Annotated in this window: 166 protein-coding genes and 3 pseudogenes (2 of these 169 only partly in view); 92 read left to right on the top strand and 77 right to left on the bottom strand. The window is 70.9% G+C overall.

The genetic code is table 11. From position 1 onward, the window contains the following. Positions 1-67, bottom strand: partial view of a type VI secretion system tube protein TssD gene (gene tssD / locus WME85_RS31395; RefSeq protein ID WP_437826655.1) — the start only. 440 nt of this gene lie to the left of the window's left edge; 67 of the gene's 507 nt are visible here — the first part of the coding sequence; the start codon lies at positions 65-67; its stop codon lies beyond the left edge, outside the window. 589 nt (positions 68-656) lie between these two features. Here tssD and WME85_RS31390 point away from each other — a divergent pair. After that, positions 657-1,574 (top strand): hypothetical protein, encoded by a 918-nt coding sequence (locus tag WME85_RS31390; protein ID WP_437826653.1) that lies wholly within the window; start codon positions 657-659, stop codon positions 1,572-1,574. 288 nt (positions 1,575-1,862) lie between these two features. Here WME85_RS31390 and WME85_RS31385 read toward each other — a convergent pair whose 3' ends face one another. Further along, the gene (locus tag WME85_RS31385) at positions 1,863-2,507 is read right to left on the bottom strand and encodes a hypothetical protein (RefSeq protein WP_437826651.1); all 645 of its coding nucleotides are present in this window, start codon (positions 2,505-2,507) and stop codon (positions 1,863-1,865) included. Between the two features lie 132 nt (positions 2,508-2,639). Beyond that, positions 2,640-3,932 carry a type VI secretion system-associated FHA domain protein gene (locus WME85_RS31380; RefSeq protein ID WP_437302688.1) on the bottom strand — a complete coding sequence of 431 codons (1,293 nt, stop codon included), beginning with the start codon at positions 3,930-3,932 and terminating at the stop codon, positions 2,640-2,642. A 207-nt stretch (positions 3,933-4,139) separates the two neighbouring features. On the opposite strand from WME85_RS31380, the gene WME85_RS31375 reads away from it, so the two are divergent. The 17 genes from WME85_RS31375 (at position 4,140) to WME85_RS31295 (ending at position 31,035) form a co-directional block, all read left to right on the top strand. After that, complete coding sequence (locus WME85_RS31375) at positions 4,140-5,987, top strand: transglycosylase SLT domain-containing protein (RefSeq protein ID WP_437826649.1); 1,848 nt, start codon at positions 4,140-4,142, stop codon at positions 5,985-5,987. A gap of 37 nt (positions 5,988-6,024) precedes the next feature. Next, positions 6,025-8,730 carry a type VI secretion system ATPase TssH gene (gene tssH, locus WME85_RS31370; protein WP_437826647.1) on the top strand — a complete coding sequence of 902 codons (2,706 nt, stop codon included), beginning with the start codon at positions 6,025-6,027 and terminating at the stop codon, positions 8,728-8,730. A 63-nt stretch (positions 8,731-8,793) separates the two neighbouring features. After that, positions 8,794-9,582: a type VI secretion system lipoprotein TssJ gene (gene tssJ, locus WME85_RS31365; protein ID WP_437826645.1), complete on the top strand. Its 789-nt coding sequence runs from the start codon at positions 8,794-8,796 to the stop codon at positions 9,580-9,582. Positions 9,583-9,738: 156 nt separating this feature from the next. After that, positions 9,739-11,100: a type VI secretion system baseplate subunit TssK gene (gene tssK, locus WME85_RS31360; RefSeq protein WP_437302684.1), complete on the top strand. Its 1,362-nt coding sequence runs from the start codon at positions 9,739-9,741 to the stop codon at positions 11,098-11,100. A 34-nt stretch (positions 11,101-11,134) separates the two neighbouring features. Further along, positions 11,135-11,812, top strand: coding sequence for a DotU family type IV/VI secretion system protein (locus WME85_RS31355; protein WP_437302683.1), 678 nt, complete (start codon positions 11,135-11,137; stop codon positions 11,810-11,812). Positions 11,813-11,854: 42 nt separating this feature from the next. After that, complete coding sequence (gene tssM / locus WME85_RS31350; protein ID WP_437826643.1) at positions 11,855-15,565, top strand: type VI secretion system membrane subunit TssM; 3,711 nt, start codon at positions 11,855-11,857, stop codon at positions 15,563-15,565. Positions 15,566-16,104: 539 nt separating this feature from the next. Further along, the gene (tagF, locus tag WME85_RS31345; protein ID WP_437826642.1) at positions 16,105-17,100 is read left to right on the top strand and encodes a type VI secretion system-associated protein TagF; all 996 of its coding nucleotides are present in this window, start codon (positions 16,105-16,107) and stop codon (positions 17,098-17,100) included. Positions 17,101-17,202: 102 nt separating this feature from the next. After that, the gene (gene tssA, locus WME85_RS31340; protein ID WP_437826640.1) at positions 17,203-18,903 is read left to right on the top strand and encodes a type VI secretion system protein TssA; all 1,701 of its coding nucleotides are present in this window, start codon (positions 17,203-17,205) and stop codon (positions 18,901-18,903) included. Between the two features lie 112 nt (positions 18,904-19,015). Beyond that, complete coding sequence (gene tssB, locus WME85_RS31335) at positions 19,016-19,507, top strand: type VI secretion system contractile sheath small subunit (RefSeq protein ID WP_437302679.1); 492 nt, start codon at positions 19,016-19,018, stop codon at positions 19,505-19,507. A 3-nt stretch (positions 19,508-19,510) separates the two neighbouring features. Continuing rightward, positions 19,511-20,995, top strand: a complete 1,485-nt coding sequence (gene tssC, locus WME85_RS31330) for a type VI secretion system contractile sheath large subunit (protein ID WP_437302678.1) — start codon at positions 19,511-19,513, stop codon at positions 20,993-20,995. 87 nt (positions 20,996-21,082) lie between these two features. Further along, the gene (locus tag WME85_RS31325) at positions 21,083-21,673 is read left to right on the top strand and encodes a TIGR00730 family Rossman fold protein (protein ID WP_437826637.1); all 591 of its coding nucleotides are present in this window, start codon (positions 21,083-21,085) and stop codon (positions 21,671-21,673) included. A gap of 438 nt (positions 21,674-22,111) precedes the next feature. After that, entirely contained in the window at positions 22,112-23,266 is a 1,155-nt protein-coding gene (locus WME85_RS31320; protein WP_437826635.1) for a glycosyltransferase family 1 protein, read from the top strand. Next, the gene (gene glf, locus WME85_RS31315; protein WP_437826633.1) at positions 23,251-24,399 is read left to right on the top strand and encodes a UDP-galactopyranose mutase; all 1,149 of its coding nucleotides are present in this window, start codon (positions 23,251-23,253) and stop codon (positions 24,397-24,399) included. The genes WME85_RS31320 and glf overlap by 16 nt, the downstream gene beginning before the upstream one ends. Before the next feature lie 50 nt (positions 24,400-24,449). Further along, positions 24,450-26,348, top strand: a complete 1,899-nt coding sequence (locus tag WME85_RS31310; protein WP_437826631.1) for a glycoside hydrolase family 2 protein — start codon at positions 24,450-24,452, stop codon at positions 26,346-26,348. After that, on the top strand, positions 26,345-27,466 hold the full coding sequence (gene galK / locus WME85_RS31305) for a galactokinase (RefSeq protein ID WP_437826629.1): 1,122 nt from the start codon (positions 26,345-26,347) through the stop codon (positions 27,464-27,466). Before WME85_RS31310 ends, galK begins: the two co-directional genes overlap by 4 nt. After that, the gene (locus WME85_RS31300) at positions 27,463-29,643 is read left to right on the top strand and encodes a family 1 glycosylhydrolase (RefSeq protein WP_437826627.1); all 2,181 of its coding nucleotides are present in this window, start codon (positions 27,463-27,465) and stop codon (positions 29,641-29,643) included. Before galK ends, WME85_RS31300 begins: the two co-directional genes overlap by 4 nt. A 297-nt stretch (positions 29,644-29,940) precedes the next feature. Next, positions 29,941-31,035 carry a hypothetical protein gene (locus tag WME85_RS31295; RefSeq protein ID WP_437826625.1) on the top strand — a complete coding sequence of 365 codons (1,095 nt, stop codon included), beginning with the start codon at positions 29,941-29,943 and terminating at the stop codon, positions 31,033-31,035. A 130-nt stretch (positions 31,036-31,165) separates the two neighbouring features. Here the strand turns inward: WME85_RS31295 and WME85_RS31290 are convergent, their stop codons facing one another. Next, positions 31,166-31,726, bottom strand: a complete 561-nt coding sequence (locus WME85_RS31290; RefSeq protein WP_437826623.1) for a helix-turn-helix domain-containing protein — start codon at positions 31,724-31,726, stop codon at positions 31,166-31,168. Between the two features lie 92 nt (positions 31,727-31,818). On the opposite strand from WME85_RS31290, the gene WME85_RS31285 reads away from it, so the two are divergent. The 3 genes from WME85_RS31285 to WME85_RS31275 all read left to right on the top strand — a co-directional run bounded on the left by WME85_RS31285 (position 31,819) and on the right by WME85_RS31275 (position 34,009). After that, complete coding sequence (locus WME85_RS31285) at positions 31,819-32,631, top strand: SDR family NAD(P)-dependent oxidoreductase (protein WP_437826621.1); 813 nt, start codon at positions 31,819-31,821, stop codon at positions 32,629-32,631. Then, positions 32,628-33,653, top strand: coding sequence for an S-adenosylmethionine:tRNA ribosyltransferase-isomerase (locus WME85_RS31280; protein WP_437826618.1), 1,026 nt, complete (start codon positions 32,628-32,630; stop codon positions 33,651-33,653). The genes WME85_RS31285 and WME85_RS31280 overlap by 4 nt, the downstream gene beginning before the upstream one ends. Before the next feature lie 125 nt (positions 33,654-33,778). Next, on the top strand, positions 33,779-34,009 hold the full coding sequence (locus WME85_RS31275) for a VF530 family DNA-binding protein (RefSeq protein ID WP_437826617.1): 231 nt from the start codon (positions 33,779-33,781) through the stop codon (positions 34,007-34,009). A 10-nt stretch (positions 34,010-34,019) separates the two neighbouring features. On the opposite strand, the gene WME85_RS31270 is transcribed toward WME85_RS31275, so the two are convergent. Next, entirely contained in the window at positions 34,020-39,620 is a 5,601-nt protein-coding gene (locus WME85_RS31270) for an nSTAND1 domain-containing NTPase (protein ID WP_437826615.1), read from the bottom strand. A gap of 297 nt (positions 39,621-39,917) precedes the next feature. On the opposite strand from WME85_RS31270, the gene WME85_RS31265 reads away from it, so the two are divergent. After that, positions 39,918-40,319 carry a group II truncated hemoglobin gene (locus WME85_RS31265; RefSeq protein ID WP_437826613.1) on the top strand — a complete coding sequence of 134 codons (402 nt, stop codon included), beginning with the start codon at positions 39,918-39,920 and terminating at the stop codon, positions 40,317-40,319. A 46-nt stretch (positions 40,320-40,365) separates the two neighbouring features. Further along, positions 40,366-40,596 (top strand): hypothetical protein, encoded by a 231-nt coding sequence (locus WME85_RS31260; RefSeq protein WP_437826612.1) that lies wholly within the window; start codon positions 40,366-40,368, stop codon positions 40,594-40,596. A 15-nt stretch (positions 40,597-40,611) separates the two neighbouring features. Here WME85_RS31260 and WME85_RS31255 read toward each other — a convergent pair whose 3' ends face one another. Further along, on the bottom strand, positions 40,612-41,913 hold the full coding sequence (locus WME85_RS31255; protein WP_437826610.1) for a dicarboxylate/amino acid:cation symporter: 1,302 nt from the start codon (positions 41,911-41,913) through the stop codon (positions 40,612-40,614). Positions 41,914-42,044: 131 nt separating this feature from the next. Then, the gene (locus tag WME85_RS31250) at positions 42,045-43,208 is read right to left on the bottom strand and encodes a M20 metallopeptidase family protein (protein WP_437826608.1); all 1,164 of its coding nucleotides are present in this window, start codon (positions 43,206-43,208) and stop codon (positions 42,045-42,047) included. Positions 43,209-43,642: 434 nt separating this feature from the next. Between WME85_RS31250 and WME85_RS31245 the strand changes: the two genes are divergently transcribed. The 6 genes from WME85_RS31245 (at position 43,643) to WME85_RS31220 (ending at position 47,593) form a co-directional block, all read left to right on the top strand. Further along, complete coding sequence (locus WME85_RS31245) at positions 43,643-43,855, top strand: YgaP family membrane protein (RefSeq protein ID WP_437826606.1); 213 nt, start codon at positions 43,643-43,645, stop codon at positions 43,853-43,855. A gap of 8 nt (positions 43,856-43,863) precedes the next feature. Further along, entirely contained in the window at positions 43,864-44,442 is a 579-nt protein-coding gene (locus tag WME85_RS31240; protein WP_437826605.1) for an RNA polymerase sigma factor, read from the top strand. A gap of 5 nt (positions 44,443-44,447) precedes the next feature. Further along, complete coding sequence (locus WME85_RS31235) at positions 44,448-44,789, top strand: hypothetical protein (RefSeq protein WP_437826603.1); 342 nt, start codon at positions 44,448-44,450, stop codon at positions 44,787-44,789. 8 nt (positions 44,790-44,797) lie between these two features. After that, a complete protein-coding gene (locus WME85_RS31230) occupies positions 44,798-46,342 on the top strand; it encodes an IMP dehydrogenase (protein WP_437826601.1) in 1,545 nt (514 codons plus the stop codon). 87 nt (positions 46,343-46,429) lie between these two features. Next, positions 46,430-47,380: an N-acetyl-gamma-glutamyl-phosphate reductase gene (gene argC / locus WME85_RS31225; RefSeq protein ID WP_437826599.1), complete on the top strand. Its 951-nt coding sequence runs from the start codon at positions 46,430-46,432 to the stop codon at positions 47,378-47,380. Between the two features lie 63 nt (positions 47,381-47,443). Then, entirely contained in the window at positions 47,444-47,593 is a 150-nt protein-coding gene (locus WME85_RS31220) for a hypothetical protein (RefSeq protein ID WP_437826598.1), read from the top strand. A gap of 178 nt (positions 47,594-47,771) precedes the next feature. Here WME85_RS31220 and WME85_RS31215 read toward each other — a convergent pair whose 3' ends face one another. The 5 genes from WME85_RS31215 to WME85_RS31195 all read right to left on the bottom strand — a co-directional run bounded on the left by WME85_RS31215 (position 47,772) and on the right by WME85_RS31195 (position 53,877). Further along, positions 47,772-48,764: a S1 family peptidase gene (locus WME85_RS31215; RefSeq protein ID WP_437826596.1), complete on the bottom strand. Its 993-nt coding sequence runs from the start codon at positions 48,762-48,764 to the stop codon at positions 47,772-47,774. Between the two features lie 11 nt (positions 48,765-48,775). After that, positions 48,776-50,854 carry a hypothetical protein gene (locus WME85_RS31210; protein ID WP_437826594.1) on the bottom strand — a complete coding sequence of 693 codons (2,079 nt, stop codon included), beginning with the start codon at positions 50,852-50,854 and terminating at the stop codon, positions 48,776-48,778. A 159-nt stretch (positions 50,855-51,013) separates the two neighbouring features. Continuing rightward, on the bottom strand, positions 51,014-51,397 hold the full coding sequence (locus tag WME85_RS31205) for a hypothetical protein (RefSeq protein WP_437826592.1): 384 nt from the start codon (positions 51,395-51,397) through the stop codon (positions 51,014-51,016). 127 nt (positions 51,398-51,524) lie between these two features. Next, positions 51,525-52,421 carry an HAD family hydrolase gene (locus WME85_RS31200; protein WP_437826590.1) on the bottom strand — a complete coding sequence of 299 codons (897 nt, stop codon included), beginning with the start codon at positions 52,419-52,421 and terminating at the stop codon, positions 51,525-51,527. Positions 52,422-52,476: 55 nt separating this feature from the next. After that, positions 52,477-53,877 carry a hypothetical protein gene (locus WME85_RS31195; protein ID WP_437826588.1) on the bottom strand — a complete coding sequence of 467 codons (1,401 nt, stop codon included), beginning with the start codon at positions 53,875-53,877 and terminating at the stop codon, positions 52,477-52,479. 676 nt (positions 53,878-54,553) lie between these two features. Here WME85_RS31195 and WME85_RS31190 point away from each other — a divergent pair. From WME85_RS31190 to WME85_RS31175, 4 genes are all read left to right on the top strand, one after another. Beyond that, positions 54,554-58,075, top strand: coding sequence for an ATP-binding protein (locus WME85_RS31190; RefSeq protein ID WP_437826586.1), 3,522 nt, complete (start codon positions 54,554-54,556; stop codon positions 58,073-58,075). A gap of 93 nt (positions 58,076-58,168) precedes the next feature. Beyond that, entirely contained in the window at positions 58,169-58,582 is a 414-nt protein-coding gene (locus WME85_RS31185; RefSeq protein ID WP_437826585.1) for a hypothetical protein, read from the top strand. Continuing rightward, positions 58,579-59,877, top strand: a complete 1,299-nt coding sequence (locus tag WME85_RS31180; protein WP_437826583.1) for a YcaO-like family protein — start codon at positions 58,579-58,581, stop codon at positions 59,875-59,877. Before WME85_RS31185 ends, WME85_RS31180 begins: the two co-directional genes overlap by 4 nt. Further along, positions 59,874-61,250: a TfuA-like protein gene (locus WME85_RS31175; protein ID WP_437826581.1), complete on the top strand. Its 1,377-nt coding sequence runs from the start codon at positions 59,874-59,876 to the stop codon at positions 61,248-61,250. Before WME85_RS31180 ends, WME85_RS31175 begins: the two co-directional genes overlap by 4 nt. Positions 61,251-61,306: 56 nt before the next feature. Here WME85_RS31175 and WME85_RS31170 read toward each other — a convergent pair whose 3' ends face one another. Beyond that, positions 61,307-63,046, bottom strand: a complete 1,740-nt coding sequence (locus WME85_RS31170; protein ID WP_437826580.1) for a S53 family peptidase — start codon at positions 63,044-63,046, stop codon at positions 61,307-61,309. Positions 63,047-63,278: 232 nt separating this feature from the next. On the opposite strand from WME85_RS31170, the gene WME85_RS31165 reads away from it, so the two are divergent. Next, a complete protein-coding gene (locus WME85_RS31165) occupies positions 63,279-64,958 on the top strand; it encodes a sigma 54-interacting transcriptional regulator (protein ID WP_437826578.1) in 1,680 nt (559 codons plus the stop codon). A 362-nt stretch (positions 64,959-65,320) separates the two neighbouring features. Here WME85_RS31165 and WME85_RS31160 read toward each other — a convergent pair whose 3' ends face one another. Both WME85_RS31160 and WME85_RS31155 read right to left on the bottom strand, forming a co-directional pair. After that, on the bottom strand, positions 65,321-65,749 hold the full coding sequence (locus WME85_RS31160; protein ID WP_437826577.1) for a YciI family protein: 429 nt from the start codon (positions 65,747-65,749) through the stop codon (positions 65,321-65,323). Positions 65,750-65,907: 158 nt separating this feature from the next. Further along, complete coding sequence (locus WME85_RS31155) at positions 65,908-66,876, bottom strand: LysR family transcriptional regulator (protein WP_437826575.1); 969 nt, start codon at positions 66,874-66,876, stop codon at positions 65,908-65,910. Between the two features lie 76 nt (positions 66,877-66,952). On the opposite strand from WME85_RS31155, the gene WME85_RS31150 reads away from it, so the two are divergent. Then, positions 66,953-67,642: a glutathione S-transferase N-terminal domain-containing protein gene (locus WME85_RS31150; protein WP_437826573.1), complete on the top strand. Its 690-nt coding sequence runs from the start codon at positions 66,953-66,955 to the stop codon at positions 67,640-67,642. Positions 67,643-67,673: 31 nt separating this feature from the next. Here WME85_RS31150 and WME85_RS31145 read toward each other — a convergent pair whose 3' ends face one another. From WME85_RS31145 to WME85_RS31125, 5 genes are all read right to left on the bottom strand, one after another. Next, positions 67,674-68,477 (bottom strand): hypothetical protein, encoded by an 804-nt coding sequence (locus tag WME85_RS31145; RefSeq protein ID WP_437826571.1) that lies wholly within the window; start codon positions 68,475-68,477, stop codon positions 67,674-67,676. 184 nt (positions 68,478-68,661) lie between these two features. Then, on the bottom strand, positions 68,662-69,393 hold the full coding sequence (locus WME85_RS31140) for a transcriptional regulator (protein ID WP_437826569.1): 732 nt from the start codon (positions 69,391-69,393) through the stop codon (positions 68,662-68,664). A gap of 125 nt (positions 69,394-69,518) precedes the next feature. Further along, entirely contained in the window at positions 69,519-69,776 is a 258-nt protein-coding gene (locus tag WME85_RS31135; RefSeq protein WP_437826567.1) for a hypothetical protein, read from the bottom strand. Continuing rightward, positions 69,767-71,215 carry a PA14 domain-containing protein gene (locus WME85_RS31130; RefSeq protein WP_437826565.1) on the bottom strand — a complete coding sequence of 483 codons (1,449 nt, stop codon included), beginning with the start codon at positions 71,213-71,215 and terminating at the stop codon, positions 69,767-69,769. Before WME85_RS31130 ends, WME85_RS31135 begins: the two co-directional genes overlap by 10 nt. A 290-nt stretch (positions 71,216-71,505) precedes the next feature. Further along, entirely contained in the window at positions 71,506-72,015 is a 510-nt protein-coding gene (locus WME85_RS31125; protein WP_437826563.1) for a MarR family winged helix-turn-helix transcriptional regulator, read from the bottom strand. 162 nt (positions 72,016-72,177) lie between these two features. Between WME85_RS31125 and WME85_RS31120 the strand changes: the two genes are divergently transcribed. After that, positions 72,178-72,954: a hypothetical protein gene (locus tag WME85_RS31120; RefSeq protein ID WP_437826561.1), complete on the top strand. Its 777-nt coding sequence runs from the start codon at positions 72,178-72,180 to the stop codon at positions 72,952-72,954. 50 nt (positions 72,955-73,004) lie between these two features. Here the strand turns inward: WME85_RS31120 and WME85_RS31115 are convergent, their stop codons facing one another. Then, on the bottom strand, positions 73,005-73,397 hold the full coding sequence (locus tag WME85_RS31115; protein ID WP_437826559.1) for a hypothetical protein: 393 nt from the start codon (positions 73,395-73,397) through the stop codon (positions 73,005-73,007). Positions 73,398-73,759: 362 nt separating this feature from the next. Here WME85_RS31115 and WME85_RS31110 point away from each other — a divergent pair, with 362 nt between their 5' ends. Further along, the gene (locus WME85_RS31110; protein ID WP_437826557.1) at positions 73,760-74,749 is read left to right on the top strand and encodes a hypothetical protein; all 990 of its coding nucleotides are present in this window, start codon (positions 73,760-73,762) and stop codon (positions 74,747-74,749) included. Positions 74,750-74,816: 67 nt separating this feature from the next. After that, positions 74,817-75,152: a hypothetical protein gene (locus tag WME85_RS31105; RefSeq protein ID WP_437826555.1), complete on the top strand. Its 336-nt coding sequence runs from the start codon at positions 74,817-74,819 to the stop codon at positions 75,150-75,152. Positions 75,153-75,204: 52 nt separating this feature from the next. Here WME85_RS31105 and WME85_RS31100 read toward each other — a convergent pair whose 3' ends face one another. From WME85_RS31100 to WME85_RS31075, 6 genes are all read right to left on the bottom strand, one after another. Next, positions 75,205-76,002 (bottom strand): phosphotransferase enzyme family protein, encoded by a 798-nt coding sequence (locus tag WME85_RS31100; RefSeq protein ID WP_437826553.1) that lies wholly within the window; start codon positions 76,000-76,002, stop codon positions 75,205-75,207. Between the two features lie 56 nt (positions 76,003-76,058). Continuing rightward, complete coding sequence (locus tag WME85_RS31095; protein ID WP_437826551.1) at positions 76,059-77,729, bottom strand: hypothetical protein; 1,671 nt, start codon at positions 77,727-77,729, stop codon at positions 76,059-76,061. Between the two features lie 619 nt (positions 77,730-78,348). Next, a complete protein-coding gene (locus WME85_RS31090; protein WP_437826549.1) occupies positions 78,349-83,919 on the bottom strand; it encodes a DUF4215 domain-containing protein in 5,571 nt (1,856 codons plus the stop codon). 547 nt (positions 83,920-84,466) lie between these two features. Continuing rightward, positions 84,467-84,940, bottom strand: coding sequence for a hypothetical protein (locus WME85_RS31085; RefSeq protein ID WP_437826547.1), 474 nt, complete (start codon positions 84,938-84,940; stop codon positions 84,467-84,469). 75 nt (positions 84,941-85,015) lie between these two features. Continuing rightward, positions 85,016-86,005 carry a VOC family protein gene (locus tag WME85_RS31080; RefSeq protein WP_437826545.1) on the bottom strand — a complete coding sequence of 330 codons (990 nt, stop codon included), beginning with the start codon at positions 86,003-86,005 and terminating at the stop codon, positions 85,016-85,018. Further along, the gene (locus WME85_RS31075; RefSeq protein WP_437826543.1) at positions 85,995-86,246 is read right to left on the bottom strand and encodes a hypothetical protein; all 252 of its coding nucleotides are present in this window, start codon (positions 86,244-86,246) and stop codon (positions 85,995-85,997) included. Before WME85_RS31075 ends, WME85_RS31080 begins: the two co-directional genes overlap by 11 nt. Positions 86,247-86,345: 99 nt before the next feature. Between WME85_RS31075 and WME85_RS31070 the strand changes: the two genes are divergently transcribed. Both WME85_RS31070 and WME85_RS31065 read left to right on the top strand, forming a co-directional pair. After that, a complete protein-coding gene (locus WME85_RS31070) occupies positions 86,346-86,789 on the top strand; it encodes a helix-turn-helix transcriptional regulator (RefSeq protein ID WP_437826541.1) in 444 nt (147 codons plus the stop codon). Positions 86,790-86,842: 53 nt separating this feature from the next. Next, the gene (locus tag WME85_RS31065) at positions 86,843-87,229 is read left to right on the top strand and encodes a VOC family protein (protein ID WP_437826539.1); all 387 of its coding nucleotides are present in this window, start codon (positions 86,843-86,845) and stop codon (positions 87,227-87,229) included. A gap of 39 nt (positions 87,230-87,268) precedes the next feature. Here WME85_RS31065 and WME85_RS31060 read toward each other — a convergent pair whose 3' ends face one another. From WME85_RS31060 to WME85_RS31050, 3 genes are all read right to left on the bottom strand, one after another. Beyond that, complete coding sequence (locus WME85_RS31060) at positions 87,269-88,822, bottom strand: hypothetical protein (RefSeq protein WP_437826538.1); 1,554 nt, start codon at positions 88,820-88,822, stop codon at positions 87,269-87,271. A gap of 8 nt (positions 88,823-88,830) precedes the next feature. Continuing rightward, positions 88,831-89,436, bottom strand: a complete 606-nt coding sequence (locus tag WME85_RS31055) for a fused MFS/spermidine synthase (protein WP_437826536.1) — start codon at positions 89,434-89,436, stop codon at positions 88,831-88,833. A gap of 171 nt (positions 89,437-89,607) precedes the next feature. Then, positions 89,608-90,816 (bottom strand): hypothetical protein, encoded by a 1,209-nt coding sequence (locus WME85_RS31050; protein ID WP_437826535.1) that lies wholly within the window; start codon positions 90,814-90,816, stop codon positions 89,608-89,610. A gap of 108 nt (positions 90,817-90,924) precedes the next feature. Between WME85_RS31050 and WME85_RS31045 the strand changes: the two genes are divergently transcribed. After that, a complete protein-coding gene (locus WME85_RS31045; RefSeq protein WP_437842394.1) occupies positions 90,925-91,683 on the top strand; it encodes an endo-1,4-beta-xylanase in 759 nt (252 codons plus the stop codon). A 132-nt stretch (positions 91,684-91,815) separates the two neighbouring features. Further along, positions 91,816-93,147, top strand: coding sequence for a xylose isomerase (xylA, locus tag WME85_RS31040; RefSeq protein ID WP_437826533.1), 1,332 nt, complete (start codon positions 91,816-91,818; stop codon positions 93,145-93,147). A gap of 133 nt (positions 93,148-93,280) precedes the next feature. On the opposite strand, the gene WME85_RS31035 is transcribed toward xylA, so the two are convergent. Beyond that, on the bottom strand, positions 93,281-94,060 hold the full coding sequence (locus WME85_RS31035; RefSeq protein ID WP_437826531.1) for an SGNH/GDSL hydrolase family protein: 780 nt from the start codon (positions 94,058-94,060) through the stop codon (positions 93,281-93,283). 596 nt (positions 94,061-94,656) lie between these two features. Here WME85_RS31035 and WME85_RS31030 point away from each other — a divergent pair. The 5 genes from WME85_RS31030 (at position 94,657) to WME85_RS31010 (ending at position 99,606) form a co-directional block, all read left to right on the top strand. Continuing rightward, positions 94,657-95,502, top strand: coding sequence for a helix-turn-helix domain-containing protein (locus WME85_RS31030; RefSeq protein WP_437826529.1), 846 nt, complete (start codon positions 94,657-94,659; stop codon positions 95,500-95,502). Between the two features lie 278 nt (positions 95,503-95,780). Further along, positions 95,781-96,407 (top strand): glutathione S-transferase family protein, encoded by a 627-nt coding sequence (locus WME85_RS31025; protein WP_437826527.1) that lies wholly within the window; start codon positions 95,781-95,783, stop codon positions 96,405-96,407. Positions 96,408-96,696: 289 nt separating this feature from the next. Continuing rightward, complete coding sequence (locus WME85_RS31020) at positions 96,697-97,503, top strand: caspase family protein (protein WP_437826525.1); 807 nt, start codon at positions 96,697-96,699, stop codon at positions 97,501-97,503. Between the two features lie 41 nt (positions 97,504-97,544). Then, positions 97,545-98,102, top strand: a complete 558-nt coding sequence (locus tag WME85_RS31015; protein ID WP_437826523.1) for a hypothetical protein — start codon at positions 97,545-97,547, stop codon at positions 98,100-98,102. 1 nt (position 98,103) lies between these two features. Next, positions 98,104-99,606, top strand: coding sequence for a hypothetical protein (locus WME85_RS31010; RefSeq protein WP_437826521.1), 1,503 nt, complete (start codon positions 98,104-98,106; stop codon positions 99,604-99,606). Positions 99,607-99,677: 71 nt separating this feature from the next. Here WME85_RS31010 and WME85_RS31005 read toward each other — a convergent pair whose 3' ends face one another. Beyond that, complete coding sequence (locus WME85_RS31005) at positions 99,678-100,508, bottom strand: inositol oxygenase family protein (protein WP_437826520.1); 831 nt, start codon at positions 100,506-100,508, stop codon at positions 99,678-99,680. 629 nt (positions 100,509-101,137) lie between these two features. Between WME85_RS31005 and WME85_RS31000 the strand changes: the two genes are divergently transcribed. Continuing rightward, positions 101,138-107,548, top strand: a complete 6,411-nt coding sequence (locus WME85_RS31000) for a pentapeptide repeat-containing protein (protein ID WP_437826518.1) — start codon at positions 101,138-101,140, stop codon at positions 107,546-107,548. Here WME85_RS31000 and WME85_RS30995 read toward each other — a convergent pair. Together WME85_RS30995 and WME85_RS30990 are read right to left on the bottom strand one after the other, a co-directional pair. Then, on the bottom strand, positions 107,537-109,597 hold the full coding sequence (locus tag WME85_RS30995; protein WP_437826516.1) for a hypothetical protein: 2,061 nt from the start codon (positions 109,595-109,597) through the stop codon (positions 107,537-107,539). The genes WME85_RS31000 and WME85_RS30995 overlap by 12 nt on opposite strands. Positions 109,598-109,727: 130 nt before the next feature. Next, positions 109,728-112,973 (bottom strand): outer membrane protein assembly factor BamB family protein, encoded by a 3,246-nt coding sequence (locus WME85_RS30990; RefSeq protein WP_437826514.1) that lies wholly within the window; start codon positions 112,971-112,973, stop codon positions 109,728-109,730. A gap of 432 nt (positions 112,974-113,405) precedes the next feature. On the opposite strand from WME85_RS30990, the gene asnB reads away from it, so the two are divergent. Further along, positions 113,406-115,256: an asparagine synthase (glutamine-hydrolyzing) gene (gene asnB / locus WME85_RS30985; protein WP_437826512.1), complete on the top strand. Its 1,851-nt coding sequence runs from the start codon at positions 113,406-113,408 to the stop codon at positions 115,254-115,256. Positions 115,257-115,355: 99 nt separating this feature from the next. Here asnB and WME85_RS30980 read toward each other — a convergent pair whose 3' ends face one another. The 3 genes from WME85_RS30980 to WME85_RS30970 form a co-directional block, all read right to left on the bottom strand. Continuing rightward, on the bottom strand, positions 115,356-115,778 hold the full coding sequence (locus tag WME85_RS30980; protein WP_437826510.1) for a VOC family protein: 423 nt from the start codon (positions 115,776-115,778) through the stop codon (positions 115,356-115,358). Positions 115,779-115,933: 155 nt separating this feature from the next. After that, positions 115,934-116,974 (bottom strand): sigma-70 family RNA polymerase sigma factor, encoded by a 1,041-nt coding sequence (locus WME85_RS30975; RefSeq protein WP_437826508.1) that lies wholly within the window; start codon positions 116,972-116,974, stop codon positions 115,934-115,936. A 225-nt stretch (positions 116,975-117,199) separates the two neighbouring features. Continuing rightward, positions 117,200-118,636 (bottom strand): amidase, encoded by a 1,437-nt coding sequence (locus tag WME85_RS30970; protein WP_437826506.1) that lies wholly within the window; start codon positions 118,634-118,636, stop codon positions 117,200-117,202. 303 nt (positions 118,637-118,939) lie between these two features. On the opposite strand from WME85_RS30970, the gene WME85_RS30965 reads away from it, so the two are divergent. Next, a complete protein-coding gene (locus tag WME85_RS30965) occupies positions 118,940-119,731 on the top strand; it encodes a VOC family protein (RefSeq protein ID WP_437826505.1) in 792 nt (263 codons plus the stop codon). 34 nt (positions 119,732-119,765) lie between these two features. On the opposite strand, the gene WME85_RS30960 is transcribed toward WME85_RS30965, so the two are convergent. After that, the gene (locus WME85_RS30960) at positions 119,766-120,920 is read right to left on the bottom strand and encodes a hypothetical protein (RefSeq protein ID WP_437826504.1); all 1,155 of its coding nucleotides are present in this window, start codon (positions 120,918-120,920) and stop codon (positions 119,766-119,768) included. A 209-nt stretch (positions 120,921-121,129) separates the two neighbouring features. Between WME85_RS30960 and WME85_RS30955 the strand changes: the two genes are divergently transcribed. From WME85_RS30955 to WME85_RS30905, 11 genes are all read left to right on the top strand, one after another. Next, on the top strand, positions 121,130-121,987 hold the full coding sequence (locus WME85_RS30955; protein WP_437826503.1) for an N-formylglutamate amidohydrolase: 858 nt from the start codon (positions 121,130-121,132) through the stop codon (positions 121,985-121,987). A gap of 271 nt (positions 121,988-122,258) precedes the next feature. Beyond that, a complete protein-coding gene (locus WME85_RS30950; protein WP_437826501.1) occupies positions 122,259-124,715 on the top strand; it encodes a type VI secretion system Vgr family protein in 2,457 nt (818 codons plus the stop codon). A gap of 6 nt (positions 124,716-124,721) precedes the next feature. After that, complete coding sequence (locus WME85_RS30945) at positions 124,722-127,394, top strand: DUF2169 family type VI secretion system accessory protein (RefSeq protein ID WP_437826499.1); 2,673 nt, start codon at positions 124,722-124,724, stop codon at positions 127,392-127,394. Next, a complete protein-coding gene (locus WME85_RS30940) occupies positions 127,391-128,464 on the top strand; it encodes a pentapeptide repeat-containing protein (protein WP_437826497.1) in 1,074 nt (357 codons plus the stop codon). The genes WME85_RS30945 and WME85_RS30940 overlap by 4 nt, the downstream gene beginning before the upstream one ends. A gap of 87 nt (positions 128,465-128,551) precedes the next feature. Further along, positions 128,552-129,277, top strand: a complete 726-nt coding sequence (locus tag WME85_RS30935; RefSeq protein WP_437826495.1) for a DUF3540 domain-containing protein — start codon at positions 128,552-128,554, stop codon at positions 129,275-129,277. 52 nt (positions 129,278-129,329) lie between these two features. Continuing rightward, the gene (locus WME85_RS30930; RefSeq protein WP_437720465.1) at positions 129,330-129,722 is read left to right on the top strand and encodes a DUF4150 domain-containing protein; all 393 of its coding nucleotides are present in this window, start codon (positions 129,330-129,332) and stop codon (positions 129,720-129,722) included. After that, positions 129,719-131,296, top strand: a complete 1,578-nt coding sequence (locus tag WME85_RS30925) for a hypothetical protein (protein ID WP_437826493.1) — start codon at positions 129,719-129,721, stop codon at positions 131,294-131,296. Before WME85_RS30930 ends, WME85_RS30925 begins: the two co-directional genes overlap by 4 nt. A 611-nt stretch (positions 131,297-131,907) precedes the next feature. Continuing rightward, the gene (locus tag WME85_RS30920) at positions 131,908-132,810 is read left to right on the top strand and encodes an NAD-dependent epimerase/dehydratase family protein (protein WP_437826491.1); all 903 of its coding nucleotides are present in this window, start codon (positions 131,908-131,910) and stop codon (positions 132,808-132,810) included. Between the two features lie 190 nt (positions 132,811-133,000). Further along, complete coding sequence (locus WME85_RS30915) at positions 133,001-133,177, top strand: hypothetical protein (protein ID WP_437826489.1); 177 nt, start codon at positions 133,001-133,003, stop codon at positions 133,175-133,177. A gap of 227 nt (positions 133,178-133,404) precedes the next feature. After that, on the top strand, positions 133,405-134,328 hold the full coding sequence (locus WME85_RS30910; protein ID WP_437826487.1) for a hypothetical protein: 924 nt from the start codon (positions 133,405-133,407) through the stop codon (positions 134,326-134,328). Positions 134,329-134,335: 7 nt separating this feature from the next. Continuing rightward, positions 134,336-138,361: a serine/threonine-protein kinase gene (locus WME85_RS30905; protein ID WP_437826485.1), complete on the top strand. Its 4,026-nt coding sequence runs from the start codon at positions 134,336-134,338 to the stop codon at positions 138,359-138,361. On the opposite strand, the gene WME85_RS30900 is transcribed toward WME85_RS30905, so the two are convergent. The 7 genes from WME85_RS30900 to WME85_RS30870 form a co-directional block, all read right to left on the bottom strand. Beyond that, positions 138,358-138,705, bottom strand: a complete 348-nt coding sequence (locus WME85_RS30900; protein ID WP_437826483.1) for a YciI family protein — start codon at positions 138,703-138,705, stop codon at positions 138,358-138,360. The two genes, WME85_RS30905 and WME85_RS30900, sit on opposite strands and share 4 nt — an antisense overlap. Positions 138,706-138,909: 204 nt before the next feature. After that, positions 138,910-140,112, bottom strand: coding sequence for a cytochrome P450 family protein (locus WME85_RS30895; RefSeq protein WP_437826481.1), 1,203 nt, complete (start codon positions 140,110-140,112; stop codon positions 138,910-138,912). A 145-nt stretch (positions 140,113-140,257) separates the two neighbouring features. Continuing rightward, a complete protein-coding gene (locus WME85_RS30890) occupies positions 140,258-140,908 on the bottom strand; it encodes a response regulator transcription factor (protein WP_437826480.1) in 651 nt (216 codons plus the stop codon). Positions 140,909-141,202: 294 nt separating this feature from the next. Further along, on the bottom strand, positions 141,203-142,759 hold the full coding sequence (locus tag WME85_RS30885; RefSeq protein ID WP_437826478.1) for an amino acid permease: 1,557 nt from the start codon (positions 142,757-142,759) through the stop codon (positions 141,203-141,205). Beyond that, positions 142,752-146,522, bottom strand: a complete 3,771-nt coding sequence (locus tag WME85_RS30880; protein ID WP_437826476.1) for a 5-oxoprolinase/urea amidolyase family protein — start codon at positions 146,520-146,522, stop codon at positions 142,752-142,754. Before WME85_RS30880 ends, WME85_RS30885 begins: the two co-directional genes overlap by 8 nt. Next, entirely contained in the window at positions 146,519-147,199 is a 681-nt protein-coding gene (locus WME85_RS30875) for an urea amidolyase associated protein UAAP2 (protein WP_437826475.1), read from the bottom strand. Before WME85_RS30875 ends, WME85_RS30880 begins: the two co-directional genes overlap by 4 nt. Next, positions 147,196-148,032, bottom strand: a complete 837-nt coding sequence (locus WME85_RS30870; protein ID WP_437826473.1) for an urea amidolyase associated protein UAAP1 — start codon at positions 148,030-148,032, stop codon at positions 147,196-147,198. The genes WME85_RS30875 and WME85_RS30870 overlap by 4 nt, the downstream gene beginning before the upstream one ends. Before the next feature lie 313 nt (positions 148,033-148,345). On the opposite strand from WME85_RS30870, the gene WME85_RS30865 reads away from it, so the two are divergent. From WME85_RS30865 to feoB, 3 genes are all read left to right on the top strand, one after another. Then, positions 148,346-149,128, top strand: a complete 783-nt coding sequence (locus tag WME85_RS30865; RefSeq protein ID WP_437826471.1) for a TetR/AcrR family transcriptional regulator — start codon at positions 148,346-148,348, stop codon at positions 149,126-149,128. 248 nt (positions 149,129-149,376) lie between these two features. After that, complete coding sequence (locus WME85_RS30860; protein ID WP_437826469.1) at positions 149,377-149,730, top strand: FeoA family protein; 354 nt, start codon at positions 149,377-149,379, stop codon at positions 149,728-149,730. Further along, positions 149,727-151,676, top strand: coding sequence for a ferrous iron transporter B (gene feoB, locus WME85_RS30855; RefSeq protein WP_437826468.1), 1,950 nt, complete (start codon positions 149,727-149,729; stop codon positions 151,674-151,676). The genes WME85_RS30860 and feoB overlap by 4 nt, the downstream gene beginning before the upstream one ends. Positions 151,677-151,707: 31 nt before the next feature. Here the strand turns inward: feoB and WME85_RS30850 are convergent, their stop codons facing one another. The 8 genes from WME85_RS30850 to WME85_RS30815 form a co-directional block, all read right to left on the bottom strand. Beyond that, entirely contained in the window at positions 151,708-153,906 is a 2,199-nt protein-coding gene (locus tag WME85_RS30850) for a cytochrome-c peroxidase (RefSeq protein WP_437826466.1), read from the bottom strand. A 919-nt stretch (positions 153,907-154,825) separates the two neighbouring features. Further along, the gene (locus WME85_RS30845) at positions 154,826-155,653 is read right to left on the bottom strand and encodes an aminoglycoside N(3)-acetyltransferase (protein WP_437826464.1); all 828 of its coding nucleotides are present in this window, start codon (positions 155,651-155,653) and stop codon (positions 154,826-154,828) included. 21 nt (positions 155,654-155,674) lie between these two features. Then, positions 155,675-157,282, bottom strand: coding sequence for an FAD-dependent monooxygenase (locus WME85_RS30840; RefSeq protein WP_437826462.1), 1,608 nt, complete (start codon positions 157,280-157,282; stop codon positions 155,675-155,677). After that, complete coding sequence (locus tag WME85_RS30835; RefSeq protein WP_437826460.1) at positions 157,283-158,407, bottom strand: 3-oxoacyl-[acyl-carrier-protein] synthase III C-terminal domain-containing protein; 1,125 nt, start codon at positions 158,405-158,407, stop codon at positions 157,283-157,285. 219 nt (positions 158,408-158,626) lie between these two features. After that, on the bottom strand, positions 158,627-159,121 hold the full coding sequence (locus WME85_RS30830) for an AraC family transcriptional regulator (protein WP_437826459.1): 495 nt from the start codon (positions 159,119-159,121) through the stop codon (positions 158,627-158,629). Between the two features lie 220 nt (positions 159,122-159,341). Next, positions 159,342-160,760 (bottom strand): hypothetical protein, encoded by a 1,419-nt coding sequence (locus tag WME85_RS30825; RefSeq protein WP_437826458.1) that lies wholly within the window; start codon positions 160,758-160,760, stop codon positions 159,342-159,344. Between the two features lie 86 nt (positions 160,761-160,846). Continuing rightward, positions 160,847-163,621, bottom strand: coding sequence for an SIR2 family protein (locus WME85_RS30820; protein ID WP_437826456.1), 2,775 nt, complete (start codon positions 163,619-163,621; stop codon positions 160,847-160,849). An 820-nt stretch (positions 163,622-164,441) separates the two neighbouring features. Further along, on the bottom strand, positions 164,442-165,431 hold the full coding sequence (locus WME85_RS30815; protein WP_437826454.1) for an AraC family transcriptional regulator: 990 nt from the start codon (positions 165,429-165,431) through the stop codon (positions 164,442-164,444). A 71-nt stretch (positions 165,432-165,502) separates the two neighbouring features. On the opposite strand from WME85_RS30815, the pseudogene WME85_RS30810 reads away from it, so the two are divergent. The 8 genes and pseudogenes from WME85_RS30810 to WME85_RS30775 all read left to right on the top strand — a co-directional run bounded on the left by WME85_RS30810 (position 165,503) and on the right by WME85_RS30775 (position 173,550). Continuing rightward, a pseudogene (locus WME85_RS30810) lies at positions 165,503-166,433 on the top strand (zinc-binding dehydrogenase). A 31-nt stretch (positions 166,434-166,464) separates the two neighbouring features. After that, positions 166,465-166,593, top strand: a complete 129-nt coding sequence (locus WME85_RS30805; protein ID WP_437826452.1) for a hypothetical protein — start codon at positions 166,465-166,467, stop codon at positions 166,591-166,593. Positions 166,594-166,675: 82 nt separating this feature from the next. Beyond that, positions 166,676-167,305, top strand: a complete 630-nt coding sequence (locus WME85_RS30800; protein WP_437826450.1) for a LysE family translocator — start codon at positions 166,676-166,678, stop codon at positions 167,303-167,305. A 626-nt stretch (positions 167,306-167,931) separates the two neighbouring features. After that, positions 167,932-168,750 carry a PEGA domain-containing protein gene (locus tag WME85_RS30795; protein ID WP_437826448.1) on the top strand — a complete coding sequence of 273 codons (819 nt, stop codon included), beginning with the start codon at positions 167,932-167,934 and terminating at the stop codon, positions 168,748-168,750. Positions 168,751-169,113: 363 nt separating this feature from the next. Beyond that, entirely contained in the window at positions 169,114-170,322 is a 1,209-nt protein-coding gene (locus WME85_RS30790; RefSeq protein ID WP_437826446.1) for a hypothetical protein, read from the top strand. A 15-nt stretch (positions 170,323-170,337) separates the two neighbouring features. Then, the gene (locus WME85_RS30785; protein WP_437826444.1) at positions 170,338-171,114 is read left to right on the top strand and encodes a hypothetical protein; all 777 of its coding nucleotides are present in this window, start codon (positions 170,338-170,340) and stop codon (positions 171,112-171,114) included. 406 nt (positions 171,115-171,520) lie between these two features. Next, complete coding sequence (locus tag WME85_RS30780; RefSeq protein WP_437826442.1) at positions 171,521-172,840, top strand: PAS domain-containing protein; 1,320 nt, start codon at positions 171,521-171,523, stop codon at positions 172,838-172,840. A 251-nt stretch (positions 172,841-173,091) separates the two neighbouring features. Continuing rightward, positions 173,092-173,550, top strand: coding sequence for a YciI family protein (locus WME85_RS30775; RefSeq protein ID WP_437826440.1), 459 nt, complete (start codon positions 173,092-173,094; stop codon positions 173,548-173,550). A gap of 60 nt (positions 173,551-173,610) precedes the next feature. On the opposite strand, the gene WME85_RS30770 is transcribed toward WME85_RS30775, so the two are convergent. The 3 genes from WME85_RS30770 to WME85_RS30760 form a co-directional block, all read right to left on the bottom strand. Beyond that, complete coding sequence (locus tag WME85_RS30770; protein ID WP_437826438.1) at positions 173,611-174,474, bottom strand: DUF6209 family protein; 864 nt, start codon at positions 174,472-174,474, stop codon at positions 173,611-173,613. A gap of 83 nt (positions 174,475-174,557) precedes the next feature. Continuing rightward, on the bottom strand, positions 174,558-174,755 hold the full coding sequence (locus WME85_RS30765; protein WP_437302586.1) for a hypothetical protein: 198 nt from the start codon (positions 174,753-174,755) through the stop codon (positions 174,558-174,560). After that, the gene (locus tag WME85_RS30760) at positions 174,752-175,726 is read right to left on the bottom strand and encodes a GAF domain-containing protein (protein ID WP_437826436.1); all 975 of its coding nucleotides are present in this window, start codon (positions 175,724-175,726) and stop codon (positions 174,752-174,754) included. Before WME85_RS30760 ends, WME85_RS30765 begins: the two co-directional genes overlap by 4 nt. A gap of 246 nt (positions 175,727-175,972) precedes the next feature. On the opposite strand from WME85_RS30760, the gene WME85_RS30755 reads away from it, so the two are divergent. Next, positions 175,973-176,989, top strand: coding sequence for a formylglycine-generating enzyme family protein (locus tag WME85_RS30755; RefSeq protein ID WP_437826434.1), 1,017 nt, complete (start codon positions 175,973-175,975; stop codon positions 176,987-176,989). A 149-nt stretch (positions 176,990-177,138) separates the two neighbouring features. Here WME85_RS30755 and WME85_RS30750 read toward each other — a convergent pair whose 3' ends face one another. Further along, complete coding sequence (locus WME85_RS30750) at positions 177,139-178,167, bottom strand: phosphotransferase (protein ID WP_437826431.1); 1,029 nt, start codon at positions 178,165-178,167, stop codon at positions 177,139-177,141. 238 nt (positions 178,168-178,405) lie between these two features. Continuing rightward, positions 178,406-179,695 carry a glycoside hydrolase family 43 protein gene (locus WME85_RS30745; protein WP_437826429.1) on the bottom strand — a complete coding sequence of 430 codons (1,290 nt, stop codon included), beginning with the start codon at positions 179,693-179,695 and terminating at the stop codon, positions 178,406-178,408. 1,264 nt (positions 179,696-180,959) lie between these two features. Between WME85_RS30745 and WME85_RS30740 the strand changes: the two genes are divergently transcribed. The 6 genes from WME85_RS30740 to WME85_RS30715 all read left to right on the top strand — a co-directional run bounded on the left by WME85_RS30740 (position 180,960) and on the right by WME85_RS30715 (position 188,797). Further along, a complete protein-coding gene (locus WME85_RS30740) occupies positions 180,960-182,231 on the top strand; it encodes an aldose epimerase family protein (RefSeq protein WP_437826426.1) in 1,272 nt (423 codons plus the stop codon). A 76-nt stretch (positions 182,232-182,307) separates the two neighbouring features. Then, positions 182,308-183,327: a sugar-binding protein gene (locus WME85_RS30735; protein ID WP_437826424.1), complete on the top strand. Its 1,020-nt coding sequence runs from the start codon at positions 182,308-182,310 to the stop codon at positions 183,325-183,327. Positions 183,328-183,359: 32 nt separating this feature from the next. Next, complete coding sequence (locus tag WME85_RS30730; protein ID WP_437842391.1) at positions 183,360-184,862, top strand: sugar ABC transporter ATP-binding protein; 1,503 nt, start codon at positions 183,360-183,362, stop codon at positions 184,860-184,862. Beyond that, a complete protein-coding gene (locus WME85_RS30725; RefSeq protein ID WP_437826421.1) occupies positions 184,859-185,974 on the top strand; it encodes an ABC transporter permease in 1,116 nt (371 codons plus the stop codon). The genes WME85_RS30730 and WME85_RS30725 overlap by 4 nt, the downstream gene beginning before the upstream one ends. Positions 185,975-186,014: 40 nt before the next feature. Continuing rightward, a complete protein-coding gene (locus tag WME85_RS30720) occupies positions 186,015-186,374 on the top strand; it encodes an iron chaperone (protein ID WP_437826419.1) in 360 nt (119 codons plus the stop codon). A gap of 200 nt (positions 186,375-186,574) precedes the next feature. Next, positions 186,575-188,797, top strand: coding sequence for an FUSC family protein (locus WME85_RS30715; protein WP_437826418.1), 2,223 nt, complete (start codon positions 186,575-186,577; stop codon positions 188,795-188,797). A gap of 32 nt (positions 188,798-188,829) precedes the next feature. On the opposite strand, the gene WME85_RS30710 is transcribed toward WME85_RS30715, so the two are convergent. The 5 genes from WME85_RS30710 to WME85_RS30690 all read right to left on the bottom strand — a co-directional run bounded on the left by WME85_RS30710 (position 188,830) and on the right by WME85_RS30690 (position 193,734). Further along, complete coding sequence (locus WME85_RS30710; protein WP_437826415.1) at positions 188,830-190,383, bottom strand: AAA family ATPase; 1,554 nt, start codon at positions 190,381-190,383, stop codon at positions 188,830-188,832. A 64-nt stretch (positions 190,384-190,447) separates the two neighbouring features. Then, entirely contained in the window at positions 190,448-191,605 is a 1,158-nt protein-coding gene (locus WME85_RS30705; protein WP_437826413.1) for a hypothetical protein, read from the bottom strand. Between the two features lie 5 nt (positions 191,606-191,610). Further along, positions 191,611-192,447 (bottom strand): hypothetical protein, encoded by an 837-nt coding sequence (locus tag WME85_RS30700; RefSeq protein WP_437826410.1) that lies wholly within the window; start codon positions 192,445-192,447, stop codon positions 191,611-191,613. Further along, positions 192,444-193,379, bottom strand: a complete 936-nt coding sequence (locus WME85_RS30695; protein ID WP_437826409.1) for an ABC transporter ATP-binding protein — start codon at positions 193,377-193,379, stop codon at positions 192,444-192,446. Before WME85_RS30695 ends, WME85_RS30700 begins: the two co-directional genes overlap by 4 nt. A gap of 58 nt (positions 193,380-193,437) precedes the next feature. Then, entirely contained in the window at positions 193,438-193,734 is a 297-nt protein-coding gene (locus WME85_RS30690; RefSeq protein WP_437826406.1) for a hypothetical protein, read from the bottom strand. A gap of 292 nt (positions 193,735-194,026) precedes the next feature. Here WME85_RS30690 and WME85_RS30685 point away from each other — a divergent pair, with 292 nt between their 5' ends. Beyond that, the gene (locus tag WME85_RS30685; protein WP_437826403.1) at positions 194,027-195,238 is read left to right on the top strand and encodes a hypothetical protein; all 1,212 of its coding nucleotides are present in this window, start codon (positions 194,027-194,029) and stop codon (positions 195,236-195,238) included. A gap of 108 nt (positions 195,239-195,346) precedes the next feature. On the opposite strand, the gene WME85_RS30680 is transcribed toward WME85_RS30685, so the two are convergent. After that, positions 195,347-196,843, bottom strand: coding sequence for an FAD-dependent monooxygenase (locus WME85_RS30680; protein WP_437842388.1), 1,497 nt, complete (start codon positions 196,841-196,843; stop codon positions 195,347-195,349). 111 nt (positions 196,844-196,954) lie between these two features. Between WME85_RS30680 and WME85_RS30675 the strand changes: the two genes are divergently transcribed. Together WME85_RS30675 and WME85_RS30670 are read left to right on the top strand one after the other, a co-directional pair. After that, positions 196,955-197,659, top strand: coding sequence for a TetR/AcrR family transcriptional regulator C-terminal domain-containing protein (locus WME85_RS30675; RefSeq protein ID WP_437826401.1), 705 nt, complete (start codon positions 196,955-196,957; stop codon positions 197,657-197,659). Positions 197,660-198,026: 367 nt separating this feature from the next. Further along, on the top strand, positions 198,027-199,229 hold the full coding sequence (locus WME85_RS30670; protein ID WP_437826399.1) for a vWA domain-containing protein: 1,203 nt from the start codon (positions 198,027-198,029) through the stop codon (positions 199,227-199,229). Between the two features lie 143 nt (positions 199,230-199,372). Here the strand turns inward: WME85_RS30670 and WME85_RS30665 are convergent. Continuing rightward, a pseudogene (locus WME85_RS30665) lies at positions 199,373-199,801 on the bottom strand (hypothetical protein); the annotation flags it as partial. Positions 199,802-200,065: 264 nt separating this feature from the next. Continuing rightward, positions 200,066-201,937, bottom strand: coding sequence for a DUF4041 domain-containing protein (locus tag WME85_RS30660; RefSeq protein ID WP_437826397.1), 1,872 nt, complete (start codon positions 201,935-201,937; stop codon positions 200,066-200,068). Between the two features lie 489 nt (positions 201,938-202,426). Here WME85_RS30660 and WME85_RS30655 point away from each other — a divergent pair, with 489 nt between their 5' ends. Beyond that, positions 202,427-202,549: a hypothetical protein gene (locus tag WME85_RS30655; protein WP_437302565.1), complete on the top strand. Its 123-nt coding sequence runs from the start codon at positions 202,427-202,429 to the stop codon at positions 202,547-202,549. Next, on the top strand, positions 202,546-203,514 hold the full coding sequence (locus WME85_RS30650; RefSeq protein WP_437826395.1) for an EamA family transporter: 969 nt from the start codon (positions 202,546-202,548) through the stop codon (positions 203,512-203,514). Before WME85_RS30655 ends, WME85_RS30650 begins: the two co-directional genes overlap by 4 nt. Positions 203,515-203,663: 149 nt before the next feature. Here the strand turns inward: WME85_RS30650 and WME85_RS30645 are convergent, their stop codons facing one another. Continuing rightward, on the bottom strand, positions 203,664-204,371 hold the full coding sequence (locus tag WME85_RS30645; RefSeq protein WP_437826393.1) for a DUF899 domain-containing protein: 708 nt from the start codon (positions 204,369-204,371) through the stop codon (positions 203,664-203,666). Next, positions 204,368-204,508: a hypothetical protein gene (locus tag WME85_RS30640; RefSeq protein WP_437826391.1), complete on the bottom strand. Its 141-nt coding sequence runs from the start codon at positions 204,506-204,508 to the stop codon at positions 204,368-204,370. The genes WME85_RS30645 and WME85_RS30640 overlap by 4 nt, the downstream gene beginning before the upstream one ends. Before the next feature lie 139 nt (positions 204,509-204,647). Between WME85_RS30640 and WME85_RS30635 the strand changes: the two genes are divergently transcribed. Together WME85_RS30635 and WME85_RS30630 are read left to right on the top strand one after the other, a co-directional pair. Continuing rightward, entirely contained in the window at positions 204,648-205,910 is a 1,263-nt protein-coding gene (locus tag WME85_RS30635) for a helix-turn-helix domain-containing protein (RefSeq protein ID WP_437302561.1), read from the top strand. Between the two features lie 28 nt (positions 205,911-205,938). Then, complete coding sequence (locus WME85_RS30630; RefSeq protein WP_437826389.1) at positions 205,939-206,592, top strand: Vgb family protein; 654 nt, start codon at positions 205,939-205,941, stop codon at positions 206,590-206,592. Positions 206,593-206,628: 36 nt separating this feature from the next. On the opposite strand, the gene WME85_RS30625 is transcribed toward WME85_RS30630, so the two are convergent. From WME85_RS30625 to WME85_RS30615, 3 genes are all read right to left on the bottom strand, one after another. After that, complete coding sequence (locus WME85_RS30625) at positions 206,629-207,348, bottom strand: hypothetical protein (RefSeq protein ID WP_437826387.1); 720 nt, start codon at positions 207,346-207,348, stop codon at positions 206,629-206,631. Positions 207,349-207,531: 183 nt separating this feature from the next. Continuing rightward, positions 207,532-208,560: a sialate O-acetylesterase gene (locus WME85_RS30620; protein WP_437826384.1), complete on the bottom strand. Its 1,029-nt coding sequence runs from the start codon at positions 208,558-208,560 to the stop codon at positions 207,532-207,534. Between the two features lie 303 nt (positions 208,561-208,863). Then, entirely contained in the window at positions 208,864-211,773 is a 2,910-nt protein-coding gene (locus tag WME85_RS30615) for a PAS domain-containing protein (RefSeq protein WP_437826381.1), read from the bottom strand. A gap of 736 nt (positions 211,774-212,509) precedes the next feature. Here WME85_RS30615 and WME85_RS30610 point away from each other — a divergent pair. The 4 genes from WME85_RS30610 to WME85_RS30595 all read left to right on the top strand — a co-directional run bounded on the left by WME85_RS30610 (position 212,510) and on the right by WME85_RS30595 (position 218,288). Beyond that, a complete protein-coding gene (locus WME85_RS30610) occupies positions 212,510-214,318 on the top strand; it encodes a hypothetical protein (RefSeq protein WP_437826380.1) in 1,809 nt (602 codons plus the stop codon). Between the two features lie 27 nt (positions 214,319-214,345). Next, positions 214,346-215,470, top strand: coding sequence for a hypothetical protein (locus WME85_RS30605; protein WP_437826378.1), 1,125 nt, complete (start codon positions 214,346-214,348; stop codon positions 215,468-215,470). 29 nt (positions 215,471-215,499) lie between these two features. After that, positions 215,500-216,585 carry a catalase family protein gene (locus tag WME85_RS30600; protein WP_437826375.1) on the top strand — a complete coding sequence of 362 codons (1,086 nt, stop codon included), beginning with the start codon at positions 215,500-215,502 and terminating at the stop codon, positions 216,583-216,585. 164 nt (positions 216,586-216,749) lie between these two features. Continuing rightward, a complete protein-coding gene (locus WME85_RS30595; RefSeq protein ID WP_437826373.1) occupies positions 216,750-218,288 on the top strand; it encodes a sigma 54-interacting transcriptional regulator in 1,539 nt (512 codons plus the stop codon). Positions 218,289-218,321: 33 nt separating this feature from the next. Here WME85_RS30595 and WME85_RS30590 read toward each other — a convergent pair whose 3' ends face one another. Then, a complete protein-coding gene (locus WME85_RS30590; protein ID WP_437826370.1) occupies positions 218,322-218,765 on the bottom strand; it encodes a globin domain-containing protein in 444 nt (147 codons plus the stop codon). 565 nt (positions 218,766-219,330) lie between these two features. Here WME85_RS30590 and WME85_RS30585 point away from each other — a divergent pair. Together WME85_RS30585 and WME85_RS30580 are read left to right on the top strand one after the other, a co-directional pair. Next, positions 219,331-223,329 (top strand): serine/threonine-protein kinase, encoded by a 3,999-nt coding sequence (locus WME85_RS30585; protein ID WP_437826368.1) that lies wholly within the window; start codon positions 219,331-219,333, stop codon positions 223,327-223,329. Positions 223,330-223,663: 334 nt separating this feature from the next. Next, positions 223,664-223,786 (top strand): annotated as a pseudogene (locus tag WME85_RS30580) (sigma factor); the annotation flags it as partial. Positions 223,787-224,234: 448 nt separating this feature from the next. Here WME85_RS30580 and WME85_RS30575 read toward each other — a convergent pair. From WME85_RS30575 to WME85_RS30555, 5 genes are all read right to left on the bottom strand, one after another. Beyond that, positions 224,235-225,044 (bottom strand): hypothetical protein, encoded by an 810-nt coding sequence (locus tag WME85_RS30575; protein WP_437826366.1) that lies wholly within the window; start codon positions 225,042-225,044, stop codon positions 224,235-224,237. Then, on the bottom strand, positions 225,041-226,621 hold the full coding sequence (locus WME85_RS30570; protein ID WP_437826364.1) for an AAA family ATPase: 1,581 nt from the start codon (positions 226,619-226,621) through the stop codon (positions 225,041-225,043). The genes WME85_RS30575 and WME85_RS30570 overlap by 4 nt, the downstream gene beginning before the upstream one ends. Beyond that, positions 226,618-228,360 (bottom strand): restriction endonuclease subunit S, encoded by a 1,743-nt coding sequence (locus WME85_RS30565; RefSeq protein WP_437826361.1) that lies wholly within the window; start codon positions 228,358-228,360, stop codon positions 226,618-226,620. The genes WME85_RS30570 and WME85_RS30565 overlap by 4 nt, the downstream gene beginning before the upstream one ends. Positions 228,361-228,398: 38 nt before the next feature. After that, entirely contained in the window at positions 228,399-229,829 is a 1,431-nt protein-coding gene (locus WME85_RS30560) for an N-6 DNA methylase (RefSeq protein ID WP_437826359.1), read from the bottom strand. A 647-nt stretch (positions 229,830-230,476) separates the two neighbouring features. Further along, on the bottom strand, positions 230,477-230,686 hold the final stretch of the coding sequence (locus tag WME85_RS30555) for a superoxide dismutase (RefSeq protein WP_437826357.1). Its footprint extends 378 nt past the window's final position; only the last 210 of its 588 coding nucleotides appear in the window; its start codon lies off the right edge, out of view; the stop codon is at positions 230,477-230,479.

Below are 230,686 nucleotides of genomic sequence, written 5' to 3'. Positions count from 1 at the left end.
GGGTGATCGAGCCGTCGATGGGACCCTGCGTGATACCCTTCACCTTGAGATGAGCTTGCAACGCCATGATCAGATGCCTCTACCTTCAAGGACTCGCCCCCTGGACTCAGTCTACGCCCCATTGCGCGCTGGCAGAAGGTCCGCCCCCTCGGGAGTAGGAGTTCGGATGCTTCGAGATAAGGCTCGCACCGTATCTCTATCCCTGCTCATCGCAGGGAGTCCCGAAGGTAACTCCCTAGATGGGAGCGTCAAGACTTTTGTGGCCCAGAAAGCGCGCTCCTTCTGCTCTCCATCGGTCCGCAATATTACATCGCGTCCATCCGTTTCCATGCGTCTCCCTCCGCTTCCACGTGCTTCCGCCTGCTTGCGTCGACCTCGGCGCGGTTCCGCGCGGTTCCATGCGCTTCCGCTTCGATGATGGAACCTGGGCGTATCGAGCGTGTTGCGGACGTTGTGGGCGACGTGACGACGCGCGATCCGACGCGTGGATCCTGGGGTGGGCGCGACAGCCGAGATGGAGAACAAGGTGGCCTGGCCAGCCAACGGTGCTGGCCGGCCGCGGTGGCCGGCCAGCGGGCCTGGCCGGCCACCGTGGCCGGCCAGGGCGTTAGGTCGCGAACTCGCCTCGGCGAGGCCTTGCGTGATACGAAGGGCGCGTGAGCATCGTTCGCTTCGGCTCCGTCGTCGGCCTGGGGCTCGCCGCCGCCCTCACGGGCTGCGGTTCGTACCCCGAGCAGCCGCACGGCGAGCTGCAGACACGCAAGCAGAACCCGATTCCCGTGTGCACCGCCCAGCTCCCGCCCGCGCGGCGCGCGGCGGGGGAAAAGGCGGCCGTCCGCACCCTTGACGCCGACCAGTGGCTCGGGATCGTCGTCCCCGGCTACAGCGAGGAGCGCGGCATCGGGCCGACCGACGTCGATTGCACCGGCCACTACGTGTTCGCCAACGAGACGCTGCGCGGAGGCATCTCGAAGTCGGGCTGGCCGCGCAAGATCGATCCGGACGAGGTCGAGATCCGCTCCGGGCCGGAGGGGCTGCGCGCCGTCTGGGTGCGCGTGCTCAAGTTCGAGAACGGCGACGAGGGCGGGCTCGTCGCGCTCGTGCGCGCGGCCGGCGATCGCGCGGACGTCTACGGCGTCGGCAGCTTCCGCGCGCCCGCCAAGGGGACCAGGCTGTCCCCGGTGCGCCTCGGCAACGACAACCTCGTCGTGGCCGAGACGAAGAGCTGCCCCGATCCCGACGACTGCAGGCAACGAGCCCACTTCTACCTGGCGCGGAGGGGGCGGCTGATCGAGGCGGCCTCCGTCGACCTGGAGCGCACCGCGGTCGTCCCCTCCGTCACCGAGCGCGGGCTCTACGCGCGGTACGTGCTGCGCACCGACGTCTCCTACAAGCCGAACGGCATCCAGCTGCTCGAGCAGGTGCGGGTGAAGATCGTGAAGTCCGAGAGCGGCAACCGCGACAGCGATCGCGAGCTCCGCCGCGTGGAGTTCCAGCGCTTCCTCCGGGTGGAGCGGGATACGCTCTTCTCGTCAAACGATCCGCTCTGGGAGCGCGTCGTCGGACAGGACTAGAACAGCAGCGGCGGCCCAGAGGCCGTGGGTGGAGCGCGGGGGGGGGCGGGCGCCCGCCGGACTCGCATGACGCGCCTCGCCCGCGCAGGGCGCGGACGAGGCGCGCGTGGATCTGCTCGGACATCGGCCCGTCGCCGCCTGCCCCTCGCGCTCCACCCACGGCCTCTGGGCCGCTCCATCGGGGGAACAGGGGAGGGGCCGTCCTGGCGGCGGGGCCTGGCGCTGTCTGGAGACGGAAGAGGCGATATCCGCCGGCGAGAGCATCGTCTCGCCGGCGGGGAGCGGTGGCTACCAGCAGAACAGCGCGTTGCCGTAACCGCAGTTCGGGGGCTGGAACATCGCGTAGGCGGTGCCGATGGCAAGGCCGCTCAGGAAGCCGGTCACGCCGCCAATCGCGATCTGACCGGCGTCCTCGTAGGCCTCCGCGCTGCCAGGAGCGACGCCGCGGGCGATCGAGGTGACGACCGAGGCGGTGAGGGGGAAGGCCACATTGCCGATGAAGCCGCCGGCGTTGAAGCGGCCAGACGAGTAACGGAACGTGTCGACAAGGAAGATGCCCGTGCCCGCGCCCGTCGCACCCCACGAGGCGAACGCGTGCGTCGAGGGGCCGCCGAAGGACTTGCATTCCGAGCTGGACAGGGCGGTCTTCGTCTCGTCGACGCTGCAGCCGGGGCGCGTCGACTCGATCGCGTCCTTGATCGGCAGGTCCACGAGCAGCGTCAGCGCGGTCATCGTCATGGCGGGCGCCAGGACCGAGAAATGCCAGCGCCCCTTCCACCCGACCGTGGACTCGGGATCGCTGTAATAGACGCGCGGCATCAGGAAAACGACCGAGGTCCCCAGCACGAGGCTCACGTCCGAGACCGTGCCCCAGTTCTCATCGCGCGTTACCTGCGCAGCCGCCTCGCTCGGCGCGAGGAGGCACGCGGCCACGGCCAGACAACCTGCTGCTACGACTTTCTCCCTGATTCGCATGAACGGCGCCTCGCGTTCGGCTGCGCCACCGGCGAAGTTCGGCGAGCACAAGGCGCGGCTCCCCGCACGAAGCCCCGCCGTTGAGGGGCGCTACCGTTTGTTCGGATTCCCAGAGACGGGGAAGCGGACGATGCTCCGGCCTCCCGGCTCGCCGGATGACACGTAGTCCTCTGCGGCGGTCGCAGCGTACGCCCGGTAGAACTGCTCGCCAAATATTTCCCGAAACGTTTCCTTGTCCTCGCCCGAGTAGTCGCCGTGGCGGCGCTCGTAGAGCCGCCAGAGCTCCTCGTACTTGTTCGAGAACAGCCCGCCTTTCTTGCCCTCGCGCTCGAGCTTCTCCTCGAGCGTCTTCGGCGCGAGCTTCACGAGCAGCGAACGAACGCCCCCCATGACGCCGCTCAGCAGCGCCATCTGGTGGCTCATCACGTCGGCGAAGATCTCCTGCAGCTGGCGCGCGGTGTCCGCGCCGCCCTCGGGCGTGAGCAGCACCGTGCCGAGCTCCTTCGCGTCCCCCGCGGTCGCGACCCTGTCAGTCTCCGCGGATCGATCGCGGGCGAGCACCTCGGCCTCGAACGTCTGGTAGCCGTCGCGCAGGCTCACGAAGCACTTCAGGAAGACCTCCATCGTGTCGCGGAGCCGCCGCGCGAAGTTGACGATCCCCGCGACGTCGTCCGGGGGCTTCGTGCCGGGCGCGAGCGCGCTCGCCAGCTCGGACAGCGCCGCGAACGCAGCGTTCGCCGGGGCCAGCTCGCCGAGCGTGCGGTAATCGACGCCGTAGTACTGGGAGATCTTCTGGAAGTCCCGCTCCGCGAGCACGCTCGGGTGCTCCTCACCCAGCCGGCGCAGGTAGCTCTGGCGCGCGTCTGGCGGGAGGCGCGCGAGGTGATCCCAGATCATCCGGTAGACCGCTGCCCACGCGGTCCGGTACGCCTCGAGGTAAGGGACGACCTGACGGAGGTACGGGTCCTCGCCGCCTGGAGCGGCGCGCTTCTGCGGCGTGAGCAGGGCGGAGAGGTTCTCGCCGCCCGTGCCGAGCAGCGTGCCGTCGCTCGGGCTCTCGGCCTTCAGCGGCGCCTCGATGATCGCGAGCCGGATCTGGATCGGGCCGATCGTGATCTCCGGCTGGTTGCTCACGTCCACCGAGGTGTCGCGCGCCAGCCGGTGCCCGGCGAACATCGTCCCGTTCGTGGAGCCGAGGTCGCGCACGAGGATCCTGCGATCCCGGACGTCCACCGCCGCGTGGAACTGGGAGATGTACGGCCGGTCGATGTGAAGATCGTTCAGCTGGTTCCTGCCGATCCGGACAGGGAAGCGCTCGAACGAAGCGTCGAAGCTTTGGTTGGCCTGGGTGTCGGACACGCGGGCCGAGAGCGCCGCCGGCATGGGTGCAGACTAGCAGACCCTCTCCGCCGCACGGGAAGTGCCTGACGTCCCTCCATCCGAACCGGTCGTCCGCCGGGACGCAGCCCGGCCACCGACCCGCAACGCCCGGCGCCCGCCCACGCGGGTCGGTTCGTTGGTTAGTTGACCTCGTTGCCTACATGATGCGACCTTAAACCACACATGAGCCTCGTCCATAAGATCCCTCCCATGGTCTCGGCCCTGGCGTTTGGCTACGGGGTCGGCATGGCGGCGCCCCAGTCGGCGATCTCGTCGGTCCAGTCGGCGGTGTCGACCTACCAGACGGGCGCAGCGCGGACCATGGCGCCGGTCACGGCCGCGGCGCTCGTCGCCGCGCCGCCGCAGTACGCGCCGCCGGCGCGAGGGATCGAGGCGCCGGCGGCGCGCGGGATCGAGGCGTATGCGGGCGAGTCGCGGGAGCTGTCGCGGCTGCGCGACGCCGCGGGGCGCGACGCGCGGGAGGGCGCCTCCTGCGACATGGATCGGCCGAGCTACTCGCGGCCGCCGCGCGCGTTCTCCGCCGAGGGCAGCTACGCCGACGACGTGGACGACCTCGACGCGGCCGGCGCCGAGGCGCTCTCGAAGCTGCAGCTGCCGGACCTCCGGCTCGCCGTGTCGCGCCGCACCCTCAAGTACGTCCGCTTCTTCACGCGCACCGACCGCGGGCGGCAGATGTTCGAGACGTGGCTGAAGCGCAGCGGGCGCTACCAGGAGATGATCCAGGCCGAGCTCAGGGACCGGCGGTTGCCGGAGGATCTCATCTGGGTGGCCATGATCGAGAGCGGCTTCGATCCGAGGGCGAAGTCGCCGGTCGGCGCCGTCGGGCTCTGGCAGTTCATGCCCTCCACCGGGGAGGTCTACGGGCTCCAGCAGACGCGGCACCTGGACCAGCGGAAGAACCCGCGCCTCGCCACGCAGGCGGCCGCCCACCACCTGCGCGATCTCTACCTGCGCTTCGGCAGCTGGGACCTCGCGCTCGCGGCCTACAACATGGGCTACGAGCAGCTGCTCGACCGCATCGATCGGTACGGCACGTCGGACTTCAACGAGCTGGCGCGCCAGGAGGCCATCCCGTCGGAGACGGCGGCTTACGTGCCGAAGATCGGGGCGGCGGCGATCGTGGCGAACAACCTGGAGCGGTTCGGGTTCGACCAGGTCGAGGTGAGCCGGCCGGTCGACGCCGCCGAGATCGCGGCGCCCCCAGGGACGCCGCTCAAGACGCTGGCGAAGGCGGCGGGCGTCGCGACCTCGACGCTGCGGAAGCTGAACCCCGACATCCTCGGGGACCGCGTGCCGCCCGGCCGGGGGGACTTCCTCGTGATGCTCCCTTCGGACACGCTGGCGCGGGCGCAGGCGGCGCTGCCCGCGATGCTCTCCACGGAGCAGCTCGCGACGGACGACGCGTCGGTCCTCGATCCGGTCGACCTGCTCGGCGGGCGCGACTTCGTGCCGCGGAAGCGGGGCGGCGACGACGAGAGCCTGCTCTCGCTGCTCCCGAAGCCGGCGCGAAAAAGGACGGCGGAACCGGAAGCGGATGACGACGCCGGGCGCGCGTACAGCAAGCGGCGCTCGATGCGCGATCCCGTGGCCGCGTCGTCGGCCGACGACGGCGCGGAGGGCCCGCTCGACGACGCAGGCGACGCGCCGCTGCGCCCGCGGTCCGCGCGCGGGCGGTCCGCGCGCGAGGTGATGCTCTACCGCGTCGGTCCAGGCGACACGCTCATCGGCGTGGCGCGGCAGTTCGTGATCGACGTCGAGGACGTCGCGCGCGATAACGGGATTGATCCTGACCAGAAGCTCCGCGTCGGTGCCCTGCTGAAGCTGCGGATACGGCCCGACATGGTGGACCGCACCTCCGCCGGGGAGGCGCGCGCCGCGCAGGCGAAGGACGACAAGGCCCCGGGCGACGCGGCGCCGGCGGCGCGCGGCGACGCGGCCCGCGGCGGGGCCAGGCCGCCAGCGCGGGACCGTGGAGAGGCCGGGGCCGAGAGCCGCGCCCCGGACACCGCCGAGAAGAAGCGCAAGGGGCGCGGCTGACGACGGCGCTTTCGGACGAGGCCGCGCCTCGGCTAGCATGCCGCACATGCAGCTCGTCGACACCAAGGCCATCGTCAAGCGACTAACCAAGAACTGCACTTCTGCCCTCGAGGCGGCGATTGGCCAGTGTGTCAACGCGCGCCACTACGAGGTCACTCTCGAGCACCTGCTCCTCGCGCTGCTCGATGACGCGAACTCGGACATCGCGTTTCTCGTATCCCACTATGATCTCGACCCGTCGCACCTCCGCGCCGCGCTCCAGCGCAGCCTGGAGGAGCTGAGGAAGGGCAACGCCGGGAGGCCGGTGCTCTCGCCGACGATGCTCGAGTGGATGCAGGACGCCTATCTCGTCGGATCCATGGAGTACGGGTACCAGCGGGTCCGGAGCGGGGTGCTGTTCCAGCGCCTCGTCCAGCAGCCGACCCGCTACTCGGTGAGCAGCATCGGCGCTTACCTCGAGGGCATCTCGAAAGACGATCTCAAGAACAACCTCTCCAAGATCGTCTCCGGCTCGAAGGAAGAAGCCGAGGCCGCCGCGGCGTCGGCGGGCGCGGGCGGGCCCGGGGCCGGCAAGCTGCCGGCGGGCATGGCGAGCGCCGGGCCCGACTCCGCGCTGGCGAAGTTCTGCGTCGACTACACAGGCAAGGCGCGCGCGGGGCAGATCGACCCGATCTTCGGCCGCGAGCGGGAGATCCGGCAGGTCATCGACATCCTCGCGCGGCGCCGGAAGAATAACCCGATCATCGTCGGCGACGCGGGCGTCGGGAAGACGGCGCTCGTCGAGGGGCTCGCGCTGCTCATCGTCGAGAGCACGCCGGAGAACCCGAAGGTGCCGCCGCTCCTGCAAGGGGTCGAGATCCTCGGGCTCGACATGGGGCTGCTCCAGGCGGGCGCCGGCGTGAAGGGCGAGTTCGAGAACCGCCTGAAGGGCGTGATCTCCGAGGTGAAGGGGTCGCCGAAGCCGATCATCCTCTTCATCGACGAGGCGCACACGCTCATCGGGGCGGGCGGCCAGCAGGGCGGCGGCGACGCGGCCAACCTGCTCAAGCCGGCGCTAGCCCGCGGCGAGCTCCGGACGATCGCGGCCACGACGTGGAGCGAGTACAAGAAGTACTTCGAGAAGGACGCGGCGCTGGAGCGGCGGTTCCAGCCGGTCAAGGTCGACGAGCCGAGCGAGCCGGCGGCCGTCGTCATGCTCCGCGGCCTCCGGCCGAAGTTCGAGCAGGCCCACAACGTCATCATCCAGGACGAGGCGGTGACCGCGGCCGTGCGGCTGTCGGCGCGCTACCTCACCGGCAGGCAGCTGCCGGACAAGGCGGTCGACCTGCTCGACACCTGCGCCGCGCGGGTGAAGGTCGCCCTGCAGCAGCGGCCCGCCGCGGTCGAGGACGCCGAGGTCCTCATCGTGAACACCGAGACCGAGCTCAAGGCGCTCGAGCGGGATCGCGACAAGGGCGTGCACATCGACCAGGAGCGGGTCGGCGAGCTGAAGGACAGGCTCGCCAAGGCGAAGGCCGAGCTCGAGTCGGTGCGCGCCGCGTACGCGAAGGAGACGGCGGGCACGCAGCGGGTCATCGACGCCCGCAAGAAGATGGACGAGGCCAAGACGAACGAGGACCGCGACGCCGCCCGCCGCGAGGTGATCAAGGCGCTCGACGAGCTCAAGCAGAGCCAGGGCGAGGTGCCGCTGATCCGGCCGGACGTCGACGAGGCCATGGTCGCGAGCGTCGTCGCGGCGTGGACGGGCATCCCCGTCGGCAAGATGGTCCAGGACGACGTGAAGGCGCTCCTCGAGATGGAGGACCGGCTGACCCGGCGGATCAAGGGGCAGACGCACGGCATCGTGACCATCTCCAAGGAGCTCCGGAGCGCGCGCGCCGGCCTGAAGCCGCTGAGCACGCCGCAGGGCGTGTTCCTGCTCGTCGGGCCGAGCGGCGTCGGCAAGACGGAGACCGCGCTCGGGATCGCCGACCTCATGTTCGGCGGCGAGCGGATGATGACGGTCATCAACATGTCCGAGTTCCAGGAGAAGCACACGGTCTCCCGGCTGATCGGCTCGCCCCCGGGCTACGTCGGCTACGGCGAGGGCGGGATGCTCACCGAGGCCGTGCGCCAGCGGCCCTACACGGTCGTGCTCCTCGACGAGGTCGAGAAGGCCGACCCCGACGTGATGAACCTGTTCTACCAGGTGTTCGACAAGGGCATGCTGAGCGACGGCGAGGGGCGGCTCGTCGACTTCAAGAACACGGTCATCATCCTGACGAGCAACCTCGCGACCGACAAGATCACGAACATGACGATCGCGGCCCGCGAGGAGGACCCGGCGCGGCGGCTCGACGCGGACGGCGAGTTCATCAAGGAGATCGTCGAGGCGATCAAGCCGACGCTCTCGGCGCACTTCAAGCCGGCGCTGCTCGCCCGCATGACGACGGTGCCGTACCTGCCGATCTCGCCCGACGCGCTCGGCGAGATCACGCGGCTCAAGCTCGACGCGCTCGTCGACCGCCTGCGCAAGAGCCAGCGCATCGAGGCGTCGTACTCGGACGCGCTCGTGGACACGATCGCGGCGCGCTGCACCGAGGTCGACACGGGCGCGCGCAACATCGACCACATCCTCCGGGCGTCGCTCCTGCCGCAGCTCTCGGTCGCCGTCCTCGAGAAGATGGCGGAGGGGCCGCTCCCGAAGCGGCTCCAGATCGGGGTCGACGCCGAGAAGAACTTCACGATCGCGTTCTCCGACTGATCGACCGCGCTCGCGCACCGAAAGTTGTACGGGCCGCGAGACTCCGCATAAATTGGGTGGAGCATGGTCGCGTTCGCCAAGCTCCGACAGCGTTCGATGTGGATCGCGCCGCGTCCGCCCTCTCCTGAAGGGGAGGGCGCGGCGCGCCGGCCAGCGCCGTGGCGCGGGCCGGCGTCGCTCCTCCGCGGGGGGCCCCTCGCGAGGGCGGCCGCCGCCGTCGCCGCGGCGATCGTCGCCGTGGGCCTCGGCGCCGCCGCGCCCGCCGCGATCGCGGGCTGCACGTCCGCCGCGCCGCCGCCCGCGGCGCCCGAGCCGTGCGACGTCCAGATCGTGACGCTCTCCATCTACGCGTCCGACAACATCAACCCCAACGAGAACGGGAACCCGAGGCCCGTCGTCGTGCGGCTCTACCAGCTGAAGAGCAGCGCGCGCATGGAGAACGCGACGTACGATCAGATCCTGCTCAAGGACAAGGAGACGCTCGAAGACGACCTCGCCAAGGTCGACGAGGTCGAGGTCTTCCCGAACGACCTCGTCGAGGTGAAGTTCGAGCGGATCCCCGACGCGAGCCACCTCGTCGGCGCCGCCCTGTTCCACAGCCCGAAGGGCAGCAGCTGGAAGACGTTCTACGAGTTCCCGCTCCCGCCGGGCGAGGCGCAGTGCGGCGGGCGCGAGTCCGACGCGGGGCCGCCGGTGTCCGACCCGCGCGTCGCGTTCTTCATCGACTCGACCAAGATCGACAACGGGGTCGAGTTCGACGAGTCGATGTTCCCCAACGCGAGCGCGGTGCGCCGGCTCAGCCTGCCGAAGAGGGCGGCGTCGCCCGAGGCGCCCGCCTCGACGGGGAAGTAGGGCCATGGCGCGCCCCGGTCGTCCTCGAGCCGGTCGCCGCGGCGGTGCTCGCGGCAGTCGAGCGACGAGCGGCTCGACGCGGCGTCCGCGCTCCCCGCGCCCGGCCAGCTTTCGCGCCGCGGCGCGCGGCACATCTGATAAGACTGGACGGGCGACATGATCCACCCGCGTAAGCCTGTCTGGACCGAGGGGCTCTTCATGACCCCTCAGCATCTACAGCAGTCGGACCTGTACCACGAGACGCTGCTCCACGCGCGCCTCCACGCCGTCGTGGGCTACGACTGGGGCATCACCGCCGCGCAGTTCGATGAGCGCGCGCTCTCAGCCGGCCAGTTCAAGGTGGTCAAATGTCACGGCGTCTTCCCCGACGGGACGCCGTTCTTCATCGGCGATCGCGGCGAGGACCAGGTCGAGGCGCGCCCGCTCGAGGGCGCCTTCCCGGCCGCGATGGAGGCGCTCGACGTCTTCCTCGGGATCCCGAACCTGCGCGAGACCGCCGCGAACATCAGCCTGGACCCGGCCAAGGCGGGGCCGGCCCAGCGGTTCGTGGCGTCCCAGACCACGGTCCCGGACGTGAACTCCGGGCGCAACGACACGTCGGTCACCTGGGCGCGCACCAACCTGCGGCTCATCTTCGGCACCGAGCCGCGCGACGCCTACCAGACCGTGCGGATCGCGCAGCTCGTGCGCGATCGCGCCGGCGCGATCGTCCTCCGGAAGAGCTTCATCCCGTCGGTCCTCCGCATCAACACGTCGGATCACATCATGTCCGGCCTCCGGCGGGTGCTCTCGGCCCTGGTCGGCAAGCAGAAGTCGCTCGTCGAAGGGCGGCGCATGCGCACCGCGGCCTCGGTCGACTTCCAGGCCTCCGATCTCACGAAGTTCTGGCTGCTCCACACCCTGAACTCGTACATCCCCATCGTGTCGCACCTCGTCGACCACGGCGGGGCGCACCCGGAGCAGTGCTACGTCGTCATCGGGTCGCTCATCGGCGAGCTCTGCACCTTCTCCTCGTCCGACAGCGACCCCACGACGGTCCCCAAGTTCAATTACCTCGAGCTCGAGGGCGTCCTCGACCCGATGTTCGACCGGGCGGTCACGCTGATCACCGCGATCGTCACGGATCAGTTCCTCATCGTGCCGCTGGAGAAGCGCGAGGACGGCATGTACCTCGGCAGGTTCGATGACCCGAAGGTGCCGCGCACCCACGAGATGTTCCTCGAGGCGAAGGGCGCGGACGAGGGCACCCTGCGCGAGCGGCTCCCGCGCCTGCTCAAGATCGGCTCGTGGACGCAGATCGGTCATATCCTGCACTCCGCGACGCCCGGTGTGAACGTCGCCATCGAGTACCGGCCGCCGGGCGCGATCCCGGTCCGGCCGGGGCTCGTCTACCTCCGCGTCAACCAGGCCGGCGATTACTGGAACGACATCCTCGGCTCTGGCACGATCGCCATCTACCAGCCGATCGAACCGCAGAAGGTCGATCTCCGGCTGATCGCGGTCCCGGCGGGGAAGTGACCATGCCGGGAAGCCCCTTCCGGGTGAGGAGCCCATGAGCCTCTCGCAGACGATGTACTTTGTTTGCTCCGACGTGCTCTCGCTGATCCTGCAGCTCAGGAACTCGCGCGATCTGCCGGCGCCGGACATCCTCCAGCGGCGCGTGCTCGGCCTGTTCGAGACGATGATGCAGAACGGGCGGGAGGCCCGCATCCCCGAGCAGGACATGATCGACGCGAAGTTCGCGCTCGCGGCCTTCGCCGACGAGGTGATCTTCAACTCGAACTGGCCGGGCAGGACGCAGTGGCTCCAGAACCCGCTGCAGTTCCAGTTCTTCCAGCTGAACACGGCCGGCGACGGGTTCTTCGCGAACCTCGACAACCTCTACGGCCAGCGCGGCAGGAACCACGTCGCGCAGATCTACTTCCTCTGCTTGGCCCTCGGCTTCCAGGGGAAATATCGTCTGCGCCAGCAGGAGGGCCTCGGCGCCGTCATCGAGGGTGTGGGCAACTACGTCGCCGTCAGCGAAGGCGGCGGGGACGTCCTCGCGCCGAACGCGGAGCGCAAGGACGGAGGCGCCGGCGCGGTGCGCCGCGAGCTGCCCTATCTGGCGATCGCGCTCGGCCTGCTCGTGCTGGCCGTCCTCGTGGTCATCGTGCTCCGGCTCGTCGTGGCCTCGGACGCGGAGGGCGTCGCCGACCAGATCAAGAAGCTGATCAGCACAGGGACCTAGGCGGCTCCGCCCGTCCTCTGCTGTTCCCGAGGGAGACTTCCGATGTGGCTGTGGATCCTGAGCGCCCTGTTCCTCACCGCCGTGTGGGGAGTGTGGTTCATGCTGCGCCCCGGGGCGGGGGAGGGGGCCGAGGCGTTCCCGATCGAGATCCCGCTCGTGGCGACCGCCGCTGTCGTCGCGCTGCTCGTCGGGCTCGCGATCTACCGGCGTATCCGCGCGGCGCGCGCCGCGCGGGCGCTCGAGAAGGCGATCGCGCAGCAGGCGCAGGAGCAGGTGATCAACGCGAAGCCGGAGCGGCGCGCGGAGATCCAGGAGCTGAACCGGCAGATGCAGGAGGGCATCGCCGCCCTCAAGGCATCGAAGCTCGGCGGGGGCAAGCGCGGCGCTGACGCGCTCTACGTCCTGCCCTGGTACGTGATGGTCGGCCCCCCCGGCGCCGGCAAGACCACCGCGCTCCGGCACTCGGGGCTCGTGTTCCCGTACATCGACCCGGAGCGCACCGGCGTGCGCGGCGTCGGCGGCACCAGGAACTGCGAGTGGTGGTTCACGAACGAGGCGATCCTCCTCGACACCGCCGGCCGGTACACGACCGAGAGCGACGACCACGACGAGTGGATGGCGTTCCTCGAGCTGCTGCTCCAGTACCGCGAGCACAAGCCGCTGAACGGCGTCATCGTCGCGGTGAGCCTGAGCGAGCTGCTCGACGCGAGCGACGACCAGATCGACCAGACCGGCAAGAAGATCCGCGCGCGCATCGACGAGATGCAGCAGACGCTGCACATGGTCCTGCCCGTCTACGTGCTCTTCACGAAGAGCGACCTGGTGGCGGGCTTCACCGAGTACTTCGGCGACCTGAAGAAGAGCGAGCGCGCGCAGCCGTGGGGCGCCACGGTGCGGCTCGACGAGAACAAGGGCGAGCCCGGCAAGATCTTCGACCGCGAGTTCGACGTCCTCGTCGAGAAGCTCCACGCGCGGCTGACGAAGCGCCTCATCGGCGAGCGCAACCGCGAGGTGAAGGAGAGGAGCTACCAGTTCCCGCTCGAGTTCGCGGCGGTGAAGCGGAACCTCTCGGACTTCATCGCGTCGGCGTTCGCGCCCGGCGCCGGCGCGGCGCCCACGCCGGTCCTGCGCGGGTTCTACTTCACGAGCGGCGTGCAGGAGGGGCGGCCGCTCGATCGCGTGGTCGGGGCGATGGGGCGGGCGTTCGGGCTGCGCGCGGCGCTCGGCGAGGGCGAGGAGGACGCCGCGCTCCCGAAGGAGTCGAAGAGCTTCTTCCTGCACGACGTCTTCACGAACGTCGTCTTCCCCGATCAGGATCTCGCGGCGCGCACCGAGGCCGAGCTCCGGCGGCGCCGGCTCCAGCGGATCCTCGTCGCGGCGGCGGCGGCGCTCGTCGCGATCCTGTTCCTGCTCCCGGCGGTGATCTCGTATTTCAACAACAGGAGGCTCGTCGCCGAGACGCGGCGCATCTCGGACGAGATCGCGTTCGTGGACTGGTCCGGGAGGAGCGGCGCGCCGCCGAACGTGCCCGCGAACATCGAGAAGCTCGACAAGCTGCAGGAGCACGTGGGGCTGCTCGACCGCTACGTCGAGAACACGCCGCTCGATCACGGCTGGTTCATGTTCCAGGGCGACAAGCTCTTCCCGCCGACGATGGCGCAGTACATCAAGAGCTTGAAGCAGGGGTTCGTCGGCCCGGCGAAGGCGCAGCTCGAGGCGAAGCTCGAGCGGGTGCGCGAGGGAGAGTTCCTCGACGGCTACAACGCCCTGCGCAGCTACCTCCTGCTCGGCAAGGAGCACCAGGGGTACATGGATGACCAGGCGGCGCGGTGGCAGACCGGCCGGCTGGTCCAGGTCTGGGCCGACGTCCTGAAGCCCTTCACCGACATGCCCGAGGCCGACCTCAAGGAGCGGCTCACGCCGCACGTCGCGTACTACATCGACCTCGTGAGGCGGAGGAAGCTCGAGGCCGAGGAGCTGAACGGGCCCCTCATCGACAGGGCGCGCGCGGACCTCCTGCGGGTCGACCCGACGAAGCGCTACTACGACCAGTTCGTCACGAAGCTGATCGACCAGAAATACGACGAGTCAGGGCCGAACACGCCGGAGAACCTGAAGTACCCGCCGGTGTCCCTCAACGAGATGTTCGCGGACCGGTCCGATGTGCTGACCGTCATCCACAGCGCGCAGAGGAACCGGGGCGGGACCTGGTTCGAGGTGCAGGGGCCCTACACGGCCAAGGGGCACGCGCAGGTGATCGAGTCGCTCAAGGAGGGGAGGAAGGAGCTCGAGCGCGAGCTCTGGGTGCTCCCCCTGGCGGACAGCGAGAAGCGCGAGGGCGATCAGATCCAGAAGGAGCTCGACCGCGTCCGGCAGGACTACGACAACGCGTACATTGCGCAGTGGGAGGCGTTCTTCCGCGACATCCAGGTCGACGTGCCGAAGACGAACCGGGAGGCGATCCACGAGTTCAGGGTGCTCTCCACGCCCGACTGGCCCTACCGGCGGCTGCTCCAGCGGCTCTCGGACGAGACGCAGTTCGCGAAGGACGAGAAGCCGAACGTGCTGACCGCGGACGGCGGCCTGATCGACCAGGCCAAGAACATGATCCAGCAGCGGGTCGATCGGCGGACCGGCGTGCGGAGCGGCTCGCTCCTCCCGGGCGACCAGCGGCGCGAGCACTACGACCCGGTGCCCGACAAGTTCGAGTCGATGGCCGCCTTCGGGGTGCCGCCAGCGCAGACGGCAGAGGGGCAGCCCCCGCCCGCGCCCAAGCTCAACCAGTACGTCGGCCACCTCGAGCGGCTCGCCGGGGAGATGAGCGTCGTCGAGGACGGGCCGCCGGACACGGACACGTCGAGGGCCACGGAGGCGTTCCAGGACGCGGTGAAGGAGACCGAGGGGCTCCTGCTCTCGATGGACCAGACCGGGCAGCGGCTGATGGAGCCGCTGCTCATGAACCCCCTCCGGCAGGCGTACAAGGCGGTCGTGCGGCGCGCCGGCGGCGCGGCGAGCGGGATCTGGGAGGTCGAGGTCTGGCCGCACTACCGCGACAAGATCAAGGACCGCTACCCGTTCAACCTGGCCTCGTCGCGGGACGCCTCGCTCGAGGACGCGATGACGTTCTTCAAGCCGAAGGACGGGGTGCTCTGGGGCTTCTACGAGACGTACCTCAAGGGCTTCCACTACCAGGTCGGGCACGAGTACTTCCCGAAGTCGCACCTGTCGGGGCAGCCGCAGGCGGCGAAGCCGTTCACGCCGTTCAACCCGAACCTGTACAACTGCCTGAGGCGCGCGGACGAGATCACCGACGCGCTCTTCGGCAGCGGCGGGGAGCCCAAGGTCGTCTTCCACATCAACATGAAGACGGTCAGCCCCATCGTGAGCGAGGTGGTCTTCGAGGTCGATGGCCAGAAGAGGCTCTATCGCAACGAGAAGGAGTTCTGGCACACCTTCAACTGGCCCGGAGAAGGCCAGAAGGGCGCGAGGATCCAGGTGCGCGGCGCGGGCGGGCTCGACGAAGAGCTGGTGCGCGAAGGGCCGTGGGGGATCTTCCGCCTCTTCGAGGCCGGGACGACGACCGCCCAGAAAGACAACGACGAGCTCTTCACGGTCACGTGGCAGATGACCGCACCTCCCGTGACGGTGACCATGGAGATCCGACCGACCCGCGGGAACCACCCGTTCCCGTCGAGCTTCTTCCGGGCCACCAACTGCCCGGCCAGCATCGGGGATCGCTTCGGCAAAGGGTGATCCGAGCAGCAACGGAGCCAGCGGGGGAGGGGGTGTCGTGCGGGGGGCCGGCGGGGCCCCCTCCCGCGAACTCGCGCCTCTTGGTGGCTAGTGCCGTGAGGACGGGGGGACTCGGGCTGTGAGGGGGACGCTGCGATGCGGGCCGGCGCTCGGGTTCGCGGGGCCCTACCCCGCCGGCCCCCCGCACGACACCCCCTCCCCCGCCGGCTCTTTGTGACGGAAAGAGGGGAAGGGGACGGTCGATCCGGCTTGCGATCGAGCCGGGGGGCGATCTTCGGAACCCTATCATTGCAAGGGTGAGACGGGTGGGGAGGGGGGACCGCGCGTGGGGGGCGGCGGGGTAGGGCCCCGCGAACCCGAGCGCCGGCCCGCATCGAAGCGAGTCGCTCCTGATCTCGACCCGTCCGTACGTGAGGCAATAGCCACCAAAAGGCGCGAGTTCGCGGGAGGGGGCCCCGCCGCCCCCCATGCGCGGTCCCCCCTCCCCACCCGTCTCCGTCGCCATCGCCGGGAAGTTGGTAGCGCTCGGTGAGGAGTTCGTGGTTCACTCCCAGGCCGTCATGTTCTGGCGCCGCAAGAAGGGCCCTGCCGCTCCGCCGCAGATCGGCTGCTTCGGCAAGCTGCCCGCCACGGGCGATTTCATCCGGCTGAACGCCGGCGGAGAAGAGCTCGCCGCCTTCGACCGCTGGCTCGGCGCGGCCATCGATTTCGCCCGGCGCGCCATGGGCCCCCATTTCGACGCGCACTACCAGACGGCGCTGGGGCTCTTCATCTTCCACGGCGAGCCAAAGGGCGACGAGCCGCCCGCCCGCGCGCTCGTGGGCGCCTGGGCCGCGAGCGGCGACAACGCCGGCCGGCTCTACCCGATCGTCGTGTTCGGCTCGTACGATTACGACCAGCTCGTCTCGGCCGGAGCGTCGCTCCCCATCACCCTGTTCCCGCTCCTCGCCGCCGCCCACGACGCCGCGACGAACGGCCGGAACATGCCCGTCGACGCCTTCCTCCACCGCGTCTCCCAGATCACCCCGCCGTCGCTCGACGACGCCGAGACGTCGTACGCCAACTACCGCGCATGGCTGAAGACCCAGCCGATGAAGGCGCTCTGGGACGCAGGCTTCGGCACGGACGCGAGCCGCTTCTGGGTGCTGCAGAACATCCTCGAGTCGGTGACGCCATTCCGCGGACAGGAGCTCCCGAGGACAGGGCTCGCGCTCAGGCTGCCGCTCGGCGCAGGCGACGCCTACGCCGCCGCCGTGTGGATGGACATGACCCTCCGCCTGTCGAGATGGGGACGCACGCTGATGAACGCGTTCTGGACACCACAGCGCACCCTGCTCCTCCACCTCGGTACCCCCCACGTGGGCTCGTTCCGCGAGATGATCGCGCCCACCACCCAGGCCGAGCACATCGCCGACCTCTGCGGGCCCCCGCCGGTCGAGGAGCACGTTTCACGACACGCGCTCGGGCCAGAGCTCGACGCGCTCGTCGCGCGGACCGACCTGTCGCTCGACAGCTTCCTCGAGGCGCTCGGCTGACCGATGCCCGCGCGCCGACCCCCGACCGAACGCGTCCGCCGCACCCACCGTCGCTCCGATTCACCGTCCACGCCCGGGACGTCTTGATATCCTGCGCGACCCATGGCCGCTGAAGACGCGATCAACCAATCGAAAGCGCGCATCGAGGCGCTGTTCGCGCCCATCAACGGGGGCGTCGGCGCCGACGTCACGTACGACGAAGCGTTCGAGGCGCTCAAAAACGAGGTCGACAAGCTGCAGTCGCTCGCGGGCGGCAAGGTCGACTGGGGGCGCATCGCGAGCGGCGCCGACGAGATCCTGAGCGAGAAGTCCAAGGACTTCCGCGTCGCCCTCTACTACGCAGCGGCGAAGGCGCAGCTCGACAAACTCCCCGGCCTGCTCGACGGGCTCGTGCTCGTGCAGGAGCTGACCAGCGCGTTCTGGGACACCATGTACCCCGCGATCAAGCGGCCCAAGGCGCGCGGCAACCTGTGCGCCTGGTTCGGAGACATCGCGGCAGGGACGCTCGGCGGCTACGCTCCGTCCGCCGCCGAGCGCGACGTGGTGAACGCCATCGAGCAGGTGAGCCGCACCCTGGACATCGACCTCGCCGACAGGCTCGGCGACGCCTACGGCGGGCTCGGCCCGCTCCGCAACGCGATCCGCAGCCTCGTCGCCAGCTTGCCCGCAGAGGCGCCGCCGCCGCCCCCACCGCCACCGCCGCCGCCGCCCCCCCCACCGCCGCCGCCCAAGGCCGAGGCGCCGAAGGCCGCCGAGGTGGCGATCGTGCAGGCGCCGGCGGTCACGGCGGTGGTCGTCACCCCGCCGCCGGCAGCGACGACCGTCGTCGCCACGGCGGACCCGGCGCTCAGCGTCGAGGCGATCGTCGACGAGGACTCCGCGCTCACCGCGATCGGCCGCTGCGCGCCGCTGATCGCGCGCGCGGGCGACGCGCTCCGGACCGTGGATCCGAAGCGCGCGGCCGCGTACCGCATCCTCCGGGTCGGGCTCTGGCTCGACCTCCTCGACGACCCCGGCGCCTCGTTCGAGAACGGCACGACCGCCATCCCGCCGCCGCCCGAGCACGTGCTGCAGGCGCTCCCGGCGCTCACGAGCCAGGAGGCGTTCGCCGACCTCTTGCCGCTCGCCGACGAGTACGCGCAGAACTACCCCCTCTGGCTCGACCCGCACCGGTACGCGGCGAACGCGCTCGAGCAGCTCGGCGAGGACTACGCCGAGGCGCGGCGGGCCGTGCTTGTCGAGGTCGGCGCCCTGGTGCTCCGCGCGCCGCTCTTGCCAGGCCTCAAGTTCAGGGACGGCACGCCGTTCGCGGACGACGAGACGCAGGCGTGGCTCTCGACCGAGGTGGCGGCCGTCCTCGGCGGCGGCGGCGGCGGCGGCGGCGCCCCGGCGAAGCCGAGGAGCTACCTCGACAAACCGCTCTCCGAGGCCCGCGGGCTCGTCGCGAACCAGCAGCCCATCGACGCGATGGTGCTCCTCGAGAAGGCAGCGGCCGCCGCTCCGTCGGCGCTGGACCGCTTCCGCGTGAAGCTCGCCATGGCGCAGATCAACATCGAGCTGTCCCAGTTCGTCCTGGCGCGCGCGCAGCTCGAGGCGCTGGAGCAGCTCGTCGACCACCACCGACTCACCACCTGGCAGCCAGATCTCTGCGCCGAGGTCTACGCCGCGCTCCACACATGCTACCGGGTGCTGAACCAGGGCTACGAGGCGTCCCCCGAGGCGAAGGCGAAGGAGGCGCTCTGCTTCGAGCGCGTCTGCCAGCTCGACGCTGCGCTCGCCCTGAAACTTTCGCTGGAGGCCTGAGGAGGCGGATGCGCGTCGCGCCGAGAAGCTTGCCCGGTAGACGGGGGTTTTGGTCTATGCTCGTGCGGCCTGCGGGCGCTCCGCCCGCTGCTGACGGGGAAAGGAGCCTGCGATGAAAGAGGGATCGGTCGCGCCGAAGGAGCGCGTGAACATCACGTACAAGCCGGCCACGGGGAACGCGAAGGAGGATGTCGAGCTGCCGCTGAAGCTCCTCATGCTCGGCGACTACACGCAGCGGCCGGATCCGCGGCCCCTCGAGGACCGCAAGCCGATCAACGTGGACAAGGACAACTTCCAGAAGGTGATGAGCGAGCAGAAGCTCGGGCTCACCTTCAACGTCAAGGACGTCCTCTCCGAGCAGGAGAACAGCGAGCTCACGGTCAACCTCAAGTTCCGCCGGCTGAGCGACATGGAGCCCGAGGCGATCGCGACCCAGGTGCCGGAGCTCAAGAAGCTGCTCGACCTGCGCGCCGCCCTGACGGCCCTCAAGGGCCCGCTCGGGAACGAGAAGGCGTTCCGCAACAAGATCCAGCAGATCCTGAGCGACCCGGCCCAGCGCAACAAGATCGTCAGCGAGCTCGGGCTCGACAAGGAAGGGGAGTGAGCGATGGCGACAGAGACACAGGTCGCGGGGAGCGCAGGCGTCCAGACCCTCGAGGGAGGGTCCCTGCTCGACGAGATCCTCGCCGAGACGAAGATGACGCCCGGCGATGAGGGGTACGAGATCGCCAAGAGGGGCGTGCAGGCCTTCATCTCGGAGCTCGTCGCCCCGCGGCGCGAGGGCGAGAAGGTCGACAAGGCCTTCGTCGACGCGCTGATCGCGGAGATCGACGTCAAGCTCTCGCGGCAGATCGACGAGATCCTCCACCACCCGAGCTTCCAGAAGCTCGAGTCCGCCTGGCGCGGCCTCAAGTTCGTCATCGACCGCTGCGATTTCCGCGAGAACATCAAGGTCGAGATGCTCAACTGCTCCAAGGAGGACCTCCTCGCCGATTTCGAGGATGCCCCCGAGGTGCCGAAGAGCGGCCTCTACAAGCTCGTCTACTCGGCGGAGTTCGGCCAGTTCGGCGGCAAGCCGGTCGGCGCGATCATCGCGAACTACGACTTCGGGCCCGGGCCTCAGGACATCGCGCTCCTCCAGAAGTGCGCCGCGGTTGCGACGATGTCGCACGCGCCCTTCATCGCGGCGGCGGGCCCGCAGTTCTTCGGCCTCAAGGACTTCGGCGGCCTGCCGAACCTGAAGGACCTGAAGTCGCTCTTCGAGGGGCCGCAGTACACGAAGTGGAACGCGTTCCGCGAGACGGAGGACGCGCGCTACGTCGGGCTCGTGATGCCGCGCTTCCTGCTCCGCCTGCCGTTCGGCGCCAACACCGTCCCGGTGAAGGCGTTCAACTACGAGGAGGACGTGGTCGGCCGGCACGACGCGTACTGCTGGGGCAACGCGACGTACGCGTTCGCGACGCGGCTCGCCGACAGCTTCGCCAAGTACCGCTGGTGTCCGAACATCATCGGCCCGCAGGCGGGCGGCACGGTGGAGAACCTGCCGCTCCACCAGTACGAGGCGATGGGCGAGATCCAGACGAAGGTGCCGACCGAGATCCTGCTCACGGAGCGGCGCGAGTTCGAGCTCTCCGAGGAGGGCTTCATCGGGCTCACGTTCCGCAAGGACTCGGACAACGCCTGCTTCTTCTCGGCCAACTCCACGCAGAAGCCCAAGTTCTACGGGCAGAGCGAGGAGGGCAGGGCGGCCGAGATGAACTACCGGCTCGGGACGCAGCTGCCGTACATGTTCATCATGTGCCGCATCGCGCACTACCTGAAGGTGCTGCAGCGCGAGCAGATCGGGACGTGGAAGGAGCGCGCCGATCTCGAGAAGGAGCTGAACGACTGGATCGGCCAGTACGTCGCCGATCAGGACGTCGTCTCGGCGGCGACCCGCGGGCGCAGGCCGCTCCGCAAGGCGAAGATCATCGTCACCGAGGTGCCGGGCAACGCCGGCTGGTACAAGGTCGACATGCAGGTGCGCCCGCACTTCAAGTACATGGGCGCGTTCTTCACGCTGAGCCTCGTCGGCAAGCTCGACAAGGAGTGAGCGGCCGGACAGGGCACCTCGCCGCGCGCGGGGTGCCCACCGGATCGCCGCTGGAACGAGCCCGCCTGCCGGCGTAGGCTCGGACTCATGAGGACACTCTCGAAGATCTGCGTTTACTGCGGGTCGAGCCCCGGCGCGTCGCCGGCCTACCGCGAGGCGGCCGTGCGGCTGGGGGAGCTCCTCGCGGCGCGAGGGATCGGGCTCGTTTACGGGGGAGGCCGCGTGGGGCTCATGGGCGCGCTCGCCGACGCGGTGCTCGCGCGCGGCGGGGAGGTGACCGGCGTGATCCCCCACTTCCTGAACCAGCGCGAGATCGAGCACCGGGGGCTCACGGAGCTCCACGTGGTCGAGACCATGCACGAGCGCAAGGCCAAGATGGCCGCGCTGTCCGACGCCTTCATCGCCCTGCCGGGGGGCATCGGGACGCTGGAGGAGCTCTTCGAGATCTGGACATGGACGCAGCTCGGCTCCCAGGAGAAGCCGGTCGGGCTCCTCGACGTCCAGGGGTATTACCGCCCGCTCATCGTGTTCCTGGATCACGTCGTGTCCGAGCAGTTCATGAAGCCGGGCCACCGCGCCATGCTGCAGGTGGCCGACGACCCGGCGGCCCTCCTGGAGCGCCTCGCCGCCTGGCGACCCAGCGCCGAGTACAAGTGGATGATGCCCGGGGAGAGATAGCGGGGCGCGGCGCCCTCCAGGGCGCCAGGAGCGTTGTGCGTTCCGTCGAGGAGAGTCGTTTTCTCACCTCGTGAGCGCCCGACCGAGAGAGCCAGTTCGCTCATCCTGCCGAGAGCCCTCCAGCGGCGCGCGGATTGCAAAGATTGCGAAGGAAGTTGCATACTTTGTGAAGGGGCGGCAGGAAACGCCCTATTTGCGGCGCATTTTGCCTCATCTGTGGCAGGTTCGCCCCGCGGCGCCCAGCGAGCACAGCGCGGGCAGAGCGGACACGCTGTTCAGTGCTCAGCGCTTGATCATGTAGCGGATTGCCGCGGTTCGAAGGGCCTCGCTCGCACGCTGTCGCGACCTCTCCGTCGATGGCTGTGTCAAGCCATCGGGCCCGCAACTTGCTAACACCCGCCCGCATATAAGTTCTCATTCCCACAAATTGGAGACGAGATGAAGCAGGCCGGGCCGGATCTCATCTGTTTGTCACACCTGCGCTGGAACTTCGTCTTCCAGCGGCCGAACCACCTGATGAGCCGCTTCGCGCAGGAGAAGCGGGTGTACTTCGTCGAAGAGCCGGTGTTCGAGGACGGACCGCCAAGGCTCGAGACGAGACACATCGAGGCCAATCTCACCGTCGTGATCCCTCACCTGACCCACGGCACCGAGCCGGAGGAGGCCCTGGCGCAGCAGCGCCGCCTGCTCAACTCCCTCGTGAAGGAGCAGGACGTCCGGCACCCGATCCTGTGGTTCTACACGCCGATGTCGCTGCCGATCGCCGCCGACGTGGAGCCGTCGCTCGTCGTGTACGACTGCATGGACGAGCTCTCCGCCTTCCGCGGCGCGCCGCCGATACTCCGCGAGCGCGAGCGCGAGCTCTTCGCGCGCGCCGACCTCGTGTTCACGGGCGGCCAGAGCATCTACGAGGCGAAGCGCGCGCAGCACCCGTCGGTGCACGCCTTCCCGAGCAGCGTCGACGCGGCGCACTTCAAGAGGGCGCGCGAGGAGTCGCTGGACCCGGAGGACCAGCGCGGTATCGCGCGGCCGCGGCTCGGGTTCTTCGGCGTCATCGACGAGCGGCTCGACGTGGAGCTCGTCGCCCGCGTCGCCGAGGAGCGCCCCGACTTCCAGCTCGTGATGCTCGGGCCGGTCGTCAAGATCGACCCCGCCACGCTGCCCCGCCGTCCGAACATTCACTGGCTCGGGCAGAAGTCATATCAGGAACTTCCGGCCTACCTCGGCGGCTGGGATGTTGCTATCATGCCGTTCGCGCTCAACGAGGCGACCCGGTTCATCAGCCCGACGAAGACTCTCGAGTACCTCGCGGCGGGCAAACCGGTCGTATCCACCGCCATCCGTGACGTTGTCACGCCGTATGGGGACAAGAAGGCGGTTCACATCGCCGACGCCTCCACGTTCGTGGCGGCCGTCGAGGCGGCGCTGGCCGAGCCCAGAGAGGCGCGCCTCGCGATCGCGGACGAGATGGTGAGCGGGACGTCGTGGGACAAGACATGGCGCTCGATGTCGAAGCTCATGTCAGAGGCACTCCAAGCCAAGCGTTCGGCGGCGGTCCGGACGGAAGGGAATGTACCGTGTTCGACTATTTGATCGTTGGAGCTGGGTTTGCTGGCAGCGTGCTCGCGGAGCGCCTCGCCACGCAGCTGAACAAGTCGGTCCTCCTGTGCGACAAGCGGCCTCACATCGGCGGTAACGCGTACGACTGCTACGATGACGCCGGGGTCCTCATCCACAAGTACGGTCCTCACATCTTCCACACCGCGTCGCCGCGCATCTTCCGGTACCTGTCGCAGTTCACGGAGTGGCGTCCCTACGAGCACCACGTGCTCGCGCACGTCGACGACAAGCTCGTCCCCTTCCCGATCAACGTCGACACGGTGAACGCGCTCTACGGGACCAACTATTCGCCCGCCGAGGTCGAGGCGTTCTTCACGCGCGTCGCCGAGCCGATCAAGCACTGCCGCACCTCCGAGGACGCGGTCGTCAGCAAGGTGGGCCGGGAGCTCTACGAGAAGTTCTTCCGCAACTACACGCGCAAGCAGTGGGGGCTCGACCCGTCCGAGCTCGACGCCGCGGTCGCGTCCCGCGTGCCCGCGCGCACGAACTACGACTCGCGGTACTTCACGGACGAGTTCCAGGCGATGCCGCTCCGCGGCTTCACCCGGATGTTCGAGAACATGCTGGACCACAAGAACATCCGCGTCCTCTTGAACACCGACTACCGCGACATCATGAACGAGGTGAACTTCAGGGAGATGATCTATACAGGGCCGGTGGACGCCTTCTTCGACTTCCGCTACGGGAAGCTCCCCTACCGGTCGATCGACTTCAAGTTCGAGACGCACGACAAGGAGGTCTTCCAGCCGGGCGCGGTCATCAATTACCCGAACGACCACGACTATACCCGCGTCACGGAGTTCAAGTACCTCACCGGACAGCAGCACCCGAAGACGAGCGTCGTGTACGAGTTCCCGACGTCCGAGGGCGACCCCTACTACCCGGTGCCGCGGCCCGAGAACGCGGAGATCTACCGGAAGTACAAGGCGCTCGCCGACGCGACGCCGAACGTCCACTTCGTCGGACGGCTCGCGACGTACCGGTACTACAACATGGATCAGGTCGTGGGGCAGGCGCTCGCCACTTACGACCACATCCGCGAAGCCAAGCTCAACGGCGCAGCGGTGACCGCCGCTGACGGCGCAGCGGTGACCGTCGCTGCCTGACAGGACCCATGCCTCGACAGCACCTCGCACAGATCGGTATCCCAGGTTCGGTGCCGCCGCCGGCTGACAGCAGCGGCGGCGCTCGCGGCTATCCCCGTCCTCTGCTCCGGCGAGAAGAATGGACCTCGCTGAACGGGACGTGGGAGTTCGCGCTCGACCCCCGGGCGGACTGGTGCTCCCCGGCCGACGCGCGCTTCGACAGGACGATCGAGGTGCCGTTCGCCCCGGAGACGCCGCGGAGCGGGGTCGGCGAGACCGGCTTCTACAAGGCCTGCTGGTACCGGCGGCAGGTCAAGGTGCCTGAGCTCGAGGCGTCCGAGCGGCTCGTCATCCACTTCGGCGCCGTGGATTACGTGGCCAGGGTGTGGGTTGACGGCGGCTTCGCCGGCGAGCACGAGGGCGGCTACACGCCGTTCAGCCTCGATATCACCGAGCTCGCGCGAGGGCGCGAGAGCGTCACCATCGTGGTGCAGGCGCACGACGATCCGGGCGACCTCGCGAAGCCGCGCGGCAAGCAGGACTGGAAGCTCGATCCGCACTCGATCTGGTACCCGCGGACGACGGGGATCTGGCAGACGGTGTGGCTCGAGCGCGTGCCGCGGATGCACATCGAGTACGTGCGGTGGACCCCGAACCTCGAGCGCTGGGAGATCGCGGTCGAGGTCCGGGTCGCCAACGCGCCCGTCGAGGGCGCGCGCGTCGGGGTGCGGCTGCGCGTCGGCGACGTGACGATCGCGAACGACCAGTACACGGTCGTGGCCGGGGAGGTCCACCGGCGCATCACGCTGTCCGATCCGGGCATCGACGACTTCCGCAACGAGCTCCTGTGGTGCCCGGAGCGGCCGACGCTGATCGACGCCGACATCGTCCTCCAGGACCAGGCCGGGATGACGATCGATCGGGTGAAGAGCTACACGGCGCTGCGCTCGGTGGCCGTCCGTGGCGACCGCTTCCTCCTGAACGGGCGGGCGTACGTCCTCCGGATGGTGCTCGACCAGGGCTACTGGAACGACACGGGGATCACGGCCCCGGACGACGAGGCCCTCCGCCGCGACGTCGAGCTCACGAAGCAGATGGGCTTCAACGGCGCCCGGAAGCACCAGAAGATCGAGGATCCGCGGTACCTGTACTGGGCGGACAGGCTCGGGCTCCTCGTCTGGGAGGAGATGCCGAGCGCCTACAGGCACACGCGCAAGTCGATCGATCGGCTCGCGCGGCAGTGGCTGGAGGCGATACGGCGGGACATCAGCCACCCGTGCATCATCGCGTGGGTGCCGTTCAACGAGTCGTGGGGCGTCCCGAACCTTCCGGACAACCCGAACGAGCGGCACTACGTGCAGGCGCTCTACCACCTCACCAGGTCGATGGACTACACGCGGCCGGTCATCGGCAACGACGGGTGGGAGAGCGTGGCGACCGACATCATCGGGATCCACGACTACGATCCGTCGCCCGAGCGCATCGCCCGGCGCTACTTCGCGCACGACGTCGTGCCCAAGCTGCTGAAGCGGGAGCGGCCCGGGGGCCGCGCCCTCGTGCTCGACCCCTCGGTCAACCACGAGACCGCCATCGTGCTGTCGGAGTTCGGCGGGATCGCGGTGGCGCCGACGAGCAGCGGCGACAACGGCGGCACGTGGGGGTATTCGGCGTGCAGGACGTCGGAAGAGTTCGCCGAGCGGTATACTAGGCTGATGAAGGTGATCAACTCCCTCGAGCTGCTGGCCGGCTTCTGTTACACGCAGTTCGCCGACACGTACCAGGAGGCGAACGGCCTGCTCTACGCCGACCGTACGCCGAAGTTCCCGCTGCACCGGATGGCGTCCGCCACCCAGGGGATCCCGTTCGTCGGCCCCAACGAGACGCCCTCGACGCTGAGCGACGGCGGGCTGGCGGACATGCCCGCGCTGGCGGACATGCCGGGGCTCGTCGACATGGGGGCGCCGCGATGATGGAGCGAGGGCGGGGCTTCGAGGCCATCTTCGGCCGTCCGGCGAAGCTCCTGGCCGAGGCGCCGGGGCGCGTGAACCTGATCGGCGAGCACACCGACTACAGCGGCGGGTACGTGCTGCCGACGGCGATCCCGCAGAAGACGCGCGTCGAGCTCGCGCCGCGGGACGACGGGCTCGTCCAGGTCGCGTCGGCGAACGTGGGCAACGTGGACGGCGGCGCGCAGCTCTCGTTCCGCGCCGGAGACGAGTCGCGCCGCGGCCTGTGGCTCGACTACGTGCAGGGGATCACGGCGGTCCTCCGCGGCCGGGGGGTCTCGGTCCCCGGCTTCGACGCGCGGATCGAGTCGACGGTGCCGCTCGGCAGCGGCCTCTCGTCGAGCGCCTCGCTGCTCGTGGCGCTCGCCCGCGGCCTGCGGGCGATGCTCGGACTTTCCATCGACGACGTGGAGATCGCGCGGATCGCGCACGCCGCCGAGCACGACTTCGTGGGCGCCCCCGTCGGGACGATGGACCAGATGGCCGCGAGCCTCGCCGACGAGAACACGGCGCTCTTCATCGACACGAGGACGCTCGCGTTCGAGCGCGTCCCGCTGCCGGCCGAGGCCGAGCTGCTCGTCATCAACTCCGGGGTGGCGCACCAGCACGCGAGCGGCGACTACAAGACGCGGCGCGCGGAGTGCGAGCGCGCGGCCGCGGCGCTCGGCGTCCCGCAGCTCCGGGACGTCGACGCGGCGGCGGAGCAGCGCATCGCGTCGCTCCCGGCGCCGCTCGACCGCCGCGCGCGCCACGTCGTGACCGAGAACGCCCGCGTGCTCGCCGCCGTGGCCGCGCTCCGCGCCGGGGACCTCGCCCGGCTGGGCCAGCTCTTCGACGCGTCGCACCGCTCGATGCGCGAGGACTTCGAGGTGTCGGTGCCGGAGGTCGACGCGCTCGTGGAGAGCGCGCGGGCGCAGCCGGACGTGTTCGGCGCGCGGCTGACCGGCGGCGGCTTCGGCGGCTCGATCGTCGCCCTCGTGAAGCGCGGGGGCGCGGCGAGGGTGGGGCAGGCCGTCGTGGACGCCTACGCCCGCGTCCCGGGCCGCCGGGCGACGGTGCTGGTGGGAGGGCTCGTCTCATGAGGGAACGCTCCGGGGTCGCGCTCTGGGCTGGCGTCGAGTGCACGGTCAACCGCGTCGGGGACCGGTACTTCAACCAGCTGGAGCGGACAGGCCATCACGACCGCATCACGGATCTGGACCTGCTCGCCGAGCTCGGCGTGAAGGCCGTCAGGTACCCCGTGCTGTGGGAGCGAACGGCCCCGAACGGTCCCCGGAGCGCTGATTTTTCCTGGGCAGACGAGCGGCTGCACCGGCTGAAGGAGCTCGGCATCGACGTGATCGTCGGGCTCGTCCACCACGGGAGCGGGCCGCCGTGGACCAGCCTGATGGAGGACAGCTTCGTCGACGGCCTCGCGGAGTTCGCCGGCGCGGTGGCGGAGCGCTACCCCTGGGTCCGCGACTTCACGCCGGTGAACGAGCCGCTCACGACCGCGCGCTTCAGCGCGCTCTACGGGCACTGGTACCCGCACCTCCGGGACTCGGCCTCGCTCATGCGCGCGCTGCTCGTGGAGACGCGCGCCACCGCGGCCGCGATGCGCGCGATCCGGCGGGCGCGCCCCGACGCGCGCCTCGTGCAGACGGAGGACCTCGGCGCCGTCGCCAGCGCGCGCCGGCTCGCCTACCAGGCGACGTTCGAGAACCACCGGCGCTGGCTGAGCCTCGATCTGCTGTACGGGCGCGTCGACGCCGCGCACCCGCTCACCCAGCACCTCCGCGACTGCGGCGTCGCGGACGAGGACCTCGCGCGCCTCGTGGCCGAGCCGTGCCCGCCGGACATCGTCGGCGTGAACTACTACCTGACGAGCGACAGGTTCCTCGATCACCGCCTCGACCTGTACCCGTCATGGACCCACGGCGGGAACGGGCGCGACGCGTACGCCGACGTGGAGGCGGTGCGCGTCCGCGAGGAAGGGATCTTCGGCCACCACCACGTCCTGCGCGAGGCGTGGGAGCGGTACCGGACGCCGATCGCGATCACCGAGGTCCACCTGGGGTGCACGCCGGAGGAGCAGATCCGCTGGCTGGTGGAGGCCTGGGAGGGCGCGCAAGCGGCGCGCGCGGAGGGCGCCGACGTGCGCGCGGTGACGCTGTGGTCCGCCTTCGGGGCGTACGACTGGGACAGCCTGGTCACGCAGGCGCGCGGCCACTACGAGCCGGGGGTGTTCGATGTGCGCGGGCCAGCGCCGCGCGCCACGGCGATCGCGGCCGTCGCGAAGGAGCTGGCGCTCACCGGCCGGTCGGAGCACCCGCTCGCCGCGGCCCCGGGGTGGTGGCGCCGCGACGAGCGGCTGCTCTACGCGGCGCCGCGCTCCACGACGCGGACCATCTGCCGGCAGCGCGAGCGGCCGATCTTGATCACCGGCGCGGGCGGGTCGCTCGGCGCGGCGCTCGTGCGCGCGTGCGAGGAGCGCGGCATCCACGTCCGGGCCGTGACGCACGGCGAGCTCGACATCACCGACGCGGCGGCCCTGGAACGCGCGGTGGCGGAGGTCCAGCCGTGGCTCGTGATCAACGCGGCGGGGTACACGCGCGTTCACGACGCCGAGGACGAGCTCGAGGCGTGCCACCGCGCCAACGTGGTCGGGCCGACGCTGCTGGCCGAGGTGTGCCGGCGCCACGGCTCGCGGCTGCTGATGTTCTCGTCGTCGTTCGTCTTCGACGGGAGCAAGGCCGACCCGTACGTCGAGGATGATCCGGTCGCGCCCATCAACGCGTTCGGCGAGGCGCAGGCGCTGGGCGAGCGGGGCGTGCTGGAGGCGCTGCCGGGCGCGCTGGTGGTGCGCACGGGCAGCCTGTTCGGGCCGTTCGAGGCGCGCAGCTTCGCCGCGCTCGCGCTGTCGGCCGCGCAGCGCGGGGAGCCGTTCCGCGCCGCGGACGACCTGTTCGTTTCGCCGACCTACCTGCCGCACCTGGCGCACACGTGCCTGGACCTCGCGATCGACCAGGCCGACGGGGTATGGCACCTGGCGAACGACGGTGTCCTGAGCTTCGCCTCCTGGGCGAAGATGATGTGCGACGCGTTCGGCCTGCCCACGCGGGCGGTGCACCCCTGTCCCGCGCACGCCCTCGGGCTGCGCGCGAGCCTGCCGCGGCAGGGGGGGCTGCACAGCCGCCGCCGCGCGACCCTGCCGACCTTGCCGGAGGCCGTCGAGCACTACGTCAGGCACCGGGCGGAGGCGGTGCTGGCGGCGATGTAGAGCACCGACCAGCTTGAAACGCCCGGGGAATGAAGAGATTTGAACCACAGAGGCACAGAGGACACAGAGGAACAACAAAAAACTCTGTGCCCTCTGTGCTCTCTGTGCCTCTGTGGTTGATTTTCTTGGGGTCTCTACCCGTTCGGTGTCTAGCGCGGCGGGGCGGGCACGGATTTAAACCATCAGGGCGCGCGGGACGCCAAGAGACGCCAAGAGAAGAAACCTCGTGGTTCTCTCGGCGTCCCGGGCGCCCTGGCGATCTCTTGATCCGGGCTCGACCTTGATAGGATCCCGTCCATGACAAGACACTGCTCATGGACTGCTGGGATCATCGCGGCGCTGGCCTGTACCGCGGTGATGGAGTCGAGCGCGAAGGCGTGCAGCCCTCCGCTGCCGGGGCTGACGGGCACATTTCCGGAGAGCGGCGGGACCCTCCCGGGGAACGCCGCGATCTTCTTTGAGGGCTACTCCATCTCGCTGGACGGGGTGTCGGTGACGGTCGACGGCGAGCCGGCGAGCCTCGTGACCGTGACGGACGTGCCGGCGGCGGGGTACAGCCTCGTGGCGCGGATCGAGCCGGCGCCCAGCGAAGGGCAGGCGATCGCGATCGAGGGCGATTTCTGCAACGTGGTGGATTCGTGCGGGGTGAAGCGCATCGAGCTCACGGCCGGCGCCGCGGACACCGAGGCTCCTCCGGGGCCGAGCGGGCTCTCGTTCGACCTCTACGATCATGTCGATTTCAAGTCGAGCGGCGGAGATTGCCTGCTCGACACCGATCTCTCCTGGTGGGTCACGGCCGAGGGCGAGGTCGCGGAGGGCGGCGAGGCCCCGGTGATCACCACGATCGAGGCGTTCCGGGACGACTCGTTCACGGAGCCAGTCTTCTCGGTGAGCAGGTTCATGAACGTCGCTTCGCTGTCCTTCGCCGTCGGCCAGACCGTGGAGGTGCTCGACGGCGCCGACGCCCCCGAGGCGCTCTGCTTCCGTGCCACGGCGATGGATACGGCCGGGAACGTCGCCGGAGAGACGGTGCACGCCTGCAAGCCCTGTTATTACCGGGAGGACCCGGCGACGGCAGAGCCGAGCTTCACGACGCCCTCGGAGCCGGCGTGGACGGAGGCGGACCTCTATCCCGGGGGAACGTGCGATTCAGGGATGGGGCCGGGCAGCGGCGGTGTCGGCGGCAGCGGCGGTGTCGGCGGCAGCGGCGGTGTCGGCGGCAGCGACAGCGCGGGTGGCGCCGGCGCGGGCGGCGGTGACGGAGATGGCGAGACGTCGGAGGGCGGCTGCAGCTTCCGCGCTGCGGGCGGGGCGGGCGGCGGGGGAGCTCCCGGGGCCGCGGCGCTCGCGCTGCTCACGTGCGCCGCGCTCGCTGGGCGACGGCGGCGCTGAGGGCCGGAGGGCCCGAGCACGGACGCTCCGGTGCCCGGTAGAGAGGGCCAGTGAGGCCGGGCGGCCGCCGCTTTACCTCGACACCCGAGCGCGCTCTCCGTCGGTATAGCGGCGGGAGCGCGCGACTCCATCACAGCACCCGTGCCAGGACCACGACCGAGTAGCCGACCGCGGTCTGCTTCCCGGGGTTGTTGTACGAGTGGCGCTGATCGCCGCGGAACACCGCGACGTCGCCCGAGCCGAGCGTGAACCGCTCGCCGCTCACGACGAGATGGAGCTCCCCCGACTCGCACGTCAGGTACTCGCGGGTGCCCGGGGTGTGCGGGACGCCCGTCATCCGCCCGCCCGGCGGGATCTCGATGCGATCCATCTCCATGCCCGGGATCGGGTCCGGCAGGAGCTTGCGGACGAGCGCCTGCCCGGGCGAGCGCGTGGGCAGCGCGTCGCGCGCATAGAGCTGGCACGTGGCGCGCGGCGCGGCGAGCATCTCCTCGATCGAGACCTGGAGCGCGGCGCCCGCGCGGTGCAGGACCCCGAGCGTCGGGTTCGCCGCGCCCGACTCGAGGTGCGCCCAGGTCGCCCGGGGCACGCCGGCGAGCTTCGCCAGCTGCTGCTGCGTCAGCCCGCGGGCCTCGCGCAGCTGCTTGATGTTCCTCGCGAGCCTCCCGGCCAGCTCCGCGTCCTGGTCCATGTCCGGACATTAGCACGTCTCCAAGGCGTTGGAGCGGTCTCCAACAGATGAACCAGCGCGGATTAGGGTGGGAGTCGAGGAGGAATCCAACGATGAACAACGAATCGACCGGAAGCGATGCGCTGATCCAGGCCGAGGCGCTCCCCCGGCCGTCGCTCCCCCGCGGCGCGGGGGGCGAGCCGTTCGCGCCGCGCGCCGCGCTGGTGACGGGGGCGAGCCGCGGGCTCGGCGCCGCGCTCGCGCGGGAGCTCTCGCGGCGGGGCGCGAAGGTGGTGCTCGTCGCGCGCGAGCGCGGGCCGCTCGAGGCGGTGGCGGCCGAGATCACCGCGGCGGGCGGGGTCGCGCACGCGCTCGCGGCGGACATCGGCGACAAGGGCCAGACCCACGCGATCGCCGGCGCGGCGGCGGCGCTGGTCGGGCCCATCGACCTGCTCATCCACAACGCGAGCACGCTCGGCAGGACGCCGCTGCCGATCCTGCTCGACACCGAGTGCGAAGATCTCAGCCGCGTGCTCGAGGTCAACGTGGTGGGCCCCTTCCGCCTGACCAAGGTGATCGCCGGCGCGATGGCGCTGCGGCGGCGCGGGGTCGTCGTCCACATCAGCTCGGACGCGGCGGTGAACGCCTATCCGCGGTGGGGCGCTTACGGCGTCTCCAAGGCGGCGCTCGATCACCTCTCGCGCACCTGGGCCGCCGAGCTCGAGGGCACGGGCGTCGCCTTCTACGCGGTGGATCCTGGCGAGATGAACACGAGGATGCACGCCGAGGCCATCCCCGACGCCGATCCGAGCACGCTCGCGGATCCCGCGGACGTGGCCCGCCGGATCGCCGCCCTCGTCGCCCGCGCGGGCGAGGTGCCGAGCGGCGCGCGCGTCGAGGCGGCGAGCCTCCCGGAGGCGCCATGAGCCCCGCCACCTGGCCTCGCGACAACCCGCTGGAGGAGCGGCTCCTCCACGTGGACCCGCGCCTCGGGCGGCTGCGCGACGGGCGCATCGCGGATCTCCCGGCGCTCCTCGAGCCGGGCGATCTCCTGGTCGTCAACGACGGCGCCACGCTGCCGGCGTCGCTCCACGGCGCGACGGCGCGCGGCGAGGCGGTGGAGGCGCGCCTCATCGGCGAGCTGGCCGAGGGGCGGTATTCGACCCTCCTGTTCGGCGCCGGCGACTGGCACACGCGCACCGAGGATCGCCCGCCGCCGCCCGCGCTCGGCCCGGGCGACGCGGTGACGTTCGGCGACGACCTCTCGGCCGTCGTCGAGCGCGTCTCCGCGGCCTCGGCGCGCCTCGTCGAGATCGCCTTTCGCGAGCGGGGCGCCGCGCTCTGGTCGGCGCTCTACCGCCGGGGGCGCCCGATCCAGTACGCGTATGTCGCGGCCCCGCTCCAGATCTGGCACGCGCAGACGCGGTATGCGAGCCGGCCTCTCTGCGCCGAGCTCCCCTCGGCCGGCCGGCCGCTCGCGTGGGGGCTCCTGCTCGACCTGATCCGCCGCGGCGTCCGGGTCGCCTCGCTCACCCACGCGGCCGGGATCTCGTCGACGGGCGATCCGGCGCTCGACGCGCTGCTCCCCTTGCCGGAGCGCTTCGAGATCCCCGAGGAGACGGTGGCGGCGGTGCGCGAGGCCCGGGCGCGCGGGCGCCGGGTCATCGCGGTGGGCACGACGGTGACGCGCGCCCTCGAGGGCTGCGCCGCCCAGCACGGGGGCGAGCTCCGGGCCGGCCCTGGCGTGACCGATCTCGTGCTCCACCCCGGCTTCCGGCCGCGCGTGGTCGACGGGCTGCTCACCGGCGTACACGACCCGGCGGAGAGCCACTTCCGGCTCCTCGAGGCCTTCGCGCCGGCCGAGCTGCTCCACCGCGCCAACGCCCACGCCGAGCAGGCGGGGTATCTTTGCCACGAGTTCGGCGACTCCTACCTTGTCCTCAGCTGACGTCGTCACGAGGCGTCCGGGGAAGGGGCCACATCGAGATCGGTCTGGAGCAACGGCCGCCGCGCGACGTGCTACACCGCGGGCTCACGCCGTCCCTCCGGGCGATCACCCCCCCAAGCATCGGTATGACTCAGCCGCAGCCCAACAATCCTCTTCACGGCGTCACGCTCCAGATGATCCTCGAGCACCTGGTCGCGCAGCACGGCTGGGAGCAGCTCGGGCGCATGATCGACATCCGCTGCTTCAAGTACGATCCCAGCCTCAAATCGAGCCTGCAGTTCCTGCGACGGACCCCGTGGGCCCGGCAGCAGGTGGAGGCGCTCTACCTGCGGGACAGAGCCAGGCCTGGCCCGTGACCGGCCCGCTCTACGGCCTCCCGGCGGCCCCGCGCGCCTCCTCGCTGCGGCGCACGCAGGCCTCCCGGCTGGCCCTGGCGGCGGCCTCGGGCACGCGCAGGAGCTCCATCCTCCGGTCGATCGGCATGCAGTAGGTGGTCGCGGCCCACAGCTTCGGGTCGTCGACGCCGCGGAGCTCCTCGAGATCGGTCCACACCCGCACCACCATGTCGTCGGCCGCGGCGACGACGCGCTGGCCATCCGGGCTGAACGCCACCGCGTTGATCGGCGAATCGGAGGCGCGGAGGACCAGCGGCTCGCCCGCGCCGTCGGCGCTCCACACCCGCACGGTCTTGTCCTGCGATCCGGTGGCGATGCGCTTGCCGTCGGGGCTGAACGCCACCCCCAGCACCCAGTGCTCGTGACCGCGGAGGACGATGGGCTCGCCGGTGCCGTCGGCGCTCCACACCCGCGCCGTCCTGTCCCAGGACGCGGTAGCGATGCGCTTGCCGTCGGGGCTGAACGCCACCGCGTTGATCCCGCCGTCGTGACCGCGAAAGACGATCGGCTCGCCCTTGCCGTCCGCGCTCCACACCCGGGCGGTGTTGTCCGACGAGCCGGAGAGGATGCGCTCGCCGTCGGGGCTGAACGCCACCGAGTAGATCCGATCGTCGTGGCCGCGGAGGACGAGGGGCTCGCCGGTGCCATCGGCGTTCCACACCCGCACGGTCCGGTCCCATGACCCGCTGGCGATGCGCCGGCCATCGGGGCTGAACACCGCCGAGTAGACCTGATCCTCGTGACCGCGGAGGACGAGGGGCTCGCCGGCGCCTTCGGCGTCCCACACCCGCACGGTCTTGTCGGCGGACCCGGTGGCGACGCGCTTGCCATCGGGGCTGAACGCCACCGAGGTGACCTCGTCGCCGTGACCGCGAAGGACGAGGGGCTCGCCGGTGCCGTCGGCGTTCCACACCCGCGCCGTCCGGTCCAGCGACGCGGAGGCGGCGCGCCGGCCATCAGGGCTGAACGCCACCCCGTAGATCCGATCCGTGTGGCCGCGGAGGACGATGGGCTCGCCGGTGCCGTCGGCGTCCCACACCCGCGCGGTCCTGTCGTGAGACGCGCTGACGATGCGGCGGCCATCCGGGCTGAACGCCACGGCGTAGACCTGATCGTCGTGACCGCGAAGGACGAACGGCTCACCCGTGCCGTCGGCGTTCCACACGCGCACCGTCTCGTCCTGCGACCCGGTGGCGACGCGCTTGTTGTCGGGGCTGAACGCCACCGAGTAGACCCGATCGTCGTGGCCGCGGAGGACGATGGGCTCGCCGGTGCCGTCGGCGTTCCACACCCGCACCGTCCTGTCCCAGGACGCGGTGGCGACGCGCTTGCCATCGGGGCTGAACGCCACCGAATAGACCCGCTCGTCGTGGCCGCGGAGGACGATGGGCTCGCCGGCGCCGTCGGCGCTCCACACCCGCGCCGTCCTGTCCTGCGCCCCGGTGACGATCCGCTTGCCATCGGGGCTGAACGCCGCCGCGTAGACCTGATCCGTGTGGCCGCGGAGGACGATGGGCTCGCCGGCGCCGTCGGCGCTCCACACCCGCGCCGTCCTGTCGGCCGACGCGGTGACGATCCGCTTGCCATCGGGGCTGAACGCCGCCGAATAGACCCAGTCCTCGTGACCGCGGAGGACGAGGGGCTCGCCGGCGCCGTCGGCGCTCCACACCCGCGCCGTCCTGTCCCACGACGCGGTGACGACGCGCGCGCCGTCAGGGCTGAACGCCGCCGAGTTGACCCGATCCTCGTGACCGCGGAGGACGAGGGGCTCGCCGGTGCCGTCGGCGTTCCACACCCGCGCCTTCCTGTCCCACGACGCGGTGACGATGCGCTTGCCGTCAGGGCTATAGTCCGCGTCCAGCACCCCGTCCGGGTGGACGAGCACCGCGCGCGAGATCCTGCTGTACAGCGCCCAGCGCGCGAGGACGGCCCACCCCCGCGGCTCGTCGCGCGGCTCGACCTCGCGCAGGATCGCGAGCACGCTCGTGGGATCGGCCTGCAGCTCGCGCGCCGCTGCCACGCGGGTGGCGTTGCGCGCGCGCAGGGCCTCCCGATCGGCGCGCGTGGCCTGCTGGCCGGCGCGGATCGCCAGGTACGACACCGTGACCGCGAACGCCGTGAGCGCGGCGATCACGCCCGTGGTGAGCTGCCGGCGCAGGCGGCGCGCTCGCTCGCAGTGGGCCACCACGGCCAGGAGATAGCGCTCCTCGCGGCCGCCGAGCCCGGCCCGCCACTCGGCACCCTGCTCGGCGCGGCGGCGCTCGTACCAGGCGCGGGCGTCCTGCGCCGCGCGGTCGCGCCAGAGCAGCCCCTCGGCCTGCCCGCTCAGCTCCCATTGCTGGGCCGCAGCGCGGAGCCGGGCCAGGAACTCCGCGTCTTGCTCGCTCTCAGCGAGCCACTGCCCGAGCTTCGCCCACCGATCGATCAACGATTCGTGCACCAGCTCCACGGTCGTGCCCTCGCGCTCGCCGCCGGTCTCGATGAGCAGGAGCCGCGCGCCGGCGAGGTGCTGGACCACCTGCGCGATCGCCAGGGCGGCGTCTCCCTGGCCGACCCGCGCGAGCTCGCGGAGCTCCTCCATCCGCACGACGGCGCGCGTGCGCTGGGGGGTCACGAGGCGCAGGAGCACCGCCCGGGCCAGCCGCTGCTCGGAGAGCGGCAGCGCCGAGAGCACCGCGTCCGCGTGGGCGGACAGGGCGCCGGCCACGCCGCCGAGCCGCGCGTAGCTCTCCTGCGTCAAGATGCGGCGCTCGCGATCCCGCGCCTCCCACAGCTTCGAGGCCGTGAATTGCAGGAGCGGCAAGGGGCTCCGGGTGCTCTCGAGCGTGCCCAGCATGTGCTCGACCATCTCCGCCGTCTCGAACCGGTGCCCGGTCGCCTCGGTGGGCCGCGTCAACGCCTCGCGCAGGCCGTCGCGCCCCATGGGCGGGAGGAACGAGAGCCCGCGGGTCACCTCGGTCATGAAGTGGTGGTCCTCGGCGACGCGATCGAGGAAGTCCGAGCGGATGGCGAGCAGGACGCGCAGCGGCGACGAGGCGTCGTCGGCGGCGCCCGCGAGGCAAGCGACGAACGCCGCCCGCGCCTCGGCGGGGGCGCCGAGCGTGTAGAGCTCCTCGAACTGATCGACGAAGAGCAGGATGCGGTGCCTCCTCCCCTCCCGGCGACAGCGCGCGCGCAGCCGGGCACCCAGGTGGCCGGGCTGGGCCCGCAGCGTGGCGACGAGCGCGTCGTGGTCGGGGAGCTCGGGCGCGCCCGTCGCGCCGCCGGACTCCGCGTCGGCGATCTGCGCGAGCAGGTCGACGAGCGCGGACAGCGGGCGGTGCCCCGGGCGCAGGATGAACGCTTCCCACCGGTCCCCGGAGCGATGCAGCGCCGGGATCACGCCCGCGCGCACGAACGACGACTTGCCCGCCCCCGAGGGCCCGGCGACGGCGACGAGCTGCTGGTTGCGCAGCCGCGTCACCAGGGCGGCGACCTCGCGCTCGCGCCCGAAGAAGCGCGGCGCGTCCGCCTCCTGGAACGCGGCGAGGCCGGCGAACGGGCTCTCGTCCTCGTCCAGGGCGAGCGCCGCTCGACCGGGCAGGAGGGCCTCGAGCTCGGCGAGGAGCGACCTGGCCGAGCCGATGCGCTCGGCCTGTCGCTTCTTCAGGCAGCGGTCGATGAGGGCGCCGAGCGCGCCCACGTCCGGGCGCCGCTGGCTGGCGAGAGGCATGGGGAGGTCGAGGTTCACGATCTCCGCGAGCCGCGCGGCCGAGAACGGGTCGAGCGGGTGCGCCCCCGTGACCAGCTCATGGAGGATGATGCCCACCGCCCAGAGGTCGGCGCGAGCGTCGATGTCCCCGCCCCGCAGCTGCTCGGGAGACATGTACCGGGGCGTGCCGAGGACCGTGCTCTGCCCGTTCGGATGAGCCCCTCCCGCGAGCACCATCCGCGCGCCCGTGAACATCGAGATCCTCTCGCCCTCGATCTGCTTGGCGATGCCGAAATCGAGCACCTTGATGGCGCCGGTGTCATCCAGGAGGATGTTCTCCGGCTTGAGATCGCGGTGCACGATCCCGATCTCGTGCGCGCAGATCAGCGCGCGGACCACCGGGATCATGAGCTCGACGGCGAGGCTCGACGACAGGGGGCCGGGCGGCGTGTGCGCGACGGGCGAGCCGGGCGCGCTGGGGTGCTCGCGCTGCGCCATCCATTCGCGCAGCGTGCGACCCTTGACGTACTCGAGCACGAGGTAAGGGTGTCCGTGGATCTCGTCCACCTCGTGGATGACCACGATGTTCTCGTGCCTGCAGCGCGCCGTGGCCCGCGCCTCGGCCAGGAAGCGCCCGATCCCCTGTCCGCTGTGCTCGCGGAGGAGCTTGATGGCGACCAGGCGACCGAGCTTCGTGTCGCGGGCCAGGAACACGACCCCCATGCCGCCCTGGCCCAGCTTGCGGATGATCTCGTAATGCTTGATGGCGGCGCCGATGTCCGGGGGCACGTGGTCCGCGATGGCCTCCGCCGGCGTCGTCGGCGCCTCCTCCGGGGTAGGCGTGGCCCCTTCCATATCCATCTCCGGCGTCTCCACCTCCTCCTCGGGGAGCGCGTCCGCCGCGGGCCGCTCCGGCTGCCGTCGCGCCGGCGTCGGCGAGCCCCGGCTCGCCGCCGTCGCCGCGCCGAGGGGCGCGTCGAGCTCGACGGCGCCTGCCCGGCGGAGCCCGCCCGGCTCGCAGGCGTCGAGCTCGCGCAGGAGGCCCTCGGCCGTGGCGGTCCGCGCGCCAGCCTCCTCGGTCAACGCCCGCCGCAAGATCGCGCCGACCGGGTGCCCGAGGAGCGCGGGAGGGATCCGGGCTGGCCCGCGGCTCTCCCGCTGCACACCCTCCCTGTCCGAAGAGCTGGCCCGGTCCACGCGCCTGCCCGTGAGGCACTCGAGAAACATGAGCCCCCAGGCGTACAGATCCGAGCGCGCCGTCGGCGAGAGCCCCTGGAGCTGCTCGGGCGCCGCATAGGCCAGCGAGCCCAGGGGCTCGGTGCCCGAGACGGGCGCTCGGCCGCAGCCGTTCCGCAGGCGCGCGGCGACGGCGGCGAGGCCGAAATCGAGCACCCGCGCGTCCCGCGGCGCCCCCGAGGGCACGACCATCACGTGGCTCGGCCTGAGCGCCCCGTGAACGATGCCCTGCCGGTGCGCGCACGCCAGCGCGTCGAGGACCTGCCGCATCAGGTGCCACGCCTCCCGCAGGTCGAGCGCGCCCTGATCCGACAGCAGCTCGGCCAGGCTCTGGCCGGGTACGAGCTCGCTGACCGTGTAAAGCTGTCCCTCGCCCGTCTGCCCCCAGTCGAGGAGCCGGACGATGTTGGGGTGACGGAGTCGCTCGCAGCGACGCATCGCCTGCAAGGAGAGCGCGCGGTCGCCTCTCGCTGGATCCGCGGGGTCTCCGTCCCGGGCGAGCGGTATCAGCGTGAGGGCGATCGGCTGCCCGGTGTCGATCTGTCGCCCTTCGTAGACGGCGCCGAGGCTGCTCTCCCGGAGCAAGGAGAGGAGCTCGTAGCGGCTCTGGAACACCATCCCTGGAGCGAGAATCTCCCGGCTCATGGCAACCCCTCCGGTGGCAGCTGCCTCCCCGCGGCGGCTTCGGGCGGAAGGCCCCCCACACCGCGAGCGCATCGCGATCATCGCGGCTGTCGAGCTCGTCCAGCGCGTGCGCCGGCAGAGCTCGACGATGTAGTCGGTCCGATGCTCGGGTGGCCGATGTCGCTGCCCACCATTTCATAAAGGGGCCTCCGCGTGTCGTCCGGCGCCGGCGCGCTGCCCGCGCGTCGAGCGCAGGGCCGAGCGGACGACCCGGCTCACGTTGACGGCGCCGCGGCAGATCCGCTAGACGGCGTGCCGATGGCCGAGCCGTCCGAGACCCCCTTCGCCCTGCTGGGCGGCGAGCCCGCCGTGCGCCGGCTGGTCGAGCGCTTCTACGATCTCATGGCCCGCGACGAGCCGGCGCTCGCCCGCCTCCACGTCTGCGACGAGAACGGCCAGGTCTCCCGGGAGAGCCGGGACCGCTTCGCGCTCTTCCTGATCGGCTGGCTCGGCGGCCCTCAGGACTACATCGCGGCCCACGGCCACCCTCGGCTGCGAATGCGCCACGGCCGCGTCCCTGTCGATGTGGCAATGCGCGACGCCTGGCTGCGCTGCATGCGCGCGGCGATGACCGAGCTCGGCGTGCCAGCGGCGCTGTACGGCTTCCTCGACGAGCGCTTCAGCGAGGTCGCGGACTTCATGCGCAATCGTCCAGGCTGAGCCGCCCCGCCGGCAGGCTGGTGTGGCTCTTGCAGCCATGTTGGCCATGAAAAAGCAGAAGAAAGCTCCGCCCGCGAAGACCCCCGCGCCGCAGCAGGCGGCCCCGGTTGACGAGAAGGAAACGAGGGAGTCCTCGCCGGAAGGCGATGTCGCCGGAGGCGCTGCAAAAGGCGCCTTCGTCGGAGGGCTCCTGGGCGGCGCCGGCGGCGCGGCCGTGGGGGGCGCCGCGGGCCTGATCGGCGGCGCGCTCGGCGAGGACAAGGGCTCCGGCTGGTGATCCGGAGCTCGCGGCTCAGGCGCCCGCGGCCGGCTCCGGCTCCGGCGGCGCCTCGCCCGCCTTGCGCTCGCCCCAGCGCGGGCCGTCGAGGAGGCGGGCCACCACCATGCAGCTCACGTTGTCGCCGACCGCGTTGACCAGCGTGGCCGGCGGATCCACGAGCGCGCCGACGGTGGAGATGATCGGCAGCGCCTCGATCGGGAACCCGAACAGCGACACGATCACGAGCTCGCCGATGAACCCCCCGCCGGGGATGCCGCTCATCACCGTGCCGCTGAGGATCGCGACCCCCACCACGGCGAGGTAGGTGTCCGCCCCGGCGAGGTCGCGGCCGAAGAGCCCGAAGAGCAGCGCCACCTTGAGCACCGCCGAGAGGCACGAGCCCTCCATGTGGATGGTCGCGCCGATCGGGATGACCACGTCGGCGATGTCGTCAGGCACCCCGGCGCGCCGCGCCGCCTCGATGTTCGACGGGATCGTCGCCATGCTGCTCGAGGTGGCGAGGGCGGTGAGCGCGGGCGGCGGGATGTTCCGCCAGAACGCCCTCACCCCGCGCCCGCGGCCGGCGAGCCACGCGTACAGCGTGAAGGCGACGAAGAAGTACGCGACGGCGAGCGGGTAGAAGAGCCCGAGCGCGCGGGCGTACGACGAGAGCAGCGCCGGGCCGAAGGTCCCGACGAGGTGCGCGAAGTACGCGCCGAGGCCGATCGGCGCGTAGTACATCACGAGGTCGACCACCCTGAGCATCACCTCGTTCGCCGAGGCGAGCAGCCGCGCGAAGGGCTGGCCGCGCTCGCCGGCCGCCGTGGTCCCCAGCCCGACCAGGAACGCGATCACGATGAGCGGCAGCACGTTCTTGCGGGAGAGCAGCTCGCCGAAGTCCGCGACGCTGACGGCGCCCACCAGCTGGTCCCCCAGGCTGACCGGCGCGACCTCCGGCCGCCCGGGCAGCGCCACGTCGAGCCCCGCCGCGGGCGGGTAGAGCTTCACCGCGACGAGCATCAGCGCCGACGCGACCAGGCCTGTCGCGACGAAGACGCCCAGCATCGCGGTCACGATGCGGCCGAGGCGCCGCAGGCTGCTCATGCCCGCCACCGCCGAGGAGATGGAGAAGAAGATCAGCGGCACGACGAGGGTGAACAGCAGGTTGAGGAAGAGATCGCCGAGCGGCTTGAGCGCCGCGGCCCGCTCGCCCAGCGCGAGGCCGAGCCCCGCGCCGGCGGCGATCGACGCGAGCAGGAGCAGCGTGAAGCCGTACGACGTGAGCAGGGTCCGCAGCGTCTTCGTCATCGCGCCCGCCAGCATGCCGCCCAGCATGCCCCGATGAGCGCGCGCGTGTCGCCGCCCGCCGCAGCGCGCCGCGCCGCGACGAGGGCCGGGATCACCCCGGCACCCGGTTCGCCGGGATCACCCCGGCGCCGCGCTGGCCGGGCCCGGCCGCGGCCGCGTCACTCCGGCCGGAGCCCGGCGAGCGCGGCGCGGGCGAAGATCTCCGCGATGAGCCCGATCGCGCGCTCGTCGAGATCGAAGGCGTGGTGATGGTGCGGCGCGGCGGTGGGCCCGCCCGCGCCCACCGTGAAGAGGCAGCCCGGGACGCGATCCGTGAACTCCGAGAAGTCCTCGCTGACCGTCATCGGGCCGGGATCCAGTACCTCGGCGCGCTCCGTCGCCCGCGCCGCGGCCGTGACGAGGTCCACCGGCGCGGCGGCGTTGGTCGTGACGGGCGAGCTCGACAGGACCCTGAACTCGCACGCGGCGCGCAGGGCCGAGCACACCCCCGAGGCGATCCCCTGGATGCGCTCGAGCGCGTGCTCCCGCGTCGCCTGCGAGAACCAGCGCACCGTGCCCTGCAGCGTCACGCGCTCCACGACGACGTTGGGCGCGTCGCCGCCGGAGATCGCCGAGACGCTCACGACGACCGGCTCGCCCGGCTTCGTCTCGCGCGAGACGATCGACTGGAGCGCGGTCACGACCTGCGCCGCCGCGTAGATCGGATCGACCGACATGTGCGGCAGCCCGCCGTGCCCCGCGTTGCCGACGACGACGATCTCGAAGACGTCGATCCCCGCGAAGAACGGCCCGGTCCGCGTCGCCACCACGCCGAACGGGAGCGGCGACATCACGTGCGCGCCGAGCGCCTGGTCGACGCCGTCGAGCGCCCCCGCCTGGATCACCTGCAGCGCGCCGCCGCCGAGCTCCTCCGCGGGCTGGAAGAGGAAGCGGACCCTGCCGGCGACGCGGTCCCTGCGCGCCGCGAGCAGCTCGGCCGCGCCGAGGAGCGCGCTCACGTGGGCGTCGTGGCCGCACGCGTGCATCACGCCGCCGGTCTCGGAAGGGAAGTCGTGGCCCGACCGCTCGACGACGGGGAGCGCGTCCATGTCGGCGCGCAGCAGCACGGTGCGACCGGGGCGCTCGCCCACGAGATCGGCGATGACGCCCGTACCGGCCACGCCCGTGCGCACCGAGAGGCCGAGCTTGCGCAGGCGCTCGGCGACGACCTGCGACGTGCGCACCTCGGCGTAGCCGAGCTCCGGGTGCCGGTGCAGGTCGCGCCGGAGGGCGACGAGATCGCGGTCGAGGAGCTTGACGTCTTTGCTGAGATCATCGGCCATGCGGCGATGCTAGCACTCCAACCAGGTTCGTGAAGGTCGGAGCCGCTCCGAACTCGACATGTCCGAGCGAAGATCCACGCTTGGTCCATCGCCTCGATTGACCATCCATGTTGGTGAAGCAGGGTGTTCGAACGCGGTTGGTCCGAGCCGATCGGCAGCGTTTCTCCTGCAGAGCGCGGACAAGCGCGTGGCGGTGCTTTCGTGCCGCGGGACAGAACCGGGCAGCCCTGATCAGCTGGCTGGGGAGCACCTACAAGAACGACGTCGCGCCGCGGACGCCAGGCGCCCGGTGCCCACCGCGCGGCGCGCGTCGAGCACCTCGCCGGGCGCCGCGCGGGCCTCGCCCGGTCGGGGAGCGCGCCTCGCGCCGGTGACGATTTCCTGAATCCTTCGCTCCGCGCCGGGGCTTCTCCAGGCGAGGGATGGAGGAGCGCATGAAACGCAATGTGGGGAAGATGGATCGCCTGTTCCGTGGTCTGGGGGCGCTGGCCCTGATGGCGTGCGCCTGGGCGGCGCCGCTGCCGCTCGCGGCGCGCCTGGCCGCGTTCGGCGCCGCGGGCGCGTACCTGCTGTTCACGGCGCTCTCGGGCACGTGCCTCGGGTATGCTCTGATGGGCAGGTCGACCTGCCCGCTCCCGCGGGGCTGAGGCGCTCGATGGACGCGTCGATCTCACACGATACGGTCCTCACGGCGGCGGCGCGCGGCGACGACCGCGCGCTGGAGCTGCTCGTCCGCGCCTACCACGACCGCGTGTACCGCTTCGGGCTGCGCGTGTGCCGCGACGCCTTCGACGCGGACGACGCGGTCCAGGAGGCCTTCACGAAGCTCGCGCGACGCCCGGAGGTCGCGCGGGACCCGGGCGCCCTCTCGTGGCTCATGACGGTGGTGCGGAACGCCTGCCTTCGCATGCTGCGCCCGTTCGCGCGGGAGCGATCGCGGCTGGGGGAGCGGGTGGACGACGCCGACGAGGCGGCCTCGGCCGAGCTCGACCCCCAGGCAGCGCTCGAGCGCTGGCGGCTCGTGCGCGCCGTGCACGAGGCGATCGCCGCGCTGGAGCAGCCCTACCGGGAGGTGCTGGTGCTGCGCGACGTGGAGGGGCTGACGGGCGAGGAGGTGTGCCAGGCGCTCGGGCTCGGCGAGGCGGCCATGAAGAGCCGGCTGCACCGGGCGCGGCAGCTCGTGCGGGGGGAGGTCCTCCGGCGGGAGGGCGCGTCTGCCGCGCGGGGGAGCTGAGGGCCGTGCTCGCGAGCAGGAGCCTCGTGGAGCACCTCGCCCGCGGCGTGCTCGGCTTCGGGGCCGTCGCGGCCTCGGCGCTCCTCGCGCCGGCGTCGCGCTGGGCGTCGCTCGCGCTGCTGCCCGTCGCGCTCGTCGCGCTGCGCGGCTGCCCGATGTGCTGGGCGCTGGGGCTGATCCAGACGGTCATGGCCAGGGCGCGCGGGGAGCGTCCCGAGGGGGCGTGTCGCGGCGCGCGGTGCGCGGCGGCGCTCGACGAGCGACGGCTGGAAAGTGTGGACGCAGGCCGCGCGGCGCCTCGCGCCGGCCGCGGCCGGCACGTTGACAGCCCGGGGAGCCCGCACTAGTAGCCGACATGGCATTCATCTACGATGAGCCGAGCAGGACGTTTGGCGAGTACCTGCTCGTCCCGAACCTGACGACCAAGGACTGCGTTCCTGCGAACGTCGACCTCACGGCCCCCGTGGTGAGGTTCAAGGCAGATCCGAGCGCGACCCCGCCGGACCCGAGGCAGGCGCCGCTCACGATCAACGTGCCCGTCACCAGCGCGCTCATGCAGTCGGTGTCGGGCGCCGAGCTCGCCATCGCGCTCGCGCGCTGCGGCGGCCTTTCGTTCGTCTACGGCTCGCAGGGCATCGAAGAGGAAGCCGCGATGGTGCGGCGCGTGAAGAACTACAAGGCCGGGTTCGTCGTCAGCGACTCGAACCTGCGCCCGGAAGCGACGCTGGCAGACGTGCTCGCGCTGACCGATCGCACCGGCCACTCCACGATCGCGATCACCGAGGACGGCACGCCGACGGGCAGGTTCCTCGGCATCATCACGAGCCGCGATTACCGCATCGGCAAGACGCCGTTGAGCACGCCGGTGCGCGAGATCATGACGCCGTTCAAGTCGATCCACTGCGGCAAGGTCGGCCTCGATCTGCAGGAGGCCAACGAGCTCATCTGGCGACACAAGCTCAACACCCTGCCCGTGATCGACGAGCGGCAGCACCTGCAATACCTCGTGTTCCGCAAGGACTACGAGTCGCACCAGGCGCACCCGCTCGAGAACGTCGACCGCGAAAAGCGGCTGATCGTCGGGGCCGGAATCAACTCGCGCGACCACAGGGAGCGCGTGCCGGCGCTGATGGAGGCGGGCGCCGACGTGCTCTGCATCGACTCGTCGGACGGCTATTCGGAGTGGCAGCGCGACACCATCGAGTTCGTGAAGTCGAACTACAAGCACGGCCTCATCGGCGCTGGCAACGTGGTCGATCGCGAGGGGTTCAACTACCTCGTCGAGGCGGGCGCCGACTTCGTCAAGGTCGGCATCGGCGGCGGCTCCATCTGCATCACGCGCGAGCAGAAGGGCATCGGCCGCGGCCAGGCGTCGGCGGTGATCGAGGTGGCCAAGGCGCGCGACGAGCACTTCCAGAAGACCGGTGTCTACGTGCCGATCTGCTCCGACGGCGGCATCAGCCAGGACTACCACATCACGATCGCGCTCGCGATGGGCGCCGACTTCGTCATGATGGGCCGCTACTTCGCGCGCTTCGACGAGGCGCCCGGGCGCAAGGTCCGCGTGAACAACCAGTTCATGAAGGAGTACTGGGGCGAGGGGAGCAACCGCGCGCGCAACTGGCAGCGCTACGACCACGGCGACGCCAGCAAGAAGAAGGATCAGCTCGAGTTCGAGGAGGGGGTCGACAGCTACGTGCCGTACGCCGGCAAGCTGAAGGACAACCTCGACGTCACGCTCGCCAAGGTGCGCTCGACGATGTGCAACTGCGGCGCCCTCTCGCTGCGCGACCTGTACATGCGCGCGCGCCTGACCGTCGCCTCGGCGGTCAGCATCCACGAGGGCGGCGTGCACGACGTGATGCTGAAGGACACGCGAACGAGCCCGCGCGAGGCCTGAGGGCCCGGCGCCGAGCCCGGGGACTGCGCCCCGGGCCGCGCGAGGCGCTGGTCCCGGGGGCGCGCCCGGCGTATGGAAGGGGCCACCATGCATCGGGTGTTCATCGACGGACAGGAAGGGACGACAGGGCTCCAGATCCGCGACCGGCTGCAAGGCCGCCGCGACCTCCAGCTGCTCGAGATCGACCCGGAGCGGCGCAAGGACCCGGCGGCGCGCCGCGCGCTGATCAACGAGGCGGATGTCCTCATCACGTGCCTCCCCGACGACGCTGCCCGCGAGTCCATCGGGCTCATCGACAACCCGAGGACGCGCGTCATCGATCCGAGCACCGCGCACCGCACCGCCGACGGCTGGGTCTACGGCTTCCCGGAGCTCCGCCCCGGCCAGCGCGACGCCATCCGGAGCGCGCGGCGGGTCGCGGTGCCCGGGTGTCACGCGACCGGGTTCCTCGCCCTCGTGGTCCCGCTCGTCGCGCGCGGCCTCCTGCCCCGGGACGCCCGCGTGGTCGCCCGCTCGCTCACCGGCTACAGCGGCGCCGGTCGCAAGACGATCCAGGCTTACGAGCAGGCCGACGCGGCCCGCCGCGAGCAGCTCCGCGGCCCGCGCCCGTACGCGCTCACCCTGCAGCACAAGCACCTGCCGGAGATGCGCGCGCTCGCCGGCCTCGACCGGGTGCCTTTCTTCGAGCCGGTCATCGGCGACTTCTACAAGGGCATGCTCGTCTCGGTGCCCCTGTTCGCGGACGCCCTGAGCCAGCCGGCGACGCCGGCGGCCGTCCACGAGCTCTACGCTTCCTATTACGCCGGTGAGCCGTTCATCCGCGTGATGCCGCCCGGCGGCCAGGGCGCGCTGGACGAGGGCTACCTGAGCGCGCTCGGGTGCAACGACACGAACCGACTCGACGTGTTCGTGTTCGGCGGCCCGGACCAGATCCTGCTCGTGGCGCGGCTCGACAACCTCGGCAAAGGCGCCTCCGGCGCGGCGGTGCAGAACATGAATCTGATGCTGGGCACGCCGGAGGACACCGGCCTCGACTGACCCGGCGCGGCCGCCCGGGTCGGAGGGCGCGGGGAACGGCGCGAAGGTGCGCTATGCCATGGCGTGTCCGCCGCCTTCCGGCGAGTTCACGGGAGCCCGCGGCTGCCCGTTCCGCCGGGGCAGAGCGGGTTCCCCATCAAGGGCGCGCCGTACGCCAGGTTCCTCCTGCGCGTCGCGCGCGAGATCCCGGACGGCGGGCCGACCTGCGGGTAGTGCTGTCATTTGAACATGAAGGCGGTAAGGCGGGAAGAAAATCTCAATGATCTTCCCGCCTTACCGCCTTCATGTGAACCCTCTCTGGGCAAATGACAGCACCACCGACCTGCGGCCAGGGTCGCGCGTCGGATCAACGTCGCGGATCGACCTGACGGCTCAGCAGGCGGTGAAGCTCTCAACGCCCGCGCTCGCACGCGCTGACCTTGTCGGCGATGAAATCGAGATTCTGGTCCACACGGGCATCCACGCCCGTCGTCCTGCAGCTCCCGTCGCCGAGTGAAGTGACGCCGACGAGCAGGGCGCCGGCAAACGCGGGGCCGCCAGAGTCGATGTTGCAGGTGTTGTGCTCCGCGTCCCCGTAGGAGAACCAAGCACCATCGATCTCGCCGACCTCCATATCCGCTCTGCGGCGAACACCGTAAGACCCGCGGTCCGACGGATCGGACAGGCCATAACCGACGAACGCCAGGCTGTCCCGCCTGTACGTCGACTCCGGGAGGGCGCTGCGTGGGATGGCCATCGGGACCACGCCCGGATGCTCGGACAGGCAAAGGATGCCCACGTCGTTCGCGGCGTCCTCCACACGGATCGGCCGGTTCGACGGGAATCTCTTGGCCGCCCACACGTTGCGCACGAGCGCGGCGCGGGGGGCGCTCGTGATCTTGCAGTCGAGCGAGAACGTGAACTGCGTCTCGTCTTCGGTGTCGAGACAGTGCGCGGCGGTGAGCACCGCATGCCGGCTGATCAACGTACCGGAGCAGTGCACCTCGCGATTCCGCAGGATGGCTCCGACAGCGGTCCACTCGCACTGCCGATCACCACCAACGATCTTTGTGCTGATGTCGATGTCTCGACTCCTTTGCGAGCGCGTGACCAACGCTGCACGGGCCTTGATCAGACCGCTCGGTTCTCTCTTGATCTCGGCAAACGGGACGAGCTCTGATGTACCAGTGACCAGCGGATCGCGCTCGATGTCGTTGTGGCCGCCCTCCGGCGCCTGCGCGCGGAATGCCAGTGTTCGTCCAGGTTCATCGGCGTCCTGCAGGCGACCCTCCCCGGGCGCGCGCAGCTGCGCGGGCGGCTCGGGAGAGGCTTCGCGCGTCCCGCCCGCCGCGCCGCAACCGGCGAGACAGATGAATCCGAGCAACGTGATCGCACGATGACGCATGCCATCCTCCATCAATTGAAGTCCAAAAAAGGAACGTAATAACCGATGCTGAGGCCGACGCGGAGCGCGCCGCCAGGCCTGTCCATGAGGAGCGTCTTCGAGGTCTGGGCGAAGAGGGCCGGCGCATAGTGGACGTCGAGCGCGAAGACCGCCGGCGTTTGATGACCGAGGGTGAGTCCAGCTTGGAACCCGGCGACCAGCATCGTGTCCCAGCGCGGCGTGTTGATCCCCTCGCTCGTGGAGTACGAGGCGAACTGGCCAATGTCGATGGGATAGGCCATCATGTGCCACCCGAAGCTCTTGGACCAGCCCCCGTCCACAGCGACGCCGAGAGGGAGCGCGAGCTGCGGTGCCATGTACTTGATGCTGCCGAGGTGGCCCTTCGCGTCGCGCACCGCCTCGACGCCGGTCGTGAGGAAAGAGGCGTTGGCGCCGACGGACACGATGGTGTCCTTGTCGCGCCCGCGCCTGTCCGTCATCTGCTCTACGAGATCCTCGATGAGCTTCCTGCGCACCTCGTGCAGCTGCTTGTCGGGGGGGCCGCCGCCGCTGTAGGTGGCGGCAAACGCGCCGATCGTCGCGACGACGCGGATCGTCACCTTGAACTGGTCCACCTCCTCGCAGCTCTTGGTGCACACGTCCGAGACGAGAGCCGCACCTTTCGAGAGCGCCGTAGGGAGATCCTCGTCCACGATCGCGAGCAAGAGGCGCTGTACGTTCTCGAAGATCGCGCGTGCCCGTTCGTGCTGCTCGCGGGGCTTGCCCTGGAATTCCTTGTCAACGACGGCTTGGGCGAGCCAGCCGGCGACCTCCAGGGTCAGGCGCCAGCGGTCGCGCGGGCTGACGCCGGCGCTCGCGGGGCTCACCGCGTCCACGACGATCTGGGCCAAGGCCGCGGCCCGCGTGCGCAAACGGGCGAGCTCACTCGAGCGGGGTTTGAGGCTCTCGAGCTGCTCCTTGTAATCTTCGCGCAAGAGCGTCTCGATATGCACGGACAGATCGCATTGGTCGGCGGTCTGCACGAGGCAGCGCCGCGCCGCCTGAACCGCGATCTTGAATGTGAGCTCGTCCAGCTTGCCCAACGACCAGGTCATCTCGATCGCTTGATCGATGACCAGCTTGGGGTTGGGGAGCGTCGCCTGGAGGTGGCCGCCGTGAAAGTGGATCTCGAGCGACGCCGTGATCATCTCGACGAGCGCCGCCAGCGTCGTGAGCGCCTCGGACCGGTCCCCCGCGGCGATGACAACCTTGAGCGGCGCCTGCGCGGCAAAGGTGAGCAGATCCGAGACCAGCGCCGCCTGGAGCGCCTGGCTCTGTGCCGCGATGTCGTTGAGCTGGACGGTGGCCAGCAGCGCGCAGGACCTCCGCAAGAGGATCTTCTTGGGCGGGGGAGCCTTGGGATCGATGAGCACGCCCTGGTCGTCGATGCGGCAAAGCGTGTTGTCGATGCGTTCGCGGATGATGTAGAAGCCCCTCGCGCGGGCTCGATCCACCGCGATCTCCGCCAGGATCTGCAGCAGCTCGGCGGCCATCTGCGCGGCCTGCTCGTCGATGCCGCCAGGCAAGGCGCTTCGCAGCGTCACGGCGTTTCGCTTGCTCTCCAGCTGCTTCGTGCGCTGGGAGCATACCAGGAGCGGTCCCGACAGCCGCACGCTGTCGAGACCGCAGCTGTGCCCATCTCTCTGCGGATTGGGAGGCGGAGGCGTCGCCTGCGCGAACATGTAGACTGTCGGCCCGACCTTCTGGCCGTCGCAGGTCGCCGCCAGCGTCAGCTCCACCGCTTCCTTGAGCGCTTTGACGCTGATGTTCGCGGGGTGGATCGTCATCTCGGACGAGGCGGTCTTCAACGTCGCTTGCACGTTTTTGCACGCGGTCGGCACCTTGATCTGGAGCTCGACGGCTTGCGACAACGGCAACCCGGGCGCGGGCGCCAGCGTCCAGGTGTTCGACGTCGAGTCTCTCTTGAACTCGATGGTCTCTGCGTCGGCCGCCAGCGCCGTCGCGACGCCACAGGCAAGATGACCAGCGCTGGTCAGCGCGATGAACGCCGCGAGCGGGATTCGATGTCTGGATAGAGCGATCGGCGTCAAGGGAACCTCCTTCGGGAAGTACGATCTCTCAAGCGAGCACGAGGCTGTTCGGTCCGAGCGGCGCCATGGCGGGCCAGCGCTGCTCCAGCCGCCGTCCGACGAATCGATTGCGTTCTACAGCGCGGTTCTTGCGTCCGGCGCCAGCCGGGATGTGCTGATTCAGCCGCCCGGTGAAGGCACCCCCTCCGGCGATGCCTTCTTCGGTCCGAGCAGGACCGCAGCCACGAACGTGTATGCAGCGAGCAGCAGCCCCCCCATGACGGGCGTGAACGTGGGGACGACCTGGCGAATCACGCCTCCAGTCGCGAACACCCACACGCCGAACGAGAACATGGACAGCGTGAGCTGTAATGGGCCTCTGACCTGCTCGACCCGCCACAGGTAAAGCGGCGTTCCCACCAGGAAGAGCGAGAAGAGGAGCCAGAAGACCGGCTCGAGCGGCACCTGACCCGCTCCGGCCTGGAGGAGGCCGTCGATCACGAGGAACGTGCCGATGACCTCGCTCGGGATCAGCTTGATAAGCCGCTCCCTGAAGGTGTCCATCGGAGGAGCCTCGCCGCCCGCCTGCCTTGCTGCCGAGCGAGCTCGCATCACGTCGTCACGTACAATTTCACGTCCCATAACACCCTCGTATCGCAGAGCGGCTCGTCCAGGCTTGGACGGCCGGTGTTCACAGAATGGAGTACCGGCGGCGGCGCAAGACCATGTCACCGTCGGGGCCAGGCTCCAGCGTATGCGTGGCGCCCGGGGGCAGATCGGCGCCCGCGGGCGCAATCCTGGCATTGTCGTCGAGAACACGTCTGTATAGATCCGCGTCCGCGCGCGCACCTACCGGGGATCCGTCGACCGCGAGCGCGGCGACGTCGCCGGACCGTGCAAGCGTGATGTCGGCGGCGACGGGCGTCGGGCTATCCGGGGCGTCGCCCACCAGCGCGGAGATGCGCGCGCCGCCGTCGCCCGACTCCGCGATGGATTCGACGCGAAGGAGCCGCTGCCCGAACCGGCGGTGGAGCCGCAGATCGAGCGCGGAACCCAGCGCCTCGGCGTCGCGGATCCCGAGCACGCGCGCGAGGATGAGCGGGCCGGCGGACCACGCGTCGAAATCGCCGTCAGGACCGAATCGGAGCGCGTGCATCCCGAGAGCGCGGCACGCGCCGACGTGCTCGGCGCTCTCGGTGACGAAGAGGCACGCGTCGAGCCGAGGCGCCACGCCGAGGCGCTCCAGGGCGAGCTCGAAGACGGCGCGATGCGGCTTGCGTACCCCGGCCTGCGTCGACAGCGTGATCCGCTGCTCGGGAGGCTGAAAATACGAGGCCAACCCGAGGTGGCTCAGCATGTCGACGTGATCGCGGAAGAGCCGCTCGATCTCGTCAGACCCGGCGCCCGGAGCCGGCATCGTGAAATCGGAGACGAGCGCCATGGGGAGCCGTTGCCCAGAGCTCGTTCGAAAACCAGAGATCACATCGAGCGCTCCTGCGGCATCCGGGAGCACGACGCCGCCGTGCTCGAGGGTGCCCCCCAGGTCCAGCAAGAGGACGCTTGATGGGAGAATGGTTTGGATATCCATGGCGCGTGCTCCTCGATTCCAGAAGACAGCTCGCCTCGAATCGCGAGCGTCGTTATCAGGGCTGTGCGGGGTGCGGGCGGCGCGGAATGCAGTCGATGCGGCGGCGACGCAAGGTCACCGTGCCCTGCTCATCGACGATCTCGTGGGTCTTGAACGAGGAAGGATCGAAGATCGTGAGGCCAGGGTTGGCGAAGCCCTTTGGATCGAGGCGACCACGCCGCAGGAGGTCCTCGAAGAACGCCCGCGCCGCGTCCTCGGGCGAGGCGACCGCGACGTCGCCGACCGACTTCGAAGCCCCCGCCACGCTGAAGCGCCGCTGCGCGGACGTCGCCTGCACGCGGATCGTGGACACGTTGAGGCCGTAACCCGACACGTCCAGATCGTGGGGCACAGGCTGCCCGCCCAGCCCAGCGGCCACGCCGACCGGCACGTGAGCCGTCGCGACGGTCACGGCGCCCGGGATGGAGAGCAAGCCGTGGCGGACGAGCCCGACCTTGATCGCCTCGGCATACCCTTGGTTCTTCTTCATCGCCGCGCGGAGCAGGTGTGCGCCCACCTGGCTCATGTAGCTGGGGACGATCGGCGAGCTCCGGACGGCTTCGACGAGCAGGGACGCCATGTCCCGGCTCACCTCCAGGAGCTCCTCTTCCTTCTGTCCCGGCCGGCTGGAGAACATCCCCGCGAGCGCGTCGAGGAACGCGGCCGTAAAGACGCGCGAGAGCGAGTGCGGCTCCGACGTGAGTATCGTGGCAGGGCCGGATGTCGGCAGCTCGTCCGGGGACTGGTAAAAGAACAAATTGGCGGCGTCGCGGAGACAATCGCGCTCGACGGCGCTGGGATTGAGCTGTCGAATGGCCCAGCCGAGCTGCTCGGCCAGGCGCGAGAGGCGTGAAGATCGATTGAGGCGACCTTCGGTCTCCGCGAGCACCGCCGCGCGCATCGAGGGGAGCTGCAAGGCGACGAGGATCGCGCTCATGTCGCCGAACGACTCGTGGAACGCGTCAACCTCGATGGACATGGTATTCCAGAGCCCGGCCCCAATGCTGTCGAGCACCGCGTGACCGTACTCGTGACTGACGATGTCCGGGCTCTCTCCGGAGAACACCGTCGAGCCGAGCACCGTTGCGTGAAAGAACGTGAGCGCCTGCCGATCGTAAAAGGCATTCAGGTCGACCCCGGCATCGAGGATGATGTCGAGGGTGGGACCGACGCTCGGATTCCACGTCGCGTTCTGAGGGAGGATGGCTCCCCAGAAGTCGGAGCAGCGACGGAGCGCGGCGGCGGCGCCCCAGAACCGAAATCCGGGCGTGCCCTCCGGGAAACGATCCTGCGCAGGCGCAGGGTTCATGACGATCTTCGTGGGCAGCGGCTGATTCTCGAGCACGGGAAAGGGGACGCTCACGAGCACGCCGCGCGCGTCGAGGGCGCCGGGATCGTCTTCCCACGTCGAGCACAACGCAGCATCCGAGCCAGGGTCCGATTGAGAGACATCGTTGGGTCCGGGCATGGCAAACCTCATGGTTGAGGGCACTTCGTCTCGTCCTGCCGGTCTTCAGTCGTCGTGGCAGGCGCCTTGTCGCCATGGCAACCCGTGTGCCAGCGCGGGCGGAGTCGATCACGCAACGTCGCTCGTGGGACTGCACCCCAACCGATCCAGTGTGCCGTGAAGATTTCATCGATAGGCGCAAATTCGATTCGTCGGCGATACGCCGATCCATTGCGATAGATCGGCCGACGCCATAGCGGCGGTTGGCGCGGATGTGCCGGGCGATCTGTCGGCCGACAGATCGGCGGCATGCCGGGCGATCTGCCGGCCGGCAGATCGCCCGGCATGCCGGCCGACAATCGGCACCCGCGGGCAGAGGAGAAGCGCCGAACTGGCGGCGCGACACCTGCGTTGTCGCTGTTTGTGAAGCCTTGATGGCCGGAATGCTCTCGCTCGCGCGCGCTCCTACGGGGCCGGCGAGCGCGTGGGTCGCGGCGAGCGGAGCCCAGGGCGCACAGGACGCGGGGAAGGGGCGACGGCTTCGTCACAATTCGCGCGCGCGCGAAAATGGCACGCCGGGACTTCAGTTGGGCGAATTTGTTTTGGTCATGACACACGTTGGCGGGACGCGGTAGCATGGCGCCCCGTGGCAACGGCTGAATCAGGAGACGCTCCCCTCCCCACCGTCGTTGGACCGTATCGGATCCGCGGGATCCTCGGGCGCGGCGGGATGGGCGTCGTCTACCACGGCGAGCACCAACAGACAGGCGCGGCAGCCGCGGTCAAGACGGTCTTCGTGCCCGCCGAGACGTCGCTGGGCAGCATCCGGCGGGAGATCCACGCGCTGACGCGCGTCCGGCACCCGGGCATCGTGAGGATCCTGGGCCAGGGCGTTGCGGGCGGGCTGCCGTGGTACGCGATGGAGCTGCTGCAAGGCCGAACGCTTCAGGACCATATCGTCGAGCTCTGGGAGGGGGTGGAGAGTCAGCGCGCGGCGACGGTGGATTCGGAGCGGACCATTCCGCGAGGCGCGGGAACGCTCGCGGACGAAGGGACGGTGGCGTGGAAGCGAAGGGGGACGCCGCCGCTGCTGCCGATGCTCTCCTTGATGCGGAAGCTCTGCCGGCCGCTGTCGTTCCTTCACGGCAGCGGGCTCGTGCACCGCGACCTGAAGCCCGCGAACGTGTTCGTCCGCCCGGACAGCACGCCGGTGCTGGTGGACTTCGGCATCTCCACGTACTTCGGCGGCGCGCGCGGGCGCGAGACGCTGGAGCAGGCCGATTTCGCCGGCACGCCCCGGTACATGGCGCCCGAGCAGATCCTCGGCGAGCCCGTGGACGCGCGGGCCGATCTCTATGCGCTCGGGTGCATTCTCTACCAATGCATCACCGGCTACCCGCCCTTCCTGGGCGCGCAGCCGGTCCTCTTGTTCCAGCAACATCTCTATCAACCGCCCCGGCCGCCCTCGCTGCTCGTGGACGGCATCCCTGCGCAGCTCGAGGAGGTCCTCCTGCGGCTCCTCGAGAAGAAGCCGCAGGATCGGTTGGGGCACGCCGACGACCTCGCCGCGATGCTCGGCGAGCTGGGGGCCGAGGACTGGACCGCGCCGGACCTGCCCAAGGCCGAGCTCTACATCTATCGGCCCACGTTCTCCGGGCGCAACGAGGCCCTGCGGCGCATCGAGGGGGCGCTCGCGAGCGCCTTCAAGGGCGACGGATCCTGCCTGTTCCTCGGCGGCGAGAGCGGAATCGGCAAGACCCGCCTCGCCATGGAGGCCGCCGCGCTTGCGCGCAAGCGGGGGTTCTTGGTGGTCATGAGCGAGTGCGTCGCTGAGTCCGGTGGCGACGGCGCGCTCGGCGGTGCGCCGCTCCACCCGTTCCGCCCTTCAATACTCGCCATCGTGGACCGCTGCCGCGAGCACGGCGACGTGGAGCGCGCGTCGTTGCTCGGGGACGGCGCGAAGGTGCTCGCGCTCTACGAGCCTTCGATCCTGGACATCCCCTGGGTGGCGCAGCTGCCGGACCCGCCGCCGCTGCCGCCGGAGCAGGCGCGCCAGCGCGTGTTCGACACGCTGGCGCGCGCGATCTACGCGCTCGCCGAGCGCCGGTGCCTTCTCATCGTCATCGACGACCTCCAGTGGGCCGACGAGCTGTCACTTGCGTTCCTGGAGCACCTCGCCAGCAAGGGGCTGGTCGATCGAGAGCTGCTGATCCTCGGGACGTACCGGATGGAGGAGATCTCGGCCGACCTTGCGCCGATCGTGCGCGCGCCCTGGGCGCAGCACCTCACGGTCGGCCGCCTGAGCGATGTGAGCGTGGGAGAGATGATCTCGGGCATGCTCGCGCTGGCCCATCCACCCCGCAATCTCGTGGAGCTCGTCGCCGGCAGCGCAGAAGGGAACCCGTTCTTCGTGGGCGAGTACCTGCGGGCGGCGATCGGCGAGCGGCTGGTGACGCGCGATCGGAGAGGGCGGTGGCGGGTGCACGAGCGTGCCGAGGAGGATCACCGGCCGCCCGTGTCGTTGCCGCTGCCTACGGTGCTCGCGGACCTCATCGCTCGCAGGCTGTCGGCGCTCGGGGGGCCGGCGCGGAGGCTGGCGGAGTGGGCGTCGGTGCTGGGGCGGGAGTTCGACGGCGAGCTGCTCGCGGCGGCGTCGGGGCTGGAGGACACGGCGCTGCTCGAGGCGCTGGAGACGCTGCGGGTGCGCCAGGTGATCGAGGAGCCCTCGCCCGGTCGGCTGCGCTTCGTGCACGACAAGATCCGGGAGATCGGGTACGAGCGCATCCCGGAGGAGCAGCGCCGCGCGCTGCACGGCCGAGCCGCGGCCGCGATCGAGGCACGGTCGCCCGGCGCGCCGGAGCTCCACGCGCAGCTCGCGCACCACTTCGCCAGGGCCGAGGTGCACGACAGGGCGAGCGTCCACTTCGCGCGCGCCGGCGATCGGGCCCGCGCGGTGCATGCAAACGGCGAGGCGATCGCGTTCTACCGGAGCGCCCTCACGGAGGCGCAGGCGGCGCGCGCTCCGGGGGCCGCTGGCGCGGGGGTGCCGCTCGACCCCGAAGAGCGCGTGCATGAGGGCCTCGGCGACGTGCTCGCGATCACGGGCCGCCAGGAGGAGGCGCGGGCCGAGTACACCCAGGCGCTCGCGCAGATGCCAGAGGGAGACGGTATCGCGCGCGCGCGGCTGCACCGCAAGATCGGCAAGACCTGGGAGACGCACCACCGCCACGAGGAGGCGCTGCGGTGCTACGCGCTCGCCGAGGAGGCGCTCGGGGCGGCGCCGCCGGAGGGCGTCGGCGATGCCGCGGACGCGTGGTGGCACGCGTGGGTGCACGTGCAGATGGATCGGACGTGGGTCCACTACTGGCTCGCGCAGGTCGACGCGCTCGCCGCGCTGGTCGAGCAGGTGCGCCCGCACGTGGAGCGGCGCGGCACGCCGCGGCAGCGCGTGCAGTTCTTCCAGGCCGTCATGCACATGGATCTGCGGCGCGATCGCTACGTCGCCTCAGGCGAGACCGCGCGCTACGCGCGCGCGTCCATGGCGGCCAGCGAGGAGACGGGCGATCCGAACGAGATCGCCGGGGCGCGCTTCGCGCTCGGCTTCACGCTGCTCTTCCACGGCGATCTCTCGGAGGCGGAGGCGGAGCTCGGCGCGGCGCTGCGCGACGCCGAGCGGTTGGGCGACGTGACCCTGCAGTCGCGATGCCTGGCCTACCTGATGATGACGCACCGAAGGCGCCGCGCGATCGCCCGGACCCGCGCGCTGGCCGAGCAGACCCTGACGGTCGCGATCGAGGGCAAGATGATGGATTACGTCGGCGCGGCGCGCGCGAACCTCGGCTGGGTCGCGCTCTGCGAGGGCGATCCGACGGGCGCGGCATCGCGCTTGCAAACAGCCCTCGAGACATGGCGCTCGCTCGCTCTCGTGTATCCATTCCAGTGGATGGCGCTCGTGCCGCTCATGGGCATCGAGCTCGACGCCGGCCAGATCGACGAGGCCGTCGAGCATGCCCGCGCGCTGATCGAGCCCAAGCAGCAGCGCCTCCCCGACAGCCTCGCGGTGCCGCTCGGCGAAGCCACCCTCGCCGCGCGCGACGCCCGTGCGGCCGACGCGCGCGCACACCTCGAGCGGGCCATCGAGGCCGCGAAGCACCTCGTCTACCTCTAAGAGTCTCCCGCCGGAACATCTCGGTGGTCGACGCGTGAAGCACACTCAAGGTGCCTGTGCACGCTGACGCGTGCTTGGAGAAAGGAACCAACCATGGAAAACGACGACCACAAAAAGCTCCCGAACGTGATGTCGCCCCTCGATCTCCCGGAAGACATTCGGAATGCGCTCACGGGCTCGGGGAGGGCCCGGCGGACGGTCGTGAGCCCCGAGAATCACCCCGACGCCAAGATGCGGTCATCGGAATCGAAAGATCCGCAAACGATCCTGATCGCCAGCGACGACGGTAATATTTACCAGCTCCTGAAGGAGGAATGGACGCAGTTCGACACGATCCAAGGGCCGCCGAAAGAGTGGCTGACGAGGACGCTCCTGCAGCAAGGCGTGGTCGTGGCGAACATGCCATTTCGGCAGTTCAAGCCCTTCTTCACCTGCTATTTGCTCAATCTGAACATGATCAAGGAACCTCCCCAGCAGCTGCCGCCGACGCCGAGCAAGCCGAAATGAGCGACGTCGCGGGTCGTGGCGGCACAAAGACAGGAGCGCCCGCGTCCGGCATGCCGGACGCGGGCCGCCCCGCAACTACCTTCAAGCGGTTTCAGGGAGGGACACACCGGCTCGTGTCTCCCGACGAGACTGTGGAGCGATTGCGGCCCTTGATGGCGGTCCTCGGCATCACCCGGGTGGCCAACGTGACCGGGCTCGACGTCCTCGGCATCCCGGTCGTGATGGTCTGCCGGCCGAACGCGCGATCGCTCGCCGTCTCGCAGGGCAAGGGCGTCGACCTCGCGGCCGCCAAGGCCTCCGGGATAATGGAAGCTGCGGAGCTGTTCCACGCCGAGCGGATCACGGCGCCCCTGAAGCTCGCCGCCTACGACGAGCTCCGCTTCACCCACCGCGTGGCCGACATGGAGCTCCTGCCGCGGCTCGCCAGCAGCACGTTTCACCCGGGCGCGCCGCTGCTGTGGATCGAGGGCGTCGACTGGATGACGAGGGAACCCCTCTGGGTGCCTTTCGAGCTGGTGCACACCAACTACACGCTCCCGCTGCCCACGGGCAGCGGCGCGTTCTTGACGACCTCCACCGGGCTCGCCTCGGGCAATCACGCGCTGGAGGCGATCAGCCATGGGATCTGCGAGGTCGTCGAGCGCGACGCGGGGACGCTGTGGAGCCTGCTCGACGACGAAGCGCGCAGGGCCACCCGGCTGGACCTCGACAGCGTGGACGACCCGAGCTGCCGAGCGCTGCTCGACCGCTGCGACCGGGCTGGCATCGAGGTCGCGGCGTGGGAGATCACCTCGGACATCCGCATCGCCGCGTTCCACTGCATGATCGCGGAGCGCGCAGCCGGCGGGCTCGGCTCGATCTATCCGGCGGCGGGCGCGGGCTGCCACCCGGCGCGCCACGTGGCCCTCCTGCGCGCGCTCACCGAGGCCGTCCAGAGCCGCATGACCATGATCACCGGCTCTCGCGACGACATGAGCCGAACCGAGTACACCCAGCGCCTCGACGCGGATCTGCACCGCCGCGTCCTGGCGGAGATGCGCGCCGGGCCGCCGGGGCGCCGCTTCGGCGACGCGCCGACCCAGGAGAACGGCACCTTCGAGGACGACATCCGCTGGGAAATCCGGCAGCTCCACGCAACCGGCGTCGAGCAGATCGCGGTCGTCGACCTCTCCAAGGCCGAGATCGGGCTGCCGGTGGTGCGCGTCGTCATCCCGGGCCTGGAGAGCATCGAGGGATTGCCTGGCTATGTCCCCGGCCCGCGCGCCCGCGCGCGTTTGAAGGCGAGGAGCACATGAAGATTTACGTGTTCACCGGCCCCACGATTTCTGCCGAGGAGGCGCGGGTCTACCTCGACGCGACGTACCTGCCGCCCGTCGCCCAGGGAGACGTCTACCGCGGCGCGCTCGAACGGCCGGTGGCCATCGGCATCGTCGACGGCTTGTTCCAGCGCGTGCCCGCGGTCTGGCACAAGGAGATCCTCTGGGCCATGGCGCAGGGGATCCACGTCTTCGGCAGCGCGAGCATGGGCGCCTTGCGTGCGGCGGAGCTCGCCGCCTTCGGGATGGAGGGGATCGGCGCCATCTACGAGGCCTTCGCGCGCGGCGAGCTCGAAGACGACGATGAGGTGGCCGTGGCGCACGGGGCCGCCGAGCACGGATATCGCGCGGTCTCCGAGGCCATGGTGAACATCCGCAGCACGCTCCGCGCGGCGGCCGCGGCGGGCGTCATCGACGACGGTTTGCGCGACGGGCTCGCGCAGATCGCGAAGGACGTCTTCTACGCGGAGCGGACCTGGTCGCTCGTGCTCGCCCGGGGCCTCGACGCGGGCGTGCCGAGCGAGGCGATCGAGGCGCTGCGAGGTTTCCTGCCCCGCGGGCGGGTCAATCAGAAGCGCCTCGATGCGATCGCGATGCTGGAGCGCATGCGCGCGCGGACCGTGCAGGGGATCGAGCCAAAGGCGGTGCGTTACCGGTTCCAGCACACCAACGTGTGGGAGCACGCCGTGCGCACGGCGGGCCGCCTCTCGGTGAGCTCGTCGCCGGCGACGCCAGCCGAAGGGGCCGTGTCGCACGAAGCGCTCGCCGAGGAGCTGCAGCTCTCGGCGGCTTACGCAGCGGCCTGGCGAGGGGCCATGTCGCGCGCGCTCGCGTTGGAGCTCGCGCGCCAGCGCAACGCGTCCATCGGGGAGCACGGGCTGGAGAGCGCGGTCGAAGCCTTCTGTGTCGAGCGAGGTCTCCACGACGAGCTCGAGCGCTCGCGATGGGCGCGGGAGCACGACGTGCGGGACCTCGAGAGATTCTTCCTGGACGAGGCCCGGGTGCGGTGGGCGGAGGCGACGCTGGAGGTGGACGCGCGGGAGGTCTTGCCGGATTCCTTGCGCGCCGAGGGGCGTTACGCCGCCCTGGCCGCACGCGCTTCGGACAAGCAGCGCGTGCTCGCGGCGCGCGGGGCGCTCGCCCCGAGCCTCGCGGACGTGGGCCTGTCCGAGGCCGAGCTGCTCCGGTGGTATTTCGAAGAGCGGCTCGGCCAGCCGATCCCGCGCGATGTCGCGGCGTACGCGCGCGCCGCGGGCTTCGCCGACGTGGACTCCCTGCGACGCGCGCTGCTCCGCGAAGCTTCGTATCTACGGTGGACCGAGAAACCCCCCGCCCATGCCGGCGGCGCGTGAGGCTGTCCGCCGGCCGGGCCGGACAGCCTTGCGCGCCCCGCGTCGGGCGGATCAGGTCATGGTTTGAGGGCTTTCATCAGCTGGGTGCCGATGGGGCGGCCCAGGCCGGTGCATGGATCCCAGCTCGGCCCTGCGCTGTACTCCGCCACGTCGCCTTGGACGCTGTTGTTCCCTTGGGTGATCGGCGCCATGGCCGCGCGCGCCGCGGGCGTGTAGAGCAATGCGGCCAGGCCGGGGATCCCGCCCTCCTTGATGCCCAACCCCTGATAGATACGCGCCATCAACGCTGCCAGGATCGGCGCGGCTGCGCTGGTGCCGAGCGACGTCGCATTGACGCCGCCCAGCCAGCTCCACAGTCCGGACGAGAAGGCCGCGTTCGCGGCGATATCCGGGACCGCCCTCATCGCGCCGGGGAGGCCCGCCTGCCACTTCGGACGCTCGAAGATGTTGCTGAACCCGCCGCTGCTCGCCACGCGCTCCCCAAGAATGTGCTCGTTCCACACCACCTCGTCCGGCGTCGATTCGTCCGTCCACACGATCTGTGTGCCACCGCACGCAACCACCAGATCGTGGCTCGCGGGGTAGGCGGGTTGGAGCCTATGGTGCTGGCCGTCGATGCTGCTCGCCGTGGAGCCTCTGTCGCCGGAGGAGCAGAGTACGGTGACGCCCTTGGCGCCGATCGCGTAGTTGAGCGCGGCGTCGACGCCCGCGGTCCCGTTTTTGCCGTGCCCCCAGTTCGGGTGCAAATCGCCCTCCGCGTCGCCTCCTGTCACCACGAGGATGGAGACGCCGTCGTCGGCTGCTCGCAGGATGGCGTCGCGCATGCCCGAGCGGTTAGGCTTCGACCTGTAGACGCGAATCTTCGCGCCGTTCGCCAGTGCGCCGAAGAGCGCGACATCCATCGTGATCTCGAGGGTCCCCCACATGGCCTCGCTGATGTTCATTGCCGTCGGGTTGGGAGCTGGGCGCTGCCACCGTCGGGCCTCTGGTTGCTCGCAGGCCAGCGGTGCGCCGTCCTGTCCGAGCCCGTGGCCGAGGATGTAAGACTTGATAGCTTCCGGGCCCACCGGGGTGTTCTTCGCGTTGTCCACCTCGATGATCTCGATCGTGGGCGGCTCCAGCCCGAGGCACTTGAAATTGGGCGCGAGCCCCTCGATGTCCAGGCCTCCCGCGAGCACGATGAATCCGACGGTGATGCCGGAACCGTCGAGTCCCTGGGGAAAATCGTAGATCTCGGCCAGGTCCAGGGCCGTCAAGAACTTGGTCTCCGCTGGAGCTGCGGGGCGAGCGGCGGGCGAAGCCGGCGTGCCTTTGGCGTCGCGCAACAGGGCACCACCCGCGCGAAACGGCGCGAACCCGCCCGGTCGATCGTCATCCAGGTCGAGCACCTCAGCGACATACGGCGCGAGGTCGACGGGTAGCCGCACCGTGTCCTCACGGGCGAGCGACTTGCGGCCATCGAGCTCCACCCACTTGTACTTGACTCCAAAAGCCTCGCCCATCTTGAGGGCGGTGCCGGCGAAGACCACTTCGGCAGGCAATGGCCGCTTCACGCTGTAGGTCAGGCCGTATTCGCTCGCCAGCGCGTCACATTTCTCGAATACGGGACCGCTGGCGCCGTGCAGCTCCTCGATAGCCTTCTGCTGACGTTCGCGTGGGTTCGCCGCGATGGCGTCGACGAGCGCGCGCCTCTTCTCGTCACGCTGGGGAGCGGTCAGGGACGACAGGACCAAGGTGAGCTCCACCGTCTCCTCGTCGTCCACGAAGCCAAGTTCTCTCCATGCAGGATCGCTCATGATGTTTCTCCTCCTCACATCGCATCAAGGTTCGCTCTTTGTGCCGGAGCGCGTGGTTGCCGGCGCGTGATGGACTCCGCCGGGGCGGCGCGAGTCGATGCAATGGCGATGCCAGGCCGGACGTCTGGAGCGACGGTGGCGGTAGAGGTCGTGATGCACGGCGCCGGCGGGGCGCAAGTTGAGGATGGACACCGCAGGGCCGCGGAGCGATAGGGTCCATGACAGGATTCTCGTGCTCTCGAACTCGACCACCCTCGAACCTGGCGATCCCTCCCGGAGGGGCCTCGGTCCTGCGCTCGTCCCTGCGCTGACGATCCTGGGACATCCGAACCTCGATCGCGTCGGCGAGCGGGCGTTGCTGCTCGAGATGGCCGAGGGGCACGAGGCGCAACTCTCGCGGGTGGAGCCAGTATTCGCGATGCCGGGCCGGACGCCCGGTGCGACGCTCGGGGACAGGCACGTGAGCCGGAGCCCTCTTCGGCTGCGCGACGCGGGGGGCGGTGGGATCCGCCTCTGCACGGGGGAGAGCAAGACGCACCTCGTCGTGGACGGCGAGGTGCTCGAGGGCGAGCGGGTGCTTTCGCAGGCGGAGGTCGCGCGGGGGGTGGTGCTGGAGCTGGCGGAGCGCGTGGTGCTGGCGCTTCACATCGCGATGGTGGCGCCACCCGCGGGCGATGGCGGCAACGACCTCGGGCTGGCGGTCGACACCCAGGCACCGCCGCTCTCCGGACGGGAGCCAGCGGGCAACGCCGGCGACAACCTTGGGCTGGTGGGGCAGTGCGCGGCGCTGGAACGCGTGCGGCGGGAGATCTGCGCGGTCGCCAAGGACGACGTGCCCGTGCTGATCCTGGGGGAGACCGGGACGGGCAAGGAGCTGGTCGCGCAGGCGATTCACCGGTTGAGCGCGCGGCGGGCGGGGCCGTTCTTGGCGGTGAACATGGCCAGCCTGGCGCCGTCGCTGGCGAGCGCGGAGCTGTTTGGGATCAAGAAGGGCGCGTTCACGGGCGCGGTGGAAGACCGGCGGGGGTATTTCGGCGAGGCGCGGAACGGCACGCTGTTCCTCGACGAGATCGGCGACACGCCGCCGGACGTGCAGGTGATGCTCCTGCGCGCGCTGGAGACGGGTGAGATCCAGGCGGTCGGGAGCCGGACAGTCGAGCGGCCCCACGTGCGCGTGCTCAGCGCGACGGACGCGCACCTGCAGGCGCGCATCGCCTCGGGCGCGTTTCGCGAGCCGCTCTTGCATCGACTGGCGGGCTTCGAGATCTCGCTGCCGCCTTTGCGCGCGCGGCGGGAGGACATCGGCTGCCTGTTCGTACACTTCCTCCGCGACGAGCTGAAGCGGGTCGGCCAACCCGACGCCTGGCGCGCTTCCGGGCCGGATGGCCGCGGCTTCGTGCCGGCCTCGTTCATCGCACAGCTCGCCCGCTACGACTGGCCCGGCAACGTCCGGCAGCTGCGCAACGTCGTGCGCCAGCTCGTCGTGAGCAGCCGCGGGGCGATCGAGCTGCGCGCCGGCCCACACCTGGACGAGTTGCTCGGGCGCGGCGCCCGAGCACAGCGGGCCGGAGCGACCCCGCGCCCGGCGACGCCGGCACAGCCCGACCAGGTACGGCGCAGTCCCAAGGACTTGACCGAGGACGAGCTGGTAGCCACGCTGCGCGCATGCCGCTGGGACCTCAAGGCCGCCGCTGACCGGCTGCGCGTCGCCAGGAGCTCGCTCTACGACCTCCTCAAGCACTGCACCCGCATACGCCGAGCGGACGACCTCACGCGCGCCGAGATCGCGCACGCCTACCGAGCCTGCAACGGGGACATCGACGCCATGGTGGAGCGCCTCGAGGTCTCGCGGAAATCCCTCTCGCGGCGCATCCGGGAGCTCAAGCTCCCGGCGCGCGTCGCGTCCAGGTGAAAGCAGCCGGCGAGCGCGCGCGAAGACGAGCACAGCTTCAACCGGGCAGCAGCGAGGGCGCGTCCCGTCCTTGGAGCACAGCCTATCTCTGCGTCGAAGGGGCTTGCCGCGGCGCGCGAGGGCGCGAATCCTCCTGTCGTTACCGCGTGCTCCGTCCATCGCTGGCCCTCGTATCCCGGACGGACGAGTGGTGAACACGCCATCCACGAACTCCTGGCCTTCGTGTCGTTGAAAGAGCACATGTGTCGTGCAAGCACCACGGCCAGGTGTGGTTGCCGGGCGTGCGCGAAGGACGGCTCCAGAGAGCTCCCGCTGCGCGCCGAGACGACCGGCCGGACTGCTGGCGGGCGGAAACTAGGGCGCTACGGCGCCGCGCCCGGCTCGGCCTGTCGCAGGATCTCGGCGAGCCCGGGCGCGGCCTGCTGGACCTCGGCGGGGAAGTCCGAGAGCTCCTGCACCTGGCGGACCTCGATCACCTCGTTGTCCGAGGCGGGGCAGCGCGACGCCCAGGCGATCGCCTCCTCCTTCGACTTCACCTGGATCATCCAGTAGCCACCGAGCACCTCCTTCGCCTCGGCGAAGGGCCCGTCGACCACCTGGGGCTTCCCGCCGGGAAACGAGATGCGCGCGCCCATCGAGGGCGGGTGGAGGCCGTCGAGCGCGAGCAGGACGCCCGCCTTCTGCAGCGACTCGTTGTACTTCATCATCGAGGCGACGGCCTCGGCGTCCGGCATGGTGCCCGGCGTCGCGCTCTCGTATCCCCTCGGGATCATCAGCATCATGAACCGCATCGTCGTGTCTCCTTCTGGCTGATGGCTGGGCTCCGGGGCGGCCTCGGCCGGGGTGAGCCCTCGCCCTCTGCAGGCACGACGAACGAGGGCCCGCGCGATCGACACGCCGGCCGATCTTTTTTCAGGCGGGCGCCGCGAACTGAGGACGTCAGGGCGCCTCACCCGGCGCGCCGCTGGAGCCGCGGCGCCGAGCTCCCGAGCGCGGTGACGAGGCGCTCCGCCGCGTCGGCCGCCTCGCGCCGGTAGGCGATCCGCCAGGGGCGTCGCAGCGCGCCGGACGACAGCCGCTTGACCGCGAGGTCGCCGCCGCCGAGGTACCCGTCCGCCATCCACTCGGAGAGGACCGCGATCCCCATGCCGGCGCGCGCCGCGTCGATCACGGCCTCCGTGAGCGGGAAGCGCAGGAACTCGAGCCTGGGCTTCTGGCGCCCGAAGACGGTCGTCATGAACCAGCGCGCCTCGGCCGGCGGCGTGTTCGACGTGATGAGCGGGCTCTCCCGGAGGTGGTCGCGCGTGAGCGAGCCCCGCCCGGCGAGCGGGTGCGAGGTCGAGACGACGAAGACGACCTCGTCCGAGAAGAGCGGCCGCTCCACGAGCGCGCCGCGCGCCTCGCGGTCGCCTGGCAGGGGGGCGGTCGTGAGCAGCGCGACGTCGATGTCGCCCCGGGCGAGCGCGCCGACCGGATCCTGGGTGTGCTCCACCGCGAGGTCCACCTCGAGCCGCGGCAGCCTGCGCCGGAGGTTCGCCATGGCCGAGGGCAGCCAGCGGTAGGCCGTGTAGCACTCGCACACGAGGCGGACGCGCGTCGTCGCGGCGGCCGGCGCCGCGACCTCGCGCTCGAGCTCCCGGAGCTGCGCGAGCACGAGCCCGGCGCCCGCGATGAGCCGCTCCCCCGCGGCCGTCGGCGTGACCCCGCGCGCCGTGCGCTCGAACAGGCGCGCGCCGACGCGCTCCTCCGCCAGGGTGAGCGCCCGGCTCACGGCGGACTGCGTGATGTGCATCGACGACGCGGCGCCCGCCGTGGTGCCGGCGGCCGAAAGCGCGAGGACGAGCTCCAGGTCGCGGACCTCGAGCTGGGGCCGCGCCCCGATCGACGGCGGCGATGGCGGAGTGGTTATGCGTGGCACGCATCGATCCTATCACGACGATGAGTTGGACGCACGGGGCCGCGAGAGGCACCTTCGTCGTCGTCAGGAGGTCTTCATGAAGCTCTATTTCTCACCGCTCGCATGCTCTCTCTCCGCGCGCATCGCGCTCTACGAGGCCGGCGCGGACGCCTCGTTCATCGAGGTCGACCCGAAGACGAAGAGGACCGAGGATGGCGCCGATTATCGCGCGATTCACCCGCTCGGCCTCGTGCCCGCGCTCGAGATCCAGGGCGGCGAGGTCGTCACCGAGAACGCGGCGATCCTTCAGCTCATCGCGGATCGCTTCCCGCAGGCGGAGCTCGCGCCGCGCGATCCGCTCGGCCGGGCGCGGCTCCAGCAGTGGCTGTCGTTCATCGGGGCCGAGCTCCACAAGGCCCTTTACATGCCGCTCCTCGACAAGGCGGCGCCGGCCGAGGTGAAGGCGTACGCGCTCGCAAAGGCCGACGCGCGCCTCGGCTGGGTGGCCGAGCGGCTCTCCGCGCGGGAGTTCCTTCTCGACCGCTTCTCGGTGGCGGACGCCTACCTCTTCACGATCCTCAACTGGTCCTCGGTGACGCCGGTCGACCTGAAGAGGTGGCCGGCGCTCCCCGCGTACCACGCGCGCCTCCAGCAGCGCCCCGCCGTCGCGCGCGCCTTCGCCGAGGAGCGGGAGCGCTACCTGCGGGAGATCGGGCGGCACGCCAAGGCCGCGCCTGCCAGCGCCGGGGCCGCGCCCGCGCCCGTCGCGGATGATCGGAGGGCGTGAGCTCGCGCCCCGGCGGCGCTGATACGGAAGCTCAGCCGCCCGAGCCGGCGCCCTGGGTCGGCATGCCGAGCAGATAGAGCTTCTTGCCCTTGCCGCTGATCACGCCCTTCTCCCACGTGTAGCCCTCGTCTCCGAGCCCCTTCAGCAGCTCGTCCAGGTCGTCGAGCGTGTACGTCCGCGCGTTCGAGACGGCTCCGTCCCACGCGAAGCACAGGGGGATGACCGGGATGAGGTAGGTGAAGATGAGCTGCCGCGCGGTCATCGGCCTCGCCAGGGGGGTGATGAAGAAGCACATCAAGAAGCTGAACGGCAGCGCGGTCCACCAGAGGAAGCTGGGATAGCTGTTGTCGCTGATCTCGAAGATGCAGATGGGCTGTCTGCTCTTCTGCGCCGACTCGAGGATCTTCCTCGCGCCGTCCGGCTTCATGTGGTGGAAGCTGCTGACCATGGTCCTGAGCCCCGGCGTCTCGCCGTCGACCTTCGTGGCGTCCAGCGGTTCGAGCCAGTAGGACACGTTGCTCCCCTCGTGGCCGTTGATGCCCCGCGCCGCTTCCTCGTTGGGGTAGAGGTCCGTCAGCGTCAGCTGGACGTGCTCGAGCCCGGGCTTCTTGTTCAGGTGCCGGATGACGTCGAGCATCGGCCCCCCGTTCCCGGAGCACAGGTCGATGATGCTGGACGCGCGCGACTCCTTCAGGGCCCGGGCGAGCAGCTCCGCCAGCTCCTCGCTCGAGCCCATGAGCTTGTGCATGGTCACGAGCAGGCGCGTCATGCAGGCCCGCAGCCAGCCTGGAAACCAGCCGAAGTCCTCCAGCTCGAACAGGTGTATCCGCTTCATCTTGTCCCTTCGACGTGTGTGGGTGCTGGTTCCAGGTGGCGGCGCGGGCTCTCCGGGGTCGGTGCCCTGCCGGACGTGGTGAAGGGCCGACCGAGAGCGCGCCGCGTCGGCGCGGCGTGCTCCAGGCGAGCCGCTGCGTGCCGCCGGACGTAGGGTACGCCGGGCTCGCGGTCGAGGTGCAGCTCTATTGGACCTGGGCCGCGCAGGTCTTGCGGAGGGCGCGCGCCCTGTCGATGCACGCCGCGAGGGCGTCCTCCGCCGGCTCGTCCGGGCACGCGGCCTCGAAGCCGCGGATCGCGTCGCGGAGCCCCCGCATCCCCGGGCCGCCGGCGTCGAGGCCGAGCTTGTGCTTGCGCTGGTCGTCGTCGTCGTCGTCGCCTCCGACCAGCAGGAGCGTGCCCACGACGGCCCCGACGACGACGACGCCGGTGACGACGCCGACGACGATCACGCCGGTCTTGCCCTCCACGTCCGGCGGCTCGGCGTCCGGGAGCGACGGCGTGCCCGCCGGGACCGGCGGCGCCTTGAGGCCCGCGGCGAGCGCGGTGGTGGCGATGCCGCCCGCGAGCCCGAGGCCGCCGATGACGAGGCTCGACAGGGTGAGCGCGCTCGGCCCGGCGTCCGCGCTCGCCTTGACGTTCACGCTGGCCGAGAGGCGCGCCTGCGCCGCGTTGCACACGGCGTAGGCGTCGAGGCGGTGGATCTCGAGCGACGCGCGGGGCGCGGTCTCGGGCGGCAGCTTCGCCGCGAGGATGATGTCGTCCGCCGATCGCCGGAGCGTGATCGGCTCGGGCGCGGCGGCTGCGTCGGGCGCGGCCGCCGAGCGCGGCGTGGAGGCCTTGCCGCACCCGGCCAGTCCACATGCGATGATCAGGAGCGTTGTACAGGAGAGGACATGATCGCGTCGCAGGGTCATACTGCCACGCTACGCCGATCGGCCGCGGCTGCGTCGAGCGAAATCGCCTCGTCGCGAGCCGGCCCGCGCCGGCGAGCGGGCTCTGCTTGGGATGACAACGTGGTGTGTACGGCGCGCGGAGGAGCTCAAGGTGCGATGTGGGTGGGCCCCGCGACCGCGTGGATCGTGAGCTTCTCTGCATGTCCGCTGACATCGCTCGTGAGCGCGACGAGCGCAGGCTCTCCCTTTGTGAGCTCGGCTGCGTCGATGCGGTACAGCGAGCCCGCGCGCCCCGGCATCCGCAGGTCGCTGGAGCCGTCGACGGCGAGGTCGGTCGTGCGCGCGAGCGCGCCGATGTGACGAGCACCGTGGGCGCGCGTGGCCGGGCGATCCGCTAGTTGCACGCCCCGAGGTCGGCCCACTCGGCCGGGCACCACGACGCCGGGGCGCTGGGCGGGCAGGCCGGGTTCGACCACCAGATCTGCTGCGTCGCGGTCCACAGGTGGCCGCCCTCGGTCACCTGGGTGCCGGGCGAGTACACCTGCGCCGACGCCCACGCCGGCGCGCCGCTGCAGCTGGGCCCTGCCGCGTGCAGCCGGCCCTTCGGTATCACCTCCCTGACCTGGCTCGGGCTCGACCAGTAAAGCTTGCTCACGGCGTCGACGCTGGACTCGAAATACTCGAGCTTCAGGTCGTACCGCTGGCCGGCCGCGAGCGAGATCGTGGCGCTGTCCAGCGTCGGGCTGTGGGGCGTCCAGTTGTCGATGAGCAGCGCGCCGTTCACCCAGAGCCGCACCCCGTCGTCGGACAGGGTCGAGAACGTGTACGTCTCCGAGTAACGCGGCTCGACCTCCCCGGTCCAGCGCACGGAGAAGTCGTCCGCGGGGATGGAGCCCGCGGGCGAGCCGCTGCCCCAGTCGAAGTTCACCGCCGGGTCGGTGCGGACGAGCGGCGTGCCCGAGAGGCTCGTGTTGCTGAAGTACTCGCCGCGGAGGCCGTTGCCGCTCCCGTCGGGCGGGGGCGTGCAGGCCTCCCAGGTGGAGGGCGACGCGGTGAGGTTGCGGTTCTGGTAGGCGTAGGGCGCCGCCTGGTTGAAGGCCCACGTGCTCGCGCTCGACATCGGCTCCCACACGCCCGCGGCCGTCTTCCGCTCCTGGCGGAGCATCTTGATGGGATCCTCGCAGGATATCTGCGGCGTGACGTAGCCGTCGTCGGCCCAGTGCTCGACGTCGTGCGTGTACATCTCGACGGTCCCGGGGGCGTCCTCGGCGAGGAACTGCCAGCCCGTGCCGTCCTTCATGTCGACGTAGAGACAGATCACGGAGCCGTTCACGTCGGCAACGTGGGCCGGCGTGCACCGCTCGTACTTGAAGACGAGCTGTTGCCCCGGCTGGAGGTAACCCAGGTTGCCGCCGAGCGTCCCGCCGCAGGTGCTCCCCGAGCTCCATGTCGTGCCGCAGTTCGGGTGATTGCCCGCGAGGCCGTTGTCGTCGCCGAAGTAGTAGACGAACCAGCCCTCCGGCGTGTGATAGATGCCCGACTCGAGGCCGTAGTACCACTGGCCCACCGCCATCCAGGCGGTGCTCTCGTTCAGGAGCTCGGGCACCTCCCACTCGATGATCCAGCCGCGCGTGTCCCCGACGGTGCCCGTGTAGCTGCTCGTGAGATCGTAGCTCCCCCACTTCAGGGCGGCGACGCCGAGGAGCTCCTCGTCTGCTCCGGAGACGCAGGCGCTCGCGCCGAGCGCCCCGAGGAGCAACAGAGAGGCACAGGCGCCCAGTCGGGCGGCGCGCGAGGCGCGCAGCGGGCGGGTATGCGTCGAAAAGGCGCTTCTGTTCAGCATGGAGACCCTCCTGAGGAGCACGCTCCGCGCCGCGCGCGAGGGCGGGCGGCGCGGGCGTGAGGTTGAGAAAGCAGGCCGAACCTGCCGGGAGCGCGCGCGTCCGCCGTCGTCCGGGCGTATCCGCGCGGGGGCTCCTGCGCCGGTCCGAGCTTCGAGCCGGCAAGCGATCTAGGTCAATGGATGACCACTCTCCAATGCAGAGACGGCATTCGCTTCATGCAGAGTCTGCATCGTGGCGCGGTGCTCGAAGTCGGCCATTGGCGCGGTGGCGCGACGCCGGCGATCAGCCGTCAGCCGTCAGGCCCCGCCGGGCGACCCTTGCCGAGCTTGCGGTACCCCGGGTGGACGCCGGCCGTGAGCTCCTGCTCGGCCGCGATGCGCCGGAGGAGGGCGGCGAGCTGCGCCTGCTCCGCGTCGTCGAGCGCCGCGCAGAGCGCCTGCCGGTGCTCCTCTGCGACGCGCCCGATCCGCTGCATCATCTCCTGTCCCGCCCTGGTGAGGTGGAGCGCGTGCGAGCGCCGGTCCTCGGGGCTGCTCCGCCGCTCCAGGAGCCCGCGCTCCTCCAGCGCGTCGAGCAGGACGACGAGCCGGCTCGGGAACATGCCGAGCCGCTCGCTCAGGGCGGCCTGGCTGATGCCGTTCGACTGGCCGATCGCGCGCAGGATGCCCGCGTGCGGCGGGAGCAGCTTCAGCGGCGCCAGCCGCTCGGCGAACTGCGCCGCCGCGTGGGCCCCCACCTGCGCCAGCAGGAACGCCAGATCCGCGCCGGAGGACGGATCGGAAGATCGCGCCGAGCTCATCCGTGCCCCCCTCGGATAGTTATAGACATGAATCATTCATGATGTTAACGTTATCGCGTCGGTCCGGAGGGTCAAGCCGGAGCTGCCGCCCTGCTCCCGCGATGGTGCGGGGCAGGATCGGGCAGCGGTGGCGAGCCCGTTGGATCTCACGGGAGGCACCCTATGACGGAGTTGAACGACCCGAAAGCGGCAAGCGGCAGCGTCCACCTGGGTCCGAACCCCGGCGCCGTCGCGGCGGTGTTCATGCTGCTCTTCCTCGCGAGCCTCGCGCCCGTCACGCTGCTCATGAGCGAGACGCACTTCCCGTCTCCGCTGCAGACGCCCGGGGAGGTGGTGGCCTATTTCCGGGGCGACGTCGGCGCCCGGGTGCGCCTGTGCGCCTTCCTGCAGTTCTGCGCGGCGATACCGCTCGGCGTCTTCTCGGCCACGATGGTGAGCCGCCTGCGGTTCCACGGATCGAGCGCCGCTGGTCCGTCGATCGCGTGGTTCGGCGGCCTGGCCGCCTCGACGGCCATGGCGATCTCGGCGCTGATCCAGTGGTCGCTCGCGCAGCCTGGCATCGCGGAGGACGCGGCGCTCACGCGCGGCCTGCACTTCCTGATCTTCGCCGTCGGGGGCCCCGGCTACACGGTGCCGCTCGGCCTGCTCCTGGCGGGGATCTGCGTCCCTGCGCTGGTCATGAGGCTCCTGCCCCGCTGGCTGGCGGTGTCCGGCCTGGTGCTGGCGGCGATCGGCGAGCTCAGCGCCCTGAGCCTGGTCATCCCGGGGGCCCTGTTCCTCATCCCGCTCACGCGGTTCCCCGGGTTCATCTGGCTCATCCTGGCGGGCTTCAAGCTGCCGCGGGAGCGGGCAGGCCATGGCCGGAGCGCCGCGATCGACGGCCCTCTTTCCCCGGAACGCCGCGTCCCGGGCGCGGCGCTGCTGGCCGCGCCGCGGTGAGGTGCGGGGCGCTGCTGGCCGCGCCGCGGTGAGATGGGGTATCTCGCCGATTACCGTTCCGCGCCGGTGCGCCTCGCGCCGTGCAGGCCACGGAGCCGGTTCCACAGCTCGTAGTCCGTGTGCTTCTTGGGCGCGATCAGGTCGTCGGGTCTGGTCACCTTCTCCCCGGTCACCGTGAACTCGCCCCGCTCGCGATCGTTGAGGTCGATGTACGTCGCGTTCTGCTCCAGGCGCCGTCCCGGCCGGACGATGCGCAGCGCCCTGAGCTCGTCGTTGTTGAGCTCGGGGAGCAGGACGCGCGTCTCCTTGAGATCGAAGGCGGACATCGTGTCGTCCGCCGGCGAGGGCGCGCCGATGTTCTGGCCCGCCATGGCGTTCGGGTTCAGGTCGCTCTCGTACTCCGCCGGGTGCTTGTCCGGCGTCTCGGCTTGGTGTCTTGTCATGGTCGTTCCCTCGCCGGCCCCGTGGTGCCCGGAGGGGCCGACCGCAAGCGCCGCCGTCGCCAGGCGGCGGACGCGACAGCACCATGCCCGCGGGGCCGCCAGGGTTTCCGCGCGCCCACGCCGTCGAGCATCCCTCCGGGATCGAGCCCGATCGCGGGCCTGGTGCGCGACGCGAGGCGCTGCTGCGCGCGCCAGGAGCGCGCCGGCGAGGGCGCAGGCAACGCCGGGCACGACGCTGGCTGTGATCAGATGATGCGGGCCCACGTAATTGCGCGCATGCCGTTGCGGTCATCTCTCTTTATCAGACATGAAGATCGGTTATTGGCCGTGCTCCTCTGCGCGAGCGCTGGTATCCAACCGCCGTGGGCAAGCTCGACCGGTTCGCGAAGGAGACGTTTGCTGAGGAGACGTCGCGGGTCACGGGCGGCGCGGCCGCGTGGGAGGACGCGCCCGAGGTCCGGCTCGAGCGGGTGCAGGCCGATGGCTACCTGCGCGTGCTGCGCCCCGAGGGGCTGGCGTTTCTGGCGGCGCCCTGGCCGGAGGTCCGGGCGCACGAGGAGGCGCTGGTCGAGCTGAAGCTGGCGGGCGATCACGTCGACGTGCGCGAGGTCAAGCGGGCGCTGCTGCGCCGGCAGGCGCGGGAGGTCGAGCGGGTGGAGGCGCGGGAGCCGCCCTGGATGGGGGAGGAGCCGCTGTGGTTCGTGGCGCCCCACGTGCCGTCGTGGCTGCACGGCGTGCGGGTGCTGGAGCCGGTTGCGGCTGGGTGTTACCGCGTCGGGCCGGCGGCGTTTCAGTTTCTGTGGATCGCGGCCAACGAGCTGCCGCTGCGCGACGAGCTGGTGCCGTTCCTGGTGGCGCGCTCGGGACGGGCGCTGGATGAATTCGCCCGGTGGGTGGCACCGCGGCGGGAAGTGGAATGGGTGCTCTCCATGATACAGTACATGCCGATGTCAGCGTGGACGCGTGAGGACCTGAAGCGACGGTTCGGCCGCTCCGACGATCCGGAGATCGAGGCACGGCGGCAGGAGATCCTGCAGACCCTGCTCGCAGACAGCCCGGAGGTGAAGGAGCAGTTCATCGAGCAGGGGATCGAGCAAGGGATCGAGCAAGGGATCGAGCAGGGGATCAAGAAGGGGATCGAGCAGGGGATCGAGCAAGGGATCGAGCAGGGGCAGCAGCAAGGCCGGCTGACCGAAGCGCGCGCTGCGCTGCGCCGGGTGCTGGCGCGCCGCGGGCTAGCGCTGAGCGCGGCGCTTGAGGCGCAGATCGATGGCTGCTCCGAGCTGGCGACGCTGGGGCGCTGGCATGATCAGGCGGTGACCGCGGCGAGCGCCCAGGAGGCGCTGGCGTAGACGCTCGCCGGGTAGGGCGCGCCGTGGTGAGGGATGGACCAGGTACCCAGCGCGGAGCAGTGCACCCATGTCAGCGTGGACACGTGAGGACTTGAAGCGGCGGTTCGGCCGCTCCGACGATCCGGAGATCGAGGCGCGGCGGCAGTGGATCCTGAAGGTGTTGCTTGAGGACAGCCCGGAGGTGAAGGCGCGGCTCATCGAAGAAGAGGGCATCAAGAGGGGCCAGCAGCAAGGCCGGCTCACCGAAGCCCGCGCGTCGCTGCGCCGGGTGCTGGCGCGCCGCGGGCTCGCGCTGAGCGCGGCGCTCGAGGCGCAGATCGATGGCTGCTCCGAGCTGGCGACGCTACAGCGATGGCTCGACCAGGCGGTGACCGCCGCGAGCGCCGGAGACGCGCTGGCGTAGGCATCCGGCCGGAACCGGAACCGGAGCGGTCGCTGACCGCGCCAGAGGGCCGTCACCCCGGGCCGCTTGGGAGCGCGGCGAAGACCCGCAGCAGCCGCTCGCGCTCCGCCCGTAGATAGCGGATGTCCTCTTCGTAGAGCGCAGGGTGCCCGGCGGCGATGTGCGCCTGGGATGCGGCGTCGCCGGACTCGGCCCGCGCGCGCATGGACGCGAGGAGCGCCGCCAGCCGGTCGACCACGGTGTCGAGCAACAAGGCTCCCGGCTCGAGCCCATAGGCCCGGCAGAGCCAGGCTGCCCGCCGCGCCTGCTCCTCCGGGCTGCCAGCGCTGTCCGGATTGGTCGGCGCGTGCAGCGGCGCGAACCGGTAGACCGCATACGCCACGTCCCACACGCGCGGACCCGGGTGCGCTGTGTCGAAGTCGATGAAGCCCACCACCCGGCCGGCGCGGAAGACACAGTTGTAGGGCGCGATGTCGCCGTGGCAGATCACCTCGGCTGGCGACCGGGCCGGGAGCGCCCACCGGTCTTCCGGCCCCGCCACGAACGTCGCGCTCGCGTCGTGAAAGCGGCGGAGCAAGGCGGCGGTGGACGTCAGGAGGTCGTCAGTCCTCAGCTCGGCCGGGAGCGCAGGGAACACATCGCCCTCCAGGTACGAGAGGACCTCGTTCCCCTCGTCGTCGTGGCCGAACGGCTCCGGCGCCGCGTCGAACCCCGCTCCCCGCAGGTGCCGCAGCAGCCGGTGGATGGCCGGCGCCGCCGCCGACGCCGGCCGGTGGACCCTGTCCCCGCGCCGGCGCACGGTGTTCACCCCGCCCTGGAATACCGTCTCGTCAACCGCCTTATCGACCATGCCGCGTCATCTTATCACGCATTCGCGGGGGTCAACGCGATCCGGGCGCGAAACCTTCAGTAAAGCGTCCGCGAAGCGCGGAACGACACGAAGGGTTGGGTCGGGCTGCTGGTGTAGAACACGGCCTCCCAGCGGTAGTCTCCAGCATAGGGCGGGACATCCGCCGTGAAGTACACGCGGAGCTGTCGGCTCTGGCCGGGCGCCAGCGTCACCGGGAAGGTGATGACGTCGGCGGGGTCGATCATGAACCTCGGCTCGAGCACGGCGCCGAGCCCGCCCCACGACGCCCACTGCTCCTGGAGGTAATACAGGCTGACCGGCGCCGAGCCGGTGTTCGTCAGCGTGACGAACCGCTCCGCGACGTGCGGAATGGTGACCGCGTACGACGAGATCGGCGGGAAGACGAGCTCCGGCTCGCTCACCGCGACCGTGGCGCCGCCTGTGCCGCGCGGGCGCAGCCGGAGCGTCGGATCGCCGAGCAGCACGTCGATGTTGAGCGGCGTCGTCGCCTGCCGGATCTCGCCCAGCGTGAGGCCATGGGCCAGCAGCTGGAGCTGGGGGGACGGGGTCGGATCCCCGGCGACGAAGACGAGATCCGTGTAGGCGCGCACCGCGAGCGCCTCGCCGGAGAACAGGAGCCAGCCGGCCATGTAGTCCGGATCCGCGAAGTACCCGTTGGTGCACGATTGCAGATCGATCAGGAGCGCGCGCGGCGGCGTTGCCTGATAGTCGCTGCCGAACAGGTACGTCGACCCCCCCAGCCATTGCGAGCTCGACGTGCCGTGCACGTTCACGAAGGCGTACTCGCTGGTCTCGTTCAGCCGCGAGAGCCAGAGCTGGCGCTGGGTGGCGATGTCCGGCGACCAGACCGTCGACAGCCCCTGGGCCGGCGGCTGCGTGAACAGCCACCCAGCCGAGTAGAAATCGCTGGCCTGCTGCTGAACCTGAGCCTGGCTGAGCTCTCCGTCGCCGGGGTCCCCGTTCTGCCCGAGGCTGTTGTAGAAGACCACGCGGGAGCCGTAGCTCTTCGCGCCGGTGCGGTAGGCGTGGTTGCGATCGAGGTACGCCCGGAGCTGCGCCACCCGCTCGGTCAAGGGCAGCACCGCCGGCGGCGTCAGCCGGCCGCTCCACACCTGGCGCCGCCGGTCGACGGTGAGCGCGTCGTAAGAGACGTCGTTCTCGGGGCCGGACACGATGTCGCCCTCTCGATCGTAGACGCCGTTGTGGTTGCGGTCCTGCCAGTACTGGTCGTCGAGCACCTCGTAGAACGCGTCGGTGATGTACGTGTAATTCACCCCGCCGACGACCAGATCGCCGAGCCATACGTGCGGGATGTCGCCGATCAAGAGGTTGCCGATCAGGCCCGCCTGCTGGTGCAGGCCCTGGAGCCGCGCGTGGACCTGCCGGGCCGTCGTGCTGGACGTGTCCACGAGCTCGGTCACCACGCAGACATCGAGCTCTTCCTCGATGTCGTCGGACAGGCGCGCGAGCTCCGCCTGGAGGGGCGCATGGAACGCCTGGTCCACGACGAGCGCGACCGTGCTCGGCCAATCGCACTCGGCCTCGAGCGCGGCGTCGGACACGAGGGATCCATCCGACCCATGGACGCGGAGGCTCTCGCGCAGATCGGCGGTGTCCACCGCGACCGCCGCCGGCGCCGAGCTGGGGTCAGCGCCGTCCGTGGGCTCCGAGCCGGAGCCGGTGCACCCCGCGGGCATCAGGCTCATGAACGATGCGATCGAGGCAATCCGCCGTGCGTGTCTCCGGATATCAAGCATGTTCATCGTGACTCCCATCTCGTGGTCGCCAAAGATGCCACCGGTGTCGTGACACGCAACGTCGCTTTCTTGCCATGGTGCCTGTTCGGCGCGCGGGGCCGTGCGATCGAGGCGATATGCACAACCTGCATGAGACGCATGCTGCATATGAGTTGGAGATTCGTGTCCTCTTCAAGGTGACAGAGACGTTCTACCGCGTCGTGACCCAGAGGCGGTCTGGCCGAGGATCTCGGACGCGATCGGCGTCGAGCCCTCCGTGCTGGAGCAGGTCTGGGAGGACGAGCGGTTGCAGGGCACGCTGGTGCCCGACATCCTGGACGTCCTCGAGGAAGAGGAGCCCTCGGTCGCCGCGCAGACCGGCCGCACCCCGCACCCCGCGCACGCGCGCGGAGCTCGCGCCGCTCGTCGACGACAGCGTGATGCGGGGAGCCCTCGGGCGCCCGTAGGGGCTCAGCCGGCCGGGGGCCGCGCCAGCGGTTGTATCGAGGGAGGGTAGGGGAGCGGGCGGTGAGCTCGCGGGGGCAGGCCTCGGACGAGGCCTGCTCCCCGCGCGCCCGCTGGCGCCAGGCTAGTTGGGGATGCTGTCGTACTGGCAGGTCAGGCTGCAGCCGTCACCGCCCATGCGGTTGCCGTCGTCGCACGTCTCGTACGCGCTCTGCAGCTTGCCGTCGCCGCAGTACGGCCCGTAGACGCAGCCCGGCGCGCACTTGCCATAGCCGCCGGTGTTGCGGCCGTCGCCGTCGTCGCACTGCTCGGTGCCGTTGCGGATGCCGTCGCCGCAGCGCGGGCCGAGCTGGCAGCGCGGGCCGCACTGGCCGTAGCCGCCGTCGTTCACGCCGTCGTCGCACTGCTCGCCCGGCTGCACGACGCCGTCACCGCACTGGGCGCCGAGGCGGCAGTTGTTGCTGCAGCCCGTCGCCGCGTTCGGGGGATCGCACTGCTCGCCCCACTCCTCGTCCGTGTGGTTGTCGCCGCACCTGGCCGCGGGGGTGCAGTTCGGCAGGCAGCTCCCGTACACGCCGTCGTTCACGCCGTCGTCGCACGTCTCGGCGCCGCTGACGATGCCGTCGCCGCAGTACGGCCCGTACTGGCAGATGACGTTGCACCCGCCGTAGACGCCGCTGTTCATGTCCTCGCCGAGGTCGCACTCCTCCTCCTCGGGCTGGACGATGGCGTCGCCGCAGCGCGGCCCGAACACGCACGAGGGGCCGCACTGGCCGTACCCGCCGTCGTTGATGCCGTCGTCGCACTCCTCGCCGAACTGCGACTGAACGACCCCGTCGCCGCAGTGCGCGCCGAGCCGGCAGCTCGCGCAGCTCGGGTCGGCCGCGTTGTCGCACTCCTCGCCCCAGTCCTCGTCGACGTGGTTGTCGCCGCACCGCGGGGCCGGCAGGCAGCCCGGGCTGCAGGTGCCGTAGGTGCCGTCGTTCACGCCGTCGTCGCACGACTCGCGGCCGTTCCTGACGCCGTCGCCGCAGTAGGGCGCGTAGCGGCAGGTGGGGGTGCACCCGCCGTAAGCGCCTGTGTTGTTGCCGTCGCCGAGGTCGCACTGCTCCTCGCCGGGCTGGACGATGCCGTCGCCGCAGCGCGGCCCGAACACGCACGAGGGGCCGCACTGGCCGTACCCGCCGTCGTTCACGCCGTCGTCGCACTCCTCGCCGAGCTCGGGCTGCGTGACGCCGTTACCGCACTGCGAGGCGATGTGGCAGCTGATGCAGTACGGGTCGGTGGCGCTGTCGCACTCCTCGCCCCAGTCCGCGTCGACGCGGTTGTCGCCGCACTTCGGGGCCGGCGTGCAGCCCGGGTTGCAGGTGCCGTACGCGCCGTCGTTCACGCCGTCGTCGCACCCCTCGGGGCCGTTCCTGATGCCGTCGCCGCAGTACGGCGCGTAGTTGCAGCTGGCGGTGCACCCGGCGTAAGCGCCGGTGTTGTTGCCGTCGCCGAGGTCGCAGCTCTCGTCCTCGGGCTGGACGATGCCGTCGCCGCAGCGGGGCCCGAGCACGCACGAGCGGTTGCACTGGCCGTACCCGCCGTCGTTGACGCCGTCGTCGCACTCCTCGTCGAACTCCGGCTGCACCACCCCGTCGCCGCAGTGCTCGCCGAGCTGGCAGGCCACGCAGTACGGGTCGTCCGCGTCGTCGCACTCCTCGCCCCAGTCCGCGTCGACGCGGCCGTCGCCGCACTTCGGGGCCGGCGTGCAGGTCGGGTTGCAGGTGCCGTAGGTGCCGTCGTTGATGCCGTCGTCGCACTGCTCGGCGCCGTTGCGGATCGTGTCGCCGCAGTACGGCCCGATGTCGCACGACGTCGTGCAGCCGCCGTAGCCGCTCGCCGTGTTGCCGGCGCCGAGGTCGCACGCCTCGAACGGAGCGTTGACCGCGCCGTCGCCGCAGCGGGGCGGGGCCACGCACCCCGGCGCGCAGGCGCCAGAGGCGTTGGCGTACGTGCTGTTGTTCACGCCGTTGTCGCAGGCCTCGGGGCCGTTCCTCACGCCGTCGCCGCAGTACGCGCCGAGCTGGCAGTTGTTGCACTTGCCGTAGCCCGTCCCGTTCGCGGTGCCGTCGTCGCACTCCTCACCGGGCGTCACGACCGGCGGGTCGACCCCGCACTGCGGCGTGCAGACCGACGTGCCGGCGCTGAAGCCCGCCAGCGTGAGCTGGTAGTTCGACCCGGTGACGTGGCGCTCGGCCTGGAACACCGCGATCTCGTAGACCTTGCCGTTCTCGAGGCCCAGGTTGACGGTGTAAGGCGCGCGCGTCGGGCAGTTGGTCTCGGTGCAGGGGGTCACGCGGGCGGTGCCGTTGTCGAGGATGGTGACGCTCTCCTGGTTGCGCTGGTGGATGCCGCCGATGTCCGCGGTCAGCGTGTTCTTGATGAACACCCAGACGTCGTCGTCACCGTAGAACGTGAGCACCGGGTCGGCCGCCCTCGGGTCCGAGTTGAACTGGAACCAGTAGCGGACCTCGCTCGTGAAGTAGAAGTTGTGCCTCTGGCCTCCGTCGCCGTTCTGCACCAGCTCCAGGCCGCTGGCGACCAGGCTCTCGAGCACGGGATCCCCGCCGGGCGGGGTGAGGTCCAGCGGCCAGAACGGGCTCCGCTCGTAGACGAAGTTCCCGGGGCTCGTCTCGACGAGGTCGATCGTGGTGGTGATCGTCCTGTTGAAGTTGGGGTTGTCCCGGTACCACCACTGGAAGTTGTTTTGCCCCGTGGTCCAGCCGTTCGCGGCGCTCGGCGTGAGCGTGCCGGTTCCGCGGGCGTTCACGGGCTTGCCGTCGGCGTCGAGCGTCGTCGCGACGGTGCCGTCGATCTGCGCGCCGTCGGGGCTGATCTCGAAGTCGAGGTGCCCGCGGAGCGCATCGCTCTGGTTGGCGTCGCAGGCGCCGTTGGCCGTGGAGCTGAACGTGTTGCTCGTCGGGCAGTAGCCGATGAAGTCGCGGAGGACCATCGGCAGCCGCATCTCGGTGGGCGCGACGGCGCAGACGTAGCCCGCCTCGACCCTGCAGTCGGCGGAGCAGCCGTCGCCGCTCTCGTTGTTGCCGTCATCGCACTGCTCGGTCGCGTCGCCGGGCAGGAGGATGCCGTCGCCGCACTCCGAGACGCACGCGCCGAGCGGGCAGTTCGGCTCGCGCTTGCAGTCCGGCGTGCAGCCGTCTCGCCAGTTGTCGTTGCCGTCGTCGCAGACCTCGGTGCCCTCGGCGATGCCGTCGCCGCAGACCGAGAAGCCCAGGCAATCCTGGGGCTCGCCGTCGTCACACACCCGGCCCGGCTCGATCTTGCAGGTCTCGTCGCAGCCGTCGCCCGGGAAGAGATCGCCGTCGTCGCACTGCTCGGCGCCCATCTTGATCCCGTCGCCGCAGATCGTCTTGCACGGGAACCCGACGCGCGAGCAATCCCACCCGTCCTCGACGAGCTGGCAGTCGGCGCTGCAGCCGTCGCCGGACGCGGGCGGCTTCTGGCCGTCGTCGCACACCTCGGTGCCGCCGATCACGCCGTCGCCACAGACGGGCGGCGCAGGCGGGGTGCACCGCCCGCCGGTCGGCGGGCACGTCCAGCCGAGCTCGAGCTTGCACTGCGGCGTGCAACCGTCGCCGCCGACGGGGCTCGCCTCGCCGCCGTCGTCGCACTGCTCGCCCGGCTGGACCACGCCGTCGCCGCAATACGTCCTTCGCGTGCAGGGCTGGCCCGGCCTGCAGATCCAGCCGTCCTCGAGCCGGCAGGCGGCCGTGCAGCCGTCGCCGGACGCGGGCGGGTCGTCGCCGTCGTCGCACTCCTCCGAGCCGTTCACGCGGCCATCGCCGCACCTGTAGAGGAGGACGCAGGGCTCACCCGGCTCGGGGCACACATACGAGCTCTCCACCGTCTTGCAGTCCGCGCTGCAGCCGTCGCCGCTCGCCGTGTTGCCGTCGTCGCAGACCTCGCCCGGGTTCACCACGCCGTCGCCGCAGCGGATCTGCAGCACGCAGGGCCGCCCCGGGGTCGGGCAGGTGTAGAACGCCTCCTGCCGGCACAGGCTCGAGCAGCCGTCGCCGCCGGCGGTGTTGCCGTCGTCGCACTGCTCGCCGGTCTCCTTGGCGCCGTTGCCGCAGGCAGGCAGCCGCGTGCACGGCTGGCCGGGCCGGCTGCACTGATACCCTTCCTCGCGCATGCACGTCGCGCTGCAGCCGTCGCCGGACGCGGGCGGGCTGTCGCCGTCCTCGCACTCCTCCGAGCCGTTCACGCGGCCATCGCCGCACCGGAACGGGACGACGCAGGGCTGGCCCGGCGTGGTGCACACGTAATTCGTCTCCACCGCGCCGCAGTCCGCGCTGCAGCCGTCGCCGCTCGCCGTGTTGCCGTCGTCGCAGATCTCGCCGGGGTTCAGCACGCCGTCGCCGCACCGGAGCTGCAGCTGGCAGGGCTGCCCGGGGATCGGACAGGAATAGAACGCCTCCTGCCGGCACAGGCTCGAGCAGCCATCGCCGCTCGCGACGTTGCCGTCGTCGCACTGCTCGCCGGTCTCCTTGGCGCCGTTGCCGCAGACGGGCAGGAGCTCGCACGCCTGCCCGGGCCTCGGGCACACGTAGCCCGGCTCGCGCATGCACTCCGCGCTGCAGCCGTCGCCGGACGCGGGCGGGTCGTCGCCGTCTTCGCACTGCTCGCCGCTGTTCACGCGGCCGTCACCGCAGCGGTAAAGCCGGATGCAGGGCTCGCCCGGCTCGGGGCAAACGAAGAGCGGGTCGAGCACCCTGCAGTCGGCGCTGCAGCCGTCGCCGTTCAGCGTGTTGCCGTCGTCGCAGAGCTCGCCGGGGTCGACCGCGCCGTCGCCGCACCGGATCTGCAGCTCGCAGGGCTCTCCCGGGGTGGGGCACGTATAGAACGACTCCTGCCGGCAGAGGCTCGAGCAGCCGTCGCCGCTGGCGGCGTTGCCGTCGTCGCACTGCTCGCCGGTCTCCTTGTCGCCGTTGCCGCAGACCGGCACGCGCTCGCAGGGCTGCCCCGGCCTCGAGCAGACGAAGCCCGGCTCGCGCCGGCAGTCGGCGCTACAGCCGTCGCCGGACGCCTCGTTGAGGTCGTCGCACTCCTCCGAGCCGTTCACGCGGCCGTCGCCACAGTCGTAGAGCCGCCTGCACGGCTGGCCGGGCACCGGACAGACGTACGAGGGGTCGACGAAGAAGCAGTCGGCGCTGCAGCCGTCGCCATCGGCGGTGTTGCCGTCGTCGCAGAACTCGCCCGGATCGAGCACGCCATCGCCGCACGCGATGGTCAGCACGCACGGCTCGCCGGGCGTGGGACATGCGCAGTAGGGCTCGATCTCGCACAGACCGGAGCAGCAGTCGCCGGGCAGGCTGTTGCCGTCGTCGCACGCCTCGCTGGCCTGGTTGATCTCGCCGTCGCCGCACGCTGGCTCCTGCGGCAACTCGCACTCGGGGGGCGGGTCGTCGCCGGCGCAGGGGTCCGGCCCGCCGCCTTCGCCGCCGGTGCCGACGCCGACACCGAAGTCGTCGCCGCCGGTGCCGGCAGCCGCGCCGGCGCCGGAGACCGCGCCGTTCCCCGCGCCGCCCACGCCTGTTTCGCCGCCCGTGGAGGGGGCATCCCCTCCGCAGGCGGCAGCTACTTGCAGTAATCCCACCGCCAAAGCCAGATAAGACGTTCTCAAACTCACGACGCACCTCGACGAACACGAGCGACTGCGCTCGGGCAGGAAGTCGACGACCCCGGCGCAGGGTAGATCGGGCGCCCCTCGCACCTCTAGCCGAAAATCACTCCATCCTGCTCCACTCGGCTCTTCCTCACGACGTCTTCTGCGGCGGATTCCACCAGAGCTCACGACGTCTTTCCGCGGCGGATTCCACGAGCGCCGCGGACGAATGACGCACGTTGCGCGACGCGGCGCGGGGCGGACTCGGCTGCTTCCTGTCAGCTTCTGAGGTCGCCGGGCAGGCGCCGGGCGTCACAACCCCGTTCGCGCTTGACAATGGTGCCCTCGCCGGCGGCCGAGGGATCGTTGGAACGCAAAGGATCGCGGTGCGCGCCGCGCGCCGCGCGCCGCGCGCCGGCGCGCGCCGGCTGGCGAAGCGCTGGGCAGGTGCCGTCACTGCGGCCCGATGGATCTGGGCACGATCGCGGCCTTCACCTGGCCGTCGCCGTCGATGCGAAAGGCCACGCGCCCGTCGTCATGCTCCTCGACCAGCGGGGCTCCCGCGGGGGCGTCACTCCAGCGCGCAGTCGATCGTGGCCTCTCCGGCGACGCAGCCGATCGTCGTGGCGGCGCCCGTGTCGATGAAGGTGAAGCGGACTAGCTCGGTCTCCGTGCGCTGGAACGTCATCGTGAGGTCGCGACCCCTCCAGCGGTAGACGGAGCCATTGTAGTTGACGAGCGACGTGTCGAGCCCACCGCGCTCGCCCCGCGGCTCGAGCGTGAAGGAACCGTCGGCGGGCCGCAGCCAGAAGTTGTCCGCGCCGTCAGAGGCGCACTGGCCGGCCTTGGCGAGCAGCAGCGCGACGGCCGGGGCTCCCGTGTCGTCGACGCCGACCCCGTCGACGAAGATCACGTTCGTCGGATTCGGCCCGCCCACGAAGCCGCAGGGGCCGCAGTCGTAACAGTCTTCCTCCTCGGGGTCGACGCAGCTGGCGATCGGATAGACGAGGAGGAGGAGGGTGATCGTGCAAAGTGCTCGAGGCATGGACGACAGGGTAGCAGTCACCTTGACGTGATCGCCGCCCGGCGGCCTCGCTCGGCTGGCCTGCCGCGGGCGTGCTCAGTGAGCCTGTCGAAAGACGACCGCGGCGCCGAGCGCCGCGGCGGCCGGGACGAAGAGGTCGCCAGCCGCCGACCGCCGCAGCGGGAAGCCGTTCTCCTCCAGCAGCCTCCGCGCGGCGCCGAGGTCGCGCACCGCGACCGCGTAGGCGACGAAGGCTGGGAGCGCGGGGGCCCGCTCGCCGGGCAGGAGCGTGTCCAGGTCGGCGTCGGCGACGAGGGTGACCTGGGAGCCCTCGAGCTCGAAGACGCGCGTCGGCCCGTCGGCCCGCGCGGGGCGGCCGAGGTACTTCTCGTAGCGGCGTTCGACGTCCGATAAGGCGGCCCGGGCGACGCAGAGCACGGACCCCACGAGATCGACCGCGCCGTTCGGGTGGTCGAGGTCGAGCTGCGCCTCGAGCGCCTCCGCCGCCGGGTTCTCCGCGACCGCGAGCCTCCCCTCGGACACGCGGCCTGCGCTGGCCTCCTCCGGCTCATCACTGTCGATCTCGAGGAGGCGGGTCGGCTCCATCCGCGTCCCGCTCGCGGTGTCGATCGGGCGACGAACGGTGTTGACGCCCCCGTGACGGACGCCATCCGCGCTCAGCCGGCCGGCGGTGGCGTCGGCGTCGGACGTCTCGAAGACGAGGATGTGCAGGCCCTGGAAGCGCGCGAGGCACGAGGCGACCCTGGCAACCGTGCTGCGGATAGCCGCGGTGATCCGCGGCAGGTGCTCCGGAGGAGCCTGGATGGGGATGCGCCTTATGCCGCGCGGGAGCCGGTCGGGATCCTCGTCGCTGACGCAGCTCATGAGATCGACAAAGCTGCGCGGGAAGTTGGCGTGGGTGTTCGCCGCGCCGATCGGCCGGGGAGGCTCGCCCTCCCTGAGCGACAGCGTGGGGCAGGCAGGCGGCGACAGGTGAAAGCCGAGCCGCCGATAGAGCACGAGGCCTTCCTCGAGGTCGCTCACGACATGACCGACATGGTGCAGATGATTGATGTCATGACCCATGGACGTCACCTGTTCCTGAAGGGGCTCCGGGCATCGGGCCGCCCGCATCTCCGGGCGGCGGGGGCAAGCCCGGCAGGCCGTCGATGCTCCTCGTGTTCTTCTCCAGCCGGTAGCGCGAGAGGCCCTCCGGCCCCTTGCGCTCCGCCCATTTCGACAGCGTGTCCCGCTCGCCCTCGTAGGCCATGAGCGGCACGGCGTAGCCGCACGACGTGGCGATGCGCTCGAGCGCCACGCGGATCACCGACCGGACGCTGACAGGCGCGGCCAGGCGCTGCGAGCGCGACGTTCCGAACGGGTCGCTTGTGCCCGCCGCCGTCGCGCCCTACCGTGGGCACGGACGATGCTGCTGGGACGCGACGCGCTGAGGAACCTCTGCCGGGCGAGGGATCTGCTCTCGGAGGTGCAGGAGTCGAGGATGTCGATCGAGGACGTCGCGCGGGAGGCGGCGATCTCTCCCTACCACTTCATCCGGCAGTTCGAGGCGGTGTTCGGCTTGACCCCGCACCAGTACCGCATCCGCCGGCGCCTCGATCTGGCCAAGCAGCTCCTGGCGGCCGGGCAGCACTCGGTGACCGACGTGTGCATGGAGGTCGGGTTCTCCAGCCTCGGCAGCTTCAGCGCCCTGTTCGCGCAGCGGATCGGCGTGCCGCCTTCGGCGTACCGGCGGCGGCTGCGCGCGATGGTCCAGGTGCCCGGGAGGCTCCCGTGGGAGCTCATCCCGGGGTGCTTCAGCCTGATGGGGCGGCTCCCGCCGGGTGCGTTTCGCAGTTTTCGAGAAGCCTGACCCGGGCGGCCCTGGCAGAGTCGGCCGCGAACCAAAAGCTCAGCGAGGCGTCGATGAGGATCAAGCTCAACAGCATCATGGTCGAGGATCAGGAGCGAGCGGCGAAGTTCTACACGGAGGTGCTCGGCTTCAAGAAGAAGCACGACTTCCCGGTCGGCGAGTACCGGTGGATCACCATGGTCTCGCCCGAGGGCCCGGACGACGTCGAGCTCGTGCTCGAGCCGAACGCCAACCCGGCGGCGAAGACGTTCCAGCAGGCGATGTTCGCGCAGGGCATCCCGCTCACCGCGTTCGAGGTGACGGATCTTCAGGCCGAGTTCGCGCGCCTCAAGGAGCACCAGGTGGCGTTCACCCAGGAGCCCACGCCGATGGGCCCGGTCATGATCGCGGTGTTCTCGGACACGTGTGGGAACCTGATCCAGCTCTATCAGCCGATCTAGCGCCTGCCCCGAGCTCGCGGGCCGCAGGGGCCAGGCCGCTCAGGGATAGGTGTCCAGGTCCCACCACTCGTTCGCCATGTTGTCGTCCGTGATCACGGGCTGATCCTGGGTGCGGCGCAGGATGGATTCACGGCCCTCCCAGGTGGGGATCCCGCGCCAGTCCTGCTCTCGCAGCAGGTCGAGCTCCGCGGCGCGCACGCCCGGGGGGAGGACTGGCCGCCCGTCGATCCGCCACTGATCGAGCTTCCGCTCGAAGCGCCCGCGGTCGATCGTGATCGGCTCGTCCGACGCGATGAGCATGTTCTGGTATCTCATGGCGTACGGAAACGCCATCGCCGTGGTCTTCTGGGCGGCAGCCGAGTAGGTCGCGTTCAAGTAGAGGATCCCCCCGGGCGCGAGGCGCCCGCGCGACATGGCGAGGTATTCGCGCGAGAGCAGGTTCGCCGCGTGGGCGCGCCAGTAGACGATCGTGTTCTGGATGATGACGTCGAACCGCCGCGACGCTCGCCCGAGATGGCGCCTCCCGTCGTCGATGACGATCTCCACCTTCGGGTTCTCGAGAGCGCTGGCCAGCGTGGGAGTCTGGCGCATCACCTCGACGTACCCAGGGTCGATCTCGACCACGGTGATCCGCGTGACCTCGTCGAGGTTGGCCAGCACCTGCAGCCACGCGCCGGCGCCCAGCCCGACCATCAAGATCTCCCGAGGACGAGGGTGGAAGGCCGGCACCAGGTAGGCGCGCAGCACGCGGTTGTCGTCCGGACGCGGAATTGGATCGATGTTCGTCTGCCCATCGTACGAGCCGTTGCCGTAGACGACCCCGCTCGTCGTCAGGTTGACGACGCCGCTCCGCCCCTCGACGGTGTGGGCGAACCGCTCGCCCGTCACGAACTCGTCCTTGTAGAGGAGCCGCTCGTACAGCTGATCGTGCAGCGCCGGGGAAGACCACGCGAAGAGGCCGCAGAGGAGCGCCGCCGTGGCGCCGAGGACCACCCTCGAGAGGGGCCTGGTGAGCTCGGCGACCACGAGCGCCGCGCCGAGCGCCGACCCGGCGGTCGCCAGGGCGGTGTTGAGGCCGCGCAGGGAGATCGCGTCGAGCAGCCAGAGGCCCGTCGCCAGGCTGCCGAGCGCCGAGCCGACGATGTTGCCGACAACCACATAGGAGAGGCGGCCGCCCGCCCGCTCGTCCGCGGGGATGGCGAAGTGCGATAACAACGGGAGCCCTGCGCCGAGCCCGGCCGCGCCCACGGCGAAGAGCGGGAGCGTCGATTCCGCTGGCACGCCGGGCCAGCTTGCCCCCAGACCTCGCGAGCTGACCAGGCGGGCCGTCGCCGGGATCACGAGGAACGCCGCCGAGCTGGTAAGAGCCATCACGACCCCGACGATCGCCAGTTGCGGGGGACGACCGGGCGCCGCTCGCCGGCAGTACTCTCCTGCGAAGAACGACCCGAGGGCGAGGCCAACCAGGTACGCCGCGATGAACAGACCGAACGCGTCGGGTGGGCCTTCGGCGGCGAAGGCATACGTGCGCACCCAGAGGATCTCGTAGGAAAGCGCGATGAAGCCGCTGAGGCCGGCGGCGACGCAAGCCACGGGCAACCTCATTCGCGCCTCCGGCGTGCGTCCCCGAGCCGTGTGCCGACCACGACCGCGACGCCGAGGACGACGTTGAGACAGGCCGACGCCGCGACGGTGCCGCTCAATCCCAGCGCCGGCAGCAGCGCGCGCACCGACACGTAGGCGCCTGCCGACGCCCCCAGCGTGTTCACGAAATAGAGCGTCCCCACCGATCGGCCGACGTTCCCCGAGCGCGACACCGCGTGTCCGACGAGCAGCGGCAGGGAAGCCCCCATGAGCGTCGTCGGCAGCAGCAGCAACAAGAACGCGACGAGGCCGGTGGTGAGGTGGCCGATGACTCCGGTGATCCTGGCGACGCTATCGAACAGGCCGAGGCTGAGATAACCGAAGATGCCGACTCCGATCTCCGCAGCACCGAACACGGGCAAGGCCGCAGCAGGGCGAGCCCGTGAGATCGCGCCTCCGAGCGCGCTGCCCGCGCCCAGCCCGAGCATGAACGCCGTGACCACCATCGTTACCGAGGTGATATCGAGCCCGTACAGGGCGAAGAGCGCCCGCTGCCAGACGATCTGATAGACCAGCGCCGTCGCGCCGGAGAAGAAGAACACGATTCGAAGCCAGAGCGCCATGGGTGCACAAGGGCGCCGCCAGTCTAGTGGCAAAAGTCCGCGTCGTCACGCGCCGTGCGGGAGGCGAGCCGGTCGGCGCGCGCTGCCCCGGCGGAGCGAGCAGCAAGCCGAGATGCTCCTTCCTGCACCACGCCTCCGGTTCTCTGGACCCGCGACCCGCGCCGTGATCCTTCAGGGGCCGAGGTCGCCGTTGAACGTGAAGCCCGTCCCCAGGGGGGTCATGACGAGCTTGATCAGCGGCACGTTGACGTGCGCCCGCAGCGCGCCGTTGTCCAGGCCGCGCCCGGTGCAGCCGGAGAACGCGACATGGACAGCGCCGCGGCCGGCGGCGTCCTCCACGAGCAACACCGCGTCTGCCGGGGGCGGCGCCGGCGGGCGCAGGCACTCCTTCGGGTCGACGTCGGGGTTGGGGCCGGGCGCTGCCGAGCTCAAGGCGGCGGCCAGCGCGGCGGCCTCTTGCCCGGACAGGCGCGCTGAGGTCAGCAGCGTATCGTCGTCTGTGCCGTAGTAGCAGACGGAGATCGAGCTCGGGTTGCCGGGGGCCATGGCCGAGCGCGCGCCGGGGTGCGTCGCCTGGGGGCGCTTCCCCGGGGGGCGCCTGGCGGGACACCCGTTGTGGTCGACGCTGACCAGCCGCGCGCTGTCGAGGATCCGGCGTGCGGTCTCGGGATCGTGGGCCCGCACCGAGACCAGGACACGCTGCGACGGGAGCCGCAGCCAGCCGAGATGACGGCCGTCCGCGCCCCGCCCCTCCGTGCGCTCGGCGCTCACGCCGCCGAGCGACACGCCACGCCGCGTGAGCCCCGGGCCTTTCATGGCGTCATCCGGCGCATCGGGGCCGATGATCGCGACCTGCTTGCTCGGCGTCTCCGGCGTCAGGCAATCGCGCTGCGGCCCCTGCGCCCGGACGACGGTGGGCCCCTGGCTCATGTTGCAGCCGTAGTCGTTGACGGCCCAGCCGGCCGGAACCTCGATCTGCACGCCGAGGGAGCTCTCGACCCGCCACCCCGCGGCGTCCGCGGGCGGGGGCGTCGCGGAAGGCGCGGGGCTGGCGACCGGCGCGGCGCTGGCGGCCGGCGCGGCGCTGGCGGCCGGCGCGGCGCTGGCGGCCGGCGCGGCGCTGGCGACCGGCGCGGCGCTTGCGGCCGGCCTGGACCCGGCAGCAGCCGTTCCTGACGCGTCCGGGGCGGCGCGCGCGCAGGCGGCCATGCCGAGGCCGAGCGCGCCGGCCGCGAGCGCGAGCGCCATCGCGCGGGCAGCGGGGCGCCCGTGCCGGTCCGGGCGCCCGTGCCGGTCCGGACGCCGCGGGCCCGCGTCGCGCTCGCCGCCGCCGGCCCACATGCCCGTCGTCCTCTCGCCGTCTCGATCTGCGTTGGTCATCTCTGTCCCTCAGGGTTCGGGCGGCAGAGCGGCGCCGCCGCGGCACCTACCGACGGAAGAAGCGGTGATCCGGTCTACGTGTCTACACGATCAGCGGCGCCCGTGACGATGGGCGCGAGCCAGGCGTGCCTGGTCTCGCCGATGCCCGGCACGCGCGACAGCCGCTGGCAGGCTCAGCGCCTGGCCTTTCAGCAGATCGTGGGAGCCTGCGTGGTCGAGCCCGGCTGCGAGGCGGTGACATTCTGGGACTTCACCGACAAGCACTCCTGGATCAACCACGACGGCGAGCCCGACGACGCGTTGCTGTACGACGGAGATCCCGTGGCCAAGCCAGCCTATGATGGCGCGCTGGACGGGCTGCGGGGGCTGCTCCCCGTGGCGGGGGAGGACTTCCGCGGCCATCCGGGACGTCGAGCGCGCTGCCGTCCGCCTCCCGGGCGCGGACCGCAGCGGCAGCTCCGTGTGTCAGAGCACATCACGCTGAGCGACCAGGAGGCGCGGAAGCGGCGCTCCGGGCCTACCTTTCAGGCCGCCGTCTGCGGTATCGCCACGTCTCCGCAGCGGCGCCGACCTGCGACCCCACGACAGGCGATGCCGTGTGGCTCGCGCCACCCGCCGCCCCGGACGCCGGAGGACGGTGTGTCCGACTTTACGCGCTTTGTAACGAGTCTTGACAAGCCTGCGTTCAGCTGGTACTCGAGCGTAGCGTCTGCGCGAACGCTGCTGGCGGCGTCAGCTGCGGGTGAGTTCTTGCCTCGCGGGGCGACGGACGCGCAGGGCTCGCACCCCGCTCACGAGTCGCTCACGCCGACGGTCCGCCATCACGCGCTGAAGTACCATGTCGCTGCAAGCATACCGCCGCCGTAGACCAGCTCGAGCAGCAGGGCGGGCGCGGCGGTGGGCGGCGGTATTTTACCTCGCGGACGCTGTCGCGGACACTGTTGTCGAAGGCGCCCTCTGATATAAGGTACACGCAGACCACCAGCTGGAGATCCGTTTATGACCGTTGTGACTGGCGACAAAGAGTACTTCCCTGGTGTTGGCAAGATCCCCTACGAGGGGCCTGAGTCCGACAACCCCCTCGCCTTCAAGTGGTACGATGCCAACCGAGTCGTCGCTGGCAAACCCATGAAGGACCACTTCAAGTTCGCCGTGTGCTACTGGCACACGTTCTGCGGTCGTGGGCACGATCCGTTCGGTCCGGGGACGATCAACTTCCCCTGGGACGAGGGCAAGGACGCGCTGACCCGCGCTCGTATGAAGATGGACGCGAACTTCGAGTTCATCACCAAGCTGGGCGCCACGCACTACTGTTTCCATGACATCGACCTGGTGGAAGAGGGCGACAGCCGCGCCGAGACGTCGCGCCGTCTCCAGGGCATCGTCGAGTACGCCAAGCAGAAGCAGTCGCAGTCGGGCATCAAGCTCCTGTGGGGCACGGCGAACCTGTTCTCCAACCCGCGCTACATGAACGGCGCCTCCACGAACCCGGATTTCTCCGTGGTCGCCTACGCCGGCGCTCAGCTCAAGGACGCCCTCGACGCCACCATCGCCCTGAACGGCGAGAACTACGTGTTCTGGGGCGGCCGTGAAGGGTACATGAGCCTGCTGAACACGGACATGAAGCGCGAGAAGGCTCACTTCGCTCGCTTCCTGACCATCGCTCGCGACTACGCGCGCTCGCGCGGCTTCAAGGGCACCTTCTTCATCGAGCCCAAGCCGATGGAGCCCTCGAAGCACCAGTACGACTTCGACGCCGAGACCGTGATCGGGTTCCTGCGCCAGCACGGCCTGGACAAGGACTTCAAGCTCAACCTGGAGACGAACCACGCGACGCTCGCTGGCCACACCATGGATCACGAGATGCAGGTCGCGGCGGACGCCGGGATGCTCGGCAGCATCGACGCCAACCGCGGCGACTACCAGAACGCGTGGGACACCGATCAGTTCCCCTACAGCATCAACGAGACCGTGGAGATGATGCTCATCCTGCTCCGCAGCGGTGGGTTCCAGGGTGGCGGCGTCAACTTCGACGCCAAGCGCCGTCGCAACTCGACGGATCTGGTCGACACCTTCCACGGGCACATCGGCGGCATGGACGTGTTCGCTCGCTCGCTCCTCATCGCCGACGACCTGATCCGCAAGTCGCCGCTCGAGTCGATGCGCAAGGCTCGTTACGCGTCGTTCGACAACGGCAAGGGCGCCGACTTCGAGCAGGGGAAGCTGACCCTGGAGCAGCTGGCCGAGCTCGGCAACGCCGGCGGTGAGGTCAAGCTCACGAGCGGTCAGCAGGAGCTCTACGAGAACATCGTCAATCGCTGGATCCGGTAAGCCGAGCGACCGAGGGGACGACAGCCGGGCGACGCGCGATGCGCGCCCGGCTGTTTTCTTTTGGGCGAGGGCGCCCCTCAGGTCGTCGGCCTGACCCGAGGGACGCTCGCCGCCGGCCCGACCGCGGGCCGGCTCACCTCAGGTAGCCCTCGATCGCTTCGTACCAGACGCCCGCCATCCGGGCGTAACCAGCCTGGTTGGGGTGGACCTGGTCACCGAGCTCGGACGTGGGGAAGCCCGCGAACTGATCGGCGAAGATGATGTGCGCGCCCGCGCTGGCCCGCTCCTCGACCAGCCCGGGGATGGCGGCGTTGAACGTGTTGACCGAGCTTGCGGCGAACGGCAGGGGAATGATGCTGCTCACGACGATCAGCGCGTCCGGCGCCTCGGCGATCAGCTCGTCCAGGAGGGCGCCCAGGCGGGCGTCGGCGCCGTTCGCGCTCGACACCATGTCATTGGTGCCCGCATGGAGCAGCACGATGTGCGGCATGTCTCTGAGCGCCGGGGTCGGCACGCGGTTGGCGATCTGCTGGATGGTCTCTCCGCTGATCCCCTCGTGATTGCGCGGGAACTGCGCGCCGTCGACCATCGCGGGGCCGTTCATCTGCTGCGTGCCGGTGAAGGTGATCTCGTGGCCATCCTGGTGGGCCAGGTGGAAGAGCTCGACCCGGTACCCGCCGTCGAAGCCGAGGCCAAAGGTGATCGAGTCCCCGAGGGGCAGGACCTTGCAAGGGCCCGTCTCGGGGCACGGCTGGAACCCTGGATCGGGAGAACCTCCACCTGTGCCCGAGCCGCTGGAAGTCGCGCTCGCGCTCGTGGACGTGCTCGCACCGGTGCCTTCACCGCTGCTCCCCGTCGTTGCTCCCGCGGGCGCCTGCCCGCCCGAGCCGGCGGTCGCCGTCGTGCTGCCCACTCCGCTCGTGGTCGAGGCGCCTTGCGACGCCCCACCCGTGCCCGCCGAGGTGCCGCTGGACGTGGCTCCTCCGGACCCGCCCGAGCCGTCGGACGGCTCATCCGAAGCGCTGGAGCAGGCCAGGGAACCGAGGAGGAGAAGGCTCGCGAGCGGAATCCCGCGGGCGAAGGCGCCGAGTGCGCCACGGCGAATGAGGAGCGGAGAGGTCAAGGTTGACATGTGAGCAGAGCTCCAGGTCTCAGGCGACCGATAGGGTGAAATTTTATATTTCAGACAGAAGCCCTGTGGGAGCTCGGCGCGACGCCAGACCCCCGCGCGGCCTCTGCGAGGAAGTGGCGGGAAGCGTAGGCAGCGCTCGCGGCGATGTCGTTCAAGTTCTCGGCGAAGGTTTTCAGGATCTCGACGCGCGGGATTTGATCACGCGGCGCAAGAGATTCGATGTGCGCGCTCGGGCACGCTTCATGCAAAACATCGCAGAGCACTGCAAAACATGGGAAAAGGCTCGTGCAGGAAACGCTTGACCCCTTGTTGCTCGACGTCGACGATGTTCCGGGGCGATCCCGAGCATGACCGCGGAGCTTTCAGCAAAGTACGGAGTGGCTCTCACCGGCTCGGACTGGGTCGGGCTGCCTCTCCGCATCGGGCACGTGCCCGAGAGCGGCCGGCTCGAGGGGCTCTCCGCGGATTCGGATGCGGTCCTGGTCTGGGCGGGAGGCCCGTCGCAGGTCACCATTCACTTCGCGGAGCCGACCTCGGAAGAGGCTCGGGAGCATTCCTTCGAGCGGCTGTCGGGCATGATGGATCTCTTGCCGCGGCGGACCAGGCTTCACAGCGTCGAGTGGCGGGGGCGGCCGTCCGTGTGCACGTCGGTGAACTTCCCCGCGGCGTCCATGTCAGCTCTCTGTTCGTCTCCGTCTCCCGTCCTGGCTCCGGAGCGGGGACCACGGTTTGGTCTCGTCGACGCCCACGTGGTCGACCTGGTTCATCGCCTGCAGGCGCAGGCCATGGGGCAGGAGTACTTTGGAGCCGTCTACGTGCAGTCGCTCTCCCTGGCGCTGGCTTCCTACCTCTCGGCCCGGTACGGGGCGGGGGCCAAGGCGGAGATCTCGCTGCGCAACGCGAGCCTCTCGAGCAGCCAGCGCGCTCAGATCGAGAAGTTCGTCGACAGCGAGCTTTCCTCGAACTTCGGGCTCGTCGACCTGGCGGGGCTGGTGGGCTACTCGCCGGACCATTTCTCGCGCCTGTTCAAGCACGCCTTTCAGCAGACTCCCTACCAGTATGTGCTATCACGCCGCGTCGAGAGGGCGATGACCATGCTCCGGGACGAGCGGCTGTCCATCGCCGAGATCGCTCTGGCCTGTGGCTTCTCGAATCAGGGGCACCTCACGACGGCGTTCAAGCGTCGCACCGGAACGACGCCTGGCGCGTATCGAAAGAGGTGAGCGCGCGGCCGGTCTCTCGTGGGGAAGGGGAGGCCCGATCGACGTGAGAGTGAACGCACGAGACGCGTACAAGCTCGCCGACGATCTGCCTGCGCGCGCGCCGCGCGCGGACGACCCGCCGCGGACCCCGGCGCCTTGACGGGGCAGCGGGCCCGCGGTATGTGCCAGTGGGCTGGATGGAGGTCTGTTCTCCAGTCCTTCTCCAGGGGGAGTGACCGTGATTGTGGCGGCCGAGGACGCACGGCGTCCGCCACACGTCGCGAGCGAGGGTGCCGCAGATGATCAAGATCTACAATTTCCCGCGCGGCGCTCGCGGCCTGCGCGCCATGTGGCAGTGCGAGGAGATGGGCTTGCCCTATGAGGTCGAGGCCGTCTCCTACCCGCCGAGCGAGGCCTATCGCGCGTTGAACCCGCTCGGCTCCGTGCCGTTCCTCGAGGATGAGGGCGGCGTGGCGATCAACGAGTCTGTCGCGATGATGCTCTACCTCGCGCAGAAGTACGGGCCCACGCCCCTCTTGCCCGGCAAGGACGACCCGGCGCTCGCGCGCGTGCTTCAGATGACCGTGTTCGGCGAGGCGACGATCGGGGCGGGGTTGAATCCGCTCATGGCCGCCCACTTCGGCGCGCCGGAGGCGGACAAGCGCAACTGGTCGGTGCGCTTGCAGGAAGCGCGCGTCGAGGAGTCCGCGCGCTTCGTGGCCGACATGCTCGGCGACAGCCCTTTCATCGCCGGGGCCGAGCTCACGCTGGCCGACATCTGCTTGAGCACCGCGTTCGGGATGTGGCGCGGCGCGCTCGGCAAGACGCTGCCGGACAGGCTCGCCGCCTACCACGAGCGGGTGGCCGCGCGGCCCACCTACCAGCGCGCGCGGGCGCGCTGCAATGGCCAGAGCGGCGCGCCGTGAGCAGGAGGGCGTCGCTCCCCTCGGCCCTCGGCCGGGGGGCGGGCCGCCTGGCGCCGCCGCTCCATCGTCGGCCTGGGCCCCAGAGGCTCCGCCCGTGAAGGCCGTCGAAGACCTCGCCGCGGTCGCCCGTTCCCCACCCGCCGTCGACCGTGCGCGCTTTTCCCCCTGGACATGCCGGCTGGAGAGGCGCGATAGTGCGAGGTTGAGCTCGACGCATTGTCAGTCCACCACCACGCCGTGAAGGGGCCGCTCCCGGGGCGGGCGGTGGGCCTTCCAGGGGCATTGAACGATGAGCAAACGTGCGCTGCTCGTGGGGATCGATCGGTACGCGCATGAACCCCTGCAGGGCTGCGTGCAGGATATGTACGCCGTCCACGACTTCTTGATCGGGGAAGGGGGCTTCGCCGACTACCAATGCCTGACCTTGCCGAACGAGTATGCCCATAAGGGCGCGATCATGCAGGGCCTCGACTGGCTCGTGGAGAACGCCGAGCCCAGCGAACATCTCCTCTTTTACTTCAGCGGGCACGGCAGCCAGATCGTGACGCTCGACGCGGACGAGGAGATCGATGGGCGCGACGAGGTCCTGTGCGCCTACGGCTTCGACGAGTCCGACAGGACGGCCATCCGGGACAAGGAGCTCGCCCGAGCGCTCGAGAGGCTGCCGGAGGGCGCGCGCGTGCTCTGCATCCTCGACGTGTGCCACGCGGGCGGCATGGCCAGGGGAGAGCACCGCGCTTCCAAGGCCTTCCCCCTCTCAGATCACGCGCGACGGCTGAACGCGCGCGGGGCGGAGCTCGGGATCCAGCTCCGCGGCTTCGGGGGCGGAGGCCACGCGCGCCGCCTCGTCCTGCTCGCGGGCTGCGAGGAGCGCGGCAGCTCGTACGAGATCCGCCTGCACGACAAGCGCGGAGGCGCGTTCACGGACGCCTTGCTCCGCGAGCTCCGGCGCCCCGGCGGCCTGACGAAGGATCTGCGCGCCGTCATCGACGCGGTCCGGGCGTACCTCGACGCCGCGGGCCTCAACCAGGTTCCGGGCTGCCACCTGCCCGACGATCTGTACGGAGCCGGCATTCTGGGAGGCGTCTGGCGGTGACGGCCATGTCCCCTCCCTCGTTTCCATCAAGGAGCGCGCGCATGCACCGACTCTACCGCCTGGTCCTCGGGCTCTCGCCCCTGGCGGCGCTCGTCGCCCCGGGCTGCGAGAGCGAGCCCGACATAGCGAAATACCTCGTCGTCTCCCCCGCCGTTCGGCAACCCGAGTCGCCGTCGCTCGGGACCATCGTGATGGTGCAGCAGCGAGGCGGCGCCTTCCTTCGCATCAAGACCGTCGGCGGCACGCACGTGCTCGCCGGCGACGACGCAGGCGCGGCGGCGGACGAGCAATCGTGCGCGCGCGCCCTCGTCGATACGCCCATGTTCCTCAACGTGCTGCCGAGCGACGTCGAGTGCGAGCTGGTCGTCGACCTGATCGGGGCCGGGGACGGAGGGACAGGCGAGGAGTGCTCGGGCGAGATCCTCGCGAGTCGGCTCGTCCCGATCACCACGAGACGCCAGAACAGCGCCGAGGCAGCCAGCGGCGGAGGCGCGACGGGTGGAGGTGCCTCGGGCGGGGGCGGGGGCGGCGCCGGGACAGGCGACGCGGGGGAGACGGGCGGCGCTGCGGGCGCCGGTGGTTCGGGAGGAGAGCGCTGAGATGAATCTTGCACGAAGCTCGAGCGAGCCGCGCGCGGCGCGCCGTGGTCTCCGCAGGGCAGCGAAGCTCCTCGCGGTCCTCGCCGGTGTGGCATCGATGTCGATCGCGACGGGCGCGGAGGCGCAGCCCAGGCCGCCGACCGCCGAGCCTGTCACGAGCCACTGCCCAGCGGCCGCTCCACCGAAGGAGTGCGCCGACAAGATCGCGAAGGCGATCGAGGGCAAGATCGCCATGGCCCCGCAATGGCGTGATGCCCTGGACAATGGGCTCACAGGGATCCCGGCGGGAGCGCGCGCGGATTTGAAGCAGCAAGCGGGAGATGCCGTGAAGGGGGCGCAGGACGCCCTGGCGAAGATCACCGGCGACCGAGTAGACGCCATCAGGGGATTGGCGGCCAGCGCGGCCAGCGTGGACAAGGCGCAGGAGACAGCGAAAGCGCTGTACACGGAGTACCTGGACTTCGTCACCCTGTGGACGAAGGCCCATGACGCGATCAAGGCGGCCAGCGTCGCGCCTGTCGTCGGCGGCGCGACGGAGGGCGCCGGAGCGGGGGGCGCCGGGGAGCTCGCGGACGAGGGCAAGGCGACCCTGGAGATCTGCGCGAAGCAGTGCCTCGCCCCCGGCGCGTTCTGCATCGACGCCCGGAGCGGGGAGCCCTTCTGCGAGGGCCTGCGCGGGGCGACGTACGATCTGCCCGACTCGCTCCGGCCCGGCGAGCGCATCGCCGTGCGCGTGATCGGAAAGGAAGCGGAAGACGAGGGGAAGGTGAAGCTCGCCCTCAACTTCGCCGCCTCCCCCGAGTTCCTCTTCAACCCGCCGCCGCCCTCAGCGGCCCTGTCGAAAGGTCCCCTCGCGCTGACCGTGGTCGAGGAGCAGAACGTCCAGGTCCCCGACGACAGCAGCGTCGCGTTTCTACGGATCGTGTTCACCCGGACCGACGGAAAGCTCACAGCCCCCGTCGAGTACCGGACCCCCGTCGATCACGGCCAGTACTACCTCGAGGCCGGCATCCTGCTGCCGATCGTGGTCGACGGCTCGCGGCGCGTCGTCACCACGCCCATCCCGAGCACCGGCGGGGAGAGGATGTACTCGATCGCCGAGAACTGGAGCGTCAATCCGTCGATCGTGCTCAACGTCTTCCCCGGCGGGCGGCGGCGCGGGTTCGTCTCGTCGTATCAGGGCTGCCTCTGGTGCGCGGGCTTCTGGGGCGATTTTCTGGGGCTGCAGGCGGGCGTGGATCTCGACCTCGGCGAGCCGTTCGATCGCATCTTCATGGGCGTCGTGCTCCAGCCGGTCGCCGGCCTGAGCATCAACTCGGGCCTGGCGCTCGTCGAGCAGGAGTTCTTGCCCCCGGGCTACGCCGTGGGCATGCCTGTCACGTCAGGGGAGACGCTGACGCCGCAGCCCCATTACAGGTCGCGCTTCTACTTCGGCGCGACGCTCACGCTCGACATCATCAACACGGTCGCGACAGCGACGCGCGCGGCACAGAAGCTGTTCTAGCCTGGAGCGGCTTGCCCCGGCGCTTTCCACGCCCGGCGCCGAGCCGCGGAGGCCGCGCCCCGCCGCGCCCTTCACCAGCGGAGCTCGGCCGGCAGGAACTCCGCGATCAGGTCCTCGTAGAACGGCTTCAGCCGCCCCACGTCCGGCGGGGCGTCGGCCTTCGAGTACAGGTCGTACGGGTTGAACCGCCGCACCCACTCCATCATCCGCCGATCTTGCTCGTTCATCAGGTGCGCATAGGCGCCCTCGCGGTGCGCCGCGTAAAACGAGTGATATCGGATCATGTAGAGCGCCTCGAGCGGCAGGTGGTCCTTCACCACATGATACAGGTACTCGTCGTGCCCCCACGACATGTGTACCCGGGAGAGCCCCGCGCCCTCCTCGTAGATCCCGCACGGCGTCTGGTACGCCGGGTTCGCCCTGTCCGGGTTCCGCGCGAAGAGCTCGGGGAAGACGATCCGGTCCGAGGTCGCGCAGCCAACCGGGAAGGTGTCGCCCACCACCGCCCACTGCGGCTCGCCCCACGTGCACAGGATCTTCCCGGCGTCGTGGATCAGCGCGGTCAGCACGAACCACCGCGGCTGCCCGTCCCGCCGCGCCGCCTCGGCGGACTGGAGCGCATGCGCGACCTGCGACAGCTCCGTGTCCGGATCGCTGTCGTCGACCACCTGATCGAGCAGCTCGAGCGCCTCCCACATGCCCATCCGGCGCCGGTCGAGGCCGAGGTACTGCCGCTCTTTCTCCTGCACGAAGGCGAGCGTCTGCCCCTCGTGGTTCAGCCGGTAAAGCTCCTGCACGCTCGGCCGCGCCTCGGCGCGGTAATCGCGGAAGGCCGAGATTTCCTTCTTTTCCGCTGCTCCGCGCGCGGCGCTCCCCTCCACGCCCGACGTCTGCTCACGCATCGCTGTCTTTCATAGCGTGACCACCCTCGCCAGCGCCAGCGCCCTCGCGTCGCCGCGCGGGTCCCGAGCGGCTCGATGCGGCGGCGCTGGCGCCGCGCCCCACACCGGGCCAGCGCTGGCCCATGTCGCCCCGTCCCGCGCCGCGAGCGCGTCTGCGTCGCACCTACGCTGGCGCCATCTACAGCCTATTGCGGGGCCGCACGCTTTGGCCGCACCATGGGCCCGTGTGACGTGGGCGGAGGGCCGAGCGCGGCCCGGCCCGGCATCGCGGGGGGAAGGCATCTTGTTGATCTCGTCGACGAAGAAGAACTCTTCGGGGAGCTCCGCGCTCGCTCCGTCCCTCGGCGGCGCCGCGCCGCGCGCCGCCCGCCCGTCCGCTCGTCCGCCCGCCGCGCCCGCCGCGCCGGCCGCGCCCGAGCGCCCGGTCGCCGCGTCATGAGCGCCTCCACCCCGCCGCTCCCCGCCTCGATGTCCCCGTTCCTCGGGAGCTTCCGCGAGGTACACCGGCTCGTCGAGCGCGTCCCCGGCTTGGTAGTGCTCAAATCTGGCCAGAGAGAGTTCACATGAAGGCGGGAAGACGGGAAGATCATTGATCTTTTCTTCCCGCCTTCCCGCCTTCATGTTCAATTTTGAGCACTACCCCCGGCTTCGTCCTGCTGCCCGTCGAGGTCCCCGGCCCGGACGTCGGCCGCGCGCTCGGCGACTTCCTGACCCGGGAGGGGCGCCGCGCGACGGTGATCGAGCCGCGCGACCACGAGGCCACCTGGAACGATCTCGTCTCCGCCCTCTACGGGGCAGAGCCCGAGCCGAGGGGCGTCGTGATCCTCATCGGCTCCGACCCGCCGCGCGACCCCGCGCGCGCGGGCCTCAGGCTCCTCAACCAGCACCAGCGGCACGACACGCTGTCGAGCCGCCTCGGCTGCCCGCTGATCTGGTGCGGCTCGCCGGGCTTCCTCGCCCTGTGCCGGGAAGAAGCGCCCGACTTCTGGGCCACCCGCACCACCGAGATCCGCCTCGCCGAGGAGCCCGCCTCGAGCGCCCTCGACACGGCAGCGCACCGCCTCAAGGCCGCCGCCTGCTCGCAGCGCACGCCGCCGCGCGTCGAGCGCGCCGTCGAGCGCCCCGGCGACGCCGCTCGCCACGGCCTCGAGGCGGCGCGGGCCCGGGGCGATCATCGGACCGCCGGCGCGTCGTCGCCTGGCGGCGCGGCGGCGCTCGTCGACGCGCTGCTCGCGGAGGGCGCGCTGGACGACGCCGCGCGCGCCGTCGCCGAGGCGCTCGACAGCGCCCGCGGCGGCGGCGCGGCGGAGCCCCCGGCGGAGCTGCTCCTGCGCCAGGCGATCGTCGAGCGGCGCCGGGGCCACGCCGTCGCCGCGGCGGCGACCCTCGGCGCCCTGCTCGCGCGGCCGGGCGCCGCGCCGGCGGTGCGCCTGCGCGCCGAGCTCGAGATCGCCGGCCTGCTCGAGGACGGCGGCGACCTCGCCCGCGCCGAGGCGAGCTACCGCGAGGCGCTCGCGCTGGCGCGGCAGGTCGGCGACGCGGAGCCCGAGGCCCGCGCGCTGATCGGCGCCTTCAGGATCGCGGCGCGCACGGGGCGGGCCGCCGAGGCCGAGGGGCCGCTCGCCGAGGCGCGCGCCATCGCGGAGCGGCTCGGCGACCGCGCCCTCGAGGCCTCCGCCGTGGCAGCCCAGGCGCTCGCGGCGATCGGGCGGCACGACGCCCAGAAGGGCCGCGAGCGGATCTCCGAGGCCAAGGCGCTCCACGCCGCGGGCGCGCGGCAAGGCGCCGCCGCGTCGCGCGCCGGCGCCGGCTCCGAGCGCGAGGTGGGGCCCGTGGACGTGCTCATCGTCACGGCGCAGAAGGACGAGCTCGAGGCGGTGCTCGCGCTCGGCGACGGCGGCGAGGGCGAGGGGGGCGACCGCGCGTGGCGCGAGCGCCGCGACCTCGGCGGCTTCCGCTACTACCGGCGCACCCTCCCGAGCGCGCGCGGCGGCCCCCTCGTCGTGACCGCCGCGTGGATCGGCCAGGCGGGCCTGCGCACCGCGGCGATCCGGGGGCAGCACCTGCTCGCCGAGCTCGACCCGGCGTGCCTCGCGATGTGCGGCGTCTGCTTCGGCGACCCGCGGAAGGTGGCGCCCGGCGACGTGATCGTGGCGGACCAGCTCTACAGCTTCGACCAGGGCCGGCGCGCCGCGCAGCCGGGCAACGACGCGGAGCTCTGCCACGACCTCCGCGCCTTCAACCTCCAGGCCGCGTGGAAGATGGACGCCGCCTACCTCGCGCGCGAGCTCGACCTCTCGGCGCTCTCCCGCGCGCGCCCGCCCTCCAGGGCGGCCGAGCGGCGGTGGCTCCTGCACGCGCTCCACGCGCACGAGACCGAGGGCGGGCCGACCCCCGTGGCGCACCCGGAGCGGCGGCGCGCCTGCCCGGGGTGGACCGCGCGGCTCCAGGAGGCGCTCCAGGACGGCCTCGTCTCGATGAAGGGCGGCGCGCTCGGCCTGACGCAGGCGGGGCGCGAGAAGGTGCTCGAGGAGCGGCTCCTCTACCCGGACGCGCTGCCCGCCGATCCGCCGCTCCGCGTGCACGTCGGGGCGATCGCCAGCTTCACGGCGGCCGCGCCCGACCCGGGCGTCTGGGACCGGCTGCAGCGCGTCGTGCCGGGCACGCTCGGCCTCGAGGCGGAGGTCGCGGCCGTCGGCGATCTCGCGGCCCGCTTCCCTCGGCGCGCGATCCTGATGCGGGCGGCGGGCGACAGCGCCGGCCCGCACGGCGACGACAGCCTCCGCGCCTTCGCGTGCCGCGCCTCGGCGGCGGCCCTGCTCGCGTTCCTGCAGCAGCACCTCGCGCCCGAGCCGCGGCTCGATCGACCTTCGGTGCGCGAGCCGCCGGAGGCGCGCGAGCCCGCGCTCGGCGACGACGGCGAGCGCCACCCGCGCGAGCGGGAGCTCGCCCTCGAGGAGCGGCGCGACGGCCTCCTCGACCGCGTCGAGCGCGTGGCGCTCCTGCGCGACCCCGCCGCGGCCGTGACGAAGCACCGGGCGCCCCCGCCCTTCGCGGGCGTGCTCGAGGTCGCGGTGCAGGACGGCCGGCGCGTCGACGTCCGGGTGATCGGCGTGCTCGACCGGTCGATCACCGAGGAGCTCGTCACGCGGTACGTGACCGAGGTGGAGCACCGCTTCCGGCAGCAGGACCCGTACCTGCGCTCCACGCTGGTCCACACCGACCCGCAGGCCCCGCCCGACCTCGCCCGGAGCGCGGCGCGCCGCGGCGTCGTGCTGAAGAGCTTCTCCGAGTTCCAGGGGCTCATCGACTTCGGCCGGTACCTCGCGTGGCAGACCGATCGCATCGAGGCGGACCCGTCGTACCCGCCGTGGCTCTACGTCGAGCAGCCGGCGGTGGTGAGCCTCGGCGACCGCGAGAAGAGCGCGACCGAGAGCGCGCTCGACGCGCTGTGGCGGCTGCTCGACGCGCCCCACCGGCGCTTCGCGCTGGTGCTCGGCGACTTCGGCGCCGGCAAGACGTTCCTCCTGCGCGAGCTCTCCCGGCGCATGGCGCGGGAGAAGCACCCGCTCGTGCCCGTGCTCATCGAGCTCGGCCGCATCGAGAAGCAGCGCTCGCTCGACTCGCTGCTCGCGCAGCACTTCGCGCTCGCGAACGAGCCGGTCGACCTGCGGGCCTTCCGGTACATGCTCGGCGAGGGGCGGATCGCGCTGCTCTTCGACGGCTTCGACGAGCTCGCCCTGCGGCTCACCTACGACCGCGCGCTGGAGCACTTCGACACGGTCGTCCAGGCGGCGGAGGGGATCGCGAAGGTCGTCGTGACCAGCCGGACGCAGCACTTCCTCACCGATCCGCCGATCAAGCGGGAGCTCGCCCGGCGGGCGGAGCAGCTGCAGGGCTACCGGCTGGTGCAGCTCCAGGGGTTCGGGGAGAAGCAGATCCAGCGGTTTTTGGGCAACCTGAGCCCGGAGCCCGCGGAGGCCGAGGCGCGCTACCGGCTGCTCCACGAGGTCAAGGACCTGCTCGGCCTGTCGGAGAACCCGCGCATGCTCGGGTTCATCGCGAAGATCGAGCCGGACAAGCTCCGGCAGGCGAAGGCGCGGACCGGGACGATCACGGCGGCGAAGCTGTACGAGGTGCTCGTCGAGCAGTGGCTCGACCACGAGCACGCGCGCGCGAACCCGCGGGGCGCGCCGCGCGGCATCCCCCGCGACGCGCTGCGGGCCGCGATGACGACGCTGGCGCGGCTGCTCTGGGACCGGAACACGCCCGCGGTCGCGCTCGGCGAGCTGCCGGAGAGCCTGATCAAGGGCGCGCAGCCGCCCGACGCCCCGCCGCTCGAGCGGGCGATCATCGAGCACCTGATCGGCTCGGGCTCGCTGCTCGTGCGCGACGCGGACGGGGCGTTCTCGTTCGTCCACAGGTCGGCGCTGGAGTGGCTCGTGGCCGAGGCGGCGGCGCGCGAGGTGAAGGCGACGGGCGACAGCGCGGCGCTCGGCGCCGACGAGATGAGCGAGCTCATGGTCGACTTCTTCGTGTCGCTCGCGGGGCGCGGCGCGGCGGCGTCGTGGGCGCAGCGGATCCTCCACGGCGCGGCCGAGGGCAACGCGAAGGACAACGCGCTGCGCGTCGCGCGCTGGCTGGCCAAGGACGACGGGGCCCGCGACGACCAGGGAGGGGAGCTCCGGGACGACACCGACGTGGCGGTCGGCGTCAACCTGGCCGGGCAGGACCTGAGCGGGTGCAACCTCGCCTGCGCCGATCTGCGGAAGGCCGATCTCACGCAGGCGAACCTCTGGAGCGCCACGCTGGTCGAGGCCCGGCTTGCCGGCGCGTCGCTCGGCGCGGCGCTGCTCGCGCGGGCGGATCTCACCGGCGCCGACCTCCAGGGCGCGGATCTCCGCGGCGCGGATCTCTCGTTCACCCGGCTGGTCGGGGCGGATCTGACGCGCGCCGATCTCACGGACGCGCAGCTGCGCGGCGCCAAGCTCATCGGCGCCCGCGGGGTGTCGGTCGCGTCGCTGGCCGCGGACGGCGCGGCGCTGGCCGCGGAGGGCGCCGCGCCGCCGCGGCCGCGCGAGGCCGATCCGATGTGGGCGCCGGCCTCGCCGTGCAACGCGGTGGCGTGGAGCCGGCTGGGCGATCTCCTGGCGGCGAGCCACGAGGACGGCTCGGTCCGGCTCTGGGACGCGGTCACCGGGCAGGCGATCCGGGCGATGCACGGGCACCACGGCGCGGCGATGACCGTGGCGTTCAGCCCGGATGGCCTCCTGCTCGCGTCGGGCTCCTCGGACCGGACGGTGCGCCTGTGGGAGGTCGCTACAGGCCGCGCGCTGACCACGCTCGAGGGCCACTCGCACGGGGTCCGCAGCGTCGCGTGGAGCCCGGACGGCCTGCTGCTCGCGTCGGGGTCGTCGGACAAGACGGTGCGCCTGTGGGAGGTCGCGACCGGCCGCCTGCTCCGCGCGTTCAAGGGCCACACGCTCGGGGTCCGCAGCGTCGCGTTCAGCCCGGATGGCCAGACGCTCGCGTCGGGCTCGTCGGACAAGACGGTGCGCCTGTGGCGGGTCCGGAGCGGCCACGCGCTGCGCTGCCTCGAGGGGCACACCGACTGGGTCCTCGGCGTCGCGTGGAGCCCGGACGGCCACGCCCTCGCTTCGGGCTCCTCGGACCGCACCGCGCGCCTGTGGGACGCGGGGAGCGGCCGCTCGCTCCGCGCCTTCACGGGGCACACCGACTGGGTCTTCGGGGTCGCCTGGAGCGCCGACGGCCTCACGCTCGCGTCGGGGTCGCTGGACCGGTCGGTGCGCCTGTGGGAGCCCGGGAGCGGCCGCGCGCTCCGCGTGCTCGAGGGCCACAAGCACGGCGTGTGCAGCGTGGCGTTCAGCCCGACCGGCCAGACGCTCGCGTCGGGGTCGCGCGACAAGACGGTGCGGCTCTGGGAGGTCGCCCGGGGCCACGCCCTGCGCAGCTTCGAGGGCCACACCGACTGGGTCCTGCACGCGGCGTTCAGCCCGGATGGCCACACGCTCGCGTCGGCGGCCGACGACAGGACGGTGCGCCTCTGGGAGGTCGGGAGCGGCCGCGCGCTGCGCACGTTCAAGGGCCACACGCACGGGATCCGCAGCGTGGCGTTCAGCCCGGATGGCCACGCGCTCGCGTCGGGCTCGGACGACAAGACGGTGCGGCTCTGGGACGTCGCCCGGGGCCGCCTCCTGCGCTCGTTCGAGGGCCACGCGCACGCGATCCGCGCCGTGGCGTTCAGCCCGGAGGGCGAGACGCTCGCGTCGGCGTCGGACGACAGGACGGTGCGCCTCTGGGACATCGAGAGCGGCCGCGCGCTGCGCACGTTCGAGGGGCACGCGCACCGGGTGTGCAGCGTGGCGTGGAGCCCGGTCGGGCTGACGCTGGCGTCGGGCTCGGACGACAGGACGATGCGCCTCTGGGAGGTCGCCCGGGGCCGCGTGATCCGCACGTTCGAGGGGCACACCGACGGGATCCGCGGCGTGGCGTTCAGCCCCGACGGCCTGCTGCTCGCGTCGGGCGCGGACGACCGGGCGGTGCGCCTCTGGGAGGTCGGGAGCGGCCGCGCCCTCATCGCCTTCGAGGGGCACACCCGCGGCGTTCGCGGCGTGGCCTGGAGCCCGAGCAGCCAGCTGCTCGCGTCGGGGTCCTCGGACAAGACGGTGCGTCTCTGGGACGTGCAGCGGGGTCGCGTCCTCCGCACCCTGGAGGGCCACAAGGCCTCTGTCCAGGGCGTCGCCTTCAGCCCCGACGGCGCCCTCCTCGCCTCCGCGTCCGCCGACGGCACCCTCCGTCTCTGGGACGTCGCCCTTGGCACCTGCCTCGCGATCCTCCTGCCCTGTCCGGAGGGGTGGGCCGCGTTCAGCCCTGACGGCCGCTACAAGCTCGGCGGCGACATCGCCGGCTCCTTCTGGCACGTGATCGGACTCTGCCGCTTCGAGCCAGGCGAGCTCGACCCGTACTTGCCGAGCCCCCTGCGCATTCCGGGCGAGGAGCCCCTCTGGTCAGGAGCGTGAGCGTCGAGCGTCAGCGCGCCTCGGGCGTCGGCGGCCTCCCTTCGCTCGCCCGGTCATGGCGAGCGCCGCCGTCGCGAGGGCGAGGGCCTCGAGCGCCCCGTCGAGCGCGGGCTGGCGTGCCGCGACAGCACACCCGCCGGACGCCGGCGGCTCGCCTGCCGGAGGCTCGGACAGACCCGCTTCGGCGGCGCGCTCCACGCTCGCGCCCGCGCCACCGGCTCGCTTGCTCGCGGCGGCGGTGCCCGCGCCGCCTTTGCTCGTCGAGGGAGCGCCGCCGGTGAAGCGCGTGCCCACCTCACCGATCCGGGAGCCTTCACCGCCATCGCCGGCGGAGAGGCGCATGGGGCCTGCGCCTTCATCGCCGGTGAAGCCCTCCGTGCCGCCGGCGCCGCCACCAGAGCCGCCCTCGCCGCCTGTCCCGCTCGACCCGTCGTCGACAGCGAACAGCGTGTTCCCCATCACCACGTACCAGGCGCCGTCGAGCCAGCGTGCGTGTCCCAGGTGCGAGCTGACCTCGCGCGGCGCGGCCCCGGGCGCGGCGAGGTAGCGCCTCGGCGGGTTGAGGAACATCACCTCGCCCGTGTCGCTGATGCCGTCGTGGCCGAGGCGCGTGGGCGGGTCGTCGAGCCGGCTGGCGGTGGCGAAGAAGCTGAGCTGGCGCAGCTCCCCTGTCGGCGTCCTCAACCAGACCTGCTCCGAGCCGAGCGAGCCCCGCAGAAAAGCGATGTAGCCGGCGTGGAGCTGGTAGGCGCCTGTCTGGGCGCCCTCGGGGCGCGCGGCCGGGGCGGCGCCGAGCGGCAGCTCCCCCGACGGCGTGGCCAGGATCGTTTGATACACATTGCGCTGGATCTCCTTCGCGAAGACCACGTTGAGCCCGTCCGTCGCGGGGCGTGTGATCTTGTCCCTGCTGCTCGCCAGCAGCGTGCTCGTTCCAGCGATGCGCGTGTAGAGCGACGCGCCGCGGTCCACATAGGCGACGCGCCCGTCCTCGGCGACATCGAAGCTGAACGGATCCAGCGCGGTGCTGAGCACGAGCTCGTCGGTGCCCGACACGAGGTCGCGCAGGTAGGTGCCGCTCCCCGAGTAAGCCATGTAATCGCCGCTCACGAAGGCGATGCGGCCGTGCGCCGTCAGCTTCAGCAGGGCGCCGTCCCGCCACTCGTACACGGCGGGCCCGACGCCCGCGCTGTCCGCCGGCGCCGGCGCCTCCAGCGCGGCGCCGGCGCGGGTGAGAAACGCCCTCATGGAGTCCTCGAACCGGAGGGGATAGGGGATCGTGAGGATGGGCGTGATGGTTCGAGTCGCCCGATCGAGCACGGCGAGCCGCATCTGCGCGTTGATGAACAGGATGCGCGAAGCGTCGAAGTCGAGGATGCGGCCAGGCACCTCGTCGAGCGCCGTGAGCAGCGGGCTGCCGTCGACGTGGACCTTGGCTCCCAGGAGGGTCCTGCTCATCCAGTTATCGAGCACGGTGAACCGCAGCTCGAACGTCTTGCCGTCGAGCGCGCTGAGGTCGACGAAGGTGTCGATGGCCGACGTGGCGCGCGCGAGCTCGACCGAGGTCGTCGTGCCCTGGATGAGAGCGTTGACACGGATGAGGCAGTCCTCCGGATGATCATCGACGCAGGTCGCGGCGACCCGGAGCGTCCCCGTATGGGCGACCGTCTCGTGCCTCGGCGCCAGGATCTGGAGGCTGGGCGGAGCGTCGATGATCACGGTGTGCTGCGCGGACGCGCTGGCGCCCGCGACGTCGGTCGCCGTGACGGTGAGGACGTGCTCGCCGTGCGGCAGCCCGAAGACCGTGAGGTCCCCCTGGTAGGTAGTGCCCCCGGTGTTCGTGAGGATCACGGAGCTCGTGCCGAGCTGCGCCAGCACGCGCGTTACCTGGAGCGTGGAGCTCACCTCGGCGCGGACGTGGACCCCATCGGACGCCCACCAGCGCCCTGCGGGCGGCACGATGTTCACGGCGACGGCCGCCCAGGCCGCGCGCGCGGGCAGCATCGCGAGCGCGCAGACCAGCGAGATCATCAGAACGCGGATAGTTCGCATGTTTCTCCTCACCTCATGTCCCTCGTGTGCCTACTTTCGGACGATCGTGCGGGGAGCCCGCCGGCCTTCGGTCCTCGGCGGTGGGCCGGGCCGAGCGCCGAGCGCGCGCCCGGCGCCGCCGCCGGGGCCCTCAGGGCTCGAACGTGGCGACAAAGACGTCGGCGCCCGCTGCATGGGGGATCGGGCCGGACCCGAAGTCCACCGCTCCTTCGGCGGCGCCGGTGACGGCGATCATGCCTATCGGGGAGATGGCGATGTCCTTCGCGCTCGCGTCGAAGTCGCTCGTCCAGAGCACGTTCCCGCTCGCGTCCAGCCTGGAGAGCCCGTTCCCGGCGACGAAGATGCCGCCGGCGGGATCCAGGGCGATGGTGTCGCCGAAGGGGATCGAGCGGCTGAAGACGTGCTCGCCCGCGGCGTCCAGCGTGATGAGCACCGGCCCCGCGGGGAGCACGCCGCCGCCGAAGTCGACGGTCCCGTCCGTGTGGCCCGTCACGAGGATCTCGTCCGCGGCGTTCACCGCCATCGCCCAGGCCGACGCGCCGACGCCCCCCTCGGGGGGCGTCGACGGAGCGGGACCGAACTGGCGGCTCCAGAGCACGGCGCCGGCCGGGGTGAGCTTCTGGACGGTGAACTGATGCACGCAGGGGCAGGACGGGACAGCGGAGATGGCCGAGTGCGTGGTGATCATGTCGCCGGCGCTGTCGATCGCGAGGAGGACGCTGTCGCGCTGGTGCTGGTAGTCCGGGTGGCCCGGCACCGCCGTCGCGAGCGGCTGGGTCCAGAGGATGCTTCCTGTCGCGGCGTCCAGCTTCACCAGGGAAGGAGTCGACGCGTAATTTCTCATGACGGTGAACGTCACATAGGCGTTGCCGAGGGCGTCGACGGCGAGATCCTTGAAGGGTTGGAGCGTGTGCGCGCCTGGCGAGACCGATGGCTGGCTCCAGATGTGGTTTCCGTCGCGGTCGAGCTTGGCGACGAGGACCGATTCGCCGTTGTCGGGGGAGAGGAGCTCGCAGGCGCCGAAGCTCGTGCCCGTCATGGAGTTGGTGAAGTGGGTGCCGGCCAGCAAGACGTTTCCGCTCCCATCGACGGCGACGGCGCGGCCGGTCTGGTCAAGGACGTTGCCGAAGCGCTTGCTCCAGAGCAACGCGCCCGCGGGATCGAGCTTGAGGAGGAAGATGTCCTGCCCGCCGGCGCTGGTCAGGGGGCCGGCGCCGAAGTCGATGGTACCTTCGAACGAGCCGATCACGTAGTAGTTGCCGGCGGCGTCGCTCGCGATGGAAGAGCCCTCGTCGGCGCCGGTGCCGCCGTATCCCCGCGACCACGGCGGCTGCGGAGGACAATGGGGCTCGCCGTCGCAGCTCTCGTCCTCCGGCGTCACGCAGGCCTCCACGGTGGGCGTCACCTCGCCGACGCAGGGACCATACCCAGCGCCGTCGGGGAGACACGTCTGCGTCCCGGGAGCGCAGCGCCCGACGCCCCGCGTCCCGACGGGGCCCGTGTAACACGCGACGACCGAGCCGGGCGCGCAGATCGCAGGCGGATCCCCGCCGGCTGAGCCGCCGCCGGCGCCGCCCGCTCCGGTCGACCCTGCTCCGCCGCTGCCGTCGTCGTCGTCGCCGTCGCCGTCGCCGGTCGTCGGCGGGTTGAAGGTGGCGACGTAGGCGTCGGTGTACCCTCCGCCAAAGGCGATCGGGCCGCTCCAGAAGTCCACCGCGCCCCGCGCGCGGCCGGTGGCGGCGACCGTGCCGTTCGGGGACAAGGCGATATCCTGCACATCGGCGTCGAAGTGGATCGACCAGAGCTCCGTCCCGCTCGCGTCGAGCTTCGCCAGGCCGCGTCCGGCGACGATCACGTCGCCTGCAGGATCGAGCACCATCCTGTGACCGAAGCGGATCGGGCGGCTGAAGATGTACTCGCCTGCGGCGTCCAGCTTGACGAGGACGAAACCGACGGGGAGGACCCCGCCGCCGAAATCGATGGTGCCATCCGTTCCGCCGGCGAGGAGGATCTCGTCCTCCGCGTTGATCGCCACCGCGCGCGGCGACCCGCGGCCATCCGACTCGAGCGAGCCGGATAGAAACGTTCGCTGCCAGAGCACATCGCCCGTCGGCGCGAACTTGGTGACGAGGAACGAGCGCGGATCGGCGTAGAGCGTCGAGCTCTCGGTCCCCACCACCACCACCGCGTCGCCGGCGCTGTCGAGCGCGAGGCTGGCGCCATAGCTGGGCGATCCGGGTAGCCCCTGCGTCCAGAGGAGGGCCTTGCTCGCGGCGTCCAGCTTCGCGAGCATGACTTGCTGACTCACGACATAGATGATGTGGATGTTGCCATGAGCATCGATGGAGATCTGCTCGACGGACGATACGCTCTCCAGCGTATAGTTGCCCTCGCTCCAGATGTGGTTGCCGTCGGGGTCGAACTGGGCCACGAAGTAAGCTCGATCGTGAGCGGGGATGGGGCATCCGCCCAGGTCGAGGCCCGTGCCAGAGGGCGAGTATGTGTACACTCCGGTGAGGAAGACGTTGCCGCTCTCGTCGACGGTCACGGCGCCTCCGCGGTCGCCGCGCTCGTTCCCGAAGCGCTTGCTCCAGAGGACCGAGCCCGAGGGATCGAGCTTGAGGAAGAAGATGTCGGACTCTCCGGCGCTGGTCAGAGGGCCGGCGCCGAAGTCGACGGTTCCCCTGAACGAGCCCGAAACATAGTAGTTGCCGGAGGTGTCGCTCGCGATGGAAAAGCCCTCTTCATCCCCGGCGCCGCCGAACCCCCGCGCCCACGGCGGCAGCTGAGCGCAGCGGGGCTCGCCGTCGCAGCTCTCGTCCTCGGGCGTGGCGCAGCGCTCCTGAGCGGGCGTCACGTCGCCTGAGCAAGGGCCGTAGCCGAAGCCGTCGGGACGGCATGTCTGCGTCCCGGGGGCGCAGCGCCCGACACCGCTGGTCCCGGCAGGACCGGTGTAGCAGGCGACGACCGACCCCGGCACGCACGTGCCCTGCGGGTCGCCGCTCCCTGTCGAACTGCCGCCGTCGCCGCCGGTGCCTGTCGCGCCGCCGGTGCCGCCGGTGCCGCCGGTGCCGGTCGCGCCGCCGGTGCCGCCGGTGCCTGTCGCGCCGCCGGTGCCGCCGGTGCCGCCGGTGCCGCCAGTGCCGGTCGCGCCGCCGTCGCCGCTCGACGATCCTCCCGTGCCTGCGGTGATGCTGCCGCTGCTCTCCCCTGGAGAGCCGCCGCTGCCGCCTGCGCCTGCTGCACCTCCGCTGCCGCCGCCGGGCGCGATGGGCTCGCACGCGGTGAGGCTGGCAAGGGACGTGATGACCAGGAGGATAGGGGCGCAGAGGCGGCCCCTGGGGCTCGAACCACGACGTTCAGAGTATTCGGTCATGCCGCCTTCGTTGCCCGGCAGGACCGCCGCATTCACCCCTTGTTCGCGCAAAGGCAGCGGCAGCCCTCGCGCCGCTCCCGCGGACGGGACCCCATGAGGCGGCGCCCCGGGGGCGTCGACCCGCGAGTTGCATCGGCGAACGCGACGGCCGAACGAGGGATGAGCACCCGGCTTTCCCGGGCGAGCGGCGCCCGAGGGTATTTGAATCAGTCAGGCACTCCGCCTCGGTCGCGCTCTTTCGAGCTTGCCTTGATCTCCGAGATCCTCGCGTGCTCCTGCTCGAGCGCCGAATGCCGCGTCGGCCAGGCTGGTTGCACGATGCGGCCGCGGTGCCTAGGCTCGCGTCAAACGACGAGCGACCCGCGAGAGGAGCGGCGAGCCCACCGAGCTCGCCCGCAGGATCGCGGCAGCGTTCCAAGGAGGCGATCGTCCATGTGCGGCATTGCTGGATGGGTGGATCACGCGCGCGATCTGACGCGGGAGCGCGATGTCCTGCAGAAGATGACGAGCACGATGAAGAACCGCGGGCCCGATGACGAAGGCACCTGGCTCGCCCCGCGCGCGGCCCTCGGGCACCGCCGCCTCTCCATCATCGATCTCGAGGGGGGCCGACAGCCGATGATCGCCGAGGAGGACGGCGCGCCGGTCGCCGTCCTCATCTACACCGGCGAGGTCTACAACTTCCGCGAGCTGCGCGGCGAGCTCCGGGCCCGCGGCCACCAGTTCAGGACGCAGAGCGACACAGAGGTCGTCCTCCGCGCCTATCTGGAGTGGGGCGCGGGCTTCCCCCGGCGCCTCAACGGCATGTACGCGTTCGCCCTCTGGGACGTCCGCCAGGAGGAGCTCCTGCTCGTCCGGGACCGGATGGGCATCAAGCCGCTGTTCTACCAGCCGACCGGCACAGGGGTGCTCTTCGGCTCGGAGCCCAAGGCCATCCTCGCGAACCCGCTCGCCCCGCCCGAGGTCGACGCGAGCGGCCTGCGCGAGCTCCTCGCCTTCACCAAGACGCCGGGGAACGCCGTGTTCCGCGGCATGCGCGAGGTCCGCCCGGGCCACGTCGTGCACGTGCGGAGGGAGGGAGTCGCCGAGCGGCGCTACTGGGCGCTGGAGTCCCGGCCGCACACCGACGACCTCCCGACGACGATCCGCGCCGTGCGCGAGCTGCTCGAGGACATCGTCGCTCGCCAGCTCATCTCCGATGTTCCGCTGTGCACGCTCCTGTCCGGAGGGCTGGACTCCAGCGCCGTGACCGCGCTCGCGCAAAGGGCGCTGCGCGCCGAGGGCGCGGGGCCGGTGCGCTCCTTCTCCGTCGATTTCACCGGCCAGACCGAGAACTTCAAGGCGGACGAGCTGCGGAGCACGCCGGACGCGCCGTACGTCGCCGAGGTCCAGCGGCACGTCGCGTCCGACCACTCGGATATCGTGCTCTCCGCCGCCCAGCTCGCCGATCCGGCCGTGCGCGCGGCCGTGCTGCGCGCGCGGGATCTCCCGCTGAGCTTCGGGGACATGGATGCCTCGCTGTACCTGCTCTTCCGCGCCATCCGCGAGCGCTCCACCGTCGCGCTCTCCGGCGAGTCGGCCGACGAGATCTTCGGCGGGTATCTCTGGTTCCACGACCCCGAGGCGGTGGCGGCCGAGACGTTTCCGTGGAGCGCCATGCGCACGAGGATGAGGGGCTCGAGCGCCGCCTCGACGCTGCTCGCCCCCGCGCTCCTCGGCCAGCTCGACCTCGAGGCCTACATCGATGGCCGCTACAGGGACGCCCTCGCCGAGGTCCCGCGCCTGCCGGGCGAGGCCGGCAAGGAGCGGCGCATGCGCGAGATCAGCTACCTGCACCTGACGCGCTTCCTGCAGTTGCTGCTCGACCGCAAGGATCGCATGAGCATGGCGACCGGGCTCGAGGTCCGGGTCCCGTTCTGCGATCACCGGCTCGTGGAGTACGTGTTCAACGTGCCCTGGGCGATGAAGACCTTCGACGGGCGCGAGAAGAGCCTGCTGCGCGCCGCGGCCGACGACCTCCTGCCGCGCTCGGTGCTCGAGCGGCGCAAGAGCCCGTACCCCGCGACGCAGGATCCCGCGTACGCGCAGGCGCTCCGCGGCCAGCTCGCCAGGCTGCTCGCGCAGAGGGACGCGCCGGTGCTGCCGCTGCTCGACGTGGCCCGCGCCCGCGCCATCGCGGCGGATCCCGATGGACCGGACGACGAGGTCTCCCGGTCCAGCATCGAGCAGGCGCTCCTGCTGAACGACTGGCTCGCTCGCTACGAGGTCAGGCTGGCGCTCTGAGCCGCCGCGCCGGGCTCCTCCCTGCGCCGCCGGGCCGAACACCGGTTCGCGCCGGCGGGGCGGGGGATCGGCCTCCTGGGACGGGCCCGGCGCTCACGCTCACTGCTGGGGCGGGATCGCGCTCGGTTCCATGTAGGCCACCTCCCAGTGGTGACCGTCGATGTCGTAGAAGCTCCACACGTACATGAAGCCGTGATCCGTGGGCTCCTGCGCGCGCGTCCCGCCGGCCGCGAGCGCGGTGTTCACGATCTGGTCGACCTCCGCCCGGCTCTCGGCCGACAGCGCGAAGATACCCTCGGTGGACGTGCTCGTGTCGCAGATCTGCTTTTTGGTGAAGTCCTTGAAGCGCTCCTCGACGAGGAGCATCACATACGCCTCCTCGCTGAGGATCATGCAGGTCGCCTTCTCGTCGGTGAAGTGCGGGTTGAACGAGAAGCCGAGCTTGGTGAAGAACTCGACGGATCGCTTCAGGTCCTTGATGGGGAGATTGACGAAGAGCTTGCGGGAACGGTTCGCGGTCATGTGCGCCTCCAGGTTGGGGTGGATTCGAACGTACTGACGCCCGCCGGGCGTGGGACTCATCGGTCGCGTCGAAAAAAATCGAACCGCCTCGGTGGCCGCCGCGCCGCCGCGCCGCCGCGCCGCCGCGCCGCCGCGCCGCCGCGCCGCCGCGCCGGTCAGCCGCCCTGCGGCTCCGGCGCGCCGCCCTGCGGCTCCGGCGGGAGCTCCGGGGGCAGGCCGAACCGCGGGAAGAGCGCCTCCGTGTCGAGGAAGGAGTTCAGCGCCGCGATGCGGGTGCCCGAGAGCTCGAGCACGATGAGCGCCCAGGGCCGGTGGGGCCCCCCGGGCTCGCCGGGGGGCCGGTACTGCCCGAACGCAGGCGAGCCGCACGCCGCCGTCGGCACCAGGCGCGACCCGCGACAGCCCGCGCCCGGCCCCAGCATCCAGCCGCGGATCGGCTCGTGGCCGCGCAGCCACAGCGCGTACGGCGGCATCGACAGCGTCGCCTCCTCGTGGAGCAGCGCCGTCAGCGCCGTCACGTCGTACCGCTCGAACGCGTCGACGTAGCGGTCGACCAGCACGGCCTGCGCGTCGGACAGCGGCGCGCGCACGTCCGTCAGATCGCGCGTCGCCAGCGTCGCCCGGGCGCGCTGCAGCGCGCTGTTGACCGAGGCGACCGAGGTGTCCAGGGTCTCGGCGACCTCGGCGGCGGGCCAGCCGAGGACCTCCATCAGCAGCAGGACCGCGCGCTGCCGCGGCGGAAGGTGCTGGAGCGCGGCCACGAAAGCGAGGCGGATGCTCTGGCGCAGGGCGACGAGCTCGGCGGGATCGGCGTCGGCGGGCACGGCCCGCACGTCGGGGATCGGCTCGACCCACCGGTACGAGGGCAGGGTGGTGAGCGGCCCCTCGAGCGCGTTGGGCGGGCCGAGCTCCATCGGGCGCGCGCGGCGGCTGCGCTCGTTCAGGGCGTCGAGGCACACGTGCGTGGCGATGCGGTACAGCCAGGTGCGCAGGGCCGCGCGCCCCTCGAACTGGTCCAGGTTGCGCCAGGCGCGCACCATCGTCTCCTGGACCGCGTCGTCGGCCTCCGCGGCCGACCCGAGCATGCGGTAGCAATGGCCGGTCAGCGCGGCGCGGTGCTCCTCGAGGAGGCGGGCGGTGGCGTGGGCGACGTCGGCGCCAGCGGCATGCTTCTTCGGGGGCGAGAAGTCAGCCATCGAGGCCGTGTGTAACAGGTCCGCCACGCGTGGAAAAGGGCAGGATCTGCGGCATCGGGGCGCAGCTCACCATTCCCGGATCGGCCCCGGTGTTGCCATGCTGCGGCGAATTCGCCACCACGTCGGGCAACGCCGAGCGCTGACCAGGGCGGCGCCTTGACGGAGGGAGTAGGGCGGGTCCGCCGTCCCATCCCTACCGGGCCGGGGGCCCGCGCCGCCCGCCGCTCATGCCGCGCAGATCCGCGGCCGGCGCCGGTCCCACGGCGCGGCCTGCTCGAGCTGGCCCGCGAGCCGCAGCAGGGTCGCGTCGTCCGCGTACCGGCCCGCGAACTGCACGCCCACCGGCAGGCCGTCGGCGCTCACGTGGAGCGGCACCGACATCGCCGGGCCACCCGTCACGTTGAACAGGGGCGTGAACGCCGCGAAGGCGAAGATCTGGTCGAGCCAGGCCTCGGCGCCCACGCTCGGGTCGTTCGCGTTGAGCGTGCCCGGCGGGATCGGGAGCGTCGTCAGCGTCGGCGTGAGCAGGGCGTCGAACTGCGTGAAGAACTGCCCCACCTGCCGCGAGATCTGGTCGCGCGCCACGAGCACGTCGTGCAGATCCACCGCGCTCATCCGACGGCCGGCCTCGGCCATGTTCAGCGTCGTCGCCTCGACCATGTCGCGCCCCGGCGCGAGCCCGAGCACCGGGCAGACGCGATCGAACAGGTGCGCCTGGTACGACAGCAGCATGCGGAAGGCGATGCGGACCCGCTCCCAGTCGATCTCCGGCCGCGCCAGCACGACCTCGTGCCCCAGCTGCTCGCACAGCGCCGCGGCCCGGCGCACCGCCTGCTTGCACTCGTCGTGCACCGCCGCCCCGCTCCAGGTCGCGTCGGTGAACGCGATCCGCAGCCGCCCCGGCGGCGTGCGCGCCTCCTCCAGGAACGACCGCGCGGGCGGCGGCGCGAAGTACGGCGTGCCCGGGTCGGGCCCGGCGATCGCGTCGAGCAGCGCCGCGCTGTCGCGCACCGAGCGCGTCAGCGCGTGATCGGTGGCGAAGCCCAGCAGGACCTCGCCCTCGACCGGCCCGGTCGGGATGCGGCCGCGGGTGGGCTTCAGCCCGAAGAGGCCGCAGCACGAGGACGGGATGCGGATCGACCCGGCGACGTCGTTGCCGTGGGCCATGGGCACCATCCGCGCCGCCACCGCCGCGGCGGCGCCGCCGCTCGAGCCGCCGGGCGTGCGATCGAGCCGCCACGGGTTGCGCGTCGGCCCGTGCACGGCCGGCTCCGTGACCACGTTCATGCCGAGCTCCGGGGTGTTCGTCTTGCCCAGCGACACGAGCCCCGCGCGCCGGAAGCGCGTCATGAGCTCGTCGTCCGCGGGCGAGACGAGGCCCTGGAAGAGGCGAGAGCCCATGCCGGTCGGCGTGCCCGCGACGAGGATGCCGAGGTCCTTCACGAGGTACGGCACCCCGGTGAACGGCCCCTCCGGCAGCCCCGCGCGGAGCGACCGCTCCGCGTCCTCGCGCAGCGAGCCGATCACCGCGTTGAGCGCAGGGTTGACCTGCTCGATCGCGGCCGAGGCCACGTCCAGGAGCTCGGAAGGGGTGACCTCGCGCCGGCGGACCAGCTCAGCGAGGCCCAGGGCGTCGAAGGCGGTGTACTCGGAGATCTTCATGGTGCAGGTCCCTTATACGAGCCCGTCGCTCGCCGCGGGGTGAAGAAAGAAGCCATGCATCGCGCGTCCTTCCCCCGGGTGGACGCGAGGCGCTCGCGGCGATTGGTCGAGCCGAAGCAAGGTCATTCTCATGGAGCGACGTTACCGCGATGCGGGCGCGATCGCGAGCGTGCCAGACGCGGGCTCCGGCGGGTAATGGCGCGTCGTTGGTCGTTCGTGGGCCGCGCGCGCGGCGAGCGCCTTCGATGGACGGTGAGCTGTGATAGGGTCGCCGCCGTTGGGCCACTGTACGGAGGAACTTCCATGAGCACGATTGAGCGACATACCCCGGGCACCGTGTCGTGGGTCGATCTGATGACCCCCGATCTCGAGGGGGCGCTGAAGTTCTATGGCAGCATCTTCGGGTGGACATTCGAGGTCGGCCCGCCGGAGCTGCATCACTACACGACGTGCAACCTGGGCGGGCGCCGCGCGGCCGGCATGAGCAGGCGGCCCGAGGGCGTCGGAGTCCCCCCTGTATGGAACGTCTACTTCGACGGTGAGGACGCCGCGCAGCTCGCCGAGAGCGTCCGCGCGAACGGCGGGCAGGTCGTGATGGGTCCGATGGACGTGATGGACTTCGGCCGCATGCTCGTCGCGTCCGATCCGACGGGCGCGGTCTTCGGCGTCTGGGAGCCGAAGAACCACACCGGCGCGCAGGTCATCCACGAGCCCGGCTCGATGGTGTGGCACGAGGTCAACACCCGCGATCACAGGAAGGCGGCGGACTTCTACTGTCGCGTCTTCGGCCTCGAGGCGCGCAAGCTCGACGCGCCCGGGATCGACTACGTGACCCTCCACAAGGGCCAGAAGACAGCGGGCGGCGTGCTTCAGATGAACGAGCAATGGCCGGCCGACGTCCCGCCGCACTGGATGGCGTACTTCGCCGTCGCCGACGTCGACGCCTCGATCGCGCAGGTCGAGGCGCTCGGCGGCAAGATGCACGTCCCGCCGTTCAACACGCTCTACGGCCGGCAGTCGGTCGTCACCGATCCGTGGGGCGCCGCGTTCACCCTCATCGCGCCGAGCCAGCTCGCGGTCCAGTCATCCGGCTGAAGGCGCTCCCCGCGCCGCGGGGCGCGCGCAGCCGCTAGCCCGGAGCGGGCTTCTTGCGGCGGCGGCCTTCCGGCCGCTTCGGGGCCTGCGGCGCGGCAGGCTCGCCGTCTGGCAGCTTGCCGCTCCCCTGCTCGACCAGCTTCTGCTCGTACCAGGGTCGCGTCGAGTGCGCGCGGAGAACGTAGGCGAGCGCGAGGGCGCCAAAGAGCGGCAAGGCGATGTAGGCGGCCGAATGGACCGTCACGTCGGGGCCGACCGTGCTGGCCGACCGCCACGACGGGACATAGCGCGCCTTGATCCGCTCCAGCCCGCGGAGCCGGACGAAGTCGCCGTGGGACACCTCGTCCGAGAGGGCGGCGCCGTCGGCGGCGCGCATCGAGACCTCGTAGTGGGTGTTCTCGTCGTCTTCCTCGTTCTCGCGCAGCTGCGTCACGCTCACGGTGACCGTCTCCCCGAGCCAGCGGCGCGCGTGGAAGGGCGCGAACACGGCGTTGAACGCGAGCGCCGCCGCGGCGATCGCGACGGCCCACCGCAGGTGGAACGCCGCCCTGCGCGCGAAGCGCTGCCCGAGCGGCTCGGACGAGAGGAGCATGGGCCGCCCGTACGAGGGGGGCACGAGCAGGTATCCCTGCGCCCTCCCGCGGTATCCCTGGGTCGGCGCCTCGGGATCCGGCGCGCGCCGGAGCTCGCCGACCGCGAAGACCTGCTCGCCGGGCACGAGCTCGGCGACGCGGACGCGCTTCGTGCGATCGACGAGGATCATGCCGTCCAGCGCGTCGACGAGCATCACGTCCTCGTCCGGCTCCACCCGGACGCGAGCGCCGGAGGCGTGGCGGAGATAGAAGGGGTGGACCCGGACGTTGCGGTTGGTCTCGCTCCATTCGTGGCTCCAGACCCCGGAGCTCTCGGCCTCGGTCCCCTCCTGCTCGACCTCGACGCGCACGGCCACGTCCGCCCCTTGCTCCCGCTCGACGGTGCCCATGACGACGGCCTCGCCGGGCGCGAGCTCGACGTCGGGCCTGAACGAGGCCTCGGCCTGCGCGGCCGCGCGGCGCTCGCGGAGCGACCGCCGGAGCGCGATGAAGGCGAGGGCGAGCAGGCCGGCCGTCGCGACGACGTCCACCAGGAGCGACGACTGCCAGGCGTCGAGGTGGTAGCGGCTCACGAGCAGCCAGATCCGGTGTTCCATGGCCCGCCATGAGAGCGCAAACCGGGGCGCCCGTGCGAAAAACCCGGCGCCGCCGCGGCGTCGCCTCCTCGCCGACACGCGGACCGGCGCGGGGGCGATCGCCGGATGGAAGCGCGGCGCTGCCGCTGCGGCGATCGACCAGGAGCTCTTGCCCGCCGGCGCGTCCCGCGCGTACGTACACCCGATCGCGACGAGCTCCCGGAGGAACGATGTCCGCGCCGCCGTCTCCCCCGTCTTCCCCGTCTCCCCCGTCTCCCCCGTCTCCCCCGTCTCCCCCGTCTCCCCCGTCTGCATTCCGCGTCCACGAGCCCGCCGCGCCCGGGCCGGTCGTCGTCGAGGTCCCGCACGCGGGCCTGCTCGTGGACGATGTCTCGGCGCGCTTCACCCGCGTGCCGGAGCGCGCCCTCGCGGCCGACGCGGACGTCGCGGCCGACGCGCTCTTCGGCGACGTCGCGCTCGAGGGCGCCGCGCTCGTGGTCGCGACGCTGAGCCGCTACGTCATCGACCTCAACACCGCCCCGCGCGTGCCCACGCCGTACGAGGACAAGCTCCCCTACGGGCTGAGGGAGGTGCGGCGGCGCTCGGTGAGCGGCGAGCAGTGGTTCGAGAGCCCGCCGCCCCGCGCGGAGGTCGAGCGCCGCGTCCGCGACGTGTTCGAGCCGTACCACGCGGAGGTGGCCGCGCGCCTCGCGGCCGCGCGCGCGCGCCACGGCGTCGCGATCCTCGTCTCCGCGCACGCGTACCCCGACGTCCTCTTTCCGGGCGCGGCCGACGTCGTGCTCGGGACGCGGGGCGGCGCCAGCGCGGCCGGCTGGGCGCGCGACGCGGTCGCCGAGGCAGCGCGCGCGCACGGCCTGTGTTTGGCGCTCGACGAACCGTTCCCGGGCGGCCACGCCCTCGAGCGGCACGCGCGCCGCGACGAGGGGATCCACGCGCTCCAGATCGAGATCGCCCGCCGCCTCTACTGCGACGCGCGCACCCACGCGCCGCGCGCTGATGACGTCGCTCGCCTCCGCGCCTTCACCCGCGCCGTCGCCTCCGGGCTCGCGTCCGCCGCCGCGCGGTGAACCGTGGCGCAACCGCGGCGCAACCGCGGCCCGCGCGCCCGCCCCGCCCCGCGCAACCGCGGCGCGCGCCCGCCCCGCCCCGCCCCGCGCAACCGCGGCGCGCGCGCCCTCGGACGTCGCCGTCCACGGCGCCATGTTTCAGGTGTGCGTTTCTCCCACGCCGTCCCCCTCCGTCATGACGATGTGTCGGTGAGCATCCGATCGTTGACGCCGCGTCGCGGACCACGGAAATTCCGCCCTTAACGCCCATGCCAGGGATGGGGAGGCTTTCATGCGTCTCGACGGTTTCTCGCTTACTTGCTCGGCGCTCGCCGGCGTCACGTTCATCGGTTTCCGGGGCACCGAGCACGTCTCGCAGCCATACGAGTTCGAGCTCTTCTTCTCGGTCCCCGCGAACACTGACGCGCGCAAGGCGGTGGGCGAGCGGGCGACCGTCCGGGCGAACCGGGGCGAGGGGAAGGACCCGCTCGTCCTGCACGGCGTGATCGCGAGCGTCCGCCTCCTGCACCAGAACGCGGAGCGGGCGCTGTACCAGGCGCTGCTCGTGCCGAAGCTCTGGCTCCTGCGCCATTTCTGGCGCAGCCACGTCTTCACGAACCAGCCCGTCAAGGAGTTCCTCTCGGCGACGCTCACGAGCGGCGGGCTCGCGGCCAGCGAGTTCCGCTTCTCGATCGACGAGGGCGACTACCCGACCGAGGAGTTCGTCGCGCAGTACCGCGAGACGCACCTCGCGTTCTTCCACCGGTGGCTCGAGCGCGAGGGCCTCTACTACTACTTCGAGCACCCGGACGACGGGCCCGGCGAGGTGCTCGTCATCGTGGACGACCGCGGGCTGCACGACGAATTCCCGGGCGGCGGCGCGGTGCGCTACGTCCCGCTCTTCGGCGAGGACGTGACCGCGCCGCCGGGCCTGCACCACATCGAGCAGGACGTGCAGTGGCTCCCGAAGAGCGTCACCATCGCCGACTACAACTACTCGAACCCGTCGGCGTCGGTGAAGGGCGAGAGCAGCATCACCGCGAAGGGGCTCGGCACCATCCGCGAGTACGGCTACCGCGTCTTCATGCAGAGCGACGCCGAGCGCCTCGCGCAGGTGCGCGCGCAGTCGATCGGCTGCCGCGAGGTCACCCTCCGCGGCAGCGGCGACGTGCTCGGGCCGCGGGCCGGCTACAGGTTCTCGCTGGACGACCAGCCGGCCGACGTCGTCGACGACTGGCTCGCGCTCGAGGTGCACCACGCCGCGTCGGTCGCCGGGATCACGCCCGAGGTCGCGCGGCTGACGGGGCTGTCGGACAAGAACATCTACCGGATGAAGCTGCTCGCGATCCCGGCCGCCGTGCAGTTCCGCGCGCCGCAGGCGACGCCGTGGCCGCGCATCTACGGGTTCGAGAACGCGATCGTCTGCGGCCCCGCCGACAGCCAGTACGCGCAGATCGACGGCGACGGCCGCTACCTCGTGCGCTTCGAGTTCGACACGAGCGGGCTGCCCGACGCGCGCATCTCGACGCGGGTGCGCATGATGCAGCCCCACGGCGGGACGACCGAGGGCTTCCACTTCCCGCTGCGCAAGGGCACCGAGGTGATGATCGCCTTCCTCGGCGGCGACCCCGACCGGCCCTTCATCGCCGGCGTCGTGCCGAACGCGCACCGGCCGAGCGTCGTCGGCGAGCGCAACCTCAGCCAGAACATCATCCGGACGGGGAGCGGCAACCAGCTCGTGCTCGAGGACGAGGCGGGCAAGGAGTTCATCTTCCTCCACACGCCGAACAACCGCACCGGCATCTACATGGGCACCCCGAGCGGCGGCCACTCGTCGGTCTACACGGGCGACGGGGACTCGCAGGTCGGCTCGTTCCTGTCCCCCGAGAACGCCGACCCGGCGATCGCGGGCAGCAGCCTCGTCAGCGTCGAGTTCAGCTACCTCGAGACGACGGCGGCGAACGGCGGCTCCTGGATCGGCGGCGACTCCTGGGAGAACGTCGGCGGGAACAAGTCCAGCATGGTGGTGGGGAACCTCTGGGCGGGCGTCGGGGGGACCTACACGCTCCAGGTCACCGCCGCGGCGACGGAGACGTACTACGCGACGCGCACCACCACGATCAAGACGGGCCGCGTGGACACGGTCGAAGCCGGAGGGATGAAGCAGACGATCGCCGACGGGCTGAAGCAGACGATCACCGGCGGGAGCGACCAGAAGATCACCGGCGAGACGAAGCAAGACGTCCACGGCGTGTACACGCAGACGATCGAGCCGGAGGGCTCGTCGACGGTGACCGGGCCGTGGAAGCACAAGGTCACGGCCGAGAACTTCGACGACTACAAGAGCTGGAAGACGGAGGTCGCCACCACCTGGAACGGCCACTTCGCCGGGAACGTCGACCTGAAGAGCGACACGAGCTTCGTGATCAAGGCGCCCAAGGCGAAGATCACGGCCACCGACCTGAAGTGGGAGGTGCTCGGGATGACGTTCGACCTCACGCCGAACAAGCACGAGCTCTACATCTACAAGGGGGCGAGCGGCGTCCTGAAGACGGACCACGCCGTCATCTACCAGGCGGCGTACGGGCTGAAGCTCGACTTCGCGCTCGTGAAGGTCGAGAACGCGGGGGCCAAGAAGTACACCTACGGGGCCGTGATGAAGCAGACCGGCGCCTACCTCAAGCAGCAGGCCATCGGCGCGATCATCGGGGCGGTCCTCGCCCACCAGATCGCCATCACGAAGCTGTGAGCGCGGATGCGAGTCGTTAAACCCCTCAAGGTCCCGGCGCTCACGCGCGTCGTCGAGATCGCGCGCCGGCTCAGGTTCCACGTGGGCGCCATGGTCGCGTTCCCCCTCGACGCGCCGCGCGCACTCCTCGACGAGATGACGTTCTGGCAGGCCGCGACGGCGGAGCTCGGCGGCATCACGCTCGACGACAGCATCGCGAAGGCGCGCGGCGAGCTGCTCGTGGCGGGCCGGTGCCATGCCCCGGAGGGCCGCCGCGTCGCCGCGTCGTTCGTCCGCGCGCGGCTCGGCTCCATCGACAAGCGCCTGGCCGTGCTCGGCGACCGGTACTGGACCGGCCGCGGCTTCACCGAGCCCGAGCCGTTCTCGGACATGCCCATCGACTGGGCGCGCGCGCTCGGCGGGCCCAGGGATCCGTCGAACCCCTACGGCAAGGGGCTCGAGGAGATCGAGCGCGGCGGGCAGCGCGTCCGGCCCCTCCCGAACGTGGAGCACTACGGCGCGCTGATCCGCTCGCCGGGCGACCGGCCGGGCCCGGCGTCCTTCCTCCCGATGGATGTGACGTTCGCGCAGCGCCGCGCCCGCGCCGGGACGTACGGCGCGGACTACGCCGAGAAGTGGGCGCCCGGCCTGCCGCCGGACCTCGACCCGCTGTTCTTCAACGTCGCGCCGAGCGACCAGTGGAGCGCCGAGCCTTTCCGGGGCGACGAGGCGTTCCTCGTGGAGAACATGCACGCGTCGCGGCCGCGCATCGAGGGCGCGCTCCCCGGCCTCTGCGCGCGCGTGTTCGTCACCCGCCGCGACGCGGCCGGCGACGCGTTCGCGGAGATCCCGGTCCGCTGCGACACGGTGTGGCTCTTCCCCTCGGCCAACCTCGGCGTCGTGATCTTCCACGGCGCGACGCCGGTGGCCGACGACGACGCGGCGGAGATCGTCGACCTCGTCGTCGCGTGCGAGGAGATCGGCCGCCCGCGGCCGATCGAGCACTACCGCGAGGCGCTCGCCCGGCGGCTCGACAAGGACAGGGGCGCGATCGCGGGCCTCAGCGACAGCGACCTCATGCCCTCGCGCGAGTCGGGCGTCGCGGCGAACGTCGCCGGGCTCGACCTCATGCAGTGGATCAAGAGCGAGAACCTGGCCGCGCAGAACCAGCGGCGCGGCGCGGAGCGGGACCGGGAGCGCCGCCGCGAGGAGCTCCTGGCGGACGGCATCGACCCGGCGCGCTTCGGCCTCGACGAGCCGCTGCCGCAGCCGGAGCCGCCGCCGCCCGTCGACGATCTCGACGCGCTGGTCGTGTACCTGGACGCCACGTCCCGCAAGCTGGAGGAGGAGGAAGCCAGGGTCGCGCGCATGAAGGAGGAGGCCGAGGCGCGCGCGAAGGCGAAGGCCGCGGAGCTGGAGGTGTCCGAGGAGGCGCTCCGGCGCGGCGAGTCCGACGAGGAGGCCCAGGGCGGCCCGCCGGCGTTCTCGGCCCGAGCGCAGCTCCAGCAGTACGCCGAGCTGGCCGAGGCGGGGCGCCGCGGCGGCGTGCCCAACCTGGAGCTCGAGGCGATGCTCGCCGATCCGGCGTTCCACGAGCAGCTGGTCCGCCTGGAGCAGACGGTGCGCGACGGCTACCGCGGCGCGGCGCACCTGACGCCCCCCGCCCGGCCGATGACCTCCGAGGCCGCCCAGATGGCGCGCGTCGTCGTCGAGGCGGCGCGCGAGGCGGGCGAGCCGCTCGACGAGCGCGACCTCACCGGCGCCGACTTCCGCGGGCTCGACCTGCGGGGGATGAGCTTCAAGCGCGCGTTCCTCGAGGGGGCCGACCTGCGCGGCTGCGACCTCTCCGGCGCGTCGCTCGAGGGCGCGGTGCTCGCGAAGGCCGACCTCACCGGGGCGAACCTGACGGGCGCGCGCCTCCGGGGCGCGAACCTGGGCAAGGCGAGCCTCGAGGGCGCCGTGCTCGAGCAAGCCGACCTGACCGAGGCGATCCTGATGGGCGCGCGGCTCGCCGGGGCGCGGCTCGGGCGCGCGCGGCTCGAGCGCGCCGACATGCTGCAGGTGAGCTGGGACGGCGTGGACCTCTCCGGCGCTGAGCTCGTGACCTGCACGTTCCTCCAGTCGAGCCTCGTCGGGGCGAACCTCTCCGGCGCGAACCTCGAGCGGACGATGCTGCTCGAGTGCGCGCTCGAGGGCGCGGACTTCTCGGGCGCGCGGCTGGACAAGGCGACGCTCATGAGCTGTACGGGGGCGCGGGTCCGCTTCGCGGGGGCGCGCTTCTCCGAGGGGGTCGCCATGCACAAGAGCGGCCTGCCCGAGGCCGACTTCCGCGACGCCGTGCTCGACAAGACGTGCTTCCGGACGACGGACCTGCGCGGCGCGCGCTTCGATCGCGCGCAGATGACGATGACCGATCTCTCCGAGGCGGACGCGACGGGCGCGATCTTCGACCGCGCCGTCATGAAGGGCGCGCTCCTGATCCGAGCGAACCTCGACCGCGCCTCGCTGCGCGGGTGCAACCTGACCGAGGCGCTCCTCTCGAAGTCGCGCATGGCCGGCGCCGATTTCACGGGCGCGCAGCTCTGCCGCGCCGATTTCAGCCGCGCGCGCGGGGACAGCCGGACGACGTTCGCCGAGGCGGCGGTCGAGTTCACCCGGTTCGACAGGCAGGGGGCTCCTGCCGTGGGAGGCGCGACATGAACCGCGACGAGCTGCTCGACAAGGTGCGCCACGGCGAGCCGATCCAGGCCGAGGACCTCTCCGGGCTCGACCTGACGGGCGCGGACCTCTCGGGCGCGGTGTTCGATCGCGTCCGCCTGCCGCGCGCGCTGCGGGGCGCGCTCATCAAGGAGTCGTCGTTCTCGGAGTGCGACCTGTCGGGCGCGGACATCACCGGCGCCGACCTGCACCTGACGACCTTCTTCCAGTGCCGCCTCGACGGGGCCGCGCTGTCGGGCTCGAAGCTCGTCGGCGTTGGCTTCGTCGAGTCGACGTTCGAGGGCGCCTCGCTCTCGGGCGTGGAGGCGCCGGTCGCGACCTGGACGAAGTGCTCGCTCGAGCGCGCCTCGTTCGAGGGGGCGAACCTCGACCGGACGAACCTCATCGAGGTCACGTTAGGCGGCGCGAATCTGTCGCGCGCGAACCTCGAGAAGGCGACGATGTACAAGCTCGACCTGCGCACCGCGCAGCTCGACGGCGCGAACCTGACGCTCACGACGCTGCTCGAGTCCGACCTCGGCGCGCGGGCGTTCCAGGGGATCAGGCTCTTCCGCACGCAGTTCATGCGCGGCAGCGTCGCGGGCTCGAGCTTCGCGGGCTGCGACGCGACGCAGTGCAACTTCACCGGGGTCGACGTGTCGGGCTGCGATTTCTCGGACGCGGTCCTGACGCAGGCGCTCTTCGGCGAGGCGAAGGCGGCGAAGGCGCGGTTCACGCGGGCGCGGCTCCAGAACGCCATCTTCGAGAAGGCGGTGCTCGCCGAGGCCGACCTCTCCGGCGCGGAGCTCGTCGAGGCGTACGCCGCGTTCGCCTCGTGCCCCGGCGCGCGCTTCGTCGGCGCGAAGCTCACGTACGCGGACTTCTCGCACTGCGACCTCTCCGGCGCGGATTTCACGCACGCGTCGATGTTCCGCACGAAGCTGCACCGCGCCCGCCGCGACGGCGCGCGGATGCCGAGCGGGGCGGGCTGGCTCGGCGACGACGAGAAGCTCGCCGCGCTCGAGGACTGGAAGCCGCGGCGCGGCGGCGAGCGCGACGCACAGCGCCAGTGAGCCGTTGATCATGATGAAGAACCCCCTGAAACTGGCCTGGCGGCGCGCTCGCCCTGGACGGGCGGAGCCAGGCCGAGGAGACCCGAGATGCAGAGCACGGCGTCCCGCGAGCCCCTGACGGTGGCACACGACGACAGCGCCCAGGACGACCTCCTGGCCGCGGTGGATCTGCCGTCGCTCGAGCCCTCTTCCGCGCCGCGGCGCGCGCCGTCGCTCGAGACGGGCGTCGTCCGGGGCACGGCGTCGGGGCTCCTTGTCGAGCTCGGCGGCGGGCCTGTCCTGGCGCGGCGCGCGAAGAGCTGTCTCGTCGCCCCCGACGCGGGGGATCGCGTGCTCTGCGCGACCGACGGCGATCAGGTCTTCGTCCTGGCGGTGCTCGAGGGCGAGGCCGGCGCGACGACGCGGATCGTCGCCGAGGGCGACCTGAAGGTGCAGGCGACGGGCCGGCTCGGGCTCGGCGCGGGCGATCAGATCGAGATCGCCGCTGCGCGGGAGGTGGGGGTCTTCGCGGGCAAGCTCCAGGTCCGCGCGCAGGCGGCGGCGGCGGCGATCGAGGAGCTCGGGATTGTCGGCCGGTCGCTCGACGCGCACCTCCAGAAGGCCGTCGTCGTCGCCGAGCGCATCGAGACGCGCGCGGACCGCCTCGTCCAGCGGGCGAAGCAGGCGTTCCGCTTCATCGAGGCGCTCGAGCAGGTGCGCGCGGGCGTCTTCGACCTCCGCGCGGAGGGGCTCGCGGCCGTGCGCGGGGAGAACACGATCGTCGCGGCGCGGACGCTCGCGAAGCTCGACGGCGAGCAGGTCAAGATCGGCTGAAACGGCGCGCCGCGCGGCGCCGCGGACGCCAGCAAGGACGAGGGATAAAGCGATGCTCGCGAAGACGACCGCAGGGGGGATGTGCCTGGCGTTTCCCGACGTGTGCCTGACCCCCACGCCGGCGCCGGTGCCGATCCCGTACCCGAACATCTCGCTCCACCCGATGAGCGTGCTCTTCGTGCCGAACGTGCTCGTCACGTGCGCGCCGGCGCACAACATGCTGACCGTCGCGCCGCTCACGATGGGGGACAACCCGGGCGTCGCGCTGGGCGTGGCGTCCGGCATGGTGATGGGCCCGTCGCGCAACATCACCGCGGCCTTCACGGTGATCGTCGGCTGCGCGCCGATGACGCGCCTGACGAGCCTCTCGCTCCAGAACAGCACGAACACGGTCGGGATGGCGATCGTGCCGAGCGTCACCACCGTCATCGTGCTCTCCCCGTGACCGTCGCGCGCTCGATGCCCGAGATGGACGCGCCTGCGCCCGAGAGGGGTCCGCTCGCCCAGGCGCTCGCGATGCTGGACGAGGCGATGCGCTCGCCGCGGGGCAGCAGCCTCGATCCGGAGCGGCGCCGCGTGGCGGCCCGGCTCGCCGATCTCGCGCGCTGCGAGGACGACGAGCTCCAGGCGTTCGCCAGGCGGCACCTGCCCGGCCGCGCCGTGGACGAGCCCGCGCTGCGCGCGGCGCGCGAGATGGTGATGGCGATCGGCCGCGTCCTCGGCCCCGAGGGCGAGAGCGCCGAGGCGCTGGGCGTGCTCGAGGATGCGCACCGCGTCCTCGACGAGCGGCTGGCGGACGCGAGGCGCGTTGCGGCGCTGCGCGAGGCGGAGGCCGCCGCGGCGGCGACGAGCGCTGCGGCCGCGACGACGAGCGCGCCGGCGCTGGTCGAGGGGCCGGCTCGCCCGGGCCTGCCGTTCGCGTCCGCGCCGGTCGGCGTGCCGGTGCCCCCGCCCGCGCCCATGGCAGCGCTGGCGCCCGCGCCTATCGCCGTGCCCGTGGCGATGCCGGCGCCCGTGCCCGCGCCGATGGCGGTGCCGGCGCCCGTGCCCGTGCCCGTGCCTGCGCCGGTCGCCGTGCCCGTGCCCGCGCCGATGGCGGTGCCGGCACCCGCGCCGGTCGCTGTGCCCGTGCCCGCGCCGATGGCGGTGCCGGCGCCCGCCCCGCTGGCGTTTGCGCCGGCCCCTGTGCCGCCTGCGCCCGTCCCGGCGCCTGCACCCGCGGTTTCGCCGCTGTCGATCACGATGCCCGCGACGGTCCCAGAGCCCGCGCCGGCCCCCGCGTCGGATCCTCCGTCGGAGGAGCCGCCGGCTTCTCGGACCGAGCCGCCGGGGCCGTCGACGGACTCGCCGGCGTGGAGCGCGGAATCCAGGCCTGCCGGCAGGACGAGCCCCGAGTCGGTGAGGCTCGTCGATTCGGCGCTGCCCTTCATCCAGGTGGCGTCCGAGGAGCGCCCGCGGCCGCCCGTGGCGCGCTTCGATTCGGCCCTTCCTTTTCAGCCCGTCGTGAGCCCCGGCGAAGCGCCGTCCCACGACCTCCCCCCGAGGCCCTCGCACCACGCTCCGGCGGCGGCGTCGCCCCAGCCCGAGCGTCCCGCCGTGGCGGCCGGTCCGAGCACCGCGCCCGGCACCAGCCCGAGCGTCGCGCCCGCCGCCGGCCCGAGCGCCGCGTCCACCGCCAGTCCGAGCGTCGCGCCCGCCGCCGGCCCGAGCGCCGCGTCCACCGCCAGTCCGAGCGTCGCCCCGGCGTCTGCTCCGAGCGCCGCGACCTCCGGGGATCCCGTCAGCATGCGCGCGCCGCCCCCGCTCACGCTCAACCAGTACGCCGGGCTCGTCGTCGCGTGCGAGCTGTACCCCGCGTACGTGGAGAGCACGCAGGCGCGCTACGGCGTCCCGACCCCCGCCGCGCGCGCCGCCCTCGACGCGTTCTGGGCCGGCCGCCTCGCCGCCGATCCGGCGCTCGCCCAGCGCTGGCCGGAGCTCTGCGAGGCCGCGCGCAGGTATTTCCTGCAATCGCGCTGAACGCCGGCGCCGCCGGCGCGGCGGAGGGGTGCGCTCCCGGAGCCGCAGCGGCTCATCCGTCGTCGTCTGTCCTCGTGCTCGTCTCTCATTTGCCCGCGCATGCGCGTCTTGCGCCCTTCGCTTGCGCGCCCGTCCGGGGACCTCGCGGCCATCGACGCGCTCGACCTCGTCTCGTCTCGTCGCGCCCGCGCCCGCGCGCGTGAGGCGCCGAGTCATGAAATGGTGATGCGCGATCGATGAGGTAATGAAACGTCGGGGGCCAGATGGTGAGATGTGAATTGTGAGGTGATAAGATGTATTGTGTGAGACGTGGGGTATGGAGCGTTCGAGTGCGGCGATATGCCCCTTGGCGTGCAGGCGCGTGAACAGGGCCACGAGCGGGCGCGGTGCTCGACGAGACAGGCTCTCTCTCGCTGTGGTTCTGTCGTCAGGGCGAGGCGGGGCAGGCGGCGAAACCTCGGTGACCTCGCCGCGGATCAGCGCGAGCCAACGGTTCTTGACGATCGACCGCTCTTGCGTCCTCTCGCCCCGCTGGGCGTGACGCGGTCACGTCGCTGGGGTACGCGAGCTACCGGGCGTCACCCTGAGCGTGAGCGCCGGGAGGTTCGCAGATGGATCTGAATTTGAAAGACAAGGTCGTCCTCGTCACGGGGGCCAACGGCTTCGTCGGGCACCACGTCGTCAAGCGTCTGTGCCAGGAGGGCATGCGGGTCCGCGCCCTGGTGCGGCGCCCGGAATCGCGGGCGGAGCTCGAGCCCGTGGGCGCCGAGGTGGTCCTGGGCGAGCTGGCGGACAGGCTCGCTCTGGACAAGGCCGCGCGCGGCGCGCATTTCATCGTGCATTGCGCCGCGACAAACACGCCGGATCTGGCCGAGGCCCGGCGGGTGAACGCGGAGGCCACCGCGACCCTCGCCGAGGCCGCGCTGGCGGCAGGCTGTGAGCGCTTCGTGCACATCTCGACGGTCGCCGCGTATCCGCTCATGAACGCGAGCGGCGTCGTGACCGAGGCCGCGCCGCTCACGACCGAGGGCGACGCCTACGCGGTGACCAAGGCCGAAGCGGAGCGGGCGCTGTCCGCGGTGGCGGCCCGAGGCCTCCGCACCGTCGTCCTGCGCCCGGCCGTCGTCCTCGGCGTACACCCCACGTCCTTCTGGGGCACCCGGTTCCCGCAGGCCATCGCGGCCGGCCAGTTTCCCCTCGTCGACGGCGGGGAGCGCACGATGGGCTATCTCCACATCAGCAGCCTGGTCGAGGCGGTGGTCCGCTCCCTGGGCGTCGACGAGGCGATCGGGCAGGCGTTCAACCTCCTCGACGGCCACTTCCGCTGGCGCGAGTACACCGCGTTCTTCAGCGCCGGCCCGCTGCCCGCCGCCGCGGCCGAGCAGGTGCCTGGGTTCCTGAGCTTCCGTGGGACCTTCTCGACCGAGATGGCCCAGCGCGTGCTCGGCCTCGCCCCAAAGGACACCTTCGCATCGAGCATGGCCGAGATCACCAGCGCCCCCTGGCAGGCATAGCCGTGTCGAGGGCGCGCTGAGCGCGGGCCCTCGACACACGGTATGCAGGCTGGCTTACAGTGAGCGGCGCGGGCTGCGTCACGATGGTATTGTCCTGGGCATATGCTTCATCGCGGCCCACCCGTTGAGCCCTTCCGGGGCGCCGTCAGCCCTGCAGCGTCGACTTCGAGCGGCATCGAGCAGCCTCACGGTGCGCGGCCGAGCCGAGCAGCTGGCGATGGCGCTCGCCCAGGTATTCAGCGGCATCCAGCGGCTCATCCCGCCTGTGTGCGCCGCGGCGAGCGCCGCGCACACAGGCCCCCTCCGCGGCGGCGTGGCCCGGGGCGCGAGCCGGGTTTCGGTGCGGAGCAGCGCGCTGAGCGTCTAGCCATCGAGGTGCTCATCGTGTAGAGAAGGTATGCTGGCTACTTGGCTCACCTACTTCGGATATTTCCAGGCTACGGGGGTGGGATACCCGGGGGTAAGGCGTCGAGCCACGTCGCACCGCCAGTGCCTGCCAATCAAGCGATAGTTTTTCAATCAAGCAATAGTTCTTATAAACTCGTATACAGGAACGTTTCCGGATGATAACCTAAACTTTGCCGTTATTCGGCCTTGAGGCTGGGACCCAGCTCCGAAAGGGGGACCATCATGGTGTTTTCCTGTGCACGAATCGTTGCGCTCCTCGCTGTTCCTCTGGTGACTGCCGCCTGCATCGGCGCAGAGGTCGACGAAGAATCGGAAGAGCTGCTCGGGGAGGACCAGAGCGCTATAGAAAGCGATAACGGCTTCCTGCCGAACGCGCTGAACATGAACGCGCTGAACATGAACGCGCTGAACATGAACGCGCTGAACATGAACGCGCTCAACCCGACGGCGCTCAGCTCGGCCTCGCTCGCGTCTATCAAGAATTCGGGCCCGAGCGGCGCGCTGTCGAGAGATCTCATGCGCTACCTCGTGAGCTGTTCGCTCCGCCCGGACCAGACGTTCTCGTTCTCGTGGACCGACAGCGCCGGGGTTGTCCACCCGGAGGTGTACCGCGGCGAGCTCGGGATCGCGCACTGGTGGGCAACCGGCGCCATCACGAACGATACCTATGTACAGCGTCAGATCACGGCTTGCATCGCCGCGCGGGTGAACTGGTACGGCGTCCATGTGACGATCTCTCTGCGCAACGCGGAGACAGCGTCGATGGGTTCGTCGCCAGCGGAGCGCGCGGCCTATACGGTGAGAGAGGGTGCGTTCTGGGGAAACCTCTTCGCTTCGACGCCCTACGTGCGGTCCTGCTACTCGCCAGCAGGCGTGGCGCGCGCGCGCCAGCTGCAGCGCGACTGCGCGGCCGGTCACGTCACCGTTGACCCGGCGACCGGGGCCACGACCACGCAGCAGTGCGGCCCCATGACGATCGTGGGCTCCTGCGATGTGCTATGCAACAGGGTGGACGCCAACGGAGGCTTCTATGCCGGCTGCCTCGAGAACCCAGCCACCTCGGCATGGGTGCGCACGGACGTGGTGGTCACGTCGTTCTTGACCCCGTAGGGGAGTGATGCGCTGGGAAGCCCTGCGAGGGGAGGAGCCGGAAGGCGCGGCCGTGAAGGTCGGGCGCTGCCCGGCGTGCGGACGGCGTAACCAGGGCTCGTGCCCCGAGTGCGCGCCGCCTGCTCGGCGGCTGCCCGGCGAGTCGAGCCCTCCGGACGTCACCGCGGTCGTCCCGGTGTCGCTGCCGCGGTTCGCCGGATACTGGACCCGCAGGGTGCTGGGGCAGGGCGGCTTCGGCTTCGTGTTCGAGGCCGAGCCCGAGGACGGCGGGCCGCCGGTGGCCATCAAGCTGGCGCGCGCCGACCGCCGCGGCGCCGGCGCGCAGCTCCAGCGCGAGATGGAGGCGCTGTCGGCCGTGGGCGCCCCCCACGCGCCGGCAGTGCACGCCTCGGGCACGCTGGACGACGGCTCTCCTTACGCGGTGCTCGAGCGCATCGCGGCGCCGACGCTCGCCGCGCGCCTCTCGTCGCGCCCCGCTCCGCGGGTGGACGAGGCCGCCCGGCTCGGGATCGCGACGCTCGCCGCCCTGGAGGCGGTGCACGCGCGCGGCTACGTGCACTGCGACCTGAAGCCCGAGAACCTCTTCGTCGACAGCGCGGGGCAGGCGACGATCATCGACTTCGGCATCGCCCGCGTGGTGGGGCGCCGCGGCGATGCGCCGGACGACGACCTGGGGATCGGGACGGCGGAGTACATGGCGCCCGAGCAGTCGGCGGGACGGGCGGACCTCGACGCGCGCGCGGACATCTACGCGATGGGCGTGATCCTGTACGAGCTGTTCGCGGGGCGGCCGCCGTTCTGGGGGCCTCGCGCGGCCGTGCTGGAGGATCACAAGAGCCGCAGGCCCCCGCGCCTGTCGTCGCGCGTGGCCGTGCCCCAGGCGATCGAGGAGGTGGTGCACCGCTGCCTGGCCAAGGAGCGCGGCGAGCGGTTCGCGAGCGCCACCGAGCTCCGCGCCGCGCTGGAGCGCGCGCTCGGGGACGAGCTCGCGCCGAGCGAGCGCGAGGGGCCGCGCTCCGAGGCAGGCGCCGAGCGGCGCGCGGTGGGGCTCCTGTTCTTCGAGGGCGCGGCGGACCGGATGGCCGTGCAGCGCCGGATCCGCGCGCTCGGCGGCGAGCTCGCGCACGCCTCGGGCTCGCGCTACGTGGCCGTATTCGGGCACGAGGGCGCGGCGAGCCCCGCGCGTCACGCGCAGCGCGCGGCCGACGAGCTGCTGCGAGGAGGGCTGTGCGCGCGGGTGATGATCGACCTGTCGCCCGTGTCGGTGCAGGTCCGGCCGGGCGGGGCAAGGCGCTTCCTGAGCCCGCTCTTCTCGCGCGCCGACCGGTGGCCGCCCGCTTCCGGCCCGCTGGGCGCGTTCCTCACGCCCGCCGCCGTGGCCGCGCTCCCCGAGGCGCCCCTCGCGGCGGGAGACCAGCGCGGGCCAGGGCGCCGGCCCGACGAGCAGGCGCGCGACGAGGACCCGCGGGAGACGACGAGCCCCGACGCGTTCGTCGGCCGCCGCGACGTCCTCGATCAGCTCCTGCGCAGCGCCGACGAGGCGCTGCGCCTCCGGCAGCCCACGGTGGTGTCCGTGGTGAGCGAGCCCGGCTACGGCAAGAGCCGCCTGTTCGTCGAGCTCGGCAAGCAGCTCCGGGAGCGCCTGCCGCACGCGCAGCTCATCGATCTGCGCGGGCAGGAGCCGACGAGCGGCGTATCGGACGCGACGCTCCACGAGCTCGTGCGCGAGGCGCTCGACGTGGGCGAGGCGCCCCCGCAGAGCGGCGTGCGCGCGGCGCTCGCGGAGCGGCTCGGTCCGCAGCTCGGCGAGGAGCTCGGCTCGGGGCTGGCGATGGCGCTCGGCTGGGTGGATGAGCGGACCGGCGGCGAGCTCTACCCCGAGCTCAAGGCGCTCCAGGCCGCGCCCGGCGCGCTGCGCTCTGCGCGCGTGCGAGCGGCGGGCGAGTGCCTGCGCCGGAGCGCGGCCGACACGCCCCTCGTCGTCATCCTCGACGACGCGCACTTCGCCCAGGATGCGACGCTCGCGGCGCTGGAGTACGCCGCGCTCGCGGACGGCGCCGCGCCGCTTTGGATCTGCGCGATGGGGCGGCCTGTCTTCGAGGAGGCGCACCCGTCCTGGGGCGAGCGCGCGGCGCGGCGCGAGCGCGTTCGGCTCGAGCCGCTCGACCCGGAGAGCGCGCGGGCGCTCTGCCGGCGGCTGCTCCTGCCCGCGCGCGACGTGCCGGAGCCTGCGATCGATCGCCTGCTCGAGCGCTCGCAGGGGGTGCCCCTCTTGCTCGTCGAGCTCGTGCACGGGCTCAGGCGAGAGGGGATCCTGCGGCGGCACCCGCGGGGCGACGCGTGGTACCTGGCCACCGACGAGCTCGAGCGGTTGCCCGTGCTGCCGCTCATCGACCCGCTGGCGCAGGGCGAGATGGCGGCGCTCGGGGCGGCGCTCGGGGCGCACGCGCGGCTCATCTCGCTGCTCGGCGCCGAGGTGATGATCGACGAGATCGCGGGCGTGCTGCGCCATCTGGATCGGCGCGGCGAGGGCGACGCCTTCCCGCTCGACGCGCGCGTGGGGACCGAGCGGCTGCTGAAGGCGGGCGTGCTGGCCACCGACCGGAAGGGCCGGCTCGGCTTCCGCCACTCCCTCGTGCGCGAGGCGATCGCGCGCGGCGTCGACGAGGCCGAGCGGCGGCGGATCCACCTGGCCGCGTACGAGCACCACCGCGAGGCGGCCCACGAGAGCTCGGAGCAGCGGCGGTTCAAGATCGCGTACCACGCGGCCGAGGCCGGGCTCGCCGAGATCGCGGAGGAGGCGTACCTGGAGCTCGCCGAGCGCGCGCGGGCGCGGCACGCCTACGTCGAGGCGGAGCTTCAATACAGCCGGGCGCTCGCGCAGCCGGTCGAGGAGCGCGGCGCGCGGCGCAGGGCGGCGTACCGGGGCCGGGGGCTGATGCGTTATCGGCTGGGGCGCTACCACGACGCGCTCGGCGATCTAGGGCGCGCGCGCGAGATGGCCTCCCTCGAGGGCAACGTGACCGAGCAGATCGAGATCCTGCTCGACGAGGCGACGGCGTTCGACTGGATGGACGACTACGGGCGATCGAAGGAGCGGATGGAGGAGGCGAAGGCGCTCGCCACGGGCGCGCTCCCGCCCGCGCTCTCGGCGCGCCTCACCATGGGGGCGGCGCTCGCGTTGCACCGGGAGAGTCGAGAAGAGGAAGCTGCGCAGGAGTTCGAGATGGCCGCGGCGCGGGCCGACGCCCTGGGCGACGAGGGCTACGAGACGCTGGTCGTGTCGCTGATGGTCCTGGGCTTCATCTATCAGGGGCTGGGCAAGCTGGATGAGGCAGGGGCGGCGCTGGAGCGGGCGATACAGATGTGCCAGGCCCGCGGCGACCTCCTGCACCTCGCGACGGCGATCAACAACCGGGCGCTCCTGCGCGCGTGCCTCGGGGACAACGAGGGGATGATCCTCGATCTGTGCCGCCTGCTCTCCATCTCGCGCGAGCTGGGTATCGGGAAGGTGGAGCTCGTCGGCGAGTTCAACCTGGGCGAGTACCTCTACCTGATGGGCAACCTGGACACGGCGATGTCGCACGTGGAGCGGGCGGTCGCGCTGGAGCGCCATCAGCGGGGAGAGGAGGCGCGGCCCGTCGTGGAGCTCCTCCTGGCGCGGTTGCTCCTCTACAAGGGTGACGAGGGCAACGCGCGGGAGATCATCGAGGCGATCCAGCGCCAGCAGGCCAAGGCCGCGGCGGACGGGCGCGGGGGCATGGAGATGGCCCCCTCGGAAGAGGTGCAGTGGTCGATGATCGACCTGGCGACGCGGGACGCGAGCGACGAGGCGTGGGACGAGCTCGAGGAGCGGTCGGCGCGCTTCTCCGTGGGGCAGGAGCAGATCGAGGTCATCGAGGCGCGGGCGCGCGCCCTCTCCCGGCGCGGCCGCCACGAAGAGGCGCGCGCGGCGCTCGCGCGGGCGATCGACGTGGCGGGGAGGATCCCGAACGTGATGCGCGAGCGGCTCGAGCGGCAGCGAGGGGCCTAGGGCTCGTCGAACACCTCGCGGACCTCCGCGGCCGTGCCGTCGCCCGCCACGCGCAGGAAGCGCTCGCCCAGCTCGACCGCCGCCTGCCTGGACGCCACCTCCACCAGCGCGAACCCCGCGACGAGCTCCTTGGCCTCGGCGAAGGGCCCGTCGACCACGGTGACCTTTCCGCCGGAATGCCGGAGGCGCGCGCCGGCCGCGCTCGGCTTGAGCCCCTCGGTCGCCAGCAGGACGCCGTCGCTCTTGAGCTGCTCGATGAGGCGCCCCATCTCGGGCAATACCATGCACGCGGGCGCGGCCGCCTCGGTGTCCGCGTCGGCCTTGAACATGATCATGAATCGCATGGTCCGTGTCTCCTCTGTGGGGGTGCGGCGTGGGCGTCTGACGATGTGCAGGCTACATCGGGCTCGATGCCCGTGTGCTCTCCGGAGGGAGAGGCGAAGTACGGCAGAGCGCTCTGGAGCGATCGCCTCGAGGACCCGCGCGCCGTGTTCGTCTCGCGCGACGCCTGAGCCGGGATGGCGCGACCGGGCTCAGCCTGGGTCGCGTCAGAACGAGACCGGCAGCGCGACGGGCCCGCGCACGAGGAGGCTGGGGCGGAGCTGGATGGACTCCAGCGGCACCCTGAGCGCCAGATCCGGCATCCGCCGGAGGATCGTGCCGATGGCGATCTGCCCTTCGAGGCGGGCGAGCGGCGCGCCCAGGCAGTAATGGACCCCCAGACCGAACGCGATGTGCCGGTTCGGCTCGCGCGCGAGGTCGAGCGTCTCCGGCGACGGCGTGAGCTCCGGATCGCGGTTCGCGGACCCGAGCACGACGACCACCAGATCCCCCCTCGGGATCGCCGCGCCGCCGAGCTCCACCGGCTCCCGCGCGAACCGGAACGTCGCCGTCTCGACAGGGCTGTCGTAGCGCAGCAGCTCCTCGATCGCGGTCTTCATGAGCGACGGGTCGGCCCGGAGCTTCTCGCGCTCGGCCGGGTGCGTGAGCAGCGCGAGGATGCCGTTGGCGATGAGGTTGACCGTCGTCTCGTGGCCCGCGACGAGCAGCAGGAACACCATCGAGAGCAGCTCCTTCTCGTCGAGCTTGCCGGCCCCCTCCTCCTCGACATGGACGAGCGCGCTCAAGAGGTCCTCCCTCGGGGCCTGGCGCCGCTCTTCGACCATCGCGAGGATGTAGTCCTTGAACTCCTTGAGCAGCGTGCCCACGCGCTCCATCTTCTCCCGCGTGGGCACGCCGCCGACGACGGCGTCCGACCACGCGCGGATCCGGTACCTGTCCTCGGCGGGGACGCCCAGCATCTCGGCGATGACGATGATGGGCAGCGGGAAGGCGTAGTCGGCGATGACGTCCATCTCCCCTCGGCCCTGCACCTCGTCCAGGAGGCCGTCCGCGATGGCCTGGATACGGCCCCTCAGCCCCTCGACCAGCCGCGGCGTGAACGCCTTGTTCACGATCGCCCGGAGCCTCGTGTGGGTCGGCGGGTCCATGTTGAGCATGTGCCGCTCGAGCAGCATGCGCTCGTTGTCCGCGCCGAAGAGCTCCAGGCCGAGGGACATCCAGTCCTTCACCAGGCGCTCGTCCTTCAGCGCGGCCACGCAGTCCTCGTACCGCGTGACGAGCCAGAGGGCCCTGCCGTCCGGCAGCGTCGTGCGGTGCACGGGCTCCTCCGCTCGAAGGCGGGCATAGATGGAGTAGGCGTTGGCCTTGAACTCAGGGCTCGCGAGGTTCACCGGGTCGATCTTGGGCACGGTCGGCTGTCCTCCGGGAGGTGTCGAGGTGGGCTCTCCTCGCCGGACCTTATCACGCACGGCGCCCCATCGACGCGCCCGTCGCCGTCGTGCGCAATCGTGCTCAGGCACGCGCAGGCACGCGCGCGGCGGAGCCCGACGCGCGCTATCCGCTCCTGAGCCAGCCCTGCTGCAGCGCGTACCGGACCGTGTCCGCGCGGCTCTTCAGCCCGAGCTTCTCCATCGCCCGTACCTTGTAGGTCTCGACCGTGCGCGCGCTCAGGTCGAGGCGGGCCGCGATCTCCTTGATGGCGTGTCCCTCGGCGACCATCCGGATCACCTCGGCCTCGCGCTCGCTCAGATCGGCGCCCGCGCCCGCGTCACCGGCCGTCCGGCCGGTGACGCTCGACAGGACGTGCGCCGCCATCGCCGGGTCGAGGTACACGCCCCCCTCGGCCACGGCGTGGATGGCCCGGACCAGGTCCGCGGCCCTCGACAGCTTGATCACGTACCCGGAGGCCCCGGCCTGCAGGACAGGCTGGACACTGGCCTTGTCCTCGTAGCCCGTCAGGGCCACGACCTGGACCTCCGGGCGCGCCTGCTTGATGCGCGCCGTCGCCTCCGCGCCGCCGAGCTTGGGCATGGAGATGTCCATCAGCACGATGTCCGGCCTGAGGTGCGTGACGGCCTCGACCGCGGAGAGGCCGTCCGCCGCCTCGCCGACGACGGTCATGTCAGGTTGCGCGTCGATCAACGCCTTCAGCCCGTCGCGCACGATCGGGTGATCGTCGACCAGGAGGATGCGGAGCTTCGTCATGCGATGTCTCCATCGGGGCCGGCCGAGCGCTGGCGCGCGAGCCCCTGGAGCACAACGTGGGATGCGCGCGCGTGGCCAGCCTCGGTGATCACGAGGCGCCCACCCTAGCACGGTCTCGCGGGCGATCTCAGGCGGTCTCTGCCATGATCCCCGGCCGACGGCGCCCGAGAGACGGGGAGTCCCAGCGTCCGGCCGCTGGCGAGCGCGGGCGCCGGGCCCCCGGCGCGAGCCCCGCGCCCGCGCCAATGGGCCTGGGCGGCGCGAACCCCGCGCCCGCGCCAATGGGCCTGGCGGTCACGTCAGGATGTCAATCTGCGCCGAGCTCGTCTCCCGCGCCGCGAGGGCGCCGCGCGCGCCCCGCCCCTCGCTCGGCCTCTGCATCGCGACGAACACCCCGAGCCCGGCGACCGCGGCGCCGGCGACCCCGATCACCGGGAAATACTCCAGCCACGGCGCCCCGCCGCCGTCGTGCCGCGGCCACGCGATGTTGACGATGAGCGCGACCCCCCACGCCACGGCCGCCACGTTCAGCGCGAGCCCGGCCCGCCCGAGGGAGAACACCCCGGACGCGGCCTCCGGGCGGCCCGGCCACCCGCGCAGGCGGCGGGCGAGCATCCCCGCCGTCACGAGCAGGTACGAGAGGTTCACGAGGAGCACGGCCGTCTCGGTGATGAGCACGAAGAGCTGCGCCTCGCCGTAGTTCACGACGAGCATGCCGCACGCGAGCGCGCCGACCACGATCGCCGGGGCCACGGGCGTCTTCGTCCGCGCCGACACGCGCGCCAGCGCCGGCGCGCACGGCAGCGCGCCGTCGCGCGCCATCGAGAAGGCCAGGCGCGAGGCGCCGGTCTGGATCGCCAGCGTGCAGACGCACACGGCCAGCGCCACGTCGACGAGGAACACCTTGCCCAGCGTCGGGCCGAGGGCGCTGACGACCACGTAGGCCAGGCCGTCCGTGGAGAGGCGGCCGTCCGTGAGGCTCGGCGCCGCCATCAGCGCCGCCAGGATGAGCAGCGCGCCGCCCACCCCCGAGGCCACGATCGCCTTCAGGATCGCCCGCGGGATGATCCGCCGCGGCTGGCGCGTCTCCTCGGCCAGCGACCCGGCCGAGTCGAAGCCGTACAGCACGTACGCCGGCATCAGCGCGGCCGCGAGCAGGCCGGCCACCCCCGTGCCGAGCGACGACGGCGGCCCGTGCACGGGCTCGAGCACCACCTCGGGGCCCCGCACCGCGTGCAGGAACAGCGCCCCGATCAGCAGGACCACGCCGCCGAGCTCCGCCATCACGCCGACGTCGTTGACGTAAGCCATGGCCTTCACCCCGGCCAGGTTGATCGCCGTCGTCAGCACGATGAGCCCCGCGCCGAGCAGCGCGGCGTTCGCCGCGCCGTCGCGCGACGTGAGCGACGGGTCGCCCCCGAGCAGCTGGAACCCGCCCCACACGCTCGGCAAGATCGCCTGCAGCGCGATCGCCGCCGCCGCCACGCTCACGACGTCGCCGATGAGCTTCAGCCAGCCCGCGAGCCACCCGGGGAAGCCGGTCGCGACGCGGCGCCCCCACTGGTACACCGAGCCCGCCACGGGGTAGTGCGAGCCCACCTCGGCGAGGTTGAGCGCGACGGCGAGCTGGCCGAGGAAGACCACCGGCCAGGTCCAGAAGAACCGGGTGCCCCCGAAGGCGTACCCGATCACGAACAGCTGGAAGACGGTCGTGAGGATCGAGACGTACGAGAAGCCCGCCGCGAAGGCCGACAGGCTGCCGAGGTCCCGCCGAAGCTCCTGCCGGTAGCCCAGGCGCGCGAGGTCCTCGGCGTCGCTGCGCGGGGCCCCTGTCGAGATCGGGTCAAGCATGGGCCGACACCCCCACGAGCGGCTGGCCCGCGCTGACCATCTGGCCCGGCCGGCAGCCGATCCAGTCGACCGCTCCGGCCACGTCGGCCACCACGGCGAACTCCATCTTCATCGCCTCGAGCACGGCCACGCGCTGGCCCGCCTCGACGCGCTGCCCCGGCGCCACGTCGACCTTCCACACGCACGCGGTCAGCGGCGCCGTCACCGGCAGCATCCCGGCCGGGATCGCGTCGTCGTCGGCGGACGAGGCGACCTCGAGGCGGGCGCCCGCGCGGCGCACGCGGTCGAACTCGCCGTCCGCCTCCCAGCGGCCGCGCTCGGCGTCGAACGCCGCCCGCTGCCGCGCCTGCGCCGCGCGGATGCCCTGCGCGTTGTCCGCGAGGAACCGGCGGTGCGCGCCCAGGTCGAACGTCGTCTCCTCGACGCGCACCTCGCCGCGCCCGGCCACCATGTCGGCGCGGAGCTCGAGCAGCTCCTCCGGCGACACGAGGTGGAAGCGCAGCTGGTCGAAGAAGCGCAAGAGCCACGGCGCCTCGCGCGTCGTCTGCCGGAACGGCCGGTGGCGGCTCCAGACCGGCACCGTGCGCCCGAGGAACTGGTAGCCGCCCGGGCCCTCCATCCCGTAGATGCACAGGTACGCGCCGCCGATGCCGACGGCGTTCTCGGGCGTCCACGTGCGCGCCGGGTTGTACTTGGTCGTCACCATCCGGTGCCGCGGATCGAGCGGCGTCGCGACCGGCGCGCCGAGGTACACGTCGCCGAGCCCGAGCACGAGGTAGCTCGCCGCGAGGAAGATCTCCTGGACCGCGTCGATGCTCGACAGCCCGTTGACCCGGCGGATGAACTCCAGGTTGCTCGGGCACCAGGGCGCGTCGTCGCGGACCGTGCGCTCGTAGCGCGCGATCGCCTCGCGCGTCGCCGGGTCGTCCCAGCTGAGCGGCATGTGTACGACGCGGCTCGGGATCCGGACCTCGGCCGGGGCGGGCAGGTCCGCCTCGACCTCGCGGAGCAGGTCGAGCGCCCTCGGGACGGTGAGCTTCGCGCCGTCGACGTGCACCTGGAGCGAGCGGATGCCGGGGGTGAGGTCGACGACGCCGGGCACGCGCAGCTCCTCGAGCCGGGTCATGAGCAGGTGCGCGCGCACGCGCAGGTCGATGTCGAGGACCGGCGGGCCGAACTCGACGAGCACGTAGCGGTCGCCGCTCTGGCGGAAGACGACAGCGGGCCGGTCGTCGCGCGCCGGCACGCGGCCGAGCACCGGCTCGCCGCGCGGCCGCCGCGGGGCGCTCGGCGCCGCGATGTGCGCGTGGCTCGCCGCGACGCCGTCCGCGCCGTTGTGCGCGCCGTCCGCGCCGTTGTGCGCGCCGTTGGCGCCGTTGTTCGCGCCATTCGCGCCGTGCGCGTGGCTCGCCGCGCCGCCGTCAGCGCCGCCCGCGAGCCCTCGCCGCGCCACGAGCGCGTCGGCCAGCCGCGCGAGCGCGTCCGCCTCCGCGGGCACGATCGACCGGAATCGCACCTTGTCCCCGGCGCTCAGCTGGCCGAGCTTCCACCGCTCGGCCGCGGCGACCGTCAGCGGACAGACGAAGCCGCCCAGGCTCGGGCCGTCGGGTCCCAGGATGACGGGCATGTCGCCGGTGAGGTCGACCGCGCCGATCCCGTAGGCGTTGTCGTGCAGGTTCGAGGGGTGCAGCCCCGCCTCGCCGCCGTCGGTGCGCGCCCACCTCGGCGCGGGCCCGACGAGGCGGACGCCGGTGCGGGCCGAGTGGTAGTGGACCTCCCACTCGGCCTCGTAGAGCTGCTCGATCCCCTCGCGCGTGAGGAAGTCCGGCGCCCCGTGCGGCCCGTCGAGCACGGCGAGCTCCCACGCCTTGCCGATCGCCGGCCGCGCCTCGGGCGGCAGCGCGCCGGGGGCGAGCGCGGGGTCGGTCTCCTCGCCGAGGCGCAGCACGTCGCCGGGGCGCAGCGGCCTGCCGGCGTGGCCGCCGAAGCCGCCGAGGGTGAACGTGGCGCGGCTGCCGAGGTGCGCCGGCACGTCGACGCCGCCGCGCAGCAGCAGGTACGCGCGCGCGCCCGGCCCCCGCACCGGCCCGCAGGCCACGGTGGCGCCCGGCGCGACCTCGACCGGCGTCCACGGCGCCACCTCGACCCCGTCGACCAGCACCCGCATCGCGGCGCCCGCGACGCACAGGACCGCGCGCCGGTGGAACACCAGCGTGGGCCCGTGCACCTCGCACTCGAGCCCCGCGGCGCCGGCCGGGTTGCCCACGACGCGGTTGCCGAGGCGGAAGGAGAGGTCGTCCATGGGCCCGCTCGGCGGCACGCCGACCGACCACAGCCCGAGCCGCCCGGGCCAGTCCTGCACCGTCACGGCGCCCGGCGCCGCGGTCACCTCGACCGTCGGCGGGCGGAACGGCAGCGCCGCGAACGTGCCCGTGTGGTGGCGGACCCCGCGGAAGTCCGGGTGGTCGAGCGCCGCCGCGACCCACTCCCGGTTGGTCTCGATCCCGCCGAGCCGCGTCTCCCCGACGGCGTCGCGCAGCGCCGCGACGGCGGCGGCCCGGTCCGCGCCGCGCACGAGGAGCTTCGCCAGGAGCGGGTCGTAGAGCGCCGACACCTCGGTCCCCGTCTCGACCCACCCGTCGACCCGCACGCCCTCGCCCTCGGGGTAGCTCACCTCGGTGAGCAGCCCCGCGCTCGGCAGGAACCCGCGCGCCGGGTCCTCGGCGTAGAGCCGGGCCTCGATCGCGTGGCCGCGGAGCGGCGGGTCGCCGCCGGCGAAGAACGCCGTGTCGCCCGCGGCGATGCGCAGCATCCACTCGACGAGGTCGACGCCGGCGCAGAGCTCGGTCACGCCGTGCTCGACCTGGAGGCGCGTGTTGACCTCGAGGAAGTAGTGCTCCGCGCGGGCCGGATCGACCAGGAACTCGACCGTGCCCACGTTGCGGTAGGCGACCTTCGCGGCGAGCGCGCGCGCCGACTCCGCGAGGGCGCGGCGCAGCGCGGCCGGCAGGTCGGGCGCGGGCGCCTCCTCGATGACCTTCTGGTTGCGCCGCTGCACCGAGCAGTCGCGGTCGCCGAGGACGAGGACGTCCCCGCGGCCGTCGCCGGCGATCTGGACCTCGACGTGCCGGGGCGCGGCGAGGAAGCGCTCGAGGAACACCTCGCCCGAGCCGAAGTTCGAGCGGGCGAGGCGCTGCACGCGCTCGAACGCGGCGGGGAGCTCCGCCGGCTCATCGCAGCGGGCCATGCCGATGCCGCCGCCGCCGGCGCTCGCCTTGAGCAGCACGGGGTAGCCGACGGCCGCGGCCTCGGCGGCGGCGTGGTCCGCGTCCCGGAGCACGCCGGTGCCCGGCAGGAGCGGCACGCCCGCCTCGACGGCGATCTCGCGCGCCCGGTGCTTGCTCCCGAACGCCTCCATCTGGGCCGGCGTCGGCCCGATGAAGACGAGCCCAGCGCCCTCCACCGCTCGGGCGAAGTCCTCGGATTCGCTCAGGAATCCGTAGCCCGGGTGCACGGCGTCGGCGCCGGCTGCGCGGGCGGCGTCGACCACGGCGGCCGCGCGCAGGTAGCTCTCGGCGGGCGTCTGGCCGCCGAGGCGGACGGCGTGGTCGGCGAGGCGCACGTGGAGCGCGGCGCGGTCGGCGTCGGAGAACACGGCGACCGACGCGACGCCGAGGCGCCGCAGGGTGCGGATGATCCGGCAGGCGATCTCGCCGCGGTTGGCGACGAGGACGCGCCGGAACGGCGGGGCGGCGGCGCTCATGGACGCACCACCACGGCGCGGATCGGCGTCGGGTTGAAGGCGTTGCAGGGGTTGTTGATCTGCGGGCAGTTCGAGACGAGCAGCAGCAGATCGAGCTCCGCCCTGAGGTCGACGTGCTTCCCGGGCGCCGAGAGGCCGTCGACGATGCCGAGGGTGCCGTCGGCCTCGACGGGCACGTTCATGAACCAGTTGATGTTGCCGACGAGGTCGCGCTTGCCGAGGCCGTACGGCGCGGCGGCCATGAGGAAGTTCTCGACGCAGGCGTACTGGTGCTTGGTGTGGTGGCCGTAGCGGACGGTGTTCGACTCGCACGAGCAGGCGCCGCCCGAGGTGTCGTGCCGGCCGCAGGTGTCGCCGACGAGGGTCATCATCGTGCGGCCGCGGTTCGAGCGGAGCTGCGCGCCGGTGGTGAGGAAGATGTTGCGCTGGGCGACGATGGTCTCGGCGGCGCTGTAGCGCTCGGCCGTGTCGGCGAGGGCGTAGGCGAGGAAGTCGACGGCCTGGTTGCCCTCGAGGTCGATGATGCGCAGCACCTCGCCGGCGCGGACGACCTTCGCCCACGGCGCGCGCGCGGGGACGACCTCGTCGGAGACGAGCGAGCCGGACAGCCCGGCGAGGGCGGCGTCGTTCAGGGCCGCGACCGGCTTGAACCCTGCGGCGGGGACGGCGGGGATCATCGCGCGCCTCCCGTCCGGACGGCGAGGGCGAGCTCCTCGGCGGTGTTCTCGAAGGCGCGGCGCGCCTCGGGCGTGGCGGTCCGCGCCGGGTCGTCGGCGGCGGCCGGGCGGCCGCGCCAGGCGGTGACGCGGACCTTGCCGGCGCGGTAGGCGGGGCGCGGGTCGAGCCGGTGCGGCACCACGGCGACGCTGAAGAGCACGTCCTGCTCGGCGCGGAGGAGCACGTGGGCGCCCGGGCGGGACGAGGCGGGCAGGAAGGTGATCGCGCCGTCGGCCTCGATGCGGACGCCCTTGAACAGGTTGATGGGCGTGGGCAGGTCCCGCTCGGCGAGGCCGTGCTTGGCGAGGGCGAGGAGGAGCCGCTCGCGGCCGGAGCGCAGGGCGCCGCTGCCGTGGCGTGCGGCGATCTCGGCCGGGAGCGAGGTGCCGCAGAAGGTGTCGTGGTGGCCCGCGGTGTCCTCGAGGAGCGAGGCGAGGACGCGCCCCATGTCCGAGAGGAGCAGGTAGCCGGGGCCGGGATAGGCCTGCCACTGGAGCTTCACCGTGTCGGGGAGGCAGAGCCGCTCGATGGGGCGGTCCGCGCGGTGGAGCACGAGCGCGACGCAGGTGTCGCCCTCGATGTCGACGAGCCGGATCCGGCTGCCGACGGGGAGGGCGCGCGCGGCGTAGCCGCCGGCGCCGAGGGTCTCCTCCCAGAGGACGTCGCGCGACTCCACCCCTGCGGGCGGGTCGCTGATCGACGTGCTCGGCACCGTGGGTTGCGTCTCGACGACGCTGCCTTCCTGGGCGCGCGCGTGCGCGCGCGCGGCGTACGTTGTGGCCGTTTCAGACATCGCCCGCCTCACTTTCGATAGAGAATCGAAACAACGGGACGACTATCCGGGGGCCGGGTTTCCGGTCTGTTTCCCGGGGGTGAATTGCGGGGCGCGCGCGTTTTTTCCCGGGCGCCGGCATCGGTCCCCCCAACCCGGGTGAAGAACACCGCCGGGCATCGAGCAAACCCGAAAAATCGCTTCGTGGCGTCCTTGGCGCCGTGGCGGTTTGTATTCTTCGCGTGTTGACGTGCGAGCACCGCACTGGAAGAGCGGACGGCGCAGGGACGCGAGCGCGGATTCACGAGCGCGACGGCGACAAGGCCACCCCGGGATGATGATGAAGACCGACATGCCCCCTCCCGAGAAGGCCGAAGGACGGCAGAGCCCTGAAGGAAGGCCGCGCGTCGAGGGGAGCCCGCGCCGCATGGGCCGGCCGCGAAAGGCGCCGCAGCGCAGCGAGCTCGCGCCGCGCGAGCAGATCCTGGCGGCGGCGGGCCGGCTCTTCGCGGAGCGGGGGGTCGTCGAGGTGTCGATGCTCGAGATCGCGGAGGCGGCGGGGCTCCGGCAGTCGTCGCTGTACTACTGGTACCGGCGCAAGGAGCTGATCGTCGCGGAGATCCTGCAGCAGGTGAACCGGCTGCCGCTCTCCTACGCGCGGGCGCTCGAGGAGAGCGGCGGGACGGCGGACGTGCAGCTCTGGCGCTTCGTGCGCTTCGACGTGGAGACGGTGTGCGGCTTCCCGCTGGAGATCACGGAGATCCACCGCTTCAGCGAGCGGGATCCGGCGGCCTTCGCGACGTACTGGGCCGAGCGGCGCGCGCTGACCGAGGCCGTGGCCGCGTTCGTGGGGCGCGGGGTGGGGGAGGGGAAGTTCCGCGCGGTGGACGCCTACCTGTGCGCGCTCACGGTGCTGGCGCAGGACGAGAGCGTGCAGAACTGGTATCGGCCGGAGGGGGCGGGGCGGGTCCATCCGCTCGCCGCGAGCGATCCGGCGGCGCTGGGGTACCGGACGGCGCAGATCGCGGAGCTCGTCGCGGACCAGACGGTCGGCGGGCTCCTGGCGCGGCCGTCGCGGCTCGCGGCGCTCCGGAAGAGGGCGGCAGGAGAGCGGTGAGCAGGGACAGGCGGAGCACCGCCGGGTAGTGCTGTCATTTGAACATGAAGGCGGTGTAGTGCTGTCATTTGAACATGAAGGCGGTAAGGCGGGAAGAAAATCTCAATGATCTTCCCGCCTTACCGCCTTCATGTGAACCCTCTCTGGGCAAATGACAGCACCACCCACAGCCGAGCGCGGCAGTCATTCGCCCGGAGGGGTTACAGGCAGGTGGCGAGTGAATTAGGTTTTCAATATCATCTATGGCGATGACCTCGGACGTCTCGTCTCCCAAGAACCCGCTCCTCTCCTCACCGCTGGCTCCGGCGGGCGTGGCCGCCCCGCAACGCGAGGAGCGCGCCGCGACGACCGCGGGCCAGCTCGCCGCCTTGCGCGCCGGCGACCCGGCGCTCGTGGTCGAGGTGAGCCTCGATGCCGACCTCGCCGGGTGGCTCGAGGCCATGGGGATCGGCCCCGGCCAGACGCTCACGGTGCTGAGGCGGGCCGCGTTCGGCGGACCCATCCACGTGCGCGCGGGCTCGGGCGGCGAGTTCGCGATCGACGCGGCGCTCGCGCGCTCGATCCTGGTCGCGCCCGTGACCTCGCAGGGGCGACGCGCGTGACCTCCCACTGCGCCGGCGCGCCCCCGGCGCGCCCGGTCCTCCTGCAGGGCAGCGCCGGGCAGCCGATCGTCGTGCTGCTCGGGCGGCCGAACTCGGGCAAGTCGTCGCTCTTCAACCGCCTGACCGGCGGGAGCGCGCACGTCGGCAACTTCCCCGGCATCACCGTCGACATCCTCACCACCGATGTCCGCCTCTCCGGCGGACCGGTCGTGACGGTGGCCGATCTGCCCGGGCTCTACTCCGTCGAGTCCGTCGTCGACCCTGCGACCGACGAGGGCGTCGCGCGCCGCTTCCTCGACCGCGCCCGCGAGGGCGGGCGCGCGAGCCTCGTGGTCCAGGTGCTGGACGCGACGCAGCTCGCGCTCGGCCTGCGGCTCACGCGCGAGCTCGTGCGGCGCGGGCTCGCGCCGCTCGTCGTGGCCACGCAGCGCGACGTGCTCGAGGGCGAGGGCCGCGCGCTCGATCTCGGCGCCATCGAGCGCGCCGTCGGCCTGCCCGTGCTGCTCGTGAGCGCCAGGGACCCGGGCGCGCGCGGCGCCGTCCTCGAGGCGATCCGCGCGCGCCTAGCGGGGCCGGCGCCGGGCGCCGAGCCGCCGGTGTGGGACCCGGACGCCGTCGCGCGCGCCGCGTACGTCGACGGGGCCGTCCGCGACGCCGCCGCCGAGCGGAGGCGGACGTTCACCGCGCGCGCGGACGCCGTGCTGCTCCACCCGGTGGCCGGTCCTTTCCTGTTCCTGGCGCTCATGGCGCTCTGCTTCGCCGCCGTGTTCCTGGTCGCCTCCCCGGTCACCGAGGTCCTCGACGCGGCGCTCGGCCAGCTCGGGAGCGCCGTGTCCGGCGCGCTCGGCGGCGGGCTCATCGCCTCGTTCTTCGTGGACGGGCTGCTCGGCGGCGCGGGGACGGTGCTCGCCTTCATGCCGCAGATCGTGATCCTCACCATCGCGATGGAGCTGCTCGAGGCGAGCGGGTACCTCGCGCGCGGCGCGTTCCTCGTCGACCGGCTGCTCCAGCTGCTCGGTCTGAGCGGCCGGTCGTTCCTCCCCCTCCTGATGGGGCACGCGTGCGCCGTCCCCGCGGTGCACGCGACGCGCATCATCCGCGACCCGCGCGAGCGCCTCACGGCGATCCTCGTGCTGCCGCTGATGACCTGCTCGGCCCGCATCCCCACCTACGCGCTGATCCTGACCACCTTCTTCGCCGCGTACGGCGCGTGGGTGCAGGCGCTGCTCTTCGTCGGGCTCTACTTCTGCGGGATCCTCGCCAGCCTCGTCGCCTCGCTCGCGCTCCGCCGCACGGCGACCCGCGGGCGCTCGCTGCCGCTGGTGCTCGAGATGCCGGCCTACCGCACCCCTCAGCTGGGCTTCATCGCCCGCAAGGCGGCGCAGACAGCGGGGCGGTTCATGCGGGACGTCGGGACCGTGATCCTGGCCGTCTCGGCCGTCCTGTGGGTGCTGCTCCAGGTCCCGATGCCGGGCGCCGTGCCTGCGGAGCCGCCGGCCGCCGCGAGCGAGCCTGCGCCCACCCCGGTCGCGTCGAGCATCGCCGGCGGCGTCGGGCGGTCGCTCGAGCCGATCACCGCCCCGCTCGGCTTCGACTGGCGCATCAACGTCAGCCTCATCGGCTCGTTCGGCGCGCGCGAGGTCATGGTCGGGACGATGGGGATCATCTTCGGCATCGAGGACGCGGAGGACGAGCCGGCGCCCCTCGCGGCGCAGATCCGCGACGCGAAGCGCCCGGACGGCTCGCCCGCGTACACGATGCGCACGGGCATCGCGCTGCTCGCGTTCTTCGTCCTGGCCTGCCAGTGCATGAGCACCGTGGCGGCGATCCGCCGCGAGACGAAGACGTGGCGCTGGCCGGCGTTCGTCCTCGCCTACAGCTACGCGGCGGCGTACGCCGCCGCGTTCGTCGCCTATCAGGTCAGCGGGCTGCTCGGGCTCCCGTGACCTGACCGTTCCAGGACCGGGACGGCGGCGCTCAGAGCGGGCTGAACGGCTCGAGCCCGGGCAGGTTCTTCGCCCTGCGCCCCTCGGCGCCGACCGCCGGGATCTCCTTGATCTTCTCGCGCGCGCGGCCGGTGCCGTCGTCGACCGCGGTCCACTCGTTCCAGAAGTGGCCGTCGGCGACGAAGAGCTGCGGGTGATCGAACGGCGCCTGCTCGAACCGGACCCGCTCGTCCGTGAGCGCCTCCAGGAACGCCACCAGCGCCTCCTTCTCGCCGTCCGTCAGCCCGAGCGGCTGGATGTCCGGATCGAGGTTCGTCCGGTTGGGCCCGAACCCCGTCGTATCGCCGTCCTCCCTGTCGCGCCGGTTGCCGCCGCGGTTATAGAATTCAACGACCTGCGCGAGCGTCAGCGCGCTGCCATTGTGGAAATAGGGGCCTGTCAGCGCGACGTTCCGGAGGGTCGGGACCTTGAAGGCGCCGTCGACCGCGTCGCGCTCGCGCCTGTCGATCGGCGCGCCTGGAGCGACCTCGAACGACGCCGGGTCGATGCGGAAGGGATCCGGGACGTCCTGGCCTGCGGCGAGGCGCTCGCCTTGCCGCGTGAACGAGAGCGGATTGCCGAAGGGGTCGAGGCCTCCGACACCCACGTCTTCCTCGGTCGGCCGGACGCCGATGTTGTAGAAGCCGTTGTCGTAGAGCGCGGGGCGGCCGTCCCCCATCAGCATTCGCTCGATCAACCCGCCTTCCTCGGCCTCGTCCTGCAGGTGGGTGGCGGCGCCGGTGAGCTCGGGGCCACGATGGCAGTTGATGCACTTGCCCTTGCCCTCGAAGATCGCGAGACCCGCGCGCTCCTTGTCGCTCAGCGCGGCGCTGTCCCCGTCGGCGAAGCGGTCGAACCGGGTGTCGTCGGACACGAGCGTGGCCTCGTAGAGCTGGATGGCGAGGCCCCAGAACAGCGAGAAGTTCGCCTCCACGAGGGGCCGGTCGTCGATGCGCTGGTCCGGGCGCCAGTACGCGTCCGCGAAGGCCCCCTCGATGAGCTCCCGATAGGAAGGCGCGAGTCCATTTCCGCTCGGGTGGCGCAGCGCTCCGAGGACGCTGTCGGTGGGATCCACGCCCTGACCTGCGAGCGGCCTCAGCTTCAACAGCTTCCTGCCGATGTCGGGGAACGTCCTGCCCTCGCACGACATCTCGAAGGGGCTGAGCGGCGGGCCGACCGCCTGCGACGCGAGGCTCGAGTTGTCCAGGTCGACCTCCTCGCGGACCAGCACGCCGTCGCGCAGGGCGTGGACGGCGGCGTCCGGGTCTCGCCTGCCGAAGGGGTTCACTCCGTTGAAATGGTTGTTCGCGCGTCCGTCCCAGAAATTGCGGTAGTTGAACGCGGCGTTGATCACCGTGGGCGTGTGCCGCGGCTCGACGCGCCGCACGTTCAGCCCTTGCACCTGGAAGATGTCCGGCAGCAGCGTGCAGTCGTCCTTTGCGTCCCCGCGCACGACGGCGTTGAAGCGGGCGTGGAACACGCCTTGTGAGGAGACGACGTCATCGGTCTGGAACAGGACGTCCGACTCGCGGTCGTCCGGGTCGGCGAGGCGGAAGAGCGGCCAGTCGCTCGCCTGGAGCGCGAAGTTCGGTCCGCCCCTCGAGCCCGACGCCAGGGAGTCGAACCGCTCGCGCCGCTCGGGGTCCTGGTTGGCGAGCCCGGGGCTGAGCTGGTTTCTCTTGCGGTGATCGGCGCCCGCGTGGAAGTGGCACGTCGCGCACGCCACGCCGTCGCTGCCCGCCTGCATGTCCCAGAAGAGCGCCTTCCCGAGCGCGACGGCCTTCTCCCGGTCCTTGACGTAGCGAGACAGGTTGTCCGGCTCCGGGACGCGGACGCCCCGGAGCGACCCGATGGTCGGCGGCGGATGGACCGGCGCGGGCGCCGCGGCGTCGTCCGGCGGATACGACGGCGGCGGCTCGCCGCTCCCGGGCGCGACAGGCGGCGATGACCCGCCCGCCGCGAGCGACGATCCCGGTCCGGGATCTGCGCCCCCCGAGCCCTGAGGCCCCTGTCCCCCCGAGCCCTGAGGCCCCTGTCCCGCCGAGCCCTGAGGCTCGTTTCCCCCCGAGCCCTCGGGCTCGAAGTGCCCCTCCGAGCAGCCGGCGGTCATCGACAAGCCCACCAGGGTGCCGGCGATCACCGCCCCGAGCCCGCGCGTGCGCGGGCCGCCAGAACAAGCTCTAGCGATCACGAGGAAACCTCCTTCGCTGCTGCGCGAGTGAATGCCGGGCGGCGCGAACCGGCGCCCTCGCGCGACGGCGCGAGTCGCGGGCCTGTTCGTCCGTCCGGCGATGAGCGGATCTCGCGAGCATGGACGCTCGACGGCGCTCCGCCCCTCGTCGTTCGAGTTCCTTCAGTTCATCCGAGCCTCAGAGGGACACCGCGTGTCCAGGGCGCGCATCGACGTCTCCTCTCGCCACGGCGATCTCCTCGCGTCGCGAGAGCGCACCGGCCCGCGCGATGGATTCGAGGGACAGGACGGCCTCTGTCGAGGACCGGGCGAGGAGGGGTGACGAGGCAAGACGTATCCCCTCCTCGCCCCGGCGCCGCGCCGAGCAGGGTCAGCCGTGCGCGCCGCCGAAACCCTGACCCATCCACCGGCCCGCGGCAATGTCGTCGATGCCGCATCGCAGGCAGGAGCGACCCGAGCGCGGAGCGCCTGGCGATCGAGGTCAAGGCGAGATGGCTGGACTGCCCTCTTCGAGGAGGCGTTGAAGGAACGGGAAGGACGCCGCGCGAGCGACGGTGTCCGCGTTCGCGACGGCGCGGCGTCGCGCGGCCCATCCAGGGTGGACCGCCGCCGTCCGCGACGGCGGCGCGATCCGATCCAGGTTGGGGCTGAGAAATCCCTTTATTTCGTCGCTCGTTTCAGCGGGGAAATTGAGCAGGGAGGCGGTAAGACAAGGAGTATTTCAAGTTTTTTTTTCTCTCTCTCTCCGTCTCCCTGTCTCCCCGCCTCCCCGTCTCCCCGCCTCCCTGTGAATCTTCTGAAGATTCGAGAGCATGCCTCGGAGCTTGGGGGGCTGGCCGCGGAGGCGGGCTGTTGACCCGCCGCTGTGTGGATTCACTCGCCTCGCCCGGGACAGCGTGCCCCAGGGCGCGCGGCGACCCTACCTGCGATGCCGCTGCATCCACCCGACCCCGTAGTCGACCAGAGCCCGCTGCGGCATCAGCAGGGCGGTCGCCGCGCCGACGCGGCCGCGGCGCTCCAGACCTGTATCCCTCGCGAAATCGGCGCCGATCCGGTCGAAATCCCCGTCGTCGGTCGCGATGTCGTCGAAGGCGACCCGCTGGCGCGCCCCGTCGACGAGGATGGGCGCGTGGCGCACCTCGATCCGCTTGCCCGGGAAGTCGGCGCGGTGCTCGGCCAGGTGCAGCGAGGTGTTGTTGCCGTGGCCGACGCCGAGCAGCAGCACCCAGCCGCCGAGCTCGTAGATGCGCGCCAGCGGCGACCCTTCTCCGAGGTCGTAAGCGAGGCTGTGGTTCGCCGTCACCCGCTCTGCATGCCGGCCCCAGGCGGCGAACGACGTGAGCGGGTGCGCGCTGCGCCGCACGCCGCGCTGCTTGCGGAACGTCTCGGGGATCACGCCCATCTGTCGCGTTGGCGTCAGGTCCGGGTCGTACGCCGGCATGGTCTGCCGGATCGGCTCCCACCACGCCTCGGGCACCGGCGGAGCCTGCCAGAGCGCCGGGTCGGAGAGGCCGGCCGAATGCGTCGGCATCACCAGCGTGCCCTCGGAGGTCAGGACCTCTTCGAGCGCCAGGATCACCGCGACTGGCCCGCCCGAGACCCAGCCGAGCTTGCTCAGCGACGAGTGGACCAGCAGGACCATGCCGGGCTGGACGCCCAGCGCCGCGAGCTCCTCGACCAGCGACGGGAGGGTGACGAGCGCGTCCGGGCGGCGCTGGATGGCCTTTTCTTCGCTTTCTTCGCTCATGGCATCACGTGAGTCGCCCGCCTACGTCAGGAAGACGCGGCGCAGGTATCCGCGCAGCTTGCCGCGATCCGCAGGCAGGTTGCGGTAGCCGATGTAGCCGTCCGGCCGTATCAGGTACAGGCACTCCGAGCGCGCCCCGTAGCGGCGGTGCAGCGCGCGGTCCGCGTCCAGCACCACACGGTGCGGAGTGCCCGACAGCGCCGCGGGGCGTTCGGCCGTCGGCACCACCAGGACCGGCTCCACCACCTCGCCGTGGCGCTGCCCGATCTCCTCCGCGAGGTCCACCAGCCTGCCCTCCGTGAACAGCAGCAGCGTGTGGCGCGGACCGCGCGAGAGCGGCGCCGTGTCCGGCGCGCGGTCCCCGGCCGCCAGTCCTGGCGTGCCCCGCGACGCCGGCCAGTCCTCGGCGCACAGCGAGCTGCCGCGGTAGTTGCGGGTGAGCATGCCCAGCGCCGGCCCGGCCTGTCTTTTCAGCTGCGGCCTGCTGGTGATGAAGGAGATGGCTCCGTCGCGCAGCGCGCAGCCCAGGGGGTGGCGCAGCGCGGACAGGGTCCGGATGGCCAGGGTGGTGGCGTGGGTGCTGCGCAGCGTCTCTGCGGCCAGCGGCCGGCGTTCGGCATCGTAGGAATCGAGCAGCTCCGGCCGGCCGACGCCGCGGATCACCAGCGCCAGCTTCCAGGCGAGGTTGTAGGCGTCCTGGATTCCCAGGCTGATGCCCTGGCCACCGAACGGGCTGTGGACGTGCGCCGCGTCTCCGGCCAGAAACACCCGCCCACTGCGGTAGCGATCGACCATGCGGCAGTGCATCCGGAAGGTGTCGATCCAGGCCGGATCGCGGACAGTCACGCCGGCCGGCCCGCGCGCCGCGGCCTGCGCCTGGAGGTTCTCCAGCGTCGCTTCGCGGCTGATGCCGTCGCCAGGACGCAGCAGGAAGACCAGGCGGTAGTGTCCGTCGGCGGCCAGGGGCAACGCCGCCATGAAGCCGGGCGGGCCGAGGAAGAAGATGTTCTGGTCCGCCGGGGCCTGGAAGTGGGAGGGCCAGGTCAGGCGTACGTCGGCGTGCAGCCCTTGTTCTTCGTAGGTCGTGCCCTTGAACGGGAACCCGAGGACGTGGCGCACCTCGCTGCGGGCGCCGTCGCAGGCGATGAGCCACGGGACACGCAGCGTCTCCTGCGCCCCGTCTCTGCGCCGCAGCCGCGCGGTGACGCCGTCTGCGTCCTGCTCCAGGCCCTCGAACCGCACCCGGCGCTCGACCGGGATCCCGAGGCGCAGCAGGTGCTCCGCCAGCATGTGCTCGGTGTCGCCCTGCGCGATGCCCAGCTCGAACGAGTAAGGGGTGTCCATCCCCTCGAAGGTGATGTGCGCCACGCGGCGCGTCCCGGAGTGCCAGCTCAGCCCGACGAGCCGCCGGCCGCGCCGCAGCGCCTCTTCGATGACACCCATGGATTCGAAGATCTCGAGGGTGCGGGCGTGAACCGACACGGCCTTCGACTTGCTCGACGCGCCCTCGCCCTGATCGACGATGCGGCAGGGGATGCCGTGGCGAGAGAGCTCCGCGGCCATGACCAGGCCAACTGGACCAGCGCCCACGACCAGGACGGCTGGGGTCTTGTCCCTGTCCAGATCCATCTACGCGACCCGCGCCTCGGCGGGTGGAAACAGGATCCCGGCGCTGCCGCTGAAGCTCAGCCCGAACGACACGAGCAGCATGGGACCTCGCGCCCGCGGGAGCGCATCGGCGAGCATGAAGCCCAGCGAGGCCCCGGTGAGGTTGCCATGGCGGGCCAGGACCTCGTACGAGGAGGCGACCTGCTGGCCGCCGCAGCCGAGCTGAAGTCTGCCGCAGATTCCGTCGAGGATCTTGCGGCTGCCTGTGTGGATCAGGACCTGGTCGGCCTCGTCCGCGGCGCGGATCGGGCATTCGGGGTGGGCGAGCAGCCGGCGCACCGTGTCGAGCGCGTAGAAGGTGCCGCGCTCGGTGATCCCTGGTCCGAGCTTGTACACCGGCCGCCCCTGGATGGCCGGCGCGTCGCTGCCGGCGCCCACGATGTGGCCGAGCTCAGCGTCCAGGGGCTGGTCGTTGGTCAGGTGCGTTGTCGGTCCGAACGCCGGGCCGGGGCCGTCGGCCTGCAACAGCAGCGCGACCGCCCCGTCGGCGAACAGGAAGCCATGGAGGACATCGACGGTCCGCTGTACCTCGTCCGGCGTACACGCCTCCTTGAAGGAGAGGTAGCGCGGCGCGGCCAGCGGCTGCGACATGGCGGTGGTCGACTCCATGCAGACGAGCAGCACCCGCCGCTCCGGGTTCGCCTGCAAGTACCAGCGCGCGGTATCGACGGCCTTGAGCAAGGGCGAGCAACCCTGCCCCTGCAGGCTCAGGTTCATGGCCTCGCGCGGCAGCTCCGCCATCTGCGCGAACAGGTCGGAGACCAGCCCCGGCACCAGCCGCGACGGGGTGTTGGTGGCGGCGATCACCAGCCCCAGCTCCGTCGCATCGCACCGCGCCTCGGCCAGACAGCGGCGCGCCGCGCGGACGGCCATCTCCGTGCCGCGGACGGAATACTCGGGCGTCGCGCCTTCAAACAGAACCTGCGGATAGTTGGACAGGATTGAATGGCGCTGATCGACCCCCAGGCGCCGCAACATCGCTCGCAGATCCGGAGAGAGCTTGCCGCCGCTCGCGTCCAGCAGGCAGTCCGTGGTGTAGGCGGGCTCGGGGAGAAAGGTCGCGATCGCGCCGATTGTGATATTCATCTATGCGTTCTCCTTGCCACGTCCCGTCGCGAGCGCGTCGAATCTCATCGCTATCCGCAGGCCACGATGAACCATCTCATGGCATCGTCGTGCTTTGCAAGCGCCCGCGCCCGCCTCGCTCACGAGGTAGCGATCGGTAGCGATCGGTGGCCTGGGTCGTCGCGGGAAGTGCCAGTACGCCTGCGCTTCTGCGCTTCCGCATGGCTCGTGTCATTCCCCTCAGCGATCCGCCGCGCGCGCGACGCGAGCCCCCTCGTCGCGGCCCTGCCGCCGCAAGGCGCTCGGCGGCACGCCCGAGAACCGCTTGAAGGCGCGGCTGAAGGCCGCCTCGGAGTCGTAGCCGAGCCGCACGGCCGCCTCGGCGACGGTCACGCGGTCGTCGCGCAGCCAGCCGCTCGCGACGTGCATGCGCCAGCGCGCCAGGCAGCGCGCCGGCGGCACGCCGACCACCGCCGCGAAGCGCTCCGAGAAGATCGAGCGTGACATCCTCGCGACGTCGGCGAGCGACTCCACCGACCACGGCTCGCCCGGGCGCCGGTGGATCGCGGCGAGCGCGCGGCCGATCTGCGGGTCTCGTATCGCGGCGAGCCAGCCCTCGGTGTCCTCCGTGCGCGACTCGACCCACGCGCGGACGACCCTCGTGATCACGACGTCGGCGAGACGCGTCATCACTGTCGCGGCGCCGATGCGCCGCCTGAGCACCTCGTCCGCCATGGAACGCGACCCGACCCAGGTTGGGTCCCGCCGAGGCGCTCGTCATCGGTCCGTGGAAGGCTGGCTGCGAGCCCCAGAAGTCCTGCAGTTTAGCGCAACAAGGCTCGGGCGGGTAGCGAGAAGCGGCCCCCTTCCAGTCGTGCTCGCAAATATCACTGAGAGAGCCTTTGTTATCGTAGTCACTTGTGCCCCCTCGTGCCTGCGCGAGGAGACCAGAAGATCAGTCATCGCCAGGCTCGGCTCTGGAACGTTTCATCTGCTGGACTTGCTTAATGATCTCCAGGAGATCGGGAAATTCTGTTCGCGATGTCAGCTTCCGGTTCTTGCCAGGTTGAATGTTAAGGCTTCTTATGAGCTCATCTCCGATTTTGCGCGTCAGCGGAACTCCGACGAATCCGAGTCGTCGGCTTTTTGCCCCCTCCGATTTTAGATCTGGAAGTGATATGAGAGATGTAGAGTCGTAGGCTGATCCTATGGCCATGCTGAATCGATCGTATAGGGATTGGCGCACGTCGTCTTCTGATAAATATGCGATCCCAGTCGTTGAACGAAGCCTCGGATCAGTGGACTGCGCGACCAGAGAGAAAAACGCGTCGATGTAATAGCGCGCGCGTCCCCACATGTAGGATCTAAAGTCGATGTGCTCGGTGATTGTTTCTGACGACGTCGGATCGAACCAGACCTCGTCCGGTGTTCTGATTTCGCCATGTCTTTCTGGCCGATCCAGGCGACCTAACTGCAATCCGGACGTCCATCCGTAGTTGGTTCCCTCCATGATGATGATCCTCTTCGGACGGTATCCCAGGATCTTATCGACATCCTGCAGGGCTTGGTCAAATATGTCGTCAAGGCTACGCACGGTGTGCTCGTGCTTCGCCTCGATATAAAGTAGCAGGTTGGTAGCATGCCCCGTCAGCACCGGATCCCCGGCGTTCTGGCCGAAGGCCACATGAAAACCACGCTGCCGGGAGAGACCCACGACCTCGCTTACAAGCATGCTAGGCCGGATGTTCGATATGAATGATATTCCGGTGCCGCTGTCCTTAAGGACTAAATTCCAAGGATTCGGGAAATCTTTGAACTTCGTCGTCAGCCCTGGGTGCATCAGTTCAAGACCTTTGATGCAGCTATCGCAGAAGCATGTCGGTGTGATCCGCTCGTCTTTTGCACCCATGGGCCAGAGATCAACTGCATCGATGGCAACCCCTTCGAGTTTTACCTTCGCGCTCTTCACCACGTCGCAGGCGATGTCCACTCCGGTCCCGAGCACAGCTGCAACGAGATCGCGAACTCGTCCGTTTCCTATGCAGAGTTGTGCCGCGCTTTCTCCGACGATGTCGGTGATGTGCATGGCGTCACTGCGAATGAAAGACATCGTTGGGTCGAGAACGAGATGAATGCCGCATCCGAGGCGAGCGAAGTCCTCCAATGATTCGCTAAATCCCTTATATAATTCTACCGGTCGACCGTACTCCGACATTTTTATGCCAGGCAACTGGTCGCATGGGAACAAGAGTCCGTCTGGCGCGACTACTGGCATCACCACGCTGGTAGGCTTAACTCCCCATATTCTTACGAATTCGTCGTGGAGTTCTTGCGCCGTTCTGTGTCGCAGGATGACTGGATGGGGTATGTCCATCACAGCGTCTCCTTTCCCTGCGTCTATGCGCTTGTGAATTCGAAAGATTCGTCGCGCCATGATACGTCCTTTCTGCGCTGCGATATTCAGATAATGGACTTAAGCCCAAGGCTGGTCGGACTCCAGCTTCCGTCAGGGTGGGAATGAACGAGTCCTGCAGTCCTGAGGTTCATCAGTACAGTGTCCAATTCGGCGATCAGTGTCGAATCGCCTTTTAGTCCGGACACAATATCATTCCGCGAAGCTCTTTGGGTTACTGCGGCCGCAGCAGCCCGCGCGATAGATTCTACGACCAGACGCTCCTTGCTGCTCCGCAAAGACGAACCGCTACTCAGTTCTCGTGACAGCCTTGGCAAGAATGAGTTTACGTCGACGCCTGAGTAGAGGTTCATTCTGCCTCGTTTGAATGCATCTTCGAAGCGTTCGAAGAGACCGGTCTGCTCGTAGGTTAACTTGTATTTGTCACTGTCATAGAATGTCCATAACACGTCAGCGTTGCAGTCGTCTGAATGAAATGTGCTGGCGAGGAATTCGGTGATGATGTCATTCCAGCCGCCGTAGGCCATGACAACGAGCACATTGTTGGAAATTAGACGCCGGAGGGATGCTCCAAGCCTTGGCCTTGGTGCTCTGAGTTGAGCCGGCGTGTGCATCGTCTCTCCATGCCAAAAGCCATGCAGATGTATCACGCGGACTACCTCGTCATCGTCTGCTTCCGTCTGATCGATGGACCCGTCAGTGAGAATTCTTGTTCTACTGAATCGTCCATTGGCTTCACGAATACTCAATTCGATGAGTGGGTCGAAGTTCGTCGTTAATATGGTATGTGCAAAGTGCCCGCGGCCGCGAGCCCCAAGCTCACCAAGTGCGCGAGCTCCGCTCGGTATCTGCCAACCTACCGGCTCCCGTGAGATGTTTGTATAATCTGCTTCGCTCGCTGACCCATCAATCAGAGATGTGAATCGATTGGTGGTATCGTATCCCGGCACTCGTGCCATCAGCACTGCGCGCCGGATGGCTTCGTTGGCCTTAGAGGGACCACGGATATTCAAGAACGCCTGAAAAGCCGATTCGTATGCGTTTCCACTTAGATTTCGAATGTTCCGCTTGAAGTCTGACTGTGCAGCAGGATAGTCGTTTAGTAGTTCGATCAATATGTCTATTATGCCATCAACTCCGGGTACGTGCGGAAGCGAGAGTCCCGACCCGACGAGGAAAACTACGCCTCGCTTACAGTGGTGTTCGAACTTGAGTCGATGAATTAGTGCGTCCTCGTTGGAGAACATGTCAGGTCGAACTGCGGGCATAAAAATTCCATTTGAATGTGAATGTTTTGTTGTACTGGATCTGTAGAAAGATATTTCTTTATGATCGTGAAATCCGAATGGCAACGTGGATAGTTTATGATCGACAACGTGTGTCGACTTCTCTATTGTCGGTTCGTTTCGTTGTGGTGAAATAGTTGCGCTGTTGAATCTGTAGAACGATAGTTCCTCGGGGTTGAAGGAGCTTGAGTTCGAGATGTGATGGCCCCATTCGCTGGAGTGTGCTAATCTTATAGATGTGTTCCAGTGTGTCCGGTTAGCTATGTCTACTATGTGTATCGGGGGTGCTTTGACGATTGCTTGTCTGCTGTTGGCAAGATCGTGAGCGGGCAAAGTGCTCTCGGGTATCCAGCTAGTCGACTCTTTTTCAAGCGATTCCAGTAATATATCTCCGGAACATGAAATTTGGTTCTGTTGGTCTCCGGTGGCATCAAGATTCGTAATTAATTGTTGCTCATGCTGTGATGTTCGCATCCTGAGCAGGCGCTCTACCTCCGAGAGGGTCCGGTGAGCTGAGACGCCGTAATATACGTGCATTCGCTTTTCGCGTAATGCGATTCGGAATCTCCGGAAGAGGTTTGTGTGCTTTGATGCCGCCGCCCTGGGATCCTCTTCTGCTATTGTCCAGATGATGTTTGATCTGTATCGAGGATCGCGTGATGATTGGTAGATTAATTCAACTATATCGACTTCGTCCTCGTATCCCATTACGATCAATGTGCTGCGTTTTATCGTCTGTCGCACTGTGCGGCCGAGTTCCCGGCGTGGCGCTTTGCGAAGAATCATTGCCGTGGGGGACACAGGCCCGAGCCAGAAGCCTCGCATATGGATCAGTTGCGGCTCATCCGCGGGCTTGATGCGTGTGTCACCCGAGGGAGATAGGATGCAAAGGCGAAATTTGCCTCCCGCAGCGGAGATCGCGATCTGGATTAACGGGTCGAAGCTGGTGGTCAGTATCGCTCGAAAGCGATCGGGCTTAAGCGTGGCTATTGTGCCAAGTGCCCGAATCCCTGGTGGAAGGTGCCAGATTGTGCTATTTGTTGCGAGACTGCTAAGAATTTTCTCTTGTGTGTCTAAGTCTCTGGTTGATTTAATCCACTTCAATACATCGGCGGGGCATTCGCATGCTCGAAGTACAGTCCTCCGCAGTATTTCATCTGCTGCTTGATGAGAGCGCAGCCCTACTAACTCTTCGAGCGCTTTGGCTAGCCTCGCTTGTCCGCTGAGATTGAGGAGTTCTCTGTCCAGTCGAGCACGCGCGTGATCGTCCTCGCCGAGAAAAGTCCGGATCATCTCCACCGTCTCGTCGCTAGTGGGGATTCCACCGGGGTGGCTGTGCGGCCAAGGCGTTGCCAGCGATGGGCCTAGAAGAAAAGAGAGCTTTTCATGACCAGTATCGAGCAGGTAAGCTAGTCGACCAATTAGAACCTTCTCATCGCGCAGGTCACAAGAGTCCAGCGAATCGACGTCGTTCCGGCTGCTTGCTACCCCGGAGCGGCGATTTGAGCGATTGTGGTTCCTGGCCTTGCTTGCCACCCCCTCGGACCTCCCCTGCTATCAACTCTTAACGGTCACCGATCCTAAGCATGCCGCTCATCGTCACATGCCGTTTTCCGAATGGAGAACGTATGATACTGTTTGCGTTGAACCATTCGCAAGCACCTCGAGGCTTGACTGCTTGCCTTGTTCCATCCTGGCAGTTCCGAATTTCGCAGCGGCTTTCTCATGTAAGTTTTTGGGGGTAGATGTGGCGAAATTGACTACATTTCTCTGGGATGGTGCGCGGTGACCATGATTCTCGACTGTTGGGGCCGTCAGGGACTCCGCCTCGCTGCGTTAAGCGCTCGTAAGAATGCGGTGATCTGACCCAGGTTGGCACTGTGCCGCCGGTTGGCGCTGTGCCACCAATGGCACAGTTAGTCAGTGGGCGACGAATCAGTGGGCGACGAAGAGGAAGTCCGATCTATCGGTGAACCAACCAGTGGATGGACGCCTGGAGGGGGGATGGTAAGGGCTCTCAGAAAAAAACGTCCGCGACGTTTATGTTCCCGGGCACCACGCTCGCGCTCTTGTGCTGCGCATCGTACGCGCAAGCTCTTATGCGGTGCGGCGGTATGGCCTCCGAGGCATCGTTCGAACAGGGAGAAATGGTGACAAGGTCCCGGTGTCGTACATCACATGCCGGCCGGAATCGGAGAACGTGCTCATGCAAGCCCCCTCGGGCTGGCACGCCATCCCGCAGCTTATCCCCGTGAAGCGCTGGGCCGCTACCGAACCTCTGGGCTCTTCCGTACGTCTGCCGGTGCGAACGACGGCCAAGTTCACCATCATCGCATGAGAGCGTCGCCTCGTCAGATCATGGATCCGCCGCGCACGCGACCCGAGCCCCCTCGTCGCGGCCCTGCCGCCGCAAGGCGCTCGGCGGCACGCCCGAGAGCCGCTTGAAGGCGCGGCTGAAGGCCGCCTCGGAGTCGTAGCCGAGCCGCACGGCCGCCTCGGCGACGGTCACGCGGTCGTCGCGCAGCCAGCCGCTCGCGACGTGCATGCGCCAGCGCGCCAGGTAGCGCGCCGGCGGCACGCCGACCACCGCCGCGAAGCGCTCCGAGAAGATCGAGCGTGACATCCTCGCGACGTCGGCGAGCGACTCCACCGACCACGGCTCGCCCGGGTGCCGGTAGATCGCGGCGAGCGCGCGGCCGATCTGCGGATCTCGTATCGCGGCGAGCCAGCCCTCCGTGTCCTCCGTGCGCGACTCGACCCACGCGCGGACGACCCTCGTGATCACCACGTCGGCGAGGCGCGTCATCACCGTCGCGGCGCCGACGCGGCGCCTGAGCACCTCGTCCGCCATGGCGTCGAGCAGCACCGGCAGCACCGCGTCCTGCGCCCCGCCGCCCCGCACGAGGAGCAGCGGAGGCATGAGCTCGAGGAGCGGATTCACGGTGGGCTGGGCGAACCCCACGCTGCAGCAAACGAGGATCGTCTGCGCGCCCGCGCCGCCGGCGCGCATATCGAACACCCGGTCGCCGATCTCCTCCAGCGGCATCTCCTCGAGCGGCTTCACGCGCCCGCGCGCCCTGTCGGCGATCGCGTGGCCCGTCCCGTGCGGCAGGAGGGCGACGTCGCCGGCGTGCAGCTCCAGCCACCCGCGCTTCGGCGCGCGCAGCCAGCAGCTGCCCGAGACGACGAAATGGAACCGCGCCTGCGGCACCGGCGGGAGGTCGATGCCCCAGGGGCGCGTCAGCTCGCAGCGACCATAGGAGCCCTCCGAGAGCCGGAGGTCCTGGAGCACCTCGCTCAGCGCGTCGGGCGAGGGCGCCTCCGGGTCGGACGAACGGTCATGCATAGGCGATAAAGTAGCATGGAACGCCCGCGCTGCCGGACCCACGATGCCGGGCAGGAGGCATGAAGAACACCATGCGTGCGCTTGTCCATGATCCCAGTCAGCCGCGAGGCCTTCGCTCCGCGGAGGTGCCGCCCCCGGTCCCGGCGCCGTCGCAGGCGCTCATCGAGGTCCACGCCGTATCGCTGAACTTCGGCGAGGTCGCGTTCCTCTCGGAGATGCGCAAGCCCGGCGAGGTGCCGGGGTGGGACGCCGCCGGCGTCGTGGTCCGCGCGGCCGCCGACGGCTCCGGGCCGAAGGAGGGGGCGCGCGTCGCGTCGTTCGCCTTTGGCGGCGGCGCGTGGGCCGAGCTGCGCGCGGTGGACACGTCCGACCTCGGCGTCGTCCCTGATGCGGTCGATCTCGGCGCGGCCAGCACGATCCCGGTGGCGGGCGTCACGGCGCTGCGCGCGCTGCGCGCCCTCGGGCCGGTGGTGGGGCGCCGCGTCCTCGTCACGGGCGCCTCGGGCGGCGTCGGCCGCTACGCCGTCCAGCTCGCGCGCCGCGCCGGCGCGCACGTCGTAGCCGCGGTCGGGAGCGCCGCGCGCGGCGAGGGGCTGCGCGCGCTCGGCGCCGACGAGGTCGTCGTCGGCCTCGACGCGGTGAAGGAGCCTGTCTTCGGCGTGCTCGACAATGTCGGCGGCGCGCAGCTCGCCCAGGCGCTGAGCCTCGTGGAGCGCGGCGGCTCGGTGCAGAGCATCGGCATGGCGTCGGGCGAGCCGAGCACCATCGATTTCGAGCAGGAGCGGCGGCGCGGGGGGGAACCGGCGCGTCGAGGTCTTCGTCGTGGGCGCCGGCTTCGGGCCGGACATCACCTACCTGGCCTCGCTGCTCGAGCGGCGAGAGCTCGACCCGCAGATCGGGTTTCGCGGCGGCTTCGAGCGCGCGGCGGAGGCGGCCCAGGCGCTGCTCGATCGGCGGGTGGCGGGCAAGGCGGTCCTCGAGCTCCGGAGCGAAGGGCGATGAGCGAGCCATCGAGTCAGAGGTGAGCGCGGCCATGCTCGTCCGGCGCATCGGGACCGTGGAGGACGTCGGGTACGCGGCCGTCTTCCTCGTGACCAACGCGCAGGTGACCGGCTCGGTGCTGGAGATCACGGGCGGCGAGACGCTCGTGGATGGGCTGTAGCGGCGAGCCTCGACCCGACCGAGGTCGTGGCAAGGTCTGAGAACCTGGCCGGCGGAGCGTCGAGCGGGTACACAGGTCCCTCATGAGCTCGACCCTCCTTGCCTTCTGCGGCGCCGCGCTGGTGCTGGCCATGATCCCGGGGCCGAGCACCGCCGTCATCGTGCGGCAGGCTCTGCGCGGAGGGCGCCGCGCCGCGCTCGCGACCATCGCCGCGAACGAGCTGGGACTCCTCTTCTGGGCCCTCGTCGCGGCGCTCGGGGCCACTGCGCTCGTCAAGGCCTCCGAGGTCGCCTATGACGCGCTCCGCCTCGCCGGCGCGGCCGTCCTCATCGTGCTCGGCGTTCAATCCATCCTGGGGCGGCGTCGGGCCGGGGCCGGCGGCGCGGGGGCGGGCGCTCCGGAGCCCGCTGCCGGCGGGTGGAGCGCCTTCCGCATTGGCCTCCTCACCATCCTGGCGAACCCCAAGGCGGCCGTGTTCGCCGCGTCCTTCCTGCCGCAGTTCGTGCCGACCGGCGCGCCGACGCTGCCGGCGCTGCTCCTTCTCTCGCTGGTGTGGGTCGCCGTGGACACCGCCTGGTACCTGGCGCTCGTCCTGCTCCTCGGCCGGCTCCAGGCGGCCATGGCCGGCGGTCGCGTGCGCCGGACGCTCGAGGCGGTCTCCGGCGGGATCCTCGTGGCGCTCGGCGTGCGGATGGTCCTGGATCGCCCCTGAGGAGCGCTGCCGCTCCATCGGCCGAGCAGCCCAGCATCGCCGATGCGGTTCGGCTTGCGCACGCAGGCCTGGACCCGGCGGTTCACCGCGGAGACGGGTTCGTCGTTGTTGATTTCGCTGGTTGAACTGAGAATTTGATGCGCTCTATCGGAATGATCTCTCTCGCAGGATTCGGCGCGTGATGAATGCGACAGACGCATGACCGTGTGATGAGAAGGTGCTATCGGTGGCAAATGAAGCGACGCCGCGCCGGAGCATCAGGTCCGTTCGATGACGCGAGGTGAACCGTGGGGGGGTCTATCCTTCGAGGGTGCTTGTTCCGAGCGCGGGCCACGCCATCGTGCGTGACGGCGCTGTTGTTTCTTGCTGCAAGCCTGGCTTTCGCTGCGCCGAGCCGTGCTGACTCACCTCGGCGCAACGAGGGCGGGCCTCCGGCGAAGGTGGAGGGCGAGGCCAACGCCGATATCCGGGACCTGCTCCGCCTGGGAGACATCGCCCGCGACCAGGGAAGATGGGATCGGGCAGAGAAGGCCTATTACCTCGCGTACATTCTCGGCGCACGCGGTAGGGTCCCCTGCGAATTGGGAATGGCGCTGCTCGCCCTCCAGCGGCACGTCGATGCCGCCATGGCCATCAACCGATGCCTCAAGGATCCGGGCGCGGGAACAGCCGCGCAGCGGCGCCGTTACGCGGACGGCCTCGAGAGAGCCCGGCGCCAGGTAGGCCAGATCGACTTCGACTTGAGCCATCACGGCGCGCTGATCACGATCGGCGGGGAGGTCCGGGACAGGGAAGCGTCGACGAGCGGCTACACGTACGTCGAGCCCGGCACGCACACGATCAAGGCCACGCTCCCTGGCTTCCTCGATGTGGAGCAAACGATCCAGGTAGAGAAGGGCGACGCCGTCCAGGTCGTGCTCCGGTTCGTCGAGAAGCCCAAGGAGGCGCCGGCGCCCGCTCGGGCCTCGGCCAAGCCCGCGACCCCGAAGAAGGCCGTTGCCACGCCACCGGCCAGGCCCCTGGCCCAACCGGCTCCGCCCGGGCTGTTCGATGGGATGGCGGGCTCGCAGCGGATCTGCGGGATCGGCGTCACCGCGCTCGCGCTCACCGGCGGCCTCGTCGCCTCGGCGCTCGCGGCGCAGTACGCCGAAGAGGCGGAGCGCCGCGCCGCGCCGCTCCTGCGGAACAACGGCAACAGCCGCTCGATCTGCGCATCGCCATCGCCCGAGAACGCCCCAGCGTGCGCTGAGATCAACGATCTCTACGATGCGTACGAGGTGGGCCGGGACGTCGCGATGGGCTTCTTCATCGGCGCGGGTGCCGTCGGCGCCGCGACGCTCGGCTCGTTCATCGTCCATGGTATCGATCGGAGCCGGCGTCCTGTGCGTGTGGTGCCGACGATCGCCGGCGATCAGGCCGGCATCTCGTTCAGCGGGGTGTGGTAGGTGACCTCGATGCCGCGACCCCTCCAGCGCACGCGCTCGTGGCGCTCTGCCGTCGCGGAGGCCGTTGTCCTGAGCCTGGCCTCTTGCGCCCTCGGCACCGGGTGCACGGAGGTCCCCTGCGGGCCTCGCCTGCGCTGTGAGCCGCCGGTCGAGGAGGAGCTGCCTTGTCCCGACGAACCCCAGAGGGACCTGGTTGCGATGGACGAGTGCGGCGTCTTCGCCAGCTCGAGCCTTGGCCACGATCGGAACCGGGGGACACGCGAAGCTCCCGTCAAGACGATCGCGAGGGCCATCGATCTGCTGGCCCAGGAACCCCAGAGGCGTCCGAGGGTGCATGCCTGTGGCGAACGTTTCTCCGAGGCCGTGCGCGTCCGCGGGACCCTGGAGATCTGGGGTGGGTTCGAGTGCGATCGGGGGTGGCGCCACGGTGGCGGAGAGAGCAACACCGTGATCGAGCCCGAGCCGGACGAAACACCGCTCACGTTCGAGGCCGGTGCCACGGCAACGGTCTTCGATCTGGAGGCACGGGCGGCGCCGGCCACGGCGCCGGCCGGCTCCTCGATTGCGACGATCGTGCTGGAGGGCGCTCGGGTCACCCTGCACCGCGGCGAACTGGTCGCGGGCGACGGCGCGCCGGGCCCCGACGGCGCGCCCGGCGATCCGAAGCACGAGCCGGCCGGGGCGGGGCGCCACGGACGGTTCGGGCAGGACGCGTGCACCGGCGACTTCGTGCCTGGTGCGGACCAGGTGCAGACCGCCTGTGAGCGAGGGGACTCGATCGGGGGGCGAGGCGGGGATGGAACGGTCGACCACGGAGCGCCCGGCGGCGACGGCGAGCTGATGCCGATCCCGAACCCCACCGGCTTTGGCCTCGGCGGCCAAGGGGCCACCAGCACCGACGGTTGCTTGGCCGGACAAACTGGCGCGGATGGGCTCGACGGTCCGCTCGGGCCAGGCGGGCGAGGCCTGGGCGCTTTCACCGCGCAAGGGCTCTACCTCGGGGTGAGCGGCGGCGACGGCGGTGATGGGCTCCCTGGGCAGGGGGGCGGCGGCGGGGGCGGCACGCGGGCCGGCTCGATGTTCTGCAGCACCCCGCGCAAGGCCGGCGGCGCGGGCGGCGGCTCCGGCGGCTCGGGAGGTTGCGGCGGGTACGGTGGGCGCGGCGGCGGCCCTGGGGGCGCGAGCCTCGGCCTCGTGATCCTCAACGCGCGCGTGGACCTCCACGGCACCAAGGTCAAAGCCGCGCGAGGTGGCGATGGCGGCCATGGCGGCGTCTTCCAGATCGGCGGGGCGCCTGGGCTCGGGGCGCCCGGCGGGCAGGGCTTCGGCGGTTCGCCCTTCGGCTGCTCCGGCGGCGACGGGGGTAAAGGGGGCAACGGCGGCCACGGAGGCGGTGGGCAGGGCGGGCCCTCGATCGCCATCGCCGTGGTGGGCGCATCAGTCCCGGGGGTGATGGAGGCTTGGCTCACTGCGGGAACGGGCGGCAAGGGCGGGCTCGGGGCGAATCCGAGCGTGCCTGGGTCCGCGGGCGACGATGGGCTGGCCATCGACGTGGCCGGCTTTCCTCAGTGAGCCGAGGAGGAACGGATGCAGCGGTCGAAGCTCGTTGGAATCGCGATGGTCGCGCTCGCGGCGGTCTCCTGCGGCGACGACGGGGGCGATCACCCCCCGGTCCCCGTGGACGTCGCGGAGCTGCTCGCGCGAGCCGGGCACAGCAGGAACGATTACAGGTTGGCTTCGGGCCTCTGGGAGCGTGGTCTCTTGTGCAACGACGACATCTGGCTCGCTGAGCTCTACTGGCCTCCGCTCGGACCGCCGCGGCTCGATCGCATCGTGTTCGTCGCATGGGACATGCCCGCTGGCACGCTCAGAGGCTGGAATCTCGTACGGAGCGAGGCGGACCGCCGCTACTGGTCAGTGGAGTTGTCCGCCGAGGAGATGGGCTTCGGTTGCGAGGAGCGCTACACGACGAGCTTCTTTCTCCTCGCGAGCTGGCCGGACAACAACGCCTCTCGAGCGATTGGCCTCGATCGAGCCGCTCAACTAGCCCTCCAGGAGGACATCTACTCCGATGACGCTGTCCTGGTCAACCACTATACCTTGATCGACGTCGAGAGGGCCAGCGTGCCGGTCCCGGACACGGCGACCTATTACCTGCAGAACCTGTTCACGGGCGCCACATTCAGCGTCGACGTTCCAACCGAGGGCGACGGGTCTCCGGATTATGTGACTCAGCTCGAAGTCGATTACGGAGAGCTCGGCCTTGGCCCGATGACCGATGTGGCGACCGGCGTGGTGTACAAGCGCGAGGGCGTGGAGCTGACGAACCATTGCCTCACCGTTATCGACAGTACGCTGCCGTAGCGCGCGGTCGCGCTGTTCGACGCGCCTAGAGACCTCACCGCGGCCGAGCTGCTCGACGCCACGCCGCGCCCCGCGAGCCCATAAGCGTCCGTGATGGCGGACGACAAGCCCGCTCCGTAACGCAAGCGAGGCGGCTATCGCGCCATCGACACACCGCGCCGATCTGCTTCGCCGCGCCGCATGCCGCCCGATCCGTTCGCCGCGCACACCTCACCGCGCAGCCAGCCGCATTCTTTCATTTACGCTTTCACGCGACCGCCGTGATGGTGCACACTTTCCGCGGGGACGACCCCGGGGCGGGCGGCAGGTCGAGCGCAGCGCGCGGGGCTCAGGGGACCGAGCGCGCCGGGCGACTGCGAGCGGCCGCGCGCCGGGGAGCAATTCAGGCAGGGCGCAGGGGAGGACGATGGAGACCTATCAGCAGAGAAGCGAGGGGATCGAGGCAGAGAACGCGCGGCTCCGGGCGCGCGTGGAGGAGCTGGAGCGAAGGCTCCGCGCGGTCGAGCCGCCGCGGGACGCGCAGCGCCAGCTCGCGGACAGCGTGCCCTATCGTGCGCTCTTCGACGCGGTGACCGTGCCGCTCGTGGTCCACCGCGCGGACGGGCTCCTCGTCGCGATCAACGGCGCCGACTGCGCGCGGTGGGGGATCACCCCCGAGCAGGTCATCGGCCACTACAACCCCCTCGAGGATCCGCAGGCGGCGACCACGGGCCACGCCGAGGCGTTCCTCCGGGCGCTCGCCGGGGAGGTGGTCACTCTGCCCGCGGTCTCCTACGAGATCGAGCCGGGCGCGCTCTACACGGAGAAGCGCAAGGTCTGGACCGAGCCGAGCTACGCTTCGTTCGAGGACGCGAGCGGGAACCGCTTCGTGGTGGTGGTGAGCCTCGACGTCACCGCGCGCGTGGAGTCCGAGGCGCAGAGGCGCCGCGGCGCCGCGCTGCTCGAGGCCTTCGTCCAGAACGCGCCGATGCTCATGTACGCGCGGGACACGGAGGGCCGCCACACGCTGGTGAACGCGCCGGTCGCAGCGCACCTCGGCATGTCCCGCGAGGAGATGATGGGGAAGACCCAGCACGAGCTGTTCCCCGCGCCGGTCGCCGACCGGTTCATGGCGCAGGACCGGGCGGCGATGGAGTCGTCCGAGCCCATCAACGCCGAGGACGAGCTGGAGCTGGCCGACGGGACGCACGTGTACATGACCACCAAGTTCGCGCTCCGCGACGAGGAGGGCCGGATCTCCGGCTGCGGGGGGATCTCGATGGACATCACCGAGCGGGTGCGGGCCGATGAGAGGACCAGGCAGCTGCAGCAGAAGATGTTGCTCGTGCAGCAGGAGACGATCAGGGCCATCTCCACGCCGCTCTTGCCCATCGCGGACGGGGTGCTCGTGGCGCCGCTGGTCGGGGAGCTGACGCGCGAGCGGGGCGCGCAGTTCACCGAGACGCTGCTGGAGGGGATCTCCCGCCAGCAAGCCCGGATCACCATCCTCGACGTGACCGGGGTGCCGCAGGCAGGGCCGGAGGTGACGGACGCGCTGATCCGGGCGGCGCGGAGCGCGCGGTTGCTCGGGGCCGAGGTGGTGCTCACCGGCATCCGGCCGAGCGTGGCGCAGGCGCTCGTGGAGCTGGGCGCCGATCTGGGAGGGATCGTGACGCGGTCGACGCTGGAGCGCGGCGTGACCTATGCGCTCTCGATGCGCCGGGGGGCGCGGGTAGCAGAATCGTGAGCTTCCTCCGCCAGCCCCGGCGCAACCCCGGCGCCCTTCGCGGTCTGGCCTGGCCGGCGAAGGGCCGTGTCGCGGTCGCCGCGGCGGATCTGGCGCCGCTAAATCCTGTAATTCCCGATACTTGGCGGCGACGAAAAAAGATCGCCCAGCGTGTCGATCGCGCGTCCCCTCGTTCGTCGTGACGGTAGAGACAGGGCCCAGCCGGTCGGGACCGGCCGGGCGCCCGCACGACGAGAGAAGGAGACACGACGATGCGCTTCATCATCACCGCAGCACCGGGGACCAGCGAGACCGCAGCGCCGGGGGCCAACGACGCGAACGCAGAGGCGGAGGGGGCGCCGGGCGAGGAGCTCTTCGCCGCCTACATGAAGTACAACGAGGAGCTGATGAAGGCCGGCGTGCTGATCGCGTCCGAGGGGCTCAACCCCGGCGGCGCCCGCGCGCGCGTCGGGGTCTCCGGGGGCAAGCGCGTCGTGCTCGATGGGCCCTTCGTCGAGACGAAGGAGCTGCTCGGCGGCTTCTACCTGATCGAGGTGAGCTCGAAGGAGGAGGCGATCGCGTGGGCGCTGCGGTGCCCCGTCGGGTTCGGCAGCGCCGAGGTGCTCACGATCCAGCAGATGACGGAGGCCTCCGACATCCCGCCGCGTTTCCTGGAGATCATCGCGGACGTCGCGCCGACGTGGGGCGCGTCGTTCTCGAGGTCGCGGTAGGCCGCAGCGGCCGGAGCCGCAGGCGGGCTCGAGCCGCAGGCGGCAAAGCGTGACCGCGGCTCAGATCAGCGCGTCTTCCGGGAGCTCCGCCTGGTGCAGGATCCCATCCGTGAACACCTGACCGTCGATCTCGTAATACAGTCGATACTGCACCTTGCGCGCGTCCGGCCGCGGCGACACGGACCCTGGCGTCGCGGTGGAGCCCTGGTAGATCGTGCCGGCGAAGCCGTACTGCTGATTCGGGCCCCATCCGGTATATGCCAGCGTGAGCGTCTCGGCGTGGATCAGCACGTCATGGCCGTCGAACACATGGAAGTCGATCCATGCGTTGGCGCCCCACGCCGTGTGGCTGACCCAGGCGACGAGATCGAGGTGTACCTCGATGTCCTTCCCGATGCTCGGCCCGTCCTCGGGCCTCGGGAACGCGTTCACCTTCGCGATCGTCGCGGATCGCACGCTCGTGACGTCGGGCCGCGGCTGCGCCCCTGCGCGGTAGACGACCGGCTGCGCCGGGAGCCGCGGCGGCGGGCCTCCCGCCTCGAACCAGTAATTGTCGCCGAAGCGGCTGTCCCAGGCGTCGCACCGATCGCTGGTCTGGTGGTAGCCGTGGAACCACATCTCCACGTTCGTGGCGTCGTCTGGCACGGCGACCTCGAGCGGCGCGGGCGTGTGCGCGACGACCGCCCCGGGCGGGTTCCCGGGAGCCCGCTGCTCCTCGACGACGCTCCCCTGCACGATCTCACCCCGCGGGTGGAAGCGGATGAGTGCGGTGATGTCGCCGATCTCGGCGCCGCGCCACGTCGTGAAGCAGCGCGACAGGCGGGCCATGGCATAGTCGATCCTGAGCGTCCCTCCGCGCTCGATCTGGCCCTGCTGCGCGTGCGCCCAATCGGGGAAGAACTGCAGAACAGCGGTCGTCGCCATGGGACCCTCCTCGGTGAGCGGCTGTCGAGGACCGCGCGCGAGCTCGCGCTCCACGACGCCCGCGCAAAACGATGTCCCCGACTCTACTTCCGCGGCAGGATCTCCTCCAGCGCGTTCTCCAGGCGCCGCTCGATCTCGGGATCGTCGAGCACGGGCGTGATCTCGTCGGGCACGACGCGCGCCCGCATGATGACCCGCGCGTAGATGAAGGCGCTGCGCGCGTTCGGAGGGTTCCTGTCGCCGAGGCAGGAGCGGAGCAGCTGGTACGCTCTGCCCTTCATGACGCCTCCGTCGCCCGCAGGCGCTCCGCCGTGGCGATGATCCGGCGCACCGCGGCGGAGGCCGTCTCGTGCGCGGCGAAAGCGTCCCGCACCACGTGCGCCGCCCTGGCGGCGGCGCCCCCTTCGAGCGTGCCTTGCAGCACGCCCTCGGCGAGGCGGACGAGCGGGCCTATCTCCACCATGTCCCGCGTGAGCGAGCGCGTCGCCAGGGCGAGCTCGGACGCCGCGCTCGCCGGGGAGGAGCGCGCGAGGGCCACGGCGTCCTCGGCCAGCTCCGCCGCGATCGCGAACATGTCGCGGTAGCAGTCGACCGCCTCGCGCAGATCGTCCGGGCTCAGCGCGGTCGAGGGCGCGTCCGCCAGCGCCGCCGCCGCGCGCTGCGCCCCGGCGATCGTCGGGCCGAGGGCCCGCAGCGCGTGCTCGAGCGTGCGCGCGGTGTGCGCCAGCCGGGCGAGGCGCTCGTTCGTGGCGCTGCTCGGCGGCGGCGCGTCGCTCCCCAGGGCCTCGATCCGCGCGCCCACCTCGGCGGCGAGCCGCCCGAGGCCATCGACCACCTGCGGCCCGAAGCGGCGCGGCGCGGCGTCGAGCACGCAGAGCGTGCCGACCACGTGCCCGCGCACCCGCAGGGGCACCCCGGCGTAGGCGCGGATGCCGTAGCGCTCGACGAGCTCCCTGGGCACCCGCTCGTCGCGCGAGGCGTCCTCGACCACGAGCGGCGCCTCGTCGCGGACCACGAGCTGACAGAAGGAGTTGCTCCGCGACGTCGCGCAGCTCACGCAGAGCTCCGGCGGCAGGCCGTGGTGCGCGCGGAACAGCTGGATGTGCCGGACGACCAGGCTCACCAGCGCCATGGGCGTCTCGGCGAGCTCGGCCGCCCGCGCCACGAAGGCGTCGAGGAGGGCGTCCGCCTCGTCGTGCAGCAGGACGTGGTGCAGCTCGGCGAGGCGCGCGGGATCGTTCAGTTCGGCCATGAGGGTGCTCGTGCGGGGGCGGGCGAGGAGGGCGGAGCCCGCTGCTGGTGCCGCCAGCAGCAGAAGATTACCGCATGCGCGCGGCGCCGGCCGCTCCCGCTCGCATTTCACCTGTAGCGCGCAGGGGAAGGGGAGCGAAGGCCGCGCGCCAGCGCGAGCGAGCCGCCGGGATGGCCGAGCCCGAGGGGTCCCCGGTGCGTCGCGAAACCGAAGCTGCGGTGTTCGCACCTAACCGGTCGAGTGACCATGCGACGATCTCGACCGCTGCCCTCGGCCTCCCTGGCTCTCTGCATTTTCTCGACAATCCTCGGGTCCGGTCAGGCGCGGGAGGACCCTCCGCCGAGCTGCGCGGGGGGCGCGCCGGGCGCGGGCGACAGCTGCGGTCTCGGCGATGGCGACGACTGCTGCGCCAGCTTGCTCGTCCCTGGCGGGACGTTCAATCGCCTCAACGACCCGCGCTATCCGGCGACCGTGAGCAGCTTCCGCCTCGACAAGTACCTGGTCACCGTCGGGCGGTTCCGCCGTTATCTGGAGGAGACCGGCGGCCCGACGCAGGCGAGCCCGCCGCCGGCCGGCGCGGGGGCGCACCCGAGGATCCCGGGCAGCGGGTGGGACCCCGCGTGGAACGCGATGCTCGCGGCGAGCACGGACGCCATCCGCCAGGCGCTCCGCTGCGACCCGTACGTGTGGCCGACGTGGACCGACGCGCCGGCCGCGAACGAGGACAAGCCGATCGTGTGCGCGACGTGGCTCGAGCTGTTCGCCTTCTGCGCGTGGGACGGCGGGCGCCTGCCGACCCAGGCCGAGATGAACTACGCGGCCGCCGGCGGCGACGAGCAGCGGCGGTATCCGTGGGGCTCGTCGCACATCACGCCCGAGGACGCGGCCTTCTGCTGTCAGGGCGACGGCTCGACCTCGCTGCCGTGCGAGGACTCGTTTCCTCCCTGGAGCCTGCTCCACTGCACCACCGACGACCTCGCGCCCGTCGGGTCGTTCCCGCGGGGAGCCGGGCGCTGGGGCCAGCTCGACCTGGCCGGGGAGGCCTACAAGGTCACGCGCGACGCCGCCGACGACGACCGCCTGCTCGTGCCCTGCGCCGACTGCTCCCGCCTGGACAACGGCTCCGTCCTGCGCGTCGCGCACGGCGGGAGCTTCGTCGCCTCCGGGATCCGGCAGACCACCACGTACCGCGCGCCCTACGAGACCAACGGCCGTCACTACTATGTCTCGGCGATGTGCGCGCGCGACGCGCCGGCGCCGTGACCGCGCTCGAGCTCGCGCGCCGGCGCTCGACGGGCGCGCCGGTATCTCCACCTTCGCGGCGGCATGATCCATGACCCATGATGAGGACACGAGCGGCGGCCCGAGGCCCGCTCTCTCGAGCGCCCGGGCCCCGGGCCTCCAGCGCGGCGTCACGGCCGGTCGCGCGCGGCGCCCAGCGGGCGGGCTTCCCGGCGCATCTCGCGCAGGAGCGCGGCGGCGACGGTGGCGGGGTGGGTGCGCTCCGGCGCGGCGCCGAACGCGGCGATGACCTCCGCGAGCGGACCGGGCTCCTCGTCCGCGGGGGGCGACCCGCGCGACCCGCTGACGCGCGCTCCCGCCAGGAAGAAGCTCGCGGCGTAGAGGGCGAGGGCGATGGCGCGCGCGACGTGCGCCCGCGCGCGCTCCTCGTCGCTCGCGCTCCGGCCGAGGTACGCGTGGAACAGGGCCTCGCGCTGCTCGGGCCGCGGGAGCGCGAAGACGCCGAGCTGCGCGAGGTCGAAGAACGGATCGCCCGCGCCCGCGGCGGTCCAGTCGACGAAGACCACGCGGTCGGCCGCCACGAGCACGTTGTTCGGGTTGAGGTCGCGGTGGCACGGCGCCTCGTGCGCGTGCGGCGCGCTCACCCGCTCGAGCTCCTCGGCGGTGCGGACGAGATCCGCGGGGAGGCCCGCGCCCGCGAGCGCGGCGCACTGCGCGTCGACGGAGCGCAGGAAGTCCAGGCGCGACGGGCCGCGCGGGAACGGCGGGCCGTCGTGGAGCCGCCGCAGCGCGGTCGCGACCTTGTCGAGCAGCGTCGGGTCCTCGCTCGGGCGGAGCGGCGCGCCCGCGACGCGGTCCATGATCGTCACGCCCGTCCGGGCGTCCGCGTGGCGCAGGCGCGGGGCGACGCCGCGCTCGGAAGCGACGCGCTGGCACGCGACCTCGCGCGCCGCGCGCTCCGGGTCGCCCGGATCGAGCGCGCCGAAGCGCTTCGCGACGTACGGGGCGCCGTCGACGACGAACGCGATCAGCGTGGCGCCGGAGAGCCCGCCGGACAGCGACGTGACGTCGCGGACCGGGCGCCCGGGGAACGCGGCCGCGAGCGCGGCGGAGAGGTCCGGGTGCAGTTCCGGGCCGCTCGCGACCTGCCCCCGCAGCGCGGCGAGCCGCTTCTTCAGCTCGCGAATGAGATCCATCATGAACGTCTCCTCTCGAGTCGGCCGCTGCCCGCTCCCTCGGCCCGAGGATGTCGACGTGGTCATGACGGTGCGAGGTGACTCGCGGTCGTCGCGTGCAGGGTGAAGGCTTCTTTCCGGCGGGGAGGGCGCCCCTGCGCGCCCTCGGGGGATGCTAGCGCTCCGCGTCCGGGCGCGCCAGACCCTGGCGATCCCGATGGAAGAGCTGATCCGGCTCCTGGAGGCAGGCGCCCGGTCGCGATCAAAGGTGCGTCTGTATCAGCTTCTGCAGGGTGCCGTCGGCGTTGTAGTAAACGCGGTCGACGCACGTGGAGCGCCGGAAGCTGCCGCCCGTCGGCAGCGCGCCATTGTGGTACGTCATGTAGCTCGCACCGCCGAAGTCGAAGAGCGAGTGGTGGACTGTATCGCTGTTCGGCACGCGATCGATGACCACTCCCCGGTACTGCCATGGTCCCTCCGGCGAGGTGCTGGTCGCGTAGGAGATCGTCTCTGGAAATCCCGAGGCGTAGGTCAGGTAGTACAGGTCGCCGCGCTTCGAGAGGTAGGGCGCCTCGGTGTAGTCGGTGAGGCCCGTGACGACGTTCAATTCGACGCCTCGGGAGCTCCGGTCTCGCATCACCCCGCCGCTGTCCGTCGTGTAGGTCTCACCCTTCAGGTGGATCATGTCGTCCTCGAGCTTGACCCAGTACAGGATCCCGTTGCCCCAGTACATGTATGCCTGGCCGCTCTCGTCGACGAAGACCGTGGGGTCGAGGTTGCGCCACGAGTGCGTCGCGCCCGTGCCCGCCGTGTCGGCGAGCAAGATGAGCGGGATTCCGCGCGCGTCCTTGAACGGGCCCTCGGGCCTGTCCGCCACCGCGACGCCGATGGATATCCCGTAATCGGACTGGCCACCTTGCAGAGGCACGTAGAAATAGAACTTCGGGTTCCCGTTCCTGTCAGCGCGTTCGACCACCTGGCCCGCATTGGCGTTGCCCGTCGAGGTGTCGCCCCTGGCCCAGCTGAAGTCGCTGTAGCGCATCACGGCGCCCTTGTTCTCCCAGCGGACCATGTCTTCCGATACCCATAGTCGGAAGTCGAACATGCGGTAGCCCTCCACGCCCTGGGCCTGTTCGTCGTGCCCTGTGTAGAGGTAGACCTTGTTGTCCCAGACCATGGCAGCGCCGTCGGCGGTGAAGATGTAGTCGCCTGGACCGTTGGTGGGGTCCGGCGCGTCGTACTTGATGATCGGGTTGTCGAACGAGACGGGGGCGGTCGTGCTGCCGCCGCTCCCTCCCTCGCCGCCGGTCGCCGCGCCACCGCCGGCGGACCCGGGGGCGCCGCCGGAGCCTGGCGCGCCGCCGCCCTGGCTCGCGCCGCCTGTCGCGGCCGCGTCCCCCGTCGTGCTGGTGCTGGCGCCGCCGCCGCCCTGCTGGCCGCCCGCGCTCGTGCTGCTGGAGGAGGCGGCCGGCCCCGCGGAGCCGCCGCCGTTCCCGCACGCCACGAGAACCAGCAGGCCCACCAGGCCACAGAGACATGAACTCGACTTCACCCGGAATGCTCCTTCGCGGGGGCGACTCTGGACGAGCTCCCGCGGGCTGTGGATTGATCGCGGTCGCCTGGGAACCAGCCGGTGTCCCGCGTCCAGACCCCCTCGCCAGGGCGCCACCGCGTCGTGGTACGATCCAATGAGGCTGCCTGTGCGAGCGGCGACAGCGGAGAAGCGAAGGCTCATCGTGCTGCAGCGTTGAACATCGCGCTGTCGATGGCTGCGTTGCCGACCGCGGCCCGCGCGCCGCTTGCGCGTCGACACACGGCGCCGCCGGACGATGATGCCAAAATGTGAACGTTCACAATAGCGATGTCAACCCCGATCGACCCGGCTGCCGCCGAGCTCGCGCCCGGATGGCTGACGAGCTTCCCGGAACGGCGGGGCAGGCGAGGCGGGCGCTGGACCGCGGTCCTGGTCGATGTGGATTCAATCCTGCCGCCCGGGCTCGTGGCTCGGGCGCTCGTCACCGGGGGCGCTCGCGGGACGCGCTCCGCCACGCCACCTCCGATGCCACCTCCGATCTGGCGGTGGTCGCTCTCGAGAGGGGGCCGGACGATCTCGGTTCCGGTGGTCGCCGCCGACCAGCACGGCGGCGGCGCCCGCGACCCGCATCTCCTCGCGCCGGTTCAGCGGACGGTGTGGGACATTACCAGCGCGCGACTGGCCGAAGTCGACCGGCGCGACCGGGATCGAGGATGGCCACAGGCGGGTCAATTTGGGTTGACATAGATAGTGTGAACGTTCACAATAACTGACGGGGTATCCTGCTGCTTTGCCCTGGATGGGCTGTCCTGCGCACCGTGCCCTTTGTCCTGGGCTCGGGATCGAACTCTGCGCCGACCCTGTTTTTTCGGCCGCCGCGGCGCGAGGAACGGTGAGGTCGCGGGGGCATTGCTCGTTCCGTACTCCGCATTTGCTGTCCTGGCGTAAACTTGGCTTCCGAGCCGAACGCCAGGGCCTCAGCGATTTGCATTTGACTCGGCAGATCGTGTGATCGAATATCACGATGTTCGGAAGTGAGCAGGCGCCCGGCGGCGCCGAGCCTCGCCCGGCGACGAGGCGGCGCTTCGTCGCGCGTGTCATGGCGTTACCATCGTTGTTTCTCTCATCGAGCGATCGTGTGGAGGATTCGAGATGGCATCCTGTCGAAGGTTGCTTGCCTTCCGCGTCGGGCGTCGTGTGTCTCGCCCCGTGTCGCGGGCGGCTCTCGAGCGGAGGGAGCGAGCGGGCGCTCGCGCTGCGTGATGAACTGGGAGGCTTGTTCATGCATCGACATCGGGTCTGGGACTGGAGATCTGGACGAGCGAGCCGGACCTGGGTCGAGCGCGGCCCAGCGAGCGCCGTCGTGGCGTTGCTGCTCATGCTCGGGTGCTCGGGGACGCAGGATCCTCCCGCCGGAGAGGCCGTGACGCCTGCCCCCACGCCGGCCTCGACCCCGAGCGCGCCGGCGCCGGCGCCTGCTCCTGCGCCAGCGGTGGCGCCCGCCAGCCCCCCGGCCATCACCAAGGCTGGTTTTGGCAAGATCGGGTCTCAAGACGTGGACCTCTACACTCTCTCCAACGCGAACGGGCTCGTGCTCAAGGTGACGACGTACGGCGCGATCGTCACCGAGCTGCACGTGCCCGACAAGGCCGGAAAGCTCGCCGACGTCGTCGTCGGCTTCGAGGACGTGGGCGGTTATCTCACCGACAACCAGTTCTTCGGCGCGACGGTCGGCCGCGTCGCCAACCGCATCCGCAACGCGAAGTTCAAGCTCGAGGGCAAGGAGTACGCCCTGACCGCGAACAACAAGCCGCACCACCTGCACGGCGGCGCCAAGGGCTGGGACAAGGTGGTGTGGAGCGCCGACACCGCCGAGGCGCCTGACGGCCCGAGCATCCGACTCACGTACGTGTCGAAGGACGGAGAAGAGGGGTATCCCGGCACCGTGACCGCGAAGGTCGTCTATACGCTCACGAACCGGAACGAGCTCCGCGTCGAGATGGAGGCGGTCACGGACAAGACGACCCTCGTCAACATGGCCCACCATTCGTACTGGAACCTCGGCGGGCACGGCTCCGGCACGATCCTCGATCACGAGCTCACGCTCTACGCGGACAGCTACACGCCGGGTGATCCGGCCGTCCCGACCGGAGCCGTGAAGCCCGTCAAGGGCACGCCTTTCGACTTCACGGCGCCCAAGGCCATCGGCAGGGACTTGAAGGCGGTCGGCGGAGATCCGGTCGGCTACGATCACAACTTCGTCGTCAACGGAGACCCGGCCGCCCTGCGGCCCGTGGCGCGCCTCAAAGATCCGAAGTCCGGCCGCGTGATGACGCTGGAGGCGGATCAGCCCGGCGTGCAGTTCTATACCGCGAATTACATGAACGGCTCGAAGCGAGGCAAAGGCGCCACGTACGTGCAGCACGCGGCGCTCTGCCTGGAGAGCCAGAAGTTCCCGAACGCGATCAACGTGCCTGCCTGGCGTGAGCAGCCGATACTCAAGCCGGGGCAGCCCTACAAACACACGATGATCCACCGCTTCACGGCGGAGTGAGCGAGTCGGTCATGCCTGGCTTCGGCGTCAGTGGTGTCAGTGCGTTTTCGAGAGTGAATCATCAAGGAGACCTGCCGTGAAAGAGACGAAGTCCTGGATCAAGCGTTGTGCGGCCGCAGCGCCCTTCCTGCTCGCGATGCTCGCGATGACAGCGTGCGACAACAAGAACGAGGGGACGGGCGCCGCGCCTGCGGCGGGGGGTGACTCGAAGCCGAAGATCGTGAAGCTCGCCTTCATCACCAACAACGCGAGCGAGTTCTGGAAGATCGCTCAGGCGGGCGTCCGGAAGTACGAGCAAGAGAGCAAGGTTCAGGTCGACGTGAAGATGCCGCCGAACGGCACCACGGAGGAGCAGAACCAGATCGTCGAGAACCTCTCGAGCCAGGGGTACGACGCCATCGCCGTGAGCGCCGTCGCGCCGAACGACCAGGTCACGGTGCTCAACAAGGCGGCCGAGAAGAGCAAGCTCATCACGTTCGACTCGGACGCCCCGAAGTCGAACCGGCTGCTCTACATCGGCACCAACAACTACGAGGCCGGCAAGGCGCTGGGCGCCCATATCGTGAAGCTCCTCCCGAGCGGCGGCAAGATGGCCGTCTTCGTCGGCATGTTCTCCGCGGACAACGCGAAGCAGCGCCTGCAGGGCATCCAGGACGCGATCGCCGGCAAGAAGATCGAGATCGTCGACAAGCGCGAGGACAACACGGACCGCGCGAAGGCGCGATCCAACGTGGAGGACATCATCAATGCGCACCCGGACCTGAACCTCGTCGCCGGCCTGTGGTCCTACAACGGTCCCGCCATCGCGGCGGCCATCGAGGCCCTCGGGAAGAAGGGCAAGGTCCTCGCGGCCGTGTTCGACGAGGAGCAGGAGACGCTCACGGCCATCGAGAACGGCACGATCTCGGCCACGGTCGTCCAGAAGCCGTTTCAGTTCGGCTACCTGGCGAGCAAGTGGGCGCACGAGCTCGCGACCAAGCCCGACGCGGCGACGGCGCAGATCCCGGCCAACAAGAGCATCGACACCGGCATCGACGTCATCGAGAAGACGAACGTGGTGGAGTTCAAGCAGAAGCTCGCCGAGATGAAGAAGTGAGCGTGACCGCGACCGACCCGGATCTGCTCGCGATGAGCGCGATCACCAAGCGGTTTCCCGGGGTGGTCGCGCTCAACGGCGTCTCTCTCTCGCTGAAGCCGGGCGAGGTCCTCGCCCTCATGGGCGAGAACGGCGCCGGCAAGAGCACGCTCATGAAGATCCTCGGGGGCGCCCAGCAGCCCGACGAGGGCGAGATCCGCATCCAGGGGAGGGTGGTCGCCCTCGAGAGCGTGCGCGTCGCCAAGCGCCTCGGCATCGCGCTCATCCACCAGGAGCTGATGCTGGCGTCGAACCTCGACATCGCGGCCAACATCTTCCTCGGCAACGAGGGCGGCGGGACCGGGCCGCTCCTCCGCCCGCTGCCGAGGAGCGCCATGTACGCCCGCGCCAAGGAGCTGCTCCTGCGCGTGGGCTTGACGCTCCCGGCCTCGACCCCGGTGTCCGCGCTGACCGCCGGTCAGATGCAGATGGTCGAGATCGCCAAGGCGCTCGCCCTGGACGCGCGCATCATCATCATGGATGAGCCGACTTCGTCGCTCACGAGCGCTGAGTCCGAGCAGCTCTTCCAGATCATCCACAAGCTCCGGGCGGACGGCATCGGCATCGTCTACATCTCGCACCGCATGGAAGAGGTCATGGCGCTGGCGGACCGGGTGACGGTCCTGCGCGACGGCCGCCACGTCGGGGACCTCACGCGCGCGGAGGCGACGCACGAGAGGATCGTCGCCATGATGGTGGGGCGCGAGCTCAGCGCGCACTACTTCCCGGAGAAGCGGCCGCGGAGGTCGACCGAGCCCGTGCTGGTGGTCGAAGGCCTCGTCGTGCCCGGCGCGCCAGCGCCGATCTCCTTTTCGGTCGAGCGCGGGGAGATCCTCGGCTTCGCCGGCCTGGTCGGCTCTGGCCGCACGGAGCTCATGGAGACGATCTTCGGGGTCACGCCGGCGCTCAGCGGACGCATGACGCTCGAAGGCAGGGAGTTCGCTCCTCGAGTGCCGAGGGACGCCATCGACCGCGGGGTCTACCTGGCGCCGGAGGATCGCAAGCGGCACGGGCTCGTGCTGCCGCTCAGCATCGTCGAGAACACCTCTCTGCCCGACATCGGCAACTACAACCGCTGGGGCCTGCTGGACAGGACGAAGGAGCGCCGTGTCGCCGAGTCGGAGGTGAAGCGGTTGCGGACGAAGACGCCTGGCATCGCTCAGCGCGTCGTGAACCTCTCCGGCGGAAACCAGCAGAAGGTGGTGCTCGGAAAGTGGCTGGCCATGAGCCCGCGCGTGCTCATCCTGGACGAGCCGACGCGCGGCATCGACGTTGGCACGAAAGCCGAGATCTACCGCCACATGGCCGCCCTCGCGGATGAAGGCATCACCATCATGATGGTCAGCTCGGACATGGAAGAGATCATGGGGATGAGCGATCGCGTCGCCGTCATGCACGAGCGACGCATCAAGGGTGTGTTGCCGCGGGAGCGGCTCAGCCAGGAGCGGATCGCGACCTTGATGACGGGCCACGCCGACAGGGAGGCTCTCTCATGAGGCGCGAGCTCGGCATGACCATCGCGCTCCTCGTGATGTGTCTGGGCCTCTACCTCTCGAACCCTGATTTTCTCGGGCAGTCGAACTCGATCAACACGCTGCGGCAGATCTCGATGCTCGGGATCTTCGCGACGGGCATCGGCTTCGTCATCATCACCGGCGGCATCGATCTGTCGATCGGGTCCGTGATCGGCCTGACGGGCGTCCTGATCGCGAAGCTCTCGTCGAGCCAGGTCGGCGGCCTGGGCCTCTCGTTGTGGATCGGCATCCCGGTGGCGCTCGGCGTGGCGATGCTCGTCGGCCTCGGCCAGGGTTTGTTGATCACGCGGCTCAAGCTGCAGCCGTTCATCGTCACGCTCGGCGGCATGTTGCTCTTGCGCGGCGTCTCGCAGACCATCGCCGAGGGCGGCACCCTGAGCCTCGGGGGCTCGCCGCTGCTCGGCCTCGCGAACGGCGGGCTGCTCAAGGTCGGGAACGACGCGCTCGTCCCGTATCCGTTCCTGATGTTCGTCGCCGTGATCGGCGTGGCGACCTACGCGCTGCACTTCACGGTGTTCGGCCGTTACGTTTACGCGATCGGCGGCAACCGCGACGCGGCCGAGTACTCCGGCATCAACGTGAAGCGGGTGGAGGCGTCCACCTACGTGATCTCGGCGGGCCTCGGCGGCGTGGCTGGCGTCTGTTACGCGTCGTACATCGGGCAGATGTCGCAGCAGGTCGGCGTCGCGTACGAGATGTATGCGATCGCCGCGGCCGTGCTCGGCGGCTGCTCGCTTCGCGGCGGTGAAGGCACGGTGCTCGGCATCATCATCGGTTCCGCGGTGATGCGCGTCCTCGACAACGGCATCAACATGTTCCAGCTGCCGTACGAGGACGCTGACGGCATTCGACGCATCTGGCGCCTGGACCCGAACTGGACGTTCATCATCATCGGCTCGGTGATCCTCGTCGCCGTGATCCTCGACCAGATCGTGCACATGGTGCAGGAAAGACGGCGCATCCGGCGCGCCTCCGCGGGAGCCGCCCAGGCGGCGCCGAGCCTCCGGGCGGCCGCGGCCGTCGGCGCGGCGGAGCCCCCGGCCGTACAAACGCCCGAGCGCGAGAACGTCTGAGCGTCTACCTTGCGGTCCGGCAACCCAGGAACGAGGGACATTGCCCGCCACCCCGAAGACGATCGACGAGTACATCGCCGCCTGCCCAGAAGAGGTGCGTCCTCTGCTCCGTGGCATTCGCGACGCCATCCGACGGGTGTTGCCCGGCGCCGAGGAGCGCATTCGTTACGGCATGCCCGCGATCATGTTCGACGGGCGAAACGCCATTCACTTCGCCGCGTGGAAAAAGCACATCGGCCTCTACCCGATCTACCGCAGCGACGACCCCGTCCAGGCCGAGCTCGAGCCTTACCGCGACGGCAAGGACGGCGTGAAGTTCCCGCTCGGCAAGCCCGTGCCGTATGACCTGATCGAGCGCACGGTGCGCATGCTGGCGGCGCACCACGGCGCCGGCCGCTGACCGCGGGGGGCGACACCGCGTCTCCCCACCGCGGCCGGTCTCACGCGTCCTGTGACCCCGCGCCCGGCGGTCGGGGCGATGACCGGACGCACCGGCGGACACGGCAGCGCCTGTATCGACCAGCAGGGGACCGTCTCCCCTGGGTGCGCGGGCCTTGAGCGCGCTCGGCGCAGAGGGCATGGTGCCGCTCGATCCCCGACATGCCTTCCCACGAGCGCACGCTCAGGCTCCTCAAATCGATCGCGCGCATCGAGCCGGCGCGGCCGTCGCTGAAGAGCGGCCTCCGTGCGGCCGTCGCGGCCCTCGTGCCGGTGCTCGTCGGGCAGGTTGCCCCGGTGCCCGCGACCTCCTGGGCCACGCTGGGCGGCTTCCTCGCGACCGTCGCCGACAAGGGCGGCTCGTACCGCGCGCGCGCCGCGACCATGGGCGCGCTCACCGTCGCCGGAGCCCTCGCGGCGGTCGCCATGGCCCTCGCGGGGGGATGGCCGTGGATCGCGACGATCGTCTTGTTCCTCGGCATCTCGGCGGCAGGCTTCGCGCGGGTCTACGGGGCCGAGGCGGGCAGCGTCGGGGGGCTCGTCGCGATCATCATGGCCGCGTCGGTCGCCGCGCCGGCCGGCGGCGCCGAGGCGCTCGCGCGCGGCGCGGGCGTGCTCGCCGGCGGCCTCTGGGCCATGGCGCTCGCCCTCCTGCTCTGGCCCATCCGGCCGTACCGCCCGGTGCGCGTCGCCGTGGCCGCGTGCTACCGCGCGCTCGCCGATCAAGCGGCCGCGCTGGAGGAGGCGTCGCGGCGGGGCGAGGAGGCCGGGTACCACGCGCTCGTGCAGCGGCACGCGTCCATCCGCGCCGCGATCGAGGCGGCGCGCGCGGCGCTCGGGGGCGTGCGGCGCGGGCGCCAGGGCGAGAGCGGGCGCGGCGAGCGCTTGCTCGTCCTGCTCCAGGACGCCGACCAGCTCTTCGGGACGCTCGTCGTGCTCGCCGACACGCTGGAGGCGGCCGGCGACCCGGGGCCCTCGGACAGTCGCTCCGACGCGCGCGTCGAGGTCGAGCGCGCGCTCGCGGCGTTCGCGAGCAAGGCGCACGAGGTCGCGCGCGTCGTGGAGACGGAGGGCGGCGGCCACCGCCTTCCGCCGATCGCGTGGGACGAGCAGGCGCTCCGCGCGGCGATCGCGCGGGACGCGCGCGAAGGGGGCAGGGCGGCCGCCATGACCCGCTCGCGGCTCCTCCACGCCGCGGCGCTCCTCGCGCAGCTCCGCGAGTACCTGCGCATCGCGGTCGAGACGGCGCCGGCGCTCGACGACGACAGCCCCGCGGAGGCCGCCCCGGGCGAGCCCGCGGCGGCGGCCCCACCCGGGCCGAAGCTGCGCGACCGCGTCCTCGGGCCGCTCCGCGAGAACCTCACCGCGCGCTCGCTCTCGCTCCGGCACGCGCTCCGCGTGGGCCTCGCGGCGGCGGCCGGCATGGCGGTGAGCCACGGCTTCGAGCTGCGGCGCGGCTACTGGATCACGATCACGGCCGTGGCCATCCTCCAGCCGTACACCGGCGCGACGGTGCTGAAGGGGCTGCAGCGCATCGCCGGCACGGTGCTCGGCTGCCTCCTCGCCGCGGGGATCGCCGCGGCCGTGCACGACCCGCTCGGCCTGCTCGCGCTCATCTTCGTGCTCGCGACCGCCGGGGTCGCGCTCTTGCCGGTCAACTACGGCGCCTTCTCGGCCCTGTTGACGCCCACCTTCGTGCTCCTCGCCGAGCTCGGGTCCGGCGACCGTCACCTGACGCACCTGCGCGTCGTCAACACGCTGATCGGCGGCGCGATCGCGCTCGCGGCGATCGCCCTCCTGTGGCCCAGCCCGGAGCGCGACCGCTTCCCCGAGCAGATGGCGCAGGCCCTGCGCGCGGCGCGCGAGGTCCTCGCGCGGGCGGCCGCCTCGCACGGGAGCGAGCGGGAAGCGGCCGAGGCGCCGCTCGCCGCCGCGCGCCGCGACGCCGGGCTCGCGACCAGCAACGCCGAGGCGTCGTTCCAGCGGCTCGTCGCGGAGTCGCGCGGCGCGGCGGAGGCGCTCGAGCCGCTCATGGCGGAGCTCACGTACACGCGCCGCTTCGTCGCCTCGGTGGTCGCGCTCGCGTCCTCGCCCGGGCCGACGGCATCACCGTCGCGTCGCGAAGAGCTCGCGCGCTTCGAGCGCCGCGTCGGCGGCGCGCTCGAGGACCTCGCCGCCGCGGTGGCCGAGCAGCGCCCGCCCGCGCCGCTGCCCGACGTGTTCGCGCCGGAGCCCACCGACGAGGGCTCCGGGGTCGAGCCTGCTCCGACGACGCTGGGGACGTTGTTCGAGGCCCAGCTCCTGCGCATCGCGCGGCAGGTCACGGTCCTGCACGCGGCGGTCTCGCGGGCCGCGCTGGCCGCGCGGGAGCGGCCAGTAGCGTGAGCGCGGGGCCAGCCCGGGCCCTCACCGCGCGCTCAGCACCCCACGAGCCGCACGGTCTTCCCCTCGTGCGCGACCTCCCGCACGAACAGCTTCTCTGGCCACGACCGCTCCTTGCGCAGGTCGAACATCACCAGCCACCCCTCGCCGTGCCCGGCGTGCTCGAGGTACCGCGCCACCTGATCGAGCGCCTCGGCCTCGGTCTCCGTGTCGCGGCGGACCTTCACCTCGATGGCGTGGCGTTCCTCGCGCCAGCAGATCATCAGGTCGAGCGCCCCGCGCCCGAGCCCGTACTCGCGCTCCACCCGTCCGCCTCCGTTCACGACCCGCTGCAAGAACGCCATCAGCATCAGGTGCGGCCCGGACTCGCGGTAGCCGAACCCCTCGGCGGCGAGGTGGCCGTCCTTGCGCCAGAACGCCTGCCAGTCGGTGAAGAGCTTGTCCATGTCGAGCGAGCCGTCAGGGCGGACGTATGCGGCGGGCTCGGCCGAGATCTGCGCCTGGCGGATGAACGTCAGCGCGCGGGGGACGACCTCGCGGTAGATGGGATTCGCGATCTCGAAGCGCCCGCCGTGGAAGCGGATCAGCCCCAGGCCGAGGACGTAGGAGAAATCGTCGTCGAGCACGTCTCCGGCCGTCTGCCCGCCGGCCAGCATGGGATCGAGCACGCGCCGCACCCGGGGCTCGCGCAGGCGGGCGACGAGCGAGTCGATGTGGGAGCGGCGCTCCAGGATGAGGGTCTCCTTGGCCGCGTCGACGTGCGCCGACGTGATCGGAATCGTGCGGTCCTCCACGTCATGGCCGACGATCTGATCGGCCATGGCGTTGGTCAACCAGGGATGGCCCTGTCCCAGCTCCCAGATCCGCCGCGCAGCCTCGGGCTCGAAGCGCTGTCCGGTAGCGGCGGTGTGCTGCGCGAGCAGCTCGGCGACCTCGGCCTCGGTGAAGGGGCCGAGCGTCATCGCCTCGGCGGTGATGTTGAACGGCGACGTCGTGCCCAGCCACGCGACGGCGCGCCGCTCCTCCACGGCGAGCGCGTAGTCGCGCACCTGGCGCTGGCCGATGAGGGCCACGCTGGAGGGAAACGGCGTCCGGCTCCGATCGAGGTAGCCCTGCCGGAGCTGGGTCAGGAACGAGACCATCGCTGCGCCCACGAGCCCGTCCGCCTCGTCGACGAGCACGACCAGCGGCCTGTCGCTGCGCGCCGCGAGATCCCGCAGATAGCGCAGGACGAAGGTGCTCGCGGGCTCGACGCGGCGGACGTCGTCCGCGGGCGGGCCGAGGTCGGGCAGATCGCGATCGACCGCGGTGTCCAGGGCGTAGAGGACAGCTTCGAAGGCCCTGGTGGGGTCGGGCTCCTCGCGGGCGATCTGGACGTCGACCCAGGCGGCGCGAAAGGCACCTTCGCGGTTCAGGTGCTCGACGAGCCAGCGAGCGCTGGTGGTCTTGCCCGTCTGGCGGCCAGCATGGAGCGTGAAATCCTTTCGGTTTTCTATGAGCCGCAGGACACGCCCGAGGCGGCGCTCGGGCGGGAGCATGTAGTGCTCGCCAGCGACGCAGGGGCCCGCGGTGTTGAACGAGAGCTTCACGGGAGGAAGCTACCATGCATGAGGCGACCCACCTTGCGAGAGCAGGGGGGCGAGAGCGCGCGCGTCACCGCACCTCTCCCGCCTCGCGGCCCGGCGCCTCGCGGCCCGGCGCCGCGCCTCCTGGCGCCCGCTCGCCCGGCGCCTCGCGGCCCGGCGCCCGCTCGCCCGGCGCCGCGCCGTTCCTCCTCCGCTCCCGGCAGCGGCCCATCGCCTTCTCGATCATCGGCAGCGGCAGCGCGAGGTCCATCGAGAAGCGGCCCTCGCGCGGGCTCACCCGCGCCAGATCCAGCAGCTCGGCGAGCTGCTCCTCGCCGTCCGCCTGTGCCTTCAGCCGGCCCAGCGAGATCGCGGTCCCGAGCGTCTTGCCGAGGTCGTCCACGTCGGCCGCCACGGGCCCCGTCACGTCGGCCACGATCGCGACGTCCTCCGACGCGTCGACGTGCAGCTCCACCTGGCCCACGGCGCCGCGCAGGCGCTCGGCGATCTCCGGCTCGCTCCCCTCGAGGACGTGCGCGATGTCCTCGGCCGAGAGCACCCCGTACGCATCGCCGTAGCTCGCCCACTCCGGGATCACCGGCGGCGCCGGCGCGACCTTGTCCTCGAGCCTGTCGATCGCGGCCTCGACGGCCTGCGCGTCCTGGCCGATGAGCAGGAGGCCGTCGCCCCACAGGCCGATCACCGGCGAGCGACCCTCCTGCTCCTCGAAGAGCGTCCCTCGCGCGCCGTGAGCGCGGCGGCTCCGCCGCAACGAGTCCAGGCGCGCCGACGGGAACTGGCCCGAGACCACCACGAGGGGCCCCGACGCCGCCGCGACCCGGTCGATGTCCTCGAGCACGTCGATCCCGAACTCGTCCTTGAGCTCGTCGAAGCTATCCATGTCGCCGTTCGCGAGCATGCAGTCGAGCCAGAGCTTGCCGGCCGGCGACTCCTTGATGGCGCTCGCCTCGACGACGACGGCCGACGTGGCCCTGCCGGTGGGCAGCGCCGTGAGCAGCGGATCGCGCTTGGGCCGGGGCTGGCGCTCCGCGTGCGGGTCGGTCTGCGGCGGGGGCGGCAGCGTCTGGCGGCGCGCGTTGCGTTCCATGTCGGGGCGCTGCGGTTGGCGCGGGAACTCCACCCGCGCCTTCTTCGGGGACGTGGCCTTGCTGTCGCCGCGCGACATGAGCCACGCGGCGAGGCCGAGGAGGACGACGGCGGCGAGGAGCCAGGCTCGGTGGCGCATGGAGCTCAGAAATCCTTCTGCTCGAAGCCCCAGATGCCGAAGGCGACGGCGGCGAGGCCGAAGACGGCGATCCCGGCGAGCTGGCTCGCGAGGTCGAGCGCCTCGACGGGCGCCGAGGCGGCGAGATCGGCGGAGGTGTTGGCCAGGGTGGAGACCCGCGGCAGGAGCGCGGTGGCGGCGCGGAAGAGCGCGCGGGGGGCGCCGGGCTCGAAGAAGGTCGCGAGGCGGTCGCGGTAGCCGGCGACGATGCCCGCGACGAGGAGGGCGCCGCCCGTCGCGGCGGAGAGCGCGGCGCTGCGCGCGAACACCGCGGCCGCGAGCATGCCGCCGTAGAGGGCGGCGAAGGTGACGCTCGCGAGGAGGGCGGCGAGGACCGGGCGCAAGGTCCAGACGCCGGTCTTCACGGCGAGCAGGAGCGCGAGGCCGCCCGCGCCGTAGAGCGCGCCGGCCATGGCGAGGCCGAGCACGCCGAGGAAGGTGCCGGCGAGCAGCTCCCAGCGCTGGACGGGGAGCGCGAGGAGGTGCTCGATGCGGCCGGGCGCGAGCAGGCTCGGGGCGAAGTCGGCGCAGGCGACGACGCCGAAGGCGAGGCCGCCGTAGAAGATGACGTACGCCGCCGCGCGGAAGATGGGGCGGAGGGCGACGTCGACGGACGTGATGTCGGTGTGGACGACCTGGCCGAAGAGGCGCGTGGCGGCGAGGGCGCCGTCGACGACGTCCATGCGCAGGGTGAGGCCGGCGACGCCGAGCAGGAGGGTGATCGCGGCGCCGAGCGCGAGGAACCACCGGCGCGAGGCGGCCTCGCGGAGGAGGTCGAGCGCGATGGCGAGGGCTGTCTTCACGGCGGCGCTCCGGCGTCCGGCCTGTCCCGCGCGCCGAGGGCCTCGGCGAGGACGTCCTCGAGGTCGCGCATGTCCCGGGCGAGCTCGACGAGCAGCGCGCCCCGGGCGCGGGCGCGATCGAGCAGGGCGTTGAGGTCCTCGGGGCTGGCTGCCTCGCAGGTGAAGGCGCCCTCGGGCTCGCGGGCGGCGAAGCCGAGCGGGGCGAGCGCGGCCGGATCGCAGCCGGGCGCGAAGCGGACGCGGAAGCGCGTGGCGCTGCCGCAGAGCGCCTCCAGGGCGCCCTCGCGGACGAGGCGGCCGCCGGCGAGGATGCCGATGCGGTCGCAGACGCGCTCGGTCTCGGAGAGCAGGTGCGAGTTGAGGAAGAGGGTGGCGCCGCGGGCGCGCTCCTCGGTGAGGATGCGGCGGATCTCGGCGCGGCCGAGGGGGTCGATGCCGTCGGTGGGCTCGTCGAGGACGAGGAGGTCGGGCGCGCCGAGGAGGGCCGCGGCGAGGCCGAGGCGCTGCTTCATGCCCTTGGAGAAGCCGCCGATGCGGCGCCGGGCGCTGTCGCCGAGCCCGACGCGGGCGAGGTCGCGCAGGAGCGCGGCCTCGGTCGTCGCGAGGCGCTTGAGCCGGGCGACGCTGGCCAGGAACGCGACGGGCGTCCAGGCGTGCGGGAGGTGGAGGCGCTCGGGGAGGTAGCCGATGCGGGCGCGGACGGCGCGGTCCTCTGGGGCGCCGCCGAGGACGCGGACGACGCCGGACGTCGGCCGGACGACGCCGAGGAGGGTCTTGATGAACGTGGTCTTGCCGGCGCCGTTCGGGCCGAGGAGGCCGAACGCGGCGCCGCGGGGGACGGCGAGATCGAGGCCGGCCAGGGCCTCATGGCCCTCGCGCCGGAAGAGGCCCGCGTAGGTCTTGCGGAGCGCGGCGGCTTCGAGGGCGAGCACGGCGTGAGGATAGCCAACGCGGGGGAGCGGGCTACCCTGACCCAGGTCGGGGGCTTGCTCAGGTCGTCCAGATCACGGCGAACATCGTCGTGAGGAGCCCCAGCGGCACGAGCGACAGCGCGGCGGCCGCCGCCCACAGCTTCCCGGAGCGGAGCGGAAGTCCACGGGCGCCGCGGACGAGACCCCAGCTTGGAATGACCGACAGGAGGATGCCGAAGGCCGCGAACATGCCAATCGGGTTGTCGTCCCCCGGCGAGTGCCACACCCAGTTCATCGTGCTGGCCGAGAGCAGCAGGCCAGCCAGACCGAACGCCCCGACGAAGAGCTGAACGACGCGAGAGGTGCGCGGGCGCATGCTGGAGATTCTTCGCTCCGCCGCGCGAGGTGTCCAGCGGCGGAGCCGGCACCGACGTGGATCGCGGCGTCGGCGCACGAGGGGGTTTGAGCGCCCCATCGGGACCGATTTCGGTGCTCTCAGGGGGGTTCGAGCGCCCCGTCGTCGCCGTGGAGGCCCCGCGGGAGCGCGGCGCATTGCGCCCTACTCGCAATCTTTCAACCAGCGTCAGCATTTTCTCGTGCAGGGTCCGAGTGCCCCGGACAGGCACGATCACCGGACGCTCCCGCCCTGGATCGTGTAGGATGAGAGCGTGGCAGATCTCGATGCGATCTCGGACCGGACCTCCGTGGCTGCGCGCGCAGACTTCGCATTCGTGATCACCCGGCGGGGACGGCTCGTCACCCGGGGCGCGCCGTGCGACATGCCCACGGAGGGCCGCAGCCGGATCGTCGAGGCTGCCCTGCGCCTCGGGAACCGGGGCCGGCTCGGGCATGTGGAGCTGCCGCGCGAGCACCTGGTCCCCTACGGGGGCGCGGCGCCCGTCGACGTGTACTTCGGCGTGGCCGGCGCGGCGATCCTCTGCGCGGTCATGCCCACATGGGCCGATCGGCAGGGCGTGCTGCCCGCGCTCGAGCACGGCCTGCGCGCCATCGACGAGGGCACCCCGGCGGAGTCGCGGCCGGCCCGCAAGGGGCACCGGCGCGCCCCCTCGCGCCCGCGCGCGGAGGCGGCGCCTTCCTCGGCGCGCCGCGCGGAGGCGGCGCCTTCCTCGGCGCGCCGCGCGGAGGCGGCGCCTTCCTCGGCGCGCCGCCCGGTCGCCGAGGTCCGCCAGCCGCCGCCGTCCACCGGCGCGGTCGCGGCCTTCCGCGAGCCGCCGCCGCCGCCCTCCAGGCGCGCCGCACCGCCGTCGCTGCCGGCCGTCAGGCGCAGCGCCGCCGCGGGCCTGATCCTCCTCGCCAACGGCGGGCCGCCCCGCGCGCAGGCGCGCCCGGCGGTGCTCCACGACGGGCCCCCGCCGCCCGCGGCCTCCCCCCGGCCCCCCGCGTCGCTGCCGGACATCCGCGCCGGCCAGGCGACCCTCGGCCGCGAGCGCCTCGCCGCCGTCGAGCGAGAGCCCGGCGGGCCGCGGCGCTCGCTGCCCGAGATCCGGGTGGGCCTGGCGCGGGTCGGCCACGAGACCCTGGCGGCGATCGAGGCCGACCTGCAGCGGCCGGCGCGCCCCGGATCGATGCCCGACGCGCTGCGCCTCGAGCTGGCGAGCATCAGCCGCGAGAGCCTGCTGGAGATCGCGGCCGAGGAGGCGCGCCAGGCGACCGCGGGGCCGCGGCCGTCCATGCCGCTGGTGCGCCCCGAGCGCCTCACCCGCCCCTGGGTGGAGGCGCCCGAGGACGCGCGGCGCATGGCCGAGGCCGAGAAGCGCGCCCGCAAAACCGCGCCCCCCGAGCTGGACGTCGAGCTCGTCGAGCCCGATGCCGAGGTCATCGCCGCGACGCGCGCCGGTCGGCGCGCTCGCTCGGGCTGAGGCTCGAGCCGCGCCCCGGGCACGGGGCGTCACGCTCCCTCCTCGGACAGCGCGCGACCAGCGCAGCTCCGTCCTCCCCCTCGACCGGCCACACCGTCCATCGCGGCCTCACGCGGGCCCGCACCACGATTCGAGCGCGCTTCTCAGATCGGCGAGGCGCGTCGCCCGTCGCCCGCCGTCGGTCGCCCACGCGACGTGCCCGTCCGGCCTCACCAGGACCGCATCGAGGGCGGCGAGGTCGCTCCCGGGCGCGGCCGTCGCGCGGACCACGTCGGCGCGGTCGCTCCACGCCGCGCCCGCCTCGCGGAGATCGGCCGCGCCGGCGAGGTCGAGCAGGACGAACCGGGCCGCGTGGAGCAGCTCGTACAGCCGCGCGGCGCCGCGGTCCGTGACGAGCGCGCGATCGGGCGCCCGCCTGCCGACCCAGGGGTGCGTCTCCGCGGCCTTGCCGGTGGAATACGCGACGTCGAGCGCGCTGATCCGCTCGGAGAGACGCCGGTTGACCGGCTCGATGGCGAGCAGCTCGCTCATCATGTCACGGAGCGCCATCCCGGCCTCCGAGACGTCGCCGAGCTTGGTCTGAACCTCCGTGTTGCGCCCCAGGGCCTCGCCCACCGGGTGGCGCTCGTCATGATAGCTGTCGAGCAGGCCCGGGGGCGCCCAGCCGTTCACCTGGGCCGCGAGCTTCCAGCCGAGGTTCATCGCGTCTTGCAGCCCGACGTTGAGCCCCTGGCCGCCGGCGGGAAAGTGGATGTGCGCCGCGTCGCCCGCGAGCAGGACCCGCCCGCGCCGGTACCGCTCGGCGAGCCGCGTCGCGTTGCCGAAGCGCGACAGCCAGCGCGGGTTGCGCATCCTGAAGTCCCTCCCGACGATCCGCGCGACGCTGCTCTGCAGCTCTTCGAGCGTGACCGGCTCGGACGTGCTCACGTGCGTTCGCTGCGGATCGAACACGACGAAGCGATAGACGCCCTCGTGATCGCCGGGCGGGAGCGGGGCCGCGAGCACGGAGCCGCGCGAGCTCGTGTGCCTGAACGGCTTCAGTGGATCGTCGAGCTCCACGTCGCCCAGGAAGGCGGTCACCGTCGTCTCCGTGCCCGGAAACCCGATGCCGACCGAGCGTCGCACGGCGCTCCTCGCCCCGTCGCAACCGACCACGTACCGCGCGCGCTCCTCGGCCTGGCCCTCAGGCCCCTCCACCCGCAGCGCGACCTCGCCCTCCCGCTCCTCGACCGCGACGACCGAGCGACCGCGCTGGATCTCGACGCCCAGCTCGCGGGCCCGCTCCTCCAGGAGCGCCTCTGTCTGGGTCTGGGCCAGCCACAGCGTGTACGGGTGAGGCGTGTCGAGGCGAGAGAAGTCGAGCGGGGTGTCGAGCCACGCGAAATGCCCCGTCGAGATCGGCACGCCCCGGCGCCGGAAGCGGTCGAGGATCCCGCGCTGATCGAGGATCTCCAGGCTCCTCGGGTGCACCGTGAGCGCGCGCGACTGCTCCGTGCGCGTCCGCCGCTGCTCCAGCACGCGGACCCGGACCTTCGCGAGCGCGAGCTCCGACGCCAGCAACATCCCGACCGGGCCGCCGCCGACCACCACGACGTCATTTTGCATCGTCATTGAAACCTCCGCGTCCCTGACTCTAACGACGTTAGAGTAAATCTAACGGTGTTAGAGTCAAGGCGGTGGTCCGCCTTCCGGGTGCGAACAGGGGAAGAACCAACGATGCGACTACGACGTGAGCAGGTCATCGCGACGGCGCTGCGTCTGCTGGACGACGTCGGGCTCGATGCGCTGACGATGCGCCGGCTCGGGCAGGAGCTGAGCGTTCAGGCCGCGACGCTCTACTGGCACATCAAGAACAAGGAGGAGCTGCTCGACGCGATGGCGGAGGCGATGCTGGCGGATTGCGCGGCCGGGGTGCCGGCGGAGCTCTCGGGGATGGAGCGCGCGGCCGGCGTGGCCGAGCGGCTCCGCCGGGCGCTCCTCGCGCACCGCGACGGGGCGCGGGTCTTCGCGGGGACCTACGTGGCGCAGGACAACACGCTGAGGGTGTCGGACACGCTGGTCGGCGCGCTGAGGGACGGCGGGCTGTCACCGCGCGCCGCCGCGTGGGGGTGCTGGTCGATCGTCTATTACGTGATCGGCTTCACCCTCGAGGAGCAGGCCCTGGAGGTCCGCCCGGGGACGGACCCGGCCAAGGCCGATGCCGGGCGCTTCCGCGAGGCGGTGGAGCGAGGAGCCTACCCGCACCTTGCGGCGGCGCTGCCGCACCTCGTGAGCACCGACCACGACGCGCGGTTCGGGTACGGGCTTCGGGTCATCCTCAGGGGACTGGAAGCCGAGGTTGAGGGGGCGCCGCGAGGAGGAGCGTCCGGGAGCTCGACGAGCGCCGGCGACAGGCGGCGGGAGTCCCGCCGGAGCGGCTGACGCACCGGGCGGATTGCCGCCGCGCTGGCGGGTTGCGCGACCTCAACCTGGGTCGGGCAGGGCAACCTCAACCTGGGTCGGGCAGGGCAACCTCAACCTGGGTCGGGCTGGGTCGCCTCAACCTGGGTCGGGCTGGGTCACCTCAACCTGGGTCGGGCTGCCCCGAGACCCGGCTCCACCTCCGAAGGCGTCGTGCGTCTGAGCCGTCATGGTCCCGATCCGGCGCGTCCTGGCACAGATCGCCACACGAGAAGCCACGCCAATGCCGGAAATCGTGCGGCTCGGGCCCGGTACGCGCCATGCATTGCGGCACCCCGGGCCGCGTCCGTCGTCGGCACGTGAGGACCCTGGCGGCCAAGGAGACCCAATGCGTACCCGTATCCGCTTCGCTTTCACGGTAGGAAGCCTCCTCGCGCTCGGGGCCTGCTCGGGCGGATCGAGCCCATCTGACCCGTCGAACCCCGTCACCGGCGGCGACGGCGAGATCCCGGGGAAGGGCGCTGGCACCGGTGACGCCGCCGGCTCTGCCACGGCCGGCGCGGGAGGTGGGGCGGCGGAGGGCGGCGATATCTCGGTCGACCCCGGCGCCCCCAGCAGCGGCGAGGGCACCGGAACCGGCGGCAGCGGCGGTAGCGGCGGCAGCGGCGGCAGCGGCGGCAGCGGCGGCGGCGGCATCGAGCCCGGCACGCTCACCGCGGGCGTCTGGGACGACAACCGCAACTTCGACTTCTTCCTCTCCTACCGGAGCACGCTGTACACGCAACAGCTGCCGGGCCTCCTGCCCATCACCGAGGCCGACCACCAGGCCGCGCACAGCCTCTTCGCGGCGCCTCCAGGAAAGAGGGAGACGCTCGACGTCTCGCTCATCATCGACACGACCGGCAGCATGGGCGACGAGATTGCGTATCTCCAGACGGAGTTCATCGCGCTCTCCGACGCCATCTTCGCCAGGTACCCGGACGCCGCGCAGCGCTGGTCGCTCGTCGTCTATAGAGACACCGAGGACGACTACATCGTCCGGTGGTTCGACTTCCGCACCGATCCCGGTGAATTCCAGGTGAAGCTCGCCGCGCAGGGGGCCGACGGCGGCGGCGACACCCCGGAGGCGCCCGACATGGCGCTCTTCAAGGCGGCCGACCTCTCGTGGCGCACGGACGACGACACCGCGCGCCTCGCCTTCTGGGTCGCGGACGCGCCCCACCATGACAGCAACGCGGCGGACATGGCCGATGGGATACGAGCCCTCAAGGACCGCGGGGTGCACGTCTATCCCGTCGCGTCGAGCGGCGTGGATGAGCTCACCGAGCTCAGCATGCGCTCCGCCGCGCAATTGACGGGCGGCCGGTATCTCTTCCTGACGGATGACTCAGGGGTCGGCGGGGCCCACAAGGAGCCGACGATCCCGTGTTATTACGTGACGAAGCTCGATCGCGCGATCCTGCGCATGGTCGACATCGAGCTCTCCGGTGCCTACCGCGAGCCGGAGCCGTCCGAGATCCTCCGCACGGGCGGTGACCCCCTGGACGGCGCGTGCGAGCTCTCGTCCGGCAGCGAGGTGCTCGCGTACTGAGTTGAACGCCACAGGCCTCCCGTCCCACGGCTCCGCTCTCGCGCGGTCGTCACGGACGGGTGGACGTGGTCGGCACCTGGCAGGACCGGCGAGCGGCGGCGCCGGCTCGCCGGTCCTGCCGACACGCGAAGGTCGTCGGCGGCTCACGAGGGGCGAATCGGCTCCGCGAGCCAGCGGACCAGCGCCTCGCCGTCGAGGTCGAGCAAGGCATCCTCGACCTCGACCGGGCCGAGCGCGCGGGCTCGCTCGAGGATCGAGCGCTCTTCCTCGGCCGTCGGTCGTCGCCCGAGCCGCCGCGCGAAGAGGCGACCTAGCAGCTCCGTGATCGCCTTCTGCTCGCCGCGCTGCTCTCCCCGTTGCTCGCCGCGCTGCTCTCCCCGTTGCTCGCCGCGCTGCTCTCCCCGTCGCTCGGCCTCGATGATCATCTCTCCGATGATCGGCGTGCGCCGGAGCAGCCCCTCTTCCTTGTCCTCCACCATGATGACCAGCTCCTTCAGCAGATTATGCTCCCAGGGGTCGATGGCCGCCATCACCAGGAGCGCCGTGTACAGCTCGGCACGTTCCTCTGTGGTCGCCGCCGCCGTATGGGCTCGTGCAGCCAGCTACCGAAGAAGCGTTTCGACCGCCTGCTCCAGGAGACGTGCCGGGCGAGGCGCCCGGAGCGGTCGCCGCCGCCAAGTGGCCGTTGGTCAATATCCTCGCAGCCCTGACCGCCGCTACGATCTCGTAAGCTGCCCTGCTCGCCGGGGCTGCCAACCCTCTGTCGGGTCTGCCGTTCCGTCGCGGCTCCCCAAACCTGGATCGGGTCGCTGCGCGGGTCGGGTCGCTGTGCGCTGCTAGGCGGGCGCGTACGCCGCGGCCGGATGCGCCTGCGGCGCGAGGCGCGCCGGTGCAGAGGCCACCTGTGCAGCGTCCCTCTCTTGCCTCATCGCGACCGTCTTACGGTACTGCTCGGCCTCGGCGAGGCGGGTGATCTCGATCTCTCCGTGCATCCGCCGAACGGTCCTGGCAATCTCATCGATGTCGACCTGGAAGAACTCCTTCTTCTCATTGATGAGGTTGATCCGCCGTTCGTGAAAGGCACGATGCAGGGCGGTTTCCAGCGCCGGTGCGTCATCCGAATAGATCATCGCATGGACATCGAACTCGAACGGCACCGACGCGTCCCCGAGCTCATGCACGCGATCGAGGGGGTCCAGACGGCGCGTCATGCCGATCTTGTAAACGTGCTCCCCGAACGAGCCGATGTTGGAGATCACGTAGACGTGTCCCGAACGCGTCAGCTGCGCTCGAGAGATCGCGCGCTCCTTGTTGGCGTGCGCTTCTTCGAGCTTCTTCTGCAGCGCCTCGATCTGCGATTGGAGCTTCAGCTGCTTGGCGCCGGCCGCCCTCTCGACCTCCTCCTGCGCCTTGCGCAGCGCCTCCTCGTAGCGCTGCTCCTCTCGCTCCGCCTCCAGCCTCGCCTTTTCTAGCTCGCGCTGCGCGATCTCCTCCTCCCGCATCTGCTCACGGATACGCCGCTGCTCCTCCTTTTCGGCCTGGACCTTCTCCTCGTACTCGTACGCAAGATGCAGCTCTTCGAGCTTGAGATCCAGGTACACCCTCGTGATCTCGCAGTTCTGCACCCCGACAAGCCCGTTGATGACCTCCCACGCTTTCTTGATGCGAGTCTCCATCACGTTCACGTTCTTGTAGGTCACCTTCGCGATGGCGGCGTCGGACTCGCCGTTGAAGGCGCGCAGGATGAGCTTGAGGGTCTGGCTGATCTGCTTTCGTCCCTCGGTGACGCTCCCGTTGACCGTCCATACCGTACGGCAGATGGCGGCTGACTTGTCTTTGAGTAGCTCCTTCTGGCGGTCGCGAATCCGTTCGAGCTTGGCCTGGTAGATCTCGGAAGACGAAAAATCGTACCGCGGCCGGTAGAAGCCGAAGGACTGGAGGTTCGACTCCTCGTCCAGCGCGCTCTGCTCCACACGGAGCTTCGCGATGGCGGCCTGGAGCGACGCCAGATCCGCCGTGCCCTGCTGGAGCTGGCCCCGGAGTCCCTGCAGTGTCTGCTCCCACTGGGCCCTGCCCTGGGTGACCTCACCCTGCAGGCGGGCCCGGTCCACATCGAGCTGGGCGACCGCTCGCTGCTTCTCCTGCTCCGTCGCAGCGATGCGCCCGAGGCGCTCGCTCATGACGTGCAGCTCGTTCTGCAGCTGCGCCTGCTGCGACGTCAGACGCTCGACCGCGTTCCGCTTTTCCCTCTCGGCTGCGGCGAGGCCGGCATGGGCGTCATTGAGGGCCGCGTGGGCGTGGCGGAGCTTTTCCAGCTCCGTACCCGTGGTGAGGTGCTGCGCCTGTACATCCCGGAGAGCTTGCCCCCATTCGACTGTGCTACGGTCGATCTCCCTTTGCAGGCGTGACCGGTCTGCGTCGAGTTGAGCGAGCACTCGCTGTCGCTCTGATTCGGCGTCGACGATGCCGCGGAAGCGGTTGAGCATGGCCGCGTGCGTCTGCTGGAGGACAGCGAGCTCCGAGAAGATGCGGTCACGCTGCTCCTGGAGACTCAAGAGCGCCTGCTCTCGGTCGGCCTTCATTCGCTCGGCAGACTCGCGGGCTGCGTGAAGCCTCGTCTTCTCGCCTCTCAGCTTCATGAGCCATCCGGCGAGCACGGCAATCACGATGAGCGCGAGAACGAGCAGGGCTCCCAAGAGTTCTTCCATGGCCGAGCACACTCCTGCGAGGGACAGACCTGCCAGCAACGAACGTGGGCCCCCTCGCTATCATCAACGTACAAGGCGTGAAGTCCCGACGAAAGCGTTTCCTCGTGCGCAGCGTTCGTCGTACCCCTGCGCACATTCCGGGATCCGCTGCGCGGCGGCGTGGCCGCTGTCCGCAGGGACTGGCGTCGTCAAGGGCGCCTCGGCGTCGTTGTAGGTTGTGGGTCGCTCAACCAGATTCGGGCCGCAGGGCTCGCTCAACCAGGGGCGGGTAGCTCGGCGACCAGGGTACGGGGGGCGTCGAGGGGTTCATGCGGCCTCCGGTCGCGCCGTGGCCGCCCGGCGAGGGCGGCGGGCGCGTGCGTGCGTACTCTGACCTCGCCACCGAGGTCGGGCCATCGAGCGCCAACCTCCAGCGCGCACCGGCGATGGCGACCGCCGAGCGGCCTTCCCGCGTGGTCGTGAACGTGCCAGGTCCCCCGAGACAACCCCATGAGCGACGCGAAGAGCAAGGCGACCGCAGCAGCGCTCGCGGCCGGCCAGCGGGACGAGGCGAGCGCGCCGACAGGGACCCTCGCCGAGGAGCGGCGCCGGCGCGCTGGTGGTCTCCGATGAGCACCCCCGGCGCCATCCAGCCTGCGCGGGGGTTCCACAGGAGCCTGCGCGCGACCCTCTTCATGGCGGCCGGGGCGGCGCTGCTCACGTGGTCGCAAGTCGCGCTGCGGTTCCTCTCGGAAGCTCAGCCGGGCGCCGGCGACGTCACCCTGGTGATGCTGGTCAACCTCTGGACGAACGTCGCGATCTTCGTGGTCGTCGCGCTCCTCCTCTCGCGCGGCAGCCGCCGTGTCCCGGCGGCCGCCCTCGCGGAGCGGCGCGCGGCGCTCGGCGCCTACGCCCTCTTCGACCTGCTCGGGGTCACGCTCTTCCTCGTGGGGAGCCTGTTCCTCCCCCTCGCCACGAACTCGCTCCTGTACTCGCTTCACGTCATCTTCACGCCCTTCCTCCTGTGGGCCGCGCTGCGCCAGGCGCCCGGCGCGCGGCGAGGCCTCATCGCGAGCTGGGCCTTCGTCGGCGTGGCGATCTACTTCCACGACGGGTTCCTGACCTACGAGTCGCTCCACGGGTACCGCTGGCTGGCCCTGCTCCTGCCGCTCGCGGCGGCGTTCCTCATGTCCCTCGTCAACCTGAGCGCAGATCGCCTCCAGCACATCCCGTTCGAGTACATCCTCCTCTTCACCTCCCTCGTCGGCATCGCCGCCAGCGCCCTGGCGCTCGTCACAACGGGCTCCGGAGCGATGATCCTCGGAGGCGGCCTCTGGTCGTCCTGGGACCAGCTCGCCCTCTCGGCCGGCGCCGGCGCAGCTGCGCAGTTCTGCATCGTCATCGGGCTCACCTCGGGCAGCCTGCTCGCGGCGGTGATCACCGAGGCGCTCACGGTGGTGTTCACCGGGATCGCCGGGCTCCTGTTCCTCCGGGAGTCGATCAGCCCGGCGCAGCGCCTCGGGATGCTCATCATCCTGTCGGCCATCGTCCTCATCAACCTGTCGAACCGGAGCCCAGAGGCCGGCGAGCCGGGGTAGGGAGGCGGCCGCTGCCCTGCGCGCAGGCGCGCGCTCGCGCGCTCGGCGACTACCGGCGCTTCTGGGAAGAGCGCCTCGACCAGCTCACGCCGATGGCGTCATCGCGGTGACCCACAGGCGTCAAGGACGCCGCGCGGTGACTCGAGCCCTCACGTCGCGTCGTACCTGTCGTGATGGCGGACCCACGACATCGAGAAAGAGAGCGCGGACTCGTCCCGGCCCTTGGGCGTGAGATCGAGGTAGTTGTAGGTGCCGATCAGGACGTCGAGGCCGCGCGCGTAGGTCGAGTAGGTGTGAAAGACCTCGTCGCCCTCGCGGGCGAAGACGCTCACCCCCGGCGCCTCGGGGTGCGGGAAGCTCCCCTTCTGGAAGTTGTACTCGATGTCCCCCCGCGCGCGCGCCTCGTCCGGGAACGACACGCCGTAGTCGAAGTTGAACCTGGACTCGTTCGAGGAGACCCACGGAATGGTCCAGCCCATGCGCGACTTGAACGCCTCGATCTTGGCGAGCGGCGCGCGGGAGACGGCGCAGTACGCCGTGTCGCGGGCCGCGAGGTGGACATGGCCGCCCTGGATGTTGTCGACCACGTACGAGCAGCTCTTGCAGCCCTGCTCCCAGCTCGGATCGAACATGAAGTGGTAGACGATGAGCTGCCGGCGCGCGCCGAAGAGGTCGCGCAGCGTCACCTGGCCCGAGGGGCCGTCGAACACGTACGCCTCCTCGACCTTCACCCACGGCAGCTCGCGGCGCGCGGCGCTCAGCGCGTCGCGCCGCCGGTCGTGCTCTTTCTCTCGCTCGAGCAGCGCGAGGCGCGCCGCCCGCCACTCCTCCCTCGAGACCACCCTCGGGCGGCTCATCGGCTCCCTCCTTGCGAGGCGCCGGCGCCGGCGCGCTTGCCGCTCCGGAGCTTCTTGACGACGACGGCGGTCACGGCGCCAGCCGACGCCGCCTTGGCCAGGACCAACCCGAGGGAAGCGATACACGCAGGGCACATGGGATTACTCTCCTCCTGTCGACGGCGCGCGCGGGGCTCCGCCCGACACGGAGACATGACCACGACGCCTGTGGCCGCGACAGCAACATCGATGTCGCGATCGGTTGGCGCGCGCCGCTCGGCGTGAGATGCTCCGGCGATGGAAGCGGCGGTCGAGGTCCCCGCCGAGCTCGGCGCGCTGGCCGCCCGAGCGCTCGCGGCGGGGGACGCGCTCGGCGCGCTGAGGGTGGCTGGCCCGTTCGGCGGTCCACACGCCCTCGCGCTCCGCGGGATCGCGCTCGCGCAGATGGGCGCCTACGCGGAGGCCAGGGCCGCGCTCGAGCGCGCCGCGCTGGCGTTCGCGGCGGCGGGCGAGGAGCGCGCGCGGGCGCGCGCGAGCGCGGCCCTCGGGGAGGTCGCGCTCGCGCAGCGGGAGCTCGGGGAGGCGCAGCGACACCTCGTCGAGGCCGGCGACGCCCTCGAGCGCGCGGGCGATCTCACGAACGCCGCGTGGGCCCGCCTCGGCGCGGCGCGCGCCGCGCTCCTCGAAGGCCGCGTCGCCGAGGCGGAGCGGGCGCTCGCGGCCGCCGAGGCCACGGTCACGGGCGACGCGCCGGTGTTCACCAGGGCCGCGCTGGCGCTGGCGCGCGCCGAGCTGCACGCGCGGCTCGTGCGGGCGTCCTCGGCGCGGCGCGCCGCGGAGCAGGCGGCGGCCTGGGCGCGGGCGAGCGGGCACCCGCAGCTCATCGCCGAGACGGAGCGCTTCCTCCGCGCGCACGACGAGCCGGTGGCGCGCGTCGTCCGCGGCGGCCGCGAGGAGCTCGCGCGCCTCGCCGACGTCGAGGCCCTGGTCGCGGCCGAGGGGCGGGTCGTGGTCGACTCGCTCCGGCGCCGCGTCCTCGACGGCGGCGCCGCGCGCGCCGACCTGTCGCGCCGTCCGGTCCTCTTCGCCATGCTCGAGGCGCTCGCGCGCGCCCACCCGGCCGCGATCGCGAGCGCCGATCTCGCGCGCGCGGCGTTCGGCGTGCGCACCGTCAACGAGTCTCACCGGCGGCGGCTGCGCGTCGAGGTGGGGCGCCTGCGCGCCGCGCTCGGCGGCGCCGGGGTCGTGAGGGCGCTCGGGAACGCGTACCGCTGGGAGCTCGGCGGCGGGGTCGAGCTGGTCCTGCTCGCGCCGCTCGATCCGGGCAACGCCGGCGCCATCTGCGCGCTCCTGGCCGACGGCGCCGCGTGGAGCGCGCCGGCCATCGGCGCCGCCCTCTGCAAGAGCACGCGCACGGTGCAGCGCGCGCTCTCGGAGCTGGTGCTCGCGGGCGCGGTCGAGGTCAGCGGCAGCGGCCCCTCGCGACGCTACGCGAGGCCCCGCGCGGCGCTGTCGATCGCGTCACAGATGTTGCTGCTCGGGCTCGCGCTTCCAGGCTAAGGGGACGGAGCAAGGGAGGTCCTGGATCATGAAGGCACGGCAGGCCGAGATCATCGCGGAGCGCACGTTCGACGGGGTGGACTCCATCCATGGGGTCGCGTTCGACGGGCAGGCGGTGTGGTTTGCGCACGGGGCAGGCGGAGACCTCCTGTCCGCGGAGCCGGAGACGGGCCAGGTGTTGCGTCGCCTGAAGGCCCCGGCCCAGGCTGGGGTGGCGTTCGACGGGAGCCACCTGTGGGTCGTCGGCGGCGGCAAGATTCGCAAGATCGATCCCGGGACAGGGGCCGCGGTGGGGGAGGTGCCGGGCTTCGATGCGACGCTCGTGAGCGGGCTCGCGTGGGCCGATGGCGCGCTCTACGCGGGCATTTACCGGCAGAAGAAGATCCTCAAGATCGATCCCGAGCGCGGGACCGTCCTCCGCACGCTCGTCTCCGACAGGTTCGTCACCGGCGTCACGTGGGCGGACGGCGACCTCTGGCACGGCGTGATGCCCGACGACGAGGGCGCGCCGTCGGAGATCCGCCGCGTCGACGCGCAGCGCGGCGAGGTCCTGGACCGGCTCGCGCTGCCGGAGGGCGTGCGCGTCTCCGGCGTCGAGGCGGACGCGAGCGGCCGCCTGTGGTGCGGCGATCCGGCGACGGGCAAGCTTCGCGCGGTGAGGAAGCCCAGGACGGCGGCCTGAACACGCGGAGGCGGGGGAGCGAGGTGCTTTCCCTCGTCAGCGAGGGCTGCACTGCACGACGCAGATGGCCGAGGCGCCCTTCGCGCGCGCGCTCGACTCGCACGCTCGCTTCGCTTGCTGCGAGGCGAGGAAGCGGTCCTTTCCTCCGCCATTGCCGAACACCATCTGATAGTTGCAGGCGCCCGCGAAGCCGCAAACACGCACGGACGCGCTCGCCGTGCACCACCAGGACGCCCCGCCCGCCGCGCTCCCGTTGCTCGCGGCGCCCTTCGAGGGCGCTGGCGCTTCGCCTGTCTCGCCGTCGCCGGCGGGCGACGGGGCATCGCCGCTCGGCGGGTCGGCGCCCGCCACCTCATCGGCTTCCAGGTCGGGACGCAGCGGGGTGCTCGTCGGCAGGGGCGGCACGGGCGCGGCGCTGCCCGCGGTCGAGACGTCGAAGGGCGCGGGCTCGACGACGGCCTGCTCCGGCGTCGCGCTCGCCACGAAGTACGCCACGCCGCCGAGCACGACGAGGGCGCCCATGGCGAGCGCGAACAGCCCGCCCAGGACCGCGAGCACGATCACGATCGGCGATACGCCCGGCTTCGGACGCGGCGGCGGGGGTGGCGGATGGGGGTAGTGAAACGGCGGCTGGGGAGGGTAGTGATGCGGCGGCTGGGGACGGTGCTGCGGATGCCCGGGACCGAACATCCCGTAATAGTAGCGCAGCGGAGCCGGCCGCGCAGCGGGTTGCCGGACCCGGAAGCCCCTGCTCATGACGCGGCTCGGGGACCCTGCCGGACTCACGCGACCCCCGGCTCCAGCGGCTCATTCTGGACCGATCATTCTGGAACGACCGGTCCAGAATGAGCCGCTGGAGCGAGGACAGCTGGGCTCGACCATGAAGCCAGCCTGCGCGCGACCGACCGCGGCTCCTCGGGCCCGCCGCGGGCCGCCTTGCTACCACCCCAGAGCTTCGATCATCTTCTCACCGTAACGCGTGCCCATGAGAACAACGGACGCATGATCGAAGTGGTACTGATCCATGACGTTGGTGCCCTGCTGAGTGATCCAGTATCCCTGAGGCAACATGTCGGCCGCCTGGTGCACGAGGTTGTTATGACCGCTGCAGCATCCGCCCGCGGGGAGCTCTCCAAGGATGAAGGGAACGTCGTAGTCAACCCCCCAGGCTTCTTTCACCTCGTTGTAGAGCTGAACGACCTTGCCGGGCCATGCGCTCTGGCCGCTGTCGGATTCACCCTGGTGGAAGATGATGCCCGCGAAGCGCGCGTTCTCGGCCGTCTTCGCCTTGGCGATCTTGTTCAAGATCATCTGGTGGTGTGAGCCGCCAGAGATGAACGTGTTGATCGACTCACCGCTCTCAGCTGTGCCGACCAACCCGATCGTGTCCCCCTCGGCCAGCTTTCCGAGCAGGGTCTTGCCGAACCATATGCCCGGGTCGACGGAGGTCGACAGGTTCCATCCTTTTTCACCAGGGCAATCACTGAGCGGCGGATTGGCCACGTTCCACTGTCCGGCCGGCTGATTGCATCCGCCGAGGACCTTGAGCCGCGCGTCAGAATTCTGGTCACTGTCCTGTTTGTCTGCGACACCAGCCATGTTCGACTGGCCCATGAGCATGAAGATGTGAAACGTCGGATTCGAGCTCGGTGCGCCGCCGGTGCCTGCCGCGCTGCTACCCGGTCCGGTCCCTACCGTGGCGCCACCTCCAGCTCCAGCGCTCGTGCTGCTTGTCGCGGCGCCCCCGGTCCCCGCGCTCGTGCTGCCTGTCGTGGCGCCTCCGGTTCCAGCGCTCGTGGTACCCGTCGAGGCGCCTCCGGCTCCCGAACCGGCCCCTCCGGTGTTGTCATTCTCACCGGTCGCGCCGGACGAAGCGGACTCGCCACAACCGGACGCAGCGATGATGAAGAGAAATGGGAGGAGCAGGAACCTCGGTGTGCCTCGGATGATGCGGTTCGTCTCGGTCATGGTCGTTACCTCGTCGCGCCGGGGCGCGATCTGAAGAGAATGGCGGAATTTGTGGGCCGGCGTCCCGATGCCGGTGCGGCGAACCTCGCCCGCAAAGAGCTAAGCGCCGGGGCCTAGACTATCGCATCTTGGGAGCCTGGCATCCTGGATTCGGCTTCAGGACAACACAAGGAGAAGACCAGTGATGCTGGACTCTTTCATCGTCGACGGCGTTCGCTCCTCCTGCGCCTCGAGCCCCGACCGATCCTTTCGAAGCGAAGCGGTTTTATGGTACCGGTCCGCGGAAATTCCTCCTCGTGCCCGCTATGGCAACGGCAGCCCCCCGTCGCCTGCCTGCGGCAGCCTCTTTCTCGCGCCGCCCGCTGCCAGTACCCCGATGGCCGCCATGAGCTCCGTCGGCTGGATCGGCTTCGTGAGGTGGGTCTGGAACCCGGCGAGCAGCGCTCTCGTGCGGTCCTCGTTTCCGGCGTACGCGGTGAGCGCCACCGCCGGCACGTCCCCGCCGCGCTCCCGCGGCAGCGCCCGCACCCGGCGGATGAGCTCGTAGCCATCCATCCCGCGCATCCCGATGTCGCTCACGAGCACGTCCGGCCTCTCCAGCTCGAGCAGCCTCAGCGCCTCTTCCGCGGAGCCTGCGAGCCTGACGCGCGCCTTGCGCTCCTCGACGAAGGTCCTGACCATGTCGCGGGTATCCGGGGCGTCGTCCACGAAGAGCACCGAGATGCCGCTCAGGTCGGAGAGCTCGCAGGGGTCGTCGCCGCTCGCCCGGGCCTCGATCTCCCGCTCCCGCCCGTTCGTGGCGCCTTCCGCCGGGGCGCGCGCGACGTCGAGCGGGAGCTCCACGGTGAAGGTCGCGCCCTTTCCCACGCCGGCGCTCGTCGCCCGCACGGCGCCGCCCTGGAGCTCGACCAGGTGCTTCACGATGGCGAGCCCCAGGCCCAGCCCGCCGTGCCGCCGAGTCGTCGAGGCGTCGGCCTGGCGGAAACGCTCGAAGACGTACGGGAGGAACTCGGGCTTGATGCCCTCTCCGGTGTCCGAGACGGCGATCTCGACGTGATCGCCGGCGCGGGAGACCTCCACCTGCACGATCCCGCCCTCCGGGGTGAACTTGACGGCATTGCTCAGGAGGTTCCACACCACCTGTTGCAGTCGGTTCGGGTCGCCGCGCGTCACCCCCACGGCAGGACTCGAGATCTTCTCGAGCCGGATCCCTTTCGCCGCCGCCGAGGGCGCGACGGACGAAACGGCCGTGCCCACCACGTCGTGCAGGTCCAGAGGCTGCACGTCCAGATGGATCTTGCCAGACGTGATGCGCCCCATGTCGAGCAGATCCTCGATGAGCTGCGCCTGCGCGCGGGCGTTGCGGTCGATGACCGAGAGTCCCTTGCAGAGCTCCTCGTCCTCGCGGCTCACCCGACGGCGCAGGAGGTGCGTCCAGCCGAGGATGGCGGTGAGCGGGGTGCGCAGCTCGTGGCTCACCGTCGAGAGGAACTCGTCCTTCAGCCGGTTCGCCCGCTCGGCCTCGCTGCGCGCGGCCTGCTCGACCTCGAGCAGGCGCGACCGCTCCTCCTCGGCCTGCTTGCGATCGGTGATATCGATGACCGAGCCGACATAGCCAAGAAACTCGCCGCTCGGGCTGAACCGCGGGGTCGCCGCGTCGATGCACCACCGGTACTGCCCGTCACGGCGGCGGAGGCGGTAATCGAAGCGGAACGGCTCCCGCCTCGCGTTGGCGGCGCGGAAGATGCTCGCGGAGCGCTCGGCGTCCTCCGGATGAAGCATGTCGAGCCAACCGAACCCGAGGCCGGCGGCCTGAGCCTGCCCCGTGAAATCGGACCAGACCCTGTTGAGGTAGGTGCAGCAGCCGTCGGGCCGGGTCACCCATATCATCACGGGGGAGTTGTCGGCGATGTTGCGGAATCGCTCCTCGCTCTCGCGTATCGAGTCCGCGGCAGCTCGCTTCTCCGTGATGTCGGTGACCATGCCGATCATGGAACGAGGCTGTCCTGCCTCGTCGTGCTCGACGGTGCCGAGGTCCGTGACCCAGCGGATCTCCCCGTCGGGGCGGACGATGCGGAACTCGATCGCATAGCCCGCCCGCCCCTTGATGGCCGCTCCCGTCTCCGCCCGGACCCGCGCCCGGTCGTCGGGATAAATCCTCCGCTCGAATGCGTCGAGCGTCCCCTCGAACGTGCCCGGCGGGATCCCGAAGATGCCGCAGACCTCGTCGGACCAGACAACGACGCCGCTGGCGACATCCCAATCCCACACGCCGGTCTGCCCGGCGCGCAGCGCCAGCCGCAGCCGCGCCTCGTTCTTGTGCAACGACTCGCTGTTGCGTCTCTCGTCGGCGACGACGGCCAGCACCAGCGTGGTCATGGCGGTAGCGCCGATGAACTGCTGGAGCAGCGCGAACTGCAGTGCCGCGGGGGTGCTGAACGGTCCGTGCCCCTCGATCGTGGCCTGGACCGCGACGGCCGCGACCGGGAGCATCGCCGCCGTCGCGCCCCGAACGCCCCACGTCAATGCCGCCCAGGTCAGGGCGGGGAAGGTCAGCCATGGGCGGACCATGCGGGAGGATTCAGGCCGGAAGCTCAGCCAGGCGAGCGCCCAGGCCGCCGCCGTGCACAGCGCGAGGTGCAGCCACCGCGCCCGGGCCCGGCCGACCGGCTCGCCACGCGCCCAGCTCAGCACGAGGGGCGCCACCACAATCACCCCCGCCACGTCGCCGGCCCACCGGCTGAGCCATGCCACGAGAGCCTGCCTGGAGCCCTGGTTGAACGTGCCGGCCAGCGCGAAGGTCCCTCCAGTGGCGGAGACGGCCGAGCTTCCCAGGGCGGCGGCGCTGACGACGAGCACGTCGGTCAGGCGCGTGAGCGCCGGTCGCAGGCGAGCGCGGCGCAGCGCCCACGCGCCGCCCAGGGCCGCCAGCGTGTTCCCGGACGCGAGGGCGGCCTTCGCCCACAGCGGGAGGCACGGCGCTTCCAGGAGGAACGCGGCCATCGTCCCGGCGAACACCGCCGGCCACAGCCGCAGGCCCCCGAGGAGGAGCCCGGCGAGCGCGACCCCGGCGGCGGGAGACGCCGGGGGGGAGGCGCGGCAGCCCGTCGCCCACCGGAGGCCCAACACAGCCAGGAGGAAGTAGCTTGCGAACAGCGCGGCGGCAGGGCCAAGGCGACGCGCCGTCTCGGTCAGGTCGAGGTCCTTCGCCACCTGGCCGATGCTCCGGTCGCCCGCCTTCGCCAGCCGTACGGTCTCCGCCTGAAGCTCGGGCGTGAGCGCCCTCCTCTTCCTCGTCTCATCCCTGCCTCCTGGTGCCTTCAGGGGTGTCTACGGAAGCGGGGGAGGAGCACTTCCGGGGCCCGCCTCGCGGCTCAGGCACGGCGCCTCACGGCGGCACGCTCAGCGCGGCGCCTCACGGCGCGCACGCGGGCTCAGGCACGGCGCCTCACGCCGCGCACGTGGGCTCGCAGGACGAGGCCAACCCTTCCGGTGGCTCGTCGGCGCTGGGCGGCGACGAGCCCCGGGACGGCCTCGGTACAGGACCCAGCCGGGCAACGCGGCGGCCTGCTTCACCCACGTCGCCCTCTGCGCCTCGTCGAGGTGGTCGCCTGCCATGGCGCCTGACTCGGCCTCAGGGACCTTCACTTGCGAGCAGCGCTTGTAGCCGGTCGAGGACCTGCTCGCTGGCGGTTCCGCTGAGGGGGCGTGCGGGCCTGTGCGTGCGTGCGCGCACGCACGGGCCCGCACCGCCCGTGTTCCCCAGGAAACTCGCCGATTTACGCTGCCAGAACGGTGGCCCACCCCGTGCTTTATCGCGGCCGAGACGAGGTTGACCCGCTGCGTGGCGCGACCCGCTGCCCACGCCCCCTGTGGCCGAGGCGCACCGCCTGGCGCAGTCCCGCCGGACTCACGCCGCGCCGCCCGCGCCGCCAAGGAGAGCACCGCCATGCCCACCGACGACGATTGCACGATCCCGAGCAGCATGTCTCCGCTGACCCTCCGGCGGCTGGAGCAGGTGCCCCGCAACGTGATCGACAGCTCACCCCCGCAGCCCGGAGAGCCCCCGAGCTCCGGCCAGCGCGGCGCCTGGATCCGGCAGATCATCACGGGCGCCGCAGGCTGGCTCGGCACGAGCCGCGCCGCCTTCTGCATTCCCCTCGTCACATTTGTCGTGCTGCTCACCGTCCTTGTCTTCCGGCCAGGCCAGCTCGCGTCGGCCGTCGTGATCGACCTCCACCTCCCCTCGGAGAAGGCCATTCCCGAGGAGCGGCTCGCGCCCGGCGTGGAGATCGACCCCCAGGACGTCGTGTGGCGCTTCCGGTACGGCGCCACGGGCACCGAGTTCGCCGGCGGCGTGCCCTACTGGATCTACCGCGTCCTGCCGAGGATCTTCGACGACGAGTTCAAGGGGCACGGCTACGACCGCTTCGGCTTCGGCGACGACGACACCACCTATTACCGATCGCGCCCGGTGGGCCGCGGGCTCTTCCTCGCCGACTCCACCCTGCACGTCCCGCTGCTGCACACGAGCTTCGCGCTGAAGCGCGTCGCCATCAACTGCTCGGGGTGCCACCGCGGCGAGTACCTGGGCGCGAACGGCGAGGCCGTTTACGTGGACGGGATGCCGAACCACACCGCAGACCTGCAAGGGTTCAAGCGCTTCTTCGCGCGCGCCTTCCTGGACGAGCGCATGACCGGCGACCGGCTCATCCACGAGATCGACGCCGCGCTCGCCGAGGAAGGGGCCGCCCCGCTCACCGGCCGCGAGCAGGCGCTCTACCGGATCCTCCTCGCCGAGATGACGAAGCGGAGCCGCGCGGCGGTCAGCGCCTGGATGGACCTCCGGGCCGACAACGGCCCCGGGCGCATCGACCCGTTCAACGCGGTCAAGTTCGAGGTCCTCGGCGCGCCCGACGACGGGACCGCAGCCCAGATGGACTTCCCCTCGCTGTGGAACCAGCACGAGGGCATCCGCCCGTGGCACCACGCCGACGGCAACACGAGGAGCTCCACGGCCCGCAACCGCGGCTCGGCCATCGGCGTCGGCGCCGTCGCGATGTCGCTCAACAAGGACAACGTCGACACGATCGGGCGCTGGCTCGACCGGGACCTGCCGGCGCCGGCCTACCCCTTCACGCCGCCTCCGCCCGAGCGGGCCGCGCGCGGGCTCGCGGTCTTCACCGAGCACTGCGCCCAGTGCCATGGGCTCTACGACCCGGCGACGCGGACCGTCCAGCAGGTCGAGGGCAGCCTCTACATGGAGCGCCTCAAGCCGGGGACCGACGCGGAGCGCTCCAGGGCGTTCATGAAGCCGGCCGCCGACGCGCTCAACGCGTTCGGCGAGCGGCGGCACCTCTGGGAGAAGGACGCGTTCCGCCCGGTCAGGGAGCCAGGCGAGTACCTCGCCGGCCCGCTCGACGGGATCTGGGCGCGCGCCCCGTACCTCCACAACGGCTCCGTGCCCACGCTGGGCGACCTGCTCAAGCCGCCCGCGCCGCGCGGCAAGCTCGCCCCGGAGGAGGCGCAGCGGTTCCGGCCGAAGCGGTTCTACCGCGGCAGCCGGCGCTTCGACGAGCAGGGCGTCGGCTGGACGTCGACCGAGCCGATGGAGGGAGATCGCGCGCTCTTCCTCTACCGCACCGTCGACGACAACGACGATCCGATCCCGGGCAACAGCAACGAGGGGCACACCTACGGCACGAGCCTGCCGCCGGGAGACCGCGAGGCCCTCGTCGATTACCTCAAGACCCTTTGACTGGACCGGAACAGAAGGAGCACACCGATGATCCCCCTCCTGGAAACCGCGCTCGCGTTCGCCATGATCATGCTCACAGCGAGCCTGTTCGTGAGCGCGGTCGTGCAGGTGATTGTCAACGTCGGACGCTACCGATCCCGCGTCCTCGTCCACATGCTGCGGTCGCTCATGCACGGGTTCCGGGCGTTCCACAGGGACCCTGACGTCGTCGACCCGGCGACCGGGCGCCCGGCGCGCGACGCGCTCGCCAGGAACGAGGCGTGCGAGATGCGCTTCGTGCACGAGGTGCTCGCGGATCCGGTCCTGCACGCGCGCAGCGCGGAGCTCGTGTACGGCTCGGACCCGGCGCGGCTCGCGCTCCTCGTCGAGTACATCGACGCCGACGACCTGATCACCATCGCCGCGGGCGCGTCGGCGACGGTCGACGGGGAGGGGCGCGAGCGCCTGCTGCCCGCCCGCTGGGTGAGCTGCGGCCAGGGCGGCCCCGGCGCGGTGAAGCGCTACGCGACCGTCGAGCAGTTCGCCGCCTACGTGCGGCGCTGGTTCCCGACCCTCGAGGGGACGGCGTCCCAGACCTTCAAGCAGCGCGCGCGGCAGCTGACCCTCCTCGTCTCGATGATGCTCGTCGTCCTCTTCAACTTCGACGGCTTCCAGGTGCTCGCCCGGCTGCACCAGGGCGGCGCCTCGCGCGCGCAGGTCGTCGCGCAGGCGGACACCCTGACCGCCACCGCGGTCCGCCTGGGGGAGCGCCCGGCCGGGGCGCCGGACGAGCGCCCCGACGCCACGCTCGAGGACCTCGGGCTGGAGATGCAGAAGACGGCGACCCTCCTCGACGAGGCGAACCTCGGTATCGGCTGGCAGGAGAGCTGGATCGTCAAGCGGTTCGGCGCGTACCGCGGCGACCTCCTCGCGCCCCGGCCGACCGCGCTCCAGCTCCTCCGCGACACGCTGTTCTGGCTGGCCGGGCTCGCGTTCTCGTGCGGGATGCTCTCCCTGGGCGCGCCCTTCTGGGTCACCACGTTCTCTCGGCTCATCCAGATGCGCAACGAGGTGCAATACCGGAAGCGGCAGGAGAGCGCGTCCGGCGTGAAGCCCGCGAGCGGCGCCCCGGTGGTCCCCGCGCGAGAGCGCGCCGTCGCGAGGGCTTCCTGAGACACCCAACGACAGAGAGGATCTTGGTCATGAACACCACGCTCGAGCTCCACAGGGAGTACCCGCCGCCCGGCGAGGAAGACCGCATTCGACAGCTCACCGAGATCATGAAGCGCAATTACGAGCGAGCGTACCCGGCGGGCGCCTCACCGGCGCTCCGCGGCGTGCACCCGAAGTCGCACGGCTGCGTGAGGGCCGACTTCATCATCGACGACGGCCTGCCCGACGAGCTCCGGCGCGGCGTCTTCCAGAAGCCGCGCGTCTACCCGGCGTGGGTCCGCTTCTCGTCCACCGCCGCGCGCGTCCAGTCGGACATGCACCGGGACTCGCGCTGCATGGCGATCAAGCTGCTCGACGTGGAGGGGGAGAAGCTCCTCGACGGCGAGAAGGGCGCGACGACGCAGGATTTCCTGATGGCGAACACGGACGTCTTCTTCGCGCGCAACGTCGCGGACTACGCAGAGCTCATGGCCGCCATCGGCGCGGGCAAGCCCCTCTCGTTCTTCCTCTCGTGCAGCCCGCCCCGCCTCCGGCTGCGCGAGCTCAAGAACTACCTCTCGGCCCTGCTCAAGCCGGTGAAGAACCCGCTGCACGACCGCTACTTCAGCCAGACGCCGTTCCGGCTCGGGGAGCGGGCGATGAAGTTCGCCGTGGCCCCCCGGCCCTGCGGCGCGCCCTGGGTCGAGGTCGAGCCGGGCGACGGCGCGCTCAAGCAGGCGGTGGCGCGGCAGCTCGAGCGGGGGGACTGGATGTTCGACTTCCTCGTGCAGCTCCAGGCCCATCCGACGAGGACGCCCATCGAGGACCCGACGGTCCGCTGGAGCGAGGATCTGTCGCCGTTCTACAAGGTCGCGACGATGGTGATCCCGGCGCAGCGCCTCGACCACCCGGGACAGGCCGAGTTCGAGGAGAACCTCTCGTTCACGCCGTGGCACGCCCTGCCGGCGCACCGGCCGCTCGGGGGGCTGAACCGCGCCCGGCGCGCGGTCTACGAGACGATATCGAGGCTCCGTCACGAGAGGAACGGGGCTCGCCGCGAGGAGCCGACGGCCCTCCGCGCGTGGCGCGGGCACACGCCGTGGAAAGCGCAGCCGGCGCGGCTCGGACAGCTGTGAGCTCGTCGTCCGCCCGCGCCGCCCGTGCGTGAAGCCGGGGCGGGACCGGCACGGCGGCGGCTGTCCGCGCCGCGCTCGGGGACACACGGTGTCCCGGCGCACCGGAAGGTTAACGATGTCGGTGTCGGCCTGGCGTGGTAAAACCGCGCTCCGGAATCGCCTCCGTGACGTCCTCCACGACCTTGACCGAGCCGAGCCTCCTGTGGGGCCGGAACGACCTGGAGCCGCCCCCGGAGCACTTCCACCTGATCATCGCCTGGTCGCGCGAGGAGCCGCACCGCATGGGGGAGGCGGCGCTCGTCGAGGGCCGAGCCGTCCTCGGCCGCGGCGGGCCGCAGCCGCAGGACGCCGCGCCGCGCCTCACCTTCCACCGGCAGCGCCCGGTGGGCTGGGCCGCGATGCCGCCGCTGGAGGGGCCGCGGATCTCGCGCCTCCAGCTCGAGATGGAGCCCACCCCGGACGGGCTCCTCGCGGTCCGCTCGATCGGGCGCTGCCCCCTGCTCATCAACGGCTCGCCCGCGACCCAGGGCCTCCTGAAGGCCGGCGACACGCTCACGCTGCAGAACGCGCTCGTGCTGCTCGTGGTGCGGCGGAGGTGGGGCCTCGAGGTGATCCAGGCGCTCAAGGAGGCGCCGCGGTTCTCGTTCGGCGACGCCGACCTCCACGGCATCGTCGGGGAGAGCCCGGCCGTGTGGGCGCTGCGCGGCGCGCTCGCGTTCGCGGCGCAGTCCGGCAACCACGTGCTCGTGCGCGGGGAGAGCGGCGCCGGGAAGGAGCTCGCCGCGCGCGCCATCCACGCGCTCTCCCGCCGCCGCGGCGGCGCGTTCGTCGCGCGCAACGCGGCGACCTTCCCCGAGGGCCTCGTCGACGCCGAGCTCTTCGGGACGGCCAGGGGCTACCCCAACGCGGGCAGCCCGGAGCGGTCCGGGCTCATCGGCGAGGCGGACGGCGGCACCCTCTTCCTCGACGAGATCGGCGAGCTCCCGCCGCACCTGCAGGCCCACCTGCTGCGGGTGCTCGACCGCGACGGCGAGTACCAGCGGCTCGGCGAGCCGCGCGTGCGCCGCTCGGATCTGCGCGTCATCGCGGCGACCAACCGCCCCGTCGACGCGCTGAAGCACGACTTCCTCGCGCGCTTCCTGATCAGCGTGAGCGTCCCCGGGCTCCCCGATCGCCGCGAGGACATCCCGCTGCTCCTGCGGCACCTGCTCGCCGCCGCCGCGCGCGACAGCCCGGAGCTGACCGATCGCTTCTTCGAGCGCCGCGGCGACAGGCTCGCCGAGCCGCGGATCGCGCCGGCGCTCGTCGACGCGCTCCTCCGCCACGCCTACACGCACCACCTGCGCGAGCTGGAGCGGCTCATGTGGATCGCCCTCGGGTCGAGCCCGGACAACTTCCTCGCCCTCACGCCCGACGTCTACGCGGCGCTGCGCACGGAGGCGGGGGAGCCCAGGACCGATCCTCGGGCCGGCCCCAGGACGACGGATCCCGGCAGGGCGACGGATCCCGGCAAATCCAACCCGCCCCAGCCGTCCGACTCCGGCTCGATCGGGCGCGCCGAGATCGAGGCCGCGCTCGCGGAGGCGCAGGGCAGCGTGACGGGCGCGGCGCGCATCCTCGGGTTGAAGAACCGCTTCGCGCTCTACCGGCTGATGAAGCGCCACGGCATCGCCGGGCCAGACGAGGAGGCGAGCGAGGGCTGAGCCGGCGCGCGCCTCACGCGCCGCGCGCGGGCCTCACGCGCCGCGCGCGCGCCTCGCGAGCCGCGCCGGGGCGCCCTCGCCCGCGCGCATCCGGGCGACGATGACGCCGTACGCCCTGGTCCACGCGTCCCGGTGCGCCTCGGTCCAGTCCGCGGCGCTCACCTCGCGGAGCGCCGCGACGAGCGCCTCGCCGACCCAGTCGTACATCTCCGGCGTCACGCCGTAGGCGACGTGCTGCGCGCCGAGCGGCGCGAGCCTCTCCGAGAGCCAGGTGTCGTCCTCGATGTGGTCGAGCGCCGCCATGAGCGCCCGCTCGAACATCGTGCCCTGCGCCCCGGGGCTGTTGCGGGTGAAGAGCGGCCTCGCCTGCGGGTGCCGCTCGAACAGGACCTGATAGAAGCGGCGAGGGAACTCGTGATCACGCTGCACGACGAGCTCGAAGCTGTCGCGCAGCAACTCGGCATCCTGCGATGACATGAAGGACCGCTCCTCCGTGACGGTGAGCATCGGTCTCGCGGTCAGGCACCCTCCATGCCATCAGGGCTTGGCCGAGGGCTTGGCCGAGGGGTTGGCCGAGGGTTGACCGAGTGTTGGCCCAGCGTCAGCCCAGCGTCGGCCGGGTGGTGCTGTCATTTGCCCAGAGAGGGTTCACATGAAGGCGGTAAGGCGGGAAGATCATTGAGATTTTCTTCCCGCTTTACCGCCTTCATGTTCAAATGACAGCACTACCGTCGGCCGAGCGCCCGCCCAGCATCCGCCTGGCGCGCCCGAGCGTCTGCCGAGCGGCCGCCGAGGCGCGCGCCGCGCCGGGCCGTGCGCGCACACATGAAGGCCTGTGCGCGCACACCTCCGGCAGCACAGCTGAACATGAACCTGTCCACCTGCACGCCGGCTCCTGGCGCGCAACGTCTCTCCAGCCACCATCGAGCCAGTAAATCTAGCAAAAAGCGAACCGTCCAGCTGTCCAGTTGGTATCCTCGCCTGCGCACGGGGCGGTCATGCCGTACGCCCGGTGTGGGCTTGGTGTTGGAGGGCTCGATCCGTGTCGTTCCTCGAAGGTTCTCTGGTTGCGGGTCGGTTCCTGATCGAAGCGCTGGCCAGGAAGGGCGGCATGGGGGAGGTGTTTCGCGCCCGGGACGTGACGACCGGCGCGCCGGTGGCCCTCAAGCTGCTGCACGCGGACGCCGAGCGCCCCGAGGAGGCCGAGCGCTTCTTGCGCGAGGCGCGGCTCCTTGCCTCGCTCAAGCACCCCGGCATCGTCGAGTACCTGGCGCACGGAAAGGCCCAGGACGGCAGGCCTTTCCTCGCGATGGAGTGGCTGTCGGGGAGGGACCTCGGCGAGCGCCTCGACCGCGGGCCGCTGCGCCTCTCCGAGTGCGTGGTGCTGCTGCGGAAGGTCGCGGACGCGCTCGCCGTCGCCCACGCGCGGGGCGTCGTCCACCGCGACGTCAAGCCGAGCAACCTGTTCCTGCGCGACGAGCGCGTCGACGGCGTCGCGGTGCTCGACTTCGGCATCGCCCGCCTGGCGGCGGCCGGCATGACGCTGACGCGGACCGGGCGCTTCGTCGGTACGCCCGGCTACATGGCCCCGGAGCAGGCGCGGGGCGACCGCGACCTCGGGCCGAGCGCGGACATCTTCGCCCTCGGGTGCGTCCTCTTCGAATGTTTGACCGGCAAGCACCTGTTCGGCGGCCGGGATCTGGTCGGCGTGCTCGCGAAGATCCTGTTCGATGACGTCCCCGCGGTCGGCTCGCTCCGCCCCGACACGCCGCCCGCGCTGGCCGAGCTGCTCGCGCGGATGCTGGACAAGGACCCGCAGCGGCGCCCCCACGACGCCGCGGCGCTCCGCGACGAGCTCGCCGCCCTGACGCTGCCGGAGGGGGACGACGAGGCGCCGGTGCCAGCGGTCGCGTCGCAGCCCGCGCCCCGGGTGCTCACCGGCGAGGCGATGCAGCTCCTCAGCGTCGTGCTCGCCATGTGGGACGGCGGCGACGCGAGCGAGACGCTGCCGCCCTCCACGGTCCAGACCTGGGCCCGCCCGACGCGCGACGCCCTGCGCTTCCGGCTCGCGCGCCTCGGCGGCCGCGCCGAGTGGCTGGCGGACGGCTCGCTCATCGTGATCGTCTCGCCGTCGAGCAGCGCGCTGGATCAGGTCTCGGCGGCGGCCCGCTGCGCCCTCGAGGTGCAGCAGCACTGGCCCGGGGCCCGCATCGCGCTGACCACCGGCCGCGGGCTGCTCCAGGGCGGGGTCCCCGCCGGGGAGGCCATCGACAGGGCGGTGGCGCTGCTGCGCGTCGGCGCGGAGCCGACCATGACGGCCGACGACGAGCCTTCGTACGCGGCGGTCGAGCCGGGGATCTGGCTGGACGAGCTGAGCTCGCGGCTGCTCGAGTCGCGCTTCCTCGTCACGACGCTCGGCGGGCAGCTGGTGCTGCGGAGCGAGCGCGCGAGCGTCGACGAGTCGCGCCCGCTGCTGGGGCGCCCGACGCCCTGCGTCGGCCGCGAGCAGGAGCTCTCGATGCTGCTCGGCGCCATCGAGGGGTGCATCGAGGAGGCGATGCCGTCCGGCGCCCTCGTCATCGCGGCGCCGGGCATGGGCAAATCGCGCCTGCGGCACGAGCTGCTCCGGCGCCTCGGCGCCCGCTCGCCCGAGGTGGAGGTGCTGTTCGGGAGCGGCGCGCCGATGAGCGCCGGCTCGCCCTATGGCCTGCTCGGCGAGGCGCTCCGCCGCCTCTGCGAGGTGGAGGCCGGGGATCCGCCCGCGGCGCAGGAGGCCAAGATCCGCCTGCGCGTCGGCCGCCACGTCCCGCCGGCGGACGCCGAGCGGGTGAGCGAGTTCATCGCGACCCTCTGCGGCGTCGCCGTCGAGCGGCCGAGCGTCTCGCTGCGCGCCGCGCGCGGCGACCCGAAGATCATGAGCGAGCAGATCCGCCGCGCCTTCCTCGACCTCATGAGCGCGGAGGCGGCGGCGCGGCCTTGCCTGCTGGTGCTGGAGGACCTGCACTGGGGCGACGCGGCCACGGTCAAGCTCGTGGACGCCGCCCTGCTCGACCTGCGGGAGCGGGCCTTCTTCGTGCTCGCCTTCGCGCGCCGCGAGGTGCACGACGTCTTCCCGAAGCTGTGGGAGGGGCGCGTCGTGCAGCGGGTCCCGCTCGCCGGCCTGACCAGGAAGGCGGCCGAGCGGCTGGTGACCGCGGTGCTCGGCGCCGAGGTGCCGGCCAGCCTGGTGGCGCGCATCGTCGAGCAGGCCGCCGGCAACGCGCTGTTCCTGGAGGAGCTGATTCGCGCCGTCGTCGAGGGCAAGTCCGACGGGCGGCCCGCCACGGTGCTGGCGATGCTCCAGGCGAGGCTGTCGTGCCTCGAGCCGCAGGCGCGCAAGGTGCTTTGCAGCGCGAGCGTGTTCGGACAGACGTTCTGGCGCGGCGGCGTGCTCGCCCTGCTCGGGCAGGCGCGCGAGGCGACCGGCGGCGACGGGGCGGATCGCTGGCTGGAGAGCCTGGTCCGCTCCGAGATGGTGGAGGTGCAGTGGAGCAGCCGGTTCCCTGGAGACGCGGAGTACCGGTTTCGCCACGTCCTCGTGCGCGACGCCGCGTACGGCCTGCTGGCCGCGCAGGATCGGATCCTCGGCCACCGGCTCGCCGGGGCGCACCTGGAGCAGGCGGGGGAGGCGGACCCCATGGTGCTGGCCGAGCACGCGCACCTCGGCGGGGAGCTCGAGCGCGCCGCCCTGTATTACCTGCGCGCGGCCGAGCAGTCGTACCGGAGCAACGATTACGACGGGATGCTCTCGCGCGTCGAGCGCGGCATGAGCTGCGATCCGCGCGGCGACACCCTGGGCCGGCTGCTGGGGATGAAGCTCGACGTCTACTTCCTGCGCGAGGACTGGCAGGTCGGCCTGGAGATCGGCCGAGAGGCCCTGTCGGTGCTGGCGAGGGGCAGCGTCGCCTGGAACCGGGCGGTGGGCCGGCTGGTCGTGATGGCGGGCCACCTCGGCCTGGCGGATGAGCTGGAGTCGCTCGTGAACGCGATCATGGGCAGCGAGCCCGAGCCAGGGGCCGAGGCGGCGTGCTGCATGCCTGTCGCGACGGCGATCACGGCCCTCAGCCACTGGGGCAGGCGGGATCTCTCGCTGCGCCTCCTGGCCCGCCTGGAGCAGCTCGCGGCGCGCGTCCCCGAGGGCGAGCAGCTCGCGCACGCGCAGCTGCGCTACAGCCGCTCGATGTTCCTGCGGCTCCTCGGGGACGACCCGTGGCGGGCGTACGAGGACGCGCGGCGCGCGGAGGAGGTGTTCGCGCAGGTGAGCCCGTGGCGCTGGCGCGAGTTCGCGGCGAGCTCGACCGCGCTCTCCATGGCGGAGCTCGGGGAGCACGCCGAGGCGGAGCGCAAGCTGCGAGAGTCCCTGGAGCGCACGCTGCGCATCAACGATGCCTTCACGCTCTCCAGCGTGCGCGTCTGGCTGATGATCCTCCTCACGGAGTGCTGCGCGCCAGAGCACCTGGAGGAGATAACGGCCCTCGCGGATCAGCTCATCAAGATCGGCGCCATGGAGGCGACCATGGGGCCGGCCCACGGCGCGCTGGCGCGGGTGCTGATGGTGCGAGGCCGCCTCCCCGAGGCGCGCGAGGCGGCCGAGAGGGCGCTCGCGATCCTGCAGCGAGACCGGTTTTACCGGCCGCTCGTCTACCGGACGCTCATCGAGGTGCTGCTCCGGGAAGGGCGCGTGGAGGCGGCGCGGGAGGCCTCGGAGGAGGGGATGCGCTGCCTCGAGTCGCTCGGCGGCTCGGTGGGGTACAGCGAGATCCCGCTGCGCATCGCGATCAGCGAGGCGCACCTCGCCGGCGGGGACGTGGCGCTCGCGCGGGCCGCGATCGAGCGGGCGCTCTGCGCCGTCGAGGTGCGTGCCGGGAAGATCCCCGACCCGGCCGTGCGGCGCCGCTACGTCGAGCAGGTGCCGGCGAACGCGCGGGTGAGGGAGCTCTCGCGGGCGTGGCTCGGGCGCGACGTCGAGCGGCCGTGGAGCGGCGAGCCCCCGGCCGCCTGAGGAATCGTCCCTTCGCAGCCATTTTCAGCGGAGAAATCGAACAGGGAGGCGGGGAGAGAGGGAGTCGTTGAAGATCTTCCTCCCCGTCTCCCCGCCTCCCTGTGAATTTTTCGAAGAATTCGAGGGGATGCCTCAGCCCTGCCGATTGACGTCTGATTGTCGACCGGTCGCGCGACTTCAACGCTCGAGCGCAGAGTCGAGGCGACTGCCCCTCCTCTGCGATATCACGTACACCTGATAACGGATCATCAGTGCACGCATATACGCCTCCTTGTCGATCTTGCGCCGTCCACTCGCTGGGAGTATGACGACCCGCGAACACGAAAGGTGACCGATGATCAGCCAGGCCGAGCTGGCCGAGCAGTTCGACCGGTCTCGCAGCCACCTGCGGGCGGTCGCGTTCCGCATGCTCGGCTCGGCAGACGAGGCGGATGACGCGGTGCAGGAGGTCTGGCTGGGTGGCCCACTGGATCGTGGTGCTCTCCAATCCAAAGGTCACCTGGATGACCGGTCAGGTCCTCGGGATTGACGGCGGGCTGAGCGTGAGCTGAGTGCGCGGATCGGCTGCTGGACCGAGGCGCGCCGGGGCCTTGGGCGCCGAGGAGGAGGTATGGAGATCTTCGTGCTCGGCGCGAAGGGGTTCATCGGCGGCGCCTTCGCGGCATCTCGCGGCCGCCGGATATGCCGACAGGCTCACGATGATCGGCGAGCCGCGCCTGAGGGCGCTGGCGGCGCCGGCGCGAGCCGGGGGCGCGGCGGACGCGCTCCTCGACATGCAGGCTGTCCATCGAGACGCGCGCCCGCCGCGCCGCGTGACGCAGTATTAACTATCACAACGCCACCGCCACTTCCTTCCGTCCGGACGTTCTGGCGCTCAATGATCGGAGCGCGATCAGCGTCATAGGTCATGTCGATTGTAGCAGACTGGTTACTCGCGGATCTCCGCTACTAAGGACGCATGCGCGAGCAACAGCTGACAACTCCTGTTCATCACGCATGAGCTCGCGCACACGCTTGAGAGCTCGCTTGTAACGATCTCTCGCGATTCCATTGGTCTTGTCGGCGTGGTAGATTGCGAGATCTTTTAGGTACTCTTGTATACGATTCCAGCACTCCGCCCAGACAGTCTTCCGTTTGCCCATGAGCGGTGAAAAGTTCAAATTATATCGATCGACGGAAAATTCCGCGCGAGCCTTCTCCCACCCATCGGTGATGTGCGGGGCTGGAATGGCGTGGCCCTCCAGGTTGAACGAGAGTAGCCCAGGATCATCCTCGTCGATGGGATCGAGAAGCTGGGGATCCTCTTGGCGCACATCGCCGAGCGCCACTGCACGCGTGCAGCCCGGTCGAAGGGGAAAGAACGTGCCCTTCTTGCGGTTGCCAGCATTGCCGCAAATACGGAAGTTCTGCCAGTCGAACGCGAGCCACCAGTACCCATCATGCTCCGTTCCGTCAGCGTCCTTTGCGCTCTTCTTCGGCCTGTAGTGTTCCACATCCCAGTGGTTAAAACAGTCCTTGGCCTCGGAGAACCAGCACTTCTGGTGCGACAGCTCCAGTAGCCACTGCTTCAGCTCGCCCCATACAGCGCTGTTCTTGTCGATGATCTCGTTACGTGCAGCAGCATCAGGAGCGGCCTTCAGCTGAGTGACGAGTGCTGTGGCCTTAGCGGTCCATGCGGCATCCGGCGTGTGGTTGAGAAGCGGAATGTGTCTCACGGGGCACCCCCTTCGGCGTCGCGCTCCTCCTCGAGGACTTCAGCCAAGACGTCGTCCGCGAGCTTCGTCTGTGCGTCGATTTCATCCCTGGAGAGAGCAACGTCCGTGTGTGGGAAGCGCCGTGCCATCGCGTTGGCAAACTGCTCGAAATACGGGTTTGGATGAGTACGGACGACCCTCAGTTCGTTGAGCTCCGCCGCCAGCTGCATTATTTCTTCTTGCTCCTCATCGGTTTTGTCGACCTTGCCGAGAAGCAGATAATGTCTGTCGAGCTTCTTCAGTACTTCCGGCGCCAATGTTGACCGCAACCCATAGAGTTCTGACTTGAGCAGCCCCTCGACGCCAACGCCGATTGGGTCGTACTCGGGCTCAGCGGCTGCGATTCCACTATGCTCGGCCGTCAGGATGCGCACCTGGTTCTTCCGCAGGCTACCAATCATTAGCGGGTTGTGAGTCGCGACGATGAGCTGACCCTTGTCGGCCCGGATGTTCTCCTGAAGCAGCTTGAGAAAGTCATAGGTCCAGACGGGGTTCAGGTGGGTGTCGGGCTCGTCAAGGAGGTATAGAGACTCATCGTTCTGCGTGAACAGGAGCAAGCCGAGAACGGTCAGCAATTGCTGCTCGCCCTCGCTCATCTGCGAGAACTTCACGCGTGTCCCGTCGGTGCGCTCTACGGTGACCCGTACCTCGTCGATAAGGTCGCAAAGGAAGAGGCTTTCGAGGTAGCCGAACAGAGCCTTCGAATCGTCCCCGTCTTCCTTAAGGCCAGCGAGCTCCGACTCGTTCTTTATGAAAAGATAAAGTCGTTCTGTGCTCTCTCCCTGTCGACGCACGTCTCGCTCAACGGTCTCATTGTTCCTGATCGGAGCCAGTGAGCGTCGCCACACGCGTTCGAGAAACCCCTTGAATGCTCCGCGTGCGTACCAGAAACGGGCGTCGCCTTCGGCGATCTGGAACTTTTTGGGTGACCCGCTGCCGCGCCACCATGGGGACTTTAGCACAAAAAGCGCCGACTCGAAGTGCCTTATTTCAAGATAGTGCTCAAGCAATTCGCGTGCACTGTCAGACTTTGCGAGGAAGAAGGCCAGTAACACGAGCTGGCTATATTCCTTACGGCAAAAAAATAGGCGGCGGAGAGGCAGCTCGCGATCTGGGCTCTTAAGAATGCGCTCGTAATGTTTGCGCGTAGGGCGATCGAAATGGCGCTCGAGGCGACTACTCCAGCCGGAGTAGTAAGCGAAGACGTAGTTCGGGAGATACGTGTCGAGGTTCCGCTGGAAAGCCGTTTGCGTCACCGGCTTCCCGTCAACTGTAATCGCAATCCGTTTGTTTGATCGTTCGGGGTTAGCGTCGACCTTGATGGCTCGCTCGCGACATACGTACTCCATGACATAGGCGAATGGCGGAGCGCCGCCGAGCTCGAGTTCGCGGAATATCTCCACAATCGATTCGATGAGGTGCGATTTGCCAGTTCCATTTCGGCCGAGCAGTACGGTGGTCGCCTGCGACTCATCGAAGTCGATCTCGAAATTCCGTAGATTTCGGTAACTAGGGATGCTCAGGCGATCGAGCCTCATGTGCGCGCCTCCAAAATGCGAGGAGCGCTCGCCGAGTCGCCCCGCTTCTCCCTTAGCAGGCCTCGCGCCTCCTCCTCCTTAAGCTGATCGTAGAAGTCGTCGATCTGGAGCTGCGAGGCATTCCAGAGGGCTTCGGCGGTGAGCGGACCGCGGTCCTTGAGAATGCCGGATAGGTACGACTTCGTGACGTCTTTTCGTGTGAGCATGACGATCTCTGCCTTGATCTGGCTACGTGGAGCTCGGGTCCCCTTGGTGCGCGTGGGCTTGCCGGCGCCGCTGGCGATTCCGCGACCGCTGCGGATTCTCGCGAGCAGGTCCGACGCGGGCTCGTCGTTTGGATCCTGCGGGACCAACTCGCCTCGGAAGGCTTTGGCGAGGATGGCGCGTTCCATGTCGTAAAATCGCTCCTGTAGCGCCCGGATCAGCCCATTTGGAACGCGCTGGAGCGCGCTCTCGAGACGGGATGTCAGTTCCCGTTGCTCCGCCGTGGGGGCAAGCGGAACGACTAGGTCGCGGACGTGCTCAACATTGAGTCGCTGCACCGCGTTGCCAAAGCGAAAGCGATCATATTGCTTGCGGAGCTGCGGAGACAGCAGAGCAAAACGCATGTAGTTCCAGGGCATCCCATCGGGCGTGCGGATGCGAACTGAAGACTGAGTGATGTTGCCGCCGTTCAGCGCTGCGGGCGTGATGACGACCTTGCCAATAGTGCCCACAATGGACAGGATAACGTCTCCCGTCTTGATACTGGCACGCTCATATTGCTTTGCGATCTCATCGCTCGTTCGCTTTATAGACGTAAAGTCGATGCCACCATCGTTCGTCATGTCAATCGGCCGCACGTACGGAACACCACCAGGGACATCATCTCCGGGCTGGATGATTCCGTAAACGATCGGTGCATCAGGTGCTCGCAATTCCTCCAATCTCGCCCAGCACCACCCCTCTGGCAGTTTCGGCAGCTCGCTCGCGTCTACCGGTGCCGGCTCCTCGTACTTCTCTTTCCACCGATCGTTCCCCGGCACCTTCCCCTTCGCCCGCATTTGGGCGAGTTCCGCCTCCTCCCACCGTCGCCGCCGCTCGGCGCCGATGCGCTTCAGCAACTCCTCGGCGGGCTCCACGTCCGGGTTCTTCGCGCGCCACGCGGCGGTAAGGTCGCCCCGGAAGGCGGCCGAGAGCACGGACTGGCGAAGCCGATCGAAGAGCGGGGGGATGGCTTCGAGCGCCGTCTTCGCCCGGTCGCTCTTGGCTGTCAGGGCTTCGAGCTTGGCGACGATGCGACGCTGCTCGGGGATTGGCGCTAGGTGTACAGGAATGGCTCGGACGGTTGAACCACTCACCTTGGGCATGTTCCCCGCCGTGCCGGTTGCCCGGTCACGAAGAAATGTGCGAGGTGCGTCCGTGTTGAGGTATAGACATAAGAATGATGGTATGACAGCCCCCGTCACTCGAACGCGCATCATCAAGTCGGGGTATATGTAAGTTGCCGGCGGTCCATCATAGATGGCGGCTGTTCCGACGTGCTCCAGGGTGTTTGCTCGCTGAATGAGTATGTCATTCGGTTGCAGCCAGAGCTTTGAATCGGCCGGAATGTGCTCGTAGATGCGCTTCGTTGCATTTGCGTCGAGGCGCATTTTTCCACCTGTAGTCGCCGTCAGCTTAAGGGTAAGCGTTCCGGCTGCATCATGGCCACTTTGTGGAGAATAGCCATTGGTGGGCCCTTCTGCTATGAGCTCCATGAGCTCCGTTACATGCCATCCCGGAGGCAAATCTTTGCTCAAAGTGTCTCTCCTTCGAGCATGATACTCAGTCCCTCCATCTCCTCCGTCGCGATCCGCAGCTTCTCCAGGATCTCCGCCGCAATCTCCGCCGGCTCCGCCAGATCATCTGCCCCCTGCGCGCTCTCGTCCTTCAGCCATGCGATGTCGAGGTTATCCCATCGGGCCTTGACCTCCTCCCGCGTGAACCTCCGGAATCGCCCCGTCTCTCCCAGGTCCTTTCGCTTGCTCTTTCCGTAAGGATCGCTCCCGAATGCCTTCTCGAAATCCGTGAAGTGCTCGTCCCCGAACTTCGTCCGCTTCCCGAACGAGGGCATGTTCGCCCGCATGTCGTAGATCCACACCGCCCTGGTGTTCCCCTTGTCCTTCTTCTCCTCGCCGCGCGTGAAAAATAGAACATTGGTCTTCACGCCCTGAGCGTAGAAGATCCCGGTCGGCAGCCGCAGGATCGTGTGCAGGTCGCACTTATCCATTAAATCCGCGCGGATCTGCGCCCCGGTATTCGCCTCGAAGAGCACGTTGTCCGGCAGGACCACGGCCGCCCGGCCTCCGGGCTTGAGGCCGCCGTAGACGTGCTGCAAGAAGGAAAACTGTTTGTTCGAGGTCGGGAACGGGAGTTTGCGGCTGGGCACGCCGCTGCCGTTCTTGGTCCCGAACGGCGGGTTTGTGAGGATCACGTCCGCCTGGGGGAGGAGTGCCGCGCCGTCCTCGGAGAGCGAGTCGGCGTGATGGAACTTCGCCTCAATGCCGTGCAGCATCAGGTTCATCAGTGCGAGGCGGTGGGTGTCCTCGACCAGTTCGATGCCGTGGAATGCCTTCTTCCGCTGGAAATCGCGGTCGGCCGCGTCAAGGTCGTCGAGGCCGTGGCTGCGAGCCTTGATGTAACGGTCCGCCGCGATCAGGAACCCCGCGGTGCCGGCGGCGGGGTCCTGCACGATCTCCCGCGGGTTCGGTTGCACCCGCCGCACAATGCAGTCGATCAACGGGCGCGGCGTGAAGTACTGCCCGGCGCCGGCCTTCTTCTCGGTGGCGTTCCGTTCGAGAAGGTCCTCGTACATGCCGCCGAGTCCCTCGGCCTGCGCGTCGTGCCAGTCGAGCCGATCGATCTCGGTCACCAGCGTCAGCAGGTTCTTCGGCTGCTTGATCGACGTCCGGGCGCGGGCGAAGATCGCCTTGACGCGCTCGGAGGCGCGCGTACCAAGGCACTCCAGTGCGTCGCGGTAGGAGGCGAGGAGTGCGTCACCCTCCAGCACCGCGAGATCATTCCACCGGCACCCCTTCGGGAGCAGCTTCTCGGTCCCCGTCTCCTTCGCCATCTTGAGGAAGATGAGGTACGTCAGCTCCGTCAGGTACTCGTGGTACGTGATACCGTCGTCCCGCAAGACGTGGCATAGGTCCCAGAGCTTGCGTGAGATGTCGGCGGACGTCATCGGGGGCGCGCTCTGCGTACCACAGTAAGCTCGCCGCCTTCGCGAAGATTGTTCGCTACAGGTCGTCGAGCGCCCGGAAGCGGCCGCCGGCCTGGAACCGCCGACGTGACGCCGGCTCACTGCTCACCCTCGGGGAACAGCCGTAACTGCTTCCCCGGTGGGGGTAGCGGCTTGGGAGGGCGAGGTGTCCAGCTGAACCGGCCGCGCTGGCCCGCCGGCTCCGTGGAAGCTGCCAGCGCTACCGCGGTGTACGGTAGCGCCACCGAGCGAGGAGCCTCGGGTGTCACCGCGGCGGGCACCTCAGCGGTCGCGGTCGCGACTGCGCTGGCTGTCGCAACTACGGGCGTCCCTGGCGCGGGTGCGGCGCGCTTGCCGTCGTCCACGACCCGGGGCCATCCACGACCCGGAGCCATCCACGCCCGTTCGGAAGCCAGCGCCGGGTCATCGCACCACCCCCGCGCAACGCGCCACTGGGGCTATGACATACCCCGTCCTGCCGGCATCTCTCCCGCCCGCTTCCGAGCGGTTTCGCCGGGGAAATCGCTATAATCAGAGGACACCCGGCCGTGGCCAACCCGATGTTCGCGCTGGCCAAGATCGAGGACCACCGCGAGCCCCCCCACCGTGCGCGGGAACCCCGCGGCGACCTACTGCGCGGCGCGGAGGTTCCTGGCGACCCAGTCCCAGCTCACGAGCCGGTCGAGGAACACCTCCAGGAAGGCCTGCCGGTTGTTGCGGTGATCCAGGTAATAGGCGTGCTCCCAGACATCGCACGTGAGGAGCGGCGCCGAGCCCGTGGTCAGCGGGGTCTCCGCGTTCGGCGTGTCGACGATCCTGCCCCTGCCGCCGTCGAGCAC

It is taken from the genome of Sorangium sp. So ce1153, from assembly GCF_051521595.1.
Classification (GTDB): Bacteria; Myxococcota_A; Polyangia; order Polyangiales; family Polyangiaceae; genus Sorangium.
Note: the sequence above shows the minus strand (reverse complement) of the source record. Positions and strands in the feature narration are given on the sequence as shown.

Excerpts from the sequence above, each read along its gene's own strand:
- WME85_RS31380 (WP_437302688.1), bottom strand. The coding sequence starts at position 3,932 with ATGCCGGCGGCGCTCTCGGCCCGCGTGTCCGACACCCAGGCCAACCAA.
- WME85_RS31375 (WP_437826649.1), top strand. The coding sequence starts at position 4,140 with ATGGTCTCGGCCCTGGCGTTTGGCTACGGGGTCGGCATGGCGGCGCCC.
- tssH (WP_437826647.1), top strand. The coding sequence starts at position 6,025 with ATGCCGCACATGCAGCTCGTCGACACCAAGGCCATCGTCAAGCGACTA.
- tssJ (WP_437826645.1), top strand. The coding sequence starts at position 8,794 with ATGGTCGCGTTCGCCAAGCTCCGACAGCGTTCGATGTGGATCGCGCCG.
- tssK (WP_437302684.1), top strand. The coding sequence starts at position 9,739 with ATGATCCACCCGCGTAAGCCTGTCTGGACCGAGGGGCTCTTCATGACC.
- WME85_RS31355 (WP_437302683.1), top strand. The coding sequence starts at position 11,135 with ATGAGCCTCTCGCAGACGATGTACTTTGTTTGCTCCGACGTGCTCTCG.
- tssM (WP_437826643.1), top strand. The coding sequence starts at position 11,855 with ATGTGGCTGTGGATCCTGAGCGCCCTGTTCCTCACCGCCGTGTGGGGA.
- tssA (WP_437826640.1), top strand. The coding sequence starts at position 17,203 with ATGGCCGCTGAAGACGCGATCAACCAATCGAAAGCGCGCATCGAGGCG.
- tssB (WP_437302679.1), top strand. The coding sequence starts at position 19,016 with ATGAAAGAGGGATCGGTCGCGCCGAAGGAGCGCGTGAACATCACGTAC.
- tssC (WP_437302678.1), top strand. The coding sequence starts at position 19,511 with ATGGCGACAGAGACACAGGTCGCGGGGAGCGCAGGCGTCCAGACCCTC.
- WME85_RS31325 (WP_437826637.1), top strand. The coding sequence starts at position 21,083 with ATGAGGACACTCTCGAAGATCTGCGTTTACTGCGGGTCGAGCCCCGGC.
- WME85_RS31320 (WP_437826635.1), top strand. The coding sequence starts at position 22,112 with ATGAAGCAGGCCGGGCCGGATCTCATCTGTTTGTCACACCTGCGCTGG.
- galK (WP_437826629.1), top strand. The coding sequence starts at position 26,345 with ATGATGGAGCGAGGGCGGGGCTTCGAGGCCATCTTCGGCCGTCCGGCG.
- WME85_RS31300 (WP_437826627.1), top strand. The coding sequence starts at position 27,463 with ATGAGGGAACGCTCCGGGGTCGCGCTCTGGGCTGGCGTCGAGTGCACG.
- WME85_RS31295 (WP_437826625.1), top strand. The coding sequence starts at position 29,941 with ATGACAAGACACTGCTCATGGACTGCTGGGATCATCGCGGCGCTGGCC.
- WME85_RS31290 (WP_437826623.1), bottom strand. The coding sequence starts at position 31,726 with ATGGACCAGGACGCGGAGCTGGCCGGGAGGCTCGCGAGGAACATCAAG.
- WME85_RS31285 (WP_437826621.1), top strand. The coding sequence starts at position 31,819 with ATGAACAACGAATCGACCGGAAGCGATGCGCTGATCCAGGCCGAGGCG.
- WME85_RS31280 (WP_437826618.1), top strand. The coding sequence starts at position 32,628 with ATGAGCCCCGCCACCTGGCCTCGCGACAACCCGCTGGAGGAGCGGCTC.
- WME85_RS31275 (WP_437826617.1), top strand. The coding sequence starts at position 33,779 with ATGACTCAGCCGCAGCCCAACAATCCTCTTCACGGCGTCACGCTCCAG.
- WME85_RS31270 (WP_437826615.1), bottom strand. The coding sequence starts at position 39,620 with ATGAGCCGGGAGATTCTCGCTCCAGGGATGGTGTTCCAGAGCCGCTAC.
- WME85_RS31265 (WP_437826613.1), top strand. The coding sequence starts at position 39,918 with ATGGCCGAGCCGTCCGAGACCCCCTTCGCCCTGCTGGGCGGCGAGCCC.
- WME85_RS31260 (WP_437826612.1), top strand. The coding sequence starts at position 40,366 with ATGAAAAAGCAGAAGAAAGCTCCGCCCGCGAAGACCCCCGCGCCGCAG.
- WME85_RS31255 (WP_437826610.1), bottom strand. The coding sequence starts at position 41,913 with ATGCTGGGCGGCATGCTGGCGGGCGCGATGACGAAGACGCTGCGGACC.
- WME85_RS31250 (WP_437826608.1), bottom strand. The coding sequence starts at position 43,208 with ATGGCCGATGATCTCAGCAAAGACGTCAAGCTCCTCGACCGCGATCTC.
- WME85_RS31245 (WP_437826606.1), top strand. The coding sequence starts at position 43,643 with ATGAAACGCAATGTGGGGAAGATGGATCGCCTGTTCCGTGGTCTGGGG.
- WME85_RS31240 (WP_437826605.1), top strand. The coding sequence starts at position 43,864 with ATGGACGCGTCGATCTCACACGATACGGTCCTCACGGCGGCGGCGCGC.
- WME85_RS31230 (WP_437826601.1), top strand. The coding sequence starts at position 44,798 with ATGGCATTCATCTACGATGAGCCGAGCAGGACGTTTGGCGAGTACCTG.
- argC (WP_437826599.1), top strand. The coding sequence starts at position 46,430 with ATGCATCGGGTGTTCATCGACGGACAGGAAGGGACGACAGGGCTCCAG.
- WME85_RS31215 (WP_437826596.1), bottom strand. The coding sequence starts at position 48,764 with ATGCGTCATCGTGCGATCACGTTGCTCGGATTCATCTGTCTCGCCGGT.
- WME85_RS31205 (WP_437826592.1), bottom strand. The coding sequence starts at position 51,397 with ATGGACACCTTCAGGGAGCGGCTTATCAAGCTGATCCCGAGCGAGGTC.
- WME85_RS31200 (WP_437826590.1), bottom strand. The coding sequence starts at position 52,421 with ATGGATATCCAAACCATTCTCCCATCAAGCGTCCTCTTGCTGGACCTG.
- WME85_RS31185 (WP_437826585.1), top strand. The coding sequence starts at position 58,169 with ATGGAAAACGACGACCACAAAAAGCTCCCGAACGTGATGTCGCCCCTC.
- WME85_RS31180 (WP_437826583.1), top strand. The coding sequence starts at position 58,579 with ATGAGCGACGTCGCGGGTCGTGGCGGCACAAAGACAGGAGCGCCCGCG.
- WME85_RS31175 (WP_437826581.1), top strand. The coding sequence starts at position 59,874 with ATGAAGATTTACGTGTTCACCGGCCCCACGATTTCTGCCGAGGAGGCG.
- WME85_RS31170 (WP_437826580.1), bottom strand. The coding sequence starts at position 63,046 with ATGAGCGATCCTGCATGGAGAGAACTTGGCTTCGTGGACGACGAGGAG.
- WME85_RS31160 (WP_437826577.1), bottom strand. The coding sequence starts at position 65,749 with ATGCGGTTCATGATGCTGATGATCCCGAGGGGATACGAGAGCGCGACG.
- WME85_RS31150 (WP_437826573.1), top strand. The coding sequence starts at position 66,953 with ATGAAGCTCTATTTCTCACCGCTCGCATGCTCTCTCTCCGCGCGCATC.
- WME85_RS31145 (WP_437826571.1), bottom strand. The coding sequence starts at position 68,477 with ATGAAGCGGATACACCTGTTCGAGCTGGAGGACTTCGGCTGGTTTCCA.
- WME85_RS31140 (WP_437826569.1), bottom strand. The coding sequence starts at position 69,393 with ATGACCCTGCGACGCGATCATGTCCTCTCCTGTACAACGCTCCTGATC.
- WME85_RS31130 (WP_437826565.1), bottom strand. The coding sequence starts at position 71,215 with ATGCTGAACAGAAGCGCCTTTTCGACGCATACCCGCCCGCTGCGCGCC.
- WME85_RS31125 (WP_437826563.1), bottom strand. The coding sequence starts at position 72,015 with ATGAGCTCGGCGCGATCTTCCGATCCGTCCTCCGGCGCGGATCTGGCG.
- WME85_RS31120 (WP_437826561.1), top strand. The coding sequence starts at position 72,178 with ATGACGGAGTTGAACGACCCGAAAGCGGCAAGCGGCAGCGTCCACCTG.
- WME85_RS31115 (WP_437826559.1), bottom strand. The coding sequence starts at position 73,397 with ATGACAAGACACCAAGCCGAGACGCCGGACAAGCACCCGGCGGAGTAC.
- WME85_RS31105 (WP_437826555.1), top strand. The coding sequence starts at position 74,817 with ATGTCAGCGTGGACACGTGAGGACTTGAAGCGGCGGTTCGGCCGCTCC.
- WME85_RS31100 (WP_437826553.1), bottom strand. The coding sequence starts at position 76,002 with ATGGTCGATAAGGCGGTTGACGAGACGGTATTCCAGGGCGGGGTGAAC.
- WME85_RS31095 (WP_437826551.1), bottom strand. The coding sequence starts at position 77,729 with ATGAGCCTGATGCCCGCGGGGTGCACCGGCTCCGGCTCGGAGCCCACG.
- WME85_RS31085 (WP_437826547.1), bottom strand. The coding sequence starts at position 84,940 with ATGCCTCGAGCACTTTGCACGATCACCCTCCTCCTCCTCGTCTATCCG.
- WME85_RS31080 (WP_437826545.1), bottom strand. The coding sequence starts at position 86,005 with ATGGGTCATGACATCAATCATCTGCACCATGTCGGTCATGTCGTGAGC.
- WME85_RS31070 (WP_437826541.1), top strand. The coding sequence starts at position 86,346 with ATGCTGCTGGGACGCGACGCGCTGAGGAACCTCTGCCGGGCGAGGGAT.
- WME85_RS31065 (WP_437826539.1), top strand. The coding sequence starts at position 86,843 with ATGAGGATCAAGCTCAACAGCATCATGGTCGAGGATCAGGAGCGAGCG.
- WME85_RS31055 (WP_437826536.1), bottom strand. The coding sequence starts at position 89,436 with ATGGCGCTCTGGCTTCGAATCGTGTTCTTCTTCTCCGGCGCGACGGCG.
- WME85_RS31050 (WP_437826535.1), bottom strand. The coding sequence starts at position 90,816 with ATGACCAACGCAGATCGAGACGGCGAGAGGACGACGGGCATGTGGGCC.
- WME85_RS31045 (WP_437842394.1), top strand. The coding sequence starts at position 90,925 with ATGGGCGCGAGCCAGGCGTGCCTGGTCTCGCCGATGCCCGGCACGCGC.
- xylA (WP_437826533.1), top strand. The coding sequence starts at position 91,816 with ATGACCGTTGTGACTGGCGACAAAGAGTACTTCCCTGGTGTTGGCAAG.
- WME85_RS31025 (WP_437826527.1), top strand. The coding sequence starts at position 95,781 with ATGATCAAGATCTACAATTTCCCGCGCGGCGCTCGCGGCCTGCGCGCC.
- WME85_RS31020 (WP_437826525.1), top strand. The coding sequence starts at position 96,697 with ATGAGCAAACGTGCGCTGCTCGTGGGGATCGATCGGTACGCGCATGAA.
- WME85_RS31015 (WP_437826523.1), top strand. The coding sequence starts at position 97,545 with ATGCACCGACTCTACCGCCTGGTCCTCGGGCTCTCGCCCCTGGCGGCG.
- WME85_RS31010 (WP_437826521.1), top strand. The coding sequence starts at position 98,104 with ATGAATCTTGCACGAAGCTCGAGCGAGCCGCGCGCGGCGCGCCGTGGT.
- WME85_RS31005 (WP_437826520.1), bottom strand. The coding sequence starts at position 100,508 with ATGCGTGAGCAGACGTCGGGCGTGGAGGGGAGCGCCGCGCGCGGAGCA.
- WME85_RS30995 (WP_437826516.1), bottom strand. The coding sequence starts at position 109,597 with ATGCGAACTATCCGCGTTCTGATGATCTCGCTGGTCTGCGCGCTCGCG.
- WME85_RS30990 (WP_437826514.1), bottom strand. The coding sequence starts at position 112,973 with ATGACCGAATACTCTGAACGTCGTGGTTCGAGCCCCAGGGGCCGCCTC.
- asnB (WP_437826512.1), top strand. The coding sequence starts at position 113,406 with ATGTGCGGCATTGCTGGATGGGTGGATCACGCGCGCGATCTGACGCGG.
- WME85_RS30980 (WP_437826510.1), bottom strand. The coding sequence starts at position 115,778 with ATGACCGCGAACCGTTCCCGCAAGCTCTTCGTCAATCTCCCCATCAAG.
- WME85_RS30975 (WP_437826508.1), bottom strand. The coding sequence starts at position 116,974 with ATGGCTGACTTCTCGCCCCCGAAGAAGCATGCCGCTGGCGCCGACGTC.
- WME85_RS30970 (WP_437826506.1), bottom strand. The coding sequence starts at position 118,636 with ATGAAGATCTCCGAGTACACCGCCTTCGACGCCCTGGGCCTCGCTGAG.
- WME85_RS30965 (WP_437826505.1), top strand. The coding sequence starts at position 118,940 with ATGAGCACGATTGAGCGACATACCCCGGGCACCGTGTCGTGGGTCGAT.
- WME85_RS30960 (WP_437826504.1), bottom strand. The coding sequence starts at position 120,920 with ATGGAACACCGGATCTGGCTGCTCGTGAGCCGCTACCACCTCGACGCC.
- WME85_RS30955 (WP_437826503.1), top strand. The coding sequence starts at position 121,130 with ATGTCCGCGCCGCCGTCTCCCCCGTCTTCCCCGTCTCCCCCGTCTCCC.
- WME85_RS30950 (WP_437826501.1), top strand. The coding sequence starts at position 122,259 with ATGCGTCTCGACGGTTTCTCGCTTACTTGCTCGGCGCTCGCCGGCGTC.
- WME85_RS30945 (WP_437826499.1), top strand. The coding sequence starts at position 124,722 with ATGCGAGTCGTTAAACCCCTCAAGGTCCCGGCGCTCACGCGCGTCGTC.
- WME85_RS30940 (WP_437826497.1), top strand. The coding sequence starts at position 127,391 with ATGAACCGCGACGAGCTGCTCGACAAGGTGCGCCACGGCGAGCCGATC.
- WME85_RS30935 (WP_437826495.1), top strand. The coding sequence starts at position 128,552 with ATGCAGAGCACGGCGTCCCGCGAGCCCCTGACGGTGGCACACGACGAC.
- WME85_RS30930 (WP_437720465.1), top strand. The coding sequence starts at position 129,330 with ATGCTCGCGAAGACGACCGCAGGGGGGATGTGCCTGGCGTTTCCCGAC.
- WME85_RS30920 (WP_437826491.1), top strand. The coding sequence starts at position 131,908 with ATGGATCTGAATTTGAAAGACAAGGTCGTCCTCGTCACGGGGGCCAAC.
- WME85_RS30905 (WP_437826485.1), top strand. The coding sequence starts at position 134,336 with ATGCGCTGGGAAGCCCTGCGAGGGGAGGAGCCGGAAGGCGCGGCCGTG.
- WME85_RS30900 (WP_437826483.1), bottom strand. The coding sequence starts at position 138,705 with ATGCGATTCATGATCATGTTCAAGGCCGACGCGGACACCGAGGCGGCC.
- WME85_RS30890 (WP_437826480.1), bottom strand. The coding sequence starts at position 140,908 with ATGACGAAGCTCCGCATCCTCCTGGTCGACGATCACCCGATCGTGCGC.
- WME85_RS30885 (WP_437826478.1), bottom strand. The coding sequence starts at position 142,759 with ATGCTTGACCCGATCTCGACAGGGGCCCCGCGCAGCGACGCCGAGGAC.
- WME85_RS30880 (WP_437826476.1), bottom strand. The coding sequence starts at position 146,522 with ATGAGCGCCGCCGCCCCGCCGTTCCGGCGCGTCCTCGTCGCCAACCGC.
- WME85_RS30875 (WP_437826475.1), bottom strand. The coding sequence starts at position 147,199 with ATGATCCCCGCCGTCCCCGCCGCAGGGTTCAAGCCGGTCGCGGCCCTG.
- WME85_RS30870 (WP_437826473.1), bottom strand. The coding sequence starts at position 148,032 with ATGTCTGAAACGGCCACAACGTACGCCGCGCGCGCGCACGCGCGCGCC.
- WME85_RS30865 (WP_437826471.1), top strand. The coding sequence starts at position 148,346 with ATGATGATGAAGACCGACATGCCCCCTCCCGAGAAGGCCGAAGGACGG.
- WME85_RS30860 (WP_437826469.1), top strand. The coding sequence starts at position 149,377 with ATGACCTCGGACGTCTCGTCTCCCAAGAACCCGCTCCTCTCCTCACCG.
- WME85_RS30845 (WP_437826464.1), bottom strand. The coding sequence starts at position 155,653 with ATGAGCGAAGAAAGCGAAGAAAAGGCCATCCAGCGCCGCCCGGACGCG.
- WME85_RS30840 (WP_437826462.1), bottom strand. The coding sequence starts at position 157,282 with ATGGATCTGGACAGGGACAAGACCCCAGCCGTCCTGGTCGTGGGCGCT.
- WME85_RS30835 (WP_437826460.1), bottom strand. The coding sequence starts at position 158,407 with ATGAATATCACAATCGGCGCGATCGCGACCTTTCTCCCCGAGCCCGCC.
- WME85_RS30830 (WP_437826459.1), bottom strand. The coding sequence starts at position 159,121 with ATGGCGGACGAGGTGCTCAGGCGGCGCATCGGCGCCGCGACAGTGATG.
- WME85_RS30825 (WP_437826458.1), bottom strand. The coding sequence starts at position 160,760 with ATGGACATACCCCATCCAGTCATCCTGCGACACAGAACGGCGCAAGAA.
- WME85_RS30815 (WP_437826454.1), bottom strand. The coding sequence starts at position 165,431 with ATGCATGACCGTTCGTCCGACCCGGAGGCGCCCTCGCCCGACGCGCTG.
- WME85_RS30805 (WP_437826452.1), top strand. The coding sequence starts at position 166,465 with ATGCTCGTCCGGCGCATCGGGACCGTGGAGGACGTCGGGTACGCGGCC.
- WME85_RS30800 (WP_437826450.1), top strand. The coding sequence starts at position 166,676 with ATGAGCTCGACCCTCCTTGCCTTCTGCGGCGCCGCGCTGGTGCTGGCC.
- WME85_RS30795 (WP_437826448.1), top strand. The coding sequence starts at position 167,932 with ATGGCCATCAACCGATGCCTCAAGGATCCGGGCGCGGGAACAGCCGCG.
- WME85_RS30785 (WP_437826444.1), top strand. The coding sequence starts at position 170,338 with ATGCAGCGGTCGAAGCTCGTTGGAATCGCGATGGTCGCGCTCGCGGCG.
- WME85_RS30780 (WP_437826442.1), top strand. The coding sequence starts at position 171,521 with ATGGAGACCTATCAGCAGAGAAGCGAGGGGATCGAGGCAGAGAACGCG.
- WME85_RS30775 (WP_437826440.1), top strand. The coding sequence starts at position 173,092 with ATGCGCTTCATCATCACCGCAGCACCGGGGACCAGCGAGACCGCAGCG.
- WME85_RS30770 (WP_437826438.1), bottom strand. The coding sequence starts at position 174,474 with ATGGCGACGACCGCTGTTCTGCAGTTCTTCCCCGATTGGGCGCACGCG.
- WME85_RS30765 (WP_437302586.1), bottom strand. The coding sequence starts at position 174,755 with ATGAAGGGCAGAGCGTACCAGCTGCTCCGCTCCTGCCTCGGCGACAGG.
- WME85_RS30760 (WP_437826436.1), bottom strand. The coding sequence starts at position 175,726 with ATGGCCGAACTGAACGATCCCGCGCGCCTCGCCGAGCTGCACCACGTC.
- WME85_RS30755 (WP_437826434.1), top strand. The coding sequence starts at position 175,973 with ATGCGACGATCTCGACCGCTGCCCTCGGCCTCCCTGGCTCTCTGCATT.
- WME85_RS30750 (WP_437826431.1), bottom strand. The coding sequence starts at position 178,167 with ATGATGGATCTCATTCGCGAGCTGAAGAAGCGGCTCGCCGCGCTGCGG.
- WME85_RS30740 (WP_437826426.1), top strand. The coding sequence starts at position 180,960 with ATGCATCGACATCGGGTCTGGGACTGGAGATCTGGACGAGCGAGCCGG.
- WME85_RS30730 (WP_437842391.1), top strand. The coding sequence starts at position 183,360 with ATGAGCGCGATCACCAAGCGGTTTCCCGGGGTGGTCGCGCTCAACGGC.
- WME85_RS30725 (WP_437826421.1), top strand. The coding sequence starts at position 184,859 with ATGAGGCGCGAGCTCGGCATGACCATCGCGCTCCTCGTGATGTGTCTG.
- WME85_RS30715 (WP_437826418.1), top strand. The coding sequence starts at position 186,575 with ATGCCTTCCCACGAGCGCACGCTCAGGCTCCTCAAATCGATCGCGCGC.
- WME85_RS30705 (WP_437826413.1), bottom strand. The coding sequence starts at position 191,605 with ATGCGCCACCGAGCCTGGCTCCTCGCCGCCGTCGTCCTCCTCGGCCTC.
- WME85_RS30690 (WP_437826406.1), bottom strand. The coding sequence starts at position 193,734 with ATGCGCCCGCGCACCTCTCGCGTCGTTCAGCTCTTCGTCGGGGCGTTC.
- WME85_RS30680 (WP_437842388.1), bottom strand. The coding sequence starts at position 196,843 with ATGCAAAATGACGTCGTGGTGGTCGGCGGCGGCCCGGTCGGGATGTTG.
- WME85_RS30675 (WP_437826401.1), top strand. The coding sequence starts at position 196,955 with ATGCGACTACGACGTGAGCAGGTCATCGCGACGGCGCTGCGTCTGCTG.
- WME85_RS30670 (WP_437826399.1), top strand. The coding sequence starts at position 198,027 with ATGCGTACCCGTATCCGCTTCGCTTTCACGGTAGGAAGCCTCCTCGCG.
- WME85_RS30660 (WP_437826397.1), bottom strand. The coding sequence starts at position 201,937 with ATGGAAGAACTCTTGGGAGCCCTGCTCGTTCTCGCGCTCATCGTGATT.
- WME85_RS30655 (WP_437302565.1), top strand. The coding sequence starts at position 202,427 with ATGAGCGACGCGAAGAGCAAGGCGACCGCAGCAGCGCTCGCGGCCGGC.
- WME85_RS30650 (WP_437826395.1), top strand. The coding sequence starts at position 202,546 with ATGAGCACCCCCGGCGCCATCCAGCCTGCGCGGGGGTTCCACAGGAGC.
- WME85_RS30645 (WP_437826393.1), bottom strand. The coding sequence starts at position 204,371 with ATGAGCCGCCCGAGGGTGGTCTCGAGGGAGGAGTGGCGGGCGGCGCGC.
- WME85_RS30640 (WP_437826391.1), bottom strand. The coding sequence starts at position 204,508 with ATGTGCCCTGCGTGTATCGCTTCCCTCGGGTTGGTCCTGGCCAAGGCG.
- WME85_RS30635 (WP_437302561.1), top strand. The coding sequence starts at position 204,648 with ATGGAAGCGGCGGTCGAGGTCCCCGCCGAGCTCGGCGCGCTGGCCGCC.
- WME85_RS30630 (WP_437826389.1), top strand. The coding sequence starts at position 205,939 with ATGAAGGCACGGCAGGCCGAGATCATCGCGGAGCGCACGTTCGACGGG.
- WME85_RS30625 (WP_437826387.1), bottom strand. The coding sequence starts at position 207,348 with ATGAGCAGGGGCTTCCGGGTCCGGCAACCCGCTGCGCGGCCGGCTCCG.
- WME85_RS30620 (WP_437826384.1), bottom strand. The coding sequence starts at position 208,560 with ATGACCGAGACGAACCGCATCATCCGAGGCACACCGAGGTTCCTGCTC.
- WME85_RS30610 (WP_437826380.1), top strand. The coding sequence starts at position 212,510 with ATGCCCACCGACGACGATTGCACGATCCCGAGCAGCATGTCTCCGCTG.
- WME85_RS30605 (WP_437826378.1), top strand. The coding sequence starts at position 214,346 with ATGATCCCCCTCCTGGAAACCGCGCTCGCGTTCGCCATGATCATGCTC.
- WME85_RS30600 (WP_437826375.1), top strand. The coding sequence starts at position 215,500 with ATGAACACCACGCTCGAGCTCCACAGGGAGTACCCGCCGCCCGGCGAG.
- WME85_RS30590 (WP_437826370.1), bottom strand. The coding sequence starts at position 218,765 with ATGTCATCGCAGGATGCCGAGTTGCTGCGCGACAGCTTCGAGCTCGTC.
- WME85_RS30570 (WP_437826364.1), bottom strand. The coding sequence starts at position 226,621 with ATGAGGCTCGATCGCCTGAGCATCCCTAGTTACCGAAATCTACGGAAT.
- WME85_RS30565 (WP_437826361.1), bottom strand. The coding sequence starts at position 228,360 with ATGGAGCTCATAGCAGAAGGGCCCACCAATGGCTATTCTCCACAAAGT.
- WME85_RS30560 (WP_437826359.1), bottom strand. The coding sequence starts at position 229,829 with ATGACGTCCGCCGACATCTCACGCAAGCTCTGGGACCTATGCCACGTC.